At 72.4% G+C, this 224,324-nt stretch carries 225 protein-coding genes, 1 pseudogene and 1 riboswitch (2 of these 227 only partly in view); of the genes and pseudogenes, 135 read left to right on the forward strand and 91 right to left on the reverse strand.

Going from position 1 to position 224,324, the window contains the following annotated elements; genetic code table 11:
- The 35 genes from fusA to truA all read left to right on the forward strand — a co-directional run.
- Positions 1-387, forward strand: partial view of an elongation factor G gene (gene fusA, locus BFV98_RS22685; RefSeq protein WP_013288636.1) — the 3' portion only. It extends 1,710 nt beyond the left edge of the window; only the last 387 of its 2,097 coding nucleotides appear in the window; its start codon lies off the left edge, out of view; its stop codon occupies positions 385-387.
- 223 nt (positions 388-610) lie between these two features.
- On the forward strand, positions 611-1,804 hold the full coding sequence (tuf, locus tag BFV98_RS22690) for an elongation factor Tu (RefSeq protein ID WP_013288635.1): 1,194 nt from the start codon (positions 611-613) through the stop codon (positions 1,802-1,804).
- 355 nt (positions 1,805-2,159) lie between these two features.
- Positions 2,160-2,468 carry a 30S ribosomal protein S10 gene (rpsJ, locus tag BFV98_RS22695; RefSeq protein ID WP_007073037.1) on the forward strand — a complete coding sequence of 103 codons (309 nt, stop codon included), beginning with the start codon at positions 2,160-2,162 and terminating at the stop codon, positions 2,466-2,468.
- Between the two features lie 11 nt (positions 2,469-2,479).
- Positions 2,480-3,145 carry a 50S ribosomal protein L3 gene (rplC, locus tag BFV98_RS22700; protein ID WP_013288634.1) on the forward strand — a complete coding sequence of 222 codons (666 nt, stop codon included), beginning with the start codon at positions 2,480-2,482 and terminating at the stop codon, positions 3,143-3,145.
- Positions 3,142-3,807, forward strand: a complete 666-nt coding sequence (gene rplD / locus BFV98_RS22705; protein ID WP_013288633.1) for a 50S ribosomal protein L4 — start codon at positions 3,142-3,144, stop codon at positions 3,805-3,807. The genes rplC and rplD overlap by 4 nt, the downstream gene beginning before the upstream one ends.
- A complete protein-coding gene (rplW, locus tag BFV98_RS22710) occupies positions 3,804-4,106 on the forward strand; it encodes a 50S ribosomal protein L23 (protein WP_013288632.1) in 303 nt (100 codons plus the stop codon). The genes rplD and rplW overlap by 4 nt, the downstream gene beginning before the upstream one ends.
- Positions 4,107-4,118: 12 nt before the next feature.
- The gene (rplB, locus tag BFV98_RS22715; protein WP_013288631.1) at positions 4,119-4,958 is read left to right on the forward strand and encodes a 50S ribosomal protein L2; all 840 of its coding nucleotides are present in this window, start codon (positions 4,119-4,121) and stop codon (positions 4,956-4,958) included.
- Between the two features lie 12 nt (positions 4,959-4,970).
- Positions 4,971-5,252 carry a 30S ribosomal protein S19 gene (rpsS, locus tag BFV98_RS22720; protein ID WP_007073032.1) on the forward strand — a complete coding sequence of 94 codons (282 nt, stop codon included), beginning with the start codon at positions 4,971-4,973 and terminating at the stop codon, positions 5,250-5,252.
- Between the two features lie 40 nt (positions 5,253-5,292).
- Positions 5,293-5,742, forward strand: a complete 450-nt coding sequence (rplV, locus tag BFV98_RS22725; protein ID WP_013288630.1) for a 50S ribosomal protein L22 — start codon at positions 5,293-5,295, stop codon at positions 5,740-5,742.
- The gene (rpsC, locus tag BFV98_RS22730) at positions 5,742-6,629 is read left to right on the forward strand and encodes a 30S ribosomal protein S3 (protein ID WP_013473694.1); all 888 of its coding nucleotides are present in this window, start codon (positions 5,742-5,744) and stop codon (positions 6,627-6,629) included. The genes rplV and rpsC overlap by 1 nt, the downstream gene beginning before the upstream one ends.
- Before the next feature lie 3 nt (positions 6,630-6,632).
- Positions 6,633-7,058 carry a 50S ribosomal protein L16 gene (rplP, locus tag BFV98_RS22735; protein WP_007465292.1) on the forward strand — a complete coding sequence of 142 codons (426 nt, stop codon included), beginning with the start codon at positions 6,633-6,635 and terminating at the stop codon, positions 7,056-7,058.
- The gene (rpmC, locus tag BFV98_RS22740) at positions 7,058-7,294 is read left to right on the forward strand and encodes a 50S ribosomal protein L29 (protein WP_013288628.1); all 237 of its coding nucleotides are present in this window, start codon (positions 7,058-7,060) and stop codon (positions 7,292-7,294) included. The genes rplP and rpmC overlap by 1 nt, the downstream gene beginning before the upstream one ends.
- Positions 7,291-7,566: a 30S ribosomal protein S17 gene (gene rpsQ / locus BFV98_RS22745; RefSeq protein WP_013288627.1), complete on the forward strand. Its 276-nt coding sequence runs from the start codon at positions 7,291-7,293 to the stop codon at positions 7,564-7,566. The genes rpmC and rpsQ overlap by 4 nt, the downstream gene beginning before the upstream one ends.
- A gap of 98 nt (positions 7,567-7,664) precedes the next feature.
- Entirely contained in the window at positions 7,665-8,033 is a 369-nt protein-coding gene (gene rplN, locus BFV98_RS22750) for a 50S ribosomal protein L14 (protein ID WP_007465279.1), read from the forward strand.
- A complete protein-coding gene (rplX, locus tag BFV98_RS22755) occupies positions 8,030-8,350 on the forward strand; it encodes a 50S ribosomal protein L24 (RefSeq protein ID WP_013288626.1) in 321 nt (106 codons plus the stop codon). Before rplN ends, rplX begins: the two co-directional genes overlap by 4 nt.
- A complete protein-coding gene (rplE, locus tag BFV98_RS22760; RefSeq protein ID WP_013288625.1) occupies positions 8,350-8,919 on the forward strand; it encodes a 50S ribosomal protein L5 in 570 nt (189 codons plus the stop codon). Before rplX ends, rplE begins: the two co-directional genes overlap by 1 nt.
- Position 8,920: 1 nt before the next feature.
- Complete coding sequence (locus BFV98_RS22765) at positions 8,921-9,106, forward strand: type Z 30S ribosomal protein S14 (protein ID WP_007073023.1); 186 nt, start codon at positions 8,921-8,923, stop codon at positions 9,104-9,106.
- A gap of 98 nt (positions 9,107-9,204) precedes the next feature.
- Positions 9,205-9,612, forward strand: coding sequence for a 30S ribosomal protein S8 (rpsH, locus tag BFV98_RS22770; RefSeq protein WP_013288624.1), 408 nt, complete (start codon positions 9,205-9,207; stop codon positions 9,610-9,612).
- A 16-nt stretch (positions 9,613-9,628) separates the two neighbouring features.
- On the forward strand, positions 9,629-10,171 hold the full coding sequence (rplF, locus tag BFV98_RS22775) for a 50S ribosomal protein L6 (protein ID WP_013288623.1): 543 nt from the start codon (positions 9,629-9,631) through the stop codon (positions 10,169-10,171).
- Positions 10,168-10,557 (forward strand): 50S ribosomal protein L18, encoded by a 390-nt coding sequence (rplR, locus tag BFV98_RS22780; RefSeq protein WP_013288622.1) that lies wholly within the window; start codon positions 10,168-10,170, stop codon positions 10,555-10,557. The genes rplF and rplR overlap by 4 nt, the downstream gene beginning before the upstream one ends.
- 33 nt (positions 10,558-10,590) lie before the next feature.
- Complete coding sequence (gene rpsE, locus BFV98_RS22785; protein ID WP_013288621.1) at positions 10,591-11,205, forward strand: 30S ribosomal protein S5; 615 nt, start codon at positions 10,591-10,593, stop codon at positions 11,203-11,205.
- Positions 11,205-11,387, forward strand: coding sequence for a 50S ribosomal protein L30 (gene rpmD / locus BFV98_RS22790; RefSeq protein WP_013473693.1), 183 nt, complete (start codon positions 11,205-11,207; stop codon positions 11,385-11,387). The genes rpsE and rpmD overlap by 1 nt, the downstream gene beginning before the upstream one ends.
- A complete protein-coding gene (gene rplO, locus BFV98_RS22795; RefSeq protein ID WP_013288620.1) occupies positions 11,387-11,830 on the forward strand; it encodes a 50S ribosomal protein L15 in 444 nt (147 codons plus the stop codon). The genes rpmD and rplO overlap by 1 nt, the downstream gene beginning before the upstream one ends.
- A gap of 238 nt (positions 11,831-12,068) precedes the next feature.
- Positions 12,069-13,397 carry a preprotein translocase subunit SecY gene (secY, locus tag BFV98_RS22800; protein ID WP_013288619.1) on the forward strand — a complete coding sequence of 443 codons (1,329 nt, stop codon included), beginning with the start codon at positions 12,069-12,071 and terminating at the stop codon, positions 13,395-13,397.
- Positions 13,398-14,051: an adenylate kinase gene (locus BFV98_RS22805; RefSeq protein WP_013288618.1), complete on the forward strand. Its 654-nt coding sequence runs from the start codon at positions 13,398-13,400 to the stop codon at positions 14,049-14,051.
- A 97-nt stretch (positions 14,052-14,148) separates the two neighbouring features.
- The gene (gene map / locus BFV98_RS22810; RefSeq protein WP_013288617.1) at positions 14,149-15,000 is read left to right on the forward strand and encodes a type I methionyl aminopeptidase; all 852 of its coding nucleotides are present in this window, start codon (positions 14,149-14,151) and stop codon (positions 14,998-15,000) included.
- 72 nt (positions 15,001-15,072) lie between these two features.
- The gene (locus tag BFV98_RS22815; protein ID WP_030269335.1) at positions 15,073-15,618 is read left to right on the forward strand and encodes a DUF1707 domain-containing protein; all 546 of its coding nucleotides are present in this window, start codon (positions 15,073-15,075) and stop codon (positions 15,616-15,618) included.
- Positions 15,619-15,850: 232 nt separating this feature from the next.
- Entirely contained in the window at positions 15,851-16,072 is a 222-nt protein-coding gene (gene infA, locus BFV98_RS22820; protein ID WP_007073013.1) for a translation initiation factor IF-1, read from the forward strand.
- A 92-nt stretch (positions 16,073-16,164) separates the two neighbouring features.
- Entirely contained in the window at positions 16,165-16,278 is a 114-nt protein-coding gene (gene rpmJ, locus BFV98_RS22825) for a 50S ribosomal protein L36 (RefSeq protein WP_012184307.1), read from the forward strand.
- 211 nt (positions 16,279-16,489) lie between these two features.
- Positions 16,490-16,870 carry a 30S ribosomal protein S13 gene (rpsM, locus tag BFV98_RS22830; protein ID WP_013288614.1) on the forward strand — a complete coding sequence of 127 codons (381 nt, stop codon included), beginning with the start codon at positions 16,490-16,492 and terminating at the stop codon, positions 16,868-16,870.
- Positions 16,871-16,888: 18 nt separating this feature from the next.
- A complete protein-coding gene (gene rpsK / locus BFV98_RS22835) occupies positions 16,889-17,296 on the forward strand; it encodes a 30S ribosomal protein S11 (protein ID WP_013288613.1) in 408 nt (135 codons plus the stop codon).
- A gap of 14 nt (positions 17,297-17,310) precedes the next feature.
- Positions 17,311-17,937, forward strand: a complete 627-nt coding sequence (gene rpsD / locus BFV98_RS22840) for a 30S ribosomal protein S4 (RefSeq protein ID WP_013288612.1) — start codon at positions 17,311-17,313, stop codon at positions 17,935-17,937.
- A gap of 95 nt (positions 17,938-18,032) precedes the next feature.
- A complete protein-coding gene (locus tag BFV98_RS22845; protein WP_007073009.1) occupies positions 18,033-19,055 on the forward strand; it encodes a DNA-directed RNA polymerase subunit alpha in 1,023 nt (340 codons plus the stop codon).
- 34 nt (positions 19,056-19,089) lie between these two features.
- Positions 19,090-19,650, forward strand: coding sequence for a 50S ribosomal protein L17 (gene rplQ, locus BFV98_RS22850; protein ID WP_013288611.1), 561 nt, complete (start codon positions 19,090-19,092; stop codon positions 19,648-19,650).
- 70 nt (positions 19,651-19,720) lie between these two features.
- Positions 19,721-20,554, forward strand: a complete 834-nt coding sequence (gene truA / locus BFV98_RS22855) for a tRNA pseudouridine(38-40) synthase TruA (protein WP_013288610.1) — start codon at positions 19,721-19,723, stop codon at positions 20,552-20,554.
- A 7-nt stretch (positions 20,555-20,561) separates the two neighbouring features.
- Here truA and BFV98_RS22860 read toward each other — a convergent pair whose 3' ends face one another.
- Positions 20,562-21,767, reverse strand: coding sequence for a hypothetical protein (locus BFV98_RS22860; protein WP_304412284.1), 1,206 nt, complete (start codon positions 21,765-21,767; stop codon positions 20,562-20,564).
- Positions 21,768-21,892: 125 nt separating this feature from the next.
- Here BFV98_RS22860 and BFV98_RS22865 point away from each other — a divergent pair, with 125 nt between their 5' ends.
- The 4 genes from BFV98_RS22865 to BFV98_RS22880 are packed head-to-tail and all read left to right on the forward strand — an operon-like array spanning position 21,893 to position 26,006.
- On the forward strand, positions 21,893-22,498 hold the full coding sequence (locus BFV98_RS22865; RefSeq protein ID WP_071097748.1) for a class I SAM-dependent methyltransferase: 606 nt from the start codon (positions 21,893-21,895) through the stop codon (positions 22,496-22,498).
- A 41-nt stretch (positions 22,499-22,539) separates the two neighbouring features.
- Positions 22,540-24,219 (forward strand): ABC-F family ATP-binding cassette domain-containing protein, encoded by a 1,680-nt coding sequence (locus BFV98_RS22870; RefSeq protein WP_013288607.1) that lies wholly within the window; start codon positions 22,540-22,542, stop codon positions 24,217-24,219.
- Complete coding sequence (locus BFV98_RS22875; protein WP_071097750.1) at positions 24,216-25,022, forward strand: nucleotidyltransferase family protein; 807 nt, start codon at positions 24,216-24,218, stop codon at positions 25,020-25,022. The genes BFV98_RS22870 and BFV98_RS22875 overlap by 4 nt, the downstream gene beginning before the upstream one ends.
- Positions 25,023-25,043: 21 nt before the next feature.
- A complete protein-coding gene (locus BFV98_RS22880; protein WP_176921717.1) occupies positions 25,044-26,006 on the forward strand; it encodes an aldo/keto reductase in 963 nt (320 codons plus the stop codon).
- 462 nt (positions 26,007-26,468) lie between these two features.
- Here the strand turns inward: BFV98_RS22880 and BFV98_RS22885 are convergent, their stop codons facing one another.
- Positions 26,469-27,380: a DUF559 domain-containing protein gene (locus tag BFV98_RS22885; RefSeq protein ID WP_071097753.1), complete on the reverse strand. Its 912-nt coding sequence runs from the start codon at positions 27,378-27,380 to the stop codon at positions 26,469-26,471.
- A gap of 118 nt (positions 27,381-27,498) precedes the next feature.
- Positions 27,499-27,610, forward strand: a riboswitch (TPP riboswitch).
- Between BFV98_RS22885 and thiE the strand changes: the two genes are divergently transcribed.
- The 7 genes from thiE (at position 27,605) to thiC (ending at position 33,534) form a co-directional block, all read left to right on the forward strand.
- Entirely contained in the window at positions 27,605-28,231 is a 627-nt protein-coding gene (gene thiE, locus BFV98_RS22890; RefSeq protein ID WP_071097755.1) for a thiamine phosphate synthase, read from the forward strand. (Overlaps the previous riboswitch by 6 nt.)
- Positions 28,225-29,355 carry a glycine oxidase ThiO gene (gene thiO, locus BFV98_RS22895; RefSeq protein WP_176921718.1) on the forward strand — a complete coding sequence of 377 codons (1,131 nt, stop codon included), beginning with the start codon at positions 28,225-28,227 and terminating at the stop codon, positions 29,353-29,355. The genes thiE and thiO overlap by 7 nt, the downstream gene beginning before the upstream one ends.
- The gene (gene thiS, locus BFV98_RS22900; RefSeq protein WP_013288601.1) at positions 29,346-29,546 is read left to right on the forward strand and encodes a sulfur carrier protein ThiS; all 201 of its coding nucleotides are present in this window, start codon (positions 29,346-29,348) and stop codon (positions 29,544-29,546) included. The genes thiO and thiS overlap by 10 nt, the downstream gene beginning before the upstream one ends.
- A 4-nt stretch (positions 29,547-29,550) precedes the next feature.
- Complete coding sequence (locus BFV98_RS22905) at positions 29,551-30,324, forward strand: thiazole synthase (RefSeq protein WP_071097759.1); 774 nt, start codon at positions 29,551-29,553, stop codon at positions 30,322-30,324.
- A gap of 38 nt (positions 30,325-30,362) precedes the next feature.
- The gene (locus BFV98_RS22910; RefSeq protein WP_071097761.1) at positions 30,363-31,139 is read left to right on the forward strand and encodes a thiamine phosphate synthase; all 777 of its coding nucleotides are present in this window, start codon (positions 30,363-30,365) and stop codon (positions 31,137-31,139) included.
- Positions 31,136-31,924, forward strand: a complete 789-nt coding sequence (gene thiD / locus BFV98_RS22915) for a bifunctional hydroxymethylpyrimidine kinase/phosphomethylpyrimidine kinase (RefSeq protein WP_013288598.1) — start codon at positions 31,136-31,138, stop codon at positions 31,922-31,924. The genes BFV98_RS22910 and thiD overlap by 4 nt, the downstream gene beginning before the upstream one ends.
- A gap of 17 nt (positions 31,925-31,941) precedes the next feature.
- Positions 31,942-33,534, forward strand: coding sequence for a phosphomethylpyrimidine synthase ThiC (thiC, locus tag BFV98_RS22920; RefSeq protein WP_083395309.1), 1,593 nt, complete (start codon positions 31,942-31,944; stop codon positions 33,532-33,534).
- Positions 33,535-33,578: 44 nt separating this feature from the next.
- Here the strand turns inward: thiC and BFV98_RS22925 are convergent, their stop codons facing one another.
- From BFV98_RS22925 to BFV98_RS22940, 4 genes are all read right to left on the reverse strand, one after another.
- Positions 33,579-36,245, reverse strand: coding sequence for a hypothetical protein (locus tag BFV98_RS22925; protein ID WP_071097764.1), 2,667 nt, complete (start codon positions 36,243-36,245; stop codon positions 33,579-33,581).
- Positions 36,246-36,319: 74 nt separating this feature from the next.
- Positions 36,320-36,628 carry a cupin gene (locus BFV98_RS22930; protein ID WP_013288595.1) on the reverse strand — a complete coding sequence of 103 codons (309 nt, stop codon included), beginning with the start codon at positions 36,626-36,628 and terminating at the stop codon, positions 36,320-36,322.
- Complete coding sequence (locus BFV98_RS22935; protein ID WP_013288594.1) at positions 36,625-37,575, reverse strand: LLM class F420-dependent oxidoreductase; 951 nt, start codon at positions 37,573-37,575, stop codon at positions 36,625-36,627. The genes BFV98_RS22930 and BFV98_RS22935 overlap by 4 nt, the downstream gene beginning before the upstream one ends.
- Before the next feature lie 2 nt (positions 37,576-37,577).
- A complete protein-coding gene (locus BFV98_RS22940; RefSeq protein ID WP_013288593.1) occupies positions 37,578-38,360 on the reverse strand; it encodes an ABC transporter ATP-binding protein in 783 nt (260 codons plus the stop codon).
- 285 nt (positions 38,361-38,645) lie between these two features.
- Here BFV98_RS22940 and BFV98_RS22945 point away from each other — a divergent pair, with 285 nt between their 5' ends.
- Positions 38,646-39,674, forward strand: a complete 1,029-nt coding sequence (locus tag BFV98_RS22945; RefSeq protein WP_013288592.1) for an ABC transporter substrate-binding protein — start codon at positions 38,646-38,648, stop codon at positions 39,672-39,674.
- 163 nt (positions 39,675-39,837) lie between these two features.
- Entirely contained in the window at positions 39,838-40,608 is a 771-nt protein-coding gene (locus tag BFV98_RS22950; protein WP_244879790.1) for an ABC transporter permease, read from the forward strand.
- A 161-nt stretch (positions 40,609-40,769) separates the two neighbouring features.
- On the opposite strand, the gene BFV98_RS22955 is transcribed toward BFV98_RS22950, so the two are convergent.
- Positions 40,770-41,951, reverse strand: a complete 1,182-nt coding sequence (locus tag BFV98_RS22955) for an ABC transporter substrate-binding protein (RefSeq protein ID WP_071097767.1) — start codon at positions 41,949-41,951, stop codon at positions 40,770-40,772.
- A gap of 447 nt (positions 41,952-42,398) precedes the next feature.
- Between BFV98_RS22955 and BFV98_RS22960 the strand changes: the two genes are divergently transcribed.
- The 4 genes from BFV98_RS22960 to BFV98_RS22975 all read left to right on the forward strand — a co-directional run bounded on the left by BFV98_RS22960 (position 42,399) and on the right by BFV98_RS22975 (position 46,882).
- A complete protein-coding gene (locus tag BFV98_RS22960) occupies positions 42,399-45,455 on the forward strand; it encodes a nitrate- and nitrite sensing domain-containing protein (RefSeq protein ID WP_071097768.1) in 3,057 nt (1,018 codons plus the stop codon).
- A complete protein-coding gene (locus BFV98_RS22965; RefSeq protein WP_013288588.1) occupies positions 45,452-45,859 on the forward strand; it encodes a roadblock/LC7 domain-containing protein in 408 nt (135 codons plus the stop codon). Before BFV98_RS22960 ends, BFV98_RS22965 begins: the two co-directional genes overlap by 4 nt.
- 62 nt (positions 45,860-45,921) lie before the next feature.
- Entirely contained in the window at positions 45,922-46,284 is a 363-nt protein-coding gene (locus BFV98_RS22970) for a DUF742 domain-containing protein (protein WP_013288587.1), read from the forward strand.
- A complete protein-coding gene (locus BFV98_RS22975) occupies positions 46,265-46,882 on the forward strand; it encodes an ATP/GTP-binding protein (protein WP_013288586.1) in 618 nt (205 codons plus the stop codon). Before BFV98_RS22970 ends, BFV98_RS22975 begins: the two co-directional genes overlap by 20 nt.
- 11 nt (positions 46,883-46,893) lie before the next feature.
- Here BFV98_RS22975 and BFV98_RS22980 read toward each other — a convergent pair whose 3' ends face one another.
- From BFV98_RS22980 to BFV98_RS23000, 5 genes are read right to left on the reverse strand one after another with little or no spacing between them, the layout of a single operon-like run.
- Positions 46,894-47,982, reverse strand: coding sequence for a uroporphyrinogen-III synthase (locus BFV98_RS22980; RefSeq protein ID WP_013288585.1), 1,089 nt, complete (start codon positions 47,980-47,982; stop codon positions 46,894-46,896).
- On the reverse strand, positions 47,982-48,329 hold the full coding sequence (nirD, locus tag BFV98_RS22985; protein WP_013288584.1) for a nitrite reductase small subunit NirD: 348 nt from the start codon (positions 48,327-48,329) through the stop codon (positions 47,982-47,984). Before nirD ends, BFV98_RS22980 begins: the two co-directional genes overlap by 1 nt.
- Positions 48,326-50,848: a nitrite reductase large subunit NirB gene (gene nirB / locus BFV98_RS22990; protein WP_071097770.1), complete on the reverse strand. Its 2,523-nt coding sequence runs from the start codon at positions 50,846-50,848 to the stop codon at positions 48,326-48,328. The genes nirD and nirB overlap by 4 nt, the downstream gene beginning before the upstream one ends.
- Positions 50,845-52,329: an FAD-dependent oxidoreductase gene (locus BFV98_RS22995; RefSeq protein WP_071097772.1), complete on the reverse strand. Its 1,485-nt coding sequence runs from the start codon at positions 52,327-52,329 to the stop codon at positions 50,845-50,847. The genes nirB and BFV98_RS22995 overlap by 4 nt, the downstream gene beginning before the upstream one ends.
- Positions 52,326-54,437 carry a molybdopterin oxidoreductase family protein gene (locus BFV98_RS23000; RefSeq protein WP_071097774.1) on the reverse strand — a complete coding sequence of 704 codons (2,112 nt, stop codon included), beginning with the start codon at positions 54,435-54,437 and terminating at the stop codon, positions 52,326-52,328. The genes BFV98_RS22995 and BFV98_RS23000 overlap by 4 nt, the downstream gene beginning before the upstream one ends.
- 146 nt (positions 54,438-54,583) lie before the next feature.
- On the opposite strand from BFV98_RS23000, the gene BFV98_RS23005 reads away from it, so the two are divergent.
- Positions 54,584-55,294, forward strand: a complete 711-nt coding sequence (locus BFV98_RS23005) for a class I SAM-dependent methyltransferase (protein WP_013288580.1) — start codon at positions 54,584-54,586, stop codon at positions 55,292-55,294.
- Here the strand turns inward: BFV98_RS23005 and BFV98_RS23010 are convergent.
- Both BFV98_RS23010 and BFV98_RS23015 read right to left on the reverse strand, forming a co-directional pair.
- Entirely contained in the window at positions 55,267-55,866 is a 600-nt protein-coding gene (locus BFV98_RS23010) for a PIN domain-containing protein (protein WP_083395310.1), read from the reverse strand. The genes BFV98_RS23005 and BFV98_RS23010 overlap by 28 nt on opposite strands.
- Positions 55,867-55,906: 40 nt before the next feature.
- Positions 55,907-56,374, reverse strand: coding sequence for a helix-turn-helix domain-containing protein (locus BFV98_RS23015; RefSeq protein ID WP_013288578.1), 468 nt, complete (start codon positions 56,372-56,374; stop codon positions 55,907-55,909).
- 178 nt (positions 56,375-56,552) lie between these two features.
- On the opposite strand from BFV98_RS23015, the gene BFV98_RS23020 reads away from it, so the two are divergent.
- The 6 genes from BFV98_RS23020 to glmM all read left to right on the forward strand — a co-directional run bounded on the left by BFV98_RS23020 (position 56,553) and on the right by glmM (position 61,193).
- On the forward strand, positions 56,553-56,810 hold the full coding sequence (locus BFV98_RS23020; RefSeq protein ID WP_030269378.1) for a DUF6364 family protein: 258 nt from the start codon (positions 56,553-56,555) through the stop codon (positions 56,808-56,810).
- Positions 56,800-57,093 (forward strand): type II toxin-antitoxin system PemK/MazF family toxin, encoded by a 294-nt coding sequence (locus BFV98_RS23025; protein ID WP_030269379.1) that lies wholly within the window; start codon positions 56,800-56,802, stop codon positions 57,091-57,093. Before BFV98_RS23020 ends, BFV98_RS23025 begins: the two co-directional genes overlap by 11 nt.
- A gap of 122 nt (positions 57,094-57,215) precedes the next feature.
- Complete coding sequence (locus BFV98_RS23030) at positions 57,216-58,583, forward strand: MFS transporter (protein WP_071097775.1); 1,368 nt, start codon at positions 57,216-57,218, stop codon at positions 58,581-58,583.
- 209 nt (positions 58,584-58,792) lie between these two features.
- Positions 58,793-59,236: a 50S ribosomal protein L13 gene (gene rplM, locus BFV98_RS23035; RefSeq protein ID WP_013288574.1), complete on the forward strand. Its 444-nt coding sequence runs from the start codon at positions 58,793-58,795 to the stop codon at positions 59,234-59,236.
- A gap of 20 nt (positions 59,237-59,256) precedes the next feature.
- Positions 59,257-59,721, forward strand: a complete 465-nt coding sequence (gene rpsI, locus BFV98_RS23040; RefSeq protein WP_013288573.1) for a 30S ribosomal protein S9 — start codon at positions 59,257-59,259, stop codon at positions 59,719-59,721.
- A gap of 116 nt (positions 59,722-59,837) precedes the next feature.
- Positions 59,838-61,193: a phosphoglucosamine mutase gene (gene glmM, locus BFV98_RS23045; RefSeq protein ID WP_013473666.1), complete on the forward strand. Its 1,356-nt coding sequence runs from the start codon at positions 59,838-59,840 to the stop codon at positions 61,191-61,193.
- 57 nt (positions 61,194-61,250) lie between these two features.
- On the opposite strand, the gene BFV98_RS23050 is transcribed toward glmM, so the two are convergent.
- From BFV98_RS23050 to BFV98_RS23060, 3 genes are read right to left on the reverse strand one after another with little or no spacing between them, the layout of a single operon-like run.
- On the reverse strand, positions 61,251-62,357 hold the full coding sequence (locus BFV98_RS23050) for a low specificity L-threonine aldolase (RefSeq protein ID WP_030269383.1): 1,107 nt from the start codon (positions 62,355-62,357) through the stop codon (positions 61,251-61,253).
- Positions 62,354-63,541: a pyridoxal phosphate-dependent aminotransferase gene (locus BFV98_RS23055; protein ID WP_013288570.1), complete on the reverse strand. Its 1,188-nt coding sequence runs from the start codon at positions 63,539-63,541 to the stop codon at positions 62,354-62,356. Before BFV98_RS23055 ends, BFV98_RS23050 begins: the two co-directional genes overlap by 4 nt.
- A gap of 31 nt (positions 63,542-63,572) precedes the next feature.
- Entirely contained in the window at positions 63,573-64,550 is a 978-nt protein-coding gene (locus tag BFV98_RS23060; RefSeq protein WP_013473664.1) for an MmpS family transport accessory protein, read from the reverse strand.
- A gap of 272 nt (positions 64,551-64,822) precedes the next feature.
- On the opposite strand from BFV98_RS23060, the gene glmS reads away from it, so the two are divergent.
- Positions 64,823-66,736 carry a glutamine--fructose-6-phosphate transaminase (isomerizing) gene (glmS, locus tag BFV98_RS23065; RefSeq protein ID WP_013288568.1) on the forward strand — a complete coding sequence of 638 codons (1,914 nt, stop codon included), beginning with the start codon at positions 64,823-64,825 and terminating at the stop codon, positions 66,734-66,736.
- Positions 66,737-66,876: 140 nt separating this feature from the next.
- On the opposite strand, the gene BFV98_RS23070 is transcribed toward glmS, so the two are convergent.
- A complete protein-coding gene (locus tag BFV98_RS23070) occupies positions 66,877-68,499 on the reverse strand; it encodes an alpha/beta hydrolase (protein ID WP_071097777.1) in 1,623 nt (540 codons plus the stop codon).
- Positions 68,496-68,798 (reverse strand): type VII secretion target, encoded by a 303-nt coding sequence (locus tag BFV98_RS23075; protein ID WP_013288566.1) that lies wholly within the window; start codon positions 68,796-68,798, stop codon positions 68,496-68,498. Before BFV98_RS23075 ends, BFV98_RS23070 begins: the two co-directional genes overlap by 4 nt.
- Positions 68,799-69,014: 216 nt before the next feature.
- Here BFV98_RS23075 and BFV98_RS23080 point away from each other — a divergent pair, with 216 nt between their 5' ends.
- The 4 genes from BFV98_RS23080 (at position 69,015) to tsaE (ending at position 73,248) form a co-directional block, all read left to right on the forward strand.
- Positions 69,015-70,484, forward strand: coding sequence for an NAD(P)H-hydrate dehydratase (locus BFV98_RS23080; RefSeq protein WP_071097779.1), 1,470 nt, complete (start codon positions 69,015-69,017; stop codon positions 70,482-70,484).
- A gap of 84 nt (positions 70,485-70,568) precedes the next feature.
- On the forward strand, positions 70,569-71,687 hold the full coding sequence (gene alr, locus BFV98_RS23085; protein WP_030269390.1) for an alanine racemase: 1,119 nt from the start codon (positions 70,569-70,571) through the stop codon (positions 71,685-71,687).
- Positions 71,684-72,769: an alpha/beta fold hydrolase gene (locus tag BFV98_RS23090; RefSeq protein ID WP_071097780.1), complete on the forward strand. Its 1,086-nt coding sequence runs from the start codon at positions 71,684-71,686 to the stop codon at positions 72,767-72,769. Before alr ends, BFV98_RS23090 begins: the two co-directional genes overlap by 4 nt.
- The gene (tsaE, locus tag BFV98_RS23095) at positions 72,766-73,248 is read left to right on the forward strand and encodes a tRNA (adenosine(37)-N6)-threonylcarbamoyltransferase complex ATPase subunit type 1 TsaE (protein ID WP_013288562.1); all 483 of its coding nucleotides are present in this window, start codon (positions 72,766-72,768) and stop codon (positions 73,246-73,248) included. Before BFV98_RS23090 ends, tsaE begins: the two co-directional genes overlap by 4 nt.
- On the opposite strand, the gene BFV98_RS23100 is transcribed toward tsaE, so the two are convergent.
- A complete protein-coding gene (locus tag BFV98_RS23100) occupies positions 73,245-74,633 on the reverse strand; it encodes a lipase family protein (protein WP_013288561.1) in 1,389 nt (462 codons plus the stop codon). The genes tsaE and BFV98_RS23100 overlap by 4 nt on opposite strands.
- A 181-nt stretch (positions 74,634-74,814) precedes the next feature.
- Between BFV98_RS23100 and ung the strand changes: the two genes are divergently transcribed.
- A complete protein-coding gene (gene ung / locus BFV98_RS23105; RefSeq protein WP_013288560.1) occupies positions 74,815-75,513 on the forward strand; it encodes a uracil-DNA glycosylase in 699 nt (232 codons plus the stop codon).
- Here the strand turns inward: ung and BFV98_RS23110 are convergent.
- Positions 75,502-76,227, reverse strand: coding sequence for a helix-turn-helix domain-containing protein (locus BFV98_RS23110; protein ID WP_071097782.1), 726 nt, complete (start codon positions 76,225-76,227; stop codon positions 75,502-75,504). The genes ung and BFV98_RS23110 overlap by 12 nt on opposite strands.
- Positions 76,228-76,451: 224 nt before the next feature.
- On the opposite strand from BFV98_RS23110, the gene tsaB reads away from it, so the two are divergent.
- The 6 genes from tsaB to BFV98_RS23140 all read left to right on the forward strand — a co-directional run bounded on the left by tsaB (position 76,452) and on the right by BFV98_RS23140 (position 82,433).
- Positions 76,452-77,129, forward strand: a complete 678-nt coding sequence (gene tsaB / locus BFV98_RS23115) for a tRNA (adenosine(37)-N6)-threonylcarbamoyltransferase complex dimerization subunit type 1 TsaB (RefSeq protein WP_071097783.1) — start codon at positions 76,452-76,454, stop codon at positions 77,127-77,129.
- Positions 77,126-77,566: a ribosomal protein S18-alanine N-acetyltransferase gene (gene rimI / locus BFV98_RS23120; protein ID WP_071097785.1), complete on the forward strand. Its 441-nt coding sequence runs from the start codon at positions 77,126-77,128 to the stop codon at positions 77,564-77,566. The genes tsaB and rimI overlap by 4 nt, the downstream gene beginning before the upstream one ends.
- A 5-nt stretch (positions 77,567-77,571) precedes the next feature.
- Positions 77,572-78,618, forward strand: a complete 1,047-nt coding sequence (gene tsaD, locus BFV98_RS23125; RefSeq protein ID WP_013288556.1) for a tRNA (adenosine(37)-N6)-threonylcarbamoyltransferase complex transferase subunit TsaD — start codon at positions 77,572-77,574, stop codon at positions 78,616-78,618.
- Between the two features lie 17 nt (positions 78,619-78,635).
- On the forward strand, positions 78,636-78,890 hold the full coding sequence (locus BFV98_RS23130) for a hypothetical protein (protein ID WP_013288555.1): 255 nt from the start codon (positions 78,636-78,638) through the stop codon (positions 78,888-78,890).
- Positions 78,891-78,960: 70 nt separating this feature from the next.
- A complete protein-coding gene (locus tag BFV98_RS23135) occupies positions 78,961-80,667 on the forward strand; it encodes an ABC transporter ATP-binding protein (RefSeq protein WP_047890895.1) in 1,707 nt (568 codons plus the stop codon).
- The gene (locus BFV98_RS23140) at positions 80,664-82,433 is read left to right on the forward strand and encodes an ABC transporter ATP-binding protein (RefSeq protein WP_013288553.1); all 1,770 of its coding nucleotides are present in this window, start codon (positions 80,664-80,666) and stop codon (positions 82,431-82,433) included. The genes BFV98_RS23135 and BFV98_RS23140 overlap by 4 nt, the downstream gene beginning before the upstream one ends.
- 53 nt (positions 82,434-82,486) lie before the next feature.
- Here the strand turns inward: BFV98_RS23140 and BFV98_RS23145 are convergent, their stop codons facing one another.
- The 7 genes from BFV98_RS23145 to BFV98_RS23175 form a co-directional block, all read right to left on the reverse strand.
- Positions 82,487-83,224 carry a DUF4142 domain-containing protein gene (locus BFV98_RS23145; protein ID WP_013288552.1) on the reverse strand — a complete coding sequence of 246 codons (738 nt, stop codon included), beginning with the start codon at positions 83,222-83,224 and terminating at the stop codon, positions 82,487-82,489.
- A gap of 98 nt (positions 83,225-83,322) precedes the next feature.
- On the reverse strand, positions 83,323-84,498 hold the full coding sequence (locus BFV98_RS23150; RefSeq protein WP_071097787.1) for an ROK family protein: 1,176 nt from the start codon (positions 84,496-84,498) through the stop codon (positions 83,323-83,325).
- Positions 84,499-84,529: 31 nt separating this feature from the next.
- Positions 84,530-85,789 (reverse strand): sugar ABC transporter permease, encoded by a 1,260-nt coding sequence (locus BFV98_RS23155; protein WP_013288550.1) that lies wholly within the window; start codon positions 85,787-85,789, stop codon positions 84,530-84,532.
- A complete protein-coding gene (locus BFV98_RS23160) occupies positions 85,786-86,598 on the reverse strand; it encodes an ATP-binding cassette domain-containing protein (protein ID WP_013288549.1) in 813 nt (270 codons plus the stop codon). Before BFV98_RS23160 ends, BFV98_RS23155 begins: the two co-directional genes overlap by 4 nt.
- A 103-nt stretch (positions 86,599-86,701) precedes the next feature.
- On the reverse strand, positions 86,702-87,805 hold the full coding sequence (locus BFV98_RS23165) for a sugar ABC transporter substrate-binding protein (protein ID WP_013473650.1): 1,104 nt from the start codon (positions 87,803-87,805) through the stop codon (positions 86,702-86,704).
- A gap of 203 nt (positions 87,806-88,008) precedes the next feature.
- The gene (gene ybaK, locus BFV98_RS23170; RefSeq protein ID WP_071097788.1) at positions 88,009-88,488 is read right to left on the reverse strand and encodes a Cys-tRNA(Pro) deacylase; all 480 of its coding nucleotides are present in this window, start codon (positions 88,486-88,488) and stop codon (positions 88,009-88,011) included.
- A gap of 55 nt (positions 88,489-88,543) precedes the next feature.
- Complete coding sequence (locus tag BFV98_RS23175) at positions 88,544-89,776, reverse strand: methyltransferase domain-containing protein (protein WP_071097790.1); 1,233 nt, start codon at positions 89,774-89,776, stop codon at positions 88,544-88,546.
- Positions 89,777-90,030: 254 nt separating this feature from the next.
- Between BFV98_RS23175 and groES the strand changes: the two genes are divergently transcribed.
- From groES to BFV98_RS23190, 3 genes are all read left to right on the forward strand, one after another.
- Positions 90,031-90,345: a co-chaperone GroES gene (gene groES, locus BFV98_RS23180; protein ID WP_018222648.1), complete on the forward strand. Its 315-nt coding sequence runs from the start codon at positions 90,031-90,033 to the stop codon at positions 90,343-90,345.
- Positions 90,346-90,415: 70 nt separating this feature from the next.
- A complete protein-coding gene (groL, locus tag BFV98_RS23185) occupies positions 90,416-92,059 on the forward strand; it encodes a chaperonin GroEL (protein WP_013288545.1) in 1,644 nt (547 codons plus the stop codon).
- Between the two features lie 123 nt (positions 92,060-92,182).
- Positions 92,183-93,829: a sulfite oxidase gene (locus BFV98_RS23190; RefSeq protein WP_071097791.1), complete on the forward strand. Its 1,647-nt coding sequence runs from the start codon at positions 92,183-92,185 to the stop codon at positions 93,827-93,829.
- A 176-nt stretch (positions 93,830-94,005) separates the two neighbouring features.
- Here BFV98_RS23190 and BFV98_RS23195 read toward each other — a convergent pair whose 3' ends face one another.
- Positions 94,006-94,389: a WhiB family transcriptional regulator gene (locus BFV98_RS23195; RefSeq protein WP_013288543.1), complete on the reverse strand. Its 384-nt coding sequence runs from the start codon at positions 94,387-94,389 to the stop codon at positions 94,006-94,008.
- A gap of 252 nt (positions 94,390-94,641) precedes the next feature.
- Between BFV98_RS23195 and BFV98_RS23200 the strand changes: the two genes are divergently transcribed.
- Entirely contained in the window at positions 94,642-95,460 is an 819-nt protein-coding gene (locus tag BFV98_RS23200) for a response regulator transcription factor (RefSeq protein ID WP_013288542.1), read from the forward strand.
- A 12-nt stretch (positions 95,461-95,472) separates the two neighbouring features.
- On the opposite strand, the gene BFV98_RS23205 is transcribed toward BFV98_RS23200, so the two are convergent.
- Positions 95,473-95,877: a DUF5319 domain-containing protein gene (locus BFV98_RS23205; protein WP_013288541.1), complete on the reverse strand. Its 405-nt coding sequence runs from the start codon at positions 95,875-95,877 to the stop codon at positions 95,473-95,475.
- A gap of 197 nt (positions 95,878-96,074) precedes the next feature.
- Here BFV98_RS23205 and guaB point away from each other — a divergent pair, with 197 nt between their 5' ends.
- The 4 genes from guaB to BFV98_RS23225 all read left to right on the forward strand — a co-directional run bounded on the left by guaB (position 96,075) and on the right by BFV98_RS23225 (position 101,827).
- Positions 96,075-97,637: an IMP dehydrogenase gene (guaB, locus tag BFV98_RS23210; RefSeq protein ID WP_030269408.1), complete on the forward strand. Its 1,563-nt coding sequence runs from the start codon at positions 96,075-96,077 to the stop codon at positions 97,635-97,637.
- Positions 97,638-97,668: 31 nt separating this feature from the next.
- Positions 97,669-98,787, forward strand: a complete 1,119-nt coding sequence (locus tag BFV98_RS23215; RefSeq protein ID WP_013288539.1) for a GuaB3 family IMP dehydrogenase-related protein — start codon at positions 97,669-97,671, stop codon at positions 98,785-98,787.
- A gap of 98 nt (positions 98,788-98,885) precedes the next feature.
- Complete coding sequence (locus tag BFV98_RS23220; RefSeq protein ID WP_030269410.1) at positions 98,886-100,280, forward strand: M1 family metallopeptidase; 1,395 nt, start codon at positions 98,886-98,888, stop codon at positions 100,278-100,280.
- An 89-nt stretch (positions 100,281-100,369) separates the two neighbouring features.
- A complete protein-coding gene (locus tag BFV98_RS23225; protein ID WP_013288537.1) occupies positions 100,370-101,827 on the forward strand; it encodes a M1 family metallopeptidase in 1,458 nt (485 codons plus the stop codon).
- 5 nt (positions 101,828-101,832) lie between these two features.
- Here BFV98_RS23225 and BFV98_RS23230 read toward each other — a convergent pair whose 3' ends face one another.
- Positions 101,833-102,933: an LCP family protein gene (locus BFV98_RS23230; RefSeq protein WP_013288536.1), complete on the reverse strand. Its 1,101-nt coding sequence runs from the start codon at positions 102,931-102,933 to the stop codon at positions 101,833-101,835.
- 142 nt (positions 102,934-103,075) lie between these two features.
- Here BFV98_RS23230 and BFV98_RS23235 point away from each other — a divergent pair, with 142 nt between their 5' ends.
- Together BFV98_RS23235 and guaA are read left to right on the forward strand one after the other, a co-directional pair.
- A complete protein-coding gene (locus tag BFV98_RS23235; protein ID WP_013288535.1) occupies positions 103,076-104,758 on the forward strand; it encodes an FAD-dependent oxidoreductase in 1,683 nt (560 codons plus the stop codon).
- A gap of 119 nt (positions 104,759-104,877) precedes the next feature.
- The gene (guaA, locus tag BFV98_RS23240; RefSeq protein ID WP_071097793.1) at positions 104,878-106,434 is read left to right on the forward strand and encodes a glutamine-hydrolyzing GMP synthase; all 1,557 of its coding nucleotides are present in this window, start codon (positions 104,878-104,880) and stop codon (positions 106,432-106,434) included.
- Between the two features lie 6 nt (positions 106,435-106,440).
- On the opposite strand, the gene BFV98_RS23245 is transcribed toward guaA, so the two are convergent.
- Complete coding sequence (locus BFV98_RS23245) at positions 106,441-106,803, reverse strand: PspC domain-containing protein (protein WP_013288533.1); 363 nt, start codon at positions 106,801-106,803, stop codon at positions 106,441-106,443.
- A gap of 144 nt (positions 106,804-106,947) precedes the next feature.
- Here BFV98_RS23245 and BFV98_RS23250 point away from each other — a divergent pair, with 144 nt between their 5' ends.
- The 3 genes from BFV98_RS23250 to BFV98_RS23260 all read left to right on the forward strand — a co-directional run bounded on the left by BFV98_RS23250 (position 106,948) and on the right by BFV98_RS23260 (position 110,211).
- Positions 106,948-107,895, forward strand: coding sequence for an NUDIX hydrolase (locus BFV98_RS23250; protein WP_013288532.1), 948 nt, complete (start codon positions 106,948-106,950; stop codon positions 107,893-107,895).
- 144 nt (positions 107,896-108,039) lie between these two features.
- Positions 108,040-108,951 carry an NUDIX hydrolase gene (locus BFV98_RS23255; RefSeq protein ID WP_071097795.1) on the forward strand — a complete coding sequence of 304 codons (912 nt, stop codon included), beginning with the start codon at positions 108,040-108,042 and terminating at the stop codon, positions 108,949-108,951.
- A 345-nt stretch (positions 108,952-109,296) separates the two neighbouring features.
- Complete coding sequence (locus BFV98_RS23260; protein ID WP_013288530.1) at positions 109,297-110,211, forward strand: phosphatidylcholine/phosphatidylserine synthase; 915 nt, start codon at positions 109,297-109,299, stop codon at positions 110,209-110,211.
- Positions 110,212-110,269: 58 nt separating this feature from the next.
- Here the strand turns inward: BFV98_RS23260 and BFV98_RS23265 are convergent, their stop codons facing one another.
- The 3 genes from BFV98_RS23265 to BFV98_RS23275 all read right to left on the reverse strand — a co-directional run bounded on the left by BFV98_RS23265 (position 110,270) and on the right by BFV98_RS23275 (position 113,959).
- Positions 110,270-111,517 (reverse strand): phosphatidylserine decarboxylase, encoded by a 1,248-nt coding sequence (locus tag BFV98_RS23265; protein WP_013288529.1) that lies wholly within the window; start codon positions 111,515-111,517, stop codon positions 110,270-110,272.
- 157 nt (positions 111,518-111,674) lie between these two features.
- On the reverse strand, positions 111,675-112,112 hold the full coding sequence (locus BFV98_RS23270; protein WP_047894659.1) for a hypothetical protein: 438 nt from the start codon (positions 112,110-112,112) through the stop codon (positions 111,675-111,677).
- Positions 112,109-113,959: a PspC domain-containing protein gene (locus BFV98_RS23275; protein ID WP_071097797.1), complete on the reverse strand. Its 1,851-nt coding sequence runs from the start codon at positions 113,957-113,959 to the stop codon at positions 112,109-112,111. Before BFV98_RS23275 ends, BFV98_RS23270 begins: the two co-directional genes overlap by 4 nt.
- A 176-nt stretch (positions 113,960-114,135) precedes the next feature.
- Here BFV98_RS23275 and BFV98_RS23280 point away from each other — a divergent pair, with 176 nt between their 5' ends.
- The 7 genes from BFV98_RS23280 (at position 114,136) to BFV98_RS23310 (ending at position 122,491) form a co-directional block, all read left to right on the forward strand.
- On the forward strand, positions 114,136-115,386 hold the full coding sequence (locus tag BFV98_RS23280) for an ATP-binding protein (protein WP_083395311.1): 1,251 nt from the start codon (positions 114,136-114,138) through the stop codon (positions 115,384-115,386).
- 1 nt (position 115,387) lies between these two features.
- On the forward strand, positions 115,388-116,065 hold the full coding sequence (locus BFV98_RS23285) for a response regulator transcription factor (protein ID WP_013473634.1): 678 nt from the start codon (positions 115,388-115,390) through the stop codon (positions 116,063-116,065).
- A 586-nt stretch (positions 116,066-116,651) separates the two neighbouring features.
- Positions 116,652-118,295 carry an ABC transporter substrate-binding protein gene (locus tag BFV98_RS23290; RefSeq protein ID WP_013288524.1) on the forward strand — a complete coding sequence of 548 codons (1,644 nt, stop codon included), beginning with the start codon at positions 116,652-116,654 and terminating at the stop codon, positions 118,293-118,295.
- 147 nt (positions 118,296-118,442) lie between these two features.
- Complete coding sequence (locus BFV98_RS23295; protein ID WP_013288523.1) at positions 118,443-119,369, forward strand: ABC transporter permease; 927 nt, start codon at positions 118,443-118,445, stop codon at positions 119,367-119,369.
- Positions 119,370-119,444: 75 nt separating this feature from the next.
- On the forward strand, positions 119,445-120,428 hold the full coding sequence (locus BFV98_RS23300; protein ID WP_071097801.1) for an ABC transporter permease: 984 nt from the start codon (positions 119,445-119,447) through the stop codon (positions 120,426-120,428).
- Between the two features lie 25 nt (positions 120,429-120,453).
- Entirely contained in the window at positions 120,454-121,482 is a 1,029-nt protein-coding gene (locus BFV98_RS23305) for an ABC transporter ATP-binding protein (protein ID WP_013288521.1), read from the forward strand.
- Positions 121,475-122,491, forward strand: coding sequence for an ABC transporter ATP-binding protein (locus BFV98_RS23310; protein WP_013288520.1), 1,017 nt, complete (start codon positions 121,475-121,477; stop codon positions 122,489-122,491). The genes BFV98_RS23305 and BFV98_RS23310 overlap by 8 nt, the downstream gene beginning before the upstream one ends.
- An 85-nt stretch (positions 122,492-122,576) precedes the next feature.
- On the opposite strand, the gene BFV98_RS23315 is transcribed toward BFV98_RS23310, so the two are convergent.
- Positions 122,577-122,930 (reverse strand): chorismate mutase, encoded by a 354-nt coding sequence (locus BFV98_RS23315; protein WP_013288519.1) that lies wholly within the window; start codon positions 122,928-122,930, stop codon positions 122,577-122,579.
- Positions 122,931-123,218: 288 nt separating this feature from the next.
- On the opposite strand from BFV98_RS23315, the gene pcrA reads away from it, so the two are divergent.
- Positions 123,219-125,630 (forward strand): DNA helicase PcrA, encoded by a 2,412-nt coding sequence (gene pcrA, locus BFV98_RS23320; protein ID WP_071097803.1) that lies wholly within the window; start codon positions 123,219-123,221, stop codon positions 125,628-125,630.
- Positions 125,631-125,700: 70 nt separating this feature from the next.
- On the opposite strand, the gene BFV98_RS23325 is transcribed toward pcrA, so the two are convergent.
- Together BFV98_RS23325 and BFV98_RS23330 are read right to left on the reverse strand one after the other, a co-directional pair.
- Positions 125,701-126,474: a M23 family metallopeptidase gene (locus tag BFV98_RS23325; RefSeq protein WP_013473628.1), complete on the reverse strand. Its 774-nt coding sequence runs from the start codon at positions 126,472-126,474 to the stop codon at positions 125,701-125,703.
- 250 nt (positions 126,475-126,724) lie between these two features.
- The gene (locus BFV98_RS23330; protein ID WP_013288516.1) at positions 126,725-127,435 is read right to left on the reverse strand and encodes a M23 family metallopeptidase; all 711 of its coding nucleotides are present in this window, start codon (positions 127,433-127,435) and stop codon (positions 126,725-126,727) included.
- A gap of 402 nt (positions 127,436-127,837) precedes the next feature.
- Here BFV98_RS23330 and BFV98_RS23335 point away from each other — a divergent pair, with 402 nt between their 5' ends.
- The 3 genes from BFV98_RS23335 to sucD all read left to right on the forward strand — a co-directional run bounded on the left by BFV98_RS23335 (position 127,838) and on the right by sucD (position 130,765).
- On the forward strand, positions 127,838-128,242 hold the full coding sequence (locus tag BFV98_RS23335) for a cobalamin B12-binding domain-containing protein (RefSeq protein ID WP_013288515.1): 405 nt from the start codon (positions 127,838-127,840) through the stop codon (positions 128,240-128,242).
- Between the two features lie 454 nt (positions 128,243-128,696).
- Positions 128,697-129,875, forward strand: a complete 1,179-nt coding sequence (gene sucC, locus BFV98_RS23340) for an ADP-forming succinate--CoA ligase subunit beta (RefSeq protein WP_013288514.1) — start codon at positions 128,697-128,699, stop codon at positions 129,873-129,875.
- A 2-nt stretch (positions 129,876-129,877) separates the two neighbouring features.
- Positions 129,878-130,765: a succinate--CoA ligase subunit alpha gene (sucD, locus tag BFV98_RS23345; RefSeq protein WP_013288513.1), complete on the forward strand. Its 888-nt coding sequence runs from the start codon at positions 129,878-129,880 to the stop codon at positions 130,763-130,765.
- A gap of 56 nt (positions 130,766-130,821) precedes the next feature.
- Here the strand turns inward: sucD and BFV98_RS23350 are convergent, their stop codons facing one another.
- Positions 130,822-131,091, reverse strand: a complete 270-nt coding sequence (locus BFV98_RS23350) for a hypothetical protein (protein ID WP_013288512.1) — start codon at positions 131,089-131,091, stop codon at positions 130,822-130,824.
- A gap of 158 nt (positions 131,092-131,249) precedes the next feature.
- Here BFV98_RS23350 and BFV98_RS23355 point away from each other — a divergent pair, with 158 nt between their 5' ends.
- Positions 131,250-132,566, forward strand: coding sequence for a DUF6350 family protein (locus BFV98_RS23355; RefSeq protein ID WP_071097804.1), 1,317 nt, complete (start codon positions 131,250-131,252; stop codon positions 132,564-132,566).
- Between the two features lie 70 nt (positions 132,567-132,636).
- Here BFV98_RS23355 and BFV98_RS23360 read toward each other — a convergent pair whose 3' ends face one another.
- Positions 132,637-133,191, reverse strand: a complete 555-nt coding sequence (locus tag BFV98_RS23360) for a DUF4190 domain-containing protein (protein ID WP_071097807.1) — start codon at positions 133,189-133,191, stop codon at positions 132,637-132,639.
- A 34-nt stretch (positions 133,192-133,225) separates the two neighbouring features.
- Entirely contained in the window at positions 133,226-133,522 is a 297-nt protein-coding gene (locus BFV98_RS23365) for a CD225/dispanin family protein (protein WP_013288509.1), read from the reverse strand.
- Positions 133,523-133,700: 178 nt separating this feature from the next.
- Here BFV98_RS23365 and purN point away from each other — a divergent pair, with 178 nt between their 5' ends.
- The 3 genes from purN to BFV98_RS23380 all read left to right on the forward strand — a co-directional run bounded on the left by purN (position 133,701) and on the right by BFV98_RS23380 (position 136,489).
- Positions 133,701-134,321, forward strand: a complete 621-nt coding sequence (gene purN, locus BFV98_RS23370) for a phosphoribosylglycinamide formyltransferase (RefSeq protein WP_013288508.1) — start codon at positions 133,701-133,703, stop codon at positions 134,319-134,321.
- Positions 134,318-135,892 (forward strand): bifunctional phosphoribosylaminoimidazolecarboxamide formyltransferase/IMP cyclohydrolase, encoded by a 1,575-nt coding sequence (gene purH / locus BFV98_RS23375; protein ID WP_071097809.1) that lies wholly within the window; start codon positions 134,318-134,320, stop codon positions 135,890-135,892. Before purN ends, purH begins: the two co-directional genes overlap by 4 nt.
- Positions 135,893-136,039: 147 nt before the next feature.
- The gene (locus tag BFV98_RS23380) at positions 136,040-136,489 is read left to right on the forward strand and encodes a hypothetical protein (protein ID WP_013288506.1); all 450 of its coding nucleotides are present in this window, start codon (positions 136,040-136,042) and stop codon (positions 136,487-136,489) included.
- A 221-nt stretch (positions 136,490-136,710) separates the two neighbouring features.
- Here BFV98_RS23380 and BFV98_RS23385 read toward each other — a convergent pair whose 3' ends face one another.
- The 5 genes from BFV98_RS23385 to BFV98_RS23405 form a co-directional block, all read right to left on the reverse strand.
- Complete coding sequence (locus tag BFV98_RS23385; RefSeq protein WP_071097810.1) at positions 136,711-137,739, reverse strand: ABC transporter ATP-binding protein; 1,029 nt, start codon at positions 137,737-137,739, stop codon at positions 136,711-136,713.
- Positions 137,723-138,760, reverse strand: coding sequence for an ABC transporter ATP-binding protein (locus BFV98_RS23390; RefSeq protein ID WP_013288504.1), 1,038 nt, complete (start codon positions 138,758-138,760; stop codon positions 137,723-137,725). Before BFV98_RS23390 ends, BFV98_RS23385 begins: the two co-directional genes overlap by 17 nt.
- Before the next feature lie 7 nt (positions 138,761-138,767).
- Positions 138,768-139,724, reverse strand: coding sequence for an ABC transporter permease (locus tag BFV98_RS23395; protein ID WP_071097812.1), 957 nt, complete (start codon positions 139,722-139,724; stop codon positions 138,768-138,770).
- Between the two features lie 18 nt (positions 139,725-139,742).
- Positions 139,743-140,681, reverse strand: a complete 939-nt coding sequence (locus BFV98_RS23400) for an ABC transporter permease (protein WP_013473620.1) — start codon at positions 140,679-140,681, stop codon at positions 139,743-139,745.
- An 89-nt stretch (positions 140,682-140,770) separates the two neighbouring features.
- Positions 140,771-142,369 (reverse strand): ABC transporter substrate-binding protein, encoded by a 1,599-nt coding sequence (locus BFV98_RS23405; protein WP_013288501.1) that lies wholly within the window; start codon positions 142,367-142,369, stop codon positions 140,771-140,773.
- Between the two features lie 390 nt (positions 142,370-142,759).
- Here BFV98_RS23405 and BFV98_RS23410 point away from each other — a divergent pair, with 390 nt between their 5' ends.
- Both BFV98_RS23410 and mdh read left to right on the forward strand, forming a co-directional pair.
- Complete coding sequence (locus BFV98_RS23410; protein WP_013288500.1) at positions 142,760-143,623, forward strand: bifunctional methylenetetrahydrofolate dehydrogenase/methenyltetrahydrofolate cyclohydrolase; 864 nt, start codon at positions 142,760-142,762, stop codon at positions 143,621-143,623.
- A 98-nt stretch (positions 143,624-143,721) separates the two neighbouring features.
- Positions 143,722-144,672 carry a malate dehydrogenase gene (mdh, locus tag BFV98_RS23415; RefSeq protein ID WP_013288499.1) on the forward strand — a complete coding sequence of 317 codons (951 nt, stop codon included), beginning with the start codon at positions 143,722-143,724 and terminating at the stop codon, positions 144,670-144,672.
- A 124-nt stretch (positions 144,673-144,796) separates the two neighbouring features.
- Here the strand turns inward: mdh and BFV98_RS23420 are convergent, their stop codons facing one another.
- Positions 144,797-145,594: an MBL fold metallo-hydrolase gene (locus BFV98_RS23420; protein WP_013288498.1), complete on the reverse strand. Its 798-nt coding sequence runs from the start codon at positions 145,592-145,594 to the stop codon at positions 144,797-144,799.
- A 139-nt stretch (positions 145,595-145,733) separates the two neighbouring features.
- On the opposite strand from BFV98_RS23420, the gene BFV98_RS23425 reads away from it, so the two are divergent.
- Positions 145,734-146,951 carry an NADP-dependent isocitrate dehydrogenase gene (locus BFV98_RS23425; RefSeq protein WP_013288497.1) on the forward strand — a complete coding sequence of 406 codons (1,218 nt, stop codon included), beginning with the start codon at positions 145,734-145,736 and terminating at the stop codon, positions 146,949-146,951.
- A gap of 312 nt (positions 146,952-147,263) precedes the next feature.
- Here the strand turns inward: BFV98_RS23425 and galT are convergent, their stop codons facing one another.
- From galT to cysC, 3 genes are all read right to left on the reverse strand, one after another.
- The gene (gene galT / locus BFV98_RS23430; RefSeq protein ID WP_030269437.1) at positions 147,264-148,337 is read right to left on the reverse strand and encodes a galactose-1-phosphate uridylyltransferase; all 1,074 of its coding nucleotides are present in this window, start codon (positions 148,335-148,337) and stop codon (positions 147,264-147,266) included.
- The gene (locus BFV98_RS23435) at positions 148,334-149,122 is read right to left on the reverse strand and encodes a DeoR/GlpR family DNA-binding transcription regulator (RefSeq protein ID WP_013288495.1); all 789 of its coding nucleotides are present in this window, start codon (positions 149,120-149,122) and stop codon (positions 148,334-148,336) included. Before BFV98_RS23435 ends, galT begins: the two co-directional genes overlap by 4 nt.
- A gap of 178 nt (positions 149,123-149,300) precedes the next feature.
- Complete coding sequence (gene cysC, locus BFV98_RS23440; protein WP_030269439.1) at positions 149,301-150,830, reverse strand: adenylyl-sulfate kinase; 1,530 nt, start codon at positions 150,828-150,830, stop codon at positions 149,301-149,303.
- Between the two features lie 370 nt (positions 150,831-151,200).
- Here cysC and BFV98_RS23445 point away from each other — a divergent pair, with 370 nt between their 5' ends.
- From BFV98_RS23445 to BFV98_RS23465, 5 genes are all read left to right on the forward strand, one after another.
- Positions 151,201-152,115 carry an ABC transporter ATP-binding protein gene (locus BFV98_RS23445; RefSeq protein WP_013288493.1) on the forward strand — a complete coding sequence of 305 codons (915 nt, stop codon included), beginning with the start codon at positions 151,201-151,203 and terminating at the stop codon, positions 152,113-152,115.
- Positions 152,108-152,986 carry an ABC transporter permease gene (locus tag BFV98_RS23450; protein WP_013288492.1) on the forward strand — a complete coding sequence of 293 codons (879 nt, stop codon included), beginning with the start codon at positions 152,108-152,110 and terminating at the stop codon, positions 152,984-152,986. Before BFV98_RS23445 ends, BFV98_RS23450 begins: the two co-directional genes overlap by 8 nt.
- Positions 152,983-153,942 (forward strand): ABC transporter ATP-binding protein, encoded by a 960-nt coding sequence (locus tag BFV98_RS23455; RefSeq protein WP_013288491.1) that lies wholly within the window; start codon positions 152,983-152,985, stop codon positions 153,940-153,942. Before BFV98_RS23450 ends, BFV98_RS23455 begins: the two co-directional genes overlap by 4 nt.
- Positions 153,942-154,652 carry an ABC transporter permease subunit gene (locus BFV98_RS23460; protein WP_013288490.1) on the forward strand — a complete coding sequence of 237 codons (711 nt, stop codon included), beginning with the start codon at positions 153,942-153,944 and terminating at the stop codon, positions 154,650-154,652. The genes BFV98_RS23455 and BFV98_RS23460 overlap by 1 nt, the downstream gene beginning before the upstream one ends.
- Before the next feature lie 157 nt (positions 154,653-154,809).
- Positions 154,810-155,235 carry a hypothetical protein gene (locus BFV98_RS23465; RefSeq protein WP_030269441.1) on the forward strand — a complete coding sequence of 142 codons (426 nt, stop codon included), beginning with the start codon at positions 154,810-154,812 and terminating at the stop codon, positions 155,233-155,235.
- A 118-nt stretch (positions 155,236-155,353) separates the two neighbouring features.
- Here the strand turns inward: BFV98_RS23465 and valS are convergent, their stop codons facing one another.
- The 5 genes from valS to BFV98_RS23490 form a co-directional block, all read right to left on the reverse strand.
- Complete coding sequence (gene valS / locus BFV98_RS23470; protein ID WP_071097813.1) at positions 155,354-157,918, reverse strand: valine--tRNA ligase; 2,565 nt, start codon at positions 157,916-157,918, stop codon at positions 155,354-155,356.
- Positions 157,919-158,069: 151 nt separating this feature from the next.
- Positions 158,070-159,902, reverse strand: a complete 1,833-nt coding sequence (locus BFV98_RS23475) for an ABC transporter ATP-binding protein (protein WP_255368361.1) — start codon at positions 159,900-159,902, stop codon at positions 158,070-158,072.
- An 86-nt stretch (positions 159,903-159,988) separates the two neighbouring features.
- A complete protein-coding gene (locus BFV98_RS23480) occupies positions 159,989-161,809 on the reverse strand; it encodes an ABC transporter ATP-binding protein (RefSeq protein WP_071097815.1) in 1,821 nt (606 codons plus the stop codon).
- Positions 161,810-161,846: 37 nt separating this feature from the next.
- Complete coding sequence (locus tag BFV98_RS23485; protein ID WP_013288485.1) at positions 161,847-162,359, reverse strand: methylated-DNA--[protein]-cysteine S-methyltransferase; 513 nt, start codon at positions 162,357-162,359, stop codon at positions 161,847-161,849.
- The gene (locus BFV98_RS23490) at positions 162,356-163,807 is read right to left on the reverse strand and encodes a DNA-3-methyladenine glycosylase 2 family protein (protein ID WP_071097816.1); all 1,452 of its coding nucleotides are present in this window, start codon (positions 163,805-163,807) and stop codon (positions 162,356-162,358) included. The genes BFV98_RS23485 and BFV98_RS23490 overlap by 4 nt, the downstream gene beginning before the upstream one ends.
- A gap of 242 nt (positions 163,808-164,049) precedes the next feature.
- Here BFV98_RS23490 and BFV98_RS32780 point away from each other — a divergent pair, with 242 nt between their 5' ends.
- On the forward strand, positions 164,050-164,514 hold the full coding sequence (locus tag BFV98_RS32780) for a hypothetical protein (RefSeq protein ID WP_225319535.1): 465 nt from the start codon (positions 164,050-164,052) through the stop codon (positions 164,512-164,514).
- Between the two features lie 176 nt (positions 164,515-164,690).
- Here BFV98_RS32780 and BFV98_RS23495 read toward each other — a convergent pair.
- Positions 164,691-165,647: pseudogene (locus BFV98_RS23495) on the reverse strand (EamA family transporter); the annotation flags it as partial.
- On the opposite strand from BFV98_RS23495, the gene BFV98_RS23500 reads away from it, so the two are divergent.
- Genes BFV98_RS23500 through ychF form a run of 3 tightly spaced genes read left to right on the forward strand, consistent with a single transcriptional unit; the run spans position 165,556 to position 167,989 of the window.
- Positions 165,556-166,068, forward strand: a complete 513-nt coding sequence (locus BFV98_RS23500) for a MarR family winged helix-turn-helix transcriptional regulator (protein WP_030269457.1) — start codon at positions 165,556-165,558, stop codon at positions 166,066-166,068. The pseudogene BFV98_RS23495 and the gene BFV98_RS23500 sit on opposite strands and share 92 nt — an antisense overlap.
- A gap of 30 nt (positions 166,069-166,098) precedes the next feature.
- On the forward strand, positions 166,099-166,845 hold the full coding sequence (locus tag BFV98_RS23505) for a peptidase E (protein ID WP_071097820.1): 747 nt from the start codon (positions 166,099-166,101) through the stop codon (positions 166,843-166,845).
- A gap of 58 nt (positions 166,846-166,903) precedes the next feature.
- The gene (ychF, locus tag BFV98_RS23510) at positions 166,904-167,989 is read left to right on the forward strand and encodes a redox-regulated ATPase YchF (RefSeq protein WP_013288480.1); all 1,086 of its coding nucleotides are present in this window, start codon (positions 166,904-166,906) and stop codon (positions 167,987-167,989) included.
- A gap of 20 nt (positions 167,990-168,009) precedes the next feature.
- On the opposite strand, the gene BFV98_RS23515 is transcribed toward ychF, so the two are convergent.
- The 13 genes from BFV98_RS23515 to BFV98_RS23575 form a co-directional block, all read right to left on the reverse strand.
- Positions 168,010-169,116, reverse strand: coding sequence for a site-specific integrase (locus tag BFV98_RS23515; protein WP_013288479.1), 1,107 nt, complete (start codon positions 169,114-169,116; stop codon positions 168,010-168,012).
- Between the two features lies 1 nt (position 169,117).
- The gene (locus BFV98_RS23520) at positions 169,118-169,306 is read right to left on the reverse strand and encodes an AlpA family transcriptional regulator (RefSeq protein WP_013288478.1); all 189 of its coding nucleotides are present in this window, start codon (positions 169,304-169,306) and stop codon (positions 169,118-169,120) included.
- A 23-nt stretch (positions 169,307-169,329) separates the two neighbouring features.
- Complete coding sequence (locus tag BFV98_RS23525) at positions 169,330-171,114, reverse strand: replication initiator (RefSeq protein WP_071097822.1); 1,785 nt, start codon at positions 171,112-171,114, stop codon at positions 169,330-169,332.
- The gene (locus BFV98_RS23530) at positions 171,114-171,377 is read right to left on the reverse strand and encodes a hypothetical protein (RefSeq protein WP_013288476.1); all 264 of its coding nucleotides are present in this window, start codon (positions 171,375-171,377) and stop codon (positions 171,114-171,116) included. Before BFV98_RS23530 ends, BFV98_RS23525 begins: the two co-directional genes overlap by 1 nt.
- Positions 171,374-172,111 carry a hypothetical protein gene (locus BFV98_RS23535; protein WP_013288475.1) on the reverse strand — a complete coding sequence of 246 codons (738 nt, stop codon included), beginning with the start codon at positions 172,109-172,111 and terminating at the stop codon, positions 171,374-171,376. Before BFV98_RS23535 ends, BFV98_RS23530 begins: the two co-directional genes overlap by 4 nt.
- Positions 172,098-172,394, reverse strand: coding sequence for a hypothetical protein (locus BFV98_RS23540; protein WP_013288474.1), 297 nt, complete (start codon positions 172,392-172,394; stop codon positions 172,098-172,100). The genes BFV98_RS23535 and BFV98_RS23540 overlap by 14 nt, the downstream gene beginning before the upstream one ends.
- Complete coding sequence (locus BFV98_RS23545) at positions 172,391-172,741, reverse strand: RRQRL motif-containing zinc-binding protein (protein ID WP_013288473.1); 351 nt, start codon at positions 172,739-172,741, stop codon at positions 172,391-172,393. Before BFV98_RS23545 ends, BFV98_RS23540 begins: the two co-directional genes overlap by 4 nt.
- Positions 172,738-173,037, reverse strand: a complete 300-nt coding sequence (locus BFV98_RS23550; RefSeq protein WP_013288472.1) for a hypothetical protein — start codon at positions 173,035-173,037, stop codon at positions 172,738-172,740. Before BFV98_RS23550 ends, BFV98_RS23545 begins: the two co-directional genes overlap by 4 nt.
- The gene (locus BFV98_RS23555) at positions 173,037-173,474 is read right to left on the reverse strand and encodes a hypothetical protein (protein ID WP_013288471.1); all 438 of its coding nucleotides are present in this window, start codon (positions 173,472-173,474) and stop codon (positions 173,037-173,039) included. Before BFV98_RS23555 ends, BFV98_RS23550 begins: the two co-directional genes overlap by 1 nt.
- Before the next feature lie 84 nt (positions 173,475-173,558).
- Positions 173,559-173,771 carry a hypothetical protein gene (locus BFV98_RS23560; protein ID WP_013288470.1) on the reverse strand — a complete coding sequence of 71 codons (213 nt, stop codon included), beginning with the start codon at positions 173,769-173,771 and terminating at the stop codon, positions 173,559-173,561.
- On the reverse strand, positions 173,768-174,640 hold the full coding sequence (locus BFV98_RS23565) for an FtsK/SpoIIIE domain-containing protein (protein WP_013288469.1): 873 nt from the start codon (positions 174,638-174,640) through the stop codon (positions 173,768-173,770). Before BFV98_RS23565 ends, BFV98_RS23560 begins: the two co-directional genes overlap by 4 nt.
- Positions 174,641-174,726: 86 nt before the next feature.
- On the reverse strand, positions 174,727-175,620 hold the full coding sequence (locus BFV98_RS23570) for a hypothetical protein (protein ID WP_041799117.1): 894 nt from the start codon (positions 175,618-175,620) through the stop codon (positions 174,727-174,729).
- 294 nt (positions 175,621-175,914) lie between these two features.
- A complete protein-coding gene (locus BFV98_RS23575) occupies positions 175,915-176,232 on the reverse strand; it encodes a hypothetical protein (RefSeq protein WP_041799353.1) in 318 nt (105 codons plus the stop codon).
- A 154-nt stretch (positions 176,233-176,386) separates the two neighbouring features.
- Here BFV98_RS23575 and BFV98_RS23580 point away from each other — a divergent pair, with 154 nt between their 5' ends.
- Positions 176,387-177,178 (forward strand): GntR family transcriptional regulator, encoded by a 792-nt coding sequence (locus BFV98_RS23580; RefSeq protein ID WP_013288466.1) that lies wholly within the window; start codon positions 176,387-176,389, stop codon positions 177,176-177,178.
- Positions 177,175-177,924, forward strand: a complete 750-nt coding sequence (locus tag BFV98_RS23585; RefSeq protein WP_244879679.1) for a glycosyltransferase — start codon at positions 177,175-177,177, stop codon at positions 177,922-177,924. The genes BFV98_RS23580 and BFV98_RS23585 overlap by 4 nt, the downstream gene beginning before the upstream one ends.
- 30 nt (positions 177,925-177,954) lie before the next feature.
- On the opposite strand, the gene BFV98_RS23590 is transcribed toward BFV98_RS23585, so the two are convergent.
- Positions 177,955-178,575, reverse strand: coding sequence for a hypothetical protein (locus BFV98_RS23590; RefSeq protein ID WP_143025350.1), 621 nt, complete (start codon positions 178,573-178,575; stop codon positions 177,955-177,957).
- 651 nt (positions 178,576-179,226) lie between these two features.
- Here BFV98_RS23590 and BFV98_RS31590 point away from each other — a divergent pair.
- Positions 179,227-180,156: a phosphotransferase enzyme family protein gene (locus BFV98_RS31590; RefSeq protein ID WP_013288464.1), complete on the forward strand. Its 930-nt coding sequence runs from the start codon at positions 179,227-179,229 to the stop codon at positions 180,154-180,156.
- A 134-nt stretch (positions 180,157-180,290) separates the two neighbouring features.
- Here the strand turns inward: BFV98_RS31590 and BFV98_RS23600 are convergent, their stop codons facing one another.
- A complete protein-coding gene (locus BFV98_RS23600; protein ID WP_255368216.1) occupies positions 180,291-181,022 on the reverse strand; it encodes an SDR family oxidoreductase in 732 nt (243 codons plus the stop codon).
- 300 nt (positions 181,023-181,322) lie between these two features.
- Here BFV98_RS23600 and BFV98_RS23605 point away from each other — a divergent pair, with 300 nt between their 5' ends.
- The gene (locus BFV98_RS23605) at positions 181,323-181,886 is read left to right on the forward strand and encodes a dihydrofolate reductase family protein (RefSeq protein ID WP_013288462.1); all 564 of its coding nucleotides are present in this window, start codon (positions 181,323-181,325) and stop codon (positions 181,884-181,886) included.
- A gap of 91 nt (positions 181,887-181,977) precedes the next feature.
- On the opposite strand, the gene BFV98_RS23610 is transcribed toward BFV98_RS23605, so the two are convergent.
- From BFV98_RS23610 to BFV98_RS23620, 3 genes are read right to left on the reverse strand one after another with little or no spacing between them, the layout of a single operon-like run.
- Positions 181,978-182,673, reverse strand: coding sequence for a hypothetical protein (locus BFV98_RS23610; RefSeq protein WP_013288461.1), 696 nt, complete (start codon positions 182,671-182,673; stop codon positions 181,978-181,980).
- Positions 182,670-183,548: an ATP-binding cassette domain-containing protein gene (locus BFV98_RS23615; RefSeq protein ID WP_013288460.1), complete on the reverse strand. Its 879-nt coding sequence runs from the start codon at positions 183,546-183,548 to the stop codon at positions 182,670-182,672. Before BFV98_RS23615 ends, BFV98_RS23610 begins: the two co-directional genes overlap by 4 nt.
- A complete protein-coding gene (locus BFV98_RS23620) occupies positions 183,545-183,904 on the reverse strand; it encodes a GntR family transcriptional regulator (protein ID WP_013288459.1) in 360 nt (119 codons plus the stop codon). Before BFV98_RS23620 ends, BFV98_RS23615 begins: the two co-directional genes overlap by 4 nt.
- Before the next feature lie 134 nt (positions 183,905-184,038).
- Between BFV98_RS23620 and BFV98_RS23625 the strand changes: the two genes are divergently transcribed.
- Entirely contained in the window at positions 184,039-184,320 is a 282-nt protein-coding gene (locus BFV98_RS23625; RefSeq protein ID WP_053065509.1) for a hypothetical protein, read from the forward strand.
- A gap of 97 nt (positions 184,321-184,417) precedes the next feature.
- On the opposite strand, the gene BFV98_RS23630 is transcribed toward BFV98_RS23625, so the two are convergent.
- The 5 genes from BFV98_RS23630 to BFV98_RS23650 all read right to left on the reverse strand — a co-directional run bounded on the left by BFV98_RS23630 (position 184,418) and on the right by BFV98_RS23650 (position 187,375).
- Entirely contained in the window at positions 184,418-184,909 is a 492-nt protein-coding gene (locus BFV98_RS23630) for a GNAT family N-acetyltransferase (RefSeq protein ID WP_013288457.1), read from the reverse strand.
- A gap of 87 nt (positions 184,910-184,996) precedes the next feature.
- The gene (locus tag BFV98_RS23635; RefSeq protein ID WP_013288456.1) at positions 184,997-185,728 is read right to left on the reverse strand and encodes a class I SAM-dependent methyltransferase; all 732 of its coding nucleotides are present in this window, start codon (positions 185,726-185,728) and stop codon (positions 184,997-184,999) included.
- 207 nt (positions 185,729-185,935) lie between these two features.
- Positions 185,936-186,649 (reverse strand): vancomycin high temperature exclusion protein, encoded by a 714-nt coding sequence (locus BFV98_RS23640; protein WP_013288455.1) that lies wholly within the window; start codon positions 186,647-186,649, stop codon positions 185,936-185,938.
- A 22-nt stretch (positions 186,650-186,671) separates the two neighbouring features.
- Positions 186,672-187,034: a PH domain-containing protein gene (locus tag BFV98_RS23645; RefSeq protein WP_013288454.1), complete on the reverse strand. Its 363-nt coding sequence runs from the start codon at positions 187,032-187,034 to the stop codon at positions 186,672-186,674.
- A gap of 32 nt (positions 187,035-187,066) precedes the next feature.
- Positions 187,067-187,375, reverse strand: coding sequence for a 4a-hydroxytetrahydrobiopterin dehydratase (locus BFV98_RS23650; RefSeq protein ID WP_013288453.1), 309 nt, complete (start codon positions 187,373-187,375; stop codon positions 187,067-187,069).
- A 184-nt stretch (positions 187,376-187,559) separates the two neighbouring features.
- Between BFV98_RS23650 and BFV98_RS23655 the strand changes: the two genes are divergently transcribed.
- Entirely contained in the window at positions 187,560-188,000 is a 441-nt protein-coding gene (locus BFV98_RS23655) for a (deoxy)nucleoside triphosphate pyrophosphohydrolase (RefSeq protein ID WP_174361743.1), read from the forward strand.
- A 107-nt stretch (positions 188,001-188,107) separates the two neighbouring features.
- On the opposite strand, the gene BFV98_RS23660 is transcribed toward BFV98_RS23655, so the two are convergent.
- The 6 genes from BFV98_RS23660 to BFV98_RS23685 all read right to left on the reverse strand — a co-directional run bounded on the left by BFV98_RS23660 (position 188,108) and on the right by BFV98_RS23685 (position 195,658).
- A complete protein-coding gene (locus tag BFV98_RS23660; RefSeq protein ID WP_013475224.1) occupies positions 188,108-189,214 on the reverse strand; it encodes a succinate dehydrogenase/fumarate reductase iron-sulfur subunit in 1,107 nt (368 codons plus the stop codon).
- The gene (locus BFV98_RS23665) at positions 189,214-191,127 is read right to left on the reverse strand and encodes a fumarate reductase/succinate dehydrogenase flavoprotein subunit (protein ID WP_071097825.1); all 1,914 of its coding nucleotides are present in this window, start codon (positions 191,125-191,127) and stop codon (positions 189,214-189,216) included. Before BFV98_RS23665 ends, BFV98_RS23660 begins: the two co-directional genes overlap by 1 nt.
- A gap of 10 nt (positions 191,128-191,137) precedes the next feature.
- A complete protein-coding gene (locus tag BFV98_RS23670) occupies positions 191,138-191,959 on the reverse strand; it encodes a hypothetical protein (protein ID WP_013288449.1) in 822 nt (273 codons plus the stop codon).
- Between the two features lie 227 nt (positions 191,960-192,186).
- Positions 192,187-193,608 (reverse strand): TldD/PmbA family protein, encoded by a 1,422-nt coding sequence (locus tag BFV98_RS23675; RefSeq protein WP_071097827.1) that lies wholly within the window; start codon positions 193,606-193,608, stop codon positions 192,187-192,189.
- Entirely contained in the window at positions 193,605-195,041 is a 1,437-nt protein-coding gene (locus tag BFV98_RS23680; RefSeq protein ID WP_013288447.1) for a TldD/PmbA family protein, read from the reverse strand. The genes BFV98_RS23675 and BFV98_RS23680 overlap by 4 nt, the downstream gene beginning before the upstream one ends.
- A gap of 68 nt (positions 195,042-195,109) precedes the next feature.
- Positions 195,110-195,658 (reverse strand): Uma2 family endonuclease, encoded by a 549-nt coding sequence (locus tag BFV98_RS23685; protein WP_071098970.1) that lies wholly within the window; start codon positions 195,656-195,658, stop codon positions 195,110-195,112.
- A gap of 240 nt (positions 195,659-195,898) precedes the next feature.
- Between BFV98_RS23685 and BFV98_RS23690 the strand changes: the two genes are divergently transcribed.
- From BFV98_RS23690 to BFV98_RS23710, 5 genes are all read left to right on the forward strand, one after another.
- The gene (locus BFV98_RS23690) at positions 195,899-197,002 is read left to right on the forward strand and encodes an ABC transporter ATP-binding protein (RefSeq protein WP_071097829.1); all 1,104 of its coding nucleotides are present in this window, start codon (positions 195,899-195,901) and stop codon (positions 197,000-197,002) included.
- Positions 196,999-198,021: an ABC transporter ATP-binding protein gene (locus BFV98_RS23695; RefSeq protein WP_071097831.1), complete on the forward strand. Its 1,023-nt coding sequence runs from the start codon at positions 196,999-197,001 to the stop codon at positions 198,019-198,021. Before BFV98_RS23690 ends, BFV98_RS23695 begins: the two co-directional genes overlap by 4 nt.
- Complete coding sequence (locus BFV98_RS23700) at positions 198,018-199,025, forward strand: ABC transporter permease (protein WP_013288443.1); 1,008 nt, start codon at positions 198,018-198,020, stop codon at positions 199,023-199,025. Before BFV98_RS23695 ends, BFV98_RS23700 begins: the two co-directional genes overlap by 4 nt.
- 11 nt (positions 199,026-199,036) lie before the next feature.
- A complete protein-coding gene (locus BFV98_RS23705) occupies positions 199,037-200,023 on the forward strand; it encodes an ABC transporter permease (RefSeq protein WP_047893218.1) in 987 nt (328 codons plus the stop codon).
- Positions 200,024-200,131: 108 nt separating this feature from the next.
- Complete coding sequence (locus tag BFV98_RS23710; RefSeq protein WP_013288441.1) at positions 200,132-201,874, forward strand: ABC transporter substrate-binding protein; 1,743 nt, start codon at positions 200,132-200,134, stop codon at positions 201,872-201,874.
- Positions 201,875-201,962: 88 nt separating this feature from the next.
- Here BFV98_RS23710 and BFV98_RS23715 read toward each other — a convergent pair whose 3' ends face one another.
- Complete coding sequence (locus tag BFV98_RS23715) at positions 201,963-204,107, reverse strand: prolyl oligopeptidase family serine peptidase (RefSeq protein WP_030273838.1); 2,145 nt, start codon at positions 204,105-204,107, stop codon at positions 201,963-201,965.
- A gap of 85 nt (positions 204,108-204,192) precedes the next feature.
- Here BFV98_RS23715 and mshB point away from each other — a divergent pair, with 85 nt between their 5' ends.
- From mshB to BFV98_RS23730, 3 genes are all read left to right on the forward strand, one after another.
- On the forward strand, positions 204,193-205,116 hold the full coding sequence (mshB, locus tag BFV98_RS23720) for an N-acetyl-1-D-myo-inositol-2-amino-2-deoxy-alpha-D-glucopyranoside deacetylase (protein ID WP_176921719.1): 924 nt from the start codon (positions 204,193-204,195) through the stop codon (positions 205,114-205,116).
- Complete coding sequence (locus tag BFV98_RS23725; RefSeq protein ID WP_013288438.1) at positions 205,113-205,607, forward strand: hypothetical protein; 495 nt, start codon at positions 205,113-205,115, stop codon at positions 205,605-205,607. The genes mshB and BFV98_RS23725 overlap by 4 nt, the downstream gene beginning before the upstream one ends.
- Before the next feature lie 86 nt (positions 205,608-205,693).
- The gene (locus BFV98_RS23730) at positions 205,694-206,158 is read left to right on the forward strand and encodes a hypothetical protein (protein WP_013288437.1); all 465 of its coding nucleotides are present in this window, start codon (positions 205,694-205,696) and stop codon (positions 206,156-206,158) included.
- 12 nt (positions 206,159-206,170) lie between these two features.
- On the opposite strand, the gene BFV98_RS23735 is transcribed toward BFV98_RS23730, so the two are convergent.
- Positions 206,171-207,181: a GNAT family N-acetyltransferase gene (locus BFV98_RS23735; RefSeq protein WP_013475232.1), complete on the reverse strand. Its 1,011-nt coding sequence runs from the start codon at positions 207,179-207,181 to the stop codon at positions 206,171-206,173.
- A 79-nt stretch (positions 207,182-207,260) separates the two neighbouring features.
- On the opposite strand from BFV98_RS23735, the gene fdxA reads away from it, so the two are divergent.
- Genes fdxA through BFV98_RS23760 form a run of 5 tightly spaced genes read left to right on the forward strand, consistent with a single transcriptional unit; the run spans position 207,261 to position 211,008 of the window.
- On the forward strand, positions 207,261-207,587 hold the full coding sequence (fdxA, locus tag BFV98_RS23740; RefSeq protein WP_007464872.1) for a ferredoxin: 327 nt from the start codon (positions 207,261-207,263) through the stop codon (positions 207,585-207,587).
- On the forward strand, positions 207,584-208,693 hold the full coding sequence (gene dapC, locus BFV98_RS23745; protein ID WP_013288435.1) for a succinyldiaminopimelate transaminase: 1,110 nt from the start codon (positions 207,584-207,586) through the stop codon (positions 208,691-208,693). Before fdxA ends, dapC begins: the two co-directional genes overlap by 4 nt.
- A 1-nt stretch (position 208,694) precedes the next feature.
- Positions 208,695-209,711, forward strand: coding sequence for a prephenate dehydrogenase/arogenate dehydrogenase family protein (locus BFV98_RS23750; protein WP_030273844.1), 1,017 nt, complete (start codon positions 208,695-208,697; stop codon positions 209,709-209,711).
- 5 nt (positions 209,712-209,716) lie between these two features.
- Positions 209,717-210,361, forward strand: coding sequence for an SIMPL domain-containing protein (locus tag BFV98_RS23755; protein ID WP_013288433.1), 645 nt, complete (start codon positions 209,717-209,719; stop codon positions 210,359-210,361).
- Positions 210,361-211,008, forward strand: coding sequence for a nucleoside/nucleotide kinase family protein (locus tag BFV98_RS23760; RefSeq protein ID WP_030273846.1), 648 nt, complete (start codon positions 210,361-210,363; stop codon positions 211,006-211,008). Before BFV98_RS23755 ends, BFV98_RS23760 begins: the two co-directional genes overlap by 1 nt.
- A 47-nt stretch (positions 211,009-211,055) precedes the next feature.
- Here BFV98_RS23760 and BFV98_RS23765 read toward each other — a convergent pair whose 3' ends face one another.
- Both BFV98_RS23765 and BFV98_RS23770 read right to left on the reverse strand, forming a co-directional pair.
- Positions 211,056-213,641 (reverse strand): hypothetical protein, encoded by a 2,586-nt coding sequence (locus BFV98_RS23765; RefSeq protein ID WP_030273848.1) that lies wholly within the window; start codon positions 213,639-213,641, stop codon positions 211,056-211,058.
- A gap of 83 nt (positions 213,642-213,724) precedes the next feature.
- Positions 213,725-214,291, reverse strand: a complete 567-nt coding sequence (locus BFV98_RS23770; protein ID WP_030273850.1) for a sugar O-acetyltransferase — start codon at positions 214,289-214,291, stop codon at positions 213,725-213,727.
- Between the two features lie 140 nt (positions 214,292-214,431).
- Here BFV98_RS23770 and BFV98_RS23775 point away from each other — a divergent pair, with 140 nt between their 5' ends.
- Positions 214,432-217,782 (forward strand): S8 family serine peptidase, encoded by a 3,351-nt coding sequence (locus BFV98_RS23775; RefSeq protein WP_071097832.1) that lies wholly within the window; start codon positions 214,432-214,434, stop codon positions 217,780-217,782.
- A 57-nt stretch (positions 217,783-217,839) separates the two neighbouring features.
- Here BFV98_RS23775 and dapD read toward each other — a convergent pair whose 3' ends face one another.
- Complete coding sequence (dapD, locus tag BFV98_RS23780; RefSeq protein WP_071097834.1) at positions 217,840-218,799, reverse strand: 2,3,4,5-tetrahydropyridine-2,6-dicarboxylate N-succinyltransferase; 960 nt, start codon at positions 218,797-218,799, stop codon at positions 217,840-217,842.
- Positions 218,800-218,901: 102 nt separating this feature from the next.
- On the opposite strand from dapD, the gene dapE reads away from it, so the two are divergent.
- Positions 218,902-219,975: a succinyl-diaminopimelate desuccinylase gene (gene dapE / locus BFV98_RS23785; protein ID WP_030273854.1), complete on the forward strand. Its 1,074-nt coding sequence runs from the start codon at positions 218,902-218,904 to the stop codon at positions 219,973-219,975.
- Between the two features lie 48 nt (positions 219,976-220,023).
- On the opposite strand, the gene BFV98_RS32340 is transcribed toward dapE, so the two are convergent.
- Positions 220,024-220,185: a hypothetical protein gene (locus BFV98_RS32340; protein WP_013288426.1), complete on the reverse strand. Its 162-nt coding sequence runs from the start codon at positions 220,183-220,185 to the stop codon at positions 220,024-220,026.
- A 173-nt stretch (positions 220,186-220,358) separates the two neighbouring features.
- Here BFV98_RS32340 and BFV98_RS23790 point away from each other — a divergent pair, with 173 nt between their 5' ends.
- From BFV98_RS23790 to BFV98_RS23800, 3 genes are all read left to right on the forward strand, one after another.
- Positions 220,359-221,222, forward strand: coding sequence for a TIGR00730 family Rossman fold protein (locus tag BFV98_RS23790; RefSeq protein ID WP_013475238.1), 864 nt, complete (start codon positions 220,359-220,361; stop codon positions 221,220-221,222).
- Between the two features lie 3 nt (positions 221,223-221,225).
- On the forward strand, positions 221,226-221,771 hold the full coding sequence (locus BFV98_RS23795; protein ID WP_013288424.1) for a TIGR00730 family Rossman fold protein: 546 nt from the start codon (positions 221,226-221,228) through the stop codon (positions 221,769-221,771).
- Between the two features lie 243 nt (positions 221,772-222,014).
- Positions 222,015-224,324, forward strand: partial view of an ATP-dependent DNA helicase gene (locus tag BFV98_RS23800; RefSeq protein WP_071098972.1) — the 5' portion only. The gene runs 1,398 nt beyond the window's last position; only the first 2,310 of its 3,708 coding nucleotides appear in the window; it begins with the start codon at positions 222,015-222,017; its stop codon lies off the right edge, out of view.

Consider the following 224,324-nt stretch of genomic DNA (forward strand, 5'->3'; position numbering starts at 1 on the left):
CTGGTGGACGGCCAGTACCACGAGGTCGACTCGTCGGAGATGGCGTTCAAGATCGCCGGCTCGATGGCGATGAAGGAGGCGGCCCGCAAGGCCGACCCCGCTCTCCTCGAGCCGATGATGGCCGTTGAGGTCACCACTCCTGAGGAGAACATGGGTGACGTCATCGGCGACCTCAACTCCCGGCGTGGCATCATCCAGGCGATGGAGGAGCGCAGCGGCGCTCGCGTCGTCCGGGCTCTGGTGCCGCTGTCGGAGATGTTCGGCTACGTCGGCGACCTGCGGTCGAAGACCCAGGGCCGGGCTAGCTACAGCATGCAGTTCGACTCCTACGCCGAGGTTCCGAACTCGGTGGCCAAGGAGATCATCGCCAAGGCGACGGGTGAGTGACGCTCACCCTCGGCTGACCCGATGACACGAGGGCGGTCGCGGGAGGGTTCTCCCGCCTGCGGCCACCTCGATCGGATTGCGTGAGACCGGGCCTGTAGGCTTCATCGCCGCAGAACCCACAAAAGCTCTCCGGCCTTCCGGCCGGAAAGGCTGTCGACAGAGTCCTAAGCGCCGAACGGCGCGCCGGGGCGAACGAACCAAGAAAGTCCACAGGAGGACACCAGTGGCGAAGGCGAAGTTCGAGCGGACTAAGCCGCACGTCAACATCGGCACCATTGGTCACATCGACCACGGTAAGACGACGCTGACGGCGGCCATCACCAAGGTCCTGCACGACCAGTACCCGGACCTGAACCCGTACACGCCGTTCGACGAGATCGACAAGGCGCCGGAGGAGAAGGCCCGCGGCATCACGATCTCCATCGCGCACGTCGAGTACCAGACCGAGGCGCGTCACTACGCGCACGTCGACTGCCCCGGTCACGCCGACTACATCAAGAACATGATCACCGGTGCCGCGCAGATGGACGGCGCGATCCTGGTGGTGGCGGCGACCGACGGCCCGATGCCGCAGACCCGCGAGCACGTGCTGCTGGCCCGTCAGGTCGGTGTGCCGTACATCGTCGTGGCGCTCAACAAGAGCGACATGGTCGACGACGAGGAGCTCCTGGAGCTCGTCGAGCTCGAGGTCCGTGAGCTGCTCTCCTCGCAGGAGTACCCGGGTGACGACCTGCCGGTCGTCCGGGTCTCGGCGCTGAAGGCCCTGGAGGGTGACCCGGAGTGGACCGGGAAGCTCCTGGACCTGATGAACGCCGTGGACACCGCGATCCCGCAGCCGGAGCGCGAGACCGAGAAGCCGTTCCTCATGCCCATCGAGGACGTCTTCACCATCACCGGTCGCGGCACCGTGGTCACCGGTCGCGCCGAGCGCGGCATCCTCAAGCCGAACGAGGAGGTGGAGATCGTCGGCATCCGTGAGAAGTCGATGAAGACCACCTGCACCGGCATCGAGATGTTCCGCAAGCTGCTCGACGAGGCCCGTGCGGGTGAGAACGTCGGTCTGCTGCTGCGCGGCATCAAGCGCGAGGACGTCGAGCGCGGCATGGTCGTCATCAAGCCGGGCACCACGACCCCGCACACGGAGTTCGAGGCGACGGTCTACATCCTCTCCAAGGAGGAGGGCGGCCGGCACACCCCGTTCTTCCAGAACTACCGCCCGCAGTTCTACTTCCGGACCACGGACGTCACCGGCGTCGTCACGCTGCCCGAGGGCACCGAGATGGTCATGCCGGGCGACAACACCTCGATGACGGTGAAGCTGATCCAGCCCATCGCCATGGAGGAGAACCTGAAGTTCGCGATCCGCGAGGGTGGTCGTACGGTCGGCGCGGGTCGCGTCACCAAGATCATCAAGTGAGCTGGGTAACCCCGATTAGCGTTGCCGCCGGTCGTGCGGCATACTAGTCAGGTTGCGTAACGACAGTCGGTCACCTGCGTCCGGTTGACGCTGGACCTCCGGGAGTCAGACTGTCTCGCGTAGGGTGGTTGGCCGCCATCGGCGGTCAACCACCCTCGCGCGGCGTCCAGGTCGCGGTCACCGCGATCGGCGCCATGACCCACCGCGTGGTCAGAGAATCGCTCCGGAGTCCCGGGGCGGAGCCTGGCCCACGGGCGCGACACGCCCGACCGCGGGGGTCGGCGGAAGTGGGCCTGTGCCAGCCGGTACAGGCGCCCGCAACACAGCGGCATCGAGAGAAGGAACAGAAGCCACCATGGCGGGACAGAAGATCCGCATCCGGCTCAAGGCCTATGACCACGAGGTCGTCGACTCCTCGGCTCGGAAGATCGTCGAGACGGTGACGCGTACCGGGGCGCAGGTCGCTGGCCCGGTGCCGCTGCCCACGGAGATCAACCGTTTCTGCGTCATCCGCTCGCCGCACAAGTACAAGGACTCGCGCGAGCACTTCGAGATGCGTACGCACAAGCGTCTGATCGACATCATCGACCCGACCCCGAAGACGGTCGACTCGCTCATGCGCCTCGACCTGCCGGCTGGCGTCGACATCGAGATCAAGCTGTAGGGACCGGACAAATGGACAGGCAAGTCAAGGGGATCCTGGGCGCCAAGCTCGGCATGACCCAGGTCTGGGACAACAACAAGGTTGTGCCCGTGACCGTGGTTCAGGCCGGCCCGTGCGTCGTGAGCCAGGTTCGTAGCGCCGACAAGGACGGCTACTCCGCGGTCCAGCTGGCGTACGGGGTCATCGACCCGCGCAAGGTCAAGAAGCCGATCGCCGGGCACTACGCCAAGGCGGACGTCGCGCCGCGCCGGCACATCGTCGAGCTGCGCACCTCCGACGCCGCGGACTACGCGCCGGGCCAGGAGGTCACGGTCGAGGAGTTCCCGGCCGGCGTCGTGATCGACGTGACCGGCAAGACCAAGGGCAAGGGCTACGCCGGCCCGATGAAGCGGCACGGCTTCCACGGTCTGCGTGCCAGCCACGGTGTCGAGCGCAAGCACCGCTCGCCCGGCTCGATCGGCGCCTGCGCGACCCCGGGTCGCGTCTTCAAGGGCACCCGGATGGCGGGCCGGATGGGTGGCGTGCGCTACACCGTCCAGAACCTGACCGTCCAGGCGGTCGACACCGAGAACAACCTCCTGCTCGTCCGCGGTGCCATCCCCGGCCCGAAGGGCGCGCTGGTCCTGGTCCGCACCGCGGCCAAGGCGAAGGTGAAGAAGGGCGGTGCGGCCAAGTGACCACCGTTGACGTCATCAACGTCGAAGGCGCCAAGAGCGGCTCCGTCGAGCTGCCGGCCGACATCTTCGACGCGCAGGCCAACATCGCCCTGATGCACCAGGTCGTGGTGGCCCAGCTTGCGGCGGCCCGCCAGGGTACGCACAAGACGAAGACCCGCGGCGAGGTCTCCGGTGGAGGCAAGAAGCCGTACAAGCAGAAGGGCACCGGTCGTGCCCGCCAGGGCTCGACCCGCGCGCCGCAGTTCGCCGGCGGTGGCGTGGTCCACGGCCCGGTGCCGCGCGACTACAGCCAGCGCACCCCGAAGAAGATGAAGGCCGCCGCCCTGCGTGGCGCCCTCTCCGACCGGGCCCGCGCCGGCCAGGTGCACGTCGTCGAGGCGTTCGTCTCCGGCGAGAAGCCGTCCACCAAGGCGGCCCTGGCCACGCTGACCAAGCTGACCCAGGCCCGTCGGGTCCTGGTCGTGCTGAGCAGCACCGACGAGCTGAACTGGGTGTCGCTGCGGAACCTGCGCAACGCGCGGGACAGCCGGGTGCACCTGATCGAGGCCGGCCAGCTCAACACCTACGACGTGCTGGTGGCCGACGACGTGGTCTTCACCAAGGAGGCCCTGGACGAGTTCCTGGGCGTTCCCGCCGAGACCACCGAGGAGGATGGCAAGTGAGCACGATCGCCGATCCGCGTGACGTCATCGTCGCGCCGGTCGTCTCGGAGAAGAGCTACAGCGAGCTGAACCGCAACTGGTACACCTTCCTGGTGCACCCGGACGCCAACAAGACCGAGATCAAGATCGCTATCCAGCAGATCTTCAACGTCCGCGTCCTGACGGTCAACACGCTCAACCGCGAGGGCAAGCGCAAGCGGACCCGTACCGGGTTCGGCAAGCGCAAGGACACCAAGCGCGCGATGGTGAAGCTGGCTGACGGTGACCGTATCGAGGCCTTCGGCGGCCCGGTCAGCTGAGGGGTGTAGACAATGGCTATCCGTAAGTACAAGCCGACGACGCCGGGCCGGCGTGGCTCGAGCGTTGCCGACTTCGCCGAGATCACCCGGTCGACGCCCGAGAAGTCGCTGCTGGCTCCGCTGCCGAAGAAGGGCGGACGCAACGCCCACGGCCGGATCACCACGCGGCACCACGGTGGCGGCCACAAGCGCCAGTACCGTCTGATCGACTTCAAGCGGGTCGACAAGGACGGCGTGCCGGCGAAGGTCGCTCACATCGAGTACGACCCGAACCGCACCGCGCGCATCGCGCTGCTGCACTACGCCGACGGCGAGAAGCGTTACATCATCGCGCCGAAGGACCTGAAGCAGGGCGACCGTGTCGAGTCCGGTCCGGGCGCCGACATCAAGCCGGGCAACAACCTGCCGCTGCGCAACATCCCGGTCGGTACCACCATCCACAACGTGGAGCTGCGTCCGGGTGGCGGCGCCAAGCTGGCCCGCTCGGCCGGCGTCGGCATCCAGCTGCTCGGCCGTGAGGGCGCGTACGCGACCCTGCGTATGCCGTCCGGTGAGATCCGGCGCGTGGACGTGCGCTGCCGCGCCAGCATCGGCGAGATCGGCAACGCCGACCAGTCGAACATCAACTGGGGTAAGGCCGGCCGTATGCGGTGGAAGGGCAAGCGCCCGACCGTCCGTGGTGTCGCGATGAACCCGGTCGACCACCCGCACGGTGGTGGTGAGGGTAAGACCTCCGGTGGTCGCCACCCGGTCAACCCGCAGGGTAAGCCCGAGGGCCGCACCCGTCGTAAGGGCCAGCCGAGCGACCGGCTGATCGTCCGCCGCCGCTACGCCACGCGTAAGCGCGGCTGAGGGAGATAAGACATGCCTCGCAGCCTGAAGAAGGGCCCGTTCGTCGACGACCACCTGCTCAAGAAGGTGGAGACGCAGAACGACAAGGGCTCGAAGAACGTGATCAAGACCTGGTCGCGGCGCTCGACGATCATCCCGGAGATGCTGGGTCACACGATCGCCGTGCACGACGGACGCAAGCACGTCCCGGTCTTCGTGACCGAGGCCATGGTCGGGCACAAGCTCGGCGAGTTCGCGCTGACCCGCACGTTCAAGGGTCACGAGAAGGACGACCGGAAGAGCCGCCGGCGCTGACGCCGCGGGCATACGGATAGAGGAACAAGGGGTTACAGCGATGCCAGGAAAGGGCGACGCTCCGGTGCTTCCGGGCGCGCGGGCGGTTGCGCGGCACGTGCGCATCTCGCCGATGAAGGCGCGCCGGGTGGTCAACCTCGTCCGCGGCCTGCCCGCGAAGGAGGCGCTCACGGTGCTGCAGTTCGCGCCGCAGGCTGCGAGCGAGCAGGTGTACAAGGTGCTCGCGAGCGCGATCGCCAACGCGGAGAACAACGAGCGGCTGGACCCCGACGCGCTGCTCGTCAGCGAGGCGTTCGTCGACGAGGGCCCGACCATGAAGCGGTTCCGGCCGCGTGCGCAGGGCCGGGCGTACCGGATCCGGAAGCGCACCTGCCACATCACCGTGGCGGTCGAGGCGGTTGCGGCGGCCACGCCGAAGAAGTCGGCGAAGAAGGCCGCTCCGGCCAAGCCGGCCGCTGAGGAGCAGAGCACGACGGAGGGTGCCGAGTAATGGGTCAGAAGGTTCACCCGACCGGGTTCCGGCTCGGCATCTCGACCGACTGGAAGTCCCGCTGGTTCGCGGACAAGCTCTACAAGGACTACATCGGCGAGGACGTCAAGATCCGCCGCATGATGTCCAAGGGCCTCGAGCGCGCCGGCATCTCCAAGGTCGACATCGAGCGCACCCGTGACCGGGTCCGCGTCGACATCCACACCGCCCGGCCGGGCATCGTCATCGGCCGTAAGGGTGCGGAGGCCGACCGGATCCGCGGCGAGCTGGAGAAGCTCACCGGCAAGCAGGTCCAGCTGAACATCATCGAGGTCAAGAACCCCGAGTCGGACGCGCAGCTGGTCGCCCAGGGCGTCGCCGAGCAGCTCTCCAGCCGGGTCAGCTTCCGTCGGGCCATGCGCAAGGCGATGCAGTCCGCGATGAAGAACCCCGCCTGCAAGGGCATCCGGGTTCAGGTCTCGGGCCGTCTCGGCGGCGCCGAGATGAGCCGGACCGAGTTCTACCGCGAGGGCCGGGTTCCGCTGCACACGCTGCGGGCCAACATCGAGTACGGCTTCTTCGAGGCCCGTACCACCTTCGGCCGGATCGGCGTGAAGGTCTGGATCTACAAGGGCGACGCCGTCCCGGGCCGTGAGGCCCCGGCCGAGGCCGCCCCGTCGCGCGGCCCGCGCCGTGACCGTGGCGACCGGCCGGACCGGCCGCGCCGTGGCCGCTCGGGCTCGTCCGGTACGACCGCCGGTGGCACCGAGGCCGGCCGGGCTGCCGCGACCACCATCGCGCAGCAGGCGGAGACGCCGGCCGGTGAGCCGGTCGACAGCAGCGCTGTCGCCGCAGCCGCCTCGGCTCCGGTCGGTAACCAGCCGGCAGAAACGCAGCAGGAGGGCTGACAGATGCTGATGCCGCGCAAGCCCCCGAAGGGCTTCCGCAAGCCGCACCACCCGGACCGCAGTGGCGCGTCCAAGGGTGGTAACCGGGTGGTGTTCGGCGAGTTCGGGATCCAGGCTCTCGAGCCGGCGTACGTGACCAACCGCCAGATCGAGTCGGCGCGTATCGCGATGACCCGCCACATCAAGCGTGGCGGCAAGGTCTGGATCACGATCTTCCCGGACCAGGCCCTCACCAAGAAGCCGGCCGAGACCCGGATGGGTTCCGGTAAGGGTTCGCCCGAGTGGTGGGTCGCCAACGTGAAGCCGGGGCGGGTTCTCTTCGAGATGTCCTTCCCCAACGAGCAGATCGCGCGAGAGGCGATGCGTCGCGCGATCCACAAGCTCCCGATGAAGTGCCGCATTGTTACGCGCGAAGTGGGTGAATCCTGATGGCAGCGGGCGTCAAGCCCTCCGAGCTGCGTGAGCTCTCCGAGGAGGAGCTGGTCACGAAGTTGCGCGAGGCGAAGGCGGAGCTGTTCAACCTCCGCGTGCAGGCCGCAACCGGGCAGCTGGACAACAACCGGCGGCTGCAGGTCATCCGTCGGGAGATCGCCCGGATCTACACGATCATGCGTGAGCGTGAGCTGGGTCTCTCGGCCGCGCCGACTGAGGTGACTGCATCATGAGTGAGAACACCACCGCCCCCGCGCGGTCCCGCCGCAAGGTCCGCGAGGGCCTCGTGGTCAGCGACAAGATGGACAAGACCGTCGTGGTCGAGGTCGAGGACCGCGTCAAGCACGCGCTGTACGGCAAGATCATGCGCCGTACGAGCAAGCTGAAGGTGCACGACGAGCAGAACTCGGCCGGCATCGGCGACCGGGTCCTGATCATGGAGACCCGGCCGCTGTCCGCCACCAAGCGCTGGCGGCTCGTGGAGATCCTCGAGAAGGCCAAGTAGCGAAGGCTCGAGCTCGGCCGGGTCTCGGTCGGGCGCAGGTTCCGCCAGGCTCCGGCCGCCCCGAGCGGCCGGAGAACCGGCAGACATAGGAGATAGACGTGATTCAGCAGGAGTCGCGACTGCGCGTCGCCGACAACACGGGTGCCCGGGAGATCCTGTGCATCCGGGTGCTCGGCGGCTCCGGTCGGCGCTACGCGAGCATCGGCGACGTCATCGTGGCGACCGTCAAGGACGCGATCCCCGGTGCCGGTGTGAAGAAGGGCGACGTCGTCAAGGCCGTCGTCGTTCGGACCGCCAAGGAGAGGCGGCGGCCGGACGGGTCGTACATCCGCTTCGACGAGAACGCCGCCGTCATCATCAAGGACGGTGGGGACCCGCGCGGTACCCGCATCTTCGGCCCGGTGGGCCGGGAGCTGCGGGACAAGCGGTTCATGAAGATCATCTCTCTCGCGCCGGAGGTGTTGTGACCGTGAAGGTCAAGAAGGGCGACACGGTCGTCGTCATCGCCGGCAAGGACAAGGGTGCCAAGGGCAAGGTCATCGCGGCCTACCCGAGGCAGGACAAGGTCCTGGTCGAGGGCGTGAACCGGGTCAAGAAGCACACCCGCATCAGCACCACCCAGCGTGGCGCCAAGACCGGTGGCATCGTCACCCAGGAGGCCCCGATCCACGTCTCGAACGTGATGGTCCTGGACTCCGACGGCAAGCCGACCCGCGTCGGCTACCGGATCGACGACAACGGCCAGAAGGTCCGCATCGCGCGTAGCACCGGTAAGGACCTCTGATGACCACGGCTACCGAAACCAAGACCCTGCCGCGCCTCAAGGAGCGGTACCGCAACGAGATCGTGGGCGAGCTGCAGAAGCAGTTCGAGTTCGCCAACCCGATGCAGGTTCCGCGGCTGGTCAAGATCGTCGTCAACATGGGTGTCGGCGAGGCCGCTCGCGACGCCAAGCTGATCGACGGGGCCGTCCGCGACCTGGCCACCATCACCGGCCAGAAGCCGCAGGTCCGGCGGGCCACCAAGTCCATCGCGCAGTTCAAGCTCCGCGAGGGCATGCCGATCGGCGCGAAGGTCACCCTGCGCGGCGACCGGATGTGGGAGTTCCTGGACCGGCTGCTCTCCATCGCGCTGCCGCGTATCCGTGACTTCCGCGGCCTGGACGGGCGCAAGCTCGACGGGCACGGCAACTACACGTTCGGCCTGACCGAGCAGTCGGTGTTCCACGAGATCGACCAGGACAAGATCGATCGCCAGCGGGGCATGGACATCACGGTGGTCACGACCGCCACGACCGACGACGAGGGCCGGGCGCTGCTCAAGCTCCTGGGCTTCCCGTTCAAGGAGAACTGAGATGGCCAAGAAGGCGCTGATCCTCAAGGCGGCCGCGAAGCCGAAGTTCTCGGTTCGCGCGTACACCCGCTGCCAGCGGTGCGGGCGTCCGAAGGCGGTCTACCGCAAGTTCGGTCTCTGCCGGGTGTGCATCCGGGAGATGGCCCACCGCGGTGAGCTGCCCGGCGTGTCCAAGGCTTCCTGGTAATAGCCCGGCGCGCTCCGGCGCGTCAGCTGAACTGTCTCTTCGCCGTAGGCCCCGGGCCTGGCCCGGGGAACCCCGGCGAGAAAGGTTGACGAGTTTTCATGACGATGACCGACCCGATCGCAGACATGCTCACGCGTCTGCGTAACGCCAACCAGGCGTACCACGACCGGGTGACGATGCCCTACTCGAAGATCAAGGCGAACATCGCCGAGGTCCTCAAGGCCGAGGGTTACATCGCCACCTGGTCGGTCGAGGAGCCCGAGGAGGGCGCCGTCGGCAAGCGACTGGTCGTCGAGCTGAAGTACGGCCAGAACCGCGAGCGGAGCCTGGCCGGCATCAAGCGCGTGTCCAAGCCCGGTCTCCGGGTGTACGCCAAGTCGGACGGGCTCCCGCGGGTGCTCGGCGGGCTGGGCGTGGCGATCATTTCGACGTCCCAGGGGCTGCTCACCGACCGGCAGGCCCGCAAGCGGAGCGTTGGCGGGGAAGTCCTCGCCTTCGTCTGGTAACGGGAGACAGGTAGAAATGTCGCGTATTGGACGTAAGTCGATCCCGGTGCCTGCCGGCGTCGACATCACGATCGACGGCCGGACCGTCAAGGTCAAGGGCCCCAAGGGCGAGCTGAGCCACGTGCTGGCCGAGCCGATCACGGCGGAGCGGGGCGAGGACGGCGAGCTGCACGTCAACCGGCCCAACGACGAGCGCAAGGCCAAGGAGCTGCACGGCCTGAGCCGTACGCTGGTGGCCAACATGATCGTCGGTGTCACCGAGGGCTACCGCAAGAGCCTGGAGATCGCCGGTACCGGTTACCGCGTGACCGCCAAGGGCAAGGACCTGGAGTTCGCGCTCGGGTTCTCGCACCCGGTCCTGGTTCCGGCGCCGGAGGGCATCACCTTCACGGTCGAGAAGCCGACGCTGTTCCACGTGGCCGGCATCGACAAGCAGCAGGTCGGCGAGGTCGCCGCCAACATCCGGAAGATCCGTCCGCCGGAGCCCTACAAGGGCAAGGGCGTGAAGTACCAGGGCGAGGTCATCCGCCGCAAGGCTGGAAAGGCAGGTAAGAAGTGAGCGCCACGCTGCTCAAGCGCCGCCGCGGCGTCGCCGCCAAGCGTGCCGTCGGGCGTGCGCGTCGGCACTTCCGGGTCCGCAAGAACGTCAGCGGCACCGCCGAGCGTCCCCGCCTGGTCGTCACCCGCTCCCTGCGCCACGTGGTGGCCCAGGTCGTGGACGACACCAAGGGTCACACCCTGGCGTCGGCCTCGACCATGGACGCCTCGCTGCGCGGCGCCGAGGGCGACAAGAGCGCCCTGGCCGGCAAGGTCGGCGCCCTGCTCGCCGAGCGCGCCAAGGCCGCCGGCGTCTCGAAGGTCGTCTTCGACCGCGGTGGCAACCGGTACGCGGGGCGTGTCGCCGCGCTTGCCGACGCCGCCCGCGAAGCCGGGCTCGAGTTCTAGAAACCCCGTCACGAGAGAGAAGGAAGGCTGCTGATGCCAGGTCAACAGCGCCGTGGCGGCGGGTCCGGTGGCAACGAGGGTGGTCGCCGCGACAACCGCCGTGAGGGCGGCCGCGGAAACGCGCCCGTCGAGAAGACCCCGCACCTCGAGCGGGTCGTCGCGATCAACCGCGTCGCCAAGGTCGTGAAGGGTGGTCGTCGCTTCAGCTTCACCGCCCTGGTGATCGTGGGCGACGGCGACGGCACCGTCGGTGTGGGCTACGGAAAGGCCAAGGAGGTGCCCGCGGCGATCGCCAAGGGTGTCGAGGAGGCCAAGAAGCACTTCTTCAAGGTGCCGCGGATCGGTCAGTCGATCCCGCACCCGGTCACGGGCGAGGACGCCGCCGGTGTGGTGCTGCTCAAGCCGGCCTCCGCCGGTACGGGCGTCATCGCCGGTGGCCCGGTGCGTGCCGTGCTGGAGTGCGCGGGCATCCACGACGTGCTCTCCAAGAGCCTCGGCTCGTCCAACCCGATCAACATCGTGCACGCCACGGTGGCGGCCCTGAAGGGGCTCGAGTCCCCGGAGCAGGTCGCGGCCCGTCGTGGTCTGCCGGTCGAGGACGTCGCGCCGGCCGCCATGCTGGCGTCGCGGGCGGGGGTGGCGTCCTGATGGCACGCCTGAAGGTCACCCAGGTCCGGTCCGAGATCGGGACCAAGAAGAACCAGCGTGACTCGCTGCGTTCCCTCGGTCTCAAGCGGATCAACGACGTGGTGGTCAAGGAGGACCGGCCGGAGATCCGCGGCATGATCTTCACGGTCAACCACCTCGTGAAGGTCGAGGAGGTCGAGTAATGACGATCAAGGTGCACCACCTGCGTCCGGCTCCCGGCGCCAAGACCGACAAGACCCGTGTGGGTCGCGGTGAGGGCTCGAAGGGCAAGACGGCCGGTCGCGGTACCAAGGGTTCCAAGGCCCGCAAGAACATCTCGGCGGCGTTCGAGGGTGGGCAGATGCCCATCCACATGCGCCTGCCGAAGATGAAGGGCTTCAAGAACAAGTTCAAGGTCGTGTTCCAGGTGGTCAACCTGGACCGGCTGGCCGAGCTGTTCCCGAACGGCGGCCAGGTCGGCCCGGTCGAGCTGGTCGAGGCCGGCGCGGTCCGCAAGGGTCACCCGGTCAAGGTGCTCGGCACCGGCGACCTCGGCGGCGTGTCCCTCCAGGTGTCGGCGCACGCGTTCAGTGCGTCGGCCAAGGAGAAGATCACCGCCGCCGGTGGCTCGGTCACCGAGCTGTAAGACGATGTTCATGGCGCCCGCTCAGTTGTTCGCGACTGGGCGGGCGCCATGGTCTACCGGCCACGTGTGCGCCGGGTAACATCGGATTCGGTTTATGTAGCCGGGCGCATCTGCCCGGACCGGGACCGGGCTGTTAGAGTCCGTTCCCAGCCATGGATTCCGGACACTCCGTCCGGCACCACACCCCGCCCCGCCAGGGACTCGTCACCGGCGGCCCGCGTCGCGCAGGAGGAAGAAGTTGCTGTCCGCCTTTCTCAGTGCGTTCCGTACGCCTGACCTGCGCAAGAAGCTGCTGTTCACAGTAGGCATCATCGCGGTCTACCGGCTGGGCGCCACGCTGCCCAGCCCGGGCGTCTCGTACGGCAACGTGCAGAAGTGCCTCGACACGATCCAGGGTGGCAGCACGGGTGTGCTGAACCTGCTGGATCTCTTCTCCGGTGGCGCGCTGCTCCAGCTCTCGGTCTTCGCGCTGGGCATCATGCCCTACATCACCGCGTCGATCATCCTTCAGCTGCTGACGGTGGTGATCCCGCGCCTGGAGCAGCTCCGCAAGGAGGGCCAGGCCGGGCAGGCCAAGATCACGCAGTACACCCGCTACCTGACGCTGGGCCTGGGTGTCCTCCAGGCCTCGGCGTTCGTGGCGCTGGCCCGCTCCGGGCAGCTGTTCAACAACCAGTGCGACCAGTTCCCGATCGTGCCCGAGGGCACCGGCATCCCGAACTGGCTGACCCTGAGCATCCTGGTCATGACCATGACCGCCGGCACCGGCGTGGTGATGTGGCTCGGTGAGCTGATCACCGACCGGGGCGTCGGCAACGGCATGTCCGTGCTGATCTTCACCTCGATCGCGGCCCGCCTCCCCAGCGAGGGCTGGAAGATCAAGACCACCAAGGGCTGGGGGATGTTCCTCCTCGTCATCGCCCTGGTGCTGGTGGTCATCACCGCTGTCACGTTCATCGAGCAGGCGCAGCGCCGCATCCCGGTGCAGTACGCCAAGCGCATGATCGGCCGGCGGATGTACGGCGGCACGTCGACCTACATCCCGCTGAAGGTGAACCAGGCGGGCGTCATCCCGGTCATCTTCGCCTCGTCGCTGCTCTACCTGCCGCAGCTCGCGCTCCAGTTCTTCGATCAGAACGACCCGGGCAAGGTCCAGGCGTGGATCCAGAACCACATCGTGAAGGCGAGCGCGCCGGAGCACATCGCGATCTACTTCCTGCTGATCATCTTCTTCACGTACTTCTACGTGTCGATCACGTTCAACCCGACCGAGGTCGCGGACAACATGAAGAAGTACGGCGGCTTCGTGCCGGGCATCCGCCCCGGCAAGCCGACCGCCGAGTACCTCGACTTCATCCTCAGCCGGATCACCCTGCCGGGCGCGCTCTACCTGGGCATCGTCGCGATCCTGCCGAACTTCTTCTTCATCTGGCTCGACAACCAGCAGTTCCAGAACTTCCCGTTCGGCGGCACCGCTGTGCTCATCATGGTCGGCGTCGGTCTGGAGACCGTGAAGCAGATCGAGAGCCAACTCATGCAGCGGAACTACGAAGGGTTCCTGCGGTAGATGAGACTCGTTCTGGTTGGCCCGCCGGGCGCGGGCAAGGGCACACAGGCGGAGTTCGTCGCCGCGCACCTCTCGGTGCCGAAGATCTCGACCGGTGACATCTTCCGGGCGAACGTCTCCCAGGGCACGCCGCTGGGCGTCGAGGCCAAGCGGTACATGGACGCCGGCAAGCTGGTTCCGGACGAGGTCACCATCAACATGGTGCGGGACCGGCTCGCCGAGCCGGACGCGAGCGAGGGCTTCCTGCTCGACGGCTTCCCGCGGACCACTCCGCAGGCCGCCGCGCTGGACAAGCTCCTCGCCGACCTCGGCACCGCGCTGGACCTGGTGCTGGAGCTGGTCGTCGACGACGACGAGGTGATCCGGCGGCTGTCCGGCCGGCGCACCTGCCGCGGCTGCGGCAAGATCTGGCACGTCGAGTTCGACTCGCCGAGCCGGGAGGGCGTCTGCGACCGCTGCGGCGCCGAGCTGTTCCAGCGCGACGACGACAAGCCGGAGACCATCGCCGCCCGGCTGCGGGAGTACGCCGAGAAGACCGCGCCGCTCGTGGACTACTACGGCGCCCAGGGCAAGCTGGTCGGCATCGACGCGACCGGCCCGGTGGAGGACGTCACCGTCCGCGCCATCGACGCGCTGCGCTCGTACGGCGGCTGAGGTCCCACCCGCCACCCGGCGGATAGAGTGCGAACAGCGGGGTACGTGCGACGTGCCCCGCTGCTCCGCGTACGCGTGACGAAAGGTAACCACCACCATGCGCCGTCCCCAGCTGGACATCCAGCTGAAGACCCCCGAGCAGATCGAGCTGATGCGGGCCGCCGGTCTGGTCGTCGCCCGTGCCCTGCGCCGGATGCGGGAGGCGGTGGCGCCGGGCGTGTCGACGGCCGACCTGGACGCGATCGCCGAGTCGACCATCCGCGAGGCGGGCGCCGTGCCGTCGTTCAAGGGCTACCACGGCTTCCCGGCGTCGATCTGCTCCTCGGTCAACCGGCAGGTGGTGCACGCCATCCCGTCGGCCGAGCAGGTGCTGCGCGAGGGCGACCTGATCTCGATCGACTGTGGCGCGGTGCTGGACGGCTGGCACGGCGACGCGGCGGTCACGGTGCCGGTCGGCGAGGTCGACCCGGCGCTGCTGCGGATGACGGCGGTGGCCGAGGACGCCATGTGGGCCGGGATCGCCGCCGCGGCGCGCGGTGCGGCCTCCGGCAAGGGCCGGCTCACCGACATCTCCCACGCGGTCGAGACGGCGGTCCGCAAGGGCGGCCGGTACGGCATCGTCGACGGCTACGGCGGCCACGGCATCGGCACCGAGATGCACCAGGACCCGCATGTGCTCAACCACGGGCGTCCCGGTAAGGGGCCGCGCCTGGTGCCGGGCCTGGCGCTCGCGATCGAGCCGATGATCACGATGGGCTCGCCGCGTACCGTCGAGCTGTCCGACGGCTGGACCGTGGTGACCCGGGACGGGTCGATGGCGGTGCACGTCGAGCACTCGATGGCGCTGCTGGACGACGGCGTGTGGGTGCTGACCGCCGAGGACGGCGGACGGGCCCGCCTGGGTGACCTGGTGACCAAGCGGCAGACGTCGGTGGACTCCCCGGCCTGATCGGGGCCCCGGCCGCCCCGGATGACCGGCCACGTCGTGCCGGGCTGGCGATCGGGTGACATGCTTGCTCCCATGGAGGAGCGCAACCGCATGCGGGCGGCCGACGCGGACCGTGAGGCCACCGCGGAGCGACTCCGGGCGGCGTTGAACGAGGGCCGGCTCGACCTGCACGAGTACGACGACCGGCTGCGCCGGGCGTACGGGTCGAAGACCTACGGCGAGCTGGACGAGCTGCTGACCGACCTGCCCGGCGCCGGCCCGGCTGGGCGCCCCCTGCCGGCGCCTCGTGCGGCCGGGGAGGGCGGGGTCGCGGTCCCGGGCACGGAGGCCGTGAGCGGGGCGCGCAGCGCCTGGCTGCTGGGGGTCTGGGGGCCGTGGCTCAAGGTGGCCCTGATCCTCACCGCGATCTGGTTCGTCTCCCAGCTGGCTGAGGGCGAGTTCGAGTTCGACGACTACTGGCCGCTCTGGGTGCTCGGCCCGTGGGGCGCCGTGTTGCTCTACCAGACCGCGCAGGGGCTGGCCACCGGAGCACCGGAGAAGGACGCCGAACGCCGGCGGCGCAAGCAGGTCGAGCGGGAAGCCCGCCGGCGGGCGAAGCGCGAGCTTCCGGAGACGTGACCTGCGTCATATCCGAGCCGTCCGGGTGACTGTCGCGCCGGTCGGTTTGGCGAGCACGTACGGGTCGGCGTACACTTTCTGATCGGCGCACAGCGTCCACTCCGCCATGCCCACCCTGCGCTTCGGTGGGAGTCGGAGTCGCGGCTGGCGCGGGTTTCCTGATCTTGGTCAGTTCACCCGTGTAAGACGTTGTGGGCCGTCCGGAGTAACCGACGTCAGGACAGCGGAGGACATGCCGAAAAAAGACGGAGCCATCGAGATCGAGGGTCGGGTCATCGAGCCCCTGCCGAACGCCATGTTCCGGGTGGAGCTCGCGAACGGTCACAAGGTGCTGGCTCACATCAGCGGCAAGATGCGGCAGCACTACATCCGCATCCTGCCGGAGGACCGGGTCGTCGTCGAACTCTCGCCGTACGACCTGACCCGCGGGCGCATCGTCTACCGCTACAAGTAAGCCTGACGGCGGCCGGGACGTTTCCGTGTCCGTCTTCGACGTCCGGGTCGCGCTGTGTCGCGGGTCCGGGCCAGATGGGAAGTAAGGCAACCGTGAAGGTCAAGCCGAGCGTCAAGAGGATCTGCAACAAGTGCCGGGTGATCCGCCGGCACGGCCGGGTCATGGTCATCTGCACCGACCCGCGCCACAAGCAGCGCCAGGGCTGACGCCCCACACATCACCAGCTCGTCCCAGCCGCGGTCGGGTGCGCAGCGCGTACCCCCTCGTGGTTGACCCCCGGTCGGAGGCCGGGGCCCGCTCGGGCAGCGACCGATCCCGGTCGCCGGCGTTCTTGACGCCGGAAGGACAGGGACGGCCGGTAGCGGGGTGGGACGGGTCCACACCTCCGCCACAACATCACGAGGAGTACGCCCGCACATGGCACGTCTAGTCGGCGTGGATCTCCCCCGCGAGAAGCGGATGGAGATCGCGCTCACCTACATCTTCGGGGTCGGTCGCACCCGCGCCCTGGAGACGCTCGCCGCGACCGGCATCTCGCCGGACAAGCGCGTTCGGGACCTCACGGACGAGGAGCTCGTCGAGCTCCGGAACCACATCGAGGGCAACTACAAGGTTGAAGGCGACCTGCGCCGCGAGGTCGCCGCTGACATCCGCCGCAAGGTCGAGATCGGCTGCTACGCCGGTATCCGGCACCGCCGCGGTCTGCCCGTGCGTGGCCAGCGCACCAAGACCAACGCGCGGACCCGGAAGGGCCCGAAGCGGACCGTGGCCGGCAAGAAGAAGCCCGGCAAGAAGTAACTAGGAGCGCACAGACTTATGCCACCGAAGGCTCGTGCCGGAGCCGCCGTCAAGAAGGTCCGGCGCAAGGAACGCAAGAACGTCGCCCACGGGCAGGCGCACATCAAGAGCACCTTCAACAACACCATCGTGTCCATCACGGACCCGACCGGTGCGGTCATCTCCTGGGCCTCCTCCGGCCAGGTGGGCTTCAAGGGCTCCCGCAAGTCGACTCCGTTCGCCGCGCAGCTCGCCGCCGAGGCCGCCGCGCGCCGCGCGATGGAGCACGGCATGCGCAAGGTCGACGTGTTCGTCAAGGGCCCCGGCTCCGGCCGGGAGACCGCCATCCGTTCGCTGCAGGCAGTCGGCCTCGAGGTCGGGCAGATCTCCGACGTCACGCCGCAGCCGCACAACGGGTGCCGTCCGCCGAAGCGTCGCCGGGTCTGAGAGGTTAGAGAGAGATGGCTCGTTACACCGGTGCTGACTGCCGCCGTTGCCGGCGGGAGAAGATGAAGCTGTTCCTCAAGGGCAGCAAGTGCGATGGTCCGAAGTGCCCGTTCGAGTCCCGGCCGTTCCCGCCCGGGCAGCACGGCCGCGGCCGCACGAAGGAGACGGAGTACCTGCTCCAGCTCCGTGAGAAGCAGAAGGCCCGTCGTGTCTACGGCGTGCTGGAGAAGCAGTTCCGCGGCTACTACGAAGAGGCCGTGAGCAAGGAGGCCAAGACCGGCGAGGTCCTGCTGCAGATCCTCGAGTCGCGGCTGGACAACGTGGTCTACCGGGCCGGCTACGCCAAGTCCCGGGACATGGCCCGTCAGCTGGTCAAGCACGGCCACTTCACGGTGAACGGCAAGAAGGTCGACATCCCGTCGTACCGCGTCAAGGAGCACGACATCATCGAGGTGCGTGCCAAGAGCAAGGAGCTCACCCCGTTCCTCGTGGCGCAGGGTGAGGCCGGCTCGCGGACCGTTCCGGCGTGGCTGGAGGCGATCCCGAGCCAGATGAAGATCCTCGTGCACTCGCTCCCGGCCCGCCAGGTGATCGACACCCAGGTCCAGGAGCAGCTGATCGTCGAGCTCTACTCCAAGTAAGGGCTCGTTGCGGTGGCCCGTCCTCCGGGGCGGGCCACCGGAACAGTTGTGTCGTGGGCGTCAAATAGCGGGCGCCCCGGAAGAGAAGAGAAAAGATGCTCATCAGCCAGCGACCGTCTCTCTCCGAAGAGTCGATCAACGAGACCCGCTCCCGGTTCACCATCGAGCCGCTGGAGCCCGGCTTCGGCTACACGCTGGGCAACTCGCTGCGGCGTACGCTGCTGTCCTCGATCCCGGGTGCGGCGGTCACCTCGATCAAGATCGACGGTGTGCTGCACGAGTTCACCACGATCCCCGGCGTCAAGGAGGACGTGGTCGAGCTCGTCATGAACATCAAGGAGCTGTGCGTCAGCTCCGAGCACGACGAGCCGGTCAGCATGTACCTGCGCAAGCAGGGCCCGGGCGACGTGACCGCCGGTGACATCCAGCCCCCGGCCGGTGTCTCGGTGCACAACCCGGACCTGAAGCTCGCCACCCTCAACGGCAAGGGCCGGCTCGACATGGAGCTGACCGTCGAGCGGGGTCGCGGCTACGTCACCGCGGCGCAGAACAAGCAGGCGGGCGCCGAGATCGGCCGGATCCCGGTCGACTCGATCTACTCGCCGGTGCTCAAGGTGACGTACCGGGTCGAGGCGACCCGTGTCGAGCAGCGGACCGACTTCGACCGGCTCATCATCGACGTCGAGACCAAGCCGTCGATGGGCCCGCGTACCGCGCTGGCCTCGGCCGGTTCGACGCTGGTGGAGCTGTTCGGGCTGGCCCGGGAGCTGGACGAGACCGCCGAGGGCATCGACATCGGGCCGTCCCCGCAGGACGCCCAGCTGGCGGCGGACCTGGCCCTGCCGATCGAGGAGCTGGACCTCACCGTCCGCTCCTACAACTGCCTCAAGCGCGAGGGCATCAACTCCGTTGGTGAGCTCATCGGGCGTACCGAGGCCGACCTCCTCGACATCCGCAACTTCGGTCAGAAGTCGATCGACGAGGTCAAGATGAAGCTCGCCGGGATGGGCCTGGGGCTGAAGGACTCGGCTCCGAACTTCGACCCGGCGCACGTCGTGGACGCCTTCGGCGAGGCGGACTACGACACCGACGACTACCGCGAGACCGAGCAGCTCTAGTCCGCGCTGCCGCCACACCTGAGGAGCACCAAGCATGCCCACGCCCACCAAGGGCCCCCGCCTCGGCGGCAGCCCCGCGCACGAGCGGCTGATGCTGGCCAACCTGGCCACCGCGCTGTTCCAGCACGGCAAGATCCAGACCACCGAGACGAAGGCCCGGCGGCTGCGTCCGCTGGCCGAGCAGCTCATCACCAAGGCCAAGCGTGGCGACCTCGCCTCGCGTCGCCGCGTGCTGGGCGTCGTCAAGGACAAGGACGTGGTCTACGCCCTGTTCGACCAGATCGCGCCCCGGTACGCCAACCGCAACGGTGGCTACACCCGGATCGTGAAGACCGGTCCGCGCAAGGGTGACGCCGCTCCGATGGCGATCATCGAGCTGGTGGAGGAGCTTCAGGTCGCCGAGCCGAAGGCGAACAAGAAGACCGCCGCCCGCAAGGCCGCCCAGCAGGACAAGGTCGAGGCCCTGGCCCCGGCCGAGGAGACCCCGCGCTCCAGCGCCGGTGACCAGGACGCCGAGGCGCCGGTCTCCGCGTCGGGTGACACCGCCGCCGCCCGTGAGGACAGCGACGAGGCCACCGAGAACGACAAGGCCTGACATCAGGCTCGACCGGGCCCGGCATCCCCTCGGGGGTGCCGGGCCCGTCGCCGTCGACAGGAGGTACGAGGTGGACGAGCGGACCCGGCTGCGGCTGGACGTCTCGTACGACGGCACCGACTTCTCCGGCTGGGCGCCCCAGCCGGCCCGGCGCACAGTGGCCGGCGTGCTCATGCAGACGCTGGACCTGGTGCTCGGCGCGGGCACGGCGACCGGCCTGACAGTGGCCGGGCGTACCGATGCCGGGGTGCACGCCACCGGGCAGGTCTGCCACCTCGACCTGCCGACTCCCGTGTGGCGGGAGCACGAGGGCCGGTTGCTGCGCCGGCTGGCCCGGCTCCTGCCCCCGGACGTCCGGGTACGCGCGATGACCGAGGTGCCCGCCGACTTCGACGCCCGGTTCTCGGCCACGTTCCGGCGCTACGAGTACCGGGTCACCGATGCCCCGTGGGGCGCCGAGCCGCTGCGCCGCGGGGACACCCTGGCCTGGCCGAAGCCGCTGGACCTGGCGGCCCTGAACGCCGCCGCTGCCGGGCTGGTGGGCGAGCACGACTTCGCCGCGTACTGCCGGCGCAAGGAGAACGCCACCACGCTGCGCGAGGTGACCCGGCTGGACTGGCGGCGCGACCCGGACGGGATCCTGGTCGCCACAGTGCAGGCCGACGCGTTCTGCCAGAACATGGTGCGCAGCCTGGTCGGGGCGATGCTGGTGGCGGGCGACGGGCGGCGGCCGGTCCAGTGGCCGGCCGGCCTGCTGACGCGCCGCGAGCGCTCCAGCGAGGTGACTGTGGCGCCCGCGCACGGCCTCGCCCTGGTCGCTGTGGGCTACCCGGGCGACCCGGCCGAGTACGCCCGCCGCGCCGAGGAGACCCGCCGGTTGCGGGTGCCGGTGGCCGAGGGCTGAGCCAGCCTCAGTCCGTGCCCCGCTGACCGGCGCTGTCCTCGGCCGAGTCGGCGTCGGGCTGCCCGGCCGTGCCGGCCGCCGCGCGACGGTCCAGCACACCCCGGTTGAGGTGCAGTTCGACCAGGTCGTACATGATCTCGCGGGCGGTCGCGTCGTCGCTCGGGATGCGTTCCCCGTCGGCGCGGGTGACCAGGCAGAAGGCGACGTAGTGTCCGCGTACCTGCCAGGCGACCCGGGCCGCGGCCTTCTCCACCGCGTCGGTGTCGTCGCCCGCCGCCATGCCACGGAACCGTCCCTGGCGCGCGTCGAGCAGCGGCCGGATGCGGTCGCGTACCCGCTGGGCGGTGGCCACGTCGGTGAGGTTGAACAGACCGGCGGTGATCAGGTGGTCGCCGTCGGGGGAGCGGAGCGTGCCCCGCACCACCTGGTTGCAGCCGAGCCGGACCAGCAGGTCGGCGATCTCGCCGGTGGCCGCGACCTGGCACTTCGTGCTGGCCTGGGTCTTCAGCACCCGGTAGGCCGGTTTCCCGTCGGTGACCACCAGGTCCTTGGTCGGGAAGACCTCCTTGGCGGTGAGCGACGCCTGGTCGGTGTCCCGGGAGTCCAGGTCGGTGCCGCCGGACGGTGTGCTCGACTCGGTCGGCTGCGGGGTCGGCTGGCCCGCCGGCGGCGTGGTGGTGCGTTCGTCGAGCAGGGCCGCGACGGCGAGCCCGGTGAGCGAGAGCAGGAGCAGTACGGCGGCGCCGCCGACGAGCGTCTGCCAGAACCGGCCGCCGCCGCGGCGTTCGGCGCGCCGGGTCCGGGGCAGTTCGGAGACGTCGGCGGCGCGGGCGGTGGGGCTGGCCGGGATCGGCACCGTCGGCCGGTTCGCCGCCGCCGGTACGGGTGCCGGCATGGGCGGCGCGGGCTGCGGCACCGGGGAGGGCTCCCGTGGTGGGGCAGGCCGTCCCGGTGTCGGCGCCGGGGCCGGTGGCGCGGGAACGGGTGCGCGGGCGTCGTCCGCCACCGCCTGCCCGCCGGGGTCGGCCTGCTCGGTCGCGCCGGTCGGCGGCAGCGCCGCTTGCGGGCGCGGCGGCGGGGGCAGCGACGGCGTGGGGAAGCGGGAACGTGACGGACCCGCGGGCGGGGGCGTGGCTGCGGGCCCGTTCGGGGCCGACCCGGGCTTCGGGTACTCCAGGAAGGCGTCCTCATCGGACTCGTACCGGTACACCATGTGGCATAGAGTAGGGCTGATTGTCCCTTTCAGGGGTAATATCGGGAAATTCTGGCGGAGTGGCGTGCGACCCCGCCCGTGACACCGTCGCCGGAACCCCTGCGGCCCGGTGCGAGAATGCGGGCGTGACCGGCGACCACTACTTCACAGCTGAGCCCTCGACCCCGGCCCGCCCCCGCGAGGTCGAGTTCACAGTCGCCGGGCGCGACTACACGCTCGCCTCGGCCGGCGGCGTCTTCTCCGCCGACCGGCTCGACCCGGGCACCGCCGTACTGCTGCGCAAGGCCGACCTGCCGGCCGCCGACGTCACCGGCGCGCTGCTCGACATCGGCTGCGGCTTCGGCCCGATCACCTGCGTCCTGGCCACTGTCGCGCCGAAGGCCACCGTCTGGGCCGTGGACGTCAACGAGCGCGCCCGCGCCCTCACCACCGCCAACGCGGCAAGGGTCGGTGCCGCCGACCGGGTACGCGCCGTCGCGCCGGACGAACTGCCGGACGACGTCACCTTCGCCCAGATCTGGTCCAACCCGCCGATCCACATCGGCAAGCCGGAACTGCACGGCCTGCTGCTGCGCTGGCTGCCCCGCCTCGCCCCGGACGGCGTGGCCTGGCTGGTCGTCGCCCGGCACCTCGGCGGCGACTCGCTGCACCGCTGGCTGGTCGAGCAGGGCTGGTCGGTCGAGCGGCACGCCAGCCAGAAGGGCTACCGGGTGCTGCGGGTCACCCGGTAATCCGGTGTCGTCCACCGACCCGGCTCGGGCAGGATGCCCGCGTGGGATACGTGGACGTGGCAGGAGTAGGGCACATCCTCCCGGACGGGCGTGAGCTGTTCAGCGACGTGTCGTTCCGGGTCGGTGAGGGTGCCAAGGTGGCGCTGGTCGGCCCGAACGGCGCCGGCAAGACCACGCTGCTGCGGATGGTCGCCGGTGACCTGCCGGTGAAGACCGGCGCTGTCGCCCGCTCCGGTGGGCTGGGCGTGATGCGGCAGTTCATCGGCATGATCGGCGACGAGTCCACGCTCGCCGACCTCGCCCTGTCGCTGGCGCCGCCGGCGCTGCGCGACGCCGGGCGGCGGCTCGCCGAGACCGAGGCGGCCATGCGGGCGGCCGAGGTCCGCGGCAAGTACAGCTCCGCCGCCGCCAAGACCCAGCTCGCGTACGCCGAGGCGCTCGCCGCGTGGGGCGAGACCGGCGGGTACGACGCCGAGGTCCTCTTCGACACCGTCGCCACCATCGTGCTCGACCTGCCCTGGGACAGCGCCCGGGAACGGCCGGTCCGCACGCTGTCCGGCGGCCAGCAGAAGCGCTTCGCGCTGGAACTGCTGCTGCGCGGCCCCGACGAGGTGCTGCTGCTCGACGAGCCGGACAACTTCCTCGACGTACCCGGCAAACGCTGGCTGGAGGCGCGCCTGCGCGAGTCGGGCAAGTCCGTGCTCTACGTCTCGCACGACCGGGAACTGCTGGCGCAGACCGCCGACCGGGTCGTCGCGGTGGAGGGCGGCAGCGCCTGGGTGCACCCGGGCGGCTTCGCGAGCTGGCACGAGGCACGGGTGGCCCGGCACGCCCGCCTCGACGAGCTGCGCAAGCGCTGGGACGAGGAGCACCAGAAGCTGCGCGAGCTGATGCTGATGTACAAGCAGAAGGCCGCGTACAACGACGGGATGGCCTCCCGCTACCAGGCCGCGCAGACCCGGTTGCGCAAGTTCGAGGAGGCCGGGCCGCCGCCCGTACCCCCGAAGGACCAGGACATCCGGATGCGCCTGACCGGCGGGCGGACCGGCAAGCGCGCGGTGATCGCCGAGCAGTTGGAGCTGGACGGCCTGACGTACCCGTTCGACCTGGAACTCTGGTACGGCGACCGGGTCGCGGTGCTCGGCGCGAACGGCACCGGCAAGTCTCACTTCCTGCGGCTGCTGGCCCGGGGCGGCACCGACCCGGAGCCGGGCAACACGCCTGTGGACGGCGCCGCCGCGCTCGCACCTGTCGCCCACGGCGGCGTGGTCCGGCTCGGCGCACGGGTCCGGCCCGGGCACTTCTCGCAGACCCACGACCGGCCGGAGCTGATGGGCAAGACGCTCGTCGAGGTGCTGTGGCGCGGCGACGACCACCGGGCCGGCATGGACCGGCACGCCGCGATGGCGGCGCTGTCCCGGTACGAGCTGGCCGGCCAGGGCGACCAGCGGTTCGGCACGCTCTCCGGCGGACAGCAGGCGCGGTTCCTGGTGCTGCTGCTGGAGCTGTCCGGGGCGACGCTGCTGCTGCTCGACGAGCCCACCGACAACCTCGACCTGGCCTCGGCCGAGGCGCTGGAGGCCGGGCTGACCGCGTTCGAGGGGACTGTGGTCGCGGTGACACACGACAGGTGGTTCACCCGTACCTTCGACCGGTTCGTGCTGTTCCGGGGCGACGGCGACGTGGTGGAGACGCCGGAGCCGGTCTGGGACGTGGGGTGATCGACAGGGACCTGGCCGACCGGCTGTGCGCGGTGGACGGCGTGGTCGCGGTGGCGCTCGGCGGCAGCCGGGCCCGCGGCGACCACCGGCCCGACTCCGACTGGGACGTGGGCCTCTACTACCGGGGCGCGCCGGACCTGGCCGGGCTGCGCGCGGTGGCCGCCTCGATCGCCGACGGGCCGGTGGACCTCACCGCCCCGGGCGGCTGGGGGCCGTGGGTCGACGGGGGCGGCTGGCTGCGCGTCGGCGGGGTGGCGGTGGACTGGATCTACCGCGACCTGGACCGGGTGCACCGGGTCTGGGCGGACTGCCGGGCCGGCCGCTACACGGTCGAGGCGCAGGCCGGGCATCCGCTCGGTTTCTACTCGCACGCGTACGCCGGGGAGGTGGCGCTCGGGCGGGTGCTCGGCGACCCGACCGGTGAGCTGACCGCGCTGCGGGCCGAGACCGTCGACTACCCGCCCGCGCTCGGCGCCGCGCTGATCGCAGGTGGCTGGGAGACCGGGCTGCTGCTCGACGGCGCCGCCAAGGGCGCGGCAGGGGGCGACGCCGGCTACGTGGCGGGCTGCCTGTTCCGGGTGGTCGGCGTGCTGGTCCACGCGCTGCACGGCCGGGCCGGGCGGTGGCTGGTCAACGAGAAGGGCATGATCGTCTCCGCCGGGCGCCTGCCCGGTGCGCCGCCGGACTTCGCCGAGCGGGCGCAGGCGCTGCTGGGCGCGGTGGGGCGTACCCCTGAGGAACTGGCGGCGACGATCGGTGCCGCCCGGACGCTGGCCGACCAGGTGCTGCCGCTGCCCGGATGACACCCGGGCAGCGGGCATAGGGTGGATCTCGTGAGTGAGATGACCTATCGCCGGCTGGGCGACTCCGGGCTCGTGGTGTCAGTTGTCGGTATCGGCTGCAACAACTTCGGCCGCAAGCTCGATCTCGACGGCACCCGGGCGGTGGTGGACGCCGCGCTCGACGCCGGGATCAACTTCTTCGACACCGCCGACATCTACGGCGAGCCGCAGGGCGCCTCCGAGGAACTGCTCGGCCAGGCACTCAAGGGCCGCCGCGACGACGTGGTGGTGGCCACCAAGTTCGGCATGGACATGAACGGCGCGAACGGGCCGGACCACGGCGCCCGGGGCGCCCGCCGCTACATCGCCCGCGCGGTCGAGGCGTCGCTGCGCCGGCTCGGCACCGACCACATCGACCTGTACCAGATGCACGAGCCCGACCCGGGCACCCCGATCGACGAGACGCTCGCCGCGCTGGACGACCTGGTGACCGCCGGCAAGGTGCGCTACCTCGGCAACTCCAACTTCGCCGGGTGGCAGATCGCCGACGCCGACTGGACCGCGTCGTCGCAGGGGCGTACCCGGTTCATCTCCGCGCAGAACCACTACTCGCTGGTGGAGCGCGGGGTGGAGGACGAGGTGATCCCCGCCTGCGAGCGGTTCGGCCTCGGCATGCTGCCGTTCTTCCCGCTCGCCAACGGGCTGCTCACCGGCAAGTACAAGCGCGGCGAGGCGCCCCCGGCGGGCAGCCGCCTGGCCGGTGGCGGCCGGTACGCCGAGCGGCTGGCCGCCGCACGCTGGGACGTCATCGAGGCGATCGAGGCGTACGCGGCCGAGCGCGGCATCAGCATGCTCCAGGTGGCCATCGGCGGCCTGGCGGCCCGTCCCGCCGTGACGTCGGTGATCGCCGGCGCGACCACTGCCGACCAGGTGAAGGCCAATGCCGAAGCCGGGACGTGGCAGCCGTCCGACGAGGACCTGACCGCCTTGGACGCCATCCTCTGACCGTCCCTGCCGGTACATACGCGCCCGCTCGCGCGTCGGGGGTGCGCCCGCTCGCGCGTCGGGGGTGCGCCCGCTCGTCGGCGTGCGAGCGTCGGGGCTTGCCCCGCGCGGCGTGCGCCCACCGTGGCCCGCCCGGGGAGGCACCCGTGGCGTTCCACTCAGGGGCAGCGCTCACGATGAGTGGAACGGTATGGGTGTCAAGAGGGCCCACAGACACCCACGGCGTTCCACTCGTCGCCAGGTTCAGTCGCGAGTGGAACGCCATAGGTGTCTGTGGGCGGCCTGATCTTGGGCGGCCCGGCCCGGCCCGGCCAGGCGGCGGCTGGCGGGCCGGGGGCGCGGCGGGGCGAGACTCGGGGCTGCGGGGCTGCGGGGCTGCGGGGCTGCGGGGCTGCGGGGCTGCGGCTGTGGGGCTGCGGGCTGCGGGCTGCGAGCCGGGGTGCGGGGGGCTGCGGGTGCGGATCAGTGGTTTGCCGCGGCGGCGCGACGTTCTGCCAGGGCCTGGCGCACCAGGGCGACAGTGGCGTCGGGCCGGCGTAGCACGTCGTCGACGGTGAACCGGAGCACGACCCACCCGGCCGCGCGGAGCGCGTTCAGGCGCGCCACGTCCCGCCGGAAGTGAGCCCGTTCCCGGTGGTGGTCGCCGTCGTACTCGACCGCGAGGCGGAGAGCCGGCCAGGCCAGGTCCACCCGGGCCACGAAGCGTCCGCCGGCGCGCACCTCGTGCTGGGCGGTCAGCGGGCCGAGACCGGCGTCGAGGAGGAGCAGCCGCAGCCGCGTCTCCATCGGGGACTCGCTCAACGGCTCGGCCATCGCCAGTACCTCGCGCAGCAGCGGAGCGCCCGGCCAACCCGGCCGGTCGGCGGCGTAGGCCCGCAGGACGGGCAGCTTCACGACCCGGCGACGCAGCAGCGCGTCGACGGCGACCAGCGCCTCGGCGAGTGAGCCCTGCCGGCCCAGGTCGAACGCGGTACGCAGCGGGGTCGTGACCGGCAGCCCCGCGAACCGGGTGCGGTCCGACTCGGGCAGGGGCGACCGGGTCACCAGCAGCCGTGGATGAGGACGCATGCGGGCCGGGCTCGGCAGCAGCACGGTGACCGGCGCGTCGCGGCTGAGCACGTCCGTGCCGAACAGCCAGGCGGCGCTGCGTCCCGCCAGTGCGGCACCCGGCGGCAGGCGCAACGCCACCGCCTCGCACCACATCCGGTGGTCGTCGGCGCGGTGTCCGTCCCGGTGCACGTACACGTCCGGCAGCAGGCGGATCCAGGTCGGCCCGCGCAGCATCGTCCAGGTGAGCAGTCCTTCGGAGACGGCATGGCTGGCCCGGAACGGCAGGATCGCCAGGCGGCGCGGGACACGGGCGGGGACGGACATCCCGGCAGCGTGTCGTGACGAGACGATCACCTGTTGCCCCGGTACGGCATGTGAACGGTTCCTGGGAAAAACCTCACCCGGGGTTCCGTACGGGCGGGAGGCGTCGTACGGTAGGCCGCAAGTGACCCACGGGAGCCCGGTGCGGACCGGGCTGAGAGGGGGGCTGGGAGCCCCCGACCGTCGAACCTGATCCGGGTAATGCCGGCGCAGGGAGGAGCGTTGCCGTGCTGTCCCTGGGACGACTGCATCTCATCACCGACACCCGGCCGGGGCGTGACCCGCTCGCCGTGCTGCGCGCCGCCCTGCCCGTGGCGGGCGCCGAACTCGTCGTGCAGGTGCGCGTGGAGGACGACGCCACCGACCGCGAGGCGTACGAGCTGGCGTGCCGGGTGACCGAGGCGTGCCGGCCGTACGGGGCACAGTGCCTGGTCAACGACCGGCTGCACGTGGCGCTCGCGGTGGACGCCGCCGGGGGCCACGTCGGCGCGGACGATCTGCCGGTCGCAGCCGCGCGCCGGGTGCTCGGCCCGGACGCGGTGCTCGGCGCGACCGCCCGGGAGCCGGTGGGCGCCCGCGCGGCCGTGGATGCGGGCGCGAGCTACCTGGGCGTGGGCCCGTGCCACGTCACCACCACCAAGTCCGGCCTGCCGGACCCGATCGGCCCCGAGGGGTTACGCGCGGTCGCCGAGGCGGTCAGCGTCCCGGTGATCGCGATCGGTGGGGTGACGGCCGCGAGCGTGCCGGCGCTGCGGGCCGCCGGGGCGTACGGGGTGGCGGTGGTCGGCGCGCTCAGCCTGGCTGCCGATCCCGCGCACGCCACCGCCGAGCTGCTGCGGGCGCTGACGTGTTAAAAGGGGGCCCTTCCTCTACCGGAGGCGTTAACAGGGGGCCCTTCCTTACCGACGTGGCGGTGGTGGGCGCCGGGCCGGTGGGACTCGCGATCGCGTGGCGGTGCGCGCAGCGCGGACTGCGCGTGGTGGTGCACGACGACCGGCCCGGGTCGGGCGCCTCGTCGGTGGCCGCCGGGATGCTGTCGCCGGTCGCGGAGGCGTACTTCGGTGAGCACGAACTCACAGCGCTTCTCGTCGGGTCCGCCGCCCGCTGGCCCGGTTTCGCGGCCGAACTGGCCGGGGCGAGCGGCGTCGACCTCGGGTACCGCACCGAGGGCACGCTCGTCGTCGGGCTCACCGCCGACGACCTGGCCGAGGCGGGGCGGCTGTGGTCGTACCAACGGGGTCTGGGACTGCCGATCACGCCGCTGCGGCCCTCGGAGCTGCGCGACCGCGAGCCGGCGCTGGCACCGCGCGTGCGCGGCGGCGCGGTGGCCCCCGGCGACCACCAAGTGGATCCGCGACGGCTGGTCGCCGCGTTGCGCACTGCTGCGGAACGCGTCGGCGTGGAGCTGCGCCCGGCCCGCGTCGGCGCGCTGTCCGAGGTGGACGCCCGGGTCACTGTGGTCGCGGCCGGCTGCGGCGCGGCGAGCCTGACCGGCCTGCCGGTCCGGCCGGTCAAGGGCCAGGTGCTGCGGCTGCGCGCGCCGGGTGGCGGTCCGCCGGGCTTCCGGCACGTGATCCGGGGGTACGCGGACAGCGAGCCGGTCTACCTGGTGCCCCGGGACAGCGGTGAGGTCGTGGTCGGGGCGACTGTGGAGGAGCGCGCGGACACCGAGGTCACCGCCGGTGGCGTGCTGACACTGCTGCGCGCCGCCGCCGAGCTGGTGCCGGAACTCGTCGAGTACGAGCTGGTGGAGGCCGTTGCCGGGCTGCGCCCCGGTACGCCCGACAACGCGCCGATCATCGGGCCGCTCCCCGGGCAGTCGGGCGTGCTCGCGGCGACCGGGCACCACAGGCACGGCATCGTGCTCACCCCGGTCACCGCCGACCTGGTCACCGAGCTGATCGTCACCGGCGAGCCGGATCCCGCGCTCGCCCCCTTCACCCCGGACCGCTTCGGGAAGGAGCGCACGTGGAACTGATCGTCAACGGCACCGGCCGGACGCTGCCCGAGGGCGTCACCGTCGCCGAGGTGGTCCGCACCGTCACCGACCGGGAGCGCGGGCTCGCCGTAGCGGTCAACGGCGAGGTGGTGCCACGCGGCGGCTGGTCGGCGAGCGTGCTGCGCGACGGCGACCGGGTCGAGGTACTCAGCGCCACCCAGGGCGGGTGAACGGATGTCCACACTGGAGATCGGCGGGGTCGCGTTCGGCTCGCGGCTCATCCTCGGCACCGGCGGCGCGGCCAACCTGCACGTGCTGGAGCAGGCGATCCGCGCCTCCGGCACCGAGCTGGTGACGTTGGCGCTGCGCCGGGTGGACACCACGCCCGGCGGCTCGGGCGGCCTGCTCGACCTGGTGGAGCGGTGCGGCGTACGGCTGCTGCCGAACACGGCCGGCTGCCGCACCGCCGTGGAGGCGGTGAAGACGGCGCACCTGGCCCGGGAGGCGTTCGACACGGACTGGGTGAAGCTGGAGGTGATCGGCGACGAGCGCACGCTCCTGCCCGACGGGGTGGAGCTGCTGCGCGCCGCCGAGGAACTGGTGGCCGACGGGTTCACAGTGCTGCCGTACACCTCGGACGATCCCGTGCTGGCCCGGCGGCTGGCCGACGTGGGCTGCGCGGCGGTGATGCCGGCCGGGTCGCCGATCGGCTCCGGGCTGGGCATCGGCAACCCGCACCACATCCGGCTGATCCGGGCGGCTGTGGACGTGCCGGTGGTGCTGGACGCGGGCATCGGCACCGCCTCCGACGCGGCCCTGGCGATGGAGCTGGGCTGCGACGCGGTGCTGCTGGCCAGTGCCGTGACCCGGGCCGCCGACCCGGTGGCGATGGCCACGGCCATGCGGTACGCGGTCGAGGCCGGGCACCTGGCGTACGGCGCGGGCCGCATCACCCGTCGCTTCCACGCCTTGCCGTCCACCCCCGACGAGGGACGGCCGGACCTGTGACCGCTCTACGCGTTGCGGATCCTGGTACGGAGGCGCCCGTGGAGGGGCGGCCGCGTACCAAGATCTACACCGGCCCGACCGGGGTCGTGCTGCTCACCGATCGGCGGGTCGCCAAGAGGGCGCTCGTCGACGTGGTCGCGGGGGCCGTCGGCGGGGGAGTGCGCTGGGTGGTGCTGCGGGAGAAGGACCTGCCCCGCGCCGAACGCCTCGCGCTCGCCGTCGAGCTGCGCGCGATCCTCGCCGAGGCGGGCGGCACGCTCGTCGTGGCCGGACCCGATCCGCTCGACGGGGACGCGGTGCACCTGCCCGCCGCCGGCCCGTACCCGCCGCCCGCAGTCGGATTGGTCGGCCGGTCCTGTCACGACACCGCCGAGCTGGCCCGGCTCACCACCGAGCACTACGCCACGCTGTCCCCGGTCTACGAGACAAGAACAAAGCCCGGCTACGGCCCACCCCTGCAACCCGACGGACTGCGCGAGCTGATCGCGGTGACCAAGGTGCCCGTGCTGGCACTAGGCGGCATCGAAACCACAGCCCAGGTCACCGCATGCGTAGAGGCAGGCGCAACAGGAGTAGCAGTCCTGGGAGCCATCATGCGCGCCCAGGAGCCGCGAGAAACCGCCACCACGCTGGGCAGAGCTTTCGAGGAGGCGGCCACCCGTGTGGCGCGCACCCACCCCGCGCGATCCGACCAAGGCCCGCACGCGACAGGGCTGCGGCCGACCGTGCCCACGGAGGGATCAAGCCTGACCGCCCGGAGTGGGCACGGTCGGCCGCAGCCCTCAACCGCAACCACCGGTGAAGGAAACCAGTGACGCCGAAAACAGTTCTCAGCATCGCCGGCTCCGACTCCGGAGCAGGAGCGGGCATCCAGGCCGACCTCAAGACGTTCGCCGCGCTCGGGGCGTACGGCACCACAGTGCTCACCGCCGTCACCGCGCAGAGCACCCGGGGCGTGGACGCCGTCCTGCCCCTGCCGCCGCAGACAGTGCGCGACCAGATGGACAGCGTCCTCGGCGACTTCGACGTGCGCGCCGTGAAGACCGGCATGCTCGGCACCCCGGCGGTCGCCGACGCGGTGGCCGAGGCCGCCCGGGCCGGGCGGCTGCCGCACCTGGTCGTCGACCCGGTACTGGTCGCCACGAGCGGGCACCGGCTCGGCGTGGTGGAGGCGGTCGAGCGGCTGCTGCCGTACGCGGAGGTGGCGACACCGAACTGCGCGGAGGCCGCGGCCCTTACCGGAGGCCCGGTGGGCACCGTCGAGGAGATGGTCGCGGCGGCGGAGGCGCTGGCGGCGCGCGGCCCGGCGTTCGTGGTGGTGACCGGCGGCGACGTGGACGCCGACGGCGAGTCGGTGGACGTGCTCGCCGGCGGCGGGACGACCCGCCTGCTGCGCGCGCCCCGGGTGGACACCCGGCACAACCACGGCACCGGCTGTTCGTTCTCGGCCGCCGTCGCGGTCCGGCTCGCCGCGGGCGACGCGGTGCCGGTCGCGGTGGCGGCCGCCAAGGAGTACGTCACCCGCGCGCTGACCGGCGCGCGGACCTGGGAGCTGGGCGCGGGACGCGGCCCGCTGGACCACTTCGGCTGGTCCGCATGAGCGACAGGGAGGCTGTCATGCAGGCACGTCGCAAGGTGTACGTGGAAGGGTCACGCCCGGACGTCCGGGTGCCGTTCGCCGAGGTGACGCTGACCGGGGACAACCCGCCGGTACGGCTCTACGACACCTCCGGTCCCGGCTCCGACCCGGAGGTGGGGCTGCCCGCGCTGCGTGGTCAGTGGATCGCCGAGCGCGGCGACGTGGCCCCGGTACGCGGCGCCGGCACGCCGCTGGCGGGTGTGGAGGGGAAGCGGCCGACGCAGCTCGCGTACGCCCGGGCCGGGATCGTCACTCCGGAGATGGAGTTCGTGGCGGTCCGGGAGTCGGTGGCGCCGGAGTTCGTCCGGGACGAGATCGCGGCCGGGCGGGCCGTGCTGCCGCTCAACGTCAACCACCCCGAGTGCGAGCCGGCCATCATCGGCAAGGCGTTCCTGGTGAAGGTCAACGCCAACATCGGCACCTCGGCTGTCACCTCGTCGGTGGCCGAGGAGGTGGAGAAGCTGACCTGGGCCACCCGGTGGGGCGCGGACACCGTGATGGACCTGTCCACCGGCAAGCGCATCCACGAGACCCGCGAGGCGATCGTGCGGAACGCGCCGGTGCCGATCGGCACGGTGCCGATCTACCAGGCGCTGGAGAAGGTCGGCGGCGACCCGGTGAAGCTGAGCTGGGAGGTGTTCCGCGAGACCGTCATCGAGCAGGCGGAGCAGGGCGTCGACTACATGACCGTGCACGCCGGGGTACTGCTGCCGTACGTGCCGCTGGCGGTGGACCGGATCACCGGGATCGTGTCGCGGGGCGGCTCGATCATGGCGGCCTGGTGCCTGGCGCACCACGAGGAGAACTTCCTCTACACGAACTTCCGGGAGCTGTGTTCGCTGCTCGCGAAGTACGACGTCACGTTCTCCCTCGGTGACGGCCTGCGCCCCGGTTCCATCGCGGACGCCAACGACGAGGCGCAGTTCGCCGAGCTGCGCACGCTCGGTGAGCTGACGAAGGTCGCCTGGGAGTACGACGTCCAGGTGATGATCGAAGGCCCCGGGCATGTGCCAATGCACAAGATCAAGGAGAACGTGGACCTCCAGCAGGAGTGGTGCCACGAGGCGCCGTTCTACACGCTCGGCCCGCTGACCACCGACGTCGCGCCCGCGTACGACCACATCACCTCCGCGATCGGCGCGGCGATGATCGGCATGTTCGGCACCGCGATGCTCTGCTACGTCACCCCGAAGGAGCACCTCGGGCTGCCCGACCGCGACGACGTGAAGGCGGGCGTGATCGCGTACAAGATCGCCGCGCACGCGGCCGACCTGGCCAAGGGGCACCCCGGCGCGCAGGCGTGGGACGACGCGCTGTCCAAGGCCCGGTTCGAGTTCCGCTGGGAGGACCAGTTCAACCTGGCGCTGGACCCGGAGACCGCGCGGGCGTACCACGACGCGACGCTGCCCGCCGAGCCCGCCAAGACCGCGCACTTCTGCTCGATGTGCGGGCCGAAGTTCTGCTCCATGAAGATCACCCAGGAGTTGAAGGACTACGCGGCGCGGGGCATGCGCGGCAAGTCGGAGGAGTTCGTCGCCTCCGGGTCACGGGTCTACCTGCCGCTGGCGTGAGCGAGGCCCGGGGCGGGTCGCTTCCGGCCCGCCCCGGGCCGCGTTCACTCGCGGTGGTGCCGCCCGGTACGCAGCGAGCGGGCGTCGTCGGCGTTGTCGTCCGAGGCGAGACCGGCGACCCAGTCCACGTACTCGTCGTCGGCCTCGGCACCCGGCTCGGCCGTCCGGTCGGCCGGCTCCGGGTCGCCCTTGGCCCGGTTGCGCCGGAACAGGCCGCGCCGGGTCTTCGGCTTCCCGCCGGACGCGTCGGCGTCGTCCGGTCCGGCGTGCCGCCCGCGCCGGGAGTCCGCCTCCGTCTCCGCGGCGGCGGCCTCGGGCAGCGCGGCACCCGCCTCGCCCGGTGCGGCGGTCGCCGCCTCGGGCCGGGCGACAGGTCTCCCCGCCTCCGGCCGGGCGAGCGGCCCCGCCGGGCGGGCGTTCGTGGCGAGCGCGTCCCATCCGGTGCTCGCGCCCGGCTCGGGCAGGCCACGGTGGCGGGGGCGCGGCGCCGGCTCGGCCGGGGCGGACGCCTCCGCGTCGTCCCGGGCCGGTGCGTCCGGTTCGGTGGTGGCGCGGTGCGGGCGGGCCGCCGGGGTGATCGGCCAGGCCGGGCGTACCTCGCCGGGCGCTCCGGTGACGTCCTCGAACATCGGGAACCGGGGCCGGGACGACGGGGTCGGCGCCGGGTCGTCGAAGAAGAAATTGCGTCCGGGACGTCCGGTCGGTGCGACATCCCCCGTGGGGGCATCGGTGCGGGGAGCCGGGCTGCTCGACGTCGTCAGCGGGGCGTCGGCCGGGCTGCTCGGCATCGTCGACCTGGCGTCGGCCTGCTCGATCGGCGTCGTCGGCGCGGCGTCGGCCGGGCCGGAGCCGGGGGAGGCCGGGCCGGTGGCACGCGGTCCGGCCTTCGGGGCGCGGGGGCGCCGGGAGCGGGTGGAGCGGCCCGTGGCGCCGGTGTCTCCGGTGGCCTCGGCCGGTGGCGCGGCGGGGGTGCCGCTGTCCGCGTCGGCCGTGACCGGTCCGGCGAGCGCGCCACTGTCAGTACGCGGGCCGGGAACGTGGCCCTCGGCGGTGCCGCCGGTGGCCGGTGACGTGGCTTCCGAGGTGGTGCCCGCAGCGGCGCTCGGGGAGGCGGCATCCGCTGGGCGGGGTGCTGTGGCGTCGGCGGGTGCCGTCGATCCGTCGGTGGTGCCGCTGGACCGGCTGGCGCGGGTACGGCGCGGCCGGGTCACCCGTGGCGTGGTCGCCGCCGCTTCCTGGGGCGGTTCCGGTGCGGCATCGTCCGTGCCGGCTGCCGAGCCGGTGCCCGAGGCGGCCTCGCTGTCCGCCGGGATGCCGGTCGCCTGCCCGGACGTTGCATCGGCAGGTTCGGCACCGGCAACGGCCCGGTCGGCGGTTCCTGCGCGGTCCGTGGTGACCGCCTCGCCGGTGCCGCCCGCGTGGGCGGTGCCCATGTCCGTGCCCGGAACCGTGCCCATGTCCGTGCCTGGACCCGCGACCGGGACCGGGTCGGGGCGGCCCGCGGCGAGGACGTCGATGGCCGAGGTCCGGCGCCCCGGGGGCAGCAGACCCGGCATGGGCTGGCCGTGGCCCGTGTCGGCGACGGCCGGGCGCTCACCCGCCGGCCGTTCCGCAACGGCCGGCTGATCGACGGCGGGCAGATCCGCGAGGGCCGGCCGGCCGGCGGCGGGAAGATCGGTACCGGCCGGAGCCGTCGCCGTGGCCGAGCCGCCGGGCTCCGGCCAGTTCCAGTGCGCCGGCGCGGCGGCGCCGCTCGTCACCGGAGGCGCGGGCGGGGCGGCCGGGGCGCCCGGAGTGGACGAGTGCGGCAGCGGCGCGAGGATGTCGGTGGCCTCGACGGCGTCGGGGTCACCGGTGGCGGTGACCGGCCGGGGCAGCACTGTGGTGGCGGTCGAGCCGAGCGCACCGGCGATCACGGCGATCAGCGCGCCGTAGTAGGGCGCGACCTGGTAGCGGTCGGTCGCCGAGCCGGGACCGGCGGTCAGGTAGGCGAACGCGACGAGCACCGGGCCGGCCGCCCCGGCCGCGCCGCCCACCAGCGGCGGCCATCCGGCCCGGCGGGCGAGCACGCCGACCGCCCCGCCGGCCAGCAGCGTGAGCACCGGCAGCAGCAGCATGGACAGGCGTTGCGCCGCCTCCGGATCCAGCCAGGAGGGTTCGAGGACGCCGAGCCGTACCGTGGCCAGCGGCCGGCTGGACACGATCGTGGGCGCGACGGAGAGCAGCGCCATCAGCCAGACGATCCCGGCGGTGATCGCCACGCCCCAGCCGAACGGCGGCTTGAGCAGGACGGCGATCGCGGCGCCCGCTCCGACCACCGCGCCGAGGGCGGCGCAGATACCTGCGGCCCAGACCGGGTCGACGGATCCGCCCAGCTCGGCCGCGCGGGCCGGTTGCATGCACAGCGGGGCGACCACCGTCGCGCCCAGCGCGCTGACGCCGGCGATGGAGAGCAGTTCGGTGGTGCCGCCGGGACTGTCGTCGTGGCGGGCGAAGCGCTCGGTGAGGACGGCTCCGGCGACCGTGGCGACAGCGGCGAACCAGCCCACCCAGACGAGCTGGGCGGGCCACCGGTTGACCGAGACGTCCACGAACGCGCCGTCGAGGCGTACGACTCCGAAGCCGTACGCGATCCCCAACTGGCCGGCCCCGGCCAGCACGCTCACCCCGAGCGCCGTGAGCAGCAGCCTGCCCCACGTCCGAAAGGCCATGTCGGGCACGTTACGGCCCGGTGCCCCCGATCGCCACCTTGCCGCCGCGCGGCGCGGCGAACCTGCCGGTGCGGCTACTTCAGCTCGACCAGGCGCGCGAGGTAGGTGGTGTCGCCGACGTTGGTGAGCATGTGCACCGCGCCCGGGTCGCGGTAGACCACGCCGCCGGTCGGCTCGTCGGCGTCGATGGTGGTGCCGTCGATCGTCTGCACCACGTTCTTGGCGCCCTGGATCGCCACCACCAGGTACGGGTGGTCGTGGCGGTGCAGCGGCTGCCGCTCACCCGGCTCCAGCCGGATGTGCCAGACGCGTACGCGGTCGTTCTCGTACACGATCTCCTGGCCCACCGGGCCGAGTTCGAGGTCGGCGGAGAGTTCGGTCATCGTGGTCCGTCCAGTCGGGGGAGCACCTCGGCGGCGATGAGCTCCACGTGGTCGAGATCGTCGAAGTCGATCAGGCGCAGGTGCACCCGGGTGGCCCCGATCGCGGCGAACTCGCCGATCCGGTCGACCAGCTGGGCGGGGGAGCCGACCACCGGGTCCTCCGGCGGCAGCGCGCTCGTGACGTGCAGCGGCGCGGCCCGGCGCTGCGCCTCGGCGTCGGTGCGTCCGATCGCCACCACGATGCCGGCGGAGAGCGTCAGGGGCGCGCGGCCGGAGGCGTCCCGCCCGGCGCGGTCGCACGCCTCCCGCACCCGCTCGTACGCGGCGGCGGTCTCGGCCACGCTCTTGAACGGCATGTTGAACTCGTCGGCGTAGCGGGCGGCCAGCTCGGGGGTGCGCTTCGGTCCCCGGCCGCCGACGATCACCGGCGGGCCGGGCTGCTGCACCGGCTTGGGCAGCGCGGGCGCGTCGACCAGCCGGTAGTGCTCACCGGTGAAGCTGTACGTCTCGTCGGACGGGGTGCGCCACAGCCCGGTGACGATCTCCAACTGCTCGGCGAGCCGGTCGAAGCGCTCACTGACCGGCGGGAACGGGATGCCGTACGCGGTGTGCTCGCGCTCGTACCATCCGGCGCCGATGCCCAGCTCGACCCGGCCGCCGCTCATCCGGTCGACCTGGGCGACCATGACGGCGAGCGGCCCGGGGAGCCGGAACGTGGCGGACGTGACGAGCGTGCCGAGCCGGATCCGGGAGGTCTCCCGGGCCAGCGCGGCGAGCGTCAGCCAGGCGTCGGTGGGGCCGGGCAGCGCCGGCTCGTCCCCCATGGCCCGGTAGTGGTCGGCCCGGAAGAAGCCCTCGAAGCCGGTCTCCTCGACCAGCCGGGCGAACCGGAGCTGGTCGTCGTAGTCCGCACCGCGGTGGGGTTCGGTGAACACCGAGACCCGCATGGTCACCGGCCTCCCACGGGTACGCCGGGGGCGTCCCGCTCCATCAGCAGTTCGTGCAGCTCGGCACTGATCCGCGCGACGTCTTCCAGGTGTTCGTGGCGGCCCAGCGTGCGCGGCCGGGGGACGTTCACCTCGACCACCTCGCGGATGCGGCCGGGGCGCGGGCTGAGCACGACTACCCGGTCGGCGAGCAGCACCGCCTCGTCGATCGAGTGGGTGACGAAGACGATCGTCGCCTTCGTCTCCATGTGCACCCGCTGGAGTTCGCCGGAGAGTTCCTCGCGGGTGAGCGCGTCGAGCGCGGAGAACGGCTCGTCCATGAGCATCACCCGGGGCGAGCCGATCAGCGACCGGCACAGCGACACGCGCTGCTGCATGCCGCCGGACAGCTCGTGCGGGAGGCGCTTCTCGAAGCCGCCCAGCCCGGCCATCTCCAGCAACTGGCGGGCCCGGTCGCGGTGCTCGGCGCGGCGCCAGCCGAAGATCTCCACCGGCAGCAGCACGTTGTCCAGCACCGAGCGCCAGGGCAGCAGCGCCGGACGCTGGAACAGCATCGCCACGTCGCGGCGAGGCTTCGTGATCGGCGTACCGCCCACGGTGATCTCACCGCCGGTGACCGGCAGCAGGCCGGCGATCATGCGCAGCAGCGTGGACTTGCCGCAGCCGGAGCGGCCGAGGACGGCGACGAACTCGCCTTCGGCGACGTCGAGGTCGATGCCGCGCAACGCCTCCACCCGCCCCGAACGGCCGTCGAAGGTGCGGGACACCCCGGACAGTCGGATCATCTTCCGCCGGCTCCCTTCCACGTCGTCCCAAACGCGAGCCGGGCTAGCGTAGCGGACCGTGCTTATAGCACCGTCCGGGGTGGACGTCAGTCCGCTTTCCGTCACGCAACTTCGTTTCCGTTCCGCAACCGGGACGGCGTCGGCAGGTCATCTGGCTTCTCGTACGCTGTTGCGCGCGAAGAGTCCCCTCACGACGGTCCAGTCGGCCGAACCCACCTGCCGACCCCGTCGGACCCACGACCCGACCGGCGAAGAAGTCCTGGTCGGAAAGGACATGGTGCACTGATGAGAAGGCTGACCCGTACGGTCGCCGCCGCGGCTATGGCCACCGCCCTCGCCCTGGTGGGCGGCTGCAGCAGCGACTCGGAGAAGTCCGAGAGCGGCGGCGGCAACGGCGCGGCGCTGGAGAAGGTGACGTACCTCACCTCGTTCGGCAACTTCGGGCGTGACTCCTACGCCTGGGTGGCGAAGGACAAGGGCTTCTTCAAGGAGGCCGGTTTCGACGTCGACATCAAGCCCGGTCAGGGCACCGGCTCCGTGATCCAGACCATCACCGGCGGCCAGGCCGACTTCGGCCCGATCGACCTGACCGGCGGCATCCTTCAGCTCGGCAACGGCCAGGCGAAGGACTTCGTGGCGGTGGCCGCGATCCAGCAGCGCACCATGGCCGCCATCGTCACGGTCGAGGGCAAGAACATCGCCACGCCGAAGGACCTCGAGGGCAAGAAGCTCGCGGACACCCCGACGTCCGTCGTGCGCAACCTCTTCCCGACGTACGCCCGGCTCGCCGGCATCGACGGCAGCAAGGTGACCTGGGTCAACGGTGAGGCGCAGGGCCTGATCGGCATGCTCGGCTCGGGCTCGGTGGACGGCATCGGCCAGTTCGTCGTCGGCCAGCCGACGGTGGAGACGGTGACCAAGAAGAAGCCGGTCGTCCTGCCGTACAGCAACGTGATGCAGGACCTCTACGGCAACGCGCTGATCACCTCGTCGAAGATCGCCAAGGAGAAGCCGGAGATGGTGAAGAAGTTCACCGCCGCGCTGCTCAAGGGCCTGGAGTACTCGCTGGCCAACCCGGACGAGGCGGGCGAGATCCTGAAGAAGAACGTGCCGGCCGCCGTCCCGGCTGCGGCGTCCGCCGAGCTTCAGCTGATGGCCGCGTACGTCCGGTCGAGCAACTCCGGCACCGCGATCGGCACGCTGGACAGCGGCCGGGTCGCCAAGAGCATCGCGCTGCTCCAGGGCGCCGGTGCGCTGAAGCAGAACCTGACCCCCGACCAGATCATCGACTTCAACCTCGCGCCGAAGGCCTGACCGGTCCGCTCGGGCCAACGGGGGTGCGACCCGCCGGACACCCCGGTGGGGCGCACCCCCTTCCCGTGCCGGTCACACCGACCGGCGCAGAGAGGAGGACACGTTGACACAGTCGACCGAGGCCCGGCCGGAGGCGCCGCCGCGCCCGGCGGTCCGGCGCGGGATGGCCGTACGCCCGGCGGCGGTCGGATTGCCGGCGCTGGGACTGGTGATCGCGGTGGCGGCCTGGTGGCTGGTCACCTCGGGCCTGAGCCTGGTGCACCCGGCCGCGCTGCCCCCGCCGCAGGCGGTGGGGAAGTCCCTCGCCGGCACCACCGAGGTGCTGCTGCCCGCGCTGGGCATCACCACCTGGATGACAGTGTTCGGCTTCCTGCTCTCGTCGGCGGCCGGGGTGCTGATCGGGATGGCGCTGGCCGCCTCCCGCCGGGTGGAGCGGATGTTCGCGCCGCTGCTGGTGGCGGTGAACGCGGTCCCGAAGATCGCGTTCGGGCCGCTGCTCGTGGTCGCGGTGGGCTGGGGGCAGAAACCCATCCTGACCATGGTGTTCCTGCTCTGCTTCTTCCCGATCGTGCTCTCCACCGCCACCGGTCTGACCACCACCCCGGCGGACCTGGCGGAGCTGGGCCGGTCGCTCAACGCCTCGTGGTGGCAGTCGTTCCGCAAGGTGCGCTTCCCGGCGGCGCTGCCGCAGATCTTCGTGGGGCTCAAGGTGGCCATGCCGCTGGCCGCGATCGGCGCGGTGATCGGGGAGTTCTACTCCGACCGTCCGGGTCTGGGTTACCAGATCCTCCAGTACAACGGCGTCGGTGACACCGCGACCGCCTGGGCTGCGATCGTGCTGGTGGCGCTGATGAGCATCGTGCTCTACGCCGTCCTGAGCCTGGTCGAGCGGCTGGCCCTGCCCTGGGTGCGGGCCACCACCTCAGCCCGCTAGCCACTGACCCGAGAACCCGACGTCGACCGAGAATCCAGAAGGAAAACCTCAACCCACGGATGGCGGCCGACCACGACAGGCGTGGCCCCACCGCAACCGGCGCAGGGATCAAGCCTGACCGCCCGGAGCCGGTTGCGGTGGGGCCACGCCCCCAACAGTGACTAACCAGCGAGCCGCCAACGACCACCACGAGCCACCAGCGTCGTCAACGCCTGCGGCATCAACCCGGAGTGGTTGTCCGGCGTCATCCGGATCGGCCCGGACAGCCCGTCGAGCTGCGAGGTCTCCAGCACGTCACGCAGCGCGTCCCGGTCGACCTTGCCCGGCTCGCCGCCGGCCTGCTGCTCGGCGTCGGCGATCAGCTGGACCGCGTCCGCCGCGAACGAGGAGAAGCCGTTGTAGCCGCCGAACCGGGCGGTGTAGTCCTGGAACCACTGCCGGCGCGCGGCCTTCGCCGGGGTGGTGGCGATCACGTCGTCGATCACCATGGTCTGGGTGAAGATCAGCGTGGCCTCCTCGGTGGAGCGGGCCGACGGGCCGAGGAAGAGGTCGCCGGCGGCCGTGGCGTCGAAGAACAGCGAGCCGCGGAACTTGCTCTGCCGGGCGGTGGTGGCGGCGAGCGTCGCCTGCTCCGGCGTGGTCCACAGGACCAGGGCCTGCGGCTTGCGGGCGATCAGCTCGTTGATCTGCGTGCCGACCTCGGTGTCGGTGGCGCGCACCGACTCGTTGCCGACCAGCTTGACCGTGGTCTTGCTCAGTTCGCGGCGCAGGGCGGTGAGCCCTTCCTGGCCGTAACCCTCGGCGCTGTGCAGCAAGGCCACCTTGCGGACGCCGCGCCGGTCCAGTTCCGCGGCGAGCGCGGCGGCGCTGTCGGTGGCGTTCGGGGCGAGCTTGAAGACATATCGGCGCTCGGCCACCGGCTCGGTGACCGCGCTCGACGACGCGAGTGCGATCGTCGGAATGCGCTTCTCACCGATCGTGCGGGCCGCGCCGACGGCGCATTCGTTGCAACCGCCCATGATGACGGCGCTCACCCGTGAGTCACCGCTGAAATCATTGATGTTCCGCAAGGATTCCGCGGCGTCCGAGCGGTTGTCCTTGACCCGCAGATCGATCTTCCGGCCGCCCAGTGCGCCCGAGGCGTTCAACTGCTCGACCTTCAGTTCCAGAGCCCGTTGGTAGACCTTGCCGACCGGCGCCGAGGCGCCGGAGAGTTCCAGGTCGGCGGCGATCACGATCGGGCTGGTGTCCTGCGGTTCCCCGCCGATCCCGCAGCCGGTGAGCGTGGTGGCCAGCACGGCCGATGCGAGCGCCGCGATGCGCGCGGAGCGGATGGGGCTCAACTCAGTCCTCCAGGTGCGGCGCGGGCCGACGCCCGATCACCGCCGCTCGTCCGTCCTCAGTGGAGGAACGGGATTGGTTTGCCGTACGGTGTGCGCGAAGCCTGCAAAACCTTGCCAATGCCGGGGCCTGTGGTCAAGCCGGGCCGTCGAGTGCTGTTTCGGGACAGCCATCCCACATGCTGGGGACACGGAACATTAACTGACAATTACTGCACAGATGCGTGTGACCACTCTGGAGTGACATCCCCTGATCAGGGGGTCGGAGAAAAGAAGGTATTAGGTGATCGGATCACGGGTTGCGTCGACCGCGACCGTTTCCTGCCTCACCGCGGCTTCCCAAACAGGATCTCGTCTGATGAAATCGCGGCCGTGCCGCGCGTGGCGCTGGCCGCTGCACCAGGCACGGGTCAGCGGGTCACGCGTGGAAGAAACGACGGAGGCGATGTCGTGAGCACCGGACCTACGACCCTGCCCGGGAGCCCCAACGCCGAACAGCGGAACCGGCGCCGGCTCCTGCCCAGGCTGCGCGACGCGCGGATCCGCTCCAAGCTCGCCCTCATCCTGGTCGTTCCGGTCGCAGCTGTCATCGCGCTGGCAACTATCCGACTCATCTCGGTGGGCCAGGGCGCGTACGAGGCGGACCAGGTCCGGTCGCTGAGCGCGGTGTCGGTCGACATCGCGGCGCTCACCCAGGACCTGCACAAGGAGCGCATGGCGGCGGCGGTCTTCCTGGCCGACCCGAACCAGAAGCCGGACGCGTACAACCTGCGGGTGCGCCAGACCGACGAGCGCATCGCGGCGTACCAGGACGAGCGGGGCAAGCTCGGCGACGTGACGGGCGCGATCAGCAACCAGCTCAAGGTGATCGACGCCCATCTGTCCACGTTGAACGGCACCCGCCAGGAGGTGCTGGACCGGCTGCAGATGCCGGTGGCCGAGGCGAGCCTGCGCTACGGCATCGTGCTGGACGACCTGGTCGCGTACAGCGACGCCCTGGCCCAGCAGCCGGGCGCGGACAGCCTGGCCGACGCCCGCCGCGCGGTGGCCGCGTTCGCCCACGCCAAGGCCGAGGTGGCCGAGGAGCAGGCGGTGGCCTTCACCGCCCTCGACGGCGGAAGGATCGACGAGGAGCAGTTCTCGTCCTTCGTGGCCACGCTGACGGGTCAGCAGGAGGCGCTGCTCACCTTCTCCCGGTCCGCGACGCCGAGCCAGCGGGCCCTGGTGGACCGCACCGTCTCCGGTGACGCCGTCCAGCTCGCCGACCGGGTCGCGGGCGACATCTCCCGGTCCATCGGGCGTCAGGCGCTGGTCACCCGCGACGAGGCATCAGCCGCCATCGGCGCGGTCGACGACCTGATGCGGTGGGCCGAGATCCAGCTCCTGGACGACATGCTGGCCGACGCCGACGAGGCACGCGCCGACGTGATCCGGCAGGCGATCGTGGAGAGCCTGCTCGTGCTGCTCACGCTCGCGGTCGCGGTGACGCTCGCCGTGGTGCTCGCCCGCTCGCTCAACGACTCGCTGCGCCGGCTGCGCGAGGGCGCGCTCGCCGTGGCGAACCACGACCTGCCGGACGCGGTGAGCCGGCTCCAGAACGTCAACGCCATCGGTGACGGCGGTGTGGACGAGATCGTCCAGCAGGTACGGGATCCGATCAAGCTGAGCAACCGCGACGAGGTCGGTCAGGTGGCTGTGGCCTTCAACGTGGTCCACCGGGAGGCGGTCCGGGTCGCGGCCGAGCAGGCCGCGCTGCGGACGAGCGTCTCGGCGATGTTCCTCAACCTGGCCCGCCGCTCGCAGAGCCTGGTCGACCGGATGATCGGTGAGCTGGACGCGATCGAGCGTTCCGAGGAGGACCCGAAGCGGCTGGCGCAGCTGTTCGAGCTGGACCACCTGGCCACCCGGATGCGCCGCAACGACGAGAACCTGCTGGTGCTCGCCGGCGCCGACTCGGCCGTACCGCGTCGCGACGACGCGCTCCTGGTCGACGTGCTGCGCGCCGCGCAGTCCGAGGTCGAGCTCTACAACCGGATCGAGTTCGGCACCGTCGACACCGACATCTCGGTGGCCGCGCACGCCGTCAACGACGTCGTCCGGCTGGTCGCCGAGCTGCTCGACAACGCCACCCGGTTCTCGCCGCCGAACACCACGGTGGTGGCCGACGGCCGCCGGATCCGCGACTACGTGCTGATCCAGATCGAGGACCGCGGTCTGGGCCTCAGCGACGACCAGCTCGACTCGCTCAACCGGCGACTGGCCGCGCCGCCGACCGTCGACGTGGCCGCGTTCCGGCTGATGGGTCTGGCCGTGGTGAGCCGGCTCGCCTCCCGCTACGGGATCCGCGTCGAGCTGCGCCGCAACGTCGAGGGCGGCACAGTCGCCCAGGTCACGCTGCCGAACTCGACAGTGGTGCTGCCGGCCAACCGGGGCCAGGCCCCGCTGACCCGGCCGCGTCAGCCGCTCGCCGTCGAACAGTCGCCGCTCAGCCAGGTCGGCGCCGCCGACGCGCTGGCCGGCGCCGGGCGGGGTGCGGCCACGGCGACGCTCGCCGACCAGTGGCGCGGGGCGACCACCGCTCCGCCGTCGCGGTGGCAGACGCCCGGCGAGACGCGCGACACCACGCCCGCCGTACAGCTGGGTGGGGCGACCGGTGCGCTGCCCACCGTGGCGGCACCCGCTCCGGTGGCGGCGGCGCCCGCTACCGCGCCGGCTCCGGTCTCCGGAGCAGGCTGGTCGGCCGGGGGACCGACGGTGGCGTACCCCGCGCTCGACCCGCTGCCCAAGCGGACGCCGGGTGTCGAGACCGCGCAACCCGCGACCCAGGCCGCGCCTCCGGCCTACCAGCCGCTCGCGGCGGCGCCGGCGGTGGAGAGCACCCCGGCGACGCCGGTGGTGGCCCGGCCCGAGCAGCGGGCCGAGGCGCCGATATTCCGTGAGATGGAGGCGGTCTGGTTCCGTTCGCACGGAGAGGACGAGACCACCATCTTCACCCGTCCCACGTTCGACGAGCCGCCCGCGCCGGCACAGCCGGCGGTGGCGCCCCCAGCGGCGCCGGCGCGTCCGAAGCTGCCCACCCGTACCCCGGGGGCCCAGGCGTCGGGGCTGACCACGTCGACCGCGCCGTCCGCGTACAGCCCGCCGGAGGTGCCGTCCACGCCGCCGGCGGCCGCGACGCCGCCCCCGGCGCCACCCGCCGCCGCGCCCGCGCCCGCGCCGCCGATCGACCCGGAGGCCTGGCGTACGGCGGCCGACGAGGGCTGGTCCCGGGCCAGCCGTGCCGCGGAGCCCACCACCGGCGGCACCACCCGCTCCGGGCTGCCCAAGCGGGTGCCGCAGGCCCAGCTCGTGCCCGGCGGGATAGAGCCGAAGAGCGGCCGGGACCGCAGCCGGCGCACGCCGGACGAGGTACGCGGTCTGCTCTCCGCCTACCACCGTGGCGTCCAGCGGGGCCGTACGGCCGGCGCCGACCTGAACAGCACCTCGACCAAGGAGACGAACCGATGAACAGGCCGGCGGCCATGCAGGACATGGGGTGGCTTCTCACCAACTTCGCCGACAGCGTTGCGGGTATCGCGCACGTGGTGGCGGTGTCCGCGGACGGGCTGCTGCTCGCCTCCTCCCGGGACCTGCCCGGTGACCGGGCCGACCAGCTCGCCGCGATCACCTCCGGCGTGGTGAGCCTGACCGAGGGCGCGGCGCGGATGTTCAGCGCCGGCGGGGTGTTGCAGACCGTCATCGAGATGGACAGCGGCTACCTGTTCCTGATGTCCATCAGCGACGGATCGTCGATGGCCGTCCTCGCGGCGCGCAGCTGCGACGTCGGCCAGGTGGGTTACGAGATGGCGCTGCTGGTCGAGCGGGTCGGCCAGGCACTGGTCCCGCTGCCGAGAGACGCGGTCCGGTCCTGATCGGACCGGGGAGCTGACGACCGGAGCCGGTGCGGCTCCGAACGAGGGGAGGTGATCGCGAGATGGACCCGCGACGTGATCCACGTGGCGCGCTGGTGCGGCCGTACGCGGTCACCCGGGGCCGCACCGAGCCGTTGCAGAACATCGCGCTCGAAGCGGTGCTGTCGAGCACGCCGACGCAGTCGGCCGAGGCGCGCTTCGCCGGGCACGACAAGTACCGCATCTCCTCGGTCTGTGAGGGCCGGGCGCAGTCGCTTGCGGAAATCGCCGCTTACACCCGGATGCCGCTGGGCGTCACCCGGGTGCTGGTCGCCGACATGGTGGCCGAGGGCCTGCTGACGCTACACACTGCCGCTCCCGCGACGGGTTTCGCGGCGCGGATGAACCTGCTTGGAAGGGTGCTAAGTGGACTTCGCGAACTATGACCCCGACGGGGTGAACCGCGGCCGGGAGATCATCTCCGCGAAGATCGTGATCGCGGGTGGCTTCGGCGTGGGCAAGACGACACTTGTCGGAGCGATCTCCGAGATCCAGCCGCTGACCACCGAGGCGCTGATGACAGCGGCCGGCGTGGGCATCGACGACGCGTCGAAGGTGCCGGGCAAGGAGACCACAACGGTCGCCATGGACTTCGGCCGTATCACCATGGCCGAGGACCTGATCCTCTACCTGTTCGGCACGCCGGGCCAGACCCGCTTCTGGTTCATGTGGGACGAGATCATCCGGGGCGCGGTGGGCGCGGCGGTGCTGGTGGACACCCGCCGGATCACCGACGCGTTCGCGCCGCTGGACTACTTCGAGAACCGCAAGCTGCCGTACGTCGTGGCGTTGAACCGCTTCGGCGACGCGCCGCACTACGAGCTGGAGGAGGTCCGGGAGGCGCTCGCCATCTCCCCGGACGTGCCGATGGTCCTGTGCGACGCCCGCCAGCGGGACTCGGTCAAGCAGGTGCTGGTCACGGTGGTCGAGCACGCGATGCTCCGCCTCCAGGCCGAGCACGGCTACCCGGCCTCGGTGGGCTGACCGCCTGCGGGTCAGTCGACCCGCAGGCGGTACCCCCGCTTGACCACCGTCTGCACCACGCGGGGCGCCGTCAGCCCCGCCCGCAGGCGGGCGACCGCCATCTCCACCGCGTGCTCGTCGGCGCCACGTGGCAGCGTCCGCAGCAGCGCGGTGCGGGAGAGCACCTTCCCCGGCGACGCGGCGAGCGCCCGCAGCACCGCCATCGGCGCCGGCGCCAGCTGGCGCAGCTCCCCGTCGACCACCGCGGCGTGCCCGCGCAGCGTCAGCACGTGCCCGGCCGCCTTCACCGAGACCGTGCGCCGGGGCAGCTCCTCGACGATGGTGCGGACCAGGGCACCCAGCCGGGCCCGGCTCGGCGCGCTCACCGGCACCCCGCGCCGCACCAGCGGCTCGGCGGTGACGGTGCCGACGCACCCGGCCAGCACGTCGCCGCGCAGCGCCTCCAGCACCGTCTCGGTACGGTCCCCGGCCGCGCGCAGCAGCGCCTCGGCCGCCGGGGCCGAGGTGAACGTGACCGCATCGACGAGACGCCCGGCCACCAGGTCGATGAGCCGGTGCAGCGGCGCCGGGTCGGCCGGCGGCGCCCACCGGTACACCGGCACCTCGATCACCGTGGCGCCGGCCGCCACCAGCGCGTCGGCGCACTCGGGCTGCCGCTCGCCGTGCAGCTGCATCGCCACGACCTGGCCGGCCACCCCGCGCCGGACCAGGTGCTCGACCACCTCGTCGCAGCTCTCCGAATCCGGGGACCAGTGCTCGCGCAGCCCGGCGGCACGGATCGCGCCGGTCGCCTTCGGACCGCGGGACACCACGTACGCGCGGGCGAGCGTGGTGCGCAGCGGCTCGGCCAGCCCCCAGCCCTCAGCCGCCTCCAGCCAGCCCCGCATGCCGATGCCGGTGTTGGCCATCAGCACGTCCGGCGGGTGTTCCAGGCAGGCCCGGGTGGCCTCACGCAGGTCGGTGTCGTCGGCCAGCGGGACGATCCGCAGCGCCGGGGCGAGCACCACCCGCGCACCGCGCCGCTGGAGCAGCGCGGCCAGTTCGTCGCGCCGCCGGTCGGCGGTGACCCCGATGGTGAAGCCGGCCAGCTCGTCCCGCATCATTCCTCCTGCCGTAACCGCACCTCGACCAGGCCGTCCCGGCAGCGCACCGGATGCCGGCGCAGCGTCACGCCCGGTAGGTCCAGGCACCGCCCGGTGGTGAGGTCGTAGACCTGCTTGTGCAGCGGTGAGGCGAGCGTGGGCACGCCGCCCCGGCTGCCCACCAGACCCCGGGACATGACGTACGCGCCGCCGACCGGGTCGAGGTTGTCCACCGCGTACAGCCCGTTCGCGGTACGGAAGACCGCCACCTGTACGCCGTCGACGAGGGCGGCCACGCCCCGGTCGGGGTCGAGCCGGTCCAGCGGGCAGACCGGGGTCCAGTCCAGCGTTACGACGGGGCTCATCGGCGTACCTCCGGCAGGCCCAGCGCGACGGGCTGGCGGCGGTGTCCGCCGTCCGGGGGCGCGCCCCGGGCCGGCACCGGCTGGCCCCGCTCCTGGGTGAACGTGATGGACGGGTCGGGCACCTCGGGCGCGTTGACGAAGGAGGTGAAGCGGCGCAGCCGGTCCGGGTCCTCCAGGACGTCGCGCCACTCGTCGGAGTAGCTCGTGACGTGCCGGGCCATGGCCGCGTCGAGGTCGGCGCAGAGCCCGAGCGAGTCGTCCACGAGCACCGACCGGAGGTGGTCCAGGCCGCCGTCCATGGCCTCGATCCAGGCGGCGGTGCGCTGCAACCGGTCGGCGGTGCGGATGTAGTACATGAGGAACCGGTCGATCAGGGTGACCAGTTCCGCGGTGCTCAGGTCGGTGGCGAACAGGTCGGCGTGCCGGGGCCGGAAACCGCCGTTGCCGCCGACGTACAGGTTCCAGCCGGTCTCGGTGGCGATGACGCCGAAGTCCTTGCTCCGGGCCTCGGCGCACTCCCGGGCGCAGCCGGACACCGCCGACTTGAGCTTGTGCGGCGCGCGCAGGCCCCGGTAGCGCAGCTCCAGCGCGACCGCGAGCCCCACCGAGTCCTGCACGCCGTAGCGGCACCACGTGTCGCCCACGCACGACTTCACGGTGCGCAGCGCCTTGCCGTACGCGTGACCCGACTCGAAGCCCGCGTCGACGAGCCGGCGCCAGATCTGCGGCAACTGGTCGACCCGGGCGCCGAACAGGTCGATCCGCTGCCCACCGGTGATCTTCGTGTAGAGCCGGAAGTCGCGCGCCACCTCACCGATCGCGATCAGCTTCTCCGGGGTGATCTCCCCGCCGGGGATCCGGGGCACCACCGAGTAGCTGCCGTCGCGTTGCAGGTTGGCCAGGAAGTGGTCGTTTGTGTCCTGGAGCGACGCCTGCTCGCCGTCGAGCACGTGCCCGGTGCCGAGCGAGGCCAGGATCGAGGCCACCACCGGCTTGCAGATGTCGCACCCGCTGCCGCGCCCGTGCTCGGCGACGAGCCGGGAGAACGTGCTGATGCCCCGCACCCGGATCAGGTCGAACAGCTCCTGCCGGCTGTGGTCGAAGTGCTCGCACAGCGCCGTCGACTGGCGTACCCCGGCGGCGTCCAGCAGCTGCTTCAGCATCGGCACGCAGGAGCCGCAGCTCGTACCGGCGCGGGTGCACGCCTTCAGCGCCGGCACGTCGGTCGCCCCACCGGCGATCGCCGCGTCCAGGTCGGCCCGGGTCACCGCGTTGCAGGAGCAGACCTGCGCGGTGGCGGGCAACGCGCCCGCACCGGCGCCCGCGCCGCCGGCCGGCGCCAGCAACGCCAGCGGGGGAGCGGGCAGCGGTCCGCCGACACTGGCGCGCAACGCCGGGTACGCGCTCGCGTCCCCGACCAGCACGCCGCCGAGCAGCGTCCGCGCGTCGTCGGAGAGGACCAGCTTCGCGTACGAGCGGGTGGCCGGGTCGGTGTACGTCACGTCGAGGCAGCCGGGGGTGACGCCGTGCGCGTCACCGAACGAGGCCACGTCCACGCCGAGCAGCTTGAGTTTCGTGGCGGTGTCCGCGCCGGGGAACGTCGCAGCGCCGCCGAGCAGCCGGTCCGCGACCACCTCGGCGGTGGCGTACCCGGGCGCGACCAGACCGTGGCAGACCCCGTCGACCGCCGCGCACTCGCCGACCGCCCAGATCCGCTCGTCGGCGGTCCGGCAGGCCGTGTCCACCAGCACGCCGCCGCGCGGGCCCAGCGGCAGCCCGGCCATCCGGGCCAGTTCGTCGCGCGGCCGGATCCCGGCGGCGACCACCACCAGCTCCGCGTCGAGGCTGCGGCCGTCGGCCAGGTCGAGCGCGGCCACCGTGCCGTCCGGGCCGGGACGCAGCGCCGTGGTGGCCACCCCGAGGTACGGCGTGACGTCCAGTTCCTCGACGTAGCGGCGGAGCATCGCGCCGCCCGCCTCGTCCACCTGCACCGGCATCAGCCGGGGCGCGAACTCGACAACGCTCGTGACGAGCCCGAGCAGCCGCAGCGCGTTCGCCGCCTCCAGCCCGAGCAGCCCGCCACCGATCACCGCGCCGGTACGGCGGCCCCGTGCGTGCTCCCGGATCGCGGCCAGGTCGTCGAGTGTCCGGTAGACGAAGACGCCCGGCAGATCGGTGCCGTCGACCGGCGGCACGAACGCGTACGAGCCGGTGGCCAGCACCAGCGCGTCGTACGGGTACTCGCCGGCCGCCGTGGTCACCACCCGCCGTGCCCGGTCGACGCCGGTGGCCGGTTCGCCGAGTCGCAGGTCCACTCCGGCGTCGGGCGTGTGCAGGTTCAGCTCACCGGCGTCCACCCCGTCGAACACGGCCGAGAGCCGCACCCGGTCGTACGCCGGGCGCCGCTCCTCGGCGAGCACCGTGACCCGCCACCGCCCGTCGGTGTCCCGGGCCCGCAGCGCCTCGACGAAGCGCTGCCCCACCATGCCGTTGCCGACCACCACCAGCCGCTCGTTCATGACACCTCCACCGTCTCGCGATCCGTCTCGCTGTCGCGTGTCTCGTCCGTGGGCGGGTCCACCTCGGCGAGCCAGGCGGCGATGCCGGCCACCGCGTCCCGGCAACTGCCGCAGCCGGTGGCGGCCCGGGTCTCCGCGGACAGCTCCGCCGCCGTCCGGGCGCCCGCCCGCCAGCACGCCACCAGGGCGCCCTTGCTCACGTCGTTGCACCGGCACACGGTCGCGGCGTCCGGCATCAGCGCCGGTGACGCGGCCGGACCGGCCGGCGCCTCGCCGAACGCCCGGCCGAGCAGCAGCGAACGCCGGTCCGCCGGCACCGGCGCGCCCCTGTCGAACAGCTGCACCACGGTGCCGACCGCCGGGTTGTCACCGAGCAGGATCGCGCCGGTCAGCCGCTCGTCCCGGATGCGCAGCCGGGCGTAGGTGCCCCGGGCCGGGTCGGCGAAGGTCAGCTCCTCGACCGGCCCGCCCGGGTCGCCGGTCCCGTCCACGTCGCCCATCGCGGCCAGGTCGATACCGGCCGCCTTGAGCCGGGTCACCGCCGGGCGGGGCCGGTACCGGGCCAGCGGGTCCGTGCCGGTCAGCACGTCGGCCACCACCCGGGCCTGCGCCCAGGCCGGCGCGACAAGCCCGGTCAACGTCCCGTCGTGCTGGGCGCAGTCGCCGATCGCCGAGATCCGCCGGTCGCTCGTCCGCATCCGGTCGTCCACCACCACGCCCCGCTCGACGGCGAGCCCGGCCGCGGCGGCGAGCGCGGTGTCGGGGCGTACCCCGCAGCAGAGCACCAGCAGGTCGGCGTCGAGCGTCCCGGCGTCGCCCAGGTGCAGGCGGACGCCGTCGGCGCCGGCGCTCACGGCGGTGGCCGGCACCCCGAGCCGGGACCGGACGCCCAGGCCGGCGAGCGTGCCCGCGAGGACCGCGCCGGCCGGCGGGTCGAGCTGGCGTTCCATCAGGTGCCCGACCGGGTGGACCACAGTCACGTCGAGCCCTCGGGCGGCCAGCCCGCGGGCCGCCTCCAGACCCAGCAGCCCGCCGCCGAGCACGACCACGCGCCGCGCGCCCTCGGCGGCGGCGAGGATCCGCCGGCAGTCGCCGAGCGTGCGGAACGGGACGACCCGCTCGGGCAGCGGGGCGAGGCCCGGCAGCGGCGGCACCACGGCCCGGCTGCCGGTGGCGAGCACCAGGTGGTCGTACCCGTGCCGCTCGCCGTCGTCGGTGACCACCTCGCCGGCGGCCCGGTCCACCGCGGTGACCGCCGCGCCGGTGCGGACCTCGACGCCCGGCCCGACGGCTTCGACAAGCTCCACGTCCGGCTCGCCGATGCGTCCGGCGAGCAGCGTGGAGAGCATGATCCGGTTGTACGCGCGGTGCGGCTCCGCCCCGAGCACTGTGATCGAGTGGTTCCCGCCGCGTGCGTGCAGCTCGGCGGCGAGCCGGGCGCCGGCCATGCCGTAGCCGACGACGACGATGCGTTCGTTCATGCCGGCTCTACCCGGACCGCGCAGATCTTGAACTCGGGCATCCCGGAGACCGGGTCGAGCGCGTCGTTGGTGACCGAGTTGGCGCGTTGCGCGCCGGGCCAGTGGAACGGCGCGAAGACGGTGTCCGGCCGGATCGCCGTGCTCAGCCGGGCCGGTGCGCACAACTCACCCCGGCGGGAGACCACACGTACCGGCGCGCCCTCGGCCACGCCGATCCGTGCTGCCAGGTCGGGGTGCAGCTCGACGAAGCCGCCCGGTGCGGCGCGGCGCAGCGCGGCCACCCGCCGGGTCTGCGCGCCGGACTGGTACTGCGCGAGCACCCGCCCGGTGGTGAAGTGCAGCGGGTAGTCGGCGCACACCGGCTCGGCGGCCGGCCGGTGGGTCACCGGATGGAACCGGGCCCGGCCGTCCGGGGTGGGGAAGCGGTCGGCGAACAGCCGGGGCGTGTCCGGGCCGTCCCGGTCCGGACAGGGCCAGAACACGCCGGTGTCGGCGTCGATCCGGTCCCAGGTGATCCCGGCGTAGTCGGCCGGCCCGCCGGCCGAGGCCCGGCCCAGCTCCGCGAACACCTCGCGCGGGTCGGCCGGCAGCGGCGTCCCGCCCCCGGTCAGCCGTTCGGCGAGCGCGGCGAGGATCTCCAGCTCGGTACGGACCCCGGCGGGTGGTTCGCGCAGCGCCCGGCGGCGCAGCACCCGGCCCTCCAGATTGGTCATCGTCCCGTCCTCCTCGGCCCACTGGGCGACCGGCAGCACCACGTCGGCCAGCTCGGCCGTCTCGGAACGGACGAAGTCCGCCACCACGAGCAGGTCCAGGGCGCGCAGCCGGGACTCGACCCGCGCGGCGCGGGGCGCGGACACGACCGGGTTGGAACCGAACACCAGCAGCGCCCGCGCGCCGGACGGCGTGCCGAGCGCGTCGAGGAGCTGGTACGCCGGCACCCCCGGCCCGGGTAGCGAGTCCGGTTCGACGCCCCACACCCCGGCGACGTGCTCGCGGGCCGCCGGGTCGTCGATGCGCCGGTAGCCGGGAAGCTGATCGGCCTTCTGCCCGTGTTCCCGGCCACCCTGCCCGTTGCCCTGCCCGGTCAGGCAGCCGTAGCCGGAGCCGGGGCGGCCGGGCAGGCCCAGGGCGAGCGCCAGGTTGATGAAGGCGGTGACCGTGTCGACGCCCTTGGCGTGCTGCTCGGCGCCCCGGGCGGTGAGGACGACCGCGCGGTCCACAGTGGCGAGTGCGCGGGCGGTCGCGTACAGGTCGGCCACCGGCACGCCGGAGAGCCGTTCCACCTCCGTCGGCCAGTAGCCGGCCACCGTCCGCCGGACGTCGTCGAATCCGGTGGTCCGCTCCGCCACGTACGCGCGGTCCAGCCAGCCCTCGGTGAGCGCGATGTGCAGCAGCGCGTTCGCCACCGCGAGGTCGGTGCCGGGCAGGGGTTGCAGGTGCAGGTCGGCCTGGCGCGCGGTGGCGGTGGCGCGCGGGTCGACAACGATCAGCCGGCCGCCGCGTTCCCGCAGGTCGGCGACGTGCCGCATCAGCGGCGGCATGGTCTCGGCCGGGTTCGCGCCGACCAGCAGCAGCGTGTCCGCGTGCCCGAGGTCGGCGAGCGGGAACGGCAGTCCCCGGTCGATCCCGAACGCCCGGTTCCCGGCTGCGGCGGCCGACGACATGCACCAGCGCCCGTTGTAGTCGATGTGCCGGGTCCGCAGCGTCACCCGGGCGAAGCGGCCCAGTGCGTACGCCTTCTCGTTGGTGAGCCCGCCGCCGCCGAAGACCGCCACCGCGTCCGGCCCATGGCGGTGCTGCACGTCCTCGACCCCGGCGGCGACGCGGTCGAGCGCCTCGTCCCAGGTCGCCGGGCGCAGCTCGCCGCCGGGCCGGTCGCGCAGCAGCGGGGTGGTGAGCCGGTCCGGGTGGTCGAGCAGGTCGGCGGCGGTCCAGCCCTTCTGGCAGAGCCCGCCCCGGTTGGTGGGGAAGTCGCGGGCGCCGACCTCGACACCGTCGCCGGTGGCGCGTAGCACCATGCCGCACTGCAACGCGCAGTACGGGCAGTGCGTGGCGGCCTCGACGAGGCGTGACCCCGTTCGCGTCGCCGTGCGTGCACCGTCTGTCATGTCGGAAAAGCGTGCCCTCGGGCGGTTTCCGGTCCGGGTCTGCTCTGTTTCGGTCCTGTCACGAGCGCTTCACACCGCACGAGGGTGACGAGACGCTCCGCGGGGCTTAGAATGTGAGACAACTATCTCATATAACGGGAGGCATGATGAGCGTGGCGGACGCGTTCGACGCGGTGGCCGGCAGCTACGACCAGGCCCGGCGCCGCCTTGTGCCCTGCTTCGACGCCTTCTACGGCACCGCTGTCGAGGTGGCCGCACCCCCGCTGCGCGCCGCGCTCGCCGCCGGGCGTACCCCCGAGGTGCTGGACCTGGGCGCGGGCACCGGCCTGCTGTCCCTGCTGCTGACCGCGGCCGTCCCCGGGGTCCGCCTGACGCTCGTGGACGGCGCCCCCGGAATGCTCGCGGTGGCCGCCGGGCACCTGGACGCCCGTGGCGTGCCGCACCGCACCGTCCACGCCGACCTGGCCGGTCCGCTGCCCGCCGGCCGGTACGACGCGGTGGTCTCCGCGCTGGCCATCCACCACCTCGACGACGAGGGCAAGCGGGCGCTGTACAAGCGGGCCGCCGACGCGCTCGTCCCCGGCGGGGTGTTCGTCAACGCCGAGCAGGTCGCCGGGCCGACCCCCGCGCTGGATCGCCGCTACGACGAGGTGTGGACGGCGCGGATCACCGAGCTGGGCTCCGACGCCGAGGAGATCGCCGGCGCCCGGGAGCGGATGCGGCACGACCGGCCGGCCCCGGTGGCCGAGCAGTGTCGCTGGCTGACCGAGGCGGGCCTGGTGGACGTGGACTGCTTCTTCAAGGAATGGCGTTTCGCGGTCTTCGGCGGTCAGCGGCCGGACGGATCGGCGAGGTGATTCTCGAGCCGATCGGCGAAACGGGACGCGCCGGCCTTCCGTAGGTGGGCGATCAGTTCGACCGCGTCCTTGTCCTCGGCGACCAGGCTGCGCCGGTAGTAGTCGATCTGCCGCGCCAACGTTCTCATGACCAGAGGCATCGAACGGTCGGCCACCCAGTTGAGGAACTCGTCGCCGGTGCGGACCGACAGCGATTCCCGTACGCATTCCGGCGGAAAGGCGCGCCGGTCGTCGGTCACCAGGATGTCGGCGCGGCCGTGGACGGCGGCGGCCAGCACGTGCCGGTCGTCCGGGTCCGGCGGGCACGGAACGTCGTTCGGCGAATAGCCGGTGACGAGGCCGTACGGGAACGCCTGGACGAAGCGGCGTCGCTGCCCGCCGATCGCCTGCTCGGAATGCTCGGGCCGCTTACGGCGCAGGCGATACATCCATTCCGCCAGAACGTCCTCGCTGTACCGCAGATCGAAGACGGTGCAGTCGCCTTCGAGCGCGAGAAGGCTGATCCAGTCGCGAAGGGTCCTGGAATAGAGAATGTTCGCGTCCAGGAACACCAGTGGGGCGCTGGGGATCACAGTGGACACCCTACCCAGCGCCCCCTGGCCGGGCCCGGAACTACACGTCGTCGGTGAAACCCAGCGCGTCGGATTCCCACATCAAGGCCTCGTACGACTTCCGTCGCTCCTCCATCTGCCGTTGCCGGAATGCGAGGACGTCGCGGAGGAAGAGGCGCCGGTGGCTGCCGACCCGGTGGGACGCGATCGACCCGTTCTCCAGGAGGCGAACGAGTGTGGGGCGGGACATGCCGAGCAGCTTCGCCGCCTCGGTCGTCGTCAGTTCGCGGGAGATGGCGCTGATCGCGACGCCGTCGCCGCGGGCGAGCATCGCCGAGATCTGATGGAGGACGTCGAACATCTGGGCGGGCACCTCGACCTCTTCGCCGTCCGCCGAGACGAGGCGGGCCACGCCTCCGCCCGCGGCGAGGGGGTGCCGCACGAGGAACTCCTCCATGGCGGCCGCCTTCTGGCGCTCCGCTCCCTCGGTGGGCATGACCGAGGCGGCCATGCCGGTGCTGAGGCTCATGACGGCTCCCTGTGGCAGATGCGGCTTGTGTCGTCCCAGCCGTTCGGACCTGCTCTATCGTCGCCCCCAAGTGCAATATCCGCAACCGGCTTCGCTTGTTTCACCTGCAGGTGTCCGATTCCGCGATCGGCGGGGACGAGGATGACTGGCGGTCATACCGATGGGTAGTCTTCGCGGCATGACCGCCAAGGTGACGCTGTCGTTCTCCGACGAGACGATCGAGGAGGCGCGCCGGTTCGCCAAGCGGGAAGGGCTCTCCCTCTCCGCCTGGATGGACCAGGCCGCCCGGGAGAAGGCGCTGCGCGAGGTCTTCACCGCGCACGCCGACGCGGTCGGCCGTGCCGGCCTGGACCTGGAAGCCGCCGCCCTGGCCGACGCCCAGGAGGTCGCGCTCGTCGACGACGCCCTGTTCGGCGGGCGTCCGCGTGCTGCGTAGGGGTGAGGTCTGGCGCATCTCCGGCGCCCGGGAGCGGTTCGGCCTGGTGATCAGCTCCGACGTCTACAACGCCACTGCGGTACCGATCGTGATCGTGGCCGAGGTGGTCGAGGAGTCGCTGCTGCGCGACTCGCCGCTCGCCGTGCCGATGGGCGCGTACGTGGTGATGCCCGACCGGATCTCCTCGCCGATGAAGAAGTGGTTCACCGAGTGCGTGGACGTGGCGGACACCGAGACCATGCAGCGGGTCGGCCGGGCGCTGCGGATCCTCCAGGAGCTGTGACCGCCTCACCGGCGCCGTCCGGCGGACGTGCGATCTCCGTTGCCGGGCCGACGCGTGCGGGGCACGCCGGGGAAACCACGGGCTGAGAGCGTCGCCTCGTCATCGACGAGGAGGAGTCGCCCGTGAGCACGCTCGTTTCCGCACCGACCACGCCTCCGGCCACCACCGCCGGCCGGCTCACCGAATGGCGGCCGGAGGACCCGGCGTTCTGGGCGGCCGGTGGCGCCCGGGTCGCCCGGCGCAACCTGTACGTCTCGATCTTCGCCGAGCACGTCGGCTTCTCGGTGTGGAGCCTCTGGTCCGTCACGGTGCTGTTCCTGGGCCCCGAGTACGGCATCGACCCGGCCGGGAAGTTCCTGCTCACCGCCGTACCGGCCGCGCTGGGGGCGGTGCTGCGGCTGCCGTACACGCTGGCGGTGGCCCGCTTCGGCGGCCGGAACTGGACCATCGTGAGCGCCCTGCTGCTGCTGGTGCCGGCGGTGCCGATGGCCGTGCTGATCGAGCCCGGGGTGTCGTACGCCACGCTGATGGTGCTGGCCTGCCTGTCCGGCGTCGGCGGCGGCAACTTCGCCTCGTCGATGGCGAACATCAACCTGTTCTTCCCGGAGCGGCTCAAGGGCCGGGCGCTGGGGCTCAACGCCGGCGGCGGCAACCTGGGCGTACCGGCCGTGCAACTGGTGGGGCTGGCGGTGCTGGCGACCGCCGGCGCCGCGTACCCCCGGCTCGTGCCGGCGGTCTACCTGCCGCTGATCGTGCTGGCCGCGCTGGCCGCGGCCCGGTGGCTGGACAACGTGCCGGGGGCGCGCAACGAGCCGGGCGCGCTGCGCGCGGCGGCCCGCGACCCGCACACCTGGGTGATGTCGCTGCTCTACGTGGGCACGTTCGGCTCGTTCATCGGCTTCGGGTTCGCCTTCGGCCAGGTGCTCCAGCTCCAGTTCCACGACCGGTTCCCGACCCCCGTGGACGCGGCCTGGCTGACCTTCCTGGGGCCGCTGATCGGGTCGCTGATCCGGCCGGTGGGCGGTCAGCTCGCCGACCGGCTGGGCGGGGCGCGGGTCACGTTCTGGAACTTCGTCGCGATGGCCGCCGGGGCCGGGCTGGTGCTGTACGCCGCCAGGGAGAAGTCGTTCCCGCTCTACCTGGCCGGGTTCCTGGCGCTGTTCGTCTTCTCCGGGATCGGCAACGGCTCCACGTACAAGATGATCCCGGCGATCTTCCGGGCCCGGGCCGTCGCGGAGAGTGAGCTGACCGGCGACCCGGAGGCGGCGCAGCGGCGGGCCCGGCGCCTGTCCGGCGCGGTGATCGGCATCGCCGGGGCGGTCGGCGCCTCGGGCGGGGTGCTGGTGAACGTGGCGTTCCGGCAGTCGTTCCTGACCTCCGGCACCGCCGACGCCGCCTACCTGGCCTTCATCGGCTGGTACGCGCTCTGTTTCGTGGTGACCTGGGTGGTCTACCTGCGCCCCGGACCGCGTACGCTGGTCGGCGTGTGACCTGTGCCATGACGAACCCGCAGGCCACGCGCGGCGCGACCCCGTTTTGACCTGCCGCAGGGCGGCCGGGTATCGTTGCCTGCTGTTGTACGACATTCTTAGGCGTGCCGCATCAGGTACGCTTGGTCGTTCGTGCGCGCTGGTCCGGCTGGGTACTCCTGGTCACCTCGGCGCGCGACCCCAGACCGACGACGAGACAAGGTAGACCTGTGCGTACGTACAGCCCGAAGCCGGGTGAGATCGAGCGTCAGTGGCACGTCATCGACGCCTCTGATGTCGTGCTGGGCCGCCTGGCGACCCACGCCGCCACGCTCCTGCGTGGCAAGCACAAGCCGACTTTCGCGCCGCACGTCGACACGGGCGACTTCGTCGTCATCGTGAACGCGGGCAAGGTCGCGCTGACCGGCAACAAGCGTCAGACCAAGGTCGCTTACCGCCACTCCGGTTACCCGGGTGGCCTGAAGCGGGTCGGCTACGACGAGCTGCTCACCAAGCGGCCCGAGCGGGCCATCGAGCTGGCCGTGAAGGGCATGCTCCCGCACAACAAGCTGGGCCGTCAGCTTCTCAAGAAGCTGAAGGTCTACGCCGGTGCCGAGCACCCGCACACCGCGCAGCAGCCGGTGCCGTTCGAGATCAAGCAGATCGCGCAGTGAGCGCGGGCGAAGGAAGCAGCATGACCGACATCACCGCCACCGAGGTCGCCCCCGAGGCCACCGAGGCGCCGGCGCCCGTCGCGCGCGCGCCCCGTGGTGACCGCCCGATCCAGACCGTGGGTCGGCGCAAGGAAGCCATCGTCCGGGTCCGGATCATCCCGGGCAGCGGCAAGATCACCTGCAACGGCCGCGACCTCGAGGCCTACTTCCCGAGCAAGGTGCACCAGCAGCTCATCAAGGACCCGCTGGTCACCGCCGAGAAGCCCGAGGCGTTCGACGTGATCGCCAACCTGCGTGGCGGCGGCACCACCGGCCAGGCCGGTGCGCTGCGGCTCGCCATCGCCCGGGCGCTGATCGTCAGCGAGCCCGACGACCGCCCGGCCCTGAAGAAGGCCGGCTTCCTGACCCGTGACGCCCGGGTCAAGGAGAGCAAGAAGTACGGCCTCAAGAAGGCCCGTAAGGCTCCCCAGTACTCGAAGCGCTGATCACCACAAGCGTCTTGTACTTCTGACGGACGGCCGGTTCGCCTCCCCCATCCGGGAGGCGGACCGGCCGTTCCGCGTTTCTCCTCTCATCGGCAGTTCCACGGAGGTTGGCGGGTATGGGCCGGTTGTTCGGCACGGACGGCGTACGCGGGCGGGCGAACGCGGATCTCACCCCGGAGTTGGCGCTTGCGGTCGCGGTGGCCGCAGCCCACACGCTGGCCGAAACCGACAAGAGCCATCCGCCGCTCGCGGTGGTCGGCCGGGACACCCGGGCCAGCGGCGAGATGCTGGAGGCGGCGGTGGTCGCCGGGCTCACCAGCGCCGGCGCCAACGTGGTCCGGGTCGGCGTGCTGCCCACCCCGGCGGTGGCGTTCCTCACCGCCGAGGCAAAGGCCGACCTGGGCGTGATGCTCTCCGCCTCGCACAACCCGATGCCGGACAACGGCATCAAGCTGTTCGCCGCCGGCGGGCACAAGCTGCCCGACGAGATCGAGATGCGGATCGAGGAGGCGGTGAAGGCGAACGCCACCACCGCCTGGAAGCGCCCCGTCGGCGCCGGTGTCGGCCGCGTGCACGACCTGCTCGACGGCGCCGACCACTACGTGCAGCACCTGGTCGGCACCGTGCCGCACCGCCTCGACGGGATCAAGGTCGTGGTCGACTGCGCCAACGGCGCGGCCGCCGACGTCGCACCGGTCGCCTACCGGGAGGCCGGCGCCGAGGTGATCGCCATCCACGCCGAGCCGGACGGGCTCAACATCAACGACGAGTGCGGCTCGAACCACATCGAGGCGCTGCGCGCCGCGGTGGTCGAGCACGGCGCCCACCTCGGCATCGCCCACGACGGCGACGCCGACCGCTGCGTCGCGGTCACCGCCGACGGGAACGAGGTCGACGGCGACCAGGTCATGGCGATCCTCGCGCTGGCCATGCGGGACGCCGGCGAGCTGACCCAGGACACCCTGGTCGCCACAGTGATGAGCAACCTCGGTCTCCGGCTGGCCATGTCCGAGCACGGCATCCGGCTGGTCGAGACCAAGGTCGGCGACCGGTACGTGCTGGAGGAGCTGCGCGCCTCCGGCCTGGCGCTCGGCGGCGAGCAGAGCGGCCACATCGTGCTGCCCGCGTACGCCACCACCGGCGACGGCGTGCTGACCGGCCTGCACCTGATGGCGCGGATGGCCGCCACCGGCACCTCGCTGGCCGAGCTGGCCGCCGTGGTCACCAAGCTGCCCCAGGTGCTGATCAACGTGCCGGTCGGCGACCGTACCGTCGGCGCCGCCGCACCGGCCGTCCGGGCCGAGGTCGAGCGCGCCGAGGCGGAGCTGGGCGAGACCGGCCGGGTGCTGCTGCGCCCGTCCGGCACCGAGCCGCTGGTGCGGGTCATGGTCGAGGCGGCCACCGAGGACACCGCCCGCGAGGTCGCCGAGCGCATCGCCGAGCAGGTCCGCACCGCCAGCCCGGTCGCCTGACCGACCCGGGGCCGCCTGCTCTTCCTCCTCGCCGGTCAGCTCGGCCGGACGCGGCGGTCAGTTCGCCTGGACCCGGCGCAGGAAGCGGGCGGCCAGGTCGGCCACCGCGCCGGCGTCCAGCTCCTGCGCCGGCCCGGCCACGGTCACCTCGGCCAGCGCCAGCCCGGGTACCTCGGTGTCCCGCCAGCCGCCGACGAACCACGCGCGTTCCTCCTCGGCCAGCGCCAGGTTCGCCGCGTCGAGCACGGCCGCCGGGTACGGCAGCCAGAACCGGAACTGGTGGGTGTGCGGCGGCGCCGGGTACACCCGGGCGCCGGGCAGGGCGGCCAGCGCCTCGGCCACCACCCGGGCGTGCACCACGTACCCGGGGAGGCGGGGCAGCTCCCGGGTCAGCCCGGCGAGCGCTGCGAGCGCCGCCGGCCACTGCTGGAACAGCGTGCCGCCGTAGCGGTGCCGCCAGGCACGCGCGTACCGGATCAGGTCCGCGTCGCCGGCCAGCGCGGCACCGGAGATGCCGCCCAGCGACTTGTAGAACGAGACGTACGTGCTGTCGGCCAGCGCCGCGATCTCGGCCGGCGAGTAGCCCAGATGGACTGACGACTCCCAGAGCCGGGCCCCGTCGAAGTGCACCCGGGCACCGCCGGCGCGGGCCGCCGCGACGACGGCCACCAGCTCGTCCCAGGTCGGCAGCACGAACCCGGCGTCCCGCAGCGGCAACTCCAGGAAGAGTGTGCCGATCGGCTCGTCGAGCGCCGCCACCTCGTCGGCAGTCGGGTTGCGCGGCGCGCTCGTGGTGCGCACCGCGCGTACGCCGGCGAGCAGCGCGTACGCGTCCCGCTCGTGCGTCAGCGGATGGCTGAGCGGGTGCAGGCCGACACCGGCGCGGCCGGTCAGCTCCGCCCCGTGACGCATGGCCACCTGCTGCGCCATCGTGCCCGACGGGAAGAACGCGGCAGCCTCCGCGCCGAGCAGCTCGGCGACCCGCAGCTCCAGCTCCGCCACCGGCCCGCCCTCGCCGTACAGGTCGGGCGGGTCGTCCCCGGCCACCTGATCGAGCGCGGCGAGCTGTTCCCGTACGGAGGCCGGGCGTACGCCGGAGAGCATCGTGTCGCAGCCACGCTGGGCGGTGAACCGGCGCAGCCGCGTGGCCTGCTCGTCGCTCATCCGTCCGCCCGGAGCCGGCGCAGCCGGGTCACCGCCTCGGCCAGCACCTCCGGCCGTTTGCAGAACGCGAACCGGATCAGCCGGCGCCCGGCCTCCACGTCGTCGTAGAACACCTGCGTCGGCACCGCCACCACGCCGCAGCGCTCCGGCAGCGCCCGGCAGAACTCCACCCCGTCCCGGCCGCGCAGCGGCGTGACGTCGGCGGTGACGAAGTAGGTGCCCTCCGGCGCGAGCACGCCGAACCCGGCGTCGGCCAGCCCGGCGGCGAGCTGGTCCCGGCGGCGTTGCATGTCGTCCCGGAACCCGGTGAAGTACGCGTCCGGCAGCCCGAGCGCCACAGCCACCGCCGGTTGCAGCGGCCCGGCGTTGACGAACGTGAGGAACTGCTTCACCCGCAGCACCGCCGCCACCAGCGGCGCGGGGCCGCTCACCCAGCCGACCTTCCAGCCGGTGCAGGAGAACGTCTTGCCGGCCGACGAGATGCGCAGCGTCCGCTCCCGCATGCCCGGCAGCGTGGCCAGCGGTACGTGCGGCGCGGCGGCGTCGGTGAACACCAGGTGCTCGTAGACCTCGTCGGTGACCGCGTACACGTCGTGTTCCCGGCACAGCTCGGCCACCGTCGTCAGCTCGTCGGCGGTGAAGACCTTGCCGGTCGGGTTGTGCGGCGAGTTCAGCAGCACCAGCCGGGTACGTGGCCCGAACGCGGCGCGCAGCTCGTCCGGGTCGAACGCGTACCTGCCGTCGGGGCCGGGCCGCAGCGTCACCGGGCGGCGGACCGCGCCGGCGAGCGCGATCGAGGCGGCGTACGAGTCGTAGTACGGCTCGAAGCAGATCACCTCGTCACCCGGCTCGCAGAGCGCGAGGATGCTCGCCGCGACCGCCTCGGTGGCGCCGGCCGTCACGACGATCTCGCCGTCCGGGTCGTACTCCAGGCCCCAGAACCGGCGCTGGTGCCCGGCGACGGCGGCGCGCAGCGCGGGGATCCCCGGGCCGGGCGGGTACTGGTTGTGGCCGGTACGCAGCGCCTCGGCCGCGGCGGCGAGCATCTCCGGCGGGCCGTCGGTGTCCGGGAAGCCCTGCCCGAGGTTGACCGCGCCGGTGCGCACGGCCAGCGCGGACATCTCGGCGAAGACGGTGGTGCCGAACGGCCGCATCCGGGCCACCAGGGGATCGGTCGTCGTCACGGCGGCCAGCCTACGGCCCGCCGCCGACCGCTCACCAGCCGAAGCAGGTCGCGCCGTACTCGCCCGAGTCCGTGGAGACGACCTTGCCGTTGACGGTGATCCGGCAGGTCACCTCGCCGGACTCGACGGGGCTCGCGATGATCTGCACCCGCTCGCGGTCGTTCGCGGTGAGGCTCAGCCGCCAGGGCGTGTCCACGGCGCCGGGCTGGTGGAAGTTCGCGTCCGCGTCGTAGAACTGCACCTCCGCCTCGCCGTCGGTGGCTGTGACCTCGTACAGGACGGTGAACCTGCCGGGTCCGCCGGACGGGGTGGTGACCGGTCGGGCCGGGGGACCGGTGGGCTCGTCGGCCCATCCGTCGGGCTCGCCGTACAGCGGCCCGTCGTACCGGTCGCCGGAGGCCGTCCCGTCGGTCATGGAGCGGCCGAGGAAGGACAGCCCGACGCAGCCGCAGACGATCAGTGCGAGGACGGTGACGATGCCGATCACCAGACCGGCCACCCAGCCGCCGCCGCTGCGGCGCGGCGGCATGCCCGGATACGCGTACGGCGGCGGGTAGGGCCCGGGCGGGTAGGACCCGGATTTGTGAGGGCCGGGCGGGTAGGCGCCCGGTGTCCAGGCCGGCTGTGCCGAGAAGTCCGGGACGCCGGGCTGGGACGGCCAGCCGGGCGTGGCCGGGAAGCCTGGGGCCTGCGGATCGCCGGAGGCCGGTGGGACGGCCGGGCGTGGCGTGGCGGCCGGGTCGGCCGGAGCCGCCCACCCCGGTTCGCCCACCGGCCGGCCCGTGCCGCTCGGGGACGAGGCCGGGTCGGTTCCGGACGCGCTCTCCGGGCCGGCTGCCGCCCACGGGCTCGGTGCCGGGGGCGGCGACCAGGGCGCGGGCGGCGTCCACGGCTGCGGGGCGGCCAACGGGTCCGGCGGCGTCCAGGACGAGGGCTGCGGCGTGGCCGGCGCGGCGGTCGGGTCGCTCGGTCCGGAGGCCGGTTCGGGGGCGGGGGTCGTCTCGGACATGGGCTCAGCTCACAGGGGTACGGCGCGGACGACCGCGGAACGGTGGGGCCGGGGGACGGCGCCCGGCCTCAATGTAGGCGGTGGCGACCAGCCGTGCGGTCCCGGCCGGCGGTCCGCGCCCCGCGTCCCGAACCGGTCCGGACGGGCGGAACGACCTGGATGGTGCTTTGTCCGGTAATCGCATCCCCGGCGCTCGGTTCGCTCAAGTTCAGTGATCGTTAACCGCCTTTCCGAGCACGCACGATGAGCGAAACTCGGTTAGGCTGCGGACCATGTGTGGAATCGTGGGTTACGCCGGTGCGCGCCCGGCGCTCGGCATCGTGCTTGACGGACTGCGGCGTCTCGAATACCGCGGCTACGACTCGGCCGGCGTCGCCGTGGTCTGCGAGGACGAGCTGCTGACCGAGAAGAAGGCCGGCAAGCTCGCGAACCTGGAGAAGGTCCTCTCCGAGCGGGCGGCCGACAACCCCGAGGACTGCGCCGCCAGCCCGATCGGCATCGGCGACGGCACCACCGGCATCGGCCACACCCGCTGGGCCACGCACGGCGGCCCGACCGACCGCAACGCCCACCCGCACCTCTCCCCGGACGGCCGGGTCGCGGTGATCCACAACGGCATCATCGAGAACTTCGCGAAGCTGCGCGCCGAGCTGGAGGACGAGGGTGTCGAGTTCGCCAGCGACACCGACACCGAGTGCGCCGCGCACCTGATCGCCCGCGCGCTGGCCGACCTGCGCTCGGCCGGCGAGACCGACAGCCCGGCGCTGCTCGCCGCCGCCATGCGCGTGGTCTGCGCGCGCCTGGAGGGTGCGTTCACGCTGCTCGCCGTCGACGCCGGCATCCCCGGCGCGGTGGTCGGCGCCCGGCGCAACTCGCCTCTGGTCGTCGGCCGGGGCGACGGCGAGAACTACCTGGCCAGCGACGTCGCCGCGTTCATCGAGCACACCCGGGACGCGGTCGAGCTGGGGCAGGACCAGATCGTCCTGATCACCCCGGACAGCATCGACATCACCGACTTCCACGGTCAGCCGGCGAGCGGCACGGACTTTCACATCGACTGGGACTCGTCGGCTGCCGAGAAGGGCGGCTACGACTGGTTCATGCTCAAGGAGATCGAGGAGCAGCCGCAGGCCATCGCCGACACGCTGCTGGGCCGGCTCACCGAGACCGGCGAGATCGCCCTCGACGAGGTCCGCCTCAGCGAGCAGGACCTGCGCGACGTCGACAAGATCTTCATCGTCGCCTGCGGCACCTCCTACCACGCCGGCCTGGTCGCCAAGTACGCCATCGAGCACTGGACCCGCATCCCCTGCGAGGTGGAGCTGGCCAGCGAGTTCCGCTACCGCGACCCGGTGCTGGACCGGTCCACGCTGATCGTGGTGATCTCGCAGTCCGGCGAGACGATGGACACGCTGATGGCGCTGCGCCACGCCAAGGAGCAGAAGGCCCGCGTGCTGGCGATCTGCAACACCAACGGCTCGACCATCCCGCGCGAGTCCGACGCGGTGCTCTACACCCACGGCGGCCCGGAGATCGCCGTCGCCTCCACCAAGGCGTTCCTCACCCAGGTCGTCGCCTGCTACCTGATCGGCCTGCACCTGGCCCAGGTGCGCGGCATCAAGTTCGCCGACGAGGTGGGCGCGGTGGTGGCCCAGCTCCAGGAGATGCCGGGCAAGCTGCGGGAGCTGCTGGACCGCATCGAGCCGGTCCGTGAGCTGGGCCGCGAGCTGAAGTCCGAGCCGACGGTGCTGTTCATCGGCCGGCACGTGGGCTACCCGGTGGCGCTGGAGGGTGCGCTGAAGCTCAAGGAGCTGGCGTACATGCACGCCGAGGGCTTCGCCGCCGGCGAGCTGAAGCACGGCCCGATCTCGCTGATCGACCAGGGCACCCCGGTGATCTGCATCGTGCCCTCCCCGGTGGGCCGGGGCATGCTGCATGACAAGGTCGTCTCCAACATCCAGGAGGTCCGCGCCCGCGGCGCCCGCACCATCGTGATCGCCGAGGAGGGCGACCAGGCGGTGGTCCGCTACGCCGACCACCTGATCTACGTGCCGCGTACGCCGACGCTGCTGGCGCCGCTGGTGACCACGGTGCCGTTGCAGGTGCTGGCCGCCGAGATCGCCGCCGCCCGCGGGCACGACGTCGACCAGCCCCGGAACCTGGCCAAGTCGGTCACTGTCGAGTAGCCGATCTCGTCCACGGTCCCTCCGCTCTCGTCCACGGTCCCTCCGCCCGCACGACGGGTGGAGGGACCGCATCGTCTCCGGCCTGCCTCACGGGCGGCCGCGGGACGGCCGCGGACCGGTCGCCGGAGGGCCGCGGGCGGTCATCGGCCCAGCACGATCCGGGCCATGCCGTCCAGCGCCGGGTTGTCCGGATCCCAGTAGCCGGTGTGGCCGTGCGGAGCGCTCGGGAAGCGCCTCCCGCCGAAGTCCGGCGCGCTCGGGTCGGCGCCGAACCAGAGTCGCTCGCCGTGCGGGTCGAGCACGGCGAGCGCCGGACCGAGCGGCGTACCCGCGAGCAGCGCGCGGCGGGCCAGCTCGTCCGGTGGGCGGGCCAGCCGGATCACGTCGTCCGGCGCGGTCGACGACCAGACCTGACCGGCGGGCATCCGCAGCTCGGCGGCGTGGTCGACGCCGACCCCCGGCGAGCCGACGAAGACCAGCGCGTCGGCGCCCAACCCGTGGTCGCGGGCGGCGGTGCCGACCACGAGCGAGCCGTAGCTGTGCCCGAGCACCGTCTGCCGGGCCGGTGGGCCTTCGTGCGCGGCCCGCAGCCCGTCCTGGAACCGGTGCAGCGCCGGGCCGGCGTCCTCGGCCTGCCGGGTGCCGGCCGCCTCGGTGAGGAAGCCGGGCGCGTCGTAGTCCAGCCAGAGCACAGCCGCCGCCTCCTCGCCCGGCCCGAGCGCCGCGCATCGCTGCAACACCCGTGCTGCCCGGCCCAGCTCGGCCGGCGCGTCGGCGAGATCCGAGGTCATGCCCGGGACGTACGTGAGCACCGAGGCGGCGCGGTCCGGGTTGCCGAGCGCCACCACCGCGCGGCCGTCGCCGGCCGGGTCCAGCCCCAGCAGGTACGCCCGCGGCGCCCCGCCTGCGGCCAGCCGCTCGCCGAGCCCGTCCAGCCCGCGCAGCGCCGCCTCGACAGCGGCGAGCCGGACCCGCCGGGACGCCTCCAACGGCCCGGCCGGAAGCGGATGCAGCAGCCCGAGCCGGCGCGCGAGCAACTGCTCCCGCCGGTCGCCGAGCAGTAGCCGGTTCGCCTGGTCCCGGACGGCGGCCGGAAGCCCGTCGAGGCGCCCGATCCGGCCCGGTTCCCGCCCCACCAGCCAGCGCCGCTCGGCCGCGCTCAGGCCAGCCCACCAGCGGCTCACCTCGGCCGGCCCGGCGCCGGGACCGGGCCGCCACGCGGGCGGGACGCTCACCCAGCCGCGTACCGCAGCGGTGGTCAGCTCCGCCAGCCGGCTGGCCGCCTCCCGGTCGGCGGCGCCGGCGAGCGTCAGCGCGCCCCGGATCCCGGCCCGCGCGTCGACCACCGCCGGCCCGGTCTGCGCCGGCGGCCGTGCCGGGTCGGGCCGGACCGCGCCGGTGCGGTCGACGAGCAGGCCACCGGACTCGGCGCGGGCCACCTCGGCGCCGAGCCGGGCCTTCGCCGCGCCCAGCCGGGCGCCGAACTCGGCGAGCACCTGGTCGACCTCGACCAGTGCGGGCAGCACGTCGGTGAGATCGGTGCGCAGATCCCCGATGCGCCGCTGCGCGGCAGTCGAGGCCGCACCCGACCACCCGGGGCGGAGCGTGCCGATCCGGGCGGTCAACGCGTCGGCGCGCTGCCGTACCGGCGTGGTGAGGCCCCGCCACGCCGCCCCGGCGGTGGACCAGGCGCCCGGATCGGCCCGCCAGAGCTGCGGGTAGCCGACCGGCACGTCCACGGCGTCGGCCGGACCGTCGTTCACCGGAGCACCCCGGTGAGGCGGCGGGCGGCGCGTTCGTCGACCGCCTCGTAGCCGTCCGCGCCGCGGCGCAACGCCTGAGCGGTGTCGGCCACCCGGGCGCCGAGCGCGCCGGACCAGCGCCGCACGGCTGACTCCAACTCGGTCAGCGCCACCGCGGATCGCCAGCCGTCCGGCGCCGCCACCAGCAACGACTCCGGCGCCGCGCCCGGCCCGCGGCCCAGCCGGTACGCGTCGTCGGCCAGCTCGCGCGCCACCGATCGCAGCAGCTCCGGGTCGACGTCGAACGGTTTCTCCACCACGTGCCCTCCCTCGCCCGGCGCCACCGGCCGGCTCCGGACACCGGGACGCTAGGCGGCACCCGGCAGTGGCCGCCGACCCCTGTGGACAACGGTCCGGGTTATCCACAGGGCTTGTTCGCCAGCCGGTCCCGGGCGCGTACCGCCGGTAGGGTGAGGCCGTGATCGGGGGAGCCGCGAGCGGATGCTGAGCCGGCGCGACGAGCGGGGCGGGGTGGCATGAGACAGGTGTGGCGGGTCGCGGACGTTCGCGCGGCGGAGGCGGGCCTGATGGCCACCCTCCCGCCCGGTGCGCTGATGCAGCGGGCGGCGGCCGGGCTGGCCCGCCGCTGCGCGTTGCTGCTCGCCGACCGGGGCGGTGTCTACGGCGCCCGGGTGCTGGTGCTCGCCGGGTCCGGCGACAACGGCGGCGACGCCCTGTTCGCGGGCGCGCATCTGGCCCGCCGGGGCGTGGCGGTGACAGCGCTGCTTCTCACGCCGGGCCGGGCACACGCCGAGGGCCTGGCCGCCCTGCGCGCCGCCGGCGGCCGTGTGGCCGACCGGCCGCCCGCTGTGGTCGACCTGGTGCTCGACGGCATCGTGGGCATCGGTGGCACCGGAGGGCTCCGCGAGACGGCCGAGCAGCTGGCCGCGAGCCTGACCGGGCAGCGCGGGCGCGGCGGCACGCGCGCCACCGTGGTCGCGGTCGACGTGCCGAGCGGCGTCGCTGTCGACACCGGCCACGTTCCGCTCACCGACGTCGGGCGGCCCCGGGCGGTCCGCGCCGACGTGACAGTCGCCTTCGGCGCGCTCAAGCCCGCACTGGTCGTCGGGCCGGCCGCCGAGCTGGCCGGCGAGGTCGAGCTGGTCGACATCGGGCTGACACCGTGGCTGCGCGGCACGCCTGCGCTCCAGGTGATCGAGCAGACGGACGTGGCCGACTGGTGGCCGGCGCTGGGCGCGTCGTCGGAGAAGTACACCAGGGGCGTAGTAGGCGTTGCCACCGGGTCGGCCACCTACCCCGGCGCCGCCGTGCTCTCGGTCGCCGGGGCGCTCGCCGGTCCCACCGGCCTGGTCCGCTACGCCGGGAGCGCCGAGGGCGAGGTGCTGCACCAGCATCCGTCGGTGATCGCCACCGGCCGGGTCGCCGACGCCGGCCGGGTGCAGGCGTGGGTCTGCGGCTCCGGGCTCGGCACCGGCGAGGACTCCGCCGCCGAGCTGCGCGCGGTGCTCGCCGCGCCGGTGCCGGTGGTGCTCGACGCGGACGCGCTGACGCTGCTCGTCGACGGCAAGCTGGCCGACCGGCTGCGCGGCCGGGACGCGCCGATCGTGGTGACGCCGCACGACCGGGAGTACGCCCGGCTCTGCGGCGAGATGCCGGGGGACGACCGGGTCGCCGCCGCGCTGCGGCTGGCCGCCTGGATGAACGCGGTGGTGCTGCTCAAGGGCGACCGCACGGTCATCGGCACGCCCGACGGCCGCGCGTACGTGAACCCGACCGGCACCCCGGTGCTGGCCACCGGTGGCACCGGCGACGTGCTGGCCGGGCTGCTCGGTTCGCTGCTCGCCGCCGGGCTGGCCCCGGAACGGGCGGCCGCCGCGGCGGCGTACCTGCACGGGCTGGCCGGGCGGGAGGCGGCGCGCGGCGGTCCGGTGACCGCGCCCGACGTGGCCGCGGCGTTGCGTCCGGTACTGGCCCGGCTGGGCTGATCCGGGCGGCGTCGCCCGGTGGCGGCCGGCACCGCCCGCACGGCTCACGGCGCTGATGATCACTGACGGAAGTAGGCTGAGGACATGTGGCAGTCGGAGGTGCGCGTCGACCTGGACGCGATCCGGGAGAACGTGACCCGGCTCAAGGCCGGCACCAGCGCCGAGCTGATGGCGGTGGTCAAGGGCGACGGGTACGGCCACGGCATGGTGCCGGCCGCCCGCGCGGCGCTCGACGCCGGGGCGGACCAGCTCGGCGTCTGCACGCTGGACGAGGCGCTGCGGCTGCGCGAGGAGGGCATCACCGCGCCGGTGCTGGCCTGGCTGCTCAGCCCCGGGCTGCCGCTGCACGACGGGATCACCGTCGGCGTCGACCTCGGCTGTGCCGGCCTCACCCAGCTCGACGAGATGATCCAGGCGAGCCGCCGGGCGGACCGCCCGGCCCGGCTGCACCTCAAGATCGACACCGGGCTGGCCCGGGGTGGCGCCACCGTCGCCGACTGGCCGGCTCTGCTGGAGGCCGCCGCGAAGGCCCAGGCCGACGGTCTGGTCGAGGTGGTCGGCGTGTGGAGCCACTTCGTGTACGCGGACTCGCCCGGTCACCCCACCACCGACCGCCAGCTCGCCGTGTTCCAGGAGGGGCTGGAGATGGTGACGCGTGCCGGTCTGCGTCCGCGCTACCGGCACCTGGCCAACTCGGCCGCCACGCTGACCCGGCCGGACACCCACTTCGACCTGGTCCGGCCCGGCATCGCCGTCTACGGCCTGTCGCCGGTCGCGGGCGAGCAGTTCGGTCTGCGTCCCGCCATGACCGCCCGCGCCCGGGTGATGCTCACCAAACGGGTGGCGGCCGGCACCGGCGTCTCGTACGGCCACACCTACCTCACCGAGCAGGAGGCCAACCTCGCGGTGGTGCCGCTCGGCTACGCCGACGGAGTGCCGCGGCACGCCTCCAACACCGGCCCGGTGCAGCTCGCCGGCAAGCGCCGGACCATCTCCGGGCGGGTCTGCATGGACCAGTTCGTGGTCGACTGCGGCGACGACGAGGTGACCGACGGCGACGTGGCGACGCTGTTCGGCAGCGGCGCGGACGGCGAGCCCACCGCCGACGACTGGGCCGAGGCGGTCGGCACCATCAACTACGAGATCGTGACCCGCTTCGGCGGTGTGCGCGTGCCCCGCGTCTACGACGGCGAGCACGCATGAGTGTCCGGTTGCCGCGACCGCGTACCGCCGCCGGCAAGGTGGCCGGGCTGGTCGGCGCCGCCGTCGGCGTTGCCGCCGCCGGGCTCGCGGCGGGCGTGGTCAGCGAGCGGGTGCTGGTCCGCCGGCTCAAGAACGACCCCACCGACCGGTACGCCGACGAGGTCTTCGGTGAGCAGCGTTACGACGAGGCGCACCGGCTGGAGATGCCGGACGGCACCGACATCCACGTCGAGGTGGTCGAGCCGACCCGCCCTGTCGCAGGGCACCCGACTGTGGTGCTGGTGCACGGGTTCTGCCTGGACATGGGCACGTTCCACTTCCAGCGCAAGCGGCTCGCCGAGCGCGGCGACTACCGGGTGGTCGCGTACGACCAGCCGGGGCACGGCAGCTCCGGCCGGCTGGAGAGCGGCGAGTACGACCTGACCGCGCTGGGCCACACGCTGCGCCGGGTGCTCGACGAGGTGGCCCCGGACGGCCCGCTGGTGCTGGTCGGGCATTCGATGGGCGGCATGACGATCATGGCGCTGGCCGAGCTGTACCCGGAGATGTTCGGTGACCGCGTGGTCGGCACCGTGCTGATGGCCACCTCGGGCGGCCTCGCGGCGGAGACCAAGCTGGTGGCGCCCGCGCTGCTCGGCCGCGTCGGCTCGCCGGTGCTCTACATGATGAGCAACGCCACCCGGTACGGCGGGACCGTGATCGACCGGGCGCGCCGGTCGACGTCGAACGTGGCCTGGCTGCTCACCCGCAAGTACGGCTTCGGCACGTCGAAGCCGAGCCCGGCCCTGGTGTCGTACGTCGAGATGATGAACTCGCGCACCTCGGCCGACACGGTCACCCGCTACCTGCGCACGATCGCCACCCACTCCCGGTTCCCGGCGCTTGCGGCGCTGGCCGGCACGCCGGTGCTGGTGATCGTGGGCGACAAGGACATGATCACGCCGGTGACGCACTCCGAGGAGATCGTCCGGCGGCTGCCGCACGCCGAGTTCGTGAAGATCAACGACAGTGGGCACGTGGTGATGCTGGAGCACGCCGACGAGGTGAACGTGGCGCTGGAGAGGTTCCTGGACTCGCTATGACAGTGGTCGTGGAGCTGAAGACGGTCGACGACACCCACGAGTTCGGGCGGCGGCTGGCCGGGGTGCTGCGGGCCGGTGACCTGCTGCTGCTCAGCGGCCCGCTCGGCGCCGGCAAGACCGCGCTGACCCAGGGCATCGGCGCCGGTCTCGGCGTACGCGGGGACATCACCTCGCCCACCTTCGTCATCGCCCGGGTGCATCGGCCCGACCCGGCGCGGGGCGGCCGGGTGACGCTCGTGCACGCCGACGCGTACCGCCTGGGTGAGGCCGCCGACCCGCGCGCGGAGATCGACGACCTCGACCTGGACGCCTCGGTGGACGAGGCGGTCACCGTGGTGGAGTGGGGCGAGGGGATGGTCGAGCAGCTGGTCGACGCGCACCTGCGGGTACGCATCGACCGCCGCGACGACGACACCCGGGCGGTCACGCTGGAGCCGGTCGGCGGCGACTGGGCCGCCCGGGTCGCCGAACTGTCCTAGGGCTGAAGGGGCATCGTCCAGCAGTTGGAGTAGGCGGTGCGCCCGGCGAGCCGGTCGGTCAGCCAGGCCACCGCGTCGCCCTGGTCGGTGATGAGCGGCGCCAGGTGGTTGGTGAGGAGCTTGTCACCGAGGTTGGGCAGGCTGACGGCCTGGTAGGTCACGTTGGCGCCCTTGCGGCACCAGTCGACCGCCAGTTGACGGGCCTGCCGGTGGGGCACGATGTCGTCCTGGACGCCGGTCGCCACGCGTACCGGGCCGGCGGGCTTGAGCGTGCCGATGCGCTGCCGGTCGAGGACGGCGGCTGCCTCGGGCGAGGCGGCGATGACAGCGGTGAGGGACCGGCCGCCGGTGATCCACCTGCTGCTCTTGGTGAACGCGTACCGGAGGATGGCGTCACCGACGCACATGGTCGAGGTGTCGGTGAGCGCCGCCCGGCCGGCGTCGTTGACGTTCGCCTCGATGACGTCCCGCACCGCCGGGTCGGACTGGGCGAAGCCGTTGAGCGACCAGCCCAGCGCCCCGGCCAGCGCGCTGCCGTCGATGCCGCCGATGACAGCGGTCAGGTCGGCCGGCGGCGCGCCGACGTAGGTGCCGGCCAGCGGCACGTCGGGCGCGTAGGTGGGCTGGAGTTCGGCGGCTGCGGCGCTGGCGCCGCCACCCTGGCTGTAGCCGTACAGACCGACGCGGGACCGGTCGGTGACCGACGCGCCCGGCACGGTGCGGGCGGCGCGGGCCGCGTCGAGCAGGGCACGTCCCTCGTCGAGGCGGTTGACGTACGTGTGCAGCCGGTCGGTCGCGCCCAGCCCGACGTAGTCGGTGACGACGACCGCGGCGCCGGTGGCGAGGAGGCGGTAGATCGCCAGGGCCTCGTAGCCGACGGACAGGGTGTCGCCGGTGAGGGTGAGCGGGTGTTGCAGGGCGAACGAGGGCGCGCACTGGTCGCCCTGCCCCATGGTGCCGGAGGCGACGGCGACCAGCGGGCGCGGGCCGGTGCCCCGCCACGCCGCCGACGGTTCGATGTAGGCGCCGGTCACGCCGACGGCCCGGCCGTTGGAGTCGGTGGACCGGTACATCAGGCGGGTGGCGGTGCCGGGCATCGGGCGGCCGTCGAGCCCGGGGATGCTGAGCCCGAGCGGCAGCGGCTCGGTACGGATCAGCGTGCCGTTGGTGGCGGGCAGGTCGGCGGGCGGGTGGTAGAAGGCGGGGATCGTCACGCCGCGGGAGACCACCGGCGTGGTGCCGTCTGCGGCTGCGGCTGCGGCTGCGCCGGATCCGGCCAGGTAGGTGGCTGCAGCCGCGGCGACGGCCAGCATCCGGAGGCCGGTCGTGCGGCGGGGGGAGGGGGCGGCGGAGGGCGTGCGGGGACGGGTGTTTCTCCTGCTCACGGGCACTCCTAGCGAGCATCGATGGTGGTGGATGCAAGCTAGCAGTGGCGGTGTGGCGTAAGTAACTTGCCAGTAGGTTACGCTCCGGTAACTTTTCTCGTCCAGTACCCGGCCCTGCCGCCGCCCGGGAGTGTCGGTCGCGGCTGGTAAGAAGATGGCGACCGACGAGGAGAGGTTGCCGATGCCCGACGCCCCCACCCTGGACCTGCCGGCGCTGCTGCCGGAGGCCTGGCGTGCCGTGCTCACCCCCCACCTGGACCCGGCCCGCACCGCGGCGCTGGCCGAGTTCGTCGCCCGGGAGTACGCGACCGCCACGGTCTTCCCGCCGCTGGAGGACCTCTTCTCCGCCTACCGGCTGTGCGGGCCGGCCGACACCCGGGTGCTGATCCTCGGGCAGGACCCGTACCACAAGGCGGGCCAGGCGCACGGGCTGAGCTTCAGCGTGCGCGAGGGGGTGGCGGTGCCGCCGTCGCTGCGCAACGTCTTCAAGGAGCTGGGCGAGGACCTGGGCGTGCCGAAGCCGCGCAGCGGCAACCTCGACGGCTGGGCCGCGCAGGGCGTCCTGCTGCTCAACTCGGTGCTGACGGTCCGGCAGGCCACGCCCGGCTCGCACGCCAACAAGGGCTGGGAGGAGTTCACCGACGCCACCATCCGGGCGCTCGACGCGCTCGACCAGCGCGTGGTGTTCCTGCTCTGGGGCGGCTACGCGCGCAAGAAGGCGGCGCTGGTGACCAACCCGCAGCACGTGGTGCTGGAGGCCGGGCACCCGAGCCCGATGAACCCGCGCGGCTTTCTCGGCAGCCGCCCGTTCAGCGCCGCTAACAAGGCGCTGGCCGACGCGGGGCTGCCCACCGTCGACTGGGAGCGCTCAGCCGGCTGACCCGCCCGGCGCCTCGCCCGCCGCGGCGAGGCGCCGGCGGTACCGGGACAGCAGCTCGGCCGTGCGCCGGTCGGTCACCTCCACCTCGACCAGCGGCTCGACCGGGTACGTACGTTCACCGAGGCGGACCTCGATGGGCTCGGGCAGTTCCTCGCACATCCGGGCCCGCAGCTCGCCGTAGCGGGTCAGCCAGCGGTGCTCGCCCGGCTCTTCGGGCTCCGTGTGGATGCCGCCCCACACCTGCCATCGAGCGTCCCAGCGCTGCGCGTAGATCCGATCGAGGAGCGCGCTGAACCGCGGCGAGTCCCGCCAGCGCACCGCGATCTCGACCGCGTCCACCGGCAGCGGCGCGCCCTGCAGCAGCGCCGCCGTGCCGCCCGACAGCACGTACGGCAGGTCGCCCAGGGCATCCATGATCCGGTCCAGCCGGAGGACTTCGACGCGCTCGGCAAGCACCGTCCCGGCCATCTCGTCCAGCGCGGCGTCCAGGTGGCTGTCCAGCGGCTCGACCTCGATCCGCAGTTGCCGGCCGAGCGCGGCGAGCAGGCGTTCCGCGGCGGTCAGGCTCGGCAGCCGGTCGCCGCGTTCGATCCGGGCGATGGCGGCCTGACTGAGCCCGGACCGGGCGGCCAGAGCCTGCTGGGTGAGCCCTGCCTGTTCGCGTTCACGCCGCAAGGTCCGGGCGATTTCTCGAACGAGGCGACTCTCCGTCATCTCCGGAGAATGGCAGTCCTCTTCTTAGCCTTATGCCTCTGAGTCATATTTATGACCCAGAGGCATAAGGCTCTCACCTCTTCTCTTTGATCCGGGCGCTACGCATCGTGACCGGGCGAGCGGCGAGGGCGTGCCGGGGGCGTGCCGGGAGCGTGCCGAGGGCGTGCCGGGGGCGTGCCGGGGGCGGACGGGGCGGACGGAGCGGACGGCTAGGCTGGCTTACCGTGCTGGTACTCGTGGTGGACTCCTCGACGCCCGCGGTGACCGCGGCCCTTGCCGAGGTCTCGGCGGACGGCGTCGCGGTCCGCGCGTCCCGGTGCACCGTCGACGCCCGCGCCCACGGCGAGCTGCTCGCGCCGCAGGTCGACGCCGTGCTGGCGGACGTCGGTGCACGGCCCGCCGACCTGGCCGCTATCGTCGCCGGCCTCGGCCCGGGCCCGTTCACCGGGCTGCGCGTCGGGCTGGTCACCGCCGCCACCATGGGTCAGGTGCTCGGCGTACCCACGTACGGCGTCTGCTCGCTGGACGGGCTCGGCCACCCGGCGGCCGCCGGCGAGCCGGTGCTGGCGGCGAGCGACGCGCGGCGCCGGGAGATCTACTGGGCCGTCTACGACGGCGCCGGCCGGCGCCTGGCCGGGCCGGAGGTGGCCGCCCCGGCGGTGGTCGCCGAGCGGGCACGCGACCTGGCGGTCACCGTCGCGGTCGGCGACGGCGCGTACCGGTACGCGGACGTGCTGGGGCTGCCGGTACGCGACGAGCCGCGCTACCCGGACCCGCTGGCGCTGGCCCGTCTCGCCGCGCCGCGGATCCGCGCGGGCGCGCCCGGCGAGACGCTCACCCCGCTCTACCTGCGCCGCCCGGACGCGGTCGCGGCCACCGGCCACAAGCCGGTCCTGCCATGAGGCTGGGCCGGTTCCGCTGGTGGCACATCGACGAGGTGCTGCCCATCGAGGCGGACCTCTTCGGCGCCGAGCAGTGGTCGGCGGCGATGTTCTGGAACGAACTCGCCAACGGGCACTTCTACCTGGTCGCCACCGACGACGGCGCCGTCCTCGGCTACGCCGGGCTGGCCGTGTCCCCGCCCGACGAGGCGTGGGTGCAGAACGTCGCGGTCCGCCGGGACGCCCACCGCCGGGGGATCGGCCGGCTGCTGCTAGAGGCGCTGCTCGCCGAGGCGGCCCGGCGCGGCGCCCGCAGCACGCTGCTGGAGGTCGCCGCGGACAACGCGCCCGCGCAACGGCTCTACGCCACCTACGGGTTCGAGCCGATCGGCGTACGGCGCGGCTACTACCAACCGAGCAACACCGACGCGCTGGTCATGCAGCGCAACGAGGACTGACGCGCATGGCTGACGAACCCCTGATCCTCGGCATCGAGACCTCCTGCGACGAGACCGGCGTGGGCATCGTGCGCGGGCACACGCTGCTCGCCGACGCGCTCGCCTCCAGCGTCGAGGAGCACGCCCGGTTCGGCGGCGTGGTGCCCGAGGTGGCCAGCCGCGCCCACCTGGAGGCCATCGTGCCGACCATGGACCGGGCGCTGCGCGAAGCCGGCGTCACCATCGCCGACATCGACGCCATCGCCGTGACCTCCGGGCCGGGCCTGGCCGGCGCGCTGCTCGTCGGGGTCGCCGCCGCCAAGGGGTACGCGGTCGCGGCGGAGAAGCCGGTGTACGGCGTGAACCACCTCGCCGCACATGTGGCGGTGGACACGCTCGAACACGGCCCGCTGCCCGAGCCCGCGATCGCGCTGCTGGTCTCCGGCGGGCACTCCTCGCTGCTGCGCGTCGACGATCTGGCCCGCGACGTGGTCCCGCTCGGCGCCACCATCGACGACGCCGCCGGCGAGGCGTTCGACAAGGTGGCCCGGCTGCTCGGGCTGCCGTTCCCCGGCGGGCCGTACATCGACCGCGAGGCGCGGGCCGGTGACCCGGCGTCGATCGCCTTCCCGCGCGGGCTGACCGCCGCGAAGGACCTGGTCGGACACCGGTACGACTTCTCCTTCTCCGGCCTGAAGACGGCTGTGGCCCGCTGGGTGGAGGCGCGGCAGCGGGCCGGTGAGCCGGTGCCGGTCGCCGACGTGGCGGCATCCTTCCAGGAGGCGGTCTGCGACGTGCTCGTCGGCAAGGCGATCGACGCCTGCCGCAGCAGCGGCATCGACACGCTGGTGATCGGCGGCGGAGTGGCGGCCAACTCCCGGCTGCGGGCGATGGCCGAGCAGCGGGCCGGCAGGCACGGCATCCGGGTGCGTACGCCCCGGCCGAAGCTCTGCACGGACAACGGCGCGATGGTGGCCGCGCTCGGCTCCCACCTGGTCGCCGCGGGCGTCGCGCCGAGCCGGCTGGACCTGCCGGCCGACTCGGCGATGCCGCTGACAGTGGTCAGCGTGTGAGCGGGGAGGGGACCGACATGATCGTCCGCATGTGGGAGGCCAAGGCCGAGCCGTACGGCTTCGCCGACCTGATCACCTGGGTCTGCGAGACCGCGCTGCCCGAGTTCGAGCACGACCCGATGCACGTCTCCAGCGAGGTGTTCTCCTCCACCGACCACCGGCTGGTGGTCGTCTCCAAGTGGCGGAACAGCCCTCGGGAGCTGCCCGAGCCGCCGGCGCGCCTGATCGCCCGCCCGCCGCACAGCTGGGACTTCACACAGGTCGACCGCTGACGCGAGGGTCGTCACGACCGCCGGAATTGGTTGGCGCGCGGGTCGCCCCGGCACCTAGCGTCGGTGCGCCATGCGCTTCTCACCGGCCGGCGATCCCGGCACCCCCGACGCGCGGTCGGCCACCCGATATCTCGTGTGGCTCGCCGGGCGACATCCCGTCATCTTCGGCGCCGGGCTCGCGCTCGGCGTGATCTGGATGCTGGCCCAGGCGCTGGTGCCGGCCGTGCTCGGCCGCGCCGTGGAAGCCGGCCTGGCCCAACGCGACCCGGACGCGCTGGTGCGCTGGAGTCTGGCCCTGCTCGGGCTGGGTCTGGTGCAGGCCGTCGCCGGAATCCTGCGCCACCGCTGCGCGGTGCACAACTGGCTCGGCGCCGCCTACCGCACCGTGCAGGTCACGGTGGACGCCACGAACCGCCTCGGCGCGGCGCTGCCCCGGCGGGTCGCGGCGGGCGAGGTGGTGAGTATCGGCACCGCCGACATCGAGCACATCGGCAGCGCCATCGACATCACCGCCCGGGGCGCCGGCTCGGTGGTCGGCATCGTCACCGTGGCGGTGATCCTGCTCAGCGCCTCCCAGCCGCTCGGCCTCGTGGTGGTGCTCGGGGTGCCGCTGCTGATGGCGCTCGTGGCGTTGCTGATCCGCCCGCTGCACCGGCAGCAGGCCGCGTACCGGGACTCGACCGGCCGGCTCACCGCCCGGGCCGCGGACATCGTCTCGGGCCTGCGCGTACTGCGCGGAGTCGGCGGCGAGCCGGTGCTGTCCGAGCGCTACCGGCAACGCTCGCAGGCGTTGCGCGCGGACGGGCTGCGGGTGGCGCGGGTCGAGTCGCTGTTGCAGGCGGCGCAGATCCTGCTGCCCGGCGTCTTCGTGGTGCTGGTGACCTGGCTGGGCGCCCGGTTCGCGCTGCGCGGCGAGATCAGCGCCGGCGAGCTGGTCTCGTTCTACGGCTACACCGCGTTCCTGGTCAGCCCACTGCGCAACCTCACCGAGGCGGCCGACAAGCTGACCCGGGGACACGTCGCGGCCCGCCGGGTCGTCCGGTTGCTGCGGCTCGCGCCGGAGTTCACCGACCCGGCCACCCCGGTGCCGGTACCGGCCGGGCCGGGCGAGCTGGCGGACGTACGTTCCGGACTGGTGCTGCGACCGGGCCGGCTGACCGCGCTGGCCGCCGCCACCCCGCAGGACGCCACCGAGATCGCCGACCGGCTCGGCCGGTACACCGACGGGGACGTCACGCTGCACGGCGTACCGCTGCGGGACGTGGCGCTGGCGACGGTGCGGGAGCGGATCCTGGTGGCCGACAACGACGCGCAGCTGTTCAGCGGCGTGCTGCGCACGGAGCTTGACCCGCACGACCGGGCCGAGCCCGGCGCCGTGGCGGCGGCGCTGGCCGCGGCGAGTGCCACCGACATCGTCGAGGCGCTGCCCGGCGGCCTGGACGGCGAGGTCGCCGAACGCGGCCGGGAGTTCTCCGGCGGGCAGCGGCAACGGCTGCGGCTGGCCCGCGCACTCGTCGCCGACCCGGAGACGTTGATCCTGGTCGAGCCGACCAGCGCGGTGGACGCGCACACCGAGGCGCGCATCGCCGAACGGCTCGGTCCGGCCCGCCGCGGCCGCACCACGCTCGTCTGCACCACGAGCCCGCTGGTGCTCGGTCACGCCGACCACGTGGTCTTCGTCGAGGACGGCAAGGTCGTCGCCGAGGGCCGGCACGAGGAACTGCTCGCCGGCGAGCCGCGCTACGCCGCCACGGTGAGCCGGGAGGAGGACCGATGAGCAACGCGCTGCCCGTCGCCGACATCGCCCAGGTCCGCCGGTACGTGCGCGAGCTGATCCGCCGTCACCCGCGTGGCCTGGCCGTCGCGCTCGGCCTGCACGCGCTCGCCGCCGGCGCCGGGCTCGTCGCCCCGCGCCTGCTCGGTGACCTGGTGGAGGGGATCTCCCAGGGCATCGCCGCGACGACTGTGGACCGGGTCGTGGCAGCCATCGCCGCGTTCGTGGTGGTGCAGGCGGTGCTGGTCCGCTTCGCGCACCTCGCCTCGGCCCGGCTCGGTGAGCGGGTGCTCGCCGAGCTGCGGGAGGAGTTCGTCGACCGGGTGCTCGCGCTGCCGCTCGCCACTGTGGAGCGGGCCGGCACCGGCGATCTGCTCACCCGCACCTCGCGGGACGTCGCCGCGCTGTCCCGCACGGTCCGGTTCGCCGGGCCGGAGACGCTCATCGCCGCGCTGACCGTGCTGCTGATCCTGGGCGCGCTGGTACTGACCGGCCCGCTGCTGGCGCTGCCCAGCCTGCTGGCGGTGCCGGTGCTGTGGGCCGGCACCCGCTGGTACCTGCGCCGCGCGCCGCAGGGCTACCTGCGGGAGAACGCCGCCTACTCGGACATCACCGACGGGATCAGCGAGACGGTCGAGGGGGCGCGGACCACCGAGGCGCTGCGGCAGGCGGCCCGCCGCCGGGCCCGCGGCGACGCGGACATCAGCCGGTCGTACGCGGCCGAGCGCTACACGCTCTATCTGCGGACAGTGTTCTGGCCGGTGGCCGAGTTCGGCTACCTGGTGCCGATGGTGGCGACCCTGCTCATCGGCGGCTGGTTCCACCTGAAGGGCTGGGCCAGCCTCGGCCAGGTCACCGCCGCCACGCTCTACGCCCAGCAGCTCACCGACCCGATCGAGCGGCTGCTCGGCTGGCTGGACGAGTTCCAGGTCGGAGGCGCCTCGCTGGCCCGGCTGCTCGGGGTGGCCGCCGAACCGGACGAGCGCGCCAAGGCATTCGCCACGCCGGACGAGCGCGCCGCCGCTGCGGGCAGTGCGGGCGGCGCGGGCCGGCTCGCCGCGCACGACGTCCGGTACGCGTACCGCCCGGGTCACGACGTGCTGCACGGCGTGACGCTGGAACCCCGCCCGGGGGAGCGGCTCGCGATGGTCGGCCCGTCCGGGGCGGGCAAGTCGACGCTGGGCCGGCTGCTGGCGGGCGTGCACGCGCCGAGCGCCGGCACTGTGACAGTGGACGGCCGGCCGCTCGCCGGAATGCCCCTGGCCGAGCTGCGTACCCATGTGGCGCTCGTCAGTCAGGAGCACCACGTGTTCATCGGGACGCTCGCCGACAACGTGGCGATGGTCCGGCCGGAAGCCGACCCGGCTCGGGTACGCGCGGCGCTGGCCGCGGTCGACGCGCTGGACTGGGCGCTGGCCCTGCCGGACGGGCTCGACACGGCGGTCGGGGCGGGCGGCCACCCGCTCACCCCCGCGCAGGCGCAGCAGCTCGCGCTGGCCCGGCTGGTGCTCGCCGACCCGCACACGCTGGTGCTGGACGAGGCCACCTCGCTGATCGACCCGCGGGCGGCCCGGGCACTGGAACGGTCGCTGGCGGCGGTGCTGCACGGCCGTACCGTCGTCGCCATCGCGCACCGGCTCTTCTCCGCGCACGACGCGGACCGCGTGGCGGTGGTCGCCGACGGGCGGATCACCGAGCTGGGATCACACGACGAGCTGGTCGCGGCCGGTGGCTCGTACGCCGCGCTGTGGCGCTCCTGGCACGGCTGAGAACGCGCGACGGGCCCCGGCACACGTGCCGGGGCCCGCTCGACGGCCGGGGGTCACGTGCGGCGGGTCAGCCGCCAGGTCGCGTACCCGCCGGTGCCGAGCGCGATCAGGAACACCGCCCACACCACACCGGTGCCCACCTGGAGTCCACCGCCGCTGCCCACGTTGGCCTGGGCGGCGGCGACGAGCGAGTCGCTCTGCGCGGGCGGCAGCGCGGCCGGCGGCAACTGCTGCCAGCGCACCAGCCCGGTGCTCTCCAGCATGGTCATGTGGTCGTTGACGAACGTGTTGGCGTCCTCGGCCAGCTTGCGCACGATCGGGTCACGGGTGCTGGCCCGGACCGCGCCGATCACCGGGAAGATCTTGCCGTGGGCGACCCGCAGCCGGGTGACGAAGATCTGGTCGAACCGGGCGCCGGTGGCGTTCTGCATCTCAGTCAGCCACCCCTTCTGCTCGGCCGTCGGATCCGTCGGCAGGGTGGCGCCCAGCTTGTTCGCGGCCTCGACCACCAGCAGGTCCAGCTCCGCGTGCTGCTTGGCGATCTCCGCGCCGACCTCGCGTACCCGGGCGGACTGGCCCTTCTCGGCCGCCATCTGCCCGGCCGGCATCTCCCACAGCCCGGCCAGCCGTACGCCGTTGAGCAGCGTCATGTCGGCGGCGTTCATCTGCACGCCGGGGTTGGGTGCGGCCTGTGCCGTCCCGGGAATGACGCCGATCCCCGCGCCCAGCGCGGCGAGCAGCAGTACCACCCGGTGCGCCAGCTTGCGGCGTGCGGATTCCAGCGATGCCATGGTTGCGGTGCCTCCTCGGTCCGGACCGGTACGCGGGGTCGTGGACGGCCGCGCAAGCCGGCCGCCCGTCCGCACACTGGTACGGATCGGCGGGCCGATCAGTTCAGCGGGTCGGCGAGGAGTCGTTCGAACGCCAGCTCGGCGGCGCCGATCAGCGCCGCGTCGCCACCGAGCTTCGGGGTACGCAGCCGTACGTGCTCCAGGCACGCGGGCAGCCCGTTGGAGTTGAGCCGGCTGCGTACCTGCGCCGCGGAGGCCAGGTAGAGGTCACGCATGGTGCCGCCGAAGATGACCATCTCCGGGTTGAAGATGTTCACCAGGTTCGCGACGCCGAAGCCGAGCCAGTCGCCGGCCTGCCGTACCGCGGTCTGGGCGCGGGCGTCGCCGCGGTCGGCGGCGTCGAAGACGGCGAGCAGGGCGTCCCGGCCACGCGCCTCGGACCGGCCGGCGGCGCGCAGCAGCCCGTGCTCGCCGATCTCGGTCTCCCAGCAGCCGCGCCGGCCGCAGTCGCAGCGCACCCCGTCGCGGACCACCACCATGTGGCCGACCTCGCCGCCGTAGCCGCCGTGCCCTCTCAGCCGCCGGCCCCCGGCGATGATGCCCGCGCCCACGCCGACGTCGCCGTAGATGTAGATGACGTTGTCGCAGCCGACCGCCGCGCCGCGGGCGTGCTCGGCGTACGCGGCCACGTCGGCCACGTTGCCCACCGTGATGGGTACGTCTATCCCCAGCTCGACGGCGAGCGCCGCGCCGATCGGCTCGTCCACCCAGCCGGTGGTGGGGCTGAGCCGGACCAGCCCGTCCTCGCGGCGGACCATGCCGCACACCGCGACCCCGGCGCCGACACAGATCGCGTCCGGCGGCACCGACTGGTGCATCTCCTTGACCGCCCCGGCCAGCAGCGGGGCGGCCTCCCCGGCGACCAGGTTGCGTGGCCGCTCCATCTCCCGGCGGTCGAGCACCTCACCGCCGAGCCCGACCCGCGCGGCCCGCAGCCGGTCCACCTCGACGCTGTACGCGTACGCGTAGACCCGCCCCGACTCGGGCCGGACGACGAGTGACGGTCGTCCGGCCCGGCCGGTCTCCTTCGGCGTCCCCTCGCTGACCAGACCGGCGCCGGCCAGGTCCGCGGTCAGCGCGCCGATGGTGCTGCGGTTGAGGCCGAGCGCTGTGGTCAGCTCGGCCCGCGTGGTGGCACCGTGGACGTGTACATAGCGGAGCAATGCGCCCAGGTTCTGCCGACGGATCTCGTCCTGACTGGGGCCCGCGCGCATTGCCACTGCCATGGTGTTCCCGTACCCCGGGTCAGCGCGTGCCGGTGGCGGCGGCCCGCCGACGCGACAGCGCGTCGATGGTCGCTGCGGCGAGCAGCACCACGCCGGTGACCACGAACTTGACGCCCGAGCTGTATCCCATCAGTCCCATACCGTTGTCGATGACCGCCACCACTGCGCCACCGAGCACGGCGTCGAGGACCCGGCCCTTGCCGCCGAAGAGGCTGGTGCCGCCGATCACCGCCGCGCCCACGGCGTAGAGCAGTACGTTACTGCCCCCGGTGTTGGGGTCGACCGAGTTGGCCCGGCTGGCGGCCACGATGCCGCCGATCGCGGCCATCGAGGAGCAGATGATGAACACGGAGATGCGGATCCGGTCGACGTTGATGCCGGCCCGGCGGGCCGCCTCGGCGTTGCCGCCGACCGCGTAGATGTGCCGCCCGTAGCTGGTGCGCTGGAGCACGAACGTCCAGACGACGAGCAGGATCGCGATGATCGGCACCACGATCGGCACGCCCTTGAGCGAGACGACGAGCACGTTGCGGCTGCGCTCCAGGTTGAGCACGTAGACCGCCACGCCGAGGATCACGGCCAGACCGGCGATCCGCGCGGCGACCACCGCGATCGGATCGGTGAGCAGGCCGCGGGCGGCACGGTTGCGGTGCCGCAGCAACTGCACGGCCGCGTACCCGACGACGGCGACGGCTGCGAGCGACCAGCCCAGCACGGGCGAGAGGTTGCGGTTGGCGATCGCGACGAGCACGTCGTCCCGGACCGCGATGTTGGCGCCCTCGTCCATGAGCGTCAGCACGACGCCCTGGAAGGCCAGGAACCCGGCGAGCGTGACCACGAAGGAGGGGATGCCGACCTTGGCGACCAGCAGGCCCAGCACGGTGCCGATCACCACACCGGTGACGACGGCGGAGAGTACCGCCACGTACCAGGGGTAGCCGAGCACTGTCACCACGTTGGCCAGGATCGCGGCGCAGACGCCGCTGGCGAAGCCGGCGGAGAGGTCGATCTCGCCGAGCAGCAGGACGAAGACCAGACCCATCGCGATGAGCGTGACCGCCGCGCCCTGGGTGAACAGGTTCGCCAGGTTGCCGGCGGTGAAGAACGACGGGCGGGCGATCGAGAAGCCCACCGCCAGCGCCACGAGCATGACCACGGCGGGGAGCGCACCGATGTCGCCGCCGCGTACCCGGCGCCAGTAGTTGTTCACGTGGCTGCCGACGGTCGGTGTCGGGGTGACGCCGGCCGGGCCTTCCTTCTTCACGACGATGGCGGTCATCGGACGGCTCCTGGAGTGGTGTCGGCGGGCGCGGCGCCGTTGCCGCCCGGCTCGCCGGTGAGGCCGAGGCTGCCGGAGCGGCCGGCGGTGATCAGCTCGACCACCTGCGAGTGGGTGATGTCGGTGGTCTTCACCTGGGCGACCATCTGGCCGAGGTAGAGCGCGGCGATCCGGTCGGATACGGCGAAGACGTCGTTCATGTTGTGCGAGATCAGCACCACGGCCAGGCCGTTGTCGGCCAGCCGGCGGACCAGCTCCAGCACCTGGGCGGTCTGCGCGACGCCGAGTGCGGCGGTCGGCTCGTCCAGGATGACGAGCCGGCTGTTCCAGAGCACGGCCTTGGCGATGGCCACGGTCTGCCGCTGGCCGCCGGAGAGGCTGGCCACGTGCTGGCGCAGCGACTTCACGGTGCGCACGCTCAGGCCGGCGAGCGTCTCGGCGGCCATCTGCTCCATGGTCGGCTCGTCGAGCACGATGCCGCTGCGCTTCTCCCGGCCGAGGAACATGTTCTGCACGATGTCGAGGTTGTCGCAGAGCGCGAGGTCCTGGTAGACGACCTCGATCCCGAGCGCGGCGGCGTCCCGAGGGCTGTTGATGGTCACCGGGCGGCCGTCGAAGACGAACTCGCCGGCGTCGGTGGGGTGGATGCCGCTGATGCACTTGACCAGGGTCGACTTGCCGGCGCCGTTGTCGCCGACCAGCGCGGTCACCTCGCCGGCGTGCGCGGCGAAGGCGACGTCACGCAGCACCTGGACGGGACCGAAGCTCTTGTCGATCCCGCGTAGCTCCAGCAGGGGGGTTGCGGACACGGGGTTCTCCTTTGGGCGGAGGGAGGTCTCGGATCCCGTCCGGCGCGGGCGCCGCCCGGCACGGGAAACCCCGTGCCGGGCGGCGCCGCCTGAGGCGGGTGGGTCAGCTCACGCCGGCGTCGGTGCAGAGCTTCGCGAAGGCACCGGTGCAGAGCTCTTCCTTGGTGACGTATCCGTCGGCCACCACGTCCTTGACGTTGTCCTTGTAGATGGCCTTGGGCTCCAGCAGCACCGACGGCACGTCCCGGCCGCCCTCCGGGTCCTTGACCGTCTGGCCGGTGTCCTTCCGCTCACCCTTGGCGAGCGCGATGGCCAGCTCGGCGGCGGCGTCCGCCTCCTTCTTGACCGCCTTGTAGACAGTCATGCACTGGTCACCGGCGAGGATGTTCTGCAGGCCCTCCTTGGTGGCGTCCTGACCGGTCACCGGAACCTTGCCGTTGAGCTTGTTCTTCTTCAGCACCGAGATGGCCGCGTTGCCGAGACCGTCGTTGGCGGCGAGCACGCCGTCGATCTTGCCGCCGGCCTTGGTCAGCTGCTGCTCGAAGATCGTGGCGGCCTGCGCGTTGTCCCAGGCCGGCACCGAGTCGTCGGCGACCTTGGTGTACTCCTTCGAGTCGAACTTCGGCTTGAGCACCGAGTCGTACCCGTTCTTGAACAGGGTGGCGTTGTTGTCGGTCGGCGAGCCGTTGAGGTACGCGATCGACGGGTTCTTGACGCCCTTGTCGGTCAGGCACTTGCTCAGGCCCTCGCCCTGGAGCTTGCCGACGGCCTCGTTGTCGAAGCTGACGTAGTACTGGGCGGAGCCGCCCAGGGTCAGCCGGTCGTAGTCGATGGTCGCGACGCCCTGCGACTTGGCCTTGTCGAGCACGGCCTTGCCGGTGCCGGAGTCCAGGTTGACGATCATCAGGACGTTGACGCCGTTGGTGATCATCTGGTCGGCGATGGTCTGGAACGCGGTCTTGTCGTTCTGCGCGTTCTGGATGTCGGACTCGACGCCGGCCGCGTCGAACGCCGCCTTGAGGTACTTGCGGTCCGCGCCCTCCCAGCGGGCGGAGGACTTGCTGTCCGGCAGGATCACGCCGATCTTCGGCTTCTTGGCGTTGGAGCCGCCGGCCTCGTCGGAAGAACCGCCGTTGTCACCGCAGGCGGCCATGCTGCCGGTCGCGAGAAGACCGACGGCCGCGAAGGTGAGGAAGCCCTTGCGCATGTGCAGGGTCCTTTCGGAGGTGGGGGAGTGGTGATGTTTTGTTGTGCCCGGCAACGTATTCCCCGCTTCCCATGCGCCGCAAGACTGCCGAGGTCAGAAGTTTGTTGGCGGCGGTAACAATTCAGCAACGCGGTTGTCACCCGCGGGACACCGCCGGGAGAGCGCGTTCCGGAAACGCTCCCACACGTACCGTCACGAGCCGCTCAGGCATTGGCGATCGACGCCGTCGTCGCCCCGGTGAGCGCCACCAGATCCGTCGGCGCGAGCTGCACCTGCAACCCCCGGCGACCCGCCGAGACGTACACCGTCGGGTGCGTCAGCGCGGAGGCGTCGATGACAGTCGGTAGCCGCTTGCGCTGCCCGAGCGGGCTGATGCCGCCGCGGACGTATCCGGTCGCGCGCTCGGCCGTCGTACGGTCGGCCATCGTCGCCCGCTTGCCGCCGGCCGCGGCGGCGAGCGCCTTCAGGTCCAGCTCGCCGGTCACCGGCACCACCGCCACCGTCAGCCCGCCGTCGACCTCGGTGACGAGCGACTTGAACACGCGCTCCGGCGCCACGCCGAGCGCGGTCGCCACGAGCGCACCGTAGTTCGGCGCGTCCGGCGAGACGTCGTAGGTGTGGGTGCTGTGGGCGATCTTCCGCTTGCTCAGCAACGCGATCGCCGGAGTGCCAGGGCCCGCCACGGGCTCAAGCTAACCCGCGCGCCGCGACACCGCGAGCCGGAAACGTGAGCCGGGGTCAACCGCCGGCCGGAACCGGCCGGCAGACGAGCACAGTGGGGTCGCCTGCCACCCGGGTCAGCGCCAGACCGGCCGCCTCGTCACCGGACAGCCGCAGGTCGCGGCGCAGCTTCTCCGGCTCCAGCGCCGAGCCGCGCTTGCGGATCTCGACCCGGCCGACGCACCGCTCCCGCAGCAGGGCGCGCAGCCGCTTCAGCGAGAACGGCAGCACGTCGGTGATCTCCAGGCAGCGGGCGAACGGCGTGGGCCGGGCCTCGTCGGCGTACAGGTAGGCGATCGACGGGTCGGCGAGCGTGGCGTCGAGGTCGGCGGCCAGCTCGGCGACCAGGTGCGCGCGCACCACGGCCGGATCCGGGTCGTAGAGGAACCGCCGCACCGGTCCCACCGGCGCCTCCTGCGCACCGGTCCCGGTGAGGTGATAGGAAGGGCCCCTTTTACTACCGGAGGCGTTAAGAAGGGGCCCTTCCTTCTCGCGCAGCAGGGTGGCGCGGCGTGGGACCTCGGCCAGCTCGCCGCACCAGAGCGCGGCCTCGACCAGGTCGCCGTCCACGCTCACCCACTCCGCCTCGGCGCCGGCCGGGATCAGCGCGTGGTCCAGCCCGGGCGCCACCTTCACCACCGTGCGCGGCACGCGTGCGGCCAGGCCGGTGACGAAGTCCCACGGCGGCGAGTAGGCGTTCGGGTCGAACACACGCCGCCCGGTGCCGGCCCGCCGCCGCGCCGGATCGCAGAACACGGCGTCGACCCCTGTCGCGTCGAACGCCGTGGCGTCACCGCGCTCGACAGTCACCAGGTCGGCCAGCCCGGCCGCCTCGGCGTTCGCGGCGGCCATCGCGGCGGTCACCGGGTCGGCCTCCACCGCGTACACCCGGATGCCGGCGCGGGCCGCGGCGAGCGCGTCGGCCCCCAGCCCGCACCCCAGGTCGGCCAGCGTGGTCACACCCGCGGCCCGCAGCCGCGCGGCGCGCCGGTCGGCGACCGCGCGGCGGGTGGCCTGCTCCAGCCCGGCCCGGGTGAGGAACATCCCGGCCGCCGCCGCGCCGAACTTGCCGGCCGCCCGGCGGCGCAGCTCGGCCTGGGTGAGTGCGGCCGCCGCGAGCCCGCCGGGGATTCCGGCCGAACGCAGCGCGGCCGCCGCCGCCAGCGGGTCGCCGCCGGCCACCCGTTCGGCCGCGGCGAGCGCGGCCGACCCCTCGGGGGTACGCAGCGCGGCGAGCTGGTCGAGATCCACGCGCTCATTCTCCCGGCCCGGTTCCGGCGCGACACGGAGGGCGACGCGTTGGCACTCTCCTTGACGGAGTGCTAGCCGAGGAATAACCTGCGATTAGCACTCTCACCCTGAGGGTGCCAACGCCCGAGCCTCGTGCCCGGGGGTTGAGCGCCAGGCGGACCGGCACCCGCGACGACGGCCCCGCCCGGTGGCATGTGGCAGATTGACGCTGGTCGGCATGCCGGCCGGCAACGACACCAAGTACCCGGGAGGGTATGCCCGTGACTACCGCGACCAAGGTTGCGATCAAGCCGCTCGAGGACCGCATCGTGGTCCAGGCGAACGAGGCCGAGACCACCACCGCCTCGGGCATCGTGATCCCCGACACCGCCAAGGAGAAGCCGCAGGAGGGCACCGTCCTCGCTGTCGGCCCGGGCCGGATCGACGACAAGGGCAACCGCGTGCCGATCGACGTGAAGGTCGGCGACACCGTCCTCTACTCGAAGTACGGCGGCACCGAGGTCAAGTACGCCGGCGAGGAGTACCTGGTGCTCTCCGCCCGCGACGTCCTCGCGGTCATCGAGAAGTAAGCAACCGATCAGTGTCGTTGCCCCGGTCCGGCTCGCCGGGCCGGGGCGACGTCGCTTCGAAGGGATACTGATGGCGAAGATCCTCAGCTTCTCGGACGACGCCCGGCACCTGCTCGAGCACGGTGTCAACGCCCTCGCGGACGCGGTGAAGGTCACCCTCGGCCCGCGCGGGCGCAACGTCGTCCTGGACAAGAAGTTCGGTGCGCCCACGATCACCAACGACGGCGTGACCATCGCCAAGGAGATCGAGCTCACCAACCCGTACGAGAACCTCGGCGCGCAGCTGGTCAAGGAGGTGGCGACCAAGACCAACGACGTCGCCGGCGACGGGACCACCACCGCCACCGTGCTGGCCCAGGCCATGGTCCGCGAGGGCCTGCGCAACGTGGCCGCCGGCACCAACCCGACCGGCCTGAAGCGGGGCATCGACGCGGCGGCCGCCAAGGTCTCCGAGGCGCTGCTCGGCAAGGCCGTCGAGGTCGCCGGCAAGGAGTCGATCGCGCACGTCGCGACCGTCTCCGCGCAGGACGCCGCCATCGGCGACCTGATCGCCGAGGCGATGGAGAAGGTGGGCCGCGACGGCGTCATCACCGTCGAGGAGGGCTCCGCGCTCACCACCGAGCTGGAGGTGACCGAGGGTCTCCAGTTCGACAAGGGCTTCATCTCGCCGAACTTCGTCACCGACCTGGAGGCGCAGGAGGCGGTCCTGGAGGACCCGTACATCCTGATCACCACCCAGAAGATCTCGGCGATCGAGGAGCTGCTGCCGCTGCTGGAGAAGGTTCTCCAGAACAACAAGCCGCTGCTCATCGTCGCCGAGGACGTCGAGGGCCAGGCCCTGTCCACGCTCGTGGTCAACGCGCTGCGCAAGACCGTCAAGGTCTGCGCCGTCAAGGCCCCCGGCTTCGGCGACCGCCGCAAGGCGATGCTCCAGGACATGGCGATCCTGACCGGCGCCGAGCTGGTCGCCCCGGAGCTGGGCTACAAGCTCGACCAGGTCGGCCTGGAGGTGCTCGGCACCGCCCGTCGCGTCGTGGTCGACAAGGAGAACACCACAGTCGTCGACGGTGGCGGGCAGGCCTCCGAGGTCGCCGACCGGGTCGCGCAGATCCGCAAGGAGATCGAGGCCTCCGACTCCGAGTGGGACCGGGAGAAGCTGGCCGAGCGGCTGGCGAAGCTCTCCGGCGGCATCGCCGTGATCAAGGTCGGCGCGGCCACCGAGGTCGAGATGAAGGAGCGCAAGCACCGCATCGAGGACGCCATCGCCGCGACCAAGGCCGCGGTCGAGGAGGGCACGGTCCCGGGTGGCGGTGCCGCCCTGGCCCAGATCCTGCCGGCGCTCGACGACGACCTGGGCTTCACCGGTGACGAGAAGGTCGGCGTCTCGATCGTGCGCAAGGCGCTCGTCGAGCCGCTGCGCTGGATCGCCCAGAACGCCGGCCACGACGGCTACGTGGTGGTGCAGAAGGTCGTCGCCCAGGACTGGGGTCACGGCCTCGACGCCGCCACCGGCGAGTACGTCGACCTGGCCAAGTCCGGCATCATCGACCCGGTGAAGGTGACCCGCAACGCGGTCAGCAACGCCGCCTCGATCGCGGGCCTGCTGCTCACCACCGAGAGCCTCGTGGTGGAGAAGCCGGCCGAGCCGGAGCCGGCCGCCGGTGGGCACGGCCACTCGCACGGTCACGGCCACCAGCACGGCCCGGGCTTCTGACCCGACCGCACGGCCCGACGTCAGGGCACACCGCCGACCCGGTGGTGTGCCCTGACGCGTATGCCCTTACGGAACGCTGACGACATTGGCAGCCGGGCCGGCGGGTCGACCAGACTGGACGCCGTGAGCACCCTCTCCCGCCGCCGCGCGGCACTGGCCGGTGTCGTCGCCGCCGTGGTGGCACTCGGTACCGCCGAGCCCGTGGCGGTCCTGACCGGTCCCCGGTCCGCGCCGCTCGTCGCCGTCGGCGGACTCGTCGTCGACCTGGTGCCCGAGCCGGTCAAGCAGTTCGCCATCGACGTCTTCGGCACGTACGACAAGATCGCCCTGCTGGTCGGGACGGCGCTGCTGCTGGCCGCCTTCGGGGCGCTGCTCGGCCTGGCGGCGGCCCGGCGGCTGGTGATCGGCCTGGCCGGCGTCGCCGCGTTCGCCGTGCTCGGCGTCGCCGCCGCGCTGACCCGGGCCGGCGCTGACGCGTTCGACGCGCTGCCCTCCCTGGTCGGCGGCGGACTCGGCGCGCTGACGCTCTGGGCGTTCGTGGCCGGGCCGCTGGGCGCCGGCCCGGCACGCCGGGAGCAGGCCGGGCGCGACCGGGCCGACGCGGCGGACCGGCCGCCGTCGGCGCCGCCTCCGGCGGTCGCCGCGCTCGCGGGGGAGGAGAAGACCCCGGGTGGCTGGGAGCCGGTACGGCACGACGACGACGCGGAGTCGCGGCGGCGGTTCCTGCGCGGCGCCGGGCTGCTCACCGGCGCTGCGGCGGTGGCCGGGCTGGGCGGGCACTGGCTGGCCGGGCGGCGCGGCGTGTCGGCGGCCCGGGAGGCGGTGACGCTGCCCGCCCCGGCCGTGCCCGCCCCGCAGGTGCCGGCCGGAGCCGACCTGTCACTGCCCCGGCTCGCGCCGTACGTGACGCCGAACCGGGAGTTCTACCGGATCGACACGGCGCTGGTGGTGCCGCAGGTGGACCCGGTCACCTGGCGGCTGCGGATCCACGGGCGGGTGCGCAACCCGATCGAGCTGAGCTTCGACGACCTGCTGGCCCGCCCGATGGTCGAGCGGTACGTGACGCTCGCCTGCGTCTCCAACGAGGTGGGCGGCGACCTGATCGGCAACGCGCGCTGGCTCGGCGTACCGATCAGGGAACTGCTCGACGAGGCCGGCCCGGAGGAGGGCGCGGACCAGGTGGTCGGGCGCGCGGTCGACGGGTGGACCTGCGGCACGCCCACCTCGGTGCTGCGCGACGGGCGGGACGCGCTGCTCGCGGTCGGCATGAACGGCGAGCCGCTGCCGATCCAGCACGGCTTCCCGGTGCGGATGGTGGTGCCCGGCCTCTACGGGTACGTGTCGGCCTGCAAGTGGCTCACCGAGCTGGAGCTGACCAGCTTCGCCGACTTCGACGCGTACTGGGTGCCGCGCGGCTGGTCCGCGCAGGGCCCGATCAAGACGCAGTCCCGGATCGACACGCCCCGGCCCCGCAGCCGCCCGGCCGCCGGCCCGGTGATCGTGGCCGGTGTGGCGTGGGCGCAGCACCGCGGCATCCGTCGCGTCGAGGTACGCGTCGACGGCGGCCCCTGGCAGGAGGCGACGCCGGCCCCGGCGGTGTCGGCGGACACCTGGGTGCAGTGGTCCTGGCGGTGGGACGCGACGCCGGGCGAGCACACGCTCCAGGTGCGGGCGACCGACACGACCGGCGAGACCCAGACGGAACAGCGCGCCCCGGTCGCCCCGGACGGCGCGACCGGCTGGCACACAGTGCGGGTCACGGTCACCTGACGACCGCCCCACCCCGAAAGATCAACACCAGTTCCCCGAAGTGGTGGCATCAGAGGCTCCGCGATATAGCCATTTCGCCGAGCTGGTGTTGATCACGCGGGGGGCGGCGGGGCGGGACGACACGACGACGCCGCGCCCCGGGGTCCGGGGCGCGGCGTCGGGGGTCGTGAAGCCGGTCAGGCGACCTTGCGCTGGTCCGGCACGGCGGTGTTGTGCGGCCGGCCGAGGCGCGCCTCCAGCCGGGCGATGTCCACCTTGGTCTGCCGGCGGTCGGCCAGGTCCTCCCAGCCGAGGGCGAGCAGCCGCAGCCGCTCGGACTCGCTGAACCCGCCCCAGACGCCGTACGGCTCGCGTACGGAGAGCGCGTGGGCGGCGCACTCGGCGCGTACCGGGCAGGCGCGGCAGACCGACTTGGCACCCATCTCGCGGCGCAGCCGGGAGGAGCCGCGCTCGCCGTCCGGGTGGAAGAACTGCGCGCTGTCGCGGCCACGGCAGGCTCCGAGCCGCTGCCAGTCCCAGAGCTCGTCGATCGGTCCAGGCAGCCTACGTACGTTCGACATCAGCACCCCTCCTCCCGCGCGGCACCGCGGAGAATGTTCGTTGCCAGCTACCGGGCGGCGGTCCGCGCGGGATGCCGGTTCCGGATGAACCCCTCGGTACCCGAGCGGTCCGCGGCTCACACATCTGTGATCGAAAACCTCGGACACTCGGCGGCATATGCCCCATCTGTCGGAAAAGTTCGGATGATTGCCCGGAACCCCCTCCCGAGCCCACCTCCGCATGGTCTGCTCTGAGTCGGAGAGGAGACCACTGTGCGTAGTGTTCTTGTGTGCGTTCGGACACCATTGGCGGCCCAGCATCTGACCTCCGCGGCGGCGCGGCTCGGGCTGTCCGGCGTCGTCCGGACGGCCGTCTCCGATCCGGAGGTGATGTTGCGGCTCGCCGAGCGCCCGGTGGACGTGGTGCTCGCCGACACCGCCCTGACCCGTCCGGACAGCGCCGGCTTCGTCCGGCGGGTGCTGGCCCGTGCCCCGCAGGCGGCGGTGCTGCTGCTCGGCGCCGAGGAGTCGGAGTCGGCGGCGGCCACCATCAGCGCCGGGGCGCGCGGACTGATCCAGAACGCCGACCACGACCTGACCAGCGCGGTCGCCAAGGCGCTGCTGCTGCTCTCCGCCCCCGGGCGGAGCAACAGGCACCGGGTGGCGGACACCGCCCGGGACGCGGCGGCTGTGGGCGGGCCGACCCGGCCGGCGGCGCCGGGGCGTACCCAGGGTGGGCCCGGCTGGCCGGCGACGGCGCCGGTGGACGCGGCGGGCCTGCCCACAGTGGTGCCCGTGCAGCGGGGTGAGGACCCGGACGACCCGGCGGCGGCCGACGGCGCGGAGGCGCCCCGGCCCGGTGCGGCCCAGCGGCCGGCGCGGTCGCCGCGCAGCGCGATCGGGCTGACCGAGCGGGAGCTTCAGGTGCTGCTCGGCATGGCCGAGGGCAAGAGCAACGCGGAGATCGGGCGGGAGCTGTTCGTCTCCGAGGACACGGTCAAGACGCACGCCCGGCGGCTGTTCCGCAAGCTCGGCGCGCGCGACCGGGCGCACGCCGTGGCGGCCGGGTTCCGGGCCGGCCTGGTCGCCTGACCCGCGCGGGGATCACTCCTGCGCGGAGTCGTCGGTGCCCTCGGTGAGCGTGTCGTGCACGCCGTCGGCGTAGCCGCGGGCGTAGTCCCAGCTCACGTAGTGGTCCGGGTCGGGGTCGTAGGCCGGCTCGTGCACCCGGGGACGCCCCGAGTTGAGCAGGTGGCGCAGGTTGCCGCGCAGCAGGTCCCAGTCGAAGTAGTGCGGCTCGCGGCAGTCTTCGCACTCGATCACCAGGCCGCGCACGCCGATCGGCTGGAGCAACGCCTGGTAGATCTCCAGATCGGCGAGATCCTCCAGGACGTCCTGGCGCTCGACCTCGCTCAGCGGGTCGAGCGCGTCGTCGTCGCCGGGATCGTGCAGGCCGGCAGCCGGATCGGCCGGGTCGCCGTTGAACGGGTCGATGGGCTCGTCGTGCACCCCTTCACCGTAGACCCCGCGCCGCAGGAAAGCCCGCCCCAGCCCGTGCTGTGGCCCGGCCTACCCTCGGGCCCGCCGCTTCCCGGGCGCGGACGGGCAAGTGGGTACGATGAGGCGACGCGCCGTCACCAGGCGCCTGCCGGTGCCCCCGCGCGCCGCCTCGCTGCAGCCCGTACGACCAGCTCAGGGGAGCAATCGTGGAGAATTCGCCCAGCACCGAGATCCCGGCCGGCACCGACGGCGGGGAGTTGGGTGGCCATCTGCCCGAGCTGCCGGCCGGTTCGGCCCGGGTGGTGCCGCTCGGGCTGACCTTCGACGACGTCCTGCTCCAGCCGGGCGAGTCGGACGTCGTGCCCAGCCGCGTCAACACCCGCACCCGCCTCACCCGCAACATCGAGCTGACCGTGCCGCTGCTGTCCAGCGCGATGGACACCGTCACCGAGGCGCGGATGGCGATCGCCATGGCACGCCAGGGCGGCATCGGCGTGCTGCACCGCAACCTCTCCGTCGAGGACCAGGCGCTCCAGGTCGACCTGGTGAAGCGCTCCGAGTCCGGCATGATCACCAACCCGGTGACGGCCAGCCCGGACGACACGCTGCGCGAGGTCGACGCGCTCTGCGGGCGCTACCGCATCTCCGGCGTGCCGGTGGTGGACGGGCAGGGCCAGCTGGTCGGCATCGTCACCAACCGCGACATGCGGTTCGTCTCCGACCCGGCCACGCCGGTGCGCGAGATCATGACCCGCACCCCGCTGATCACCGCCCCGGTCGGCGTGAGCAAGGACGACGCGCTCGGCCTGCTGCGCCAGCACAAGATCGAGAAGCTGCCGATCGTGGACGCGGGCGGCAAGCTGCGCGGCCTGATCACGGTCAAGGACTTCACCAAGAGCGAGCAGTACCCGAACGCCACCAAGGACGACGCGGGCCGGCTCCGGGTCGCCGCAGCGGTCGGTGTCGGCGAGGACGGCTACAAGCGCGCCCGTGCCCTGGTCGACGCCGGCGTGGACGTCGTCATCGTCGACACCGCGCACGGCCACCAGCGCGCCGTGCTGGAGATGGTCGCCCGGCTCAAGCGGGACGTCTCCATCGACATCGTGGGCGGCAACATCGCCACGTACGCGGGCGCGAAGGCGCTCGTCGAGGCCGGTGCGGACGGCGTGAAGGTGGGCGTCGGCCCGGGCGCCATCTGCACCACCCGGATCGTGGCCGGTGTGGGCGTACCGCAGATCACCGCGATCATGGAGGCGGCCCGCGCCGCCGGCCCGGCCGGTGTGCCGGTCATCGGTGACGGCGGCATCCAGTACTCGGGCGACATCGCCAAGGCGCTCGTCGCCGGCGCCGACACGGTGATGCTCGGCAGCCTGCTCGCCGGCTGCGAGGAGAGCCCCGGCGAGCTGATCTTCATCAACGGCAAGCAGTACAAGGCGTACCGGGGGATGGGCTCGCTCGGCGCGATGCAGTCGCGCGGCCAGGGCAAGTCCTACTCCAAGGACCGCTACTTCCAGCAGGACGTGCTCGCCGAGGACAAGCTCGTCCCGGAGGGCGTCGAGGGTCAGGTGCCCTACCGGGGGCCGCTCTCCGCCGTCGCCCACCAGCTCATCGGCGGGCTGCGCGCCGCGATGGGGTACGTGGGCGCGGAGAGCATCCCGGAGCTGCACCGGCGCGGCCAGCTCATCCGGATCACCGCGGCCGGGCTCAAGGAGAGCCACCCGCACGACATCCAGATGACCGTCGAGGCGCCCAACTACCACTCCCGCTGAACCACCACCCCCAAACCACCTGGAGTCCCCCATGCGTGACGTGGTCGAGATCGGGCTGGGCAAGACCGCGCAGCGCGGCTACCACCTGGACGACATCGCCATCGTGCCGAGCCGCCGCACCCGGGACGTCGACGACGTCTCCACCGCGTGGCAGCTCGACGCGTACCAGTTCGGCATCCCCTGCGTCGCGCACCCCTCGGACGCGACCATGAGCCCCGCCTCGGCGGTCCGGCTCGGCCAGCTCGGCGGCCTCGGCGTGCTCAACGTCGAGGGCCTCTGGACCCGGTACGAGAACCCGGCCAAGATCCTGGAGGAGCTGGCCGGTCTCGGCGAGGACGCGCGGGCGACCAAGCGCCTCCAGGAGGTCTACGCCGAGCCGATCCGCCCCGACCTGATCGCCGAGCGGGTCCGCGAGCTGCGTGAGGGCGGCGGCACGGTGGCGGTACGGGTCTCCCCGCAGCACACCCTGGCGCTGGCCCCGGTGATCCTCGACGCCGGCGTGGACATCCTGGTCATCCAGGGCACGCTCGTCTCGGCCGAGCACGTCTCCACCACCGACGAGCCGCTCAACCTCAAGGAGTTCATCGCCGACCTGGACCTGCCGGTCGTCGTCGGCGGGTGCACCGACTACAAGACCGCGCTGCACCTGATGCGTACCGGCGCGGCCGGTGTGATCGTGGGCATCGGCGGCGACGACTGGTCGACCACCGAGTCGGTGCTCGGCATCCGGGTGCCGATGGCCACCGCCATCGCCGACGCCGCCGCTGCCCGCCGCGACTACCTGGACGAGACCGGCGGCCGGTACGTGCACCTGATCGCCGACGGCGACATGCAGACCTCCGGCGACATCGCCAAGGCGCTCGGGTGCGGCGCGGACGCGGTGATGCTCGGCGAGCCACTGTCGTTGTGCGAGGAGGCGCCGGCCGGGGGCGCCTGGTGGCACTCCGCGGCCAGCCACCCGTCGCTGCCCCGTGGGGCGTTCGAGGTGGCCGGTGAGCCGCTCGGCTCGATGGAGAAGCTGCTGTTCGGCCCGGCCGACGAGCCGGACGGCCAGCTCAACCTCTTCGGCGGCCTGCGCCGCGCGATGGCCAAGTGCGGCTACCGCGACCTGAAGGAGTTCCAGAAGGTCGGGCTGGTCCTCGACCGCTGAGCACCGCTGAGCATCGGCTGAGCACCGCGCGGCGGCGCGGGCGGCGGCGCGGACGTGTTCCGGCCCCGCCCGCGCCGTCGCGCGTCTAGGCTCGCCGGGTGGGACGGGGGCGGGTCTGGGCGGCAGGGCTGGTGGCGGCGGCGTTCGCGCTGAGCGGGTGCACCGGCGGCGACGAGAGCGGGTTCCGGCCGGGCGCGGCGGACGCCGGTGACCCGTACGTGCCGGGGGCCGGCAACGGCGGCTACGACGTGGGCCACTACGCGCTGGACGTGCGGTACGACCCGGCCGGCGACCGGCTCACCGGCACCGCGACGCTGACCGTCACCGCCACCCGGGCGCTGTCCCGGTTCCAGCTCGACCTGGCCGGGCTGGACGTCGAGCGGGTGCGGGTGGACGGCGAGGCGGTGAAGCACCGCCACGACGGCGCCGAGCTGATCGTCACCCCGTCGGGCGGGCTGCCGTCCGGGCGGCGGTTCACTGTCGAGGTCACGTACGGCGGGGTGCCGAAGCCGCTGCCGAACGCCGAACTGGGCGACGGCGGATTCCACGCCACACCGGACGGTGCGATAGCGCTCGGTCAGCCGGAGTCGGCGAGCACCTGGTACCCGGTCAACGACCACCCGTCGGACAAGGCCACCTACGACCTCGCGGTCACCGTGCCGGACGGCCTCGCCGCGCTGTCGAACGGCGTGCCGGAGGGGAGGACGTCGAGCGGCGGCTGGACCACCTGGCGCTGGGCGGAACGCGCGCCGATGGCCAGCTATCTGAGCACGCTGGTGATCGGCGACTACCGGGTCAGCAGCGGCACCCACGCCGGCAAGCCGCTGGTCACCGCCGTCGCCGCGGCGCTGCCCGCGGACGGTCCGGCCGCCGCGTCGGTGGCCCGCACCGGCGAGGTCGCCGATTTCCTGGCCGCGCGCTTCGGCCCGTACCCGTTCGAGGCGTACGGCGGCGTGGTGGTCGCCGACGAACGCATCCGGTACGCGCTGGAGACGCAGAGCCGTCCGGTCTACGGGCCGGCGTTCTTCCGCGGGGACCGGCCGAACACCGAGGTGGTCGCGCACGAGCTGGCGCACCAGTGGTTCGGCGACAGCGTCTCGGTGGCCCGGTGGAGCGACATCTGGCTCAACGAGGGCTTCGCCACGTACGCCGAATGGCTCTGGGCCGAGCACGACGGCGGGCGCACAGTGGCGCAGACCGTCGTCGAGCGCTACGCGGCCACCGACTGGTCGAGGCCCACAGTCGACCCGGGCCGGGCCGGGATGTTCGGCGACGCGGTCTACCAGCGGGGCGCGCTCGCGGTGCACGCGCTGCGCCGCGCGGTGGGCGACGAGGCGTTCTACCGGGTGCTGCGCGGATGGCTGGCGCAGCACCGCGACGGCAACGTCACCACTGCCGATTTCATCGGGTACGCCGAACGAACGTCCGGGCGGCCGCTGCGGGCGCTGCTGGACGCCTGGCTGGTCGGGGGCACGCCACCGGGACTGCCGTGACGCACGCGTGACCGCCGCTGGGTAGGCTGCCGCGGTCGGAGCGGCCCGTGGGCGGGGCCGCCGAACGGGCCCCGGGAGGGATCGAGGCGATGACGCGGCGCGGCGCACGACGACGGATCGGGTTGCTGACCTGCGGCACGCTGCTGCTGGCCGGCTGCGGTTCGGCCGAGCCGGACCCGGGCCCGTCGTCCCCGGCCGGTCCCGCGCCGGCGACCTCGCGCAGCTTCGCGCCGGGCGCGGCCGGAGCCGGCGACGCGTACTTCCCGAGCTACGGCAACGGCGGGTACGACGTCGCGCACTACACGGTGAAGGTGCGCTACGACCCGGAGACGGACAAGCTCAGCGGCACCACCACGCTGCGGGCCACCGCGACCGCCGACCTGTCCGCGTTCAACCTGGACCTGGCCGGGCTGACCGTCCGCTCGGTGACTGTGGACGGCACCGCCGCCCGGCACAGCCGCACCGAGGACGAGCTGGTGATCACCCCGGCGATCGGGCTGACCTCCGGCAACGGGTTCACCGCCGAGATCCGGTACGACGGCAGGCCGGAGGCGCTGCGTACCGAGGCGCTGGGCGAGGGCGGCTGGCTGCACACCGTCGACGGGGCGATCGCACTCGGGCAGCCGGAGTCGGCGAGCACCTGGTTCCCGGTCAACGACCACCCGTCGGACAAGGCCACCTACGACATGGAGATCACCGTCCCGAAGGGACTGACGGCGGTCTCCAACGGCGTGCCGAAGGGGAAGGCGACCAGCGGCGCCTGGACCACCTGGAAGTGGTCGGAGACCGCGCCGGCGGCCAGTTACCTGACCACCGTGGCGATCGGGAAGTTCCGGGTCACCACCGGGCAGCACAAGGGACGGCCGGTCTACAGCGCGGTCACCACGCAGGTCGCCCAGGGGGCGCCGGACCGGTCCGTCGCGCGCACGGTCGAGGTCGCCGACTACCTGGAGAGCGTCTTCGGGCCGTACCCGTTCGACTCGTACGGCGGCGTGGTGATCGCCGACGAACGCATCCGGTACGCGCTGGAGACGCAGAGCCGGCCGGTCTACTCGGCGAGCTTCTTCCGGCAGGGCGACAACACCGGCGTGGTCGCGCACGAGCTGGCCCACCAGTGGTACGGCAACAGCGTGTCGATCCAGCGCTGGCAGGACATCTGGCTCAACGAAGGGCTGGCCACGTACGCCGAGTGGCTGTGGGCCGAGCACAGCGGCTCGACAACGGTTCAGCGCATGTTCGAGCAGAGGTACGCGAACGCCGGCGGTCAGGTGTGGCGTACGCCGCCGGGCAAGCCGGGCGTGGCGAACCTGTTCAGCCGCTCGGTCTACGACCGGGGCGGGATGACCGTGCACGCGCTGCGGGTGGCGGTGGGCGACACCGCCTTCTTCACCATCCTGCGCACCTGGGCGGCGGAGCGGAAGAACGGCAACGCCACCACCGCCGACTTCGTCGCGCTGGCCGAGCGGATCTCCGGCAAGAAGCTGGCGAAGGTCTTCGACCCGTGGCTGTACGGCACCGAGCGCCCGCCCGCCCCGAAGCCGCTGTAGGGCCTCTAGTTCTTGACGCGCAGCGACGGGTGGGCGGCCAGGAACGCGTCGGCCCGCCCGCCGCGCAGCGCGGTGAGGAAGTCGCGGCCGAGCGGCTTGAGCTGCTCACCCCGGTACGCGCCGCCGCTGCTCACCCCGGCGCCGGGCAGCACGACGAGCGTGAGCCGGTCGGCCGGCAGGCCACCCAGGACGTACGCGTAGTCGATCAGCTTCCGGCCGCCCCCGGCGTACACCAGGGTCCTGCCCAGCGCGGCCACCACCTGCTCGACCCGCTGCGGGTCGCGGGCCGTGCCCTGGTCGAGGATCTTGCGGGCCAGCGCCCGGAGCAGTTGCTGCTGGTGCCGTTGCCGGGTGTAGTCGCCGCCCGCGGTGTAGCGCTGCCGCGCGTAGTCGAGCGCCTGCCAGCCGGTCAGGTGGCGGGTGCCCTTCTCGTAGACCATCTGCGGCCCGGTGTAGCCGCCACCGGTCAGCGTCCGCATGGTGCCGTCCGGGCGGCGGTGCCGGGACTCGACCCGCTGGTCGACGTAGAGGTCCACGCCGCCGAGCGTGTCCACCAGCTTGTCGAAGCCGCCGAACGTGATCACCGCCCCGGCGTCGATGCGCAGGCCGGTGTAGCGGGAGACGGTGGTGCGCAGCAGCTCGTACCCCTGGGCGGTGCTGGGGTTGCGCTTGTCGCCCGGCACCCGGCTGCCGTAGCTCATCGCGTGGGTGAGCTTGGTCCGGCCGCCCGGGTAGCGGGCCTTCGGGTAGGCGGGGATGTCCACGACCAGGTCGCGGGGGAGCGAGAACAGGTACGCCTTGTCCAGCCCGGCCGGTACGTGCAGCAGCAGCACCGCGTCGGCGTGCGGCTCCCAGCCGGGGATGCTGACCCGGGTGTCGACGCCGACGAGCAGCAGGTTGAGCGGGCCCTTCAGGTCGGCGCCGGGCGGGGGTGCCGGGCTGGCGGTGGTCGGGGCGGGCGTCGGTGAGGCCGGCGGCGCGGTGCTCGGGCCGGCGGCCGGGGCGGCCGGGCGGTTCGCCACCAGCCGGGTGGTCACCACCGCTCCGGTGGCCACCAGCAGCGCCGCCACCAGTGCGGCCAGGCCCAGCAGGCGTCGTCTCGTCACGTTCGTTCCTCCCCGTGGTGTTCGACGCGCCGGGAGCCGCCGGAGGTTGCAGCGGCGGGAATCCCGGCGAATCGAGCGCTCTGCATGATCTGCGAAAAAACACTTGCTGGCGCCATAGCTACCGGTCGGTAATGATGCGTTCATGCGTTACGACGTGCTCGTCATCGGTTCGGGCTTCGGCGGCAGCGTCACCGCGCTCCGGCTGGCCGAGAAGGGCTACACGGTGGGCGTCCTGGAGGCGGGGCGGCGCTTCGCCGACGACGAGTTCCCGCGTACGTCCTGGCGGGCGCGACGGTTCCTCTGGGCGCCCCGGCTCGGCTGCTTCGGGCTCCAGCGGATCACGCTGCTGCGCTCGGCCGACCGCAAGGCCGGAGGCGGCGTGCTGGTGCTCTCCGGCGCCGGGGTCGGCGGTGGGTCACTCGTCTACGCGAACACGCTCTACGAGCCGCTCGACGCGTTCTACGCCGACCCGCAGTGGCGGGACATCACCGACTGGCGCGACGAGCTGGCCCGCCACTACGACCAGGCGAAGCGGATGCTCGGCGTCACCACGTACCCGATCGACACCCGCGCGGACCAGGCCGTCCGCGCGGTGGCCGAGCGGATGGGGGTGGCGCACACCTACCACCCGACGCCGGTCGGGGTGCACATCGGGCGCCCCGGCGAGCGGGTGGCCGACCCCTACTTCGGCGGGGCCGGGCCGGACCGCACCGGGTGCAGCCACTGCGGGTCGTGCATGACCGGCTGCCGGCACGGCGCCAAGAACACGCTCGTGAAGAACTACCTCTGGCTGGCCGAGCGCCTCGGTGTGCAGGTGCACCCGCTGACCACGGTCACCGCCGTACGCCCGGACCCGGCCGGCGGCTACGCGGTGCACACCGAGCGCACCGGCGCCTGGCTGCGCAAGCGGCGCGAGGTGATCCACGCCGACCAGGTGGTGTTCGCGGCCGGCGCGCTCGGCACCCAGCGGCTGCTGCACGAGATGAAGTCGACGGGTGCCCTGCCGGCGCTCTCGCCCCGGCTGGGCGAGCTGACCCGCACCAACTCCGAGGCCATCCTCGGCGCCTCGGTGGCGCCCGGCGCGGCCCGGAAGCGCGGCCTCGACTTCACCGAGGGGGTGGCGATCACCAGCTCGTTCCACCCCGACGCGCAGACCCACATCGAGCCGGTCCGCTACGGCAAGGGCTCCAACGCGATGGGCCTGCTCCAGTCGCTGCTCGTCGACGGCGGTCCCCGCCGGGTCCGGCGCTGGCTCGGGAGCATCGTCCGGCAGCCCGTCCTGGCGGCGCGGATGCTGTCGGTACGCCGCTGGTCCGAGCGCACCGTGATCGCGCTCGTCATGCAGTCGGTCGACAACTCGCTGACCACCCGCTACCGCAAGGGGCGGCTGGTCTCCGGCCCCGGCCACGGCGCGCCCAACCCGACCTGGATCCCGGCCGGCAACACGGCGGCCCGGCTGCTCGCCGAGGAGATCGGCGGCACCCCCGGCGGGGCGGTCACCGAGCCGTTCAACATCCCGGTGACGGCGCACATCCTCGGCGGCGCGGTCATCGGCGCCACCCCGGACGAGGGGGTGATCGACCCCTGGCACCGGGTGTACGGCCACCCGGGGCTGCACGTGGTGGACGGCGCGGCGGTCTCGGCGAACCTGGGCGTCAACCCGTCGCTGACCATCACCGCGCAGGCCGAGCGGGCCATGTCGTACTGGCCGAACAAGGGCGAGGCGGACCCGCGCCCGGCGCTCGGCACGGCGTACACCCGGGTCGAGCCGGTCCCGCCGCGGCGGCCGGCCGTCCCCGCGCACGCCCCCGCCGCCCTGCGGTGAAAGGAAGGGCCCCTTCTTAACGCCTCCGGTAGAGGAAGGGCCCCTTGTTAACACGTTCACCCCGCCACACCGCCGGGGCGCGTCCGCGCGGCCGGTGACTGTCGGTAGGCTTTGCGCACATGAGCACGCCTCGCCCCGTCCTCGTGGTGGACTTCGGAGCCCAGTACGCCCAGCTCATCGCGCGCCGTGTCCGCGAGGCGAAGGTCTACTCGGAGATCGTCCCGCATTCCATGCCGGTGTCCGAGATGCTGGCCAAGAACCCGGCCGCGATCATCCTGTCCGGCGGCCCGGCCAGCGTCTATGCGCCTGACGCGCCGCAGATCGACGCCGGGATGTTCGACGCCGGCGTGCCGGTCTTCGGCATCTGCTACGGCTTCCAGGCCATGGCCCAGGCGCTCGGGGGCACCGTCGCGCGCACCGGCAACCGCGAGTACGGCGGCACGCCGCTGCGCCCGCGCCTGACCGAGCCCGGTGTGCTGCTGCGCGACCTGCCGGCCGACCTGCCGGTCTGGATGAGCCACGGCGACTGCGTCACCGAGGCCCCGGACGGCTTCACCGTGACCGCCGAGTCGGCGGGCGCCCCGGTCGCCGCGTTCGAGGATCTGGCCGGGCGCCGGGCCGGCGTGCAGTTCCACCCGGAGGTCGGGCACACCGCGCACGGCCAGGAGATGCTCACCCGCTTCCTGTACGACATCGCCGGCATCGAGCCGACGTGGACGCCGTCGAACATCATCGACGAGCAGGTCGCCCGGATCCGCGAGCAGATCGGCGACAAGGAGGTCATCTGCGGCCTCTCCGGCGGTGTCGACTCGGCGGTCGCCGCCGCGCTCGTGCACCGTGCCGTGGGTGACCAGCTCACCTGCGTGTTCGTGGACCACGGGCTGCTGCGGGCCGGTGAGGCCGAGCAGGTCGAGAAGGACTACGTGGCGGCGACCGGCATCAAGCTCAAGGTGGTCGACGCGCGGGAGCGGTTCCTCGGCGCGCTCGCCGGGGTGACCGACCCGGAGCAGAAGCGCAAGATCATCGGCCGGGAGTTCATCCGCGTCTTCGAGGCCGCCGCCCGGGAGATCGCCGCGCACGGCGACGTGGAATACCTGGTGCAGGGCACGCTCTACCCCGACGTGGTCGAGTCCGGCGGCGGCACCGGCACCGCCAACATCAAGAGCCACCACAACGTCGGCGGCCTGCCCGAGGACCTGAAGTTCGCCCTGGTCGAGCCGCTGCGCACGCTGTTCAAGGACGAGGTCCGCACGATCGGCCTGGAGCTGGGACTGCCCGAGGCGATGGTGTGGCGGCACCCGTTCCCCGGTCCGGGCCTGGCCATCCGGATCATCGGCGCGGTCGACGAGGAGCGCCTCGCCGTGCTCCGCAAGGCCGACCTGATCGCCCGGCAGGAGCTGACCGCGGCCGGTCTGGACCGGGGTGTCTGGCAGTTCCCGGTGGTGCTGCTGGCCGACGTGCGCAGCGTCGGGGTGCAGGGCGACGGGCGCACCTACGGCCACCCGGTGGTGCTGCGCCCGGTCTCCAGCGAGGACGCGATGACCGCCGACTGGTCCCGGCTGCCCTACGACGTGGTGGCCCGGATCTCCACCCGGATCACCAACGAGGTCGCCGAGGTCAACCGCGTGGTCCTGGACGTGACCAGCAAGCCGCCGGGCACCATCGAGTGGGAGTGACGCGGCTCAGGCCGCGGGCGGCGTCTGCGGGCCGGCCTGCGGCCCGCCCGGCGTCCGCGGCTCGGTCGGCGTAGCCGGCGGGACCGGCCCGGCCGGCGGGACCGGCGGCCAGCCCGGCGCGGTGCCCGGCGGGTGCGGCCAGGCGGGCGCGCCGGCTGGCTCCTCGGGCATCAGGAACCACATGATCGGGTACGCGAGCGCGGCGAGCCCGCCGGTGAGCACGGTGGCGGTCGCGAAGATCACCCGGATCAGCGTGGGGTCGGCGGCGAAGTAGCGGCCGAGGCCGCTCGCCACACCGGCGATCATGCGGTCGCTGACCGGCCGGCGGAGCTGCTTGTACGGGGCCTGGGAGGGGTTCGGGAAGGTCATGTGTCAACGGTCCCGCGCGCCGCGGCGGGCGACCTCGGTGACCGCCCGGACGCCTACCCTGAGCTGCCCCTGAGACGCCAGCGGAGAGTCAGGAATCTGACTCTTTTCGATGTCGGTAACCCGCTACGGGGAGAATTTGCTCCCGTGACCACCTCGCTGGAGCCGCTCCGCAGGATCGCGGCATACGCAGTTTGTGCTGACTCAAACGGCCGAGTGTTGCTGGTCCGCGCATCGGAGCGCTCCGGCACCCCCGGCACCTGGTCGCTCCCCGGAGGAGCGGTCGACCACGGTGAGGACCCCAAACACACGGTCGTCCGGGAGACCGCTGCCGAGACCGGGCTCTCGGTGGCGGTCGCCGGCCTCCAGGACGTGCTCGCCGACATGCGGGCGCTGCCCGAGCGGCACATCACGATCCACACCGACCGGCTTCTCTACACCGTGTCGGTCCGCGGCGGGACGCTCACCGAGCGGGTCGACCGCCCGACCGACCTGGCCCGCTGGTTCACCCTCGACGAGGCCCGGGAGCTGCCGCTGCGGTCGTTCACCGCACGCGCCCTGGGCCTGCCCACCTCCACCGACGACATCGTGCCGGAGGAGGTGCCCGAGTTCCCCTCGTTCTACGCCGTCCCCGGCCCGGACGGGCTGCACCGGGCGCAGCGTTTCGCCGCGTACGCGGTGGTGACCGACCCGGAGGAGCGGGTGCTGCTGACCCGGGTGTCCGACGGCTACCCGGGCGCCGGCTGCTGGCACCTGCCCGGCGGCGGCACCGACTACGGCGAGCAGCCGGGCGCGGCGCTGATCCGGGAACTGGTCGAGGAGACCGGCCAGACCGGTCGCCTGGTCGAGCTGCTCGGGGTGGCCAGCCACCGGGACGCCGCCTCGCTCGGCCCGGAGGGCTACCCGATCGACTGGCACGGCGTACGCGCCTTCTACCGGGTGGTCGTCGACCAGCCCGCGCCGCCCACCGTTGCCGACATCGGCGGTTCGACCTGCGAGGCCCGCTGGTTCCGCCGCGAGGAACTCGGCGCCCTCCCCACCGACCGCCTCACCGAGGTGACGGCCGAAGCAGTCCAGGCCGCCCACCTCCTCTGACCCACCCACCCCCGCCCTCCGGGCGTCCACCCCGGCGATCATGAAGTTGACGGCGCGAAATGTCCGCCTCGGTACCGCTAACCTCATGATCGACGGAGTGGGGCGCGGGGAGAGCGCGGGGGCGCGCGGGCGGGGGAGGGTGCTGTGGAGCAGCGGCGGCGGGTCGGGGCCTACGGGGTGCTGCGGGACTCCGACGGGCGGGTGTTGCTGGCGCGCGGTTCGGCGAGGTGCCCGTACCCGGGGGTGTGGCAGTTGCCCGGCGGCGGCGTCGAACACGCCGAGCACCCGGCCGACACGGTGGTACGCGAGTTCGCCGAGGAGACCGGCCTCACCGTCGCGCCCGGCGCGATCCGGGCCGCGGTGGCCGACGTGGCCGCGTTCGCCGACCTGGGGATCGCGCTGCACACCGATCGGTTGGTCTTCGAGGTCGAGGCGCGCGGCGGGCGGCTGCGGCCGGAGCCGGCCGGTGGCAGCGACGAGGTGGGCTGGTTCACGCCCGACGAGGCAGCCGCCGGGCAGCTGATGCCGTTCACCGCCGAGCTGCTCGGCCTGCCTGTGACTCCGCTGCCGGCCGACCTGCCCCGGGCGCTGCCCGCCGAGCCGGCCGGGCCGTCCGTCGACCGCCGGCAGCGCTTCGCCGCGTACGGGCTGGTCACCGACCCCGCCGACCGGGTGCTGCTCACCACGATCGCCGACGGGTACCCGGGCGCGGGCCGCTGGCACCTGCCCGGTGGCGGCACCGACCACGGCGAGCAGCCGGCCGCCGGGCTGCTGCGCGAGCTGGTCGAGGAGGCCGGGCAGCTGGGCCGGGTGGTCGACCTGATCGCCGTGGACAACCTGCACAACCCGGCCGCGCTCGGCCCGGAGGGCCGCCCGCTGGACTGGCACGGCGTCCGGGTGATCTACCGGGTACGCGTGGACGCGCCGACCGACGCGGTGGTGACCGAGCTGGCCGGCGGCTCGACCGCGCGGGCCGCCTGGTTCGCCCCGGAGCAGGTCACCGGTCTGTCGATGACCGACGTGGCGGCGCGGGCCACCGGGCAGCGGGTGAGCTGAATCGCTCGCCGAGCCGCCCTGGGTGACCTCCGGTACAGTCGGAAGTACGGCTGACCGACGAAAACGGGCGTTGAGGCCCGAGATGGGAATGAGTGGGCGGTTCGCGCGGTTAAGGGAGATATAAGTACCGCCGGCAGCTATCGCCAAGCCCCTGTCCCCTGTGCAATGGTGTACTCCGCAAAAGGGCTGCCGGACCCGAAAGGTCCGGCACGAGACAGCCGGACACCCGCCCCGCAGTGGGCGGCCAGCCGATCCGGTGATGGAGGAAACGTGCCGAGAGCCCCATGGCGCCGGCGTCGTACGACTGACAGTCCGCGCCCCGCAGGGCGTCGCTGGGCGGGCAGGTTGCGCCGCAGCAGTACGTTCGCCCGCCAGGTGCTGCTGGTCCGGGTGGGCCGCCGGGACGGCGCGGCCGTCTCCGGGACCGACCTGGTCACCCCCGACCACCGTTACGCCGACCGCCAGCGCCTCCGCTACGGCCGGCTCGACACCGACATCGAAGCGGTACGGCCCATCAGCCCGGCGCTTCCCCCGGCGACACCCGTCGACGACGAGTCCCCGGCGATGTCGATCCCGCTCCTGCCGGGTGAGCGCACCGCCGCCCGCCGGGCCAAGTTCGCGCTCGTCAACGCGTGCACGCTGAGCAGCCTCATGCTCGGCATGCTGGCCATCTTCCTGGCCATGCGCGGTGAGGTGCAGATCGCCGCGATCTGCCTGATCGCGTGCGTCGCGTTCGACGGCCTCGACGGCGCGCTGGCCCGCAAGCTCGGTGTGGCCAGCCCGTTCGGCGCGCAGATGGACTCGCTCGCCGACATGTGCTCGTTCGGCCTCGCCGCGCCGGTCGTGGTCTACGCCTCGCTCGCCGGTTCGGCGCCGCCCGCGGCCGCCGCGGTCTCCTGCGCGCTCGTCGCCGCGTGCGCGGCCGTCCGGCTCGCCCGGTTCAACGTCTCGCCGAAGGACGGCCGCTTCTTCTGCGGCGTGCCGACCACCATGGCGGCGGCAGTGCTCGCCCTGACCGTGGCCATCGGCGTGCCGGTTCCCGGCCTGGTCATGGTGGCCGGCGTGGCGCTGCTCGCCTTCGCCATGGTGTCCAGCTTCCCGTACGCGAAGCTCGCCCGGCTGCTGAAGCTGCCGCCGTGGCTCTGGCTGGCCCCGGTGGTCGGCGCGCTCGTCGACATCCGGCTCACGTTCGCCCTCGTGGTGGTGGGCTACCTGGTCAGCGGGCCGCTGCTCTGGCTGCACCAGCGCCGTACCGCCTGACCCGCGAACGACAGAAGGGGCGCCGCTCTCGCGGCGCCCCTTCTCTCATGTCAGGCGCTCAGCGCCAGCGGGCGATCACCGTCGCGCCGCCGACCACCTTGTCGCCCGGCCCGACGAGCGGGTCCGCGGCGTCGGCCGGCAGGTAGACGTCGGTACGCGAGCCGAACCGGATCAGGCCGAAGCGCTCACCCCGGGCCAGCAGCGAACCCACGGGCGCCCGCTGCACGATCCGGCGGGCGATCAGCCCGGTGCGCTGCGCCACCACCACGGTGCCGTGGTCGGTGTCCAGCACCGTGTACGCCGCCACGTTGTGCTCGGCGTCCGGCTTCATGGCGTTGACGAACCCGCCGTCGGCGACGAAGTAGTCGACCACCTTGCCGGCCACCGGAGCGCGGTTGACGTGCACGTCCAGCACCGACAGGAAGACCGCGATCCGCAGCCACTCGCCGTCACCGAAGCGCTCGTCCTGAAGGCGCTGCACGGACAGCACCTGACCGTCCGCCGAGGCGACCACCGCCGACGGGTCCTCCGGCACGTCCCGCTCCGGGTCGCGGAAGAACGCGGCCACCGGCGCGGCGGCCAGCGCCGGCAGCAGCCAGAGCTTCGACTTCGGCCGCGCGGCCCGGGCCAGGGCGGCCAGGCCGAGCGTGATGCCGGCCGCGGCCACCCCGTTCGAGTCGATGTGCATGCCCCGGGTCAGCGGCACGCTCGACGGCCGGTACGCAGGGGACAGCGAGGCCGCGAGCGCGACCGGCGCCGGGGTGAACCGCAGGTGGTGCACGCGTACCGGCGGGGTGTTGCGCAGCACCAGGTCGGTGCGTACGCCGTGCAGCACGCCCTGCCGGTCCAGCTCGCCGTCGGCACCCTCGGTGCGGAACAGCGGCGCGGCGACGCTCAGCACCGCGCCCTCGGCGAGGTATTTCGCCAGCCCGTCGATCGCGACGCGCGCCTCGTCCGCGGTGCCGCTGAACGGCTCGGCGACGACCACCACCGCGGCGGCGTCCGCCTCGGCGAGGGTGTCGACCACGCGTACCCGGTCGGCGACCCAGCGGCCCTGCGCGGTCACGTGTTCGCGCAGCGCGGCCGCCGCGGCGCCCTCCGCCGGCACCACTGTGAGCCGGTCGCCGGGGAGCAGCGCCTCGATCGCGGCGGCCAGCACCGCGGACTCCGGGGTCGCGCCGACCAGCAGGCCGGCCTTCGGGTCGTTACGCCGGGCGAACTCGCTGACGAGCGTGCGGGCGGCGCGCTCGCCGATGCGGACCGCACCGGAGGGAGCGGTGACGCGCACGGCGGGGGACTGGGTCATGTCGGACGGGCTCCTGACGAGATAGCGAACGGACGGGGCGGGCTCCGGCGACCCGGCCGGCGGCTCCGGCATGGTCGGGGTGCGCGGGCCGGCCGGCGGAGACGAGATCTCCGCCGACCAGCATAGGCCGCGTCCGGAGGGCGCCGCAGTGGCGCGGTCAGGCCGGATCCCCCGGCGTACGGCGCTGCGGAGCCGCCTCGTCGGCCGGTGGCTCGAGCGGCGGCAGTTCGCGTGTGGCCGGTTCCGCGGAGTCGGTCGTGGCCTCGGTGGCCCACTCGTCGGCGCTGTCGGGCGTCTCCGGGCCGGCGGTCGTCTCCGCGCTGCCGGCGGTCTCCGGGCCTGCGGCCGGGGAGCCGTACGGCGCCGAGACCGTGACGTCCGGCGCGGGCTGCGTGGTGGGCTGCTCCGGGGGGCGGCCCGAGCGCAGCGCGCCGATCAGCCCGAGCAGTCCGATCAGCACCAGCCCGCCGGCCAGGAACCAGCCGACCGGGGGTACGGAGAGGCCGAGGATCCGGGCCAGCAGCCACCAGACGGACAGGCCGAGGAAGACGAGTCCGAAAGCGAACGACACGATGTCGGTACGGTGTGCCTTCACCGGGTCACCTCCAGCTTGCCGGCGTTCACGTGGACGTAGAGGCGCAGCTTGCCGCCACCGGGACCGTCGGCGCCCGGGTCGGTGGTCTCCCACTGACGACCGCCGAGCCCGCCGCTGCGCCGGCCGAAGACAGTGGCGTCGCCGGCGTTCACGTCGGCCACAGTGGTCACGTCGACGTCCGGCGGTACGACAACTGTCGCGTTGCCGAGGTTCACGTCGACAGTCACCTGGACGTCCTGCTTGTCGAAGTCGATCCCGCGCAGGTCGAGCGTCGCGTCACCGAGGTTGTTCTCGTACCGGTCGGCCAGGTCGCGCAGGTCGGTCGGCGCCCAGGTGACGTTGCCGTCGATGCCGCGTACCCGGTCGTAGGACTCGGCGACGGTGGCGATGCCGAGCGCCGCCGCTGTCACCAGGCCCAGGGCGATCAGCCAGCGGGCCCGGCCGAACCAGGTGCCGACGAGCAGACCGAGGCCGATGGTCGCGAGTACCGCGGCGAAGTAGCCGGCGGCGCCGACCGGGAAGACGTCGAGCAGGTCGAGCATTGCGACCATGCCGAGCGCCAGGAAGATCAGCGAGAACGTGATCGCGCCGAGCGGCGAGCGCTCCTTGGGCCGCTTCGGCGGTCGCGGCGGCCGGACCGGTGGCGGAAAGGGCGGCGGGACGGGCGGCGATCCGGCGTACGGGCCGTGCGGGGCGAACGGCGGCCGGTAACCGCCGGGCGGCAGCGGTGCGCCCACCGGCGCGGGCGGCGGCACGGCGGCCGGCTCGTCCAGCCGGGCCCCGGCGTCCCGCGCGCCCGGCCAGGCCGGGCGCGCGCCGTACGCGGGCCAGGTGGCGGTGTCGGCGACCGGGCCGGTCACGTGCTGCATCGCGACGGTCGTCGGCTCGGACGGGCCCGGCCGGGTGCCGGCCGCGGCGGGCCAGCCCGGCGCCGGCAGCGTCGGGTAGCCGGTAGTAGGCCCGGGGTGGCCCGGCTCGCGCTCCGCGTCGGACGTGGCCGGGTGCCCCGGCTCGGACGGCGCCGCCGGCGGGTAGCCCGGCTCGGACGCGGACACCGGCGGGTAGCCGGGCTCGGAGGCGGGCGCCGGCGGGTAGCCGGGCTCGGCGGGCATGCCGCCGGACGGCGCCGCCGCGGGGTGTGCCGGTCCGGCGGGTGTGCCGGTCCACTGTGCCGCGGGGGGAGCCGCGGTCCAGGTGCCCGGCGCCGGGGCCGGCGGCGCGGGCCAGGCCACCGGTGGTACCGGACCCGGCGGGGAACCGTGCGGCGGCGCCGGCTGAGCCGGCCGCTGCGCCGGGCCGCGCTGCTCGCGGTTGAGCAGGAGCGCGCCGCCGATCAGGATCACCGCGCCGAGCAGGATCGCCCGGAACCCGTCGGTGACGACGTAGGCGAAGCCGAGCGCCACCACGATGCCGAGCACGATCACCGTGATCGGGGACATGCTGGACCGGCCCCGGCCGAGCATGGCCTCCACCGGCGAGGCGGTGTCGCCCTCGCCGGGGATGATCAGCCAGCCGGCGACGTACACGATGATCCCGATGCCGCCGAAGAAGCCGAGCACGGCCAGCAGCACTCGCCACAGCACCGGGTCGGTGTTCGTGGCCCGGCCGATGGCGGCGCACACCCCGGCCAGGTAGCGGCCCTCACGGGGGCGTACCAGGCCGTACCGGGTGGTGAAGCCGGCGGCGCCGGGCGGTGGGGCGTACCCACCGGGTGGCGGACCGCCGAACGGCGTGCCGCCGCCGGGCGGCGGGGTCGCCTGGTCGGTGGGTGCCGCTCCCGGCGGGGGCGGCGGGGCGTCCTGTGCTGCCGCCCAGGGGCGGGGCGGACGGGCAGCGTCCTCGTTCATGCCTTCGATACTGCTGCCCCGGCCGCCCGAGCAGCCTCCGGACCCGACCCTGACCCCACCCTGAGATCCTCCGCCGGTGAAACTCCGGGGCGTCCCCGTGGTCCCGGGCGTCGCGGCCGTGTGACGATCGGGGCGTCGGCGCCGCCGGCGCGTCCGCCTCGACCTGGGAGCCTCCGATCAGCAGCACCCCCGCCCCGCACGCCCCGCGCCTCTACCGGGCCACCGACCACCGGCTGGCCGCCGGGGTGGCCGCGGGCATCGCCGAGCACCTGGGCATCCCGGTGCTGCGGGTACGCGTGGCGTTCATGGTGCTGCTCGGGCTGAGCGGTCTCGGCCTGTTGCTCTACGCCGCCTTCTGGGCGGTGGTCCCGCCCCGCCCCGGCGACACCGCCGTCCCGCCCCGCCGCGACCTCGCCCAGCTGCTGCCGTTCGTGGTGATCGGGCTCGGCGTGCTGCTGCTCCAGGTGGTCGCGTTCAACTCGGTGGGCGCGGCCGGCACCGCCGGCTGGCTGGTGGCGATCATCGCGGTCGGCGCGGGCGTCATCTGGCACCAGTCCGCCCCGGAGCGCCGCCGGCAGTGGGGCGACTCGGCGGTGCCCTGGCTGGGCGCGGTGGTGGAGGAGAGCGACAGGCGCGCGTTCGTGCTGCGCTTCATCGGCGGCGGCGTGCTCGTCGCGGTGGGCATCATCGGCGTGGCGGCCGTCTACTCGCCGGCGCAGAACTTCGACGCGGTGCTCAACGGCGTGATCTTCGCGCTGGTCGGGCTGGCCGGCGTGGGTGTGGTCACCGGTCCGGTGCTCTGGCGCACCTGGAACCAGCTCCGCTCCGAGCGGGAGGGCCGCATCCGTGAGCAGGAGCGCGCCGAACTGGCCGCGATGGTGCACGACCAGGTCCTGCACACGCTGGCCCTGATCCAGCGCAACGCCAGCGACGTCAAGACGGTGCAGCGGCTGGCCCGGGGTCAGGAGCGCTCGCTGCGCAACTGGCTCTACAAGCCGGCCGCCTCGCCCACCGAGCGCTTCGCGGCCGCCCTGGAGCAGGCCGCCGCCGAGGTGGAGGACACGTTCGCCATCACCGTCGAGGTGGTGGTGGTCGGCGACCGGGAGACCGACGAGCGGGTGGGCGCGATCGTGGCCGCCGCCCGGGAGGCCCTGGTCAACGCGGCCCGCCACGCCGGTGTGCAGACCGTGTCGCTGTACGCCGAGGTGGAGCCGGAGCAGGTGAGCGTGTTCGTCCGGGACCGGGGCAAGGGCTTCGACCCGGATACGGTGGAGAATCACCGGCACGGCGTCCGGGGCTCGATCATCGGACGGATGAAGCGGCACGGCGGCCGGGCGGAGATCCGGTCCGAGCCGGGGGAAGGGACCGAGGTCCGGCTGATCCTGCCGATCAGCGGCTCCGGCTCCACGGCGGAAAGGGACAAGTGACATGTCCGAGCAGGAACCGGTCGAGGGTACGGCGCCGAGCGGGCCGCTGCGGGTGTTCCTCGTCGACGACCACGCGATGTTCCGGGCCGGCGTCCGCGCCGAGCTGGGCACGCGCGTGGAGGTGGTCGGTGAGGCCAGCTCGGTGGCCGAGGCGGTGACCCGGATCGCCGCCACCGCTCCGGACGTGGTGCTGCTCGACGTGCACATGCCCGACGGTGGTGGCCGCGCGGTGCTGGAGGCGATGCGGCGTACCCACCCGCAGGTGCGGTTCCTGGCGCTGAGCGTCTCCGACGCCGCCGAGGACGTGATCGGCCTGATCCGCGCCGGCGCGCGGGGGTACGTCACGAAGACGATCTCGCCGGAGGAGCTGACCGACGCGATCCGGCGGGTGGCCGACGGCGACGCGGTGTTCAGCCCGCGGCTGGCCGGGTTCGTGCTCGACGCGTTCGCCTCCCGGCCGGACGCGCCGGTGGCCGACCCCGAGCTGGACCAGCTCACCAACCGCGAGCGCGAGGTGCTGCGGCTGCTCGCCCGGGGGTACGCGTACAAGGAGATCGCCAAGGAGCTGTACATCTCGATCAAGACGGTCGAGACGCACGTCTCCAACGTGTTGCGCAAGCTCCAGATGTCGAACCGGTACGAGCTGTCCCGGTGGGCCGCCGACCGCCGGCTGGTCTAGGAACCGACGCCCGCCCGGGGGCGGGGCCTCGGCGACCTCGTACCCCGGGGGTGCCGGTGGTGCCCGCTCGGTCGGCATGGCATCATCCGGACGGACAAAAAACCCGGCAGTCGGGTACCCGCGAAGGGGGCCGACGCCGGCGCGGTGAACGTCACAGCCTCCCGTGTCGCAGGGATGTCCGTCGACCTGTCTGTGCCCGTCTTGCCTGTTCAGGGCCCTATCGTCCGTGCGCTTTGTGATCTTTTCTCAAGTATCGGCAACGTGGCGACCAACTAACGGCTTGATAACGGCACCTTCACGGAAAGGGCCGGTTGGTGTCACAGTGGCAGCACCTCACCCCCCGGTGTGAGGCATCTCGTCGGGCCTGCCGACCACGTGACGCCGTCTTTCGCGCCGCCGCGTGGTCGCCGACCCTGCGCGGTGTCTCGTCCAGGGTGTGGCGCCCGGCGGATCGGTACCCCTGGGGTGTCCCGAATTCCTCTGCGGTAAACCGGCGTCCTGCGGTTCGGGTCGCCGGTGGTGTCACCCCCAAAGACGTGCGTGAAACTCACGACGGAACCAGGTTAGAAAGAGGAGGCCCCTCGGAATGAGAGTCTCGAAGCGGGCGAGCGGCGCGCTCGCGGTGGGCGCGGCATTCGCGCTCGTCGCGTCCGGCTGCTCCAGCGGGAACAACGACGGTGGCGACGCCGGCGCCAGCAAGGACGGCGCGATCGTCATCGACGGCACCCAGCCGGAGAACCCCCTGGTTCCGGCGAACACCACCGAGACCGGTGGCGGCGCGATCATCGACTGGATGTGGAGCGGTCTGGTCGAGTACCCCAACAACGGTGGGGCGCCGCAGAACCTGCTCGCCGAGTCGATCGACACGAGCGACTCGAAGGTCTTCAAGGTCAAGATCAAGCAGAACACCAAGTTCCACGACGGCACCACCGTCAAGGCCGAGAGCTTCGTCAAGGCCTGGAACTGGGCTGCGTACGGCCCGAACGGCGCGCAGAACGCCTCCTTCTTCTCCGACATCCAGGGCTTCGACGAGGTCTACACCGAGGACCCGGACGGCCCGGACGGCCCGCAGAAGGCCCCGGAGCCGAAGGCCAAGGAGATGTCCGGCCTGAAGGTCGTCGACGACTGGAACTTCGAGGTCACGCTCTCCGCGCCGACCGCCGTGTTCCCGACCAAGCTCGGCTACAGCGCCTTCGTGCCGCTGCCGGACGCGTTCTTCTCGTCCACCCCGGCTGACTTCGGCAAGAAGCCGATCGGTAACGGCCCGGTCAAGCTCGTCTCCTGGCAGGACGACGTCGAGATCAAGCTGACCCGCTTCGACGACTACAGCCTGCGCGACAAGATGAAGGTCAAGGACGTCACCGTCAAGATCTACCAGGACGACACGGCGGCGTACAACGACCTGCTCGCCGGCAACCTGGACTTCCAGCAGCAGGTTCCGGTCTCCGCGCTGGCCGGTGAGAAGTGGAAGACCGACCTGGCCGAGCGGGCCATGGCCTCGACGACCCCGTCGACGGGCATCATCGCCTTCCCGATCTACGACAAGCGCTTCCAGAACCCGAAGCTGCGCAAGGCGATCTCGCTGTCCATCGACCGGCAGTCGATCACCGACAAGATCTTCTTCGGTACCCGTAAGCCGGCCGACAGCTGGGCCAACCCGCTGACCCCGGGCGCCGAGCCGGGCAACTGCACCGCCTGCAAGTTCGACGTGGCCCAGGCCAAGCAGCTCCTCCAGGAGGCCGGTGGCTTCCAGGGCAAGCTGACCCTGTCGTACAACGCGGACGCCAGCCACAAGGAGTGGATGGAGGCCGTCGCCCAGCAGATCAAGACCAACCTGGGCATCGACGCTGTTGCCGTCGGCGTGCCGACCTTCGCGGTCTTCCGCGCCAACATCAACGCCTACAAGATGACCGGTGCCTACCGGGCCGGCTGGCAGCAGGACTACCCGGACGTGGAGAACTGGATCAACCCGCTCTACGTCACCGGTGGTTCCTCGAACGACGGCAAGTACAGCAACCCGCAGGTGGACGCCCTCGCCAAGGAGGCCTCCGCGGCCCCCAGCATCGAGGAGGCCCACAAGAAGTTCGCTGAGGCCGTCAAGCTCATCGACCAGGACGTCCCGTCGATGCCGATCTACTTCGGTGGCCAGCAGTCCGGCCACTCGGAGAAGATCAAGAAGCTGGAGCTGACCAACGTCGGCGAGCTCGACATCACCTCGGTCGAGCTCTGATCCGAACGGTCTGACCCCGGGTCGGGCTCGCCTACCGGTGAGCCCGGCCCGGGGCCGTTCCGCGAGGGGGTGTACAACGAACCCCTCGCAAACGTTGTCGCCGCCGCGCCGGCCCGCCCCGGCGCTCCCTGTCTGGAGGACCACCCCATGGGCCGTTATCTCTTGAGACGGCTGCTGCAACTCGTGCCGGTGTTCATCGGCACGACGTTCCTGATCTACTGGCTCGTCTGGTCGGTGCCCGGTGACCCCTTCGCCGGCAAGTGCGGCGACCGCGGTTGCCCGCCGAACTACCGCGCCATGATGACCGAGAAGTACAACCTCGACGAGTCGATCTGGGTGCAGTACGCCAGCTACATGAAGAACCTTCTGCAGGGTGACTTCGGTATCACGTTCGGCGGTCGCGAGATCAGCGACATCATCGCCACGTCGTACCCGAACACCCTGAAGCTGGCGGTGGTCGCCCTCGCCATCGAGGCCGTGATCGGTCTCGGCGCCGGCATCCTGACCGGCCTGCGGCGCAACGGCTTCCTGGACAACCTGGTCCTGGTCTCCACCCTCTTCCTGATCGCCCTCCCGGTCTTCGTCATCGGCTTCGTGCTGCAGTGGCTGCTCGGCGTGAAGTGGGGCATCATCAACCCGACCGTGTCCAACGAGATGCGGTTCAGCGAACTGATCGTGCCGGGCTTCGTGCTCGGAAGCGCATCGATGGCGTACATCGCCCGGGTGGCGCGTACGAGCATCGCCGAGAACCGGCGTGCCGACTACGTCCGCACCGCGATCGCCAAGGGTCTCCCGATGCGCCGCGTGGTCGGCGTGCACCTGCTGCGCAACTCGCTCATCCCGGTGGTCACCCTGCTCGGCACCGACCTCGGCGCGCTGATGGGTGGCGCGATCGTGACGGAGGGCATCTTCGGCATCAACGGCATCGGCCGGCAGGTGCTCCGCTCGATCGTCACCAAGGAGAGCGCTACCGTTGTCGGCATCGTTGTGGTGCTGGTGCTCGTCTATCTCATCATGAACCTGGTGGTGGACCTGCTCTACGCCGCCCTCGACCCGAGGATCCGCTATGAGTGACCGCCGCAGCGTACGAAACGTCCCAGCAGTCTGCGCGGGCAACCACGCCCGTGCCGAGCGCAGCGAGGTACGGGCATGAGTGACCCGAATACCGCGTCGATCGTGTCGACGCCGCCCGCGACCATGCCCACCGAGGCGGGGTCGGGCGCGCCCACCAACGCGGGCCTGCCGGAGAGCGCGAAGCAGAACAAGCCGCGTGGCCTGCTCGGTGACGCCTGGATCGACCTGCGCCGCAAGCCGCTGTTCTGGATCTCGGCGACGATCATCCTGGTCTTCCTCGTGATGGCGGCCTTCCCGTGGCTGTTCACCTCCGGCGACGCGGTGAACGGCTCGCTGGACCGCAGCCGGGTCGAGCCGTCGTCGGCCGCCTGGTTCGGCTACGACGTGCAGGGCCGCGACGTCTACGCCCGGGTCATCTACGGCGCCCGCGCCTCGATCGTGGTGGCTGTGGTCTCCACCTTCCTGACGCTGCTGGTCGGCGGCACGATGGGCATCATCGCCGGCTACCGCGGCGGCTGGGTGGACGCGCTGCTCTCCCGCATCGCGGACATCTTCTTCGGCCTGCCGTTCGTGCTCGGCTCGATCGTCATCCTGACCACGTTCAACGGGTCCGGCTCCGACAACGGCGAGTGGACGATCATGGGCCTGGTCATCCTGTCCCTGAGCGTGCTGAGCTGGCCGGTCGTGATGCGGCTGATGCGCTCCTCGGTGCTCGCCACCAAGGAGGCCGACTACATCGTCGCGGCCCGCGCGCTCGGCGCCGGCACCGGCCGGATCATCCTCAAGCACCTGCTGCCGAACTGCCTGGCCCCGCTGCTGGTCTACGGCACGATCATGGTCGGCTCGTTCATCGGCGCGGAGGCCACGCTCTCGTTCCTGGGCATCGGCCTGAAGAGCCCGGTCGTCTCCTGGGGCATCATGATCAGCGAGGCGCAGAACTACATCCGGGTCTCGCCCTACCTGCTGTTCTTCCCCTCCGCGTTCCTCGTCGCCGCCGTGCTGAGCTTCGTCATGCTCGGCGAGGCGGTCCGCGAGGCCCTCGACCCGAAGCTCCGATAGGGGAACTGAGTTGTCCGACATTCTCGTGTCCGAGCAGTCCTCGCCGGGCGCCGACGGATCCGGCCGCCCCTCGGGTCGGCTGCTCGAGGTCGACGACCTTCGGGTGGAGTTCCGCACCCGGGACGGCGTCGCCAAGGTCATCAACGGAGTCACGTACCACGTCGACGCGGGGGAGACCCTCGCCGTGCTCGGCGAGTCCGGCTCCGGCAAGAGCGTCACCGCGCAGACCATCATGGGCATCCTGGACACCCCGCCCGGCTTCGTCACCGGCGGCAAGGTCCGCTTCCACGGCAAGGACATGCTCACCATGTCCCCCGAGCAGCGGCGGCGGATCCGGGGCGAGGGCATCGCCATGATCTTCCAGGACTCGCTCTCGGCCCTCAACCCGGTTTTCACAGTCGGCTTCCAGATCGCCGAGCAGTTCCGCATCCGCCGCGGCATGAGCCGCTCGGACGCCAAGAAGCGCGCGATCGAGATGCTCGACCAGGTGAAGATCCCCAACGCCAAGGGCCGGTTCAGCAACTACCCGCACCAGTTCTCCGGCGGTATGCGGCAGCGCGCCATGATCGCCATGTCGCTGGCGCTGGACCCCGAGGTGCTGATCGCCGACGAGCCGACCACCGCGCTCGACGTGACCGTGCAGGCCCAGATCATGGACCTGCTCGGCGAGCTCCAGCGGGAACGGCAGATGGGCATGATCCTGATCACCCACGACCTCGGCGTGGTCGCCGACGTCGCGGACCGGATCGCGGTCATGTACGCCGGCCGGATCGTCGAGGAAGCCGACGTCTACGACCTGTACCGCAAGCCGGCACACCCGTACACGCTCGGCCTGCTCAACTCGATCCCGCGGATGGACGAGAAGGGGCAGGAGCTCCGGACCATCAAGGGCCTTCCGCCGAACCTGATGAACATCCCGACGGGCTGCGCGTTCAACCCGCGCTGCCCGATGGCGCAGCCGATGTGCCGGGAGAAGGTCCCGCCGCTGCTGCAACTGGGCAACGGCCGGGCCAGCGCCTGCCACTTCGCCGAGGAACTGGTGAACCGTGACTGAGAACATCATCGAGGTCCGTGACCTGGTCAAGCACTACCCCGTGACCCGGGGCGTGGTGTTCAAGAAGACCATCGGTCAGGTCAAGGCGGTCGACGGCGTCTCCTTCGACCTCAAGGCCGGCGAGACGCTCGGCGTGGTCGGCGAGTCCGGCTGCGGCAAGTCGACGCTGGCCCGGGTGCTGATGAACCTGGAGAAGCCGACCGGCGGCCAGGTGCTCTACAAGGGCCAGGACATCTCCAAGCTCTCCGGTGGCGCGCTGCGGCGGCTGCGCCGGCAGATCCAGCTGGTGATGCAGGACCCGTACACCTCGCTGAACCCCCGGATGACGGTGGGTGACCTGATCGGCGAGCCGTTCGAGATCCACCCCGAGGTGGCCCCGCGCGGCAGCCGGCGCAACAAGGTCAAGGAGCTGCTCGACCTGGTCGGCCTCAACCCGGAGCACATCAACCGGTACCCGCACCAGTTCTCCGGCGGTCAGCGGCAGCGCATCGGCATCGCCCGGGCGCTGGCGCTGCGGCCCGAGGTGATCGTCTGCGACGAGCCGGTGTCGGCCCTGGACGTCTCGATCCAGGCTCAGGTGATGAACCTGCTGGAGAAGCTCCAGGCCGAGTTCGGGCTGTCGTACGTCTTCATCGCCCACGACCTGTCGGTGGTGCGGCACCTCTCCGACCGGGTCGCCGTGATGTACCTGGGCAAGATGGTGGAGATCGGCACCGAGGACGAGATCTACGAGCGGCCGACCCACCCGTACACCCAGGCGCTGCTGTCGGCGGTGCCGGTGCCGGACCCGACCGTGCGGGAGAGCAAGGCGATCATCCGGCTCCAGGGCGACGTGCCCTCGCCGGTCAGCCCGCCCTCGGGCTGCCGGTTCCGCACCCGGTGCTGGAAGGCGCAGGACGTCTGCGCCCAGGAGGTGCCGCTGCTCCAGATCCGGCCGGGCTCGGACCACCCGAGCGCCTGCCATTTCGCGGAGAAGCGGGAGATCGTCGTCACCCACGAGGTGGCCTGATCCGTTCCGGACCGCCTGCCGGCGTCAGCCCGACGCCGGCAGGCGGTTCGTCGTCTCCGTGGCCGTCACAGCGCCTCCGTGGCCGTCACAGCGGGCCGCGGCCGGCGCGCAGCAGCAGGAGCGCGAGCTGGGTGCCGTCGGCGCCGAGTTCGGACCGGAACCGCTCCAGGATCTCCCGCTCGCGGGAGAGCACCAGCCGGGTGCCGCCGGACGCCATCCGGGTCGCGCCGACCTCCTGGGAGAGCGCTGCCCGCTCCTGCCAGAGCGCGATGAGGGTGCGGTCGATCTCGTCGATCCGCCGCCGGATCTCACCGATCCGTTCCGCCGCCGCCGCGTCGTCGGTGCCGGTCCGGGCCGCCGCGGCGCCGGTCGGGTCGCCGCCGGCCGGCCGGTCGTGCCGCGCCAGGCTGCCGCTGGACTCCACCACGTCAGTCATCATCGTCGTCCCTCTCGGGGCTCGGGCCCGGTACCCGGATCCCGGGACGGAAAAGCCCCGGGCTCGGGGAGCCCGGGGCGTTTCGTAGGTCTGTGATCAGGCGCGACCCACGGCTGCCGGACTCCCGGTGCCGTAGTAAAAGTAGAAGCGCTGATCGAACACGTCGTCGAGTATGCCGACCACCCGGGCGGGCGCGCAAGAAGACGCACCAACAGGTGAGACGTGACGGCGTGCGCCGGGCGGCGGCGCGGGCGGGGAAGTGTCCGCCCGGCGGCATAGACTCGGGCTGCGATGCATCCTCTCTTCGACATTCCCACATCCCCGCCCGCGCCGGAGTCCCCGCCCGCGCCGGAGTCCCGGCCGACCCCGCCGCGCCGTCCCGGGGGCGCCGGGTCGGACCCGGCCGCCCTCCTCGACGGCCTGAACGGCCCCCAACGGAACGCGGTGACCCACGCCGGCTCCCCGCTGCTGATCGTGGCCGGCGCCGGGTCCGGCAAGACCCGGGTGCTGACCAACCGGATCGCCTACCTGCTCGCCGCCCGCGACGTGCACCCCGGCGAGATCATCGCGATCACCTTCACCAACAAGGCCGCCGGTGAGATGAAGGAGCGGGTGGCCGCGCTGGTCGGCCCGCGCGCCCGGCTCATGTGGGTCTCGACGTTCCACTCCGCCTGCGTACGCATCCTGCGGGCCGAGCACGAGCACGCCGGCCTGAAGTCGACGTTCTCGATCTACGACGCGGACGACTCGCGCCGGTTGATGCAGATGGTCGCCCGCGAGCTGGATCTGGACCCGAAGCGCTACCCGGCCCGGGGCCTGGCCGCCCAGGTGTCGAACCTGAAGAACGAGCTGGTCGACCCGGAGGAGTTCGCCGGCCGGGCCAAGGGGCCGAACGAGCGGGCGCTGGCCGAGGCGTACACGCTCTACCAGCGGCGGCTGCGCGAGGCGCACGCGCTGGACTTCGACGACCTGATCATGACGACTGTGCACCTGCTCCAGTCGCACCCGCACGTGGCGGAGAGCTACCGGCGCCGGTTCCGGCACGTGCTGGTGGACGAGTACCAGGACACCAACCACGCCCAGTACGTGCTGATCAAGGAACTGGTCTCCGGTACCGAGGGGATCCCGCCGGCGGAGCTGTGCGTGGTCGGTGACGCCGACCAGTCGATCTACGCGTTCCGCGGCGCGACCATCCGCAACATCCTGGAGTTCGAGCGGGACTTCACCGACGCCCGCACGATCCTGCTGGAGCAGAACTACCGCTCGACCCAGACCATCCTCAACGCCGCCAACGCGGTGATCGACCGCAACACCTCCCGCAAGCCGAAGCGGCTGTGGAGCGACGCCGGGTCCGGCGAGCAGATCGTCGGGTACGTCGCCGACACCGAGCACGCCGAGGCCGACTGGGTGGCCCGGGAGATCGACCGGCTGGTCGACGACGGCGAGACCCGCCCGGGCGACGTGGCGGTGTTCTACCGCACGAACGCCATGTCCCGCGTGTTCGAGGAGGTGTTCATCCGGGTCGGCCTGCCCTACAAGGTGGTCGGCGGGGTGCGCTTCTACGAGCGCAAGGAGGTCCGCGACGCGCTCGCGTACCTGCGCGCCGTGGTCAACGACGACGACACGGTCAGCCTGCGCCGGGTTCTCAACACCCCGCGCCGGGGCATCGGCGAGCGGGCCGAGGCGTGCGTGGAGGCGCTGAGTGCCCGGGACCGCATCTCCTTCGGCGCCGCGTTGCGCCGGGCCAAGGACGCGCCGGGCATCTCCACCCGGGCGGCGAACGGCATCGCCGAGTTCGTCGCGTTGCTCGACGCGGCGCGGGAGCTGGCCGGCACCGGCACCCCGGAGGAGGTGCTGGAGGCGGTGCTGACCCGCTCCGGCTACCTGGCCGAGCTGGAGGAGAGCCTCGACCCACAGGACGCCGGCCGGGTGGACAACCTCCAGGAACTGGTGAGCGTCGCCCGGGAGTACACCGAGCGGATCGAGGCGCTCGGCGCCGACGACGAGCGAGCCACGCTCGCCGGTTTCCTGGAGCAGGTGGCGCTCGTCGCCGACGCCGACCAGATCCCCTCCGACGACCCGGACCACCAAGGGGTGGTCACGCTGATGACGCTGCACACCGCCAAGGGCCTGGAGTTCCCGGTGGTCTTCCTGACCGGCCTGGAGGACGGCGTCTTCCCGCACCTGCGCTCGCTCGGCGACACCCGCGAGCTGGAGGAGGAGCGGCGGCTGGCGTACGTGGGCATCACCCGGGCCCGCCAGCGTCTCTACCTGTCCCGCGCGGTGACCCGGTCGGCCTGGGGCGCGCCCGCCTACAACCCGCCGTCGCGGTTCCTGGAGGAGCTGCCGCCCGAGCTGGTCCGCTGGGAGCGCACCGAGGGGTCGTACACCTCGTGGGGCGGCGGAGGCGGGGGCGTCGGCGGCCGGGCGGACCGGCTGGGCCGCAGCGGCTTCGCCGGCGGCACGCCCAAGGCGACCGAGCTGGCGAAGCGGCTGGGCGTGGACGCCAGCCGGCTGGCCACCGCGAGCGAGCTGAAGCAGGCTCCGAAGGTCGCGGTGGGCGACCGGGTCAACCACCAGCGGTACGGCCTGGGCCGGGTGCTGGCGGTGGAGGGGGCCGGGCCGGGTGCCCGGGCCCAGATCGACTTCGGCGACCAGACCATGTGGCTGGTGCTGCGGCACGCCCCGATCGACAAGCTCTGAGCGTCAGGCGGGCGGACCGCAGGCGCGGCCGGGCTGGAGACCGGCCCGGCCACGCCGGTGGACCACTGCGTCAGCAGGCCACGCCGATGCCCCGGGCACGCAGGAACGGCGCCGGGTCGATCTGGTTCCACATCGCGCCCTGGTGCACCTCGAAGTGCAGGTGCGGGCCGGTGGAGTCGCCGGTGGAGCCCTCGTACCCGATGACCTGACCGGCCTTGACCGTGTCGCCGACGCCGACGGCGAGCCGGCTCTGGTGGGCGTAGTGGGTCAGGTAGCCGTTGTGGTGGTCGATGAAGACCGAGATGCCGTAGCCGTCGCCCACGTCACCGGCCTTGACCACGGTGCCCGCTGCGGCGGCGTGGATCGGCGTGCCGGCCGGCATGGCGAAGTCGATGCCGGCGTGCTGGGTGCCCCAGCGGGGCCCGTAGCACGACGTGATGTCGGCGCCCTTCATCGGGATGACCCAGGTGGGCTTCTTCGCCACTGTCGTCTTCTTCGGCTTCGGCTTGGGTTTCGCCGTCGCCGTCTTCTTCGGTGCCGGGCTGGTCGCGCTCGCGCTCGGGCTCGGCGACGGGCTGGCCGGTACAGCGGACGGGGTGACCGGCTCGCGGGCCGAACGGTCGGCGCGGTCGGCGTCGTCGGCGCGGGCCGCTACGCCGAGGTCGACGGCGGCCGGCGTCGGGTCGGACGGGGCGGTGGTGACGACCACGCCGCCGATGCCGAGGCCGAGCAGGGCCACCGCGCCGGTGACCACGTAAACGGTGCGCCGGGCGCGGCGCGGGCGCCGGTGCCGGGCGGGAGCGTTGTCCGGGGTGGGGCTGCTGTGCTGCACGGGATCCTTCATCGGTTCGAGGGGCACGTGACCTCGAAATACTGGTGTCGGTGCAGGTCGCAGCGGGTATCGGGGGTGCGGAGGCGGTGGCCCGCGCCGCCACCGCGCGTCCGGTTTCGGACCGGCCGGCCGGTTCGCTCGAAGAGACGATCATTCGGCGATGTGCTCCCGCTCACACCGGCCGGTGTGACGTGGCAGACATCGGCACAGACGAAACCGCCCGGACCGTGCGGTCCGGGCGGTGATGGGGCGGTACGGAGCGTCAGGACGCGGCTACGTCGCTGTAAACTGCCTCGACTTCGAGCTGAATGTCCACTCCGCGATCCTTGAGGAACGCCACCGGGTCCTGCGGCTGGCCCTTGACATGGATCTCCAGGTGCAGGTGGGAGCCGTAGGAGTGGCCGGTGTTGCCGACCAGGCCGAGCTGGTCGCCGGCCTTCACCTCCTGGCCCTCCTTGACCGTCACCGCGGAGGAGTGGCCGTAGATGGCCTCGCTGCCGTCGGAGTGCTGGACGATGACGGCGTAGCCGTAGCCGCCGAACCAGCCGGCCTTGGTGACGGTGCCGGCGTGGACCGCCTTGTAGGGCGTGCCCTCCGGGGCGACCAGGTCGATGCCGGTGTGCAGCTTGCCCCACCGCATGCCGTAGGGGGACTTGAAGTCGTAGCCGTGCAGCGGCAGGAGCCACGGGTCCTGCTCGGCGGCCTTGCTGTCGGAGCGGTCGGCACGGGACGGGCGCTCCGCGCTGTCGGCGCGGGCGGCGGCGTCCTGGCTGGCGACCGAGGCCTGCCGGAGCTCGTCGAGGACCGACGGGCTGACGCTCTTGGCATCGGGGAGGGCGTTCGCGCCGATGGCGACGATGCCGGCGCCGACGAAGGCGGTGGTGACCACCGCGGCGTAGCGGCTCCGCGGGGGGGTGGGTACGCGGCGGCGGCCGCGATAGCGATCGGGCTCAGACGACAGGCGCTGGCGCACGCACACCCTCCGTTGTCGGGGATCCGATGCGACTCCGGACCGTTCGGTGAAGCTCGGTCGAACCTCCGGTGCCGCGTCGTCACCCGTCCGTGGACCTGATGACAACCGTGGACACGTTAGCCAACCGCCACTCCTGTCACAAGCCGAAGCGCCGAAATGGTGATTCGTTATGTCCAATTCCATCCGACCTTGTCATAGCTCGTGCCGCCGGTCGGATGGTATGTCGACTGCCCATTCGTCGCGGACAGTGACCGAACGGCGGAGGTGTCCGGCTTTCCGCGTACCCGGGTGGGCGGTAGTGGGGCGGCTCGTATGTGGGAAGGTCCGGCCCGGCTTCCCGCCTCCGGTCCGGCCGGGTTACCGTTCGTTCAGGTCAGGAGTGCCGGTGAAAGGTGTGCGCAGATGAGCTCTCGTATCCGGGTCGTCGTCGCGAAGCCCGGCCTGGACGGCCACGACCGGGGGGCGAAGGTGGTCGCCCGCGCCCTGCGTGACGCGGGCATGGAGGTCATCTACACCGGCCTGCACCAGACGCCCGAGCAGATCGTCGAGACCGCCATCCAGGAGGACGCGGACGCGGTCGGCCTGTCGGTGCTCTCGGGCGCGCACATGACGCTGTTCAAGCGCGTCGTCGAACTGCTCACCGAGCGGGACGCCACCGACATCGTGGTGTTCGGCGGCGGCATCATCCCCGAGGCCGACATCCCGGAGCTGGAGCGGCTCGGCGTCGCGAAGATCTTCACCCCGGGCGCCACCACCGGGTCGATCGTCGAGTGGGTGCGGGAGAACGTCGCCCAGCCGGTCGGCTGACCCCGCCCGGTTCCCGGCCCCTGCGTGCCCGGCCCCCGCGTTTCCGGCTCCGGGCACGGGGGAGGGGCCGGACGCACCCCTCACACGCCCGGCCCCTCTATGCACGATGCCCCGCCGCCACCCCTCGACCGACAGGGCATCGGCCGCTCCCGTCGCCGCGCTTGACCAGCGCGCCGACATCACACTCAACGACGCCCCCGACGGGCGGTTACGCCCGGGCCCGGACATCCCCCGGACGGCTGACGCCCCCGTGCGCCGGCGCCGCGGTGATCGGCCCGGCCGAGCCCGGTCTGTGCATTACCGCACACCCCGCACCCGCTCGGTTGCCGCCCGTTCCCATCTCGTTAGGCTGCGGCAAATGGCCTGTCTCATCTGATGACAGGCGTCAAACTGATTTTCCGAAGCTGGTGGCGGCGCGACGGCGCGCCGCGGAGACGGGACGGGACGCGCAATCGTGGACCTGTACGAGTACCAGGGGCGGGACCTGTTCGAGCGGCACGGCTTGCCCGTGCTCGCCGGCGGCGTCGCCACTACCCCGGAGGAGGCCCGCGCGATCGCCGAACGCCTCGGCGGCCGGGTGGTCGTCAAGGCGCAGGTGAAGGTCGGTGGCCGCGGCAAGGCCGGCGGCGTGAAGCTGGCCGAGGGCGCGGAGGAGACGGTGGCCCGGGCCACCGACATCCTCGGCATGGACATCAAGGGTCACACCGTCCACAAGGTCATGATCACCGTGACCGCGGACGTGGCCGAGGAGTACTACTTCTCGTACCTGCTCGACCGGGCGAACCGCACCTTCCTCTGCATCGCCAGCGTGGCCGGCGGTATGGACATCGAGCAGGTCGCGGCCGAGACCCCGGAGCGGGTCGTGAAGGCGCCGATCGACGCCAACACCGGCGTGGACGAGGCGAAGGCGCGCGAGATCGTCACCGCGGCCGGCTTCCCGGCCGAGATCGCCGACCAGGTGGTCGAGGTCGCGGTCAAGCTGTGGCAGGCGTTCGTGGCCGAGGACGCCACGCTCGTCGAGGTGAACCCGCTGGCCACGACCAAGGACGGCAAGCTGCTGCTCCTGGACGCCAAGGTCACCCTGGACGAGAACGCCGGATTCCGGCACCCGGACCACGAGGCCCTGGTCGACCAGGCGTCGGTGGACCCGCTGGAGCAGGCCGCGAAGGCCAAGGACCTCAACTACGTCAAGCTCGACGGCGAGGTCGGCATCATCGGCAACGGCGCGGGCCTGGTCATGTCCACGCTCGACGTGGTCGCGTACGCGGGCGAGCGGCACGGCGGCGTCAAGCCGGCCAACTTCCTCGACATCGGCGGCGGCGCGAGCGCCGAGGTGATGGCGAACGGCCTGGAGATCGTCCTGTCCGACCCGTCGGTCAAGAGCGTCTTCGTCAACGTCTTCGGCGGCATCACCGCCTGTGACGCGGTCGCCAACGGCATCGTGCAGGCGCTGGCGCTGCTGGAGCAGCGCGGCGAGAAGGCCACCAAGCCGCTCGTCGTGCGCCTCGACGGCAACAACGCCGAGGCCGGCCGGGCGATCCTCGACGGCGCGGCCAACCCGCTGATCCAGCGGGTCGACACCATGGACGGCGCGGCCGAGCGGGCCGCCGAGCTGGCAGCTGCGGGGGTCTGACAATGGCTATCTGGCTGACCAAGGACTCCAAGGTCATCGTGCAGGGGATGACCGGTTCCGAGGGCTCCAAGCACACCCGGCGGATGCTCGCCGCCGGCACCAACGTGGTCGGCGGCGTGAACCCGCGCAAGGCCGGCACGACCGTCGACTTCGACGGCACCGAGCTGCCCGTCTTCGCCTCCGTCGCGGACGCGATGAAGGAGACCGGCGCGGACGTCACCGTCATCTTCGTGCCGCCGCAGTTCACCAAGGCCGCCGTGGTCGAGGCGATCGACGCCGGCATCGACCTGGCCGTGGTGATCACCGAGGGCGTGCCGGTGCACGACACCGCCGCGTTCTGGGCGTACAACCGGGCCCAGGGCGAGCGCACCCGGATCATCGGCCCGAACTGCCCGGGCATCGCCTCGCCGGGCGCGTCGAACGCCGGCATCATCCCGGCCGACATCACCGGCTCCGGCCGGATCGGCCTGGTCAGCAAGAGCGGCACGCTGACCTACCAGATGATGTACGAGCTGCGCGACATCGGCTTCTCCACCTGCGTCGGCATCGGCGGTGACCCGATCATCGGCACCACCCACATCGACGCCCTGGCCGCCTTCGAGGCGGACCCGGAGACCGACGCGATCGTCATGATCGGTGAGATCGGCGGCGACGCCGAGGAGCGGGCGGCCGAGTTCATCAAGGCCAACGTCACCAAGCCGGTGGTCGGCTACATCGCCGGCTTCACCGCCCCGCCCGGCAAGACCATGGGCCACGCCGGCGCGATCATCTCGGGCTCGGCGGGCACCGCCGACGCCAAGAAGGCGGCGCTGGAGGCGGTGGGCGTGAAGGTCGGCAAGACCCCGACCGAGACCGCCAACCTGATGCGGGAGATCATGTCCGGCCGCTGAGCGGTCGAGTGACGTGTCGAGGGGGCCGACCGGGGAACCGGTCGGCCCCCTCGCGTTCAGCGATACCAGTACGGGTAGTACGAGTTGCCCCGGGCGCGCACGATGGCGCTGGCGACGATGTTGATCACGCCGAACGCGATGGCCAGCCAGCCGAGCAACTGCGACCGGCCGTTGCGCCGGGCGTCGCGGATCGACAGCGCGCCGAAGACGATGCCCAGGATCCCGCAGCAGAGCAGGCCGAAGACGATGCCGAGGACGCCCCAGAGCGTGGTCCGGTCCCGGCCGACGGCCGGTGGCGGCGGGGGCGGCGGATACGGAGCGTGCACGGCTTCCTCCGAGCGGTCGGCACCGCGACGGGAACGGTCGCGTCTGAGGCCGAGGCTAGACCGGATCACCACCGCGGGACCGGGGTTCGGCGAACTCGCCACGCTGCCGACCCGGTATCGGACTGCCGTCCTTCCCGCGGCGTGCCAGAGTAGACACGATGTCACGCGTCACCCCTGACCAGCCCCGCCGTCCGGCCACCGGTCCCCCCGCCGGCGCCCGGCCGCCCGGCCGTGCCCGCCCGGCCGCGCGGGTGCCCGCACCCCGATCGGGTGAGGAGCCCCGCAGCCGGGCCCCGCTGCCGGTCGCCGCCGGGGTGGCCGCGCTCTGGGCGGCGCTGACCTCGTGGCTGCCGGTGTCCGCCGTGCTGGGCCTCGCCCAGCTCAGCGAGGACGCCGGATCGTTCGGCGGCGCGTTGCGCGCCGGCCTGGCCGGCTGGCTGCTCGGGCACGGGGTGCCGTTGCAGACCACCGCCGGGCCGCTCAGCCTGGCGCCGCTCGCGCTGAGCGCGCTCGTCGTCTGGCGGCTCACCCGCGCCGGGGTGCACGTCAGCCGGGCCGTCGGCGCGCGCGGGGCCGGCTCACCCCGCCAGGCGCTCACCGTCGCGGTCGCCGTCGGCATCGGGTACGCGCTGCTCGGCGCGCTCGCCGCGTTCGCTGTCGACGCGGGCGGCCTGCGGGTCTCCCCGGTCACCGCCGCGCTCACGTTCGCCGCGTTCGGCGTACCCGCCGCCCTGGTCGGCGCGCTGCGCACCACAGGTGTCTGGGCGCTGCTGGCCGAGCGCTGCCCACCGCCGGTGCGCGACGGTCTGCGTACCGGACTGGTGGCGGCGCTGCTGCTGTGCGGCGCGGGTGCCGGTGCGGCCGGGCTGGCGGTGGCCACCGGTGGCGGCGACGCGGCCGACATGATCGGGGCGTACCGGACCGGGGTGGCCGGTCAGGCGGGCATCACACTGGTCAGCCTCGCCTACGCGCCGAACGCGACCGCCTGGTCGGCGAGCTACCTGCTCGGCCCCGGGTTCGCGGTCGGCACCGACACCGCCGTCCGCACGAGTGAGGTCTCCGTGGGCGCGCTGCCGGCCGTACCGCTGCTGGCGGGCCTGCCGCGCGGCCCGATGGACGGGCTCGGTGGCGCGCTGCTGGCCGTGCCGGTGCTGGCCGCCATGGCGGCCGGCTGGCTGCTGGCCCGGCGGCTGCTGCGCGTGGCGGCCGAGGAACGCACCGAGGCGGGCTGGCCGGCGCTGCTGCTGCCGGCCGCGCTCGCCGGACCGGTCGCGGGCGCGCTGCTGGGGCTGTTCGCGGCGGCCTCCGGCGGGTCGCTCGGCGGTGGCCGGCTGGCCGAGGTCGGGCCGTCACCGTGGGCGGTGGCCGCGGTGGCCACGCTCGTGATCGGGGTGGGCGCGGCGCTCGGCGCCGCCGCCACCCGCACGCTGACCCGCCCGACCCCTCCGCCCCGCGCCACCCCGGCTCCCCGCTGACCTCGCGGCGCGGCTCGGGAACGCGAGAGGGGCGCCCACCGGATGGTGGACGCCCCTCGTCGGACGCCGGTCAGGCGCCGAAGTTGTTCATGTTGATCGCCGCGCCCGCGATGGCGCTGACGATGCCGACGACCACGCCGACGGCACCGCAGATCAGGGCGGCCCGGGCCTGGCCGGCGTTGCTGGCCTCACCGGCCTGGACCTTCTTCTGGCCCAGCACGCCGAGGACGACGGCGACGATGCCGGCCGGGACGCCCAGCAGCGGGCAGCACAGGCCGAGCACGATCGACGCGATGCCGACGATCATGCCGGCCAGGCCCATGGTGTTGTTCTGACCCTGCCCCGGGCCGCTGGGGTAGCCGGCGGCCGGGTACTGCGGCGCGGCGCCGTACGGCTGCTGCTGCACGTACGGGTCCTGGCCGTAGGCGGGCTGACCCGACGTGGGCTGGCCGTACGGCTGGCCCGAGGTCGGCTGCTGGCCGTACTGCGGCTGCTGCCCGTACGGGGGCTGCTGGCCGTACTGCGGGGCCTGCGGCGGCTGGGCATACGGGTCGTGCGGCTGCGCGTTCGGGTCCTGGTTCGGCTGCTGGCCGTACGGGTCCTGTCCGGGGTAACCGGGCTGCATGTCTGGTGCTCCTCAGATCGGTTCGGGTTGTCGGTCAGTTGCTGCCGCTGTTGCCGGCGAGACCAGCAAGGCCGCCGAGGAGGCAACATCCCACCACGATGATGCCGATCCAGATCAGGCCGACGATGAGGGCCCACTTGGACCACTTCTTGGACTCGGCGGCGGCGGCTTGGGCGCCCGCGTAGTCACCCTGCTGGATCAGCGGGTTGACCTTCGACGCGTTGATGATGGCCGGGATCGCGAGCGGCCAGAACAGGAAGATCGCGACGATGGACATCGTCATGTTGTTGTCGATCTGCTGCGGCTGCTGCGGGGGGTATCCGGGCTGCATTCGAAGTACTCCTCGGTCCGGTGGCACGCGGCGTGCCGGGTTCACTGGGGGTGCGGGCCGGGCACGGGGCCGGACACCGGGCGACCGGCAGCGTACCGCGATCACGCCACCGGGGAGGTCACCCGATGAGCCGCCGCCCCGCGGCCGGGCCGCCTGACCTGCCCGATAGGGTTGCCCGGTGACCGAGCCCGCGTCCGTCGCCCGCCTCGTCGTCCTCGTCTCCGGTTCCGGCAGCAACCTCCAGGCGCTGCTGGACGCCACCGCCGACCCCGGGTACGGCGCCCGGGTGGTCGCCGTCGGCGCCGACCGGGACGGGATCGCCGGCCTGGACCGGGCCGCCGCAGCCGGTGTGCCGTCCTTCGTCGAGCGCGTCAAGGACCACCCCACCCGCGCCGACTGGGACAAGGCGCTCGCCGCGCGGGTCGCCGAGCACCGGCCCGACCTGGTCATCAGCGCCGGGTTCCTCAAGCTGGTCGGTCCGGAGTTCCTGGCCGCGTTCGGCGACCGCTACCTCAACACGCACAACACGCTGCTGCCGGCGTTCCCCGGCATCCACGGCCCCCGCGACGCGCTGGCGTACGGCGTCAAGGTCACCGGGGCCACCCTGTTCTTCGTCGACGCCGGCATGGACACCGGCCCGATCGTGGCCCAGGTCGCCGTGCCGGTGCAGGACGACGACGACGAGGACACGCTCACCGAGCGCATCAAGTCCGCCGAGCGGCGCCAGCTCGTCGAGCAGGTCGGCCGCCTGGTCCGTGAAGGTTGGACGATCACCGGCAGAAAGGTCACCATCCCGTGAACGCCACTGAGGACGCCGGCCGCCGCCCGATCCGGCGCGCGCTGGTCAGCGTCTACGACAAGACCGGCCTGGCCGAGCTGGCCCGCGCCCTGCACGAGGCCGGCGTGGAGATCGTGTCGACCGGGAGCACCGCGTCGACGATCTCCGGCGCCGGGGTGCCGGTGACGCCGGTCGAGCAGGTCACCGGCTTCCCGGAGATCCTCGACGGGCGGGTCAAGACGCTGCACCCGAAGATCCACGGCGGCCTCCTCGCCGACCTGCGCAAGGACGCGCACGCCGCGCAGCTCGACGAGCACGGCATCGCCGGCATCGACCTGCTGGTCTCCAACCTGTACCCGTTCCAGGCCACCGTCGCCTCCGGCGCCGACACCGACGAGTGCGTCGAGCAGATCGACATCGGCGGTCCGGCGATGGTGCGGGCCGCGGCGAAGAACCACGCCTCGGTGGCGGTGGTGACCGACCCGGCCGCGTACCCGGCGGTGGTGGCCGCGCTCGCCGAGGGCGGCTTCACGCCGGCCCGGCGCCGGGCGCTGGCGGCCCGCGCGTTCGCCGACATCGCCGACTACGACGTCGCGGTGGCCGACTGGTTCGCCACCACCGTGTCGCCGGTCGAGGACGGCTGGCCGGAGTTCGCCGGGCTGGCACTGCGCCGCCAGGCGGTGCTGCGGTACGGCGAGAACCCGCACCAGGCGGCGGCGCTCTACACCGACCCGGGCGCGCCGGCCGGGCTGGCCCAGGCCGAGCAGCTGCACGGCAAGGAGATGTCCTACAACAACTACGTCGACGCGGACGCCGCCTGGCGGGCCGCCAACGACTTCGCGGACCAGCCGGCGGTGGCGATCATCAAGCACGCCAACCCGTGCGGCATCGCCGTCGGTGCGGACGTGGCCGAGGCGCACCGAAAGGCGCACGCCTGCGACCCGGTCTCCGCGTTCGGCGGCGTGATCGCGGTGAACCGGCCGGTCGACGCGGCGATGGCCGGCCAGGTCGCGGAGATCTTCACCGAGGTGCTCGTGGCGCCCGGCTTCGACGCGGACGCGCTGGAGCTGCTGCGGGCCAAGAAGAACCTCCGCCTGCTGCGGGCGCCCGAGTTCGCCGTGCGGCCCGCGGAGTGGCGGCAGGTCAGCGGTGGCGTGCTGGTGCAGACGCGGGACGCCGTCGACGCGCCCGGCGACGACCCGTCCGGCTGGACGCTCGCGACCGGCGACCCGGCCGACGAGGCGACGCTGCGCGACCTGGCGTTCGCCTGGCGGGCGGTCCGCGCGGTCAAGAGCAACGCGATCCTGCTGGCCCGCGACGGCGCCACCGTCGGTGTCGGCATGGGCCAGGTCAACCGGGTGGACTCGGCGCGGCTGGCGGTCAGCCGGGCCGGTGACGAGCGGGCCCGCGGCTCGGTCTGCGCCTCGGACGCGTTCTTCCCGTTCGCCGACGGTCCGCAGATCCTCATCGACGCCGGGGTGCGGGCGATCGTTCAGCCGGGTGGATCGATCCGGGACGAGGAGACCATCGCGGCCTGCAAGGCGGCCGGCGTGACCATGTACCTCACCGGCACCCGGCACTTCTTCCACTGACGAGTCCGGCCTCCGGGTGCGTCGGTCGTCCATCCGACGACTGACGCACCCGGACGTCGTGCCGTTGCCCGCCGCGGGAGGCGGTTGCTAGCGTGTGTGCGGCGACGATCGAGCGTCTCCGCTGTCTGTGAGCCCGGCAGGTGTGCCATGCGCGTTCGCGACCGGTTGACCGCCGTCGTCGTCACGCTGGCGTTCGTCCTGGCCGGACTGGGAGCGGCAGCCGCACCCGCCGTCACCGCACCGGCCGTCGCCCCGATCGTCGAAGCGCTCGCCGCCGCGCGGCCCGCTCCCGACGTCGCACCACCCGCCGAAGCGCTCGCCGCCGCGCCGGCCGCCGCCTCGGCGAGCGGAACGAGCCCGGCCGCGCTGCGTGCCGCGTATCCCCGAATCTCCTGGTCGGAGCTTGCCGCCGGGCCGTGGCACGACCACGGCGGCGGTCTCGGCTACGCCGACGGACCGGACGACCTGGCCCCGGCCGCGCTCCCGCGCGTGGCCGGTCCGGCGGTGCCGGAGCCGGTCGTGCCCGCGCCCCGGCCGCCTGTCGTGCCGCTGCCGCCGCGCGGCCCGCTCGCCGCGCGCGCCCCGCCGGCCGCCTGAGCCGCACCGAACCCGCAGCCCGCACCCGGGACGCGCGCTCGCGCCGCACCGGACACCGCCGCGTCGACCCGGCGGTCTCCGCCGCGAGCTGCCGTCCACCGGTACGGCGGCGCGCCTCACGCCGCCGGGCCGCCTCGGGTTCGTCCCGGGTCCGCCTTCCGCACGCGTGCCCGCATCGGAGGCCCCGCCCCCTCTTCCTCCGGGGGACGGGGCCTTCGTCGTCACGCCTCGGTGCGTACCTCGGCGAAGTGGCAGGCGCTGGGGTGCGGGTCCGCCGCGCGCGGTACCGCCTGCGGGTCCTGCGTCGCGCAGACCTCCTCGGCCTTCCAACAGCGGGTCCGGAAGTGGCAGCCGGACGGCGGCTCGGCCGGGCTCGGCACGTCGCCGGTGAGCCGGATGATGGTCCGCCGGTCGCGGGCCTCCGGGTCGGGCACCGTCACCGCCGACAGCAGCGCCTGGGTGTACGGGTGGGTCGCGCGCTGGTAGATCTGCTCCTCGGTGCCGATCTCCACGATCCGGCCCAGGTACATCACCGCCACCCGGTCGGAGATGTGCCGGACCACCGACAGGTCGTGGGCGATGAAGATGTACGACAGCCCCAGCTCGTCCTGGAGCTGCTCCAGCAGGTTGATCACCTGGGCCTGGATGGAGACGTCCAGGGCCGACACCGGCTCGTCGCAGACGATGATCTCGGGCCGCAGCGCGAGCGCCCGGGCGATGCCGATGCGCTGCCGCTGACCGCCGGAGAACTGGTGCGGGTAGCGGTTGACGTGCTCCGGGTTGAGCCCGACCACGTCCAGCAGCTCCTGCACCCGCTGCCGCCGGCTGCGCTTCGGTGCCGCCTCCGGGTGGATCTCGAACGGCTCGCCGATGATGTCGCCGACAGTCATGCGCGGGTTCAGCGAGGTGTACGGGTCCTGCATCACCATCTGCATGTTCCGCCGCAGCCGGCGCAGGTCCGCCCCTGCCGCCCGGAGCAGGTCGCGCCCCTCCAGCGTGACCCGCCCGGCGGTCGGCGTCTCCAGGCGCATGAGCAGCCGGGCCAGCGTGGACTTGCCGCACCCGGACTCGCCGACCACGCCGAGCGTCTCACCGCGCCGCAGCTCGAACGAGACGCCGTCGACCGCCTTGACCTGGCCGATGGTCTTCTTGAACAGCACGCCCTGGCTGATCGGGAAGTGCTTGACCAACTGGTCGACGGCGAGGATCGTCTCGCCGCGCACCTTGGCGGGTTCAGCCGTCGCGGTCATCGTGCACCTCCTGGGCGAAGTGGCACGCGCTGGTCCGCCCGTCGCCGAGCACCAGGTCGTGCGGCACCTCGTCCACACAGACCGGCTGGACGTACGGGCACCGGGGGTGGAACGGGCAGCCGGACGGGATCGCCATCAGGTTCGGCGGCAGCCCGCGGATGCTGGACAGCGCCTGGCCGCGCACGTCCAGGCGCGGGATCGACTCCAGCAACCCCTTCGTGTACGGGTGGGCCGGCGCCCGGTACAGCGCATGCACGTCGGCGTGCTCGACGATGCGGCCCGCGTACATGACCGCGATCCGGTCGGCGACGCCGGCGACCACGCCCAGGTCGTGGGTGATCAGGACGAGCGCCATGCCGAGATCCCGGCGCAGGTCGGCCAGGAGGTCCATGATCTGCGCCTGCACCGTGACGTCCAGCGCGGTGGTCGGCTCGTCGGCGATCAGCACCTTCGGGTCCAGCGCCAGCGCCATCGCGATCATGACGCGTTGCCGCATGCCGCCGGAGAACTGGTGCGGGTAGTCGCCGAGCCGCTTCGCCGCGGCCGGGATCCGGACCAGGTCCATCAGTTCGACGGTGCGCCTGCGCGCGTCGGCCCGCGACATCCCGGCCCGCTCGCGCAGCGACTCGCCGATCTGCCAGCCGACCGGGAAGACCGGGTTCAACGCCGACAACGCGTCCTGGAAGATCATCGCGATCTCGGCGCCGCGGATCTGCCGGCGCTCCTCCTCCGGGCGGGTGAGCAGGTCCCGCCCCTGGTAGAGGATCTGCCCGGCGCGCACGTACGCGGGCGGGGTGTCCAGGATGCCCATGATCGCCTGGGCGGTGACGGACTTGCCGGAGCCGGACTCGCCCAGCACCGCGAGCGTCTCACCGGCGTCCAGGTGGTACGTCACCCCGTTGATCACCCGGGCCACGCCCTCGCGGGTGCGGAACTCGACGTGCAGGTCCCGTACCTCCAGCAGGTGCCCGCCGGGCGGCGTGGGTGAGGCCGGCGTGGGCCGGACCGCGTTCTGCGTCATGAGGAAGTCACCGCAGCTTCGGGTCGAAGGCGTCGCGGATCGCGTCGCCGAGCATGATGAAGGCGAGCACGGTCAGGGCCAGGAACGTCGACGGCACGATCAGCGGTGTCGCCGACTCGCGCATGTGCACCCGGCCGGCGTCGATGTCGATGCCCCAGGAGATGGTCGGCGCCTTCAGGCCGATGCCGAGGAAGCTCAGCGTCGCCTCGGCCGCGATGAACGACCCGAGCGCGATGGTGAGCACCACGATGGCCGGGGCGAGCGCGTTCGGCAGGATGTGCCGCCACATGATCCGGCCGTTGCCGGCCCCGAGCATCCGGGCTGCGGCCACGTAGTCCTGCTCCCGGGCGGTGATCACCGAGGAGCGGACCACCCGGGCCGCCGTGGTCCACCCGAGCAGCGCCAGGACGAGGATCACCGCGAACAGCCGTACCGTGTCGCCGCTGGTGCTGACGCGCTTGAGCAGCACGATCGCGGCCAGCAGCAGCGGGATGCCGAGCACGATGTCGATCACCCGGGACAGCACCGCGTCGACCCACCCGCCGAAGTAGCCGGCGAGCATGCCGACGACGAGCGCGATCACGCCGGTGATCAGCGCGGAGAACGCGCCCACGAGCAGCGAGGCGCGGGCGCCGTAGACCGCGCGGGCGAACGTGTCGCAGCCCTGGAAGTCGTACCCGAAGATCGCCCCGCCGGACGGCCCGGCGTGCTGCCGGGACAGCACGCAGTCGCGCGGGTCGTTGGCGGCGAACAGCCCGGGTGCCACGGCCATCGCGGCGACCAGCACCACCAGGAGCAGGCTGATCCAGAAGACCGGGTTGCGGCGCAGGTCCCGCCAGGCGTCACCGGCCAGGCTGCGGGCCCGGTCCGGCCGCCCTGCACGCCCGGGCGTGCCCGGTTCGCCTGACACGCCGCGCCGCGCGGCCTGGTTCTCGGTAGCCGCCACCGTCTCGAAGTCGCTCACTGCGGCACCTCGCTGCGCTCACTCATAGCGGATCCTCGGGTCGAGGACGGCGTAGAGCACGTCCACCACCAGGTTGGACAGCAGGTAGACCACGACGAGCACGCTGACGATGCCGACGACAAGCGGGCCGTCCTCGGTGCGGATGCCGCGGAACAGGTTGAAGCCGACGCCCGGGACGTTGAACACGCCCTCGGTGATGATCGCGCCGCCCATCAGGTTGCCCAGCTCGACGCCGAGGAAGGTGACCACCGGGATGAGCGAGTTGCGCAGCACGTGCACGCCGACGATGCGGCGCCGCCGCAGGCCCTTGGACCGGGCGGTGCGGACGTAGTCGGCGCGCAGGTTCTCGGTCACCGAGGTACGGGTCAGCCGCAGCGCGGTGGCCAGCGACAACGAGCCGAGCACGATGCCGGGCAGCAGCAACGCGTAGAAGGAGGGTTGCGCTCCGGCGGTGGGCGGGAAGATCGGCCAGCGTACGCCGAGGAAGTACTGCGCCAGCGGGGCCAGCACGATGGTGGGGATGCCGAGCACCAGCAGCGTGAGCACGAGCGTGGCGTGGTCGAACACGCCGGAGCGGCGGATCGCCGCGATCACGCCGGCGGTGACCCCGAAGATCACCGTCACGGCCATCGCGATCACGGCGAGCTTCAGGGTGACCGGCCAGGCGGCGGCGAGGATGTCGCTGATCTGCCGCCCGGTCAGCGACTGCCCGAGGTCGCCCTGGACCAGGCCGCCCAGGTAGTCGAAGTAGCGGTAGAAGAAGCCGCCGACACCCGTCGCGTCCAGGTGGTACTTCTCGGTCAGGTAGGCCCGCTGCGCGGCGGTGACCGGCCGCTCCCCGGCGAGGGCCTGGATCGGGTCGCCCTGCCCGGCGAACATCAACGCGTAGACGATCAGCGTGGTCCCGAAGAAGGCGAGGACCATCTGGAGCAGTCGCCGCAGGATGAAGCGGAGCATGCTGGCAAGTCTGCCGAAACCAGGCTAAATACGTGCCAATGCGAGGGCCGGGCCACCCGGTGGGGGTGGCCCGGCCCGTCAGCGGGGTGTCAGGCGCGTTCGATCTTCAGCAGATCCACCCGGTCGAAGAGGTCCACGTGGACGTTCTTGACCTTGGTCGAGTGGCCGAAGTTGTTCTGCCCGTACCGCAGCGGGATCACCGGCATGTCCTGCGCGAGCAGGTCCTCCGCCGCCTGGTACTTCTTGATCGCCTCGTCCTCGGTCGCCGCGCGGGCGCCCTCCGCGAGCAGCTTGTCGAACTCCGGGTTGCTGTAGCCGTAGTAGTTCGACGAGCCGGTGGTGCTGTACAGCGGGCCGAGGTAGTTCTCCATGGACGGGTAGTCCATGACCCAGCCCATCCGGAACAGGCCGACCGGCTGCTTCTGCTTGAGCTTGGTCAGCAGGTCCGCGAACTTCGGCTCGGCGGTGCCCACGCACTCCACACCCAGGTTGGCCTTGAGCTGGTTGCACGTGGCGTCGATCCAGTCCTTGTGGCCGCCGTCGCCGTTGTAGGACAGCTCGATCTTCTTCGGGCCGCCCGCGGCCTCGTACATGGCCTTGGCCTTGACCGGGTCGAACGCGCCCGCCGTGCCGATGGTGTTCTCCCGGTAACCGGCGACCACCGGCGAGACGAACGAGCGAGCCGGCTGCTGCGAGTCCTTGAAGATCGACTTGGTGATCTCGTCCCGGTCGATCGCCATCGAGATCGCCTTGCGCACCTCGGGCTTGCTGAACTCCTCCTGGAACGTCGGGAAGGCCAGCACCTGCAGCGACGAGGCCGGGCTCTGCTGGAAGCGGTCGCCCAGGTCGGTCGAGGCGGTCGACAGGTTCTCGGTCGGGATCGTCTTGATCACGTCGAGGTTGTCCGACAGCACGTCCGCGTACGCCGCGGTCGGCTGCTGGTAGATGCGGAACTCGACGCCGCCGACCTTGGGCTGCTGGCCCGGGAACGCGTCGTAGCGCTCCACCTCGACCTTGGCGTCGTGCTGCCAGCTGCCCTTCATCTTGAACGGGCCCTGGCCGATCGGCGCCTGCTCGTAGCCCTCGGCGAGCACGCCCGGGGCGGAGAAGGCCGCCTTGGGCAGCGGGTAGAAGGCGGTGTAGCCGAGCATGGACTTGAAGTCCACGTACGGCTGGCTGAGCGTCACGGTGAAGGTCAGGTCGTCGACCTTCTTCAGGCCGCTCATCGTCGTCGCCTTCGGGCTCTCGCCCTGGAGGTCGTCGTAGCCGGCCACCTTCTCGAAGAAGTAGCTGGAGTTCTGGCCGTTCGGCGCGTACGCGCCGTAGTTCCAGGCGTCGATGTAGTTGTCGGCGGTGACCTTCTCGCCGTTGTGGAACGTGTAGCCGGGCTTCAGCTTGACCGTCCAGACCTTGTTGTCGGACGTCGTCACCGAGTCGGCCGCCACCTCGTGCGGCTTGTTCGCCTCGTCGTAGTCGACGAGCGGGCTGAACAGGGCCGACAGGACCTGGGAGCCGCTCGTCTCGTTGGTGTTTGTGGGCACGAGGTGCTGCGGCTCGGCGATCTCGATCCGCACGGCCGCATCGGAGTCGCCGGCACCGCCGCCGCCACCGCCCGAGCCGCAGGCCGTCAGGCCGAGCGTCACCGCGAGCGGGAGCGCGGCCCAGGCCGCGAGCCTACGAACACGCATGGAGTCTCCTCATCTCCTCACGCTGCGCGGTCGTCCCGGCGCTGGGTGACTCTGCGCAACGAGCGGTAACGGTAGGTCGCCATCCGGCCCGTCGACAACTAGTGCGTGGTCAACTGATGACGGATCGTGTTCGGCGGGCCTTGCCGCTGCTGTCCGCGCGTGCTAAACACCGCCCCTACCTGGCCTTTTGTTCGCCCCTGGTGGTCCGTTCGAGGTCGGTCAAGCGCGTCTGCGACGTCCGGCCCGCCTGTCCGGTCCCTGCCCGTCCGGGCGTGTCAGGGCCGCCGTGTCACGGTGACTGGTCACTCTCCGTGAGTTAGGGCACGTTGCGCAGCGTGATCGTCGGCCGTCGTCGTCCGGGCCCGCCCGCAGCCGTGAGACGATCACGACGTGACGGCGACGATCCTGGACGGCAAGGCCACCGCGGCGGAGATCAAGGACGAGCTACGGGCCCGGGTGAAGGCGCTCGCGGAACGCGGCATCACCCCCGGCCTCGGCACCGTGCTGGTCGGGGAGGACCCCGGCTCCCAGGCGTACGTCAACGGCAAGCACCGTGACTGCGCCGAGGTCGGCATCGCCTCGCTGCGGGTCGCACTGCCGGCCGACGCCAGCCAGGAGCAGCTCGACGCGGCGCTGGCCGAGCTGAACGCCGACCCGGCCTGCCACGGCTACATCGTCCAGCTCCCGCTCCCCGGGCACCTCGACACCCAGCGCGCGCTGGAGTCGATCGACCCGGACAAGGACGCCGACGGGCTGCACCCGGTCAACCTGGGCCGGCTCGTCCTCGGGTACGACGCGCCGCTGCCCTGCACCCCGCGCGGCATCGTGGAGCTGCTGCGCCGGCACGACGTGCCGCTGCGCGGCGCGAACGTGGCTGTCGTCGGCCGGGGCAACACGGTCGGCCGCCCGCTGGGCCTGCTGCTGACCCGGCGCAGCGAGAACGCCACAGTGACGCTCTGCCACACCGGCACGCTCGACCTGGCCGCGCACACCCGCGCAGCCGACGTCGTCATCGTCGCCGCGGGCGTGCCCGGGCTGCTCACCGCCGACATGATCAACCCGGGCGCGACGGTGGTGGACGTCGGCATCACCCGGGTCATCGGCGAGGACGGCAAGGGCCGCTACACCGGCGACGTCGACCCGGAGGTGGCCGAGGTCGCCGGCAAGCTGGTGCCGATGCCCGGCGGCGTCGGCCCGATGACCCGGGCGATGCTGCTGACGAACGTGGTCGAACGGGCCGAGCGGACCGCCTGACACCCACCCAGGTCATAACCGTCCGCCCCTGACCCGATCGGTGCCAGGATGGCTGATACGGTCCGGAAAACCGACTGGTATCAGGGAGTGGGACGACCATGGGTAAGAAGGTCACTGTCGTCGGCGCCGGCTTCTACGGCTCGACCACCGCACAGCGCCTGGCCGAGTACGACGTCTTCGACACCGTCGTGATCACCGACATCGTGGAGGGCAAGCCGGCGGGTCTCGCGCTCGACCTCAACCAGTCCCGCGCGGTCGAGGGCTTCGAGACCAAGGTCGTCGGCGTCACCACCGGCCCGAACGGCGAGGGCTACGAGGCCATCGAGGGCTCGGACGTCGTCGTCATCACCGCCGGCCTGCCGCGCAAGCCGGGCATGAGCCGGATGGACCTGCTGGAGACCAACGCCAAGATCGTCCGGCAGGTCGCCGAGAACGTCGCCAAGTACGCCCCGAACGCCGTCGTCATCGTGGTGTCCAACCCGCTCGACGAGATGACCGCGCTGGCCCAGCTCGCCACCCAGTTCCCCAAGAACCGGGTGCTCGGCCAGGCCGGCATGCTGGACACCGCCCGCTTCACCAACTTCGTCGCCGAGGCGCTGAGCGTACCGGTGAAGTCGGTACGGACCCTGACGCTCGGCTCGCACGGCGACACGATGGTCCCGGTGCCGTCCAAGAGCACCGTGAACGGCAAGCCGCTGCGTGACGTCATGCCGGCCGAGCAGATCGAGGAGCTGGTCGTCAAGACCCGCAACGGTGGCGCCGAGGTCGTCGCGCTGCTCAAGACCGGTTCCGCGTACTACGCCCCGTCCGCCGCCGCGGCCCGGATGGCGAAGGCAGTGGCCGAGGACTCCGGCGCCGTCATGCCGGTCTGCGCCTGGGTCGACGGCGAGTACGGCATCTCCGGCGTCTACCTGGGCGTCGAGGCCGAGATCGGCGCCGAGGGCGTGAAGCGGGTCGTCGAGACCGACCTGGACGCCGACGAGCTGGCCGCGCTGAAGGAGGCCGCCGAGGCCGTCCGCGCCAAGCAGGGCGACGTCGCCAGCATGTGACGCCCGTCCCACAGCGTCGAAGGCCCGCCGGCTCCGCCGGCGGGCCTTCTGCCGTCCCACCCGCGGTTCTCCCCGTCGATCATGAAGTTGACGGCGTAGTCGATCTCCAATTCCGCCGTCAACTTCATGATCGACGGGGTGGGGGGTGGGTGGTGAAGGGGGCGGTCAGGTGGGGAGTGGCCAGGACGGTGGGGGAGAGGGACGTGAGCAGGTGCTGCCGGGAGTGGCGGGCCGTGGGCTGGTCCTCCTCGTGGGCGTACGCCAGCTCCGGGTCGACCAACTGGATCGCGTGCACGAGCAGGTCGCCGGTGATCAGGAGGCGCTCGTCGTCCGCCTCGACCAGCACCGACTGGTGACCCGGCGTGTGGCCGGGCGTGTGCAGCAGTCGTACCCCCGGGGTGAGGGGGGTCTCGCCGTCGACCACCCGCAGCCGGCCGGCGGCGCGCAACGGCGTCAGCAGCCGGGCCGGCAGTTCCGGGTGGAACAGCTCCAGCGCGTCCACCTCGGCGCGCTGGATCAGGTGGTCCGCGTTCGGGAACAGCGCGCCGGCCCAGCCCACGTGATCGGTGTGCAGATGGGTGAGGACCACGGTGCGCACGTCGGCCGGGTCGATCCCGGCGGCGGCCAGCTCAGCCGGCAGTCGGCCCGGCACCGGCGCCCAGCTCGCGGCGAGGGAGTCGGCCGGGCCGATGCCGGCGTCGACAAGCGTGACCGGCCCGTCGCCGGCCCGCACCGCGAACGCGCGGAACCGCAGCCACCACCGGCCGTCGTCGGTGACAGCGCCCGGATCGAGCCGGTCGGCCGCCTGCCAGTGCGCTTCCGTGGCGTCGGGAAACGCCTCGCCGCGGGGCTGGAAGAAGGGCCCCTCGCCGTCGGAGAGCGCGGTGACCGTGATAGACCCGAGGGTGCGGCTGCGCGGCATCGGACGATGATGCCAGCGGGCCGAGGCGCGGCGCAGCCCGCTTTTCCGGCGGTCCACCCGGGCCGCCTGGGGACTGCCGGTCAGTTTCCAGTACGCTCGTACTGCTTGAGCACGTGTCCCCCGAGAGGAGCGCCGGCCGATGGCGAAGATCAAGGTAAACAACCCGGTCGTGGAGATCGACGGCGACGAGATGACCCGGATCATCTGGAAGCAGATCCGGGAGCAGCTGATCCTGCCCTACCTCGACGTCGACCTGCACTACTACGACCTGTCGATCCAGCACCGTGACGCCACCGACGACCAGGTCACGGTCGACGCCGCCAACGCCATCAAGGAGCACGGCGTCGGCGTCAAGTGCGCCACCATCACCCCGGACGAGGCCCGGGTGGAGGAGTTCGGCCTGAAGAAGATGTGGCGGTCGCCGAACGGCACCATCCGCAACATCCTCGGCGGCGTGGTCTTCCGCGAGCCGATCATCATGTCGAACGTGCCGCGGCTCGTCCCGGGCTGGACCAAGCCGATCATCATCGGCCGGCACGCGCACGGCGACCAGTACAAGGCCACCGACTTCGTCGTCCCCGGCCCCGGCACTGTGACCATCACCTACACCCCGGCCGACGGCGGCACGCCGATGGAGATGGAGGTCGCCAACTTCCCCGGCGGCGGCATCGCCATGGGCATGTACAACTACGACGAGTCGATCCGGGACTTCGCCCGCGCCTCGTTCCGGTACGGCCTGGACCGCGGCTACCCGGTCTACATGTCGACCAAGAACACCATCCTCAAGGCGTACGACGGCCGGTTCAAGGACATCTTCGCCGAGGTGTTCGAGAACGAGTTCAAGGCCGAGTTCGAGGCCGCCGGCCTCACCTACGAGCACCGGCTGATCGACGACATGGTCGCCGCCGCGCTCAAGTGGGAGGGCGGATACGTCTGGGCCTGCAAGAACTACGACGGTGACGTGCAGTCCGACACCGTCGCGCAGGGCTTCGGCTCGCTCGGCCTGATGACCTCGGTGCTGCTGTCCCCGGACGGCCGCACCGTCGAGGCCGAGGCCGCCCACGGCACCGTCACGCGGCACTACCGGCAGTACCAGAAGGGCGAGAAGACCTCGACCAACCCGATCGCCTCGATCTACGCCTGGACCCGGGGCCTGGCCCACCGGGGCAAGCTGGACGGCACCCCGGCGGTCACCGAGTTCGCCGACACGCTGGAGAAGGTCATCGTGGACACCGTCGAGGGTGGCCAGATGACCAAGGACCTCGCGCTGCTCATCTCGCGGGACGCCCCGTGGCTGACCACCGACGAGTTCATGAACGCGCTCGACGAGAACCTGGCGCGCAAGCTCGCCGCCTGACGTGCAAGGAAGGGCCCCTTCTTAACGCCTCGCGTTGTAGAAGGGGCCCTTCTTAACACCTCAGGCTCGCCGGGGCGGCGTGACCTCGTTCGGTGCGCCCTCGTTGCACAGGGTGGACGAGATGCCAGTCGCGTCCATGAAGGTGGGCCGCGGCCGCGCGCCGGCCGGCCGACCTTCGAGGCTGCTGAGCGCAGCCAGCCGTCCCTTCCCTGCGGGGGGTCCTGTCCCGGGCCCCCCGCGCCCATGCTCGGACCGCGGCTGTTAAGAAGGGGCCCTTCCTCTACCGCAGGCGTTAATAAGGGGCCCTTCCTTTCATGCGGCGCGGAGCAGTTCGGCGGCGCGTTCCGGGGCGATGTCGTTGATGAACACGCCCATGCCGGACTCCGACCCGGCGAGGTACTTCAGCTTGTCCTTGGCCCGCCGGATGCTGAACAGCTGAAGGTGCAGGTGGCCCAGCTCCCTGTCGATCCGCACCGGCGCCTGGTGCCAGGCCGCGATGTACGGCATCGGCAGGTCGAACAGCCCGTCGAAGCGGCGCAGCAGGTCCAGGTAGAGCGGCCCGAAGGCGTCCCGCTCGGCGTCGTTCAGCGCCGGGATGTCCGGCACCGGCCGGTGCGGTGCCACGTGCACCTCGAACGGCCAGCGCGCCGCCGCCGGGACGTACGCGGTCCAGTGCTCGTTGCTCGTCACCACCCGGTCCCCGGAGGCGCGTTCGGTGGCCAGCACGTCGGCGTAGAGGTTGCCCCCGGTGCGGTCGGCGTACCGCCGGGCGGCGGCCAGCATCGTCCGGGTGCGCGGCGTGACGAACGGGTACGCGTAGATCTGCCCGTGCGGGTGGTGCAGGGTCACCCCGATCTCCACGCCCCGGTTCTCGAACGGGAAGACCTGCTCGACGCCGGGTAGCGCGCTCAGTGCGGTGGTGCGGTCGGCGAGCGCGTCCAGCACCGTCCGCACCCGGCGCGGGGAGAGGCGGGCGAAGGAGGCGTTGTGGTCGTCGGTGAAGCAGACCACCTCGCACTTTCCACGTCCGGGGCGTACCGGGGTGAACGGCGTGATCTCGGCCGGCTCGTCGGCCACCCGCTGGCTCAGCGATGGGAACCGGTTCTCGAAGACCACCACGTCGTAGTCGGGCGCGGGGATCTCACTGTGCCGCTCACCGCGGGACGGGCACAGCGGGCACTGGTCGGCCGGGGGCAGGAACGTGCGGGTCTGCCGGTGCACCGCCACCGCCACCCACTCGTCGGTCAGCGGGTCGTACCGCAGCTGCGAGGCGGGCGGGGGAGGGGGCAGGTCCCGCCGGTCCGGCTGGTCGCGGACCGCGTCGTCCCGCTCGTCGAAGTAGATCAGCTCGCGGCCGTCGGCCAGCGCGATCTGCGTACGCTTCACTCCGCCCCCCTCGTCGTGGGCACCGTCACCAGCTCACCCACCCTGTCGTCGAGTACCCGTCGGGCCTCGGGTGCCAACCGGTCGTCGGTGACCAGCACGTCCGCCGCCTCCAGCGGCACGATCGACGAGATGCCGACGGTGCCCCACTTGGTGTGGTCGGCGAGCACCACGAGCCGGTCCGCCGCTGCCACGAGCGCCCGGTTCGTGTCCGCCTCCATCAGATTGGGGGTGGTGAAACCGGCCCGTTCGCTGATCCCGTGCACGCCCAGGAAGAGCAGGTCCAGGTGGAGCGCGGCGATCGCGGCCACGGCGAGCGGGCCGACGAGCGCGTCCGACGGTGTGCGTACGCCGCCGGTGAGCACCACGGTCTGGTCCGGCCGGCCGCCGACGTGCAGGGCCTCCGCCACCGGCAGCGAGTTGGTGACCACTGTGAGGCCGGGCACGTCCACCAGCCGCCGGGCCAGCTCGGCGGTGGTGGTGCCGGCGGAGAGCGCGATCGCGGCGCCGGGCCGGACCAGCCCTGCGGCATGCTCGGCGATGGCGGCCTTCTCCGCCGACTGGCGGACGGACTTGGCGTGGAAGCCGGGCTCGTCGGTCGAGCCCGGACCGGCCGGCGTCGCGCCCCCGTGCACCTTGGCGAGCAGGCCCTGCTCGTGCAGCGTGTCCAGGTCGCGCCGGATGGTCATGTCGGAGACGCCGAACTCGGCCGCCAGCTCGGTGACCCGGACGCCGCCGGCGCGGCGCAGTCGTTCCAGGATGGCCGTCTGCCGCTGCCGCGCCAGCATCCCCGGCTCACCTCCGCGCCTCACCGACCCACGCGGGCGCTCCACGCGGTCGAACGTGTTCCAACAAAGACGAACACTACCGCGCAACGAGGGGTGATGCGAGACCGCCGCCGTCCGGAAGCCGGACGACGGCGGTCGAGGGTGCTGGAGTGCCGGGACTCGGCCGGCGGTCAGGCGGTCACGCGGGCTGGAGGCGGGGCTCCACCCAGCCGGTCTCGGTCAGGTGCTCCATCACCTTCCCGATGGCCTCCTCGACGCTCAGATCCGAGGTGTCCACCACCAGGTCGGCGTCGGTGGGCTCCTCGTACGGGTCGTCGATGCCGGTCATCCCGGTGATCAGGCCGGCCCGGGCGCGGGCGTACAGGCCCTTGCGGTCGCGCTGCTCACACACCGCCAGCGGCGTCGCCACGTGGACCAGCAGGAAGCCCGCCCCGGCCGTCTCCGCCATCTCCCGGGCGGTGGCGCGGGCCGCCGCGTACGGCGCGATCGGGCAGCAGATGCCGACGCCCCGGTGCCGGGCGATCTCGGCGGCCACCCAGCCGATCCGGCGTACGTTGAGATCCCGGTCGGCCTTGCTGAACCCCAGCCCGGCGGAGAGTTCCCGCCGCACCACGTCGCCGTCGAGCAGCGTGATGGTGCGGTCGCCCTGCTCGCGGAGCACGTCGGCCAGCCCTCGGGCGATCGTCGACTTGCCCGAGCCGGACAGGCCGGTCAGGAAGATCACCAGCCCTCGGTGCCGCCGCGGCGGGCGTGCCCGGGCCAGTTCCTTCGCCACCGCCGGCGGGGTGTGCCACTCGGGCAGCGGGAAGCCCCGGTCCAGCAGGTCGTCGATCTCGCGCGCGCTCAGCGCCAGCCGCCGGTTGCGCGGCGGGATGTCCTCGCGCCAGCGCCACTGCCCGTCCCGGTTGTCGTAGGCCAGCTCGCGGGGGACCAGCACGCGCAGACCGGCGCCGGAGAGCATGCCCTCGGTGGAGAGCAGGTGGGTCACGCCGTACGCGGCGGCGACCCGGGCCCGCAGCAGCGCGTCGCTGATCTCGTCGCGCCGCCGGGCCAGCGGCACCGCCACCAGCGTCGCCGGGGGCATCCGGTCGCGGGCGGCGAACACGCTGCGCACCAGCGACTCGGCCGGCAGGCCGCCGATCGACTCCTCGCCCACCGGGATCATCACCAGCAGGTGCGCGCCGAGCGTACGGGCCGCGTGCGCGATCTGCGCCAGCTGCGGCCGGTGCAGGGGACGGTCGGCGAACACGCCGAGCACCCGGCCCGGCGGCAGCAGCCCGCGTACCTCGTCGGGGCCGCGCCGCAGCCGCTGGAACGGCCCGTGGCCGCCGTCGCCCAGGCGGCGCACCGTGCCGCCGACACCCACCATGCCCTCGCGGCCCGGCCAGACGTCGGTCACGTCCATCGCCGCCACCGGCGCGCCCTCGCCGTCGGTGAGCACCACCGCCCGGCGGGCCGGGTCGGCCGGGTCCAGCCCGTCGGCGAGCGCCGCCGGCACCTGGAGTGTCACCGGCACCGGCCACGGCGTGCCGTCGGCCAGCCGGCCGCGCCGGTTCAGCGAGGCCAGGTCGGCCCGGCTCATGAAACCGGTGAGCGGTGCGTACGCCCCGCTCAGCAACAACTGGAGATCGGCCAGCTCAGCGGGTCTGGGCGCGTACGACGGCGCATCCCGCAGAACGTCCTCGGGCAGCAGCCACCCGTTGCTCATCGAACCCCCAACTCACCGGCCGGCACACAGTTTCGCAGCCCACCGGCGATCGGTCGAGAGCGCCACCCGGCCTCCCGGTGATCGCCTGTTCCGGCGACCGTGCCGAGGACGAGTCGGGGTCACCGAATCCTTACCGGCGGGCCGCGGCCGGTCGATCGTGCGAACGGCTGCCTGCGCGCGCCGACCGGCCGAGCGCGCGGTCCCGTATCCGCCGGACCGCTCGGCGGAGACGGGACCGGAGCCGGCGCGAGTCCTCCACCCGAGGCGCGCCGCCGTTCCCGCCACCTAAGGGCCGCGGAGGCCGAGGATCAGGGGATCGCAGGGGTCAGGAGAGGCTCTGGCGAGGCACCGGAGTTCTACGCTGAACGGCGTGACACTGCTCGCGACCGAGTCGCTGACCAAGACGTACGGAGGCCGGGTCACCGCGTTGGCCGACCTCACCGTGTCGGTCGAGCCGGGGATCATCGGGCTGGTGGGCGCGAACGGCGCCGGCAAGTCCACTCTGATCAAGATCCTGCTGGGTCTGCTCCCGCCGACCAGCGGCCGGGTGCAGGTGCTCGGCCTCGACCCCACCACCGACCCCGCCGCGGTCCGCGCCCGGGTCGGCTACATGCCCGAGCACGACGCCCTCCCGCCCGACCTGTCCGCCGCCGAGCTGGTCACCCATCTGGGCCGGATCAGCGGGCTGCCGCGCACAGTCGCCCGCGAGCGGGCCTCCGAGGCGCTGCGCCACGTCGGTCTGCACGAGGAGCGGCACCGGGCCGTCGGTGGCTACTCCACCGGCATGAAGCAGCGGGTCAAGCTCGCCCAGGCGCTCGTGCACGATCCCGACCTGCTGCTGCTCGACGAGCCGACCAACGGCCTCGACCCGGCCGGCCGGGACGCCATGCTCGCGCTGATCCACCGGATCGGCACCGAGTTCGGCATCTCGGTGGTGGTCTGCTCGCACCTGCTCGGCGAGGTGGAGCGGATCTGCGACACGCTCGTCGCCATCGACGGCGGCCGGCTGCTGCGCGCGGACCGGGTGTCCGCCATGACCACCGCCACCGACGTGCTCGCGGTCGAGGTGAGCGAGGGCACGGAGGAACTGGCCGCCCGGCTCACCGCGCTCGACCTGCCGGTGACCCGCGACGGGCGGCTGCTGCTCGTCCCGCTCGCCGACGACGCCACCTACGACCAGATCCTCGGCGCGGTCGCCGAGCTGGACCTGCCGCTGCACCGGCTGGACCAGCGGCGGCACCGGGTGGCCGAACTCTTCGCCGCGAGGGAGCCCAGCCATGTCTGACGCGACCGGGGTCATCCACGACATCGGCTACCAGCGCTACACCGGTCCGCGGCTCGGCCGCCGGCAGGTCTTCGGCGCGCTCTACCTGCACGGCGTGCGTACCGTCTTCGGGCTGGGCCGCAGCGCCAAGGCCAAGATCTTCCCGTGGCTGGTCGTCTCCGTGGTCACAGTGGTGGCCGCCGGCGTCACCGCGGTGCGCAGCCAGATCGGCGAGGTGGTGATGACGTACGCCCAGTTCGCCGACGCGATGAGCTGGCTGGTCATCTTCTTCGCCGCGGTGGCCGCGCCCGAGCTGGTCTCCCGCGACCTGCGCAGCGGCGTGCTGCCGCTGTACTTCTCCCGGCCGCTGCCGCGCGGCGACTACGCCCTGTCCAAGCTGCTGGCGCTGGTGACCGCGCTGTGGCTGCTGCTCGGCGGCCCGCAGCTGGTGATGTTCCTCGGTGCCGCGTTCACCACGAACCGGGGCGTACGCGGGGTGTGGGACGAGCTGCTCGACCTGCTGCCCGGGCTGCTCTACGCCGGGCTGTGGGCGGTGGTGTTCGCCTCGATCGCCCTGCTCGTCGCCTCGCTCACCGGCAAGCGCGCGTTCGCCGCCGGCGGCATCGTGGCGGTCTTCCTGATGACCACGCCGGTCGTGGGCGTGCTGTCCATCCTGCCCTCGCGGACGATCAACGAGCTGGCCTTCGTGGCTTCTCCGCCGACGCTCGTCGGCGGCGTGGGCAACTGGGCGCTCGGCGACCGGCTGACCCAGGGACGGGGCGGCATGCCGATCGGCGACTTCGGGCCGGTCTACGCCGTGGCCGCCGTGCTGCTGGTCGCCGCCTGCGTCAGCCTGCTGCTCCTGCGATACCGGAAGGTGGCCGCCCGATGACGGCGATCAGCACCCAGTCGACGGCCGGCGCGCCCGCCGCCGCGACGAGCACGCTCGACCTGGCGGGCGTCTCCCGCTGGTACGGCAACGTGGTGGCGGTCAACGACGTCACCATGCGGCTCGGCCCCGGCGTGACCGGCCTGCTCGGCCCCAACGGCGCCGGGAAGACCACGCTGCTGCACATGATGGCGGGCTTCCTGTCCCCGTCGCGCGGCACCGTGACGCTGGACGGGGAGCCGACCTGGCGCAACCCCGCCGTCTACCGGCGGCTCGGCCTGGTCAGCGAGCGCGAGGCGGTGCACACGTTCCTCAGCGCGTACGAGTTCGTGCTCGCCAGCGCCAAGCTGCACCGGCTGCCCGATCCGGAGGCCGCCACCCGGCGGGCGATCGAGCTGGTCGAGATGGAGGACGCGCAGACCCGCCGGATCGGCACCTACTCCAAGGGCATGCGGCAGCGCACCCGGGTCGCCGCCGCGCTCGTGCACGACCCGCAGGTGCTGCTGCTCGACGAGCCGTTCAACGGGATGGACCCGCGCCAGCGGCTGCACATGATGGCGCTGCTGCACCGGCTCGGCGACGCGGGGCGGACCATCCTGTTCAGCTCGCACATCCTGGAGGAGGTCGAGCAGGTCTCCGGCACGGTCCAGGTGATGGTGGCCGGCCGGCTCGCCGCCTCCGGCGACTACCGGACCATCCGCCGCCTGATGACCAACCGGCCGCACGTGTTCGGGGTGCGTTCCACCGACGACCGGGCGCTGGCGGTGGCGCTGATGGCCGAGGCGTCGGTCTCCGGCGTCGAGCTGGACCGAACCGGCCTGACGGTCAAGGCCGGCGACTACGGCGCGTTCACCCGGGCACTGCCCCGGATCGCGCTCCGGCACGGCATCCGGGTCCGGCAGCTCCTGCCGGAGGACGAGTCGCTGGAGAGCGTCTTCTCGTATCTGGTGGAGGCATGATGTCGACAGTCACCTGGATCACCGCGCGCGGCCTGTTCGGCCGGAGCCGGTTCCTCATGCTGCTGCCGTTGCCGCTGGTCCTGATCGGCCTGGCGGTGCTCTGCCGGTCGCTCGGCGTCGACCCGGGCCAGTGGGGACCGCCGGTGCTCGTCGGCCTCGGCCTCGCGGTGGTGCTGCCGGTGGTGGCGCTGATCGTGGGCACCGGCGTGCTCGGCGCGGAGATCGACGACGGCACCGTCGTGCACATCCTCACCAAGCCGCTGCCGCGCTGGCAGATCGTGCTGCCGAAGCTGGCGGTCGCGGCCGGCGTCACAGCGGTCACCGTCGGCGTCCCGATCTACGTCGCGGGCGTGCTCGCCGATTCGGTACGCCTCGGACTCGCACTGGTCGCCGCCTCGGCGGCGGGCGCGCTGGCGTACTCGGCGCTGTTCCTCGCGCTGAGCCTGGTGACCCGGCGGCCGGTGCTGCTCGGCCTGGTCTACGTGCTGATCTGGGAAGGGCTGCTGGGCCGGTTCGTCGGCGGCACCCGGGTGCTGTCGATCCAGCAGTGGGTGATCGCCCTGGCCGACCGGATGGCGCCGACGCCGCTGCTCGGCACCACCGTCTCGGTGCCGGTCGCGGCGGTGCTCACCGCCCTGGTGGCGGTCGGGTTCACAGTGCTGGCGATCGACCGCCTGCGCTCGTTCAGCGTGGCCGGCGAGACGAGCTGAACCCCGGGGCGGAACCCGTTTTCCGGCACGAGCGCCGGAAAACGGGTTCTGCCCTGCCGTGTCCGGTCTGTTAGTTTGCGGCGGCTACGCACACCGACACGGGGAGAACACCTTGCGTTCAGCTCGCCTCGCCCTGCTGGCTCCGGCCGCGGTCGCGATGATCGTCATGTCCGGCTGCGATGACGACAAGCCCTCGGCCGGGCCGGCGGCGCCCTCCGCCCCCGCCGCCACCTCCGTGCCGCCGGTGACCCCGGCGCCGGTGGGCCTCGACGAGGCCACCCGGAAGACCTGCGCGACGGCGGAGAAGGACATCACGGCCGCCCTGAAGGAGGTGGCCGAGGCGGAGAAGATCGGCCCGCCAGCCGGCCACTCGGCGGTCAGCGCCCAGTACTCGGCGGGCGCGGCCACGCTCTACACGCACGCCTTCACCAGCAGCGACGAGGTGAACGCCGCGGTGAAGGGGGTCGCCACCGCCATGACCGACCTCGCCGACACCTGGGCCAAGGCGCCGGGCAAGGCGCCGAGCAAGGCGGATCTGACCACCGCCCGGGACAAGCTCAAGGCGGCCTGCGCGGCCGAGTGAGGCATGCACCGCCGAGGGGCCGGCCCGGTCGGCCCTCCGGGGTGTTAAGAAGGGCCCCTTCTACAACGCCAGGCGTTAAGAAGGGGCCCTTCCTTACATCCGGCCGCCGTGCGGCGGTTCAGAACGCGCAGGCGATGACCAGTTCCGTGGTGCGGTCCGGCAGCAGGTCCAGCTTCGCGATCCGGCCCGCCGCGCGCAGGTCGTCGGCGACGGCGCCGAGCTGGTCGAGCACCGCCGCCGGTCCGAGCGCCTCGGCCAGCGGCACGTCCGCCTTCATCGACAGCTTCCGCTCCGACTTGGCGCGGCGCACCTGACCCAGCGCGTCAGCGGCCAGCCGCAGCAACTCCGGGTCACCCGGCGCCTCCATGGCGCGGCCCACCTCGTACGTGGTCGGCCACGGTGAGCGGTGCACCGACCCGTACCGCCACCACGACCAGACCTCCTCGGTCACGAACGGCAGCACCGGCGCGAACAGGCGCAACTGCACCGACAGCGCGGTCGCCAGCGCCGCCCGGGCCGAGTCGGCGGCCGGCCCGGTGCCGTAGGCGCGCTCCTTCACCAGCTCGATGTAGTCGTCGCAGAACCGCCAGAAGAACGCCTCGGTGGCCATCAGGGCGGCCGTGTGGTCGTACCCGTCGAAGGCGGTGGTCGCGGTCGCGACCACGCCGGACAGTTCGGCGAGCATCGCGGTGTCCAGCGGTTGGGTCGCCGCGGCCCGCAGCGCGTCGGCGGCGCCCAGCCCGAGCGCGAACCGCGACGCGTTGAGCAGCTTGGTGGCCAGCCGGCGCCCCACCTTGACCTGGGCCGGGTCGAAGGCGAGGTCCATGCCCGGCTTGCCGTTGGCGGCCCAGTAGCGGACCGCGTCGGACCCGTTGCGCTCCAGCAGCGCCATCGGCGTGACCACGTTGCCCTTGGACTTCGACATCTTCTTGCGGTCCGGGTCGAGGATCCAGCCGGAGAGCACCGCTGTGTGCCACGGCAGCGCGCCGTGTTCCAGGTGGGACCGGGCCACAGTGGCGAACAGCCAGGTCCGGATGATGTCGTGCCCCTGCGGGCGCAGGTCCATCGGGAAGACCCGGGCGAACAGGTCCGGGTCGGTCTCCCAGCCGCCGACGATCTGCGGGGTCAGCGACGAGGTGGCCCAGGTGTCCAGCACGTCCGGGTCGCCTGTGAAACCGCCTGGCTCACCGCGCTGCGACTCCTCGTATCCGGGCGGCGGCTCGCTCGTCGGATCGATCGGGAGCATCGCCTCGTCCGGTGTGAGAGGGTGGGACCAGTCCGGCTCGCCAGCGTCGTCGAGCCGGTACCACACCGGCACCGGCACGCCGAAGAACCGCTGCCGGCTGACCAGCCAGTCACCGGTGAGTCCGCCCACCCAGTGCTCGTACCGGTGCCGCATGTGCTCCGGCACCCAGCGCAGTTCCCGCCCCCGGGCCAGCAGCTCCTCGCGCAGGCCGGCGTCCCGGCCGCCGTTGCGCAGATACCACTGCCGGGTCGAGACGATCTCCAGCGGCCGGTCGCCGCGCTCGTAGAACTTCACCGGGTGGGTGATCGGCCGCGGCTCGCCGACCAGGTCGCCCGCATCGGCGAGCAGCTCCACGAGCGTCCGCCGGGCGCCGTTCACCGTCTGCCCGGCCAGTGCCGCGTAGGGCTCCGCCGGCACGCCGGCCGGCGGCTCCGGCAGCAGGCGCCCGTCCCGGCCGATCACCACGCGGGTGTCCAGCCGCAGTTCCCGCCACCAGGTCACGTCGGTCAGGTCACCGAACGTGCAGACCATCGCGATGCCCGTGCCCTTGGCCGGGTCCGCCAGCGGGTGCGCGCGCACCGGCACCTCGACCCCGAACACAGGGGTACGCGCAGCGGCGCCGACCAGGTCCGCGTACCGCTCGTCGTCGGGGTGGCAGACGAGCGCCACGCAGGCCGGCAGCAGCTCCGGCCGGGTGGTGTCGATCAGCACCTCGCGGCCGTCCGGCCCGGTGAACCGCAGCCGGTGGTACGCGCCGGGCCGCTCCCGGTCCTCCAGTTCCGCCTGCGCGACGGCGGTGCCGTACCCGACGTCCCACAGAGTCGGCGCCTCGGCCTGGTACGCCTCGCCCCGCGCCAGGTTGCGCAGGAACGCGCGCTGGCTCGCCGCGCGGGCCGCCGACCCGATCGTGGTGTACGTCAGCGACCAGTCCACCGACAGCCCGAGCCGCCGCCACAGCGCCTCGAACGCCTTCTCGTCCTCCACAGTGAGCAGCTCGCACAGCTCGATGAAGTTGCGCCGGGAGATCGCTGTCGGGTTCTTCCGGGCCGCGTCGTCCACCGGTGCGGCCGGCGGGCGCCAGTCCTTGTCGTACGGCAACGACGGGTCGGGACGCACGCCGTACACGTTCTGCACCCGGCGTTCGGTGGGCAGCCCGTTGTCGTCCCAGCCCATCGGGTAGAAGACGGTGCGTCCGCGCATCCGCTGGAACCGGGCCACCGTGTCGGTGTGGGTGTACGAGAAGACGTGACCCATGTGCAGCTCGCCCGACACGGTCGGCGGGGGAGTGTCGATCGCGTATACGTCCGACCGCTCCTTCGTGCGGTCGAACGCGTACGTGCCGTCCTCCTGCCAGCGGCGGGCCCAGGTCTCCTCGAGGCCGTCCAGGCTCGGACGCTCGGGGACGCCGCCGCGGGCGCTCCTCGTCGTGTCGGTCATCAGCCGATGGTAGGCAGTCGCCCCGCCGCACTCCACGACTTTCCCCACCCCGCGCGTCCTCGTCGATCTTGCACTTGCCGCCCCGGCACAAGCCACTGATCGGGCATCTCGCGGGCCGCAAGTGCAAGATCGACGGGGACCTGGGCGAGGGCTAGAGGAGGGAGTCGCGCCACTGGCGGTGCAGGGCGGCGTAGGGGCCGTCGGCGGCGATCAGCTCGGCCGGCGGGCCGTCCTCCACGATCCGGCCGTCGTCGAGCACCAGCACCCGGTCCGCTGTCTCCACCGTGGAGAGCCGGTGGGCGATCACCAGGGCGGTACGGTCGCGCAGCACGCTGTGCAGGGCCCGCTGCACCAGCCGCTCGGTCGGCACGTCGAGCGACGAGGTCGCCTCGTCGAGGATCAGCACCCGGGGATCGGCGAGGAACGCCCGGGCGAACGCGACGAGCTGCCGCTGCCCGGCGGAGAGCCGACCGCCGCGCCGGTGCACGTCGGTGGCGTACCCGTCCGGCAGCGCGGCGATGAAGTCGTGCGCGCCGATCGCCCGGGCGGCCGCGACCACCGCCTCGTCGTCGGCGTCGGGGCGGCCGAACCTGATGTTGTCGGCCACGGAACCGCTGAACAGGTGCGTCTCCTGGGTCACCAGCACCACCGCCCGGCGCAGCTCGGCGTCTGCGAGGTCGCGCAGGTCCACCCCGTCCAGCCCGATCACGCCCGCGTCGGGGTCGTGGAAGCGGGCCACCAGCTTCGCGACAGTGGACTTCCCGGCGCCGGTCGGCCCGATCAACGCCACTGTCTGCCCGGGCGGCACGGTCAGGTCCAGGCCGGACAGGATCGGCGCCCGGCGGCGGTAGCCGAAGTCGACGGCGCGGAAGGTGACGGCCCCGCGCGGCGGTCCGGCCGGCAGCGGCACCGGCCGCGCCGGTTCGGCCACCGCCGGGCGCTCGTCCAGCACGCCGGCCAGCTTCTCCAGCGCGGCGGTCGCCGACTGGAGCGAGTTGTAGAACTGGCTCAGCTCCTCCATCGGCTCGAAGAACCGGCGCAGGTAGAGCAGGAACGCGGCGAGCACGCCCACCTCCACGCCGCCGCCCAGCACCCGCCAGCCGCCGTACCCGAGCACCACCGCAGCGGTCAGGTTGCCGATCAGCCGGATGCCCGGCGAGTAGATCGCGATCAGCCGGAACGCGCGCAGGCTGGAGCGCCGGTAGTCGTCGTTCACAGTGGCGAAGATGCGGTCGTTGCGGTCCTCCCGCCGGTACGCCTGGACGGCCCGGATGCCGCGCAGCGACTCGACGAAGTGCACGATGACCAGCGCCACCGCCTCCCGGGTGCGCCGGTACGCCCCGGCCGAGGCGCGGGCGAACCAGCGTGACAGCACGAACAGGAACGGGAAGGCGAGCAGCGTCACCGCCGCCAGTGGCAGGTCCAGCCAGAGCAGGATGCCCGCCACCGACAGCACGGAGAGCCCGGCCATCACCAGCTTGTCGATGCCGCCGTCGACCAGCTCGGCGATCGACTCCAGGTCGCTGGTCAGCCGGGACACCATCCGCCCGGACGTGTAGCGCTCATGGAACCCGACGTCGAGGCGGAGGAAGTGCCAGTACACCCGGCGGCGCAGGTCCAGCAGGACGGCCTGGCCGACCCGGGCGGCGAGGGTGAGGAATGCGCGCCGGGCCGCGTACTCGACAGCGGTGGCGACCACGAACGCGGCGGCGACAGCGATCAGCGGGCCGGGATCGCCGGCCCGCAGCGGCTCGATACCCCTGTCGATGCCGAGCATGACCAGGTACGGCCCGGACATCGCGGCGGCGTTCTGGGCCAGCAGCAACGCCACCGCCAGCCCGAGGGCCCGCCGGTGCGGGCGCAGCAGCCGGCGCAGCAGCAGCCGGCTGCGGGCACGCAGCCGGGTCACCGCCTCCGGGGACGAGTCCTCGGCCCGGCTGCGGTCGGCGTCCGGATCGGTGGCCCGCCCTCGCCAGCGGGACAGGTCTTCACCGTCGCCGTGGCGCGCGCCGGTCGTCCCGTTACCGTTCGGCGCGTCGCGGGGCCGGGGCACCCGCGGCGCGCGGCCGGTCACGAGCGCACCAGGCCGACGCCGTCGCTCCGGCGCTCCGGCTCGGCGGACAGCACCGCCCGGTAGGCGGGTACGCGGGCCAGCAGCTCCGAGTGGGTGCCGACGGCGACGATCCGGCCGTCGTCGAGCAACGCCACCCGGTCCGCCAGTGCCACGGTCGAGGGGCGGTGCGCCACCAGCAGGGTCGTGGTGGCGGTGTCCCGCAGCACGCGGCGCAGGGCCGCCTCGACGAGCGCCTCGGTGTGCACGTCGAGTGCGGAGAGCGGGTCGTCGAGCACCAGCACCGCGGGCCGGCCGAGCACCGCACGCGCCAGCGCGAGACGCTGCCGCTGCCCGCCGGACAGCGACAGCCCTTGCTCACCGACCCGGGTCGAAAGCCCCCAGGGCAGCTCGTACGCGAACTCCGCCTGGGCCAGCGTCAGCGCGGCCCGGACCTCGTCCTCGCTCGCGTCCGGGCGGCCCAGTGTGAGGTTCTCCCAGACCGACATGGAGAACAGCGTCGGCTCCTCGAACGCGACGGCGACCAGCCGCCGTAACGACTCCAGCCGCAGGTCACGCACGTCGTACCCGTCGAGCGTGATCCGGCCGCGGGTGACCTCGTGCAGCCGGGGGACGAGCGACAGCAGCGTGCTCTTGCCGCAGCCGGTGGCGCCGACGAGCGCCATCGTCTCGCCCGGCTCCACTGTCAGGTCCAGATCGCGCAGCACCGGCGCGGACGTGCCGGGGTAGCGGAAGCCGACCCCCTCGAAGCGGAGCCGGCCGCGCACCTCGCCCCGGTCGAGCGGCCGGGCGTGCGGTGCGTCCACGATGGTCGGCGGCGTGTCCAGGACCTCCTGGATCCGGTCGGCGGCGGTCGCGGCCTCCTGGCCGTTGGCGATGATCCAGCCCAGCGACTGCACCGGCCAGATCAGCATGAGCTGGAGACTGACGAACGCGACCAGCTCCCCGATGGACAGCACGCCGTCGGCGACCGCCGCGGCGCCGGCCACCAGGACCGCGCCGAGGGTCAGGTTGGGCACCAGGTCGAACAACGCGGAGGTACGGGCCAGCAGCCGGGCCTTGCCGATCCCGGTGTCGTGCAGCCGGCGCGCGCCGACGGCGAACCGGGCCGCCAGTTCCGGCCCACGCCCGTACGCCCGCATGGTGCGCAACCCCAGCGCGGTCTCCTCGACCAGCGTGGCGACGTCGCCCTGCTGGTCCTGCATGCGCCGGGACGCCGCGTGGTAGTGGCGCGCGAAGCGGCGGCTGATCAGGAACAGCGGTACGGCGCTCGCCGCGACCAGCAGCCCCAGCCACTGGTGCAGCCGGATCAGCAGCGCCACCACCGCCGCGTAGGTGACCAGGTTGAGGACCAGGAACAGCAGCCCGAAGGAGAGGAACCGCCGGATCACCGAGAGGTCGCTGGTGATCCGGGACAACAACTGGCCGGACTGCCAGCGGTCGTGAAAGCCGGCCGGAAGCCGTTGCAGGTGGGCGTAGATGTCGGCGCGGATGGCGGCCTCCATGCCCACCGAGGACGACGACTGCGTCCAGCGGCGGATGAAGATGAGGACCGCCTCGGCCACGCCGAGCAGCAGCGCGAGGGCGCCGAGCCGGAGCAGCCCGGCCTCGTCGTGCCGGGCCACCGGCCCGTCGACCACCCGCTGCACCACGAGCGGAACGGCCAGGCTCGCCGCGGTGGCGGCAAGCGCCGCGACCAGCAGCCAGGCGAACTCCGTCGCGTACGGGCGCAGGTAGGGCCGCAGCCGCCAGAGGTTGCGCAGCGGCTGGGACCGGGCGCCGGTATGCGCCGCGGGGTTGCCGTCGCTGGACGCGGGCACTACCCGACGGTAGCCGCCGGGGGTGACAGTCCGGCTGTCAGCTAGCCGTCACCCGTCCCTCATGCCCGAGAAGCCACTTCTTCACGTCCAGGCCCCAGCGGTATCCGCCGAGCGAGCCGTCGGTGCGCAGCACCCGGTGGCAGGGCACGAACAGCGCGGCGGCGTTGCGCGCGCAGGCCGCCGCGGCGGCCCGGATCGCCGCCGGTCGCCCGGCCAGCGCGGCGAAGCCGGTGTAGGTGACCGGGTCGCCGGGCTTCACGTCGCGCAGCACCTGCCAGGCGTGCGTCAGGAATGCGCCGCCGGTGTGCTGCTCCACCGCTACCGCGTCGATCGCGGTGAGTTCACCGTCCAGGTAGGCCCGCACGGCGGCGGTCACCGGACCGAGGTCGGCCCGTTCCCGCAGCTCGCCGCGCAGGCTCGGGTGGATCAACGGCAGCAGGGCCGCCGGGTCGGCGGTGAAGCCCGCCGCGCGTACCGCCCCGGTCGGGCCGGCGAGCACGCTCAACGGGCCGGCGGGGGTGTCGATGACGGTGCTGTCCACAGTGCTCATGCTGCTCTCCAGAGTCGGATGGTCGCGTACGACCGCCAGGGGCGCCAGCGGTCGGCGTACGCGGACAGGGTCTTCGGGTCGTCGGACAGGCCGAGCGCCGCTGCGCCACGGCGTACGCCCAGGTCGGTGGTGAGCGCGACATCCGGGTCGCCGAGTGCGCGCATGGCCAGGTAGCCGGTGGTCCACGGGCCGATACCGGGCACCGCGGCCAGGAGCCGGACCGCCTCCTCCCGGTCGCCTCCGGGTTCCAGGTCGAGTTCGCCGTCGGCGACCGCGCGGGCCAGCGCACGGAGCGTCTCCCGGCGGGCCGCCGGCATCCGGAACGCCGTGTCCGGCGCCGCGAGCACCTCCGCCGGACCGGGGAACGCCACCAGGCCGTCCGCCGGGTCGTCGGCAGCCGCCCCGCTCGCTGCCCGGGTGGCGGAGAGCAGGCGGGTGAGCGTGGTCCGCGCCGAGGCCAGCGAGACCTGCTGGGTGGCGACGGCGCGGACGGCCAGCTCGAAACCGTCGACCGCGTGCGGCAGCCGGACGCCGGGCTCGGCCGCGACGGCCGGGGCCAGCGCCGGGTCGGCGGCCAGTGTGGCGTCCACCGCTACCGGGTCGGCGTCCAGGTCGAGCAGGCGGCGGCAGCGGGCCACCGCGGGGGCCAGGTCACGCATGTCGGCCAGCCGCAGCGTCGCGTCGATGTGGCCGTCGGCAGGGGCCAGCGCCACCGTGGCGGGACCGTGCGGCAGCCGCAGCCCTCGGTGGTAGGTGCCGTCGCGGACCACCTCGACGCCGGGTAGCGCGCGCAGCGCGAGGAAGTCCAGCAGCGCGCCCGCGTGCAGCGGGGGCCGGTACGCCAGCCTTAGCGAGAGCGTGCCCGCCCCGGTGGTCGCCGCCGGGCCACGTCGGCCGGCCCGCAGCTCGGACGGCGTGCCGCCGTAGACCTCGCGGACCGTGTCGTTGAACTGCCGGACGCTGCCGAACCCGGCGGCGAAGGCCACCTCGGCCAGGCCGAGGCCGGTGGTCTCGATCAGGATCCGGGCGGTCTGCGCGCGCTGGGCCCGGGCCAGCGCCAGCGGGCCGGCGCCCAGCTCGGCCCGGAGCATCCGGTGCAGGTGCCGCTCGGTGTAGCCCAGCCGGGTGGCCAGCCCGGGCACCCCGTCCCGGTCCACCACGCCGTCGGCGATCAGCCGCATGGCGCGACCGACCAGGTCGGCCCGGACGTCCCACTGGGGCGAGCCCGGTGCCGCGTCCGGCCGGCACCGGCGGCACGCCCGCAGCCCGGCCCCCTGCGCGGCGGCGGCGGACGGGAAGAACCGGACGTTCTGCCGCTTCGGCGTCATCGCCGGACAGGACGGCCGGCAGTAGATCCCGGTCGACGTCACGCCGGTGTAGAACCAGCCGTCGAACCGCGGGTCGCGGCTGTCGACGGCTCGGTAGCACCGCTCGAAGTCCAGTTCCATGCCACGATCCTGCCTCGCAGCTCCGACGCTCGGCTGGCGGGATTCAGACATGACGTGCGGCAGTCGCGCCCGCTCGGGGAAGTGGCGGTATCCCGAGCCCCGGGACACCGCCACATCGGCGAGGTGGCGTGGATCATGACCGGCGGACCCGAGAAAGTGTCGTAAGTGGTCGGTAGCGTCCCGCCACCAACTCAAGAAGAGGTGCGGGGCATGGCGAGCGTGGCCGGGCGGGGTGTCCGCTGATGCGATCGGGGCGAGCACCGTTGGACGCCGCGGTGGTGGAGGGCTTCTACGAGCGGATGCGGGTGGTGGCGCCGGCCGCGTACGGCGCGATCGAGCGCGACCGGGCCGGTGACCCCGGTCGCCCCTTCGCGGACACCGCCTGCGGGCGGCTGGCCGGCTCCCTCGACCCGGACGGGCTGCGCGCGCTCGGCATGTGGGCGCACCACTGGTGCATGCGCTTCTACGACGACGACACCCGGGTCGGCCTGCGGCTGGTCCGCGAGATCGCCGCCCGCTCCGGCCTGGGCTGGACCGCCGACGAGGTGCGGTGGCTGCTCGACCGGTCGTACGCGGCCGGTCCCGCGGCCGCGCACCGGTTCACGCTGCCGCTCGCGGCCGCGGCGCAGCTACCGGCCGGTGTGCTGCCCGAGGGCGTCACCGCCGAGGCGTGGCCGGACGACTGGCGTCGGCTGCGGGCCGGCTGACCGCGCCGCCACCGGGCCGCCGTCCCGCCGCCTGCCCGAAGGTCGGCCGGCGTCGTTGTCGGGCTGTCCGCGCCGCCGCCCGGCTGCGGGCGCGGCGATCGACCCGGCATCTGCGCGAGCACCATCGCCGCCACGGCCACCGCGAAACCGGTGAGCTGGACCGGGTCCAGCGCCTCACCGAGCACCACCCAGCCGAGCGCCGCCGCGGTGAGCGGGCTCAGCGCGCCGAGCACCGACACGCGGGACACCGGCAGTCGCGCCGCGCCCCGGAACCACAGCACGTACGCCAGCGCGGTGCCGGCCAGCCCGAGCCACGCGTACCCGAGAAGGGCCGGCTCGTCGGGCACGGGCGGCGCGCCCTCGACGGCGGCGGCGACCGGCACGATCATCAGGCCACCGGCGACGAGCTGCCAGCTCGTCGCGGCGAGGACGCCCGTTCCGGGCGGCCGGCCCCAGCGGCGGGTGAGCACAAGTCCGGCGGCCATCGCCACGGCGCCGGCCAGTCCGGCGGTGACGCCGAGCGGGTCGAGGCCGGCACCTGGGCGCAGCACCACGAGGGCGACGCCGAGCGGGGCGACCGCGGCGGCGACCAGCGCCGGCCGGGTGGGGCGGTCACGGAGCAGCGCGACTGTCAGCACCGCCACCAGCAGTGGCTGCGCGGCGCCGAGGACGGCGGCGGTGCCGCCGGGCAGCCGGTACGCGGCGAGGAACAGCAGCGGGAAGAACACCCCGATGTTCAGCGCGCCGAGCACGGCGGCTCGCCCCCACCAGAGACCGTGTGGTCGTCGGCGGGTCAGGGCGAGCAGCAGCAGACCGGCCGGGAGGGCGCGGATCGCCCCGGCCCAGAGCGGCCGGTCCGGGGGAAGGAGTTCGGCGGTGACCAGGTAGGTGGTCCCCCAGGTGATCGGGGCGGCGGCGGTGAGCGCGACGTCGGTCCAGCGGCGGTTCATGTCGGCCTCTCTCGGCTCTAAGTATCTTAGCACTAAGCTAATCAGCCCCGAGCGAAAAGGGGAAGTGGGACGTGCGGCACAATCGGCAGCCGTGACAGGCGACGAGGTGGACGCGATCGTCGAGCAGTGGCGGCGGGAACGACCAGGTATGCGGCCCGAGCCGATGGCCGTGTTCGGCCGCATCTACCGGCTGGCCCGGCTGGTCGGCGACGGCCAGGAGAAGGTGTACGCGGGCTGGGGCATCGGCCGGGGCGAGTTCGACGTGCTGGCCGCGCTGCGGCGCTCCGGCTCGCCGTACACGCTGGCGCCGAAGGCGCTCGCCGCCTCGCTGATGCTCACCTCCGGCGGCATGACCGGGCGGCTCGATCGCCTCGAACGGGCGGGCCTGGTACGGCGCTCGCCGGACCCGGCCGACCGGCGGGCGCTGCGGGTCACGCTCACCGACACCGGTCGGCGGGTGGTCGAGGAGTCGGCCGAGGCCGGCCTCGCGGTGCAGCGGCGGATCCTCGACGCGCTGCCGCCCGCCGACCAGGACCGGCTGGCCGACCTGCTGCGCGCGTTGCTCGCGGCGGCCGAGACCGGCCCCGCGGATCCGGCACAATGATCGGCGCCGTCACCGCCCGGGAGGACAACAGTGCCCGCCACCGAACCGACGATCGTCGCCACCAGCATGGGTTTCGCCGGCCGTCGCCGCGGCCCGTGGGACGCCCGGCCCAGCGCCCTGTTCGACCTGATGGCCGACCTGGCCGGGGCCGGTGACGCGCCGCGCGTCTGCTACCTCGGCCAGGCCACCGGCGACCAGCCGACCGGCTTCACCGTCTTCTACGGCGCCTTCGCCGGCACCCGGTTCCGCGCCTCCCACCTGGCGCTCTACCCGATGCCGAACGTCGAGGACATCCGCGCGCACCTGCTCGCGCAGGACATCGTCTGGGTCGGCGGCGGCAGCGTGGCGAACCTCTGCGCGGTCTGGCGGGTGCACGGCCTGCCGGAGATCCTGCACGAGTGCTGGCAGGCCGGAGTGGTGCTCGGCGGGGTGTCCGCCGGCTCGATCTGCTGGCACACCGGCGGCGCCACCGACAGCTACGGCCCGACGCTGCGGCCCTTCACCGAAGGGCTGGGCTGGCTGCCGTACGGCAACGGCGTGCACTACGACAGCGAGGAGCAGCGCCGCCCGCTGATGCACCGGCTGGTCGCCGACGGCACGCTGCCCGCGAGCCACTGCACCGACGACGGCGTGGGGCTGATCTACCGGGGCACCCGGCTGGCCGAAGCGGTGGCCGACCGGCCCGGCGTGGCCGCGTACGAGCTGGTGCGCGCCGAGGACGGCACCGTCCGGGAGACCCGGATCGAGCCGCGCCTGCTGTCCGCCGCGCCGCGGTGACCGGCTTCGCGCACCTGCCTGCCCGGCGGTGGCGGCGAGGCGCGTAAGCTGGTTCGTCGTGAGTCTCACCATCGGCATCGTCGGCCTGCCCAACGTGGGCAAGAGCACCCTGTTCAACGCGCTGACCAAGAACGACGTGCTCGCCGCGAACTACCCGTTCGCCACCATCGAGCCGAACGTCGGCGTGGTCGGGCTGCCCGACGAGCGGCTGGCCAAGCTGGCCGAGATCTTCTCCTCGCAGAAGGTGCTGCCGGCGCCGGTCTCGTTCGTCGACATCGCCGGCCTGGTCCGGGGTGCCTCCAAGGGGCAGGGCCGGGGCAACGCGTTCCTCGCCAACATCCGGGACGCCTCGGCGATCTGCCAGGTGGTGCGCGCCTTCTCCGACCCGAACGTGGTGCACGTCGACGGCAAGGTCTCCCCGGCCGACGACATCGAGACGATCAACACCGAGCTGATCCTGGCCGACATCCAGACGCTGGAGAAGGCGCTGCCCCGGCTGGAGAAGGAGGCCAAGCTCCGCAAGGACCGGGCCGCCGCCGTCGAGGCCGCCAAGAAGGCGGTCGAGGTCCTGGACAACGGCGTGACCCTGTACGCGGGCGCCGCCGCCGCGAAGGTCGAGCTGGAACACCTGCGTGAGCTGCATCTGCTCACCACCAAGCCGTTCCTCTACGTCTTCAACGTCGACGAGGCCGAGCTGGGCAACGACGAGTTCCTCGACGAGCTGCGCGGCCTGGTCGCCCCCGCCGAGGCGATCTTCATGGACGCCAAGATCGAGTCCGAGCTGGTGGACCTGCCCGAGGACGAGGCCCGCGAGCTGCTGGAGTCGATCGGGCAGTCCGAGCCCGGCCTGAACCAGCTCGTCCGGGTGGGCTTCCGGACGCTCGGGCTCCAGACGTACCTGACGGCCGGCCCCAAGGAGGCGCGGGCCTGGACCGTCCCGGTCGGCGCGACCGCGCCGGAGGCCGCCGGGGTGATCCACAGCGACTTCCAGCGCGGCTTCATCAAGGCCGAGGTGGTCTCCTACAACGACCTGGTCGAGGCCGGATCGATGGCGGCGGCCAAGGCCGCCGGCAAGGTCCGGATCGAGGGCAAGGAGTACGTCATGCAGGACGGCGACGTGGTGGAGTTCCGCTTCAACGTCTGAATCCGGGCTGTTTTCGCAGGTCAGAGCGTTGGTGTCTCGCCCTGGGGCGCATCGGGGGCACAACCCCACGCCTCATCGACCGCCCGGCGGGTGCGTTCCTCCGAGTCCGGCATCAGGTGACCGTACGTCGATAGGACCAGCGTGGCGTTCTCGTGCCCCAGCCGTTCGGCCACGGTGATGACCGACTCGCCCTGCATCAGCAGGACCGACGCGTAATGGTGGCGTAGGTCATGGGTCGTGATGCTCTCCGGCAGGCCCGCCTTCTGGACAGCCGCGCCGAAGATGATCGAGCCGTAGTAGTCGTGGCGGTAGGGGCCGGCGAAGCGGGTCGTGAACAGCGTGCCGTCATCAGCCGGTGGGAACTGCGCCATGTGCGCCCGGAGAGCGTCAGCGACGACCTGGGGCAGCGGCACGGTCCGGCGCGAGCGCGGAGTCTTGGGGACCGTCCGCACCTTGGACTGCGGCGCGAACTGCCACTCGATCCGCACCAGGCGCGCGGCGAAGTCGACATCTTGCACGCGCAGCGCGAGCAGCTCGCCGAGGCGCAGGCCCAACCCGGCCTGGGTGAGGACCATGGCGCGGTTGCGGGCGGGGATCGCGTCGGCGAGCTTGCGTACCTGGTCGACGGTGAGCGGCACGACGCGTTCCCGGTGGGCTGACGGCAGGCTGACCCGGACCACGGGCGAGCGGCCGACGAGCCTGTCCAGCACGGCCGCCGCGTAGACCGAGCGGAGCAGCCCGACAAGGTTGCGCAGGGTCGACGGCGACAGCACCTTGCCACGGTCGGCCGCCCATGCCTGCACCTCGGAGGGCACGACGGCCGCCAGGCGACGGGAGCCGAGCGGAGTCGCAGCAATATGCGTCTCGATCAGGCTGGAGACACGCCGGGCGGTTGTTGGACGGTGAGCGCGGCCGGCAGCCCAGCGCCGGGCGTACTCGACCACGGTCGTCTTGTCGGACGGGTCGACGTACTGGCCGCGCACGATGTCGGCTTCGACCTGGGCGAGGAAGCGATCGGCGTCGACCTTGCGCGTGAAGGAGCGCTTGCGCTGGCGGTGGGCGTCGTCGCGCCACCGGGCCAGGTAGGTAACCTTGCCGTCGCGTATCCGCTTCTCCACGCTGCCCATGTCAGGCCGCCTGTCCCGAGAGCCAGGAGCGCACGTCGGCCGGGTCGTAGCGCAGGTGTCGGCCGACCTTGAACGCCCGTGGCCCGGTGCGGCGGTACCGCCACTGGTACAGCGTGCCGACGGGCACCCGCAGGAACGCCGACACCTCCTCGATCGACCACAGTTCGGTCGCTGCTTCACGGGTTGCCAATGCTGTCTCCTCCTTGTCGTCAGCTATGCGGCCGACGCGATACCGGCCGGGGTGGTGCCGAGTTCGTGGGCGAGTTCTTCGCGGCCGGTGGCGTGTCGCTCGCGGGCGAGGGCGGCGGCGGTGTTGGCGAGGAGCGCGTCTCCGGTGGTGTGCCAGCCGACTCCGGCGAAGGTGAGGGTGCCGACGATGAGCGTGGTGTCTTCGTCGACCTGCTCGACGGGTGGTCCGGCGGCGGTGGCCGAGTGTTCGTGGTTCTGGTGTTCGTGGCGCCGGAAGGTGACGCGGGTGTCGCGCAGGAGCCGGAAGGTGACGGAGTAGCGGCGGGCTTTCGTGAGGAAGTGGCCGCCGAAGCCGAGCATGTGCGCCCATCGGCGCAGCCGGGCGTACGGGTTGGCTGTCGCCGTTTTCGTCGGTTCGGTGTCAAGGGCGGCTTGACGCGCAGCCGTGCAGGTGGGGCAGGCGGCGTAGCGGGTGTGGGTGCCGCAGTCGGGGCATTCCCAGCGCTGGACGAAGCCGGGCCGTGGCCGGGGTTCCCGGGACCGCTCGGAGAGTGGGGCCGGGGTGTGGATTGGTCGGCCGATGCGCCAGCAGGCGTCGATGAGGCGGGCGGTGTGGTCGCCGTCGGGGTCGGCGTAGTCCCCGATCGTGTCGGCGGTCAGGCGGGTGGAGGTGTGCCCGGTGGCCTCGGTGCTTTTGGTGGCGTACTTGGCAAGGTAGCCCGCGACCATGCCATCGGTGACCTCCCCCGAGCCGTCGGTGGCGATCGGTTCCAGGTCGACCTGGTCGCCCCAGGCGATGGGCCAGCCCTCGGGCCGGTCGGGGTGGGGCGGGGTGTGGAAGGCGATCTGCCGGGCGGCGTGGCGCAGCGCGTCGACGAGGTCGTCGACGGTGAACCCGGCCGGCGGGGGCACGACGTTGTCGGGGTCCTGGCCGTCGACGCCGTCGAGGCGGGCGATGGCGTGGAAGTGCACCGCTCCCCGCGCTTGCAGTTCAGCGACCTTCCCGGGCGACAGCCGCACCGGAGCGACCTTCCGGGTGTTGCCGGAGGCGGTCGAGATCTCGACGCGGGGGACGCCGCGGCGTTGGGCGAGTTTCGCCAGCCAGCGTTCGGCGGCTTGTTTGGTGCGGTGCCAGAGTTCGCCGGAGAAGATGTTCCAGACGACCTGGTGGTCGTGGTCGTAGCAGTCCAGACACAGCGGATGCCCGAGCGCGGCGTCACCCTGCTCGTGCCTAGCCCAGCAGACGGCGGGTCGGCCGTGGGGGCAGAGGCCGGTGTCGCGGCGGGCGTGGCAGGGTTCGGCGCGGCAGTCGCAGCGGCGGCGGTTGCGGCAGGTGTGCCGCTTGACCTTTCGGGCGTGGACGGTGCCGAACGACGGCGCGGTGAACGTGGCGAACACCGCCGGATGCTGCGCGACTGATTCGGGGACGCCTTTGCCGCCGACCAGGCCCGCGCGCAGGAGTTGGAAGGCGTCGCGTTGGTAGGTCTGCGCGCAGGTAGGGCAGACGGTGGCGCGGCGGTTGCCGCATGCCTTGTAGATGGCAGCATCGGGCATGGCGTCGGTGTGCCGGGAGTCGAGGACGCGGCCGGTGCCGGGTTCGACGGTGAGGAGCTGCCCGGCGAGGCGGATGGGTCGGGTGCAGCCGGCGGCGGCGCGGACGTGGTCGAGCCAGCCGAAGTAGTCGGGTCGGGTGGCGCGCTGGAAGGCGGAACCGGCGGCGGTGTAGGTGTAGACGGGGGTGGTGGTGTCGGCGTTCGAGCCCACCCCCCGGGCCGAGGCTCGGGGGGTGAGGTCCAGCGTCGACGCCATCAGGCGGCCACCTCGGGCCGGTTGGTGATGGAGTGCTGGGTGACGATGGTCCGGCAGGCTCCGCACTGGCGGGCGGCCGGTTCGTGCCGGTGGCAGGGAATGGTGGCGGTCGTCTGGCCGCAGCGGATGGTGACCGGGGTCCGGCAGGGGCCGCCGGGGATGACGTGGATGACGGTGCGTCGGGTGTCGTAGGGGTGCGGCTCGTCCGGGTAGGCGGGGCAGGTGTGGGTGACCTGCTCGATGTCGACGACGTGGATGGTCATCGGGCACCACCAGTGACGGGGGTGCCGTTGACGGCGGTGGTGTGGCCGCTGAGGGTGTGCAGCAGTTCCCGGGCGATGTCGGGGGTGATGGTGAGCAGTCCGGCGAGTTCGTCGATGGTGATGGGGCGGCCGGTGCTCTGTTCGTGGCGGCCGATGACGAAGCGGGCGGTGGGGATGAGGTGCGCGGGCACCTCGGGTCGGGTGATCGGCACCGGGTTGACGGGTGCCTCGACGACGGCCGGGGCGGCTGGCGGGATGTCGACGGTCGGCGGCTCCTCGATGAGCTGGGCGACGTCGTCGGTGGCGTCGATGGGGTCGGTGGTGGTTGTGACGGGGGCGAGGACGAGTTTGACCAGGGCCATGAATGCCAGGGCGGGGACGGCGGACAGGAGCCAGCCGGAGGGGCCGACTTGGCCGACGGCGACGCCGAGCTGTGCGGCGAGGGAGAAGCCTGCGAAGGCGATCAGGAGGACCAGCGGGTAGCCGATCGGGCCGCCGTGGCGCTTACGACGCCGGATGACGAGCAGGCAGGCCACGGGGACGAGTTCGGAGATGACGGCGTTGGCCCAGCCGAACCAGCCGGAAGTGCCTTCCGGGCTGTTGGCCATGGTCCAGTCGTGGACGTGGGTGAAGGAAGCCGCCCCAGCGGCGAGGCCGACGAAGATGACGATGAGGACCAGGACGCCGCCTTCCAGGCGGGCGGGCCAGGCAGCGGGCGGGTTAGTGGTGGGCATGGGGGGTCACCTCCGGTGCCGGGATGCTGTCGAGGGGGATGAGGTCGACCACGCCGGAGCAGTGGGCGCACATGATCGGGGCCAGGCCCTGGGCGGCGAGTTGGTTGCGGAAGCAGGGCAGGCAGGTGAAGTCGGCGGGGAAGAGGCCGTCGCCTTCGCAGAGGGCGCAGCGGCCGAGGCAGACGGGGCAGGGCGTGTAGACCGGGCCGAGGATGTCGTGGACGCCAGCGGGCGAGTTGCCCTCGATGCACCACAGGCACGGGTCGGACAGGTTGAAGGTCATCGGTCGCCTCCGTGGCAGTCGAGGCAGCAGCCGTAACGGCGGGGGATGTAGTAGGGCTTGGTCTGGCCGCAGTGGCGGCAGGTGCGGCGAGCCCGCAGGGCTTTGGCGATAGCGGCCCGCTGGGCCGGGGTCGCGACCCGTTTGGGGGCGGCGAGGTCGAGGCGGTAGAGGTACGCAACGCGCTTACCGCGACGCCACAGGATCTGCGCGACCGCGTGATGTCCGCCCGGGCGGAGTCCGGCGGCGCGGAGCTGGCGGCGGGTGGCCAGGCCGTCGGGGGCGAGCCGGTAGGGGTAGGTGGGGAATTCGTCGGCGGGGTTGGCCGGGTCGTAGGTGTAGGTGGTCATGACTGGCCTCCCCAGCGCTGCTGGGCGGCTTGCTTGGAGATGCCGAGGCGCTGGCCGATTTCGGCCCAGGAGTAGCCGAAGGCCCGCAGGCCGACGACGGCTTCGCCGATGGCGTCGTCGAGGTTGGCCGACAGTGCGACGAGGTCGCGGAGGGCTTCCACGTCACCGGCGGCGACGCGGCGGCCGTGGGCGCGGATGATGCGGCGGGCGAACGCGGCGAACGCGTTGTTCTCGACGACTTCACGCCGCTTGCGGCGGGAGGGGGTGCGCGTCAAGGACGCCTTGACGGTGAACATCAGTTCTCGCCTCCCTGGTTGTGGAGGCGGTCCCACTCGTCGGCAGCCGCGTCGAGGGCGGTGATGACCTGCTCGGCGGTGCGGGCGGGGTCGTCGTTCCAGGAGTAGGGGGAGGTGTGCTCGTCGAGCAGGTAGCCGTCTTCGTCGATGTGGAAGACCGGGGCGTGGTCGTCGAGGTAGTCGACGAACGCGGCCATGGCCGCGAGGTAGTCGGCGAGCGCGCTCGGGTCGAGCTGGGAGAAGTGCTCGACGCGGTGTCCGGCGGTGGCGATGCCGATGGCCCCGGCGGCGCAGGCCGGCGGGGTGGGGGTGTCGGTGGTGGGGGCGTAGTAGGTGCCCTGGTGCCAGCCGTGCCGGCGCAGGTAGAGGGCAGCGCAGCGGAGCAGGTCAGCGGGTGTGACCTGGACTCCGGTGGCAGGGTTTTGGGTAGCCTTCATGGCAGCCACGTCCTTTCGGGGCTGTTGGTGGAGGTCGGCAGGACCAGCACTGCTGCCAGGCGATGTCCTGGTCCTGTCGGCCGCTTATCGGGTGGTGCGCAGCCGCAAGTAGCGGCGTTGGCGGGTGTCGTCGCCGCCCATCGGGCGCGGGGCGGACAGGTAGACGAGTCGGCCGCTGGCCGAGGCGACCTGGACCATGGCGGCGATGTCCTCGGGACGGCCGACGATCCACAGTTCCGTGTACTGCGCGGCCCGCTGGCTGTTGGCCTTGGCGTAGGTGCGTTCCCGGGTGGTCATGCCGCCACCCCGAAGTCGACGCGGGTGAGGTCCGGAACCTGGTCCGGTAACCGGCGTGGCCGGCGGATCCAGGCGGCGTAGTCGGCGATGCCCGCGATCTGGGCATCGGTCAGGTAGGCGACCTTGATGCGGCGCGGGACGCCGCCTTCGGCGATGAGGTAGGCCGCGCCCTGGTTGGTGGGGGCGATGTCGGTGGCCGTGTAGCCCTGCTCGGCCCAGCCGTGGCCGAGGACGATGTTCGAGCTGTTTGGGGTGGTGCAGCGGAACGCGGCCCGGTAGCCGAACAGGTCCCGCAGCGAGGTGGGGATGATGTCGAACGACGGCCGCTGCGTCGCGGCCACGACCGGGATACCGGCGGCACGGCCCCGGGCGACCAGGTCACGCAGGAGGGCGACGAACTCTTCCTGCTCCTGCTTGCTGCCGACGGTGGCGGAGTAGAAGGCGATCTCGTCGACCAGGACGGTGATGACCGACAGGCCGTCGTCGGCGGTCACCTTGCGGCGCCCGTGGGCGCGCAGCCAGGCGTAGCGGTTGTTCATCACCAGTTGCAGCCGCTTGAGGACGGTCAGGGCCTCGGTGATGTCCGGGCCGATGAAGGCATCAGCGGAGTCTTCCCACTGGCCCAGCTCGACGAGCTTGCCGTCGAGTAGCACGAGCCGGGAGTCGACACTGAGCGCGGCGTGGGCCGCGATGCAGTTGAGCAGCCCGGACTTACCGCCGCCGGGCTCACCACCGGCGAGAAGGTTGCGGTAGGCGAGGGTGATGTAGACGGGCTGGCCGAACTCGTCGATCCCGATGAAGATCGGGTCGAACATCGACAGGCCAGGACCCACCGGCACCGCAGCAGCGGGGGCGGGAATCGCGGTCATCGGTGCCCTCCTTGGGCGGTTGGTGGACGCGAGGAACCACACGAACGAGCCCGCAGGGCTCCTCGCGTCCCAGGTGAAATTGAAGGTCAGATCCAGTCGGAAACGTCGTCCTCGGGCGTCGAGGACGAAGCCGCGGGCTTGCTGCCGTTGGCCGTCGTGGTGGGGGCCGGTTTCTTGCCGGCGGGTTTGCCCTGTGCCGGGAGGGTGATCGTCGGGACGTCGACGTCCGGCAGGTCCAGGGCGGTCGGCACCGTCAGCGGTGCCTGCTCGACCGTCGGGGCGTCCGGGTCGATCACGTCGACCAGCGGCGAACCCACAGTGGCGGTCAGCACCTCACGGTGCTTGATGTCGAACCGCAGATACGCGGCGGTCCGCTCCGAGGCGCGCTCGATGAGCACGGTGGAGGCGTGACAGGTCACGGCGATCTTGTCGAGGCGGCCTTCCAGGTCTTTGGCCGACAGGCCCGGGCGCAGGTACACCCAGACCCGCTCACCGACCGGCGTGGGACGAGCCCACAGGATCAGCGGCAGCGAACCGGACTGGTTGGCGATGATGAACTGCGAGAAGCACACCCGCAGCCGATGCCTCACCACGAGACACCACGCCCAGGCGATCACCTGGCGGCGGCAGACCGGCACGGCGGCCGGGACACCGACGAGCAGGGTGACCACGAGCAGCGTCACCACGGCCGGGGTGTGGTTGGCGAGCTGCACCCAGAAGGTGAGCACGGCGACCGCGAGCACGATCTCGATCGCCCACCACCACAGCAGCCGCAGCACCGGCCAGATCCGGACCAGCACCCACGCGATCCCACCGACCGGCACGCCGACGAGCGCGCCGAGGAACAGGGCCAGGATCGGGTGCATGTAGGACGCGGCCACCACAGCCGACAGAAGACCGACGATGACCGCCGACAGGACGAACGCGAGCCGGGCGTTACGGGCTGAGGAACGGTGAACCCTGGCCTCAATGACCGTCACCGTTCCGGTTGACTTCCCGCCGAAGGAACGGCGAGGGCTAGACTTGGACACGACGAGTCCTCCCAAGTGCCAGTTGGGATCGGATGAGTTGACGGCACCGGGGTCGGCAGATGTAGGAGTCAGTACCGACCCCGGGCCAATTTCCTTCTTGCCGCCACCTGTCGTGACGACCGGACCGGGAACGTAGGAGTCAGGAACACTCCCGGAACCGCATGGGGTTGGATCAGCGGACCATCAGGCCGCTTCGCAAGCCACGGACACCTGTGGCTCACACAGCACGACGTGCGAAGTGACCTACTTGGCCGGAGAACCAGTCTTCGGCTTCAGGGACACCGCCCGGAACGCGACGCCGTTACGCCCGTTGGTCGCCCACGGAATGGCCTCCAACTGCTCGACCGCGAGGAAGTCGCCCACCTTCACGTTCGGCTTCTCACCCGCCGTGGTGATGGTGATGACCTCGCCGCCCGTCTCGTCGAGCACGAAGACCTGCGTGGACCACATGGGCCGGCCCGTGTTCTTCTCGGACTTCTGGTTGCCGTTCTGGTCGTTCTTCGGCTCCGGGTCCTTCGACGCCGTCACCTGCTTGCTCGTGGTGTCCACGTACAGCTTCAAGGCCGTCTCCTGTCTGTTGGGGCACCGCTCGTCGGCGCACTCCACCGTCATCATGTCTTCATGAAGACGTGCAGACAACGTACGGCCGGTCGTCCGGTCGCGTCAAGACTTCATGAAGACCTAAACTGGATCCAGGCGTGAAGGAGTGTGAAGAATGGCCAAGTGGGAGCGAATCGCCGCAGAGTGGCGCGAAAAGATTCATTCAGGTGAGGTCACGCCTGGAACGAAGCTGCCGAACGAGCAGCAGATGAAAGCCGACTATGAAGTGAGCTTGCCCGTCGTCCGACAGGCGCTCGACACGCTTGAAGCAGAAGGTCTGGTCGATCGACGTCACGGCCGAGGAACCTTCGTCCGCGCCCCCCGACAGCGAGTACGGCGATCCCCCGAGCGGTATCAGTGGGAGAAGGATCGAGCCCGGCTGCCCGAGTCTCAGCGACGCCGCACAGGCGCAACCGAGCGGGACACCGGACTGACCATGCAAGACCTTGACTTCTCGGCTGAGTACCGGACGGTTCCGGCGAGCGCTGAACTGGCTCGGATCTTCGGAGTTCCGGTCGGCGCAAAGATGCTTGAGCGCGTCTACCGAACTAGTTCCCGCAAGGAGCGGGTGCCGCTCAGCCTGAACACGTCCTACATGGTCTATGACGTGGTAGCCGAGAACCCGGCGCTGCTCGACGACAACAACGAGCCGTGGCCGGGCGGTACTCAGAACCAGCTATTCACCATCGGAATTGAGCTAGACCGGATCGTTGACGAGATCACGGCCCGGCCGCCCTCGGCAGACGAAGCCGAAGCCTTGAAGCTGCCCCCAGGCGTCTCAGTGCTCGTTCTTCGCAAGGTCTCCGTGGACACCAAGGACTGCGTCGTGGAGGTCTCGAACGTCGTACTCCCTGGCGACCGGACCGAGTTCGTTTACACAACGAAGCTTGCGCGGTGGTCCGAGTGAAGATCTCCCTGATCACGCCAGTCCACGCCCCGAGCATTCCCTATCTGGCAGACGCCTACGAATCACTCCGCTCGCAAGAGTTGCCGGATGGGTGGGCGTGGGAATGGTTGGTCCAGGAGGACGGACGGACCGGCAAAGTTGCTGCCGCCCTTCCCGATGACCCACGCATTCTCAGCGGAACAGGGAAGCCTGGTGGTCCAGGGACCGCCCGCAACATGGCTATGGCACGCAGCGGCGGAGATCTGCTGCGAGTCCTGGACGCAGACGACCAGCTCGCTCCCGGCGCCCTTGCGCGTGAGATCGACGTACTCAGCAAGCGGCCCGACGTCGGCTGGACGACGTGCAGTGTGCTCGACCTAATGCCCGACGGATCAACGGTTGGCTGGCAACACGCCGACCCACCGGGCGGCATCCTGCACCAGGGCGAGGTACTGAACTACTTCCGCCGTAAGGGATACCGGCTTCCGGTCCACCCAGCCACGCTGTGTATCCGGCGAGAACTCGCCCTCGCCCTTGGCGGCTGGATGGCACTGCCGGGTGGGGAAGACACTGGGCTGTTGATCGCCGCGTCAGTCGTGACCGACGGCTACTTCATCGCGGAGCCAGGGCTGTTATACCGGAAGCACCCGGACCAGATCACGGCCCAGAGCGACTGGAGCGCGAACGAAGAGTGGCAGCTCCGCATGCAGCTCATCGAGTCACGAGCCACCGCCTTGCAATCGTCGTTCCCCGGTACTCGCACCTAACCCGCAAGCCGCTCTGCCGTCACCGCCGGCTCAGCGCAGCACGAACACCTGTGTAGGTGGCCGTCGATACTCAACCGGAGCACGCCACTCCCAATGACCAGGCCGGTTATCCCCGTCGGCTTGTGGTCGATCGCAGGGGCATCGCCACGTGTCCACGTCATCGATCTCAGCAGGCGGCCAGAATCGGAACAGCACGTACTCCGCAACGGGCTCAGCGCGATCCGGATGCATCTGCTCGATGGCGAAGCGGTAGGGACGACCAGCATGCAGCAGCAAGTCCAGGCCGATCGGCGCAGAGGAATTGCCCCGTACGGCGACGGCGCGCACGCGGTAGTCGCGAGGCACGGTGATCGTGCCGAACAGCGTCTCGGGCAGACCGCTATCGCGTGGGTTCGGCTCCAACTCAAGAGCGATGCCGGGTACCCGCCCAGGGCCGAGCCGGTCATGCTCCCGGTCACGCTCGATCGCCGCGATAGCGGCGGCCTCCCGGGCCGAGTCCTGCGCTGCCTTTGCCGACACCTCGGCAGCGTCGGCTGAGCGCCGTGCCTCGCTACGTGAGCCACGCGACACCACCCAGGACAGCACCGCCACGACCACGCCACCCAGGGCAATGAGCACGGTGATGACATTGAGCCAAGTCACCTCATCCACGGTCGCGGACTCTACCTCCGACATGGACTGTCTCGACGGATGCGGCCGACTGCCGACGAGGCTGTTCAAAGTTTCTGTACGTCTTCAAGGCGGCCCTTGACGGGCCGCACGCGCCGCCGCCTGGGCGCGCGCCGGCCACTGCCGCTGTCGCTCTGCGGCCGTCACGCCTGATGCCCGGCGGCTGGCGCGGACAGCGGGAAGCCCGGTGGGCCGCCGCAGCACGACAGGGGCGTTGACCGGGTGGTGGTGGGCCGGCAGCCGGCCGGGCCGCGCGGCCACGAGCCCGCGCGGCGTAGGGAAGGGCACGCCGGCCGCGTCGGCGAAGTGGGGGCGGTCGCGGGGTTGCGGTTAGTGCGCCTCCGGCGGGGGCGCTCCGGCTCCAGGATGGCCGGGGCTCCGTCGGCGGGTCACGGTCCGTGGGTGGTTGCGGTGGGAGCCATCCCGCCTGCCATCGACCCGGGCGAGCCGAGCAGACCGCCGCCCGGCCCGCCAGCGTCCGTACGAGCCGTCAAGGTCCGCTTGACGTGGCGGGCCGGGCGGCGGCCCGCTCCCCAGGAGGGCGGGTCGATGGCAGACGGGATGGCGAGGTGGGCACGCGGTGAGGTCAGAAGTTCGTAGCCAGTTGCGGTGGATGGTGTTTGACTCTTGCTGGTGATCGATAACGGGAAGCTGCGTGCGTGTCTCGCGGCCTATTGGGGACTGGCGGACGCGGCGGTTCAGGTGCACAACGGCGGAATGAACTCGGCGACGTGGTTCGTTTCCGAGGGCGGTGAACGGTGGGTAGCCAAGGCGGTTGCGCCGGGATCGCGCCGTTCCTTCATGGGCGGCCTTGAGGTCGCGGCTCACGTCGAGGCGGCAGGCGTTCCGGCGGGCACCCCGGTAGTGACGAGGCACGGAAGCGTCGTCGCCGATGTCGACGGAGTGCCACTCGGGTTGTTGAACTGGGTCGCAGGCAGCGGGCTGCTTGGCAGGAGCCCGGACGAGCAACGGCTGATCGGGGCAACCCTGGCGCGAGTGCACGCAGCGCTTAGAAGCGTGACGATCAAGGATGCCGATCGGTTTGACTGGGTCGATGCGCGGGCACCACATTTGGCAGTTCGTCCTTGGGTTCGACCCTCAGTGGCGGCCGCCCTTGCGGGGTACGAGGCGCTTGATGTCGGGTCTTTGTCGTGGGGCCTGCTACACACCGATCCGGCTCCAGAGGCATTCCGGCTCGACCGCAAGACGGGAGAGTGCGGACTGATCGACTGGAGTATCGCGATGAGCGGTCCGCTGCTGTACGACCTCGCGTCGGCAGTGATGTATGTCGGAGGCATCGATAACGCGGACTACCTGGTGGAGGCATACCTAGAGAGCAAGACGATGACGCGCGCCGAGGTGGAACACGGCTTGCTGGCCATGCTCCGGTTTCGGTGGGCGGTGCAGGCTGACTACTTCGCCCGCCGAGTCGTTACCGACGATCTGACCGGAATCACGAGCGCAGCCGACAACGAAGTGGGCCTGGAGAATGCGCATCGATGGCTCGGCCGCTTGGCGGCCAAAGAGCCTTCGGGGGCACACAGGGGGCACAAGACAGCGTGAAACGTCGGCAACCAGCCACTAACAGCGTAAGCCCAAGATGTGGCGTGACAAGCCTGCCGACTGGGTCGCCGCCGGTCATGCGAGCGCCCGTCTATGTTCCGCTTCAACGTCTGAGTTCGGTCTGTTGTCACAGGTCAGGAGATGCCGCCGTCGCTGCGTAACAGTTGGCCGTTGATCCAGCCCCCGTCGGGTGAGCACAGGAACGCGACGAGGTTCGCACAATCCCGCGGGCGTCCGAGGCGACCGAGCGGCGTGGCCCGTAGGACGGCATCCTTGATCTCTGCGGTCATCCAGCCGGTGTCGGTTGGACCCGGGTCGATGGCGTTGGCGGTCACGCCGAGGTGGGCCAGTTCTTGAGCAGCGGCCAGGGTGATCCGATCGAGAGCGCCTTTGCTGGCTCCGTAGGGAAGGTTGCCGACGGTAGCGTCACTGGTGAGGCTGACGATGCGTCCCGTGCCATGTGCCCCTCGGAACCGTCGGGCGTACTCGCGAATCAAGAGCCAGTTCGCCCGGGTGTTGACCGCGAAGTGACGGTCGAAGCTCTCGATGCTGGTGTCGAGCAGGCCTGATTTCACGCTCTCGCAGTGGGCGAGGACGAGCGCGCTGACCGAGCCCAGCTCTCGCTCCACGGCCTCGAAGATGTCAGCCGTGGTGTGAGGATCAGCGAGGTTAGCCTCGACTGCGACAGTTCTTGCCCCATGCTCGGCGGCTTGGCTGCTGAGCTGCGTCATGGCCTCGGGATCGGCTCCCCAGGGCATCCGCTCGTCGTACGGGGTCCAGTAGGTGAAGCCGACATCCCAGCCGGTCCGAGCCAGCGTCACCACCACCGATGCAGCGATGCCGGCGCTGCGGCCGGCACCGGTCACCAGGGCGACGGGTCGATGCTGTTGGTCCCTGCCGTCCGTTAGAGACATTCGTGGTCGCACCCCCTCGACGCACCATCCTTGCTGCCCGCCCGAAGGCCGTCATCGGAATTACCCGGCCACCACAGCAGTGCCTGCGATGCATCGCGACGGCGCTCCCGCAGTCTCCTCGTCCACGGGGTCATGGTCCCGCACCCGGACGCGGGAACACCCGTGGGCCGGCCCTCGGTGTGGCCTGACCGATGTCTTGCCGACGCCGTGCTGGTCTGTACGCCGAGTACCGACCCACGGGAGGCTGGCACGATGCGCAAACTGACCTTCGGCATGAACGTGAGCCTGGACGGCTACGTCGCCGCGCCCGGCGACGACCTCGGCTGGGGTGCGCCGAGCGACGAGTTGTTCCAGTGGTGGTCCGACCGGGTGGGGGCGACAGGCACGGCGCTCTACGGGCGGCGACTGTGGGAGGCGATGAGCTCCCACTGGCCGACCGCCGACCAGCAGCCGGGCGTCACACCGGCCCAGGTCGAGTTCGCCGGCCGCTGGCGGGACATGCCGAAGGTGGTGTTCTCCTCGACGACCAGGCCGGTCGACTGGAACACCCGCCTGGTCACCGGCGACGCGGTCACCGAGATCACCCGGCTCAAGGCCGAGGACGGCGGTCCGATGGACATCGGCGGCGCCACACTCGCCGCTGCGGCCATGCGGGGCGGGCTGATCGACGAGTACGTGCTCGTCACCCACCCGGTTCTGGTGGGTGACGGCAAGCCGTTCTTCACGGCCCTGGACAACTGGGTGAACCTGGCCCTGGTGGAGACCCGGACGTTCCCGGGCGGTGTGCTCCTGACGAGGTACGAGACCAGGCGCTGAGGCGACGCTCCACCAGGGCAGGTCGACAACCGATGCGCAAACGACCGCCGGCCCGCGTCCTGCGGACCGGCGGTCGCTGTGTGCGTAACCGTCAGGCGTTGGCCCGGCGGATGGCCGCCATACCCCCGAGTGCGGCCGCCGCCGCCACCAGGGCGGGCCATCCCACCAGCAGGCTGATCTGGTGCTGGCTGCTCAGCCACTGCCAGATGGCGCCGAACCAGCCCTGCCAGGTGATCAACGCGACGAGCAGGCCGGTCACCAGGATCAGCGCCGCACCGGCGCCGAGCAGGCCGTTCATGCCGAACCGGACGTACCAGACGGATACGAAGACGGAGAGGAAGTTCAGGAACAGGAACGGCACCGCGTAGACGGCGATCTGCAACAGCCCGTTGTCGACGTCGATGTACGGGATCCGGAAGAACCGGAGCTCGATCCCGAAGCCGCCGGTGGCGCCCTCGATCAGGTTGAGCAGGTAGAGCAGGACGCCGTAGACGACCGCCTGCACCACGTTGACGAGCACTGTGGCGAGGTAGAAGGTGCGCCGGGTGACGCCCATGCCGAGCGCGAACGGGAACACCTGGCTGATCGAGGCGGCGGCGATGATCGCGCAGACGATGTAGAGGCTGAGCAGACCGCCTGTGGTGTTCTTGCCCGGCGCCGCCTCGTCGACCGAGGCGAAGATCAGCAGGTTGACGCCGAGCGAGATGGCCATGATGCCCCACGGCCAGTCCAGCTGGCCGACCCGGGCGATGGTGTGCATCCGGGCGACGTCGAGGATGCGGGTCATCGGGTGTTCGTCCTTTCCGTCGTCAGGCGCACCACGGCCTGCTGGAGCGACAACGGTGCCAGGTCGATGCCGAGCTTCCTGGCGCGCATCCGTTCGGCGTTGTCGAACGACCCGCGCAGCGACGCGCGGACCGCGCCGCCGAGCTGCCCGCGGTGCAGCACCCGGTGTGCGGCGGCGAACTCGTCCACCGCCCCGGCCGGGCCGGACGCCTCCATCACCTCGCCGCGCAACTCGTCGCTGGGCGCGTCGAGCAGCAGCTTGCCGCGGTCGAGCAGCAGCACGTGCTCGATCAGGTCGGCCACCTCGTCGATGAGGTGTGTGGAGAGCACGACAGTGCGCGGATTCTCGGCGTAGTCGGCGAGGAGCCGGTCGTAGAAGAGCTGCCGGGCGACCGCGTCGAGACCGAGGTACGGCTCGTCGAAGAAGGTCAGCGGCGCCCGTGCGGCCAGTCCGATCGTCACGCCCAGCGCGGACAGCATGCCGCGGGACAGCTTGCGCACGTTGCGCTTGCGCGGCAGGTCGAAGTCGTCCACGAGGGACTGCGCGAAGTCCTCGTCCCAGTTGGGGAACAGCCGCCTGGCCAGGCTCAGGACGTGCCGGACCTGGTAGGTCGTGGGGTACGTCTGGCTCTCCTTGATGAAGACCACCCGCGACAGTGCCCGCTCGTTCTCGTACGGGCGCTCGCCGAAGAGCGTGAGGTCCCCGCTGATGCCGTTGTTCTGGCCGGTGATCAGCTGCATCAGCGTCGTCTTGCCGGCGCCGTTGCGTCCGAGGAGGCCGTAGATCTTGTTGCCCGTCAACGTGAAGGTGACGTCGTCGAGAGCGGTCACCTCACCGAACCGCTTCGTGAGGCCGGCTGCCGCCACGACGCTCATCGCTGTTCCTCCCCTGTCTCGATGAGCTTCTTCAGCTCCTCGGTGCCGATGCCCAACTTGCGTGCCTCCTCGATGAGGGGCCGCACGTACTGGTCGGAGAACTCGCGCCGGCGGCGTTCCCGGAGTGTCTCGACGGCCCCCGTTGCCACGAACATTCCGATCCCCCTGCGTTTGTAGAGAATCCCGTCATCGACCAGGCGGTTGATCCCCTTGGCGGCGGTCGCCGCGTTGATCCGGTGGAACGCCGCCAGCTCGTTCGTCGACGGCACCTGGGTCTCCTCCGCGAGCGTCCCGTCGATGATCGAGTTTTCGATCAGCTCCGCGATCTGGACGAAGATCGGCCGCCCGTCATCCATCCCGGTTCTTCGGTTCATTACTCATGTAGCTAACCGTCGCACCTGGGCGCCGGAACCGTCAAGTGCCTTCGGGTACGCGCGGCGGCACGCGGGCTCGCTAGGGTTCGCGCCGTGGCTGCTACCACCACGACGGCGTGCACGAGGTCTGGATCGACGCGATCCTGGGCAGCTGGGGCCGCGACGACTTCGACGACCACGTCACCTTCGGCTGCCGGGTCGGGCCGGTGGCCGGCTCGCCGGGGCCGGCCGCGACGCTCGTCAACGGTGGTGAGGTCGCGGGGGACAGCCCGATCTTCGGCCGCAAGCTCAGCCGCGAGGAGGGCCTGACCCATCCCCGGCTCGCCGAGTTCTGGCAGATGGTCGACCTGATCCTGGAGCGGGACGCCCTGGTACGCCGCCACCTGGTCGGCACCTGACCAACCCGGTGATCAAGGGGTTTACGTCACCCGGACCGCGCCGACCGGACACAAACGCCTTGATCACCGGGGCGAGGGCGCGGGAGGAGGGAGGGGGTCAGATCCTAGGGCTGCGGCGTTCGATCAAGGTCACGTCTCGCCAGGTGCCGTGGTGGCGGCCTACCCGCTCGCGGGTGCCGACGACGCGGAAGCCGCACGTCGCGTGCAGCGCGAGACTCGCGGTGTTCTCCGGGAACACGCCGGACTGGATGGTCCAGATCCCGGCCGCCTCGGTGGAGGCGATCAGCGCCTCCAGCAGTGCTCGGCCGACCCCGCGACCCCGCCCCTTCGGGTGCACGTAGACGGAGTGCTCCACCACCCCGGCGTAGACGCAGCGGTCGGAGACCGCCGAGCAGGCCACCCAGCCGAGGACGTCGCCGGCCTCGTCGAGCGCCACCCAGCGGTGGCCGGGCAGGCGGGTGGCGGTGAACCGCGTCCAGTCCGGCGGCTCGGTCTCGAACGTGGCGTTCCCCTCGGCGATGCCGAGGCGGTAGATCTCCAGCACGGAGTCGGCGTGCGAGTCGTCCATGGCGGCGACTGAGACTGTCATCGGCCTCTCCTGTCCGGGCCCGGCGGTCGTCAGCGTAGTCGCGCGCCGAGAGGCCGGGACGTGATGCCCGGCCCCTCGGCGTGAGCGCTACCGCTGCCGGTAGACGGAGATGTGCGCGCGGCTGTCCGCCTCGAACGGCGACCGGTCCCAGTCGGCGTACCGCTCGGTGAGCCGCAGCCCGGACCGCTCCGCCAGTTCGTCGATCTGTTCCGGCCAGGCGTACCGCATGGCGAACGGCTTCAGGTGCACGCCGGAGGCGTCGAAGGTGACGGTCTGCCGCACGAACGTCTGCGCCGCCCGGTCGTACCGGTGCAGGCGGATGGTGGCCGAGTCCTCGGTCACCTCCCGCACCTGGACCTGCTCGTCCCGGTCGAAGTCCGCCGGGTCGGGCACGAAGGTCTCGATGACGAACGCCCCGCCGGGCGCGAGCACCCGGGCGACGTTGCGGAAGCACGCCGCCTGGCGCTCCTCCGAGACCAGGTTGAACAGCGTGTTGAACACCAGGAAGACCAGACGGTACGGCCCGGCGACCGGGACGTCCGACATGTCGCCGATGGTGACGGGCATGTCCGCGCCGCCCGGCTTGGCGCGCAGGTGCGCCACCATCTCCGGGGACGCCTCGACACCCTCCACGGCGAGGCCGCGGGCGGCCAGCGGCAGGGCCACCCGGCCGGTGCCCACAGCCAGTTCGAGCACCGGGCCGCCCTCGGCCAGCGGCGCGAGGAAGTCGACGGCCGGGGCCGGGTCGGGATTGCCGGGGCCGTCGTAGGTGGCGGCCCAGAGCCGGCCGAACAGGCCGGGGTCGTCGAAGACGGACATCACGCGCCCTCCCGCCGGGCGGAAGGGACGCGACGCGGCGAGAGGTCAGTGACCTCCGCCGGAATGGGGTACGACAAGACGAAGCCTCGATTCGGATGAGGTGACGACGGGTCGGCTGGGCTTCGCAGCGTTCGGCATGGCGGTGCTCCCTCCGGTCGGCTTCGAGGGGTTCAGCAGATCAGCAGCCGTGCCGAGCAGACAACCCGATTAAGCCCGCAGCGCGTCGTCCACTCCGGTCTCCCGGCGGCCGAGGTGCACCGGGTCACGCCCGGTGAGCACGTCCACGGCGGCCTTCACGCACGCGCCGTACTCCCGGGTGGAGCTGATCCGCCACTGGTCGGCGTACCGGCGGGCGGTGTCGTCGCCGACGCCGACGGCCTCGATGCCGGCGTCCCGGCAGAGCGCCACCGCGCGCGGCAGGTGGAACGACTGGGTGACCACTGTGGCCCGCCGGACCCCGAAGACGCGGTGCGCGCGGACGCACGAGTCGTACGTGTCGAATCCGGCGTGGTCCAGCACCGTCTTCTCCGCCGGGACGCCACGCTCGACGAGCCAGCGCCGCATCGCGTCCGGCTCGTCGTAGTCCCAGTCCATGTGGTCGCCGGAGAGCAGGAGCACTTGGACCTTGCCGGCGGCGTACAACTGGCGGGCGATCTCCAGCCGGGCGGCGAGGAACGGCGCCGGCGTGCCGTCCGGCTCCACCTTGGTGCCCAGCACCAGGGCCACCGGTGTGTCCGGCACGTCCGCGGCGTCGAACAGGCGGCCCTCGGCGGCGCCGCGGACCCAGGTCGCGCTGGCGACCGTGGCGGCGCCGAGCAGCATCACGGCGGCGGTGGCGAGCACCAGGAGGCGGCGGAGCAGGCGTACGGCCCGCCGATGCTCGCCCCGCCAGGCCCGCCATCGCGCCCTCAGCCCCCGCATGGCGGCGATTGTGCCAGGCGGGTCAGGAGATGTGGTGCAGGATCACGTTGTGCACGTGGTGGCTCTTCTGCGCGCCCCGGAACTCGACCTCGTAGGTGTGCGTGCCGACGTGCACCGCGATGGACCCGGTGGAGAAGAACGAACCACCCCAGGACTTGTTGCTCACCACGCTCACGCTGGTGATCTTCGAGTACGGGATGCTGGTGATCGCGTACCGCTTGCCGACGAAGGAGCGGTCCTGGATGATCACGCGCCGGTCGGTCAGGCCGATGAAGCCGGTGCCGGTGCCGACCGCGTCGTAGACGGCGATGATCTGCTCACCGGGCAGCAACCCGCTCTGGATCTGCTGGAACTGTTCCTTGCGGTCGTACGTGGGGCCAGACATGCACCCGAGGGTAGGCGGGGCGTGCCAGCCGATCAGGGCTCGGTGACCGCGCGGACCGCGTCCTCGATGCGCGCCGCGAGCAGAACCTCACCCTCGGTGAGTGGCTCGCCGTCGTCGTGCCCGAGTCTGATCTGGGTACGGTCGGCCCGGCGGCTGATCTCGGGGCGCAGCCGCAGCGCGTCGGCGACCACCGCCACCCGCTCGGTGAGCGCGGCGTGCTGGGTGTCGTCGAGGACGATCGTGCGGCGGATCTGTTCGCCCTCGCGCGTCCATCCGGACAGCAGGGCTAGCGCGTCGCTGAGGTAGTCGTGCTTCGCCCGGCCGCTGAACAGCACGCGCATCACCGCACCTCCCAGGCGTCGTTGCCGGCTTGTGGCCAAATCGTCGCCATCCCGTGTCCCAGTCGACGCCCTCTAGTCTCTCGCCGCTCAGATGGTGTGTCCACGCCCACACTTCCGTGTTCTGCTGACCTGACGGCCGACGCAGCTACCCAAACCGCCGATTGATCTGGCACGCTGGTGGCCCGTGCGGACCGAACGGGTTAGCGGAAGCGGGCAGGCCGACCGGCGGGAGCCGAGGGTGGTCGTCGGGGCGGCGATCATCGAGGGTGGCCGGGTGCTGGCATGCGAGCGCTCCGCGCCCCCCGAGGTGGCGGGGCGATGGGAGTTCCCGGGCGGAAAGGTCGAGCCGGGCGAGGCCGAGACCGACGCGCTGGCCCGGGAGTGTGCCGAGGAGCTGGGCGTACGGGTGGCCGTCGGCGCGCGTGTCGGCCGGGACGTACGGATGGCGCACGGCCGGTCCGTGCTGCGCGTCTACGCCGCCCGCCTGCTGCACGGCGACGAGCCCGAGGCCCTGGAGCACGCCGAGCTGCGCTGGCTCTCCGCCGCCGAGCTGGACAGCGTCGACTGGCTGCCGGCCGACGTGCCGATCGTGGCCGCGCTGCGCCCGCTGCTCGACGCCCCCTGAACGACGGCGGCGCGAGCCGGGCCGTCCGGTGAACCGGACAGCCGGCCGGAAACGGGACGAGGGCCCGCGGCTCGTGCCGCCGGCCCCCGTCATCGTCGCGCTGCTGTTCAGTGCTTCGGCTCGTCCTGCTGCGGGTGAGCGAAGTTGAGGTGCTCCGGCGGCAGCGGGAACGTCACGTCGTCGCCGAACGGCGACGGCGCGGCGGCCTTGTTGAACGTCAGTTCGGTCAGCGGCAGCCTGCCGTTGGCGTCCACCGCCGGGGCGGTCGGGTGCGGCACCTCGCGGTGCCAGTTGACGCCCTGCTGGGCCTGACGCTCGGCGGCGCTGTCGTGCGAGCCGCCCGCGTGCGAGTGCACCCCGCCGGCGTGCGAACCGCCGCCGTGCGCGTGCGCCCCGCCCTGCGCCCCTCCGGACGTGACGGCACCGCTCGAATGCCCGCTGGTCGCGCTGGTCTGAGGCACCTGACCCCTCCGGAAGATCTTGTTACCGAGCCACACAAGGGGATCGTACCTGCGGTCGACGACCCGTTCCTTCATGGGGATGATCCCGTTGTCGGTGATCTTGATGTGCTCGGGGCAGACCTCGGTGCAGCACTTGGTGATGTTGCAGAAGCCGAGTCCCATGTCCGACTGCGCGTACTCCCGGCGGTCGGTGCGCGCGTCGAGCGGGTGCATGTCCAGCTCGGCCGCCCGGATGAAGAACCGGGGACCGGAGAACGCCGGCTTGTTCTCGTCGTGGTCACGGATCACGTGGCAGACGTTCTGGCACAGGAAGCACTCGATGCACTTGCGGAACTCCTGCGAGCGCTCGACGTCGACCTGCTGCATCCGGTAGTCGCCGGGCGCCACGTCGGCCGGCGGCGCGAACGCCGGGGTCTCCCGCGCCTTCTCGTAGTTGAACGAGACGTCGGTGACCAGGTCCCGGATCACCGGGAAGGTGCGCAGCGGGGTGACGGTGACGGTCTCGGACTCCTCGAACGTCGACATCCGCGTCATGCAGCCCAGCCGCGGCTTGCCGTTGATCTCCATCGAGCACGAGCCGCACTTGCCGGCCTTGCAGTTCCACCGGCACGCCAGGTCCGGCGCCTCGGTGGCCTGGAGCCGGTGGATCACGTCGAGGACCACCTCGCCCTCGTTCACCTCGACGGTGTAGTCCTTCAGGTCGCCGCCGGTCTCGTCGCCCCGCCAGATGCGGAACTGGCGCTTACTTCCCATCAGTTGTTCGCCTCCTCGGTGAGGGCGTCGAACTCGGCGAGTTCCTCGTCGGTCAGGTACTTGGCCAGCTCGGCCCGGTCGAACAGTCCGATCAGCTCCGGCCGCATCTTCGGCAGCGGCTTGTGGGTCAGCCGGACCGTGTCGCCGTCCAGCGAGCAGACCAGGTTGATGCTCCGCCACTTCGGGTCCATCGCCGGGTAGTCCTCCCGGGTGTGCCCGCCGCGCGACTCCTGCCGCTCCAGCGCCGCCTTCGCGGTGCACTCCGAGACCACGAGCATGTTGCGCAGGTCCAGCGCCAGGTGCCAGCCCGGGTTGTAGCGCCGGCCGCCGACCGCGCTGACCTTCGCCACCCGCTCCCGCAGCTCGGCCAGCCGGCCGAGCGCGTCGGCCAGCTCACCCTCGCGCCGGATGATGCCGACCAGGTCGCCCATCACCACCTGGAGGTCCTGCTGGAGCTGGTACGGGCTCTCACCGGTGTCCCGCTGCAACGGCGCCAGCGCCGTCTCCACGGCGGCCTCCACCGCCGCCACCGACACCGCCGGGCGGGTGGTGAGCTGATCGGTGTACGTGGCCGCGTGCCCGCCCGCGCGCTTGCCGAAGACCAGCAGGTCGGACAGGGAGTTGCCGCCGAGCCGGTTGGAGCCGTGCATGCCGCCGGACACCTCACCGGCGGCGTAGAGCCCGCGCACGGTGCCGTACGCCGCGCCGGAGTCCGGGTCCACCTCGACGCCGCCCATCACGTAGTGACAGGTCGGGCCGACCTCCATCGGCTCCTTGGTGATGTCGACGTCGGCCAGTTCCTTGAACTGGTGGTACATCGACGGGAGGCGGCGGCGGATCTCCTCGGCCGACTTACGGGAGGCGATGTCCAGGTAGACGCCCCCGGCCGGCGTACCCCGGCCCTCCTTGACCTCGCTGTTGATCGCGCGCGCGACCTCGTCGCGGGGCAGCAGCTCCGGCGGACGCCTGTTGTTGTCCGGGTCGGTGTACCAGCGGTCCGCCTCCTCCTCGGTCTCCGCGTACTGCTTGCGGAACACGTCGGGGACGTAGTCGAACATGAACCGCTTGCCCTCGGAGTTCTTCAGCACGCCGCCGTCGCCGCGTACCGACTCGGTGACCAGGATGCCCTTCACCGAGGGCGGCCAGACCATGCCGGTCGGGTGGAACTGGAGGAACTCCATGTTGATCAGCGTGGCCCCGGCGCGCAGCGCCAGCGCGTGGCCGTCGCCGGTGTACTCCCACGAGTTCGAGGTGACCTTGTAGGAGCGTCCGACGCCGCCGGTCGCCAGGACCACCGCGGGCGCCTCGAACAGGACGAACTCGCCGGACTCGCGGTAGTAGCCGAACGCCCCGGCGACGCGGTCGCCGTCGAGCAGCAGTTCGGTGATCGTGGTCTCGGAGAAGACCCGGATCCGCGCGTCGTAGCTGCCAAACTCCTGCTTGTCCTCCTGCTGGAGCGAGACGATCTTCTGCTGGAGCGTGCGGATCAGCTCCAGGCCGGTCCGGTCGCCGACGTGCGCCAGGCGCGGGTACTCGTGGCCGCCGAAGTTGCGCTGCGAGATCTTCCCGTCCTTGGTGCGGTCGAACAGCGCGCCGTACGTCTCCAGCTCCCAGATCCGCTGCGGCGCCTCCTTGGCGTGCAGCTCGGCCATCCGGAAGTTGTTGAGGAACTTGCCGCCGCGCATGGTGTCCCGGAAGTGCACCTGCCAGTTGTCGCGCGAGTTCACGTTGCCCATCGCGGCGGCGGCGCCGCCCTCGGCCATCACCGTGTGCGCCTTGCCGAACAGCGACTTCGAGATGATCGCGGTCTTCTTGCCGGCCAGCCGGGCCTCGATCGCCGCGCGCAGGCCGGCGCCACCGGCCCCGATCACGACGACGTCGTAGTGGTGTCGTTCGATTCGCGTCTCAGTCATGTCCAGGCTCTCAGTTGATGAACCGCAGGTCGTTGATCCAGCCGGCGGCGACCGCCATCACGTAGAAGTCGGTGAGCGCCAGGGTGCCGAGGGTGATCCAGGCGAGCTGCATGTGCCGGACGTTCAACCAGGACACCCCGGTCCACGCCTTGTAGCGCATCGGGTGCTTGGAGAAGTGCTTGAGCCGCCCGCCGATGATGTGCCGGCAGGAGTGGCAGGAGATCGTGTACGCCCACAGCATCACCACGTTGCCGATCAGGATGATGTTGCCCAGGCCGAAGCCGAAGCCCTCGGGGGAGTGGAAGGCCAGGATCGCGTCCCAGGTGTTGATCAGCGAGATGATCGCGGCGGCGTAGAAGAAGTAACGGTGCAGGTTCTGCCCGAGCAGCGGGAACCGCGTCTCGCCGCTGTACGACTGGTGCCCGTCCGGCACCGCGCAGGCCGGCGGCGACAGCCAGAACGACCGGTAGTACGCCTTGCGGTAGTAGTAGCAGGTCAGCCGGAACAGCAGCAGGAACGGCAGGGTGAGCGCCGCGTCCGGGATGATCCACCAGCCGGGCAGGAACTGGCCGAAGTGCGAGGAGCCCTCGACACAGCGGTCGGTGACGCAGGGGGAGTAGAACGGCGTCAGGTAGTGGTACTGCTCCACCCAGTACCACTTGTGCATGAAGACCCGGACCGTCGCGTAGATGACCCACGCGCTGAGCCCCACCACCGTGATCAGCGGGGCGATCCACCATCTGTCGGTCCGCAACGTCTTCGCCGCGATGGCGGCGCGTGCCCGCCCTCCCCGCGGCTGCGGTCTCGGCGTCCTGGCCGACGTAGTTGTCATCTGAGTCATCTCCCTGACGTCACTGTCACGTCCTGCGCACGCGCGAGGCCACACCGGCGAACCGGTGCGGCTAAGTGACACACGTTACGCCGATCTTCACGGCCCGGCCGCGCAACGCAGTGTCCCGTGTGTCCCGCAGCTTGGAAAGAGTCAGTTCATGATCAATGTGGCGGGTCGGCCGAACGGTGCGCCGACCGGTGGCGTGGTGCGCCCGGCGGCGCGCCGGGTCACCCGGACGCGCCGCCGGTGAAGTGCCACGAGGACAGCCGCAGCGCCGGTGTCTCGTACCAGGAGCCGTCGACGCGGGCAGGCTGGCGGACCGCCGTCCGGCCCAGGCCGAGCACCCGCCCCGGCCCCAGCGCCCGGGGGTACGACTCGGTGAACCGGAAGTCGCGCACCGCGCGGGTCGGCACGCCGTCCTCGACCAGCCACACCCCGTTGCGGGTCAGCCCGGTGACCACGAGCTGCTTCGGGTCCAGCACGCGGGTGTACCAGAAGTCGCTGACCAGCAGCCCGCGCCGCATCCCGGCCACCAGCGCGGCGGTGTCCGGGTCGCCCACCGCCCCGGTCACGCCCGCGCTCACCGGTCCGGCGGCGACGGCCGCGCCTGCCACGCCCGCCGTGCCCGTCAGCAGGCGGACGTTGTGCGGGATCGGGCCGAACGTCGCGCTACCCGGCATGCCGTGCCCGGTGGACCCGGCGCCCGCCTCGGCGCCGCCGCGCCTGTCGTACGCCACCGCCCCTGTGGTGCCGCCCTCGACCAGCGGCAACGCCCGCCGGGGCGTGCCCTCCAGGTCGAACGGCAGTGTGCCGGCGTGCAGCGGGTCGTCCACCACCGTCACCGCCGGGTCGAACTGAGCGGTGCCCGGTTCGGCGAAGGACTGCCGTTCGGCGTAGCGCTTGCCGTTGAAGCCGTACCAGGCCAGGTTCTGGAGCAGGTCGGCGACGGCGGCCGGTTCGAGCACCACCTCGTAGTGCCCGGGCGGCAGCTCGACCGGGTCCGCAGCGGCGCGCGCCTTGGCCGCCGCGCGGGCGCCGAGCGCCGCGCCGTCGAGATCGGCCAGCCGGTCGGCGCAGAGCCGCGCCACCCCGTCGGCGCCGCCGGCGCGCGCGATGCCGTCCATCGCCGCCTCGGCCGCCCGGCCCACAGCCGTGTGCCCGGCCGAGTTGGCGAACGCCCCCGACCGGTACGAGGTCCGGCAGTAGCCGGCCGCCTCCAGCCCCTCGACCGCGTCCACGAACGCGCGTACCCGCTCGGCCCGCTCGTCGGGCGAGGCGAACGCGGTGTCCTCGTCGACGGCCGGGCCGGACGGCACAGGCGTCGGGGCGGTGAGTCCCGGCCAGGCCGGGTCGGGCGGCGCGAGCCGGGCCGCGGCCCGGGTCCGCTCGACCAGGGCGGCCAGCCCGTCGGCGTCGCCCCGGCTGCCGCTGCCGGTAGCGGTCCGCCCGTCCACGTGCAACCGCAGGTGTACGGCGACACCGGTCTCGGACACGTTCTGGTGGACGAACGAGTTGGCGAACCGGGTCAGCGCCAGGTCGGAGCGGGTCACCAGCACCTCGGCCTCGGCGGCCGGACCGGCCGTGTGCCGGACCAGGTCCACCACCCCGGCGGCGATCTCCAGCTCGGCGTTCATGCCGCGCTCGCTCATGCCCGCACCCCCACCCGGACGCCGCGGAACCGGGCCGGCGCGGCCGGGTGGCCGGTGTGCCCGACCTGGCCGGGCTGCCCCTTCCCGCAGTTGGGCGTGCCCCAGGCGACCGTCTCCGAGGAGAGCATGTCCATCGAGCGCCAGAAGACCGGCCCGATGCCGGTGTAGGTGGGGTTGCGCAGCATCCGCCCCCGGCGGCCCTTCTTCACCTCCCAGCCGACCTCGCAGCCGAACTGGAAGTTGAGCCGCTTGTCGTCGATCGACCAGGACCGGTTGATGTCCATCAGCACCCCGTCGTCGGTGGCCGCGATGATCTCGTCGAGCGTGTGCGGGCCGGGTTCCAGGCCCACGTTCGTCATCCGCACCATCGGCAGCCGGGCCCAGCCGTCGGCCCGTACGCTGCCGCCGTAGTCAAGGCCCGCGACGGCGGCCGAGTCCCGGCCGGCGAGCACCCCGACCCACCGCCCCTCGCGGACCGCGTCCCGGGCGACCGCCGGGGAGCCCTCGTCGTCGTAGCCGAAGCTGCCCAGCGCGCCAGGGATGGTCGGGTCGATGGTCACGTTCATCAGCTCGGAGCCGTAGTGCAGCGAGCCGAGGCGGGCCAGGTCGAGCCAGGACGTGCCGGCGAACGCCGCCTCCCAGCCGAGGATGCGGTCCAGCTCGATGGCGTGCCCGACCGACTCGTGGATCTGCAACGCGAGCTGCTCACCGCCGAGGATCAGATCGGTCTCGCCGGCCGGGCAGAGCGGCGCGGTGAGCAGCTCGCGGGACTCCTCGGCGATCCGCGCGGCGTGCGCGGCCAGGTCGAGCGAGGTGACCAGCTCCCAGCCGGTGGTGCCGTACTGCCCGCGGTAGCTCGGGTAGGACCGCCGCTGGGTCTCGCCGTCACCGATCGAGGTGGCCGAGATGCCGCCGCCGCACTCCCGGATGTGCTGGTCGATCCGGTGGCCCTCGCTGGAGACGAACCACTTCGAGGTGTCCCAGATCTGGTAGAGCCCCTCGGCCAGGTCGGCGCCGTGCTCGCGCATCGTCGCCGTGGCGCGGACCAGCAGGTCGCCCTTGTCCGACAGTGGCACTCCGAGCGGGTCGACGGCGCACTCCGAGGCCCAGCTCGCCACCGCCGCCTCGGCCGGCACCAGGTCGATCGGCGGACCGGGAACCCGCGCGCTCGCGGTGGCGATCGCCGCGGCGCGCCGGCCGGCGTCGCGGGCCGCGGCGTCGGACAGATCGGGTACGGCGTGGAAGCCCCACCCCGATCCGACGAGCGCGCGTACGCCCAGCCCGATGCTCTCGTCCTGGCTCAGCTCCTCGATGTCGCCGTTGCGGGCCGACATCGACTCGTAGCGGCGGTGCATGACCCGGGCGTCGGCGTAGCGGGCGCCCGCGTCGAGAGCGGCCTGTACGGCGGCGGTCGCCGCGTCGAACTCGCTCATGCGCTGTCCTGATGGGTCGCTCGACGCTCGCTCATGCGCCCGACCCTAGGCGAGCGCACCGACATCCGTCAGGGGACGAGATCCGCCGGCCGGATCGTGGCCCGGACGGGCTCGGTCAGCTCCAGCGCGGAACCGGGCTTGGTCACCGACACCTCGCGGTAGTGCCGACCCTGCCGCCGGTGCAGGTGCAGCGTGCCGGTTTCCTGCTCCACCAGCAGGTACCACTCGATCCCCGCGGCGGCGTAGTAGTGCATCTTGAGCACCTTGTCGGTTGCCGCGTTGCCCGGTGAGATGACCTCACACACGAGCCGCACGTCCCGCGCCTCGATCACGGGCTGGTCGAAGTCGATCGGCTCGGTGACGACCAGGTCGGGAATCGGTATGCGGCCTGGCCGGAGCCGGACGTTCACCGTCTCCAGCAGTTCCAGGCCGACGTGCCGGGCCGCGGCCTCCAGCAGGTTGCCGAGGTTCCGCTGGATTCGTTGGTGCCGCGGGGTCGGTGCCGGTGTCACGTGCAGGCTCCCGTCGAAGAGTTCGACGCGTTGCCGCGTCTCGCCGAGGGCGAGGTACTCCTCTTCGGTCCACGGGCCGTCGTGGCCGAACACCGCCGCGGTCATCGTCGCCTCCACCTCGTGCCGACGGGAATCGTCCCTTCGTCGCCGGGACCATCGTCGCACCACAAGTGCGGCGACGAGGCGACGACGGCCAGTCGCGGGCGTGGATGTCCCAGGTGACGGGGGTGCGAGACGGAAACCCAGTCGTTACGCTCAGGCCGCTGACAGGCCGCTCGATGTAGCTTATTTTCGCCTCTGGGGATTTCCTGTAAGTTCTCTTCATTACCGAAGGGGAGGCGGTCAATGGGCAGGTCGGAGGCGGTGCCGTCCGGGGAGCCGGACCGCCCGGAGGTGCCGGAGCAGCGCTCCGGCGACGGGCCCTATCTCCAGGTCAGGGACCTGCGGGTGCGGTTCGACACCGAGGACGGTGTGGTGCGGGCCGTGGACGGTGTGTCGTTCGCTGTCGAGCGGGGTCGCACGCTGGGGATCGTGGGGGAGTCCGGTTCCGGTAAGAGTGTGACGTCGCTGGCGATCCTGGGTTTGCACAACGCGAAGCGGACGACCATCTCGGGGGAGATCTGGGTGGGTGGGCGTCAGCTGGTGGGGTTGGGTGAGGAGGAGGTGCGGCGGCTGCGGGGTCGGGACATGGCGATGGTTTTCCAGGATCCGTTGTCGGCGTTGCATCCGTACTACTCGGTGGGTAGGCAGATCGCTGAGGCGTACCGGGTGCATCATCCGAGGGCCGGGAAGCGGGAGGCGCGCAGCCGCGCGGTGGACATGTTGGGCCGGGTGGGGATTCCGCAGCCGGCGCGGCGGTTCGATCAGTATCCGCATGAGTTCTCGGGTGGGATGCGGCAGCGGGCGATGATCGCGATGGCGTTGGTTAATGATCCGGATCTGCTGATCGCGGATGAGCCGACGACGGCGTTGGATGTGACGGTGCAGGCGCAGATCCTGGATCTGCTTGCCGATTTGCAGGAGGAGTTTCGGTCGGCGATCGTGTTGATCACGCATGACCTGGGTGTGGTGTCGCAGGTGGCTGATGACGTGTTGGTGATGTATGCGGGTCGGGCGGTGGAGCACGGGAGTGTGGAGCGGGTGTTGCGGGCGCCGCAGCATCCGTACACGTGGGGGTTGTTGTCGAGTGTGCCGTCGTTGCACGGTGACGCTGATGCGGACCTGTTGCCGATTCCGGGTAACCCGCCCAGTCTGATCAACCTGCCGTCGGGGTGTGCGTTTCATCCGCGGTGCCGGTGGGCCGACGTGAACGGCGACCGGTCCCGCACCGAGGTGCCCGAGCTGCGGGAGGCCGGAGCGCCGGGTCACCTGGTCGCCTGCCATCTGTCGGCGGGGGATCGGGAGCGGATCTACCGCGACGAGGTAGCCCAGGTGGGGGTGGCCCGATGAGCACCGAGACCGAGCCGCTGCTGTCGGTGCGGGGGCTGACCAAGCACTTCCCCGTCCGGCAGGGCCTGCGCACCACGGGTGCGGTGCGGGCGGTGGACGGGTTGGACTTCGACGTGCGCCCGGGCGAGACCCTCGGCCTGGTGGGGGAGTCCGGGTGCGGGAAGACCACGACCGGGCGGATGCTGGTCCGGCTGTTGGAGCCCACCGCCGGGTCGATCACCTTCGCGGGGCGGGACATCACCCACGCGAAACGTGGTGAGCTGCGCGGGTTGCGGCAGGACCTGCAGATCATCTTCCAGGACCCGTACGCGTCGCTGAATCCCCGCCACACGGTCGGGCGGATCGTGGCGATGCCGTTGCAGGTCAACCGCATCACCCCACCCGGCGGCGTCAAGAAACGCGTCCAGGAACTCCTCGAACTCGTGGGCCTGAACCCGGAGCACTACAACAGGTATCCGCACGAGTTCTCCGGCGGGCAACGCCAGCGCATCGGCATCGCCCGCGCCCTCGCCCTCAAACCCAAACTCATCGTGGCCGACGAACCCGTCTCCGCCCTCGACGTGTCGATCCAGGCGCAGGTCATCAACCTGCTGCGCAGCCTGCAACAAGATCTCGACCTGGCGTTCGTGTTCATCGCCCACGACCTCGCCGTCGTGCGGCACTTCTGCCACCGCGTCGCCGTCATGTACCTCGGCAAGATCGTCGAGATCGGCGACCGCGACACCATCTACACGCGGCCACAGCACCCGTACACCCGGGCGTTGCTGTCGGCGATCCCGGACGTCACCACCCTCGGCCCCGCCGGACGGATCCGCCTCACCGGCGACGTGCCCACGCCACTCAACCCGCCGTCGGGCTGCCGCTTCCGTACCCGCTGCTGGAAAGCCACCGACCGGTGCGCCACCGAAGAACCGGCGCTCGCCACCCGGGACGACGGCCGGCAGCTCGCCGCCTGCCACTACCCGGAGAGCGGACCGGTCGGCGTGCCGACCGGCGAACCCGTGGAGGTGTCCCAATGAGCCTGTCGCCGGTCGAGGGCGTCGCGCTCGCCGAGATCGAGTCGCCCGGCGAGGGCGACGAGAGCGGTAAGAAGGAGTTCGTCGGCCGGTCACCCGGCCAGCTCGCCCTCGCGCGGCTCAAGCGGGACCGCACCGCGCTGATCAGCGGCGGCCTGCTGGCGTTCTTCGTGCTCGTCGCGCTCGCCGTACCGCTCATCGAGGCGCTGTACGGGGTAGGGCCGAAGGAGCAGTTCCAGAGCCGCCTCGACGGCTACGGCATGCCGTTGGGCTACGCCGGCGGCGTGACCGGTGAGCACTGGTTCGGCCTGGAACCCGGTCTCGGCCGGGACATCTTCATCCGGATGGTGCACGGGCTGCGGACGTCGCTGTTCATCGCGTTCGCGGCGGCCGTGCTGACCGCGGTGATCGGTGTGACGCTCGGGACGCTCGCCGGTTACCTGGGCGGCTGGCTGGACACGGTGATCAACTGGATCACCGACCTGACCCTGGCCATGCCGTTCCTGATCATCGCGCTGGCCCTGATGCCGACCGTCGCGCTGCGCTTCTACGGACAGCGCGAGGCCGTGCCGGCGTACTTCCAGATCGGTGTGCTCATCGCGATCTTCGCCCTGTTCGGCTGGACCGGTACGGCCCGGCTGGTCCGGGGTCAGATCATCGCGCTGCGCGAACGCGAGTTCGTGGAGGCGGCGCGGGCCAGCGGCGCGGGCCTCGGGCACATGCTGTTCCGCCAGTTGCTGCCGAACGCCTGGGCGCCGATCCTGGTCGCCTTCTCGCTGGCGGTGCCGCAGTACATCACCAGCGAGGCCGCGTTGTCGTTCATCGGCGTCGGCCTCACCGACGAGACGCCGAGCTTCGGCCGCATGATCTACCGCAGTCTCGACTACCTGCAGACCGACCCGGCGTACGTCTTCTTCCCGGGCATCACCATCTTCGCGCTCGTGTTCGCCTTCAACCTCTTCGGTGACGCGCTGCGCGACGCGCTCGACCCGAAGTCGTCCCGGTAGGAGGCCGGCCCATGACGCGATTCTTCATCCGCCGGCTGCTGTCCGCCGCGCTCACGCTGTTCGCGGTGAGCGTGCTCAGCTTCCTGATGTTCTTCGCGCTACCCCGCGACCCGGTCACCGGCATGTGCCCGAAGAACTGCAACCCGGAGCGACTGGAGCGGGTCCGCCAGGAGCTGGGCCTGCGTGATCCGCTGATCAGCCAGTACGCCGGCTACATGAAGGGCATCTTCACCGGCCGGGACCTGGGCAGCGCCCAGGGCGGCCGGTGCGACGCCCCCTGCCTCGGCTGGTCGTACGTGTCGAACGAGGCGGTCTCGGACACCATCGCCCGGGTGCTGCCGGTGACGCTGAGCATCGTCATCCCGGCGGCGATCCTCTGGCTGCTGCTCGGCGTCGGCCTGGGCATGCTCTCGGCGCTGCGCCGGGGCAGCTGGCTGGACCGGGCGGCGATCGGCTTCTCCCTCACCGGCGCCTCGTTGCAGCTCTACTTCGTCGGCGCGGTGCTGCTCATCGTCTTCGTCTACAACCTGCGCCTGCTGCCGGTGCCGAGCTACACCTCGTTGTTCGACAATCCGTTGAAGTGGACGAGCGGGCTGGTGCTGGCGTGGGTGGCGCTGGCGTTCCTCTTCTCCGCGATCTACGCGCGACTGTCCCGGGCGCAGATGCTGGAGACACTCTCGGAGGACTTCGTCCGGACCGCGCGGGCGAAGGGCCTGGCCAAACGCAAGGTGTACGGCCGGCACGCGCTGCGCGCCGCGATCACACCGGTGGTGACGATCGCCGGTCTGGACGTGGGCGGGGCGCTGGGCGGCACGGTGATCACCGAGACGACATTCGGTCTGAACGGGATGGGGCGTACCGCTGTGGACGCGGTCCGCTCGGGCGACCTGCCGACGATCATGGCGACCGTGCTGATCGCGGCGGTCTTCGTGGTGCTGGCGAACGTGGTGGTGGACCTGCTCTACGCGGTGATCGACCCGCGGGTACGGCTCGGCTGAACCGCGACGAAATTTATCGACAACTGTTATCCAACTCGTAGCTTTTCTTCTTTACGATCCTCGGGACGTCGGCGGATGCGCTCGGCGCACGGGTGGAGGAGGTAGGACATGCGACCACGCGCAGCGGCCGCCGCTGGCGGCGCCATCGCACTGGTTGTGGCACTCGGTGCCTGCTCGGAGAACACGGGCGAAGGCACCAAGGTGGACGGCAACCGGCAGCAGACCGGGGTCATCGCGACCGATCCCAAGGACTCGCAGGGACCGGCCGCCGAGATCGACGGCGCGGCCAAGGGCGGGACGTTCACCATCATCCGGGAGACCCCCATCTCCCACCTGGACCCGCAGCGGACGTACTCGTTCGCCGGTCTGATGGCCAACCCGCTCTTCGCCCGCTACCTGACCACCTGGAAGGACGACGGCAAGGGTGGCCTGGTCCTCGTGGGTGACCTGGCCGAGACGCCGGGCAAGAACGTCAACAACGACTGCAAGGTCTGGGAATTCACCATCAAGGACGGGGTGAAGTTCGAGGACGGCAGCCCGATCACCTCGAAGGAGATCGCGTACGGCATCGCCCGCTCCTTCGACCCGGACCTCACCGGCGGCCCCACCTACATCCAGGAGTGGCTGGCCGACACCGCGCAGTACGACACCAAGTGGGACTTCAAGAAGAACAAGACGTCGCTGCCGCCGGGCCTGACCACGCCGGACGACAAGACGCTGCGCTTCGAGTTCGCCAAGCCGCGCTGCGACCTGCCGTTCGCGGTCTCGCTGCCCACCACGGCGCCGCTCAAGCCGGAGAAGGACACCGGGGTCAACCTGGACCAGAAGCCGTTCTCGTCCGGCCCGTACAAGATCGCGAAGAACCAGGTCGGGGTCCAGCTCACGCTCGACCGCAACCCGAACTGGGACGCGAAGACCGACCCGGTGCGGCACCAGTACCCGGACCAGTTCGTGTGGAGCTTCGGGCCGACCGCCGACGCCGCCAACAACCGGGTGATCGCGGACAACGGCGCCGACCAGAGCGCGCTGGCGTTCAACTCGGTGCCTGCCTCGCTCGTGGCCAAGGTCGCCGGTGACCCGGCGCTGAAGTCCCGGACGCTGCTGTCCCCGACCCCGAGCGCCAACCAGCTCGTGATCAACACCCAGCGGGTCAAGGACCTGAAGATCCGCCAGGCGCTCAACTACGCGATCGACCGCGAGGGACTGGTCAAGGCGCTCGGCGGCCAGACCGTCGCGCAGCCGATCACCACGCTGATGCCGCCGTCGACCATCGGCTACAAGGCGTACGACGCGTACCCGGCCGGCGCCAACGGCAACGTGGAGAAGGCCAAGGAACTGCTCGGCGGCCAGACGCCCGAGCTGGTCCTCGGCGTCGCCGACAACACGACCGAGCAGGCGGAGGCGGTCCAGCTCAAGGGCAACCTGGAGCGCGCCGGCTTCAAGATCACCGTCCGGAACATCCCGGACGACGCGAAGCTGGACGAGGTCAAGAAGAAGAACAACCCCTGGGACCTGTACATCGGTAACTGGGCGGCGGACTGGCCGAGCGGCGCGTCGATCCTGCCGGTGCTCTACGACGGCCGGACCATCAAGGCCGAGGGCAACAGCAACCAGTCGTACTTCAACGACGACGCGATCAACGCCGAGATGGACCGGATCCTGGCGCTGCCGCCGTCCGAGCAGGGCCCGGAGTGGGGCAAGCTCGACGAGCGGATCATGAAGGAGCACGCTCCTGTGGTGCCGCTCTACGTGGACGTGGCGTACAACGTGCACGGCTCCAAGGCGGGCGGGGTGTTCATCTCCTCCGTGTTCGGCTACCCGAACTTCGTCAACGCGTACGTCAAGCAGTAGCCCGTAGGTGAAGGAAGGGCCCCTTGTTAACGCCTCGCGTTAACAAGGGGCCCTTCCTCTACCGCAGGCGTTAAAAGGGGGCCCTTCCTTACAAGTAGCGGCGGAGGAAGTCGAGCTCCAGCCGGAGCAGGCGCTCGGACACGCCGCCGGCGGCCAGGTGGCTCGCGCCGGTCAGCGGCAATACCGCGTGCGGGCGGCCCGTCGCCAGCAGCGCCGCGGACAGCCGCAGCGTGTGCGCGGCCAGCACGTTGTCGTCGGCCAGGCCGTGCACCAGCAGCATCGGCCGGGCCTGCGCCGGATCGCCGAGCGGCTCTGCGGCCAGCTCGACCAGCGAGTGGTGGGCGTACACGTCCATCCCGTCGTCCGGCATGCCCAGGTAGCGCTCGCTGTACGCCGTGTCGTACAGCGCCCAGTCGGTGACCGGCGCGCCGACGATCGCGCACTTGAACAACTCCGGGTGCCGCAGCACCGCGAGCCCGGCCAGCCAGCCGCCGAACGACCAGCCGCGCACCGCCACCCGTCCCAGGTCCAGATCCGGGTGCTTGTCGGCGAGCGCGGTGAGCGCGTCCACCTGGTCGGTGAGGATCACGTCGGCGACCCGCCTGTGGATCGCCTTCTCGAACGACGGCGCGATGCCCGGCGTACCCCGGTTGTCGATGGTGACCACCGCGAAACCCTGCTCGGCCCACCACTGCCGTTCCAGCCAGACGCTGCGGGCCGCGACCACCTCCTGGTGGCCGGGGCCGCCGTACACGTCCAGCAGCACCGGCAGCCGGGTGCCCTTGACGTGCTCGGCCGGGTAGAGCACCGCGCTGGGCAGCCGCCGGTCGGTCACCCGGACCATCGTCGGCCGCGGCGCGTACGAGCAGGTGGCGGCGAACGAGCGCAGTTCACCGACCTCGCGGTCGCCGTGCCACACCCGCCAGCGGACGCCGGCGTGCTCCAGCGAGGCGATGCCCACCGCCAGCGTCGACCCGCCGATCGAGGCGGTGTGCCAGCCCGGGTCGCTGCCCATCCGGCGGGCGTCCATGCCGCCGCCGATCGTGGTGCGCACCCGGTAGAGGTGACGCTGGCTCGGTTCGCCCTCGCTCGCCTCCACCAGCAGGTCGGCCGCCGCGTTCGGGCCGTTCGGCAGCCGCCCGACCACCCGCCGCACGTACAGCGACGGCGGGGTGAGCAGCGTGCCGTCGGCGAACAGGCAACGCGCGTCGTACCCGTCGTGGGCCAGCTCGCCGCCGACCAGGACCCGCCCGTCGGGCAGGTGCGCCGGGGTGCCGGGGATCGGCTCCACCCAGCGCGGGTCGGCCAGCTCGGCGTGCACCTGCGTCTCCCCGGTGCGCGGGTCCACCGCGAGCACCAGGCCGTGCTGCTGCGAGCGGCGCAGCACGGTGATCAGCGGCCCGCCCTCGGTCCAGTCCACCGAACTCAGGTACGGATAGGTCTCGCGGTCCCAGTGCACGTCGACCCAGCCGCCGTCGAGGTCGAGCAGGTGCAGGCTCACCTCCGCGTTCGGCCCACCCGCCACGGGGTACGCGAGCGACGTCGGCGGGCTCGCCGGGTCGGCCGGGTCGTGCAGGTACCAGCGTTCCAGGCGTGATTCGTCGACCCGGGCGGCCAGCACGCTGCGCCCGTCCGGCGCCCACCAGTAGCCCCGGTAGCGGTGGAACTCCTCGGCCGCGATGTGCTCGGCCAGACCCCAGGTGACGCCGCTGTCCTCACCGGCGAGCAGGTTGTCCGTACCGTCCGGCTCCACCACCCGCAACTGACCCCGGCGCACCCCGTCGGCGGCGTCGGTGACGTACGCCAGCCGCTCACCGGCCGGGTCGGGCCGCGGGTCGATCACCGGCCCGATCGCTGCCACCTCGATCACGTCGCCGTGCACCAGGTCGGCCCGGAACAGCCGCCCGGCCAGCGCGAACGCGGCGACCCGGCCGGCCGAGTCCAGCGCGTACGAGCCGATGCCGCCGGAGCTGAGCCGCAACCGCTCGCGCAGCGCCCGTTCCCCGGGAGCGAGGCGGGCCGGCTCGGCGTCCGTGCCCAGCAGCACCGCCGGGTCCGCGACCAGTCGTTCCTCGCCGCTGTCGACGTCGAGCAGCCAGAGCGCGTCGGCCGGGTCCTCCGGTCCCGCGGAACGCAGGAAGATCACCCGGGCGCCGTCGCCCGCGACGGTGACGGCACGCGGCGCCCCGTGGCTGAACCGACGGGTACGGGCGGCCAGCTCGGGAAAGTCCACGCCTGCAGAGTAGGCGGGCGCCGGAGGTGATGTGGCCGACCTGGGCGGACGCATCACCGTCGAGCGGGCAGGACCGCCGGTTAGAGTGACGGGCGTGACGACCCTGCCCGACCGACGCCTTCTGCTGGTCCACGCGCATCCCGACGACGAGTCGATCGGCACCGGCGCGACGATGGCGCACTACGCCGCCACCGGCGCCCACGTCACGCTCGTGACCTGCACGCTGGGCGAGGAGGGCGAGATCCACGTCCCGGCCCTGGCGCAGCTCTGCGCGGCCGAGGCGGACCAGCTCGGCGGCTACCGGATCGGCGAGCTGGCGGCCGCCTGCGCCGTGCTCGGCGTGACCGACCACCGGTTCCTCGGCGGTGCGGGCCGTTACCGTGACTCCGGCATGATGGGCCTGGCCACCAACGAGCACCCCCGGGCGTTCTGGCAGGCCGACCTGGACACCGCCGCCGGGTACCTGGTGGAGGTCATCCGCGAGGTCCGTCCCCAGGTTCTCGTCACGTACGACCCGGACGGCTTCTACGGCCACCCCGACCACATCCAGGCGCACCGGGTGGCGATGCGGGCGGTGGAGCTGGCCGCGGCCGAGGGGATCGCCCCGGCGAAGGTCTACTGGACGGCGATGCCGCGCAGCGTGCTCGACGCGGGCCTGGAGACGTTCACCGAGTCGTCGGACAATCCGTTCGCCGGCATCGAGAGCGCCGACGAGCTGCCGTTCGGCACGCCGGACGCGGAGATCGCCGCCCGGATCGACGGCACCGACCAGCACGCCGCCAAGGAGGCGGCGATGCGCGCCCACGCCACCCAGATCCCGGCGAACTCCTGGCTCTACTCGATCGCCGGCAACTTCGGCGGCGAGTTCATGGGCGTCGAGTACTTCACGCTCGCGGTCGGCGAGAAGGGGCCGGGCGCCGGCCCGTACGGCTGGGAGGACGACCTCTTCGCCGGCATCGCCCTGGACGGTACGCAGCGGTCCCCGGTCGCGGCGGCCGGTCTCCGGTGACGCTGCCGGCCGTACCCGTGTCGACCCTTCCCGAGCAGCCGCCGACGGCCGCCACGCCGAGCCCGGCGGAGCGGGTGCTCGACCGCGCGCTGCGGGTGGCCGGCGGCGTCGTGACGGTCTGGGCCGGCGTCCTGCTGGCGCTGCTCGACCTGATCTTCGCGACCTGGGCCTGGGAGACCGTGCAGGGCCGCTCCGGCGGGCTGCGGGCGCTTCTCGGTGTCGGCCTGGTGGCGGCCGGCGTCGTCGCGGTGGTGGCGACGACTGTGCTGCTGGGCCGGTTCGCCCACCGGTCGACGGGTACGCGCTGGGCGGTGGCGCTCGGCGCGCTGCCGTGGTTCCTGGTGATCGTGGTGGGTGGGTTCCGGACCGTCGAGGGCGATCTGGCGCTCGCCGGTGACAACGTGCTCGGCCTCGCGTTGATCGTGGCCGGCGCGGTCACGTTCGCGGTGCTGGGCTTCCGGCACCTGGTGACGCCGCCCGACGCACGGTGAGGTGCTGACGCCGCACAGCTCGCGGTGGTAGACATTCCTGCCAGGAGGCCCGCCGAGGGAGCGGGCGGTACGGCGGGAGGCGTGCGATGGGTCAGCGGTGGCGTGCGGTAGGCGTGCTGGCGGCCGCGTTGTTCGGGGTGAACGTGGTGGCCCGGCTGGTCATCAAACTCGCGTTCCCGGACGACGACACCGCCTCCGGCCGCGTCTCGCTCGCCATGTTCCTGGTCATCGGCCTGATCCTGGCGGGCACCGCGTTCCGGTGGGGCGCCGACCGGCCGCTGGGCCGCTGGGCCGGCGACCTGGCCGCCGCGGTCGCGGTCGCGCTGGCGCTCACCGTGTTCGTCGGTCCGCTGCTGGTCGGGGAGAACCCGTTCGGCGGCGGCGCGGGCCTGTTCTTCGCCCAGATCTGGCTCTATCTCGCGGCCACCGCGGCGGGCGTGCTGGTCGGCTACCTGATCCTGACCGCGCTGGGCCGGGACTACCGGTCCCGCCAGCTCAAGCGGTACGCCGAGATGAAGCGCACCCGGCCCCGCAGGATCGTCCGGCGCTGACCGGAGCGCCGCTCAGGCCGCCGGGGCGACCCGGGTCAGGTAGGTGTGGTGGGTGGTGAAGCCGAGCCCGCGGTAGAGCGCCACAGCGGCGCTGTTGCTCTGTTCGACCTGGAGGAACGCGTGGGTGGCGCCCTCGGCGGCGCCCCAGCCGGCCAGGGCGCGTACGACAGTGGCGGCGAGCCCTCGACGGCGTGCCTCCGGCACCGTCTCGAGCAGGCTGACGCCGAGCCAGCGGCCTGCGCCGGTCACCGTGCCCCGCCCGACCGCGAGCAGCCGGCCGTCCTCGCGCAGTTCGGCGAAGCGGACCCGGGGCGTCCCGGTGAGCACCTGCCGGGCGGCGTCCGGCAGCCCGCCCTTGCGGCCTGCGGCGATCACCAGCCAGTCGTCGGCGGGCGCGTCCGTCAGCGTCACCGGCGGCACATCGGCGGGGGCGTCGGCGGGGGCGTCGGTCGGCAGCGGGGTGGAGGTCGGCAGCGGAACAGCGGGCGGCACGGTCAGGGTGCGCAGCGGGACGGTCTGGACCAGCACCGGGGGCCGGGACGTCCAGCCGCGTGCGTCCAGCTCCGCGCCGACCGGGGCGGCCAGCGGCAGCGGGGTGTTCACCAGGGCGGACCCGCCGCGCTCGGCGTACCAGCGCTGCACCGCGTCCAGCGCGGCGGGCAGCGGGCGGTCCGGGTCGCCGACGGGTAGCGCGCTGTTCGCCCGCCCGGTCCAGCCGTCGGCCCAGCGCAGCCGCCAGTCGCCGAGCCGTCCGCGTACCGGTGCGGGCCAGGCCTCGTCGGCGGCCAGCTCCAGCGCGACCACGGCGGCGGCGGTGGGCCGCCGGGCCGGTGGCACCCGCTTTGCCCGGTGCACCTCGGCCACCGGTACGCGCAGCGGCCCGGCGTCGGTGGACAGAGTGATGTGGGTCTCGCTCAGCTCCACGAGCTCGCCGAGCGCGTCGGAGAACAGCGTGCGGCCCTCGCGAATCCCCACAATCCGGCGGACCACGATCCGGTGTCCCACGTCCTGCTGTCGGAGCACGATCGACCCCCTCCCCGGCGAGATACTAGGCTCTTACCGTTGCGGTTGATCGCGACGAGTCTTGCGGAGGAGAAGACCGGTGACCTACATCATCGCCGAGCCGTGCGTGGATGTGCTCGACAAGGCATGCATCGAGGAGTGCCCGGTCGACTGCATCTACGAGGGCAACCGGATGCTCTACATCCACCCCGACGAGTGCGTCGACTGTGGTGCCTGTGAGCCGGTCTGCCCGGTGGAAGCGATCTTCTACGAGGACGACGTCCCGGAGCAGTGGAAGGACTACACCGGGGCCAACTACGAGTTCTTCGAGGACCTGGGCTCGCCCGGTGGCGCCTCGAAGATCGGCAAGGTGGAGAAGGACGCCACCTTCGTCGCCGCGCAGCCGCCGCGCGGCGAGGGCCACTGAACCGGCGCACGCCGGTCTCGGCACGGCTGCCCGACTTCACCTGGGACACCCTGGACGCCGCGGCCGCCACGGCCGCGGCGCACCCGGACGGTCTCATCAACCTGTCGATGGGCACGCCGGTCGACCCGGTGCCAGACCTGATCCGGCAGGCCCTGGCCGACGCGTCCAACGCACCGGGCTACCCGCTGACCGCCGGTACGCCCGCCCTGCGGAACGCGATCGCGGGCTGGGTCGCGCGGGCCTGCGGCGCGGGCGTCGACGGCCTGGGTGTGCTGCCGACGATCGGCTCCAAGGAGCTGGTGGCCGGGCTGCCCACCCTGCTCGGGCTCGGCCCCGGTGACGTGGTCGTGGTGCCGTCGGTGGCCTACCCGACCTACGAGGACGGGGCCCGGCTGGCTGGCGCGACGACTGTACGCACCGACTCGCTGACCGCGCTGGGCCCGGATCCCCGGGTCCGCCTGGTCTGGGTCAACTCGCCGGGCAACCCGACCGGCCGCGTGCTGCCCGCCGCCCACCTGCGCAAGGTGGTCGAGTGGGCGCGTGAGCGCGGTGCGGTGGTCGCCAGCGACGAGTGCTACCTGCCGCTGGGCTGGGACGCCGAGCCCGTCTCGGTGCTCTCGCCCGAGGTGTGCGGTGGCTCGTACGACAGTGTGCTGGCGGTGCACTCGCTGTCCAAGCGCTCCAACCTGGCCGGCTACCGGGCCGGGTTCGTCGCGGGCGATCCGGCGCTGGTGGCCGAGCTGCTCAAGATCCGTAAGCACGCGGGCCTGATCGTGCCCGCCCCGGTGCAGGCCGCCATGGTGGCCGCGCTCGGCGACCAGGAGCACGCCGACGCCCAGCGCGAGCGCTACCGCGTCCGGCGGGAGAAGCTGCGCGAGGCGTTCACCGCCGCGGGTTTCACAGTCGAGCACTCGGAGGCCGGGCTCTACCTCTGGCTCACCCGGGACGAGGACTGCTGGGAGACCGTGGACCGGCTGGCCCGCCGGGGCATCCTGGTGGCCGCCGGTGTCTTCTACGGCCCGGCCGGCGCCCGGCACGTCCGGGTGGCCCTCACCGAGTCCGACGAGCACGTGGACGCGGTGGCCGGGCGGCTCGCCGGGGCCTGACGTGGCGGGCGGGCTGGCGCGGGCAGCGGTGGTCGGCACCGGGCTGATCGGCGGTTCGGTGCTGCTGCGGCTGCGCGACGCCGGGCTCGACGTCGCCGGCTGGGATCCCGATCCGGCGGCCCGCCGGCAGGTACGCGACCGGGGCGTCGACGTGCCCGACACGGTCGAGGAGGCGGTCACCGGCCGGGACGTGGTGTTCCTCTGCGGCCCGCTGCCCACGCTGCCGGCGACACTGGCCCGGGTCGCCGCCGTGACCGACGACGACTGCGTGCTCACCGACGTGGGCAGCGTCAAGGCCGAGGTGAGCACCGCCGCCACCGTTCAGGGGCTCGGGCACCGCTTCGTGCCGGGCCATCCGATGGCCGGCGCGGACCGGGCCGGCGCGGCCGCGGCCGGCCCGGACCTGCTCGACGGCGCCGCCTGGGTGCTCTGCCCGGGGCCGACCGGCCTGGGCGCGTTCCGGCGGCTGGCAGTGCTGCTGGTGGACGTCTTCCACGCCCGGGTGGTGCCCATGTCCGCCCCGGAGCACGACGGCGCCGCCGCGCTCGCCTCGCACGTACCGCACGTGCTGGCGGGCGCGCTGGCCGGCACCGTGCACCGGTCGGCGTTGCGGGACGCGGTGCTGACGCTCGCCGCCGGCAGCTTCTCCGACGGCACCCGGGTCGCCGGCGGGCCACCTGAGCGGACCGCGAACATGCTGCTCGGCAACCGGGACCGCGTGCTCGCCGAGCTGGACGCGCTCGGCGCGTTCCTGAACGAGCTGACCGAGGCGCTGCGCGACGGCGACGCCGGTGCGCTGGCCGACCGGTTCGCCGAGGGGCGGGACGTCCGCTCCACGCTGCGGGCACGCGTGTTCAGCGCGCACCGGCGGGAGTTCCCGGCGGTTGCCGACCACGCGGGCGAGCTGGCGTACCTGCGGGAGCTGGGCGCGGCGGGCGGCCACCTGAGCGAGGTGCGGGAGGCGGCCGGCGCGGTCACCTACATGGGGCACCTGCCGGCCACCCCGCCGTTAGGCTGAGCGGCATGGCTGACGCACCGGTCGTGGCGGTACGCGGTGAGGCGTATCGGGAGGTGGCTCCCGAGCTGGCCCGGTTCACCGTGACAGCGGTGGCGCGGGACCGGGACCGGGAGACCACACTGACCCGGCTGGCCGAACGGGCCGCCGCGGTGCGCGCGTTGCTCGACGCGGCCGGGCCCGTGGTGGAGCGCCGGGAGACCGGCCAGGTCCACGTCTGGCCGGTGACGAAGCGCGCCGGCGAGCGGGTGGTGGCCTACCAGGGCAGCGTGAGCACCACAGTGACGACCACCGACTTCACCGCGCTCGGTGACCTGATGCTCCGCCTGGCCGACCAGGAGCAGGTCGAGGTGGCCGGGCCGGTGTGGTCGCTGCGTCCGGACAGCCCGGCCTACCGGGAGGCGCGGCAGGCCGCGATCGCCGACGCGCTGGTCCGGGCCCGGGAGTACGCCGAGGCGCTCGGCGCCCAGGTGATCGCGTTGCGCGAGCTGTCCGACACCGGGATGAGCGCCGGGCCGCCGATGATGATGGTCGGGGCGGCGTACTCGCGCTCCGGCGAGCCGGAGCGCGAGCTGGAGCTGGACCCGGCGCCGCAGCCGGTGCAGGCGGCGGTCGAGGCGCGGTTCACCATCAGCGAGCCGGTGCTGGGCTGATGCCACAGGCGGAGGTGCTCGGGCTCGACGAACTCGTCGCCCGGGCGCGCGCGCTGGCCGAGGACGGCCCGCGTCAGCTGCTCGGCATCGCGGGCGCGCCCGGCGCGGGCAAGTCCACGCTGGCGGAACGGATCGTGGCCGCGCTCGGCCCGGTCGCCCGGCTGGTCCCGATGGACGGCTTCCACCTGGCCGGGTCGGCGCTGGCGCGGCTCGGCCGGGCCGACCGCAAGGGCGCGCCGGACACGTTCGACGTCAACGGCTTCGTCTCCACGCTACGCCGGTTGCGCCGGGTGGAACCGACGTCGGTGTGGGCGCCGGAGTTCCGCCGCGACCTGGAGGAACCGGTCGCCGGGGCGATCGAGGTGCCGCCCGAGGTGCGCCTGGTGGTCACCGAGGGCAACTACCTGCTGCTGCGGGACGACCCGTGGGAGGAGGTGCGCACGCTCGTACACCAGATCTGGTTCCTGGACCTGGACGCGGAGCTGCGGCTGCGCCGGCTCACCGCGCGCCACGAGGCGTACGGGAAGTCGCCGGAGCAGGCCCGCGCGTGGGCTCTGGGCAGCGACGAGGAGAACGCCCGGCGGGTCGCGGGCACGGCCGGGCACGCCGACCTGGTGGTACGCCTGGCCGACCCGCCGCAGGCGTGACGCCGGGCCGGGGCGCCGGTCCGTCGCGGGCGGGAGGCCGGGCGAGGTCAGCCGGTCCGCTGCCGGGGTGACGGCACGGTGCGGCGCAGCAGCCTGGACACCACCGCCCGCTCGCGGGTGAACTCCACCGCCTCCGGGTAGCCGCTGTGGCTGCGGATGGGCGGGTCGGCCACCTCGCCGCCGGACGGGTGCAGCGCCTCCGGGTCGGCCACCGGCACGTCCCGCTGACCGGCGCTGACCTGCCAGCCCAGCGGGTCGGTGTCCCGCCAGAAGTTCGTCCAGGCCACGTGCCCGCCGGGCCAGGTGAGCGCGCCGGCCAGCGCCCGCAGCCGTTCCGGCCCGAAGTAGGACGGGAAGACCCGTCCGTAGAGCCGGGTGAGCTGGCAGCCGTAGGAGAAGAACCAGGTCCGTCGCCGCCACCGGCGGGGCAGTTGCAGCAGTACCGCGGCGCAGATGACGGTGCCCTGGCTGTGCCCGGAGAGGATGACGCCGTCCATCCGGTCGCCGTGGTGCGGCGGCAGCGCCAGCAGCCCCGCGACCCGGGTCTGGAGTTCCGGTACGGCGCGTTCGGCGTAGCTGGGCGGCGCGAGCGGATGCGCGGCCCGGGGCCAGAACGTGCACACGTCCCAGATCACGCCGACCGAGCGGCGTACCGAGTCGGTGCGGTAGACGAGCAGCCCGAGCGCCGCCATCACCACCGGCAGCCAGCCGAGGAGCGTGTCGCCGCGCTCGGCGGTCCAGTGGATGGCGGTCTGCCAGCCGGACGGGGACAGCGGGCTGGGCCGTTCGCCGGACAGCGCGGCGGCGCAGCAGAGGGTGACAAGGATCGCGCAGAACGCGGCGTAGCAGCCCACGAGCCGCACGGCGTGCTCGCCGACCAGCCGGTGCAGTGCCCGGTAGGTGCTGACGTCGCGGCAGCGCCGCAGGTCGTGCGCGGACAGGCCGGGCGTGGCGGCCAGCCCGGCGTACTCGACCCGGCGCAGCCGGTGCAGCAGGACGACGGCCCGGATCAGCAGCGCGATCAGCGCGGCCAGGCCGATCGCGCAGGCCAGCCCGGCCCAGAAGACGGCCAGTGGCGGCACGACCCGGCTCGGGCCGCTCGGCTCGGCCGACGCGTCGAGCCGGTCGCTGACCCAGTAGAGCAGCCCGGCGCAGTACGCCACCGCCATCATCCAGCCGAACCCGGCGATGACCGCCGGGGCGCAGCCGTGCCAGGCGAGATCGGTGTACGCGCCGAGCGGCTGGGTCGGCACCGCCGGCCGCAGACGGGGCAGGAACAGTCCGGCGGTGGCCAGCGCGACGGCCGGGCCGACCAGCATCCAGGTGTGCAGTTCGTCCGGTGCGGCGGGCAGCACGGGCAGGCCGCGTTCGATCCATGTCGCGCCGAGCGGCAGCAGCAGCATCCCGGTGGCGGGTCCGATCAGCGCCCGGCGGCCGGAGCGGTTCGCCGCGGCGATGGCGAGCAGCAACAGCACCTGGTACGCGACGAGCCAGGCGATCGCGGTGTCGTACCCGGGCAGTGACCGGTCGGCGCGACAGCCGGCGGTGTCCGGTTGCGCCGCGCACCCGTCCGGCGGCCGGTACGCCGACAGCGGCTGCCCGGCCGCCCCGTCGGGGAGCAGCAGCAGGACGAACGCCCCGACCAGTCCGAGCGCGGTGAGCGTCGCGACCGCCGCGCTCCACCGGCCGAGCGGGGTGGCGCCCTGCCGTCGGCTCAGCCAGGGCCGGGCGACCGCTACCACGGCGATCACCACCACGGCGGCGAGCAGCGCCACGGTGGGCCAGGCGACGGCGGCCCGTACGCCGCGCGGCGGATCCATGATCAGCACCGCGGCGACCGGTACGGCTGCGGCGCTGACGGCGCCGGTGCACAGGTGCAGCACGGCGGCCCGGCGCAGTTGCCCTTCCCCGTTCCAGAACGTCGGGTCCTGGAGCGGGTTCTGCGGGGGCTCGCGCGGGTTCGGTCGTTCGACCGGCTCACCATTCTCCCGGGCCGGCGCGTGGTGGTGCGGGTCGGCGGGCATCTGCGCCTCGTACTGGTAGGTGCGGAAGGCGACGAGCCCGATCGCGGCCAGCACGAGCAGCGGCAGCAGCAGCCCCAGCGCGAGCGCCCGGGTGCCCTCGCGCCACCAGGAGTCGCCGAGGAACTCCCACGGGCCGGGGAGCCGGCCGAGGCAGGCCGCGTCCACGCACTGCCAGCCGACCAGGTCCACTCCGACACCGGTCACTGTGACGACGAGCGTGCAGGTCAGGCTCAGGCAGAACAGGCGGATCAACCAGGCGGTGATGCCGGACCGGCTGGCCCAGCGTTCCTGGTCCGGGTCGGGCGGGATGCCGGCGCGGGCGTGCAGCGCGACGTTCGCCAGCGCGAAAGGGAGCATCAGCGTCCACAGCGCCCGTTCCACGTCCCGCCGGGTCCGCGCGCCGGAGGTCAACTGCCCCCAGCTGTACGCCTCGACCGTGATCGGGTCGTCCCGGCCGGCGGTGCTGGACCGGTAGAAGCCGGTGGTCTGACCGCCGGCGACCAGTGTTGGTTGCGCACCGTCACCGTTGACACCGGCGGTCAGGCCGAGCAGCTGATCCGGCGGGGTGTTGGAGACCCCATGCACCCGCAGTTCGAGGACCCGTTCCATTGTGCCTCCCGGTAAACGCACTACTACCCAGAGTGCGTGACCGGGCGGGAATCCGCATCCGCTGGAACGGTTGTTCCCGCAGCTCAGGACGGTTGGCCCAGGTTCCTGATCGGGCGAGCGGGGTTACCCACCGCCACCACGTTGGCCGGTAGGTCGTGGGTGACCACCGCGCCGGCGCCGACCACCGTGTTCTCGCCGATGGTCACCCCGGCCAGCACGATCACGCCCCCGCCGAGCCAGACGTTGTCACCGATGGTGATGGGCTGGGCCGACTCCCACTTGGCCCGGCGCGCCTCCGGCTCCACCGGGTGGGTGGCGGTGAGCAGCTGCACGTTCGGTCCGATCTGGACGTCCGCGCCGATGGTGATGCGGGCGACGTCGAGGAGGACCGCGTTGAAGTTGACGAAGGTGCGCGGGCCGATGTGCGTCTGGAAGCCGTAGTCGCAGTACAGCGGCGGCCGGACCCAGGCGTCGTCGCCGAGCGAGCCGAGCAGTTCGCGCAGCGCGGCGAGGCGGCCCGCCGGGTCGTCGGCGGAGCTGCGGTTGAAGCGTTCGCCGAGCCGGGCCGCGCGCTCCAGATCGGCGATGATCGCGGGGTCGTCGGCGATGTACTGCTCGCCGGCCAGCATCCGGTCCTTCATGGAGGTCATTGTTCGATCGTCCCGGCCCGCCCGGGACCGGGGCGGCGGTTCCGTCGGATCGGCGACTTCCCGATGCATACGCGGTATGCAATCCTGATACCCGCGTCGATGTGTCTCTCATCGATGAAACGTCCGACGAAGGAGGAAGGTTGCTCCGGAACCGCAGAAAGATGACGGCGCTCGGCCTCGGCCTGGCGCTGGCGCTCGGCCTGCCGGTGCCCGCGCTGGCCGCCGCGCCCACCGCGCCGACCGGCCCGTCCGCCCCTGCCGGCCCGTCCGCCCAGCCCGGCGCCGGCCCGGTCACCGTCACCCTGATCACCGGCGACCGGGTCACAGTCGCCCCCGGCGGCCGTGCCGCGGTACGCCCCGGCGCCGGCCGCGCCGGCATCCAGTTCCTGGTCGGGCGGGAGCGCGACCGGCTCACCGTGATGCCGCAGGACGCGCTCCCGCTGGTCCGCGCCGGCAAGCTCGACCGGCGCCTGTTCGACGTGAGCGGGCTGATCGAGGCCGGGTACGACGACGCGCGGCGCGGCAGCGTACCGCTGCTCGTGACGTACCGGCCGGGGGTGGCCCGGCGGACGGCGGCCCCGCTCGCCGGCGCGCGGGTGACCCGCGACCTGCCGGCGATCGCCGGCGCGGCCGTCGTCGCCGACAAGGGCGACACCGGCGCGCTCTGGAAGGCGGTGAGCGCCGACCGCTCCGGCGCCCGGCTCGACGCGGCGGGGGGTGTCGACCGGATCTGGCTCGACGGCCGGCGGCGGCTGACTCTCGACCACAGCGTGCCGCAGATCGGCGCGCCGACCGCCTGGGCCGCCGGCTGGACCGGTAAGGGCGTGCGGGTCGCGGTGCTCGACACCGGCGTCGACCTCAGCCACCCGGACCTGGCCGGCAAGGTCGCCGAGTCGCGCAACTTCACCGAGGAGGCGGACCCGGACGACATCGTCGGACACGGCACGCACGTGGCCTCCACCATCGCGGGCAGCGGCGCCGCCTCGGGCGGGAAGTACCGGGGCGTGGCGCCGGACGCCACGCTGCTGTCCGGGAAGGTCTGTGAGGTCTACGGCTGCACCGAGTCGGCCATCCTGGCCGGCATGCAGTGGGCCGCGGCCGAGCAGCACGCCACTGTGGTCAACATGAGCCTCAGCGGCGGTGACACCCCGGAGGTGGACCCGCTGGAGGAGGCGGTCGGTACGCTCACCGAGCAGCACGGGACGCTGTTCGTGATCTCCGCCGGCAACGACGGCGCCGACGGTTCGGTCGGCTCGCCGGCCACCGCCGACGCCGCGCTCGCGGTCGGCGCTGTGGACCGGGACGACGCGCTCGCCGACTTCTCCAGCCGCGGGCCCCGGGTCGGCGACGGGGCGATCAAGCCGGACATCACCGCGCCGGGTGTGGAGATCGTGGCCGCGCGGGCCGCGCACGGCCAGATCGGCGACCCGGTGGGGGACCGGTACGCCTCGCTGTCCGGCACGTCGATGGCCGCCCCGCACGTGGCCGGCGCGGTCGCGCTGCTCGCCCAGCAGCACCCCGGCTGGACGCCCGAGCGCTACAAGGCGACGCTGATGGCCTCGGCGAAGCCGCACCCGGAGCAGACCGCGTTCCAGCAGGGTGCGGGCCGGGTCGACGTCGCCCGCGCGATCACCCAGCAGGTGACGAGCGAACCGGCGTCCGTCTCGTTCGGCGTGGCGGCCTGGCCGCACACCGACGACCAGCCGGTCAGCCGGACCGTCACCTACCGCAACGGCGGGACCGCCCCGCTCACGCTGGACCTGAGCACCGAGTTCACCGGACCGGGCGGGCGGACCGCGCCGGCCGGCATGCTCACCCTCAGCACCTCGCGGCTCACCGTTCCGGCGGGCGACAGCGCCCAGGTGACAGTGGTGATCGACACCCGGCTCGGCGGCGCCGACGGCTACTGGACCGGCCGCCTGCTCGCCCGCGCCGGCGGCGCGGCGGTGGTGACCCCGCTCGCTGTCGACCGCGAGGTGGAGAGCTACGACCTGACCGTGACCCACCGCAACCGCTCCGGCGCCCTGACCGACGGCTACTACACCGTCCTGCTCGGGCTCGACGACGGCACCTACCGGGACGTCTACGGCGCCGGCGGCGAGACCCGGATCCGGGTGCCGAAGGGCCGGTACGGCGTACAGAGCCTGATCTTCGTCGACGGTGACCAGGGCTGGTCGGAGGTCTCCTTCCTCGCCCAGCCGGAACTGGTGGTGGCCGGGAACCAGCGGCTCGCGCTGGACGCCCGGCGGGCGAAGCCGATCCGCACCACGGTGCCGCAGCGCGGCGCGGCGCCACTGCTGATCGACCTCACAGCGGCCTGGGGATTCGGCGACTACTACAACAGCTTCGGGCTGTGGACCGACAGGTTCGAGGGCCTCTACTCGGCCCAGATCGGCCGTACCGTCTCCGACAAGGTCTTCGTCGGCGCGCTCGCCAGCCAGTGGGTCGAGCCGACAGCGCCCGAGCGCAGCCCGTACTTCTACGGCCTGAACGACCTGTTCCCGGGCCGGTTCCCGACCGGCTTCGTCCGGCACTACCGGCCGGCCGACCTGGCCACCGTCACGAACCGGTTCGCCGCCGGCTACGCCGGGATGGACAACGAACTGGTCGTCTACGCGGAGCGCGACTACAACATGGGCGGCTCGGCGATCGTCCTGCCCGTCCAGGTGCCGGGCAAGCGGATCGACCACCTCAGCGTCACCCGGACCCGCTGGAGCGCCGAGCTGGCCTTCGGTGAGCGGGCCGAGGAGGGCTGGCTGGAGCCGCGGGCGGCGCTGGAACGAGTGCCGACCCGCTATCAGGCCGGGCACAGCTACCGCGACGAGTGGAACAAGGCCCCGTTCGGCCCGTCGTTCCCGCAGCCGCAGTGGCCGGAGCAGGGCATCACCCGTACCGGCGACACCGTCATCGTCTCGCTGCCGGTGCACAGCGACGCGGCCGGGCACCCGGGCGGCTCGCTCAACGACACCGAGCACACCCGGCTCTACCGCAACGGCAAGCTGGTCGACGAGTCGCCCTACCCGGGTTACGGCGAGTTCACAGTGCCGCCGGGAACGGCGAACTACCGGCTGGAGACCAGTGCGACGCGCGGCTTCACCGACCTGAGCACCGAGGTCACGGCGAGCTGGACGTTCCGCTCCAAGCGGGTACCGGGCGACGTGCCGGCCCGGCTGCCGGCCATGGCGGTCCGGTTCACCCCGCCGCTGGCGGCGGACAGCTCGGCCCCGGCGGGCCGGACGTTTACCGTGCCGGTGACGGTGCAGCGCCAGCCCGGCGCGCCGTCCGGCCGGGTCGTGGCGCTCACCGTCGACGTCTCCTACGACGGTGGCAAGACCTGGCACAAGGCGGCCCTGAAGAAGCAGGGCGGGGCGTGGACGGCCACCGTCCGGCACCCGGCCGGCCCGGGGTACGCGTCGCTGCGGGCCACCGCCCGTGACGACGCCGGCAACACCGTGACCCAGCGGATCATCCAGGCGTACCGCCTGCGGTGAGCCGGCCGTCCGGGTCCGCGCGGCGGTCGCCGTCGCGGACCCGGACGGGGGTACGGCTCAGTCGTTGGCGTGCAGCGCGGCGTTGAGCGCGATGCCCTGGCCGGTGCGGGGCTTCGCCTCCAGCGCGCCGGTCACCGAGTTGCGCCAGAACAGCAGCCCGTCGACGCCGGACAGCTCGCGGGCCTTGACCGTCCGGCCGTCCGGCAGGGTGATCTTCGAGGCGGCGGTGATGTAGCAGCCCGCCTCCACCACGCAGTCGTCGCCGAGCGTGATGCCGACACCGGCGTTCGCGCCGACCAGGCTCCGCTCACCGATGCGCACCTTCTCGGTCCCGCCGCCGGAGAGCGTGCCCATGATCGAGGCGCCGCCGCCGATGTCGGAACCGTCGCCGACAACCACACCCTGCACGATGCGGCCCTCGACCATCGAGGTGCCGAGCGTGCCGGCGTTGAAGTTGACGAAGCCCTCGTGCATCACGGTGGTGCCGGACGACAGGTACGCGCCCAGCCGGACCCGGTCCGCGTCCGCGATCCGCACCCCCGACGGCACCACGTAGTCGGTCATCCGGGGGAACTTGTCCACCCCGTACACGGACAGGTGGCGGCCGGCGGCCCGCTCGATGACACGCAGCTCGTCCACCCGCTCCGGCGGGCACGGCCCGGCCGACGTCCAGGCCACGTTCGCCAGCTTGCCGAAGATGCCGTCGAGGTTCAGCTCGTTGGGCCGCACCAGGCGGTGGGAGAGCAGGTGCAACCGCAGGTACGCGTCGGCGGCGTCCTTGATCGGGTCGTCCAGCGAGCCGATCACAGTGGTCACCTCGACAGTGCGCAACCCGGGCAGCGCCCGCTCCCCGATCGCGCCCGGAGGCAGGTCGAGCACGTCGGCCCGGTCCTCGCCGGGCACCAGAGGCAGCTCGCCCAGACCCAGCTTGCCGGTCGGGTACCAGGTGTCGAGCACCTGGTCCTGCGTGGTGACGGTGGCCAGGCCGATGCCCCAGGCGGATGGTGCGGACGTCACTGTGTCACCTCTCGTTCCGGCGGCGGCGTCCGCCGCTGCTCGCGGCCGGGGGCGCGGCACGTGTCCCTCGCGCCCACCGAGGATGACGGTACCGTGCGAGACATGCAGAACCCGTTGACCCCCGAGGTCCTGGCCGATCCGGTGGCGCTGACCCGCGCCCTGGTCGACATCGAGTCGGTATCCCTCAACGAGAAGGCCATCGCCGACTGCGTCGAGGAGGTGCTGCGCGGTGTGCCGCACCTGACCACCTACCGGCACTCGAACACCGTCATGGCCCGGACCGACCTGGGTCGGGCGCAGCGCGTGGTGCTCGCCGGCCATCTGGACACCGTTCCGCTCAACGGCAACTTCCCCTCGACCATGCGTGGCGACCTGATGTACGGCTGCGGCACCTCCGACATGAAGTCCGGGGTCGCCTTCGCGCTGCACCTGGCGGTGACGCTGCCCGACCCGCGCTACGACGTCACGTACTTCTTCTACGAGGCGGAGGAGATCGAGTCGAAGTACAACGGCCTCACCCTGGTCGCGCAGAGCCACCCCGAGTGGCTGGAGGCCGACTTCGCGGTGCTGCTGGAGCCGACGTACGGGATCGTCGAGGCGGGCTGCCAGGGCACCATGCGGGCGGTGGTCACCACGCACGGCGAGCGGGCCCACGCGGCGCGCTCCTGGCACGGCGTCAACGCCATCCACGGCGCGAGCGAGGTGCTGCGGCGGCTGACCACGTACGAGGCCCGCCGGGTGACGATCGAGGGCTGCGACTACCGCGAGGGTCTCAACGCGGTGCGGATCACCGGCGGGGTGGCCGGCAACGTCATCCCGGACCGCTGCGAGATCGAGATCAACTACCGGTACGCCCCGGACCGCGACCCGGCGGGCGCCGAGGCGCACCTGCGCGAGGTCTTCGCCGGCTTCGAGCTGGAGGTCACCGACGCGGCGGCCGGTGCGCCGCCCGGACTGGAGAGCCCGGCGGCGCAGGAGTTCCTGGCGGCGGTCGGTGCGGCGCCGATCGGCAAGCTGGGCTGGACGGACGTGGCGCGGTTCGCGGCCATGGGCATTCCGGCGCTGAACTTCGGCCCCGGCGACCCGAACCTGGCGCACCACAAGGACGAGCACGTCGAACTGACCAAGATCCGGGACGGCGCGGCGACGCTGCACCGCTGGCTGGCCCCGGCCTGACGCGCTGCGATCCCGGGGTCCGCGCCCGCCTCGCGGACCCCGGGACCGTCAGACGGTCGTCGTCAGGGGTGCTTCCGCCTCGCCGGTCTCGCCGGTCAGGTCGGACCGGTGGGTCTCCATCATCCGGGCGCGGCGGCGCTCGGCCACCACGTCACGGATCCGCCGCTGCATCTGACGGCGGATCCGGATCATCTCGCTGTTACTGATCAACGCTGGCTCCTCCCCCGAAGGCGCGTCGCCCGGGGTATACCGGGTATGTGAATAGTAAGACGTACGTGCGACCGAATTAGTTGCCCGGATCCCAAAGATTTCTTCGGCTCCCGGGCCTGCGCGCCCCGCCGGAGCCGCTCTACTACGGTGACCCCATGGGCGAGAGCAGCGGAATGTCGGCCGGGCGCGGCCAGCGGGGGGAGCGGCACCGGGGAGAACGGCATCGCGGCGCGGTGACGCTGCGCAACCGGGCGATTCCGACGAGTACGGCCGACCAGCGGCTGCTCGACTCCCGGGGACGCAGCGACTGGAAGACCAAGGACGCCTGGCGCGCGCTGCGGATCCTGTCCGAGTTCGTCGAGGGCTTCGACACCCTCGCCGACCTGCCCCCGGCGGTGAGCGTGTTCGGCTCCGCCCGCAGCAAGCCGGACAGCCCCGAGTGCCGGATGGCCGAGGAACTGGGCGGCGCGCTGGCCCGGGCCGGGTACGCGGTGATCACCGGCGGCGGTCCCGGCGTGATGGAGGCCGCCAACCGGGGCGCCGGTGAGGCCGGTGGCCTCTCCGTCGGGCTCGGCATCGAGCTGCCGTTCGAACAGGGCCTCAACGACTGGGTCGACCTGGCCATCGACTTCCGCTACTTCTTCGCCCGCAAGACCATGTTCGTCAAGTACGCCCAGGCGTTCGTGGTGCTGCCCGGCGGCTTCGGCACCCTGGACGAGCTGTTCGAGGCGCTCACCCTGGTGCAGACCGGCAAGGTGACCCGCTTCCCGGTCGTGCTGATGGGCACCGACTACTGGCAGGGCCTGCTCGACTGGCTGCGCGGCACCATGGCCACCGAGGGCAAGATCGGTCCGGCCGACCTCGACCTGATCCGCCTCACCGACGACGTCAACGAGGCGGTCCGGCACATCGTGGAGGCCGAGGCCGTGCTCTCCGCCGAGCAGGAAGCGGTCCGCGAGGAGGCGGTCGCCCGGGTGGCCGCCGACCAGCGCGCGGCCGCCGAGGCCGCCCCCGAGGGCCCGGCGGGACGGAGCTGACCCGTGGCCAACGTCTGTGTCTTCTGCGCGTCCTCCCGTACCCTCGACGCCCGCTGGCTGGCGCTCGCCACCGAGACCGGTGAGGAACTGGCCCGGCGCGGCCACACCTTGGTCAGCGGCGGCGGCTGCGTCGGGATGATGGGCGCCGTGGTGCAGGGCGCGCGGGCGGCCGGCGGTCGCACCGTCGGCGTCATCCCGCAGTCCCTGGTCGACCTGGAGGTCGCCGACCTGGACTCCGACGAGCTGCTGGTCACCGACAGCCTGGCCAGCCGCAAGACGCTGATGGACGAGAAGTCCGACGCGTTCGTGGCGCTGCCCGGCGGGCTCGGCACGCTCGACGAGCTGTTCGAGGTCTGGACCACCGCCACCCTGGCCCTGCACGCCAAGCCGATGGTGATCGTCGACGTGGACGGCTTCTACCGGCCGCTGCTCGACTGGATCCGCGGGCTCGGTGAGCAGCGGTTCCTCAAGCCGGCCGCGCTGGACCTGCTGCTGGTCGCCGACAGCGTCCCCGCCGCCCTGGACCTGATAGACACCCGCCTGACCTGACCCACCCCGCCCGCCCGGTCGGCCCGTCCTTGTTCACCACCGTTTCGGCGGGCTTGATCGACACCATTTCGGGGAGGTGGTGGTGTCCGGGCGTGTGTGATGTGGCCATTTCCCCGAGGTGGTGTTGATCTAGGGGTGTGTGGCAGAGCCGGGCAGTGGTGCACGCTGCGGGCAGGTGAGCTGGTGACGGCCGGGACGGCGGTCGGTTTCCGGGTGTCGTACCGGCGTGGTGGGATGTCGGTGATGCAGGCGTACCGGTTGGTGCGCCGGCCCGGCGGCGCGGAGGCGGGGGTCACCCACGACGCCGGGGCGGGGCAGGGGGTGGGTCGGCCCGGTGGGCCGGCTGATGCGGAGCCGCGATCCGGGGGGTCGGCGGGCGATGCCGCACACCCGGAGCCCATCACGCCGCCCGCCGACGCCACGACTCCCGCGACACCCGGCACCGGCACACGCGGAGCTGCCCCACCCGCGACCACGCCGGATGCGGGAGGCGAAGAAGCGCGGACTGGCGACGAGACCCGGGAGACCGGGGCCGGGCAGGGCCTGAGCCGTGTGCGTGCGGTGGACCCGGTGCAGGCCGAGGTGATCGCGCACACCGACGGGCCGATGCTCGTCGTGGGCGGCCCTGGCACCGGCAAGACGACGACGCTCGTCGAGGCGGTCGCGGCCCGCGTGGCCGAGGGTGTCGACCCGGAGCGGATCCTCGTGCTCACCTTCGGCCGGCGCGGCGCCACCGAACTGCGCCACCGGATCGAGGCGCGCATCGCCGAGGGCGGGCACCGGGTGATCCGTGAGCCGCTGGTGCGCACGTTCCCGGCGTACGCCTTCGGGCTGCTGCGCCGCGCGGCTGCCGAACGCGGTGAGCCTTCGCCCCGGCTGCTCACCGGCCCCGAGCAGGACCTGATCATTCGTGAGCTGCTCGACGTGGTGGGGGAGGAACCCGGCGACGACCCGGTCGGCTGGCCGGAGGACCTGCGCCCCGCGCTGCGTACCCGGGCGTTCGCCCAGCAGCTCCGCGACCTGCTGATGCGTGCCGCGGAGCGCGGCGTCGGCCCGGTCGAGCTGGCCCGGCTCGGCGAGAAGCTGGGCCGCGCCGACTGGCCGGCCGCCGCGCGCTTCCTGCGGGAGTACGTCGCCGTGCTCGCCCTGCGTGACGTGAGCAACCGGGGCTCGGTGGCGTACGACCCGGCGGAACTGGTGCGCGCCGCCACCGGCATGTTGCTCGACGACCCCGAGCTGCTCGCCGCCGAGCGTCGTCGCCTGACCCACGTGTACGTCGACGAGCTGGCCGACACCGACCCGGCCCAGCTCGACCTGCTCGCCGTGGTGGCCGGAGGCGGCCGGTCCCTCGTCGCGTTCGCCGACCCGGACTCGTCCACGTACGCGTTCCGCGGCGCCGACCCGGCGGGCGTCACCACGTTCCCGCACCGCTTCCGCACCGCCTCCGGTGCTCCGGCGGCGCAGGTCACGCTGACCACCTCGTACCGGGCCGGGCCGGAACTGCTGGCGGCGACCGCCCGGCTGGCCCGGCGGCTGCGCGGCCCGGCGGGGCACCGGCGGCTGCGCCCGCTTCCCGGCGTGCCCGCCGGAACGGTGGAGGTACTGACGTTCCGGTCCGCCACCAGCGAGTCGGCGTGGCTGGCGCACGCGTTGCGCGAGGCGCACCTGCTCGACGGCGTGCCGTGGTCCCGGATGGCGGTGCTGGTCCGCTCCACCGGCCGGCAACTGCCGTCGCTGCGGCGCGCGCTGCACACGGCCGGTGTGCCGACCGTCGTGCACGGCGAGGACCTGCCGCTGCACCTCCAGCCGGCGGTCGCCCCGCTGCTGCTCCTGCTGCGCTGCGCGCTCGAACCCGACCGGCTGGACGAGGAGGCGGCCGTCGCGCTGCTGCACTCCCCGCTGGGCGGGGCCGACCCGCTGGCCGAACGGCGGCTGCGCCAAGGGTTGCGGGCGCTGGCGCTGGCCGCCGGCGACCGCCGTCCCTCCGGCGAGCTGCTGGTGGAGGCACTTCGCGACCCGGCCGAACTGGCCACCATCGAGCGTCGCTGGGCGGCCCCCGCGCAGGCCGTGGCGCACCTGCTCGCGACCGCCCGGGAGACGGCCGGCCGGCCCGGCGCCACAGTCGAGGACGTGCTCTGGGCGGTGTGGCGGGAGAGCGGGCTGGCCGAACGCTGGGCCGGGGCGATCACCCGGGGGCGGGCGGCCACCGGCGAGCACGAGACCGCCCAGCGCTGGCGGGCCGAGGCCGCCGACCGTGACCTGGACGCCGTACTCGTCCTCTTCGACGCGGCGGCCCGGTTCACCGACCGGTTGCCCGGCGCGCGTACCGAGGTGTTCCTCGACCACGTCCTCGGGCAGGAGCTGCCCGCCGACACGCTCGCCGCCGCCGCCGACCGGGGCGACGCGGTACGCCTGCTCACCGCGCACGCCGCCAAGGGTCTGGAGTGGGATCTGGTCGCGGTGGCCGGGGTGCAGGAGGGCGTCTGGCCGGACCTGCGCCTGCGCGGCAGCCTGCTCGGCTCGGAGCGGCTCGTCGACGTGCTCGCCGGTCGC

It is taken from the genome of Micromonospora sp. WMMB235, assembly GCF_001855515.1.
Taxonomy (GTDB): Bacteria; Actinomycetota; Actinomycetes; order Mycobacteriales; family Micromonosporaceae; genus Micromonospora; species Micromonospora aurantiaca.

Coding starts and splice junctions, on each gene's coding strand:
- BFV98_RS23130 (WP_013288555.1), top strand. CDS start 78,636: ATGATCGTCCGCATGTGGGAGGCCAAGGCCGAGCCGTACGGCTTCGCC.
- BFV98_RS22845 (WP_007073009.1), top strand. CDS start 18,033: ATGCTCATCAGCCAGCGACCGTCTCTCTCCGAAGAGTCGATCAACGAG.
- thiC (WP_083395309.1), top strand. CDS start 31,942: ATGCAGGCACGTCGCAAGGTGTACGTGGAAGGGTCACGCCCGGACGTC.
- rpsI (WP_013288573.1), top strand. CDS start 59,257: ATGACCGACATCACCGCCACCGAGGTCGCCCCCGAGGCCACCGAGGCG.
- BFV98_RS22925 (WP_071097764.1), bottom strand. CDS start 36,245: ATGGCCTTTCGGACGTGGGGCAGGCTGCTGCTCACGGCGCTCGGGGTG.
- rpmC (WP_013288628.1), top strand. CDS start 7,058: ATGGCAGCGGGCGTCAAGCCCTCCGAGCTGCGTGAGCTCTCCGAGGAG.
- BFV98_RS23770 (WP_030273850.1), bottom strand. CDS start 214,291: ATGACCTCCATGAAGGACCGGATGCTGGCCGGCGAGCAGTACATCGCC.
- BFV98_RS23145 (WP_013288552.1), bottom strand. CDS start 83,224: ATGGCATCGCTGGAATCCGCACGCCGCAAGCTGGCGCACCGGGTGGTA.
- BFV98_RS23110 (WP_071097782.1), bottom strand. CDS start 76,227: ATGACGGAGAGTCGCCTCGTTCGAGAAATCGCCCGGACCTTGCGGCGT.
- BFV98_RS22995 (WP_071097772.1), bottom strand. CDS start 52,329: ATGAACGAACGCATCGTCGTCGTCGGCTACGGCATGGCCGGCGCCCGG.
- BFV98_RS23265 (WP_013288529.1), bottom strand. CDS start 111,517: ATGACCCAGTCCCCCGCCGTGCGCGTCACCGCTCCCTCCGGTGCGGTC.
- BFV98_RS23635 (WP_013288456.1), bottom strand. CDS start 185,728: ATGTCCGTCTTCGACGACCCCGGCCTGTTCGGCCGGCTCTGGGCCGCC.
- groL (WP_013288545.1), top strand. CDS start 90,416: ATGGCGAAGATCCTCAGCTTCTCGGACGACGCCCGGCACCTGCTCGAG.
- BFV98_RS23765 (WP_030273848.1), bottom strand. CDS start 213,641: ATGGAACGGGTCCTCGAACTGCGGGTGCATGGGGTCTCCAACACCCCG.
- BFV98_RS23285 (WP_013473634.1), top strand. CDS start 115,388: ATGTCCGAGCAGGAACCGGTCGAGGGTACGGCGCCGAGCGGGCCGCTG.
- BFV98_RS22945 (WP_013288592.1), top strand. CDS start 38,646: ATGAGAAGGCTGACCCGTACGGTCGCCGCCGCGGCTATGGCCACCGCC.
- sucD (WP_013288513.1), top strand. CDS start 129,878: ATGGCTATCTGGCTGACCAAGGACTCCAAGGTCATCGTGCAGGGGATG.
- BFV98_RS23135 (WP_047890895.1), top strand. CDS start 78,961: ATGCGCTTCTCACCGGCCGGCGATCCCGGCACCCCCGACGCGCGGTCG.
- BFV98_RS23000 (WP_071097774.1), bottom strand. CDS start 54,437: ATGACAGACGGTGCACGCACGGCGACGCGAACGGGGTCACGCCTCGTC.
- BFV98_RS23490 (WP_071097816.1), bottom strand. CDS start 163,807: ATGGAACTGGACTTCGAGCGGTGCTACCGAGCCGTCGACAGCCGCGAC.
- rplO (WP_013288620.1), top strand. CDS start 11,387: ATGACGATCAAGGTGCACCACCTGCGTCCGGCTCCCGGCGCCAAGACC.
- BFV98_RS23790 (WP_013475238.1), top strand. CDS start 220,359: ATGTCGGCCGGGCGCGGCCAGCGGGGGGAGCGGCACCGGGGAGAACGG.
- rplP (WP_007465292.1), top strand. CDS start 6,633: ATGCTGATGCCGCGCAAGCCCCCGAAGGGCTTCCGCAAGCCGCACCAC.
- BFV98_RS23630 (WP_013288457.1), bottom strand. CDS start 184,909: ATGACAGTCTCAGTCGCCGCCATGGACGACTCGCACGCCGACTCCGTG.
- mdh (WP_013288499.1), top strand. CDS start 143,722: ATGGGTAAGAAGGTCACTGTCGTCGGCGCCGGCTTCTACGGCTCGACC.
- rpsJ (WP_007073037.1), top strand. CDS start 2,160: ATGGCGGGACAGAAGATCCGCATCCGGCTCAAGGCCTATGACCACGAG.
- BFV98_RS23380 (WP_013288506.1), top strand. CDS start 136,040: ATGCGCGTTCGCGACCGGTTGACCGCCGTCGTCGTCACGCTGGCGTTC.
- BFV98_RS23335 (WP_013288515.1), top strand. CDS start 127,838: ATGAGCTCTCGTATCCGGGTCGTCGTCGCGAAGCCCGGCCTGGACGGC.
- BFV98_RS23060 (WP_013473664.1), bottom strand. CDS start 64,550: ATGTCCGAGACGACCCCCGCCCCCGAACCGGCCTCCGGACCGAGCGAC.
- BFV98_RS23195 (WP_013288543.1), bottom strand. CDS start 94,389: ATGTCGAACGTACGTAGGCTGCCTGGACCGATCGACGAGCTCTGGGAC.
- BFV98_RS23450 (WP_013288492.1), top strand. CDS start 152,108: ATGTCTGACGCGACCGGGGTCATCCACGACATCGGCTACCAGCGCTAC.
- BFV98_RS23005 (WP_013288580.1), top strand. CDS start 54,584: ATGAGCGTGGCGGACGCGTTCGACGCGGTGGCCGGCAGCTACGACCAG.
- BFV98_RS23760 (WP_030273846.1), top strand. CDS start 210,361: ATGCCACAGGCGGAGGTGCTCGGGCTCGACGAACTCGTCGCCCGGGCG.
- BFV98_RS23225 (WP_013288537.1), top strand. CDS start 100,370: ATGACGCGGCGCGGCGCACGACGACGGATCGGGTTGCTGACCTGCGGC.
- dapE (WP_030273854.1), top strand. CDS start 218,902: ATGCAGAACCCGTTGACCCCCGAGGTCCTGGCCGATCCGGTGGCGCTG.
- BFV98_RS23545 (WP_013288473.1), bottom strand. CDS start 172,741: ATGACCACCTACACCTACGACCCGGCCAACCCCGCCGACGAATTCCCC.
- rpsK (WP_013288613.1), top strand. CDS start 16,889: ATGCCACCGAAGGCTCGTGCCGGAGCCGCCGTCAAGAAGGTCCGGCGC.
- BFV98_RS23640 (WP_013288455.1), bottom strand. CDS start 186,649: ATGCGGGGGCTGAGGGCGCGATGGCGGGCCTGGCGGGGCGAGCATCGG.
- BFV98_RS23015 (WP_013288578.1), bottom strand. CDS start 56,374: ATGAGCCTCAGCACCGGCATGGCCGCCTCGGTCATGCCCACCGAGGGA.
- rimI (WP_071097785.1), top strand. CDS start 77,126: ATGAGGCTGGGCCGGTTCCGCTGGTGGCACATCGACGAGGTGCTGCCC.
- BFV98_RS22765 (WP_007073023.1), top strand. CDS start 8,921: ATGGCCAAGAAGGCGCTGATCCTCAAGGCGGCCGCGAAGCCGAAGTTC.
- BFV98_RS23680 (WP_013288447.1), bottom strand. CDS start 195,041: ATGAGCGAGTTCGACGCGGCGACCGCCGCCGTACAGGCCGCTCTCGAC.
- BFV98_RS23685 (WP_071098970.1), bottom strand. CDS start 195,658: ATGACCGCGGCGGTGTTCGGCCACGACGGCCCGTGGACCGAAGAGGAG.
- BFV98_RS23235 (WP_013288535.1), top strand. CDS start 103,076: ATGCGTTACGACGTGCTCGTCATCGGTTCGGGCTTCGGCGGCAGCGTC.
- BFV98_RS23080 (WP_071097779.1), top strand. CDS start 69,015: ATGAGACAGGTGTGGCGGGTCGCGGACGTTCGCGCGGCGGAGGCGGGC.
- BFV98_RS23620 (WP_013288459.1), bottom strand. CDS start 183,904: ATGGATGACGGGCGGCCGATCTTCGTCCAGATCGCGGAGCTGATCGAA.
- BFV98_RS23020 (WP_030269378.1), top strand. CDS start 56,553: ATGACCGCCAAGGTGACGCTGTCGTTCTCCGACGAGACGATCGAGGAG.
- tsaE (WP_013288562.1), top strand. CDS start 72,766: ATGACAGTGGTCGTGGAGCTGAAGACGGTCGACGACACCCACGAGTTC.
- BFV98_RS22940 (WP_013288593.1), bottom strand. CDS start 38,360: ATGATCCGACTGTCCGGGGTGTCCCGCACCTTCGACGGCCGTTCGGGG.
- BFV98_RS23535 (WP_013288475.1), bottom strand. CDS start 172,111: ATGCCCACCACTAACCCGCCCGCTGCCTGGCCCGCCCGCCTGGAAGGC.
- nirD (WP_013288584.1), bottom strand. CDS start 48,329: ATGAGCCCCGTCGTAACGCTGGACTGGACCCCGGTCTGCCCGCTGGAC.
- rpsS (WP_007073032.1), top strand. CDS start 4,971: ATGCCTCGCAGCCTGAAGAAGGGCCCGTTCGTCGACGACCACCTGCTC.
- BFV98_RS23645 (WP_013288454.1), bottom strand. CDS start 187,034: ATGTCTGGCCCCACGTACGACCGCAAGGAACAGTTCCAGCAGATCCAG.
- BFV98_RS22805 (WP_013288618.1), top strand. CDS start 13,398: ATGAGACTCGTTCTGGTTGGCCCGCCGGGCGCGGGCAAGGGCACACAG.
- alr (WP_030269390.1), top strand. CDS start 70,569: ATGTGGCAGTCGGAGGTGCGCGTCGACCTGGACGCGATCCGGGAGAAC.
- ung (WP_013288560.1), top strand. CDS start 74,815: ATGCCCGACGCCCCCACCCTGGACCTGCCGGCGCTGCTGCCGGAGGCC.
- map (WP_013288617.1), top strand. CDS start 14,149: ATGCGCCGTCCCCAGCTGGACATCCAGCTGAAGACCCCCGAGCAGATC.
- BFV98_RS23455 (WP_013288491.1), top strand. CDS start 152,983: ATGACGGCGATCAGCACCCAGTCGACGGCCGGCGCGCCCGCCGCCGCG.
- rpsH (WP_013288624.1), top strand. CDS start 9,205: ATGACGATGACCGACCCGATCGCAGACATGCTCACGCGTCTGCGTAAC.
- rplE (WP_013288625.1), top strand. CDS start 8,350: ATGACCACGGCTACCGAAACCAAGACCCTGCCGCGCCTCAAGGAGCGG.
- BFV98_RS22905 (WP_071097759.1), top strand. CDS start 29,551: ATGTCCACACTGGAGATCGGCGGGGTCGCGTTCGGCTCGCGGCTCATC.
- BFV98_RS23515 (WP_013288479.1), bottom strand. CDS start 169,116: ATGGGCAGCGTGGAGAAGCGGATACGCGACGGCAAGGTTACCTACCTG.
- BFV98_RS23580 (WP_013288466.1), top strand. CDS start 176,387: ATGGCCAAGTGGGAGCGAATCGCCGCAGAGTGGCGCGAAAAGATTCAT.
- rpsC (WP_013473694.1), top strand. CDS start 5,742: ATGGGTCAGAAGGTTCACCCGACCGGGTTCCGGCTCGGCATCTCGACC.
- BFV98_RS32780 (WP_225319535.1), top strand. CDS start 164,050: ATGCGATCGGGGCGAGCACCGTTGGACGCCGCGGTGGTGGAGGGCTTC.
- rplQ (WP_013288611.1), top strand. CDS start 19,090: ATGCCCACGCCCACCAAGGGCCCCCGCCTCGGCGGCAGCCCCGCGCAC.
- BFV98_RS23615 (WP_013288460.1), bottom strand. CDS start 183,548: ATGAGCGTCGTGGCGGCAGCCGGCCTCACGAAGCGGTTCGGTGAGGTG.
- BFV98_RS23705 (WP_047893218.1), top strand. CDS start 199,037: ATGACGCGATTCTTCATCCGCCGGCTGCTGTCCGCCGCGCTCACGCTG.
- pcrA (WP_071097803.1), top strand. CDS start 123,219: ATGCATCCTCTCTTCGACATTCCCACATCCCCGCCCGCGCCGGAGTCC.
- BFV98_RS23290 (WP_013288524.1), top strand. CDS start 116,652: ATGAGAGTCTCGAAGCGGGCGAGCGGCGCGCTCGCGGTGGGCGCGGCA.
- BFV98_RS23530 (WP_013288476.1), bottom strand. CDS start 171,377: ATGACCATCCACGTCGTCGACATCGAGCAGGTCACCCACACCTGCCCC.
- BFV98_RS23550 (WP_013288472.1), bottom strand. CDS start 173,037: ATGTTCACCGTCAAGGCGTCCTTGACGCGCACCCCCTCCCGCCGCAAG.
- BFV98_RS23360 (WP_071097807.1), bottom strand. CDS start 133,191: ATGCAGCCCGGTTACCCCGGACAGGACCCGTACGGCCAGCAGCCGAAC.
- BFV98_RS23650 (WP_013288453.1), bottom strand. CDS start 187,375: ATGCGCGTGCTGTTCAGCGGCCGGGCGAAGCACGACTACCTCAGCGAC.
- BFV98_RS23700 (WP_013288443.1), top strand. CDS start 198,018: ATGAGCCTGTCGCCGGTCGAGGGCGTCGCGCTCGCCGAGATCGAGTCG.
- groES (WP_018222648.1), top strand. CDS start 90,031: ATGCCCGTGACTACCGCGACCAAGGTTGCGATCAAGCCGCTCGAGGAC.
- BFV98_RS23140 (WP_013288553.1), top strand. CDS start 80,664: ATGAGCAACGCGCTGCCCGTCGCCGACATCGCCCAGGTCCGCCGGTAC.
- BFV98_RS23675 (WP_071097827.1), bottom strand. CDS start 193,608: ATGAGCGAGCGCGGCATGAACGCCGAGCTGGAGATCGCCGCCGGGGTG.
- BFV98_RS23215 (WP_013288539.1), top strand. CDS start 97,669: ATGCGTGACGTGGTCGAGATCGGGCTGGGCAAGACCGCGCAGCGCGGC.
- BFV98_RS23485 (WP_013288485.1), bottom strand. CDS start 162,359: ATGAGCACTGTGGACAGCACCGTCATCGACACCCCCGCCGGCCCGTTG.
- BFV98_RS22930 (WP_013288595.1), bottom strand. CDS start 36,628: ATGACCGAACTCTCCGCCGACCTCGAACTCGGCCCGGTGGGCCAGGAG.
- BFV98_RS22950 (WP_244879790.1), top strand. CDS start 39,838: ATGGCCGTACGCCCGGCGGCGGTCGGATTGCCGGCGCTGGGACTGGTG.
- BFV98_RS23150 (WP_071097787.1), bottom strand. CDS start 84,498: ATGCGCGCGGGCCCCAGTCAGGACGAGATCCGTCGGCAGAACCTGGGC.
- rpsD (WP_013288612.1), top strand. CDS start 17,311: ATGGCTCGTTACACCGGTGCTGACTGCCGCCGTTGCCGGCGGGAGAAG.
- rplC (WP_013288634.1), top strand. CDS start 2,480: ATGGACAGGCAAGTCAAGGGGATCCTGGGCGCCAAGCTCGGCATGACC.
- BFV98_RS22860 (WP_304412284.1), bottom strand. CDS start 21,767: ATGGTGTACCGGTACGAGTCCGATGAGGACGCCTTCCTGGAGTACCCG.
- BFV98_RS23155 (WP_013288550.1), bottom strand. CDS start 85,789: ATGACCGCCATCGTCGTGAAGAAGGAAGGCCCGGCCGGCGTCACCCCG.
- BFV98_RS23755 (WP_013288433.1), top strand. CDS start 209,717: ATGGCTGACGCACCGGTCGTGGCGGTACGCGGTGAGGCGTATCGGGAG.
- BFV98_RS23665 (WP_071097825.1), bottom strand. CDS start 191,127: ATGACTGAGACGCGAATCGAACGACACCACTACGACGTCGTCGTGATC.
- BFV98_RS23365 (WP_013288509.1), bottom strand. CDS start 133,522: ATGCAGCCCGGATACCCCCCGCAGCAGCCGCAGCAGATCGACAACAAC.
- BFV98_RS23465 (WP_030269441.1), top strand. CDS start 154,810: ATGATCGTCATGTCCGGCTGCGATGACGACAAGCCCTCGGCCGGGCCG.
- BFV98_RS23555 (WP_013288471.1), bottom strand. CDS start 173,474: ATGAAGGCTACCCAAAACCCTGCCACCGGAGTCCAGGTCACACCCGCT.
- infA (WP_007073013.1), top strand. CDS start 15,851: ATGCCGAAAAAAGACGGAGCCATCGAGATCGAGGGTCGGGTCATCGAG.
- BFV98_RS23425 (WP_013288497.1), top strand. CDS start 145,734: ATGGCGAAGATCAAGGTAAACAACCCGGTCGTGGAGATCGACGGCGAC.
- tsaD (WP_013288556.1), top strand. CDS start 77,572: ATGGCTGACGAACCCCTGATCCTCGGCATCGAGACCTCCTGCGACGAG.
- rplV (WP_013288630.1), top strand. CDS start 5,293: ATGCCAGGAAAGGGCGACGCTCCGGTGCTTCCGGGCGCGCGGGCGGTT.
- glmS (WP_013288568.1), top strand. CDS start 64,823: ATGTGTGGAATCGTGGGTTACGCCGGTGCGCGCCCGGCGCTCGGCATC.
- BFV98_RS23300 (WP_071097801.1), top strand. CDS start 119,445: ATGAGTGACCCGAATACCGCGTCGATCGTGTCGACGCCGCCCGCGACC.
- BFV98_RS23420 (WP_013288498.1), bottom strand. CDS start 145,594: ATGCCGCGCAGCCGCACCCTCGGGTCTATCACGGTCACCGCGCTCTCC.
- BFV98_RS23295 (WP_013288523.1), top strand. CDS start 118,443: ATGGGCCGTTATCTCTTGAGACGGCTGCTGCAACTCGTGCCGGTGTTC.
- BFV98_RS23275 (WP_071097797.1), bottom strand. CDS start 113,959: ATGAACGAGGACGCTGCCCGTCCGCCCCGCCCCTGGGCGGCAGCACAG.
- BFV98_RS22980 (WP_013288585.1), bottom strand. CDS start 47,982: ATGCGGGACGAGCTGGCCGGCTTCACCATCGGGGTCACCGCCGACCGG.
- BFV98_RS23435 (WP_013288495.1), bottom strand. CDS start 149,122: ATGCTGGCGCGGCAGCGGCAGACGGCCATCCTGGAACGACTGCGCCGC.
- rpsM (WP_013288614.1), top strand. CDS start 16,490: ATGGCACGTCTAGTCGGCGTGGATCTCCCCCGCGAGAAGCGGATGGAG.
- BFV98_RS23050 (WP_030269383.1), bottom strand. CDS start 62,357: ATGAGCGACGAGCAGGCCACGCGGCTGCGCCGGTTCACCGCCCAGCGT.
- BFV98_RS23730 (WP_013288437.1), top strand. CDS start 205,694: ATGGGTCAGCGGTGGCGTGCGGTAGGCGTGCTGGCGGCCGCGTTGTTC.
- BFV98_RS22970 (WP_013288587.1), top strand. CDS start 45,922: ATGGACCCGCGACGTGATCCACGTGGCGCGCTGGTGCGGCCGTACGCG.
- BFV98_RS23325 (WP_013473628.1), bottom strand. CDS start 126,474: ATGAAGGATCCCGTGCAGCACAGCAGCCCCACCCCGGACAACGCTCCC.
- BFV98_RS23165 (WP_013473650.1), bottom strand. CDS start 87,805: ATGCGCAAGGGCTTCCTCACCTTCGCGGCCGTCGGTCTTCTCGCGACC.
- BFV98_RS23400 (WP_013473620.1), bottom strand. CDS start 140,681: ATGCTCCGCTTCATCCTGCGGCGACTGCTCCAGATGGTCCTCGCCTTC.
- BFV98_RS23660 (WP_013475224.1), bottom strand. CDS start 189,214: ATGGGAAGTAAGCGCCAGTTCCGCATCTGGCGGGGCGACGAGACCGGC.
- BFV98_RS23690 (WP_071097829.1), top strand. CDS start 195,899: ATGGGCAGGTCGGAGGCGGTGCCGTCCGGGGAGCCGGACCGCCCGGAG.
- valS (WP_071097813.1), bottom strand. CDS start 157,918: ATGACCGACACGACGAGGAGCGCCCGCGGCGGCGTCCCCGAGCGTCCG.
- glmM (WP_013473666.1), top strand. CDS start 59,838: ATGGGCCGGTTGTTCGGCACGGACGGCGTACGCGGGCGGGCGAACGCG.
- BFV98_RS23390 (WP_013288504.1), bottom strand. CDS start 138,760: ATGACGCAGAACGCGGTCCGGCCCACGCCGGCCTCACCCACGCCGCCC.
- cysC (WP_030269439.1), bottom strand. CDS start 150,830: ATGAGCAACGGGTGGCTGCTGCCCGAGGACGTTCTGCGGGATGCGCCG.
- BFV98_RS22935 (WP_013288594.1), bottom strand. CDS start 37,575: ATGCGGGTCTCGGTGTTCACCGAACCCCACCGCGGTGCGGACTACGAC.
- rpsE (WP_013288621.1), top strand. CDS start 10,591: ATGCCAGGTCAACAGCGCCGTGGCGGCGGGTCCGGTGGCAACGAGGGT.
- BFV98_RS23090 (WP_071097780.1), top strand. CDS start 71,684: ATGAGTGTCCGGTTGCCGCGACCGCGTACCGCCGCCGGCAAGGTGGCC.
- BFV98_RS23710 (WP_013288441.1), top strand. CDS start 200,132: ATGCGACCACGCGCAGCGGCCGCCGCTGGCGGCGCCATCGCACTGGTT.
- rpsQ (WP_013288627.1), top strand. CDS start 7,291: ATGAGTGAGAACACCACCGCCCCCGCGCGGTCCCGCCGCAAGGTCCGC.
- nirB (WP_071097770.1), bottom strand. CDS start 50,848: ATGAACGAGCGGCTGGTGGTGGTCGGCAACGGCATGGTGGGGCAGCGC.
- BFV98_RS23405 (WP_013288501.1), bottom strand. CDS start 142,369: ATGCGTGTTCGTAGGCTCGCGGCCTGGGCCGCGCTCCCGCTCGCGGTG.
- BFV98_RS23670 (WP_013288449.1), bottom strand. CDS start 191,959: ATGACAACTACGTCGGCCAGGACGCCGAGACCGCAGCCGCGGGGAGGG.
- rplB (WP_013288631.1), top strand. CDS start 4,119: ATGGCTATCCGTAAGTACAAGCCGACGACGCCGGGCCGGCGTGGCTCG.
- BFV98_RS23610 (WP_013288461.1), bottom strand. CDS start 182,673: ATGACCCGCATCCTCGACGTCGCCCGGATGCACACCATCGCCCGGGTC.
- BFV98_RS23695 (WP_071097831.1), top strand. CDS start 196,999: ATGAGCACCGAGACCGAGCCGCTGCTGTCGGTGCGGGGGCTGACCAAG.
- rpmD (WP_013473693.1), top strand. CDS start 11,205: ATGGCACGCCTGAAGGTCACCCAGGTCCGGTCCGAGATCGGGACCAAG.
- BFV98_RS23565 (WP_013288469.1), bottom strand. CDS start 174,640: ATGACCGCGATTCCCGCCCCCGCTGCTGCGGTGCCGGTGGGTCCTGGC.
- BFV98_RS23355 (WP_071097804.1), top strand. CDS start 131,250: ATGTCACGCGTCACCCCTGACCAGCCCCGCCGTCCGGCCACCGGTCCC.
- BFV98_RS22885 (WP_071097753.1), bottom strand. CDS start 27,380: ATGTCCGTCCCCGCCCGTGTCCCGCGCCGCCTGGCGATCCTGCCGTTC.
- BFV98_RS23540 (WP_013288474.1), bottom strand. CDS start 172,394: ATGACCTTCAACCTGTCCGACCCGTGCCTGTGGTGCATCGAGGGCAAC.
- BFV98_RS23385 (WP_071097810.1), bottom strand. CDS start 137,739: ATGACCGCGACGGCTGAACCCGCCAAGGTGCGCGGCGAGACGATCCTC.
- BFV98_RS22815 (WP_030269335.1), top strand. CDS start 15,073: ATGGAGGAGCGCAACCGCATGCGGGCGGCCGACGCGGACCGTGAGGCC.
- guaA (WP_071097793.1), top strand. CDS start 104,878: ATGAGCACGCCTCGCCCCGTCCTCGTGGTGGACTTCGGAGCCCAGTAC.
- BFV98_RS23605 (WP_013288462.1), top strand. CDS start 181,323: ATGCGCAAACTGACCTTCGGCATGAACGTGAGCCTGGACGGCTACGTC.
- rplF (WP_013288623.1), top strand. CDS start 9,629: ATGTCGCGTATTGGACGTAAGTCGATCCCGGTGCCTGCCGGCGTCGAC.
- BFV98_RS23525 (WP_071097822.1), bottom strand. CDS start 171,114: ATGGCGTCGACGCTGGACCTCACCCCCCGAGCCTCGGCCCGGGGGGTG.
- BFV98_RS23460 (WP_013288490.1), top strand. CDS start 153,942: ATGTCGACAGTCACCTGGATCACCGCGCGCGGCCTGTTCGGCCGGAGC.
- BFV98_RS23315 (WP_013288519.1), bottom strand. CDS start 122,930: ATGATGACTGACGTGGTGGAGTCCAGCGGCAGCCTGGCGCGGCACGAC.
- BFV98_RS23560 (WP_013288470.1), bottom strand. CDS start 173,771: ATGACCACCCGGGAACGCACCTACGCCAAGGCCAACAGCCAGCGGGCC.
- BFV98_RS23245 (WP_013288533.1), bottom strand. CDS start 106,803: ATGACCTTCCCGAACCCCTCCCAGGCCCCGTACAAGCAGCTCCGCCGG.
- BFV98_RS22965 (WP_013288588.1), top strand. CDS start 45,452: ATGAACAGGCCGGCGGCCATGCAGGACATGGGGTGGCTTCTCACCAAC.